This window comes from Enterococcus sp. SB12 (assembly GCF_030910025.2).
Lineage (GTDB): Bacteria > Bacillota > Bacilli > Lactobacillales > Enterococcaceae > Enterococcus_B > Enterococcus_B faecium.
Window position 1 is genome coordinate 2057844 of sequence record NZ_CP175675.1, and the last position, 217157, is coordinate 2275000.

The following is a 217157-nucleotide window of genomic DNA, read 5'->3' on the forward strand; positions in this document are numbered from 1 at the left end:
AAAAATACTTGTCAATGGAATCAAATGGGCAGATAAAATGATCTCTACACCTTTTGCCATTGCTTGAGTCAATGCATCGACAACTGGACCAATCGCAGAAAAACCTAATAACGCTAATCCAAAACCGATAAGACCAGCTGAAAAATTATTGACCAACATTTCAAAACCGGATTTGATCCGTTTTTGGAACAGCTGATCAAACTTCTTGATGGCATATCCACCAAGAGGTCCCATGATCATTGCGCCTAGCATCATTGGAATATCTGTTCCGACAATCACACCCATCGTTGCAATTGCCCCAACAACTGATCCGCGGTCACCAGCAATTACTTTTCCGCCAGTATAACCGATCAATAAAGGAATCAGATAAGTTAGCATTGGGCTTACCATGGTAGCGAAAGCCTCATTTGGTAAATAACCATCTGGGATAAATAGAGCCGTTAATACACCCCAGGCAATCAGTGCTCCAATATTTGGCATGACCATGCTTGATAAAGTACTGCCTAATTTTTGTACCCTCGCTTTTAGCGAAATGTTGTTTTTGGGAATCGTCCGTTCCATTTTGTCTCTCCCTCTCTCCTTTTGATACTCTAATTGTATCCGCTTACTAAAAAGAGAAATAGTCGTACTTTGGCACGAAACTTTGTGCCAAAGGTTTGAGTATGTCAGCAAAATAAAAAGATTTCGGTATCAGAAAACTTCAATTTTAAATAAAACTGTTATTTTAATTTTTTTATAATATGCAAATAATAACTTTTGTTAGCATTTCATTTAGATGTTTTTCATTCTATTATGTTATTAAATTTTATATTGGAGGCCTATCTATGACATTACTGATCAAAAACATGAACATGAAACGTGGTAAAAAACGTGTGATTCGACAATTGAATCTTTTAGTAGAATCAGGAGAAGTAGCTGCTTTGATTGCCCCGAACGGATTTGGCAAAACAACTTTGCTGAATGGCATTGCCCAACTGCTACCAACAACTTATGATCAATTGTCCCTTCACAACATCTCTCCTACTGCTTATACAGATTATCGCCGGTCTTTCTTTTTTCTAGAATCAACGAATCAGTTATCCGACTATCTATCGGCTGTTGATTATTTGACTTTGATCAAATACTATTGGCAGAGCAAAGTAGAATGCCAAACTGTTTTCCAACGATTGAAGATGACTGAGTACCTTACTTTGCCGATTGGAAAAATGTCTCTAGGAATGAAACAACATGTCTTGCTTGCTGCTTACTTGATCAGTGATTCATCTGTCATGTTATTCGATGAACCGTTGAACGGATTAGACCCAGGAAGTATTGATATCTTGAATAGCCTCATCAGACAATGGCAGAAAGAGGGGAAGACGATTCTTCTTTCTTCCCACGCTATCGCGAATATCCAATCGATTTGTTCTAAAGCATGTTTTCTAAAAAATGGAGAAATCGTCACAGAATCCTCAAATATGGAAGAGATTTTAGCTATTTATCGTAAATTATATGAGGTGTAACTATGTCTTTACTTACATTTGAACGCAATCTCTTACTAAAAAACAAAGTAAACTTTTTATTTCCTCTATTGTTGGTCGTGCTCTTTGCATTCCCACTTTTTTTTGATCATAAACTTGCTTATACAGAATTCGATGAACTGAATCATAACTATGAAGAGATGCAACGTTTGATTGAAACGTTGAAAGAAGATGAGAATGAGAAAGAATTTGTGGAAAGTTTAGAGAAAAGCAACAAACTGATCGAAGCAATCTTACATGCAAAAAACACAGGGAATGTCCAGCAAATGGTCGAAGCAACTTATCATTATGAAAAAGATATATTGGATCGACTGATTTCTGGTCAAAGACAAGGAATTCCAATCATTGAACAACAAAAACGTGTCGAGTTGCTCCGTTATATGAAAGAACATCAGATCCAAAGATATTCTATTTTTGACTTGCCAGCGCATCTCCCTTTAGCGAATTACTATGAAAATATTTTTTCAGGAATGATTTCTAGTTTTTTGATTTTATGTATAACCGCCTTATTTCTTTCTTCCATCATCTCTTATGAAAAAAGAAAGCAGGTAATCTCTCTAGTCAATCTATTATCGGATAGTATGGTAAAGAAACATAGCATCCGTTTTACCGTTTATTATGGTGCAGCTATGCTAAGTCTCGTGATGCCATTTTTGATCGTCTCTATACTAGTAATAATCAAAAATGGTTTGGGAGACTTCCGTTATCCTGTAGGAACGATCATTGGTCAGGAGATACGAATCCTTCCGATGTATGCGTATCTTTTCCAGAGCTTTCTGTTCCTGTTGTTGTGGGTGCTCTTTTTAAGTACAATCAGTTTTCTTCTATCTGCTTTATTTGAACATTCTCTAGTCAATCTTTTAGGTACACTTCTTTGTCTTTTCTTAGCAGAGTATCGCTTGTTTTCTTCGATTGGATGGATAGAATCAATCAGTCATTACTTGCCAACTTCTTATGTTGATTTTCAAAATGTGATCATAGGAGGAGATATTTTCTCGCCACTAGCTTCAGAACAGGTTACTTTCATGAATGGTATCTTGACACTTGGTATATGGAGTATCGTTTTATTATTCATAGGTATGGGCACTATCTATATAAAAAAGAGCTATTAAAACACAAAAATAATAGGGGCGGTGACAAAAACCTTGTCACCGTCCCCTATTTCAAATAAACGGTTTTCTAGAATAAATAGTTTTCAAAAGCTTGCATCCGCAGTAATAAGAACCTCCCAACAAAAATAGCTCCTCTTATTTTTATCTTGGTTGAAGTTATTACTTGATGCAAGGCAGCTTTTTTTACTGTGAATATTGGTTATATATGTCCATGTTCAAAAATCATTTGGACTTCTTCAATGGTTTCCGCATCACTGAGCGCCATTACTTGGTCGATGTCTGAACAGAAAAAGGCTAAATCTTGGAGCACCGCTAACTGATGTTCTTTTTTTAAAGCCACTACAAATAAGAGTGTCGCGATTTTTGGTTCCTCTTTTGTTCCAAAGTCCACACCATCAGGCACTTGGACTAAATAGATTCCTTCTTCTACTACTTCTTCATCTTTGTCAGTCCCATGTGGCAAGGCTACGAAATTCCCGATATAGACACTCGCTTTTTCTTGTCTTTCGATCATTGATTGGATATATGCCGGTTTGATTCCCCCTTGTTGGGTCATCCACTGGCCGATCTCGGTCAACGCTTCTTTCCAATTTTGATAGGATTGATCGAGCAATATTTTTTCTGCTGGTAGCTGGATCATCTTTTCACCTTCATTTCTTTATTTCTTCAATCAGGATTTTCGCTAGCAACTGATAAACGATTTCTTTATTTCCTGAGCGGAAGATCTCGGTGTTCAAGTCATTCATGATGATTGCTCCACTGATCTTTCCTAAAAGAATCCCGTCTTTTTCTTGGATTGGCGAAGGCGCCAGCATAACTAACATACGGGACAAATCGACTGGCTGTCTATCCATCCCTTCAATGGTCAACGGATGTTTCAAATTGAAAATACAAAAGATCGGTTTAGAAATCAATGAGCTGGATGTATGGAATAACCCCATATCTGTATGAGGAATACCGATAGGTGCTTGTTCATATCGCTTAAGCAATCGGCGATGAACCACCTCTTCATCCGTTACTAGTCCTTCAGGAAAATAAGGAAATAAGCTGCGAATCGTTTCGGAAATCGTCTCAGGATTATCCAGTTCTTGGATAAAAAAACGACCGAGTAATTGATTGATTTGATCCATGAAATGCATTGTTTCCTCATAAGTATCTTCTATCATCCACTCGTTATTGCTGTTATACGTAATTTTTTGCCTTTTTTTCTTCTCAATATGCGAAAAAGCTTCTTTTAGCTGTTTGACTTCATCTTCTAGCAGTAGCGGGGAGACTAAAATATATTTTCCACCGTATCCTGGTAAAATAGATGTAGAAATAACAACATCATATTCTTCTTGTAAATCGATTTTTTTTAAATCAGCAATCCGATAGAAATGAATTTGTTGGATGAAGGGAAAATACCTTTTCAATCGTAGTTCCAACATGCTAGTAGAAGCTAATCCACTTGGCGAAAATCCTGCAATACTGATATTGCTTTCTTTCGGACTTTTTTCCAATGAATTTGCAAAATGAAGGACCATATATGCGATCTCTTCTTCGGATAATTTTTTTTCTTGAAAAATCCGCTCTACTGCTTTACGGATTGCATTCGCAACTTCCTCGTATTGAACCATGATTTTTTCTAAAATCGGATTGGTCAGTGTCTCTTCTTGTAAAACGGCTCTTGAAAACACACCAGATAAATGAGTCAACAGCATTTTGTACAAAGTTTCATCTTCATAAAAATGGACATTCGTCTCTTCACTTACTTCTTGAATCAGTTGTTTTACTAAATAAGCAAGCTGTGTATCGAACGTCTCTTCAAAGAAATTCTGATCAAATGAGTTCGTGAAGTCATTTAATAATCCTGCAAAAAAGACGATCTCATTTACTGGATAAAGTTGTTTTGTCTCAGAAGCGATCCGTGAAAACAATCGTTTAGCTGTCTGTAGTAATTCTTTGTTTGCCAGACCATTATATGTCTCATTTGTCAGTAAATGATTTTTCGTCACACGCTCCATCGTCAATGTCAGCATCAAAACCAAATGTTCAAGCTTTCTATCACTTAGATTGGTCTTTTTTTGGATCAATTCTTCCCCGATTACTTTGCGTGCAAGAGATAGATGTTGCGGATCAACGAATCGAAAAAAATAATTCAGTGATACATCGAAAGAAATACTATGAAAAAGTTCATATTCATTGATTTCTAATTCTAATACATTCGCTGTCAGAAGCCGGCGGTATTTTTCCGGTCCTTCGATCTCGTATCCCTGGTTCCGAATGATTTCCAAAGGCAGTTGGCGAATACTTTCTTCCAACTGTTTGATATCTGCATAAAAAGTGGTGTTACTGATGCGATATGATTCCATGAAATGAGCAAGACTCAACGGCTCTGTCGTCAGTAACAACTCGGCTAAAATCGCGTGTTGTCGTTTAGCAGTGGATAAGTCATTACTTTTCCCATCTGTATTTTCTTTTAATTGCTCTAATACTTCTTCTGATGCCTCAATGACAAATGAGCCTCTAGCTGCTTTTTTCAAAGAAGCATTTACCGATTTCAATGAGACTTCAAGATTATCTAATTCGCGGTAAATAGTCCGTTTACTGACCTTCAATAAATTCATCATTTTTTGGATAGATACAGGTGACGGGCTACTGAGAAATTCTGCTAATAATTGTTTTTCTCTGGGCGATAAATACATCTTATATTTCTCCCTTCACGAGTTTTTCGTATTCATTCGTAGCTACCCAATGTTCAACTAGAACTAGCCGAGGGATCTTTTCTTCTAGCTGTTCAGTTACAGCTAGTTCTCTTTGTGCGATATAAATCGTTTCTTCTTGGATTTTGATTTTTTCTATTGATTCTTTTGAGATAACAAACTGTTTTTTCGCTTTTTTTGCTAATTGACTTAAAATCGTCATGCCCATAGTTTGTGAGCCGCGTCTGTTGTTTTTATACAAAAATACAATATTAGCAGGCGACGTTTTTTGTTCTGTGATATCTGCTATCTCTTTTTTTTCTTCCCGCTTTGGAAATTGGATCGCTTCTTTTATTCGTGACAGCAAGATATCTGTTTCCAAAAAGTGATCCAGTACATAGATTTGACTTTGAGGTACTTTTTCTCTTGCAAGACCCGCTAGTTCATGTTGCACGATAACCAGCTGATTTACCTGGTTATTCAATTCATAGATAGAGCTGTATCCGACAGAAAGATCGATTTTTTCTGCTGCTAATTTCTTTTTCAGCAGGGCGGCTCCCATAGCACTTGATCCCATACCTGAGTCGCAAGCAAAAATGACGGAATGAATGATAGATGGTTCCAAGATTTCTCCCCTTTCTTTGACCGTTTTGTTCTCTTTTTCTTTATTTGGTAATTTCAATAGTATCGCTGCACAAATGAAGGTCACAAATGTACTGATTGCTATCCCTATACTTACCCCAGCTAGTTGTGGATAAGGCGCATTGGCAAAAATCACGAGTAGTGACCCAGGCGATACAGGTGCAGCTAATCCCGTATCTAACCATTGAAATATCAACGTGCCGCTTGCCCCACCAGCCATTACAGCTAAAAATAGATACGGTCGCAGCAAGACAAATGGAAAATAGATTTCGTGAATCCCGCCAATCGCATGGATCATCAATGCTCCACTCGCATTTACTTTTTCCTGTTTTTCTGCAAAACAAAGGATAGAAAGTAAGATCCCTAAACCAGGTCCAGGATTTGCCTCCATCAAAAATAAGGAAGAGTACCCGACTGTTTGTGAGAATTCGATTCCTAAAGGTGTCAATACACCATGATTGATTGCATTATTGAAAAATAGTACTTTTAGAGGTTCTAAGATCAGACTGACAAGTGGTAACAGATTCATTGTGACTAGCCAAGACACAACGGAGGCGAGCAACAAGTGAACACTATTTAAAACTGGTTCAATAAAAACGATTCCAATTATACAAATAACGCTACCAGTCAGTCCTACTAGTAGGTTGCTGACAAGCATTTCATATCCAGCCTTGAATTTCACATGGAATCTAGAAACAAATTGTTCATATACGATGCCGGCAAGCGGCCCGATAATCATCGCTCCTACGATTTGTGGAGCATTGGAACGAGCGATCAACCCTAAAGAAGCAATTGCACCGGCGACTGCCCCTTTTTGTCCCCCTACCGATTTCCCGCCTGAATAACTGATCAAGATGGGTAAAAGCAGCTGGATCATCCAATGGCATACCTCTTCTAATGTGGTGTGTAAATCGCCAGACACACCTTTTGTTGCTAATGACAAGATTCCCCAAGCGATAAACAGACTTAGATTTGGCATGATCATTTCATTTAAGTGATGTCCAGCTTTTCTCAGTTGTTTCATAGACACGCGACTGCTGTTGTTTGCTTTCCATTTGTATTCCATCTTTTTCACCATACTTCTATTTATTGATGGACGGATTTTATGTAGAAAAAGCAGCAAACGAAAAACCGTCTGCTGCTTTCAGCTATCTGGGAACTATTTGCCTGGTTCAGACGCAATGATTGCTAGTTCACCTTGGACCGCCCACTCAGAAACGCCATTTGGAATAATACAGCTTGTTCCTTTTTCTAATGGATATGTTTTTCCGTCAACGACAAGGTCTCCTGCTCCTTCGATTACCGTCATCAATGTATAAGGGGCTTGTTTTTTGAAAGATGTGATTCCTTTAATATCCCACTCATATACATTGAAAAACTCAGTTTCTAAATAAGTGACGATCGATGAATTCCCTTTTCGGACTTCTTTGATTTGTAATTCTGGTGTTTTCGCAGGGACAGTTGTTACATCGATCGATTGTTGGATATGCAGCTCTCTTGTTTGTCCTTGCGCATCTTTTCTGTCGTAGTCATACACGCGGTAAGTCGTGTCAGAACTTTGCTGTGTTTCTAAAATCATGATTCCTTTACCAATAGCATGGATCGTTCCGCTTGGTACATAAAAGAAATCACCTTTTTTAACTGGTACTTTTTTCAAAAGGTCATCCCAGCGCCCATCTTTGATCATCTCAGCTAGTTCTTCTCTTGTCTTCGCATGATGACCATAGATGATTTCTGCACCAGGTTCAGCATCGATGATATACCAGCATTCAGTTTTTCCTAATTCACCTTCATGTTTCATCCCATAGGCATCATCTGGATGTACTTGTACAGATAGATCATCTTCTGCGTCTAAGATCTTGATCAATAATGGAAACACTGGTTCTGAAGGATGGCCAAACAATTCCTTGTGTTCTGACCATAGTTCATCTAATCTTTTCCCTTTGAATTCGCCATTTTCTACTACACTGACACCATGAGGATGCGCACTGATCGCCCAATCTTCTCCGATTTTATCGTTAGGGATATCAAAACCGAAGACTGAACGTAAACGGCTTCCTCCCCAAATTTTCTCTTGAAAAACTGGTTTTAAAAACATAGGTTCCTGCATAGTTCAAACTCCTCTCATTTTTCATAGCTATTATAGCATTATTTCGGTAATACCGCTTTCTCTTTCAAAAAGTTTTCAACAATTTCATCTCGGCACGTTAGGTACTCCGCACGATGATCGACAGGATGTACGCGATTTGACAAAAATATCAACGCTTCTTGTGTTTTTATATCAATCAAGAAAAACGTACCTGTATAACCAGTATGAAAAAGAATCGCATGACCGTCTTCTACATCTTTTTTTAAATCCCACCCTAGAGAACGATAGCCATTTTTTTTCGGTGTTTGATCTTGCAGTAAAGAATCAATCGTTTCTTCTTCTAAAAACCGACCATTACGGATTTTTCCCTTGTTCAAATACATTTGGACAAAAGTAATGCTGTCGTTTAAATCGATAAAGAGCCCAGCATTCCCTGCATGTTCAGCTAAAACTCTTGCTTTCGGATCATGAGTTTTTCCACGCAAAACCTCACTCGAAGGCAGTTGTTCTGTGGGAACGATTTTTTTGGAAGGAAAAGGAAGAAATAAGCTGTTCATCATTCCTAATGGTTCCAATACTTGTTCTTGAAAGATTTCCACTGCAGTTTCTTGGTAAATTTTTTCCAGCATCAATCCAAGAAGAATCGTTCCGGCATCTGTATATTTTACTTCTTTTCCTAGTTGCTCACCTGGTTCTAGCTTCAAATAAGCGGCGATCAATTCTTCCTGAGATAGCTTATCTCTGTTTGGTATCCATGTTTTGATATCAGAAGTATGTGTCAGTAAATGACGCAAAGTGATTGTCTGATTTTCAAATTCAGGAAGATATTTATGAAGCGGTTGATCGAGTTCTATCTTTCCATCTTCTAATAGACGTAAAACTAATGAAGTGGTTGCAACGACTTTCGTCAGTGAGGCTGCATCAAACAACAGATCTTCTGTCATCAGCTGCTTTTCAGGAACGACTTGGGCAAAGCCGGCTGTAAATGTTTCTACTTGATTTTCTTTTATGAAGGCGACTGCTACACCTGGATAAAATCCTTCTTCCATCTTTTTCAAAATAAGCTGTTTCGTGTGTGGATACATCTTTTTCTCCTGCTTTTCTATCAGATTCTTACAGTCCAAGCTTAAAGCTTAATCTATGAGGAATCAACCTTTTTTACACAAAAAAACTGCGCGAAAAACCGCGCAGTTTCCTCCGGTATACTATTTTCTCTTTCTATCTCTAGAATAAGCGATAGTATGACCGTTCATAAAATGACGAGACATGCGACAATCGTTAAGAAAGAAAAAGTTAAGCGTCGCATCGAATGTCAGTTTTATTCTTTTCTTTTGGCTCACTGACGAACCACCATTCGATTCCTATAGCATCATAGATTGTGAGTACTGTGTGCTTTTTGTCTAAGAAGAAATCAACTGATAGTTGCTGCAAGTGAGCAATCAGTCCTTCCATGCTTTCAGTATCGATCATGAATTTCAGAAAATCAAGTCCAATCAATTCATCTGTAGGCAAATCAATTGCGCCTCCGCTAGCTTCTGTCAAACCAACATGGAAATCTCCTTCATTCAATACATGGATGCCCTCTTCTTCATTATGTACCTTCAAACCAAGTACATGATTAAGAAATTGGCGTTCTTTTGTTAAGTTAGTAACATTTAAATGGATTTTTTCAAAATAAGAACCTGTTGATAGTTTACTGAATTTTTCTTCAGATTTTCTTAATAATGCTTCTTGATCCATTGTTTCCGGAATTTCTCTTTGGTCGTTCTTATTCTCTTCATGGTAAATTTCCAATTCATTCTCTTCTGGGTCTACGAGCAAAATCCCCATACGTCCATGATCTTCTAAAGCTTCTTTGATTGGATAATTCATTTTACGGATACGACAAAGGATATCTGCCATTTCTTCTGTGCTAGGGATAATCAATGAAAAACGGTTCAGCTTTTTGATCTCCCCCATGTGATCATTCGCTCTAGGACTTTCTTCCAGCAGCAACATTTCACTTCCAGCTTCTTCTGTTCCTAAAATGGCTAATTCGTTTTCTTCTCTTTTCAAATCAAAGCCAACAACGTTCTTGTAAAAATCAATCATTTTATCTCGGTCTTTCACCCGAATGGCTACACTTTTTAAATAGGTGGCAGCCCCCAATTGAAAATCTTTCATATTTCTTGCTCCCCTCTACGTCAAGCTTTATTTTAACGATGGATTCTTCTTCTTTCAAGCAATAACTTTGATTTTGTTAAAAAAATGTGAGAAAATTCGCATTTTGCTTGTTTTTTGTAAATTAATGAGTAAAAACTCTTATAAAAAGAGGTTGTGAAAAAGCTGTTCTGCATCAAGTAATAAGAACAGCCAAACAAAAATAGCTCCTCATATTTTGCCGTTTTTTGAGCTAATACCGAGGGACAGCTGATTGAACACCGTTTATTCGGAAAAAGGGACTGTGACACGACTTTTGTCACATCCCCTAAAAAAAATAATAAATTTGTACTATTCTATGAAGCTTCTTCTTCAGAAAACTGACTGTTATAAAGATCTGCATAGAATCCGTCTTTTTCCATCAATGTATCGTGGTTTCCTGTTTCTACGATCGAACCATGATTCATCACAATAATGTTGTCTGCATCGCGTATTGTAGACAAGCGGTGAGCAACAACGAAACTTGTCCGGTTTTCCAATAGGCGGTTCATCGCTTTTTGAATCAATATTTCTGTTCGTGTATCTACACTAGATGTTGCTTCATCAAGGATCAGGACATCTGGATTTGCTAAGAATGCCCGCGCAATTGTGATTAGCTGACGCTGCCCTTGCGAAATATTGCTTGCATCCTCGTTTAATACAGTGTTATATCCTTCTGGCAATTTACGAACAAAATCGTCTACGTGAGCAGCTTTAGCAGCCTCAATGATTTGTTCGTCTGTTGCATCGTCGTTCCCATATTTGATATTGTCATAGATACTTCCTGTAAACAGCCAAGTATCTTGCAGTACCATTGAAAACTGTGCGCGCAATTCATCACGTGAAAGATCACGGGTATCTACACCATCGTAACGAATACTACCTCCAGAAACATCGTAGAACCGTTCAAGAAGGTTGATCAGTGTCGTCTTCCCTGCACCAGTCGGACCTACAATAGCGACCATCTCACCAGGTTTGACATCCAAGTTAAAATCAGTCATTAGCAAGTTATCTGGTGTGTAGCCGAATTGAACATTTTCAAAACGAACTTTGTATGGTGTATCTTTTTCTTCTGGAAGGCCAGATTTTTCATTGGACATCTCTTCTTCATCCAACACTTCAAATACCCGTTCGGCTGAAGCAACTGTTGATTGGATAGTGTTCATCAAACTTGCAAGTTGAGTGATTGGTTGAGAGAACTGTGTTGTATATTGCAAGAACGCTTGAATATCCCCTAATGTCATGTTCCCATTTGCAACTTTTACTCCGCCTAGTACAGCGACGAACACATAGCCTAGATTTTTAACGAAATTCATCAACGGCATGATGATTGCCGAAATAAATTGAGCTTTCCAACCAGCGGCATACAGATTCTGATTTTCTTTTTCAAATACTTCCTGGTCTTTTTCAGTATGATTGAATGTTTTAACAATGGTATGACCACCATATGTTTCTTCTACTTGGTTATTCAATAAACCTAAACTTTTTTGCTGATCTGCGAAAAACACTTGTGATTTCGGCGCTACGATCATAACGATGATCGAGCTTAAAGGGATCATCAATAACGCGACTAACGTCAATTGCCAGCTGATTGAAAGCATCATCACGATGACCCCAATCAATGTGACTGCACTAGTTACAAATTGAGTCAAATTTTGCTGCAGCGTGCTTGCGATGTTATCCATATCATTGATTGCTCGAGACATGATATCCCCATTTGTATGTGTATCATAATAGGAAATCGGTACACGATTCATTTTGGCTTCCAAATCATGACGTAATTCATAAACTGTTCGTTGGGAAACACGTGTCATAATAAATTGCTGTAAAAAGTTGAATACAGCAGAAATCAAATACATCACGATTACTGTCGCAATGATCTGCGCGATTTTATCAAAGTCTATCGGAAATTTTGTTACTTGTTGGCCTTGTTGCATCTGTTGAGCGCCAGCCATTACACCTTTGAACATTTCTGTGGTTGCTTTCCCCAAGACCTTTGGTGTTTGAATTTGGAAGATCACGGCTGCTATTGCTAGTACAAATACAGCGATGATCGCAACCATACGTTTAGACATATAGCCAAACAATCGGCGTACCGTTCCCCAGAAATTTTTAGGCTTTTCACCTTTTACACCGAGATTTCTGCCAGGTCCACCATGTCCTGGACCGCCTGCTGGTCCATGAGAGGGACGTGTGTTTGTTTTACTCATGCTAAGTCCTCCTCTCTTAGTTGTGAATGAACGATTTCTTGATAAGTTTCGTTTGTTGCTAATAGTTCTTCATGTGTTCCTTTGCCAACCAGTTTTCCTTCATCTAGCACAAGGATCATATCTGCATCCATTACTGTACTTACTCGTTGAGCAACTAAAACGGTGATACTTTCTTTCATATTCGTTTTCAATGCTTGGCGAAGATTGGCATCCGTTTTGAAATCCAACACTGAGAAGGAATCATCAAACACATAGATATCTGCTGTTTTGACTAATGCCCGTGCAATTGCCAGACGCTGTCTTTGTCCACCAGAGAAGTTTCCTCCTCCTTGTTCCACATGGCTATCTAAGCCATCTTCCATCTCTGAAACAAAATCTTTAGCTTGTGCGATTTCTAATGCTTTCCAAATCATTTCATCTGTTGCATCCGGCTTACCATACTGCATATTGTCTCGGATCGTTCCAGAGAACAGAACTGCTTTTTGAGGAACAAAGCCCATTAATTCTCGCAAATTATATTGAGTCATGTCACTAATGTCCGTTCCATTTGTTTGGATCGAACCAGATTCGATGTCATATAATCGAGGGATCAAATTGACTAAGGTCGTTTTACCTGAACCAGTCCCCCCTATGATTGCGACGATCTCGCCCGACTTGGCTTGGAAATCAATATCTTCCAATGCAAGTTTTTCTGCTCCATGATATCGATAATTGACATGATTGAAGGCCAATGTTGCGTTTTTTCCAGCAAAAGAAACTGTTTTAGGATTTTCAGGGTCATGGATACCGATTTTTTCATCCAACACTTCATTAATACGGTCAGCTGAAGCTTGTGCACGAGGCACCATGATAAAAATAGCGGAAAGCATCATAAAGCTGATCAAGATCTGCATCGCATAAGTCATAAATGCAATCAGATTACCGACTTCCAAAGTCATATCTGCTATGTAGTGTCCACCAAACCAAGTGATTGCTACGTTTGTACCGCTCATGATCAATGTCATCATCGGCATCATCAATGCGACGATCGTATTAACTTTGATTGCCGTATTTGTATAATCTTTATTCGCTAAATCAAAACGATTTTCTTCAAAGCGTGTCTTATCGAATGCTCGAATCACTCTGACCCCTGTCAATCCTTCTCGAAATACCAGGTTTAAACGGTCAGTTTTCTTTTGCATACTTTTGAATAATGGAACAGCAAAGTACATGATTCCGCCGATCAAAATAATCATTACTGGGATGACGACTAAGAAGATTTTTGTCAACTGATGATCTTTTTGATAAGCAAGTATGCTCGCGCCAATCAACGTGATTGGTGCATTGATCATCATACGTAAAAACATTTGTGTAACCATTTGGATTTGAGTCACATCATTGGTCGTTCTTGTGATCAAAGAGGCCGTTCCATATTTATCAAACGCATCTTTTGTCAGACTCTCTGATTTTTTATAGACATCCGTACGCAATTGCTTACCCAGTTTCTGTGATTCACGAGTAGCAAAAAATGTATTTGCGATAGCAGCTAAGATACTGATCAAAGAAAAGCCGATCATCACAAAACCTGTATGCCAAATATAATCGACATCTCCTTGCGCTACCCCTTTATCAATAATATTGGAGGTAAGTGTCGGCAAATATAAATCTGCCAGTACTTGGATCACCATGAAAACTGCAGCTGCAATTGCTGAAGTCAAGGAGATCCGTTTTACGATTTTTAGCATCTAGTTCCCTTCTTTCTATTTATATACTCCGTTTTTCAGCCAAGAAAGTTTCAAATTGAATTCACTGATTGCTTGCTCTACTGAGTAATCTTCAGATGTTGAAAATAGGCGATACGAATGCGCAATTGTTGTAAATACAGTATTCATCACTAATTGGATCAGTAATTCCAATTCATGATCATTTTTTACTTTCAGCTTCGTCCGATCAATCAATTCAAGCAACTCTTTTGCATCTTGTTTGTGTTCTTTATGTGGATCGTGAGGCGTTTTTTGGCGACTCGTATGAGGAGCGACTTTTCTTGAGGCACGGTAATCCATGTTCATAAACAAATTACGATAAAAAGAAGCATTCTCGCCTTCCAAAATCTCATAAATCATTTTAGAAAAATAGGATTCGAATCCTTTGAATAGATCACCATCGGATTCTTTCATTAGTTGTAACATATCTTTAGAGCTGTCACGTCTCATTGTCTCAAAGTAATAAAAATAAAGATCCTCTTTATCTTCAAAATACTGATAGAAACTGCCTCTAGGGATATCCGCTAATTTGACGATATTAGCAATCGAAGCTTCTTTTAAGGGTACTCTAGAAAACTCGATTCTCGCAGCCTCGATTAGTCTTTTTTGTTTTTCTTTAGGCAAATGGAAAAATGTCTGTGTCGGCATATGGATCCTCCTTTCTTTCAAGATGACACATTGTCATATGACGCTATGTCATCATAACACCTCCTACCTGTTTTGCAAGACATTTGCATAGTTTTTTTCATTATCATCCGATACATTAAAAAAGTGATAAGAGGAATCCTTCCATTTGAATTAATGAGAGTTGCCCATTAAAATAGCCACATACTAAACAAAGGATGAGATAAATGGCCCAATCAATTAGTGTCCAAGACTTCAATAAATTGCCTCTCGATGCTGACAGCATCGTTTTAGATACAAGAAATACCTTAGATTACACAAAAAACCACTTAAGCCACTCGCTTTCTATCCCCGCTCCTATCTTGCCAAGACAATTAAAAAATCTAGATCCAAAGAAACTTTATTATATTCTAAGCTATACAGGCAGGCGATCAGAAGCATTAGCCGATCAACTTACTGCTAATGGTTTTCGTGCTGTTTATATCATTGGTGGGATGGAAGCTCTTCAGTCGAGTGTTGCTTGAATATTGCTTGTTAGATTCAAAAGAGGCTGTGACAAAAAATCGTGTCACAGCCTCTTTTATATCCTGTCTTTTTTTAGTTACGCCGATTGTAAAATTAAGCTAGACAAATAAATAAGCCATTCGTGCTACACTCAAAATGTAATTCCGACTAAAGAAAACATAGGAGTGATCACGAATGACCTACACCCATCTTACCACGGATGAACTGGTGATGATAGAGTCTTACTACCACCAAAACATCAAAATTGTGAAAATTGCTGAGTACCTGAAACGATCTCGAACACCGATTTATAACGTCATTAATTTCTTGAAAGAAGGCCATACGGCCCTTGAATACTACCAACAGTATAAAGAAAATAAGAAACGGTGTGGCAGACGAAACATCGTCTTGCCAAAGAAACAACAGTCCTACATTAAAGAAAAAATTGCCCAAGGCTGGACGCCAGACATTATCATTGGGCGTAAAGAGAAACCAATCAGCTGTTCCGTAAGAACCCTTTATCGCCAGTTCAAGGAAAAGGTGTTCGATGAATCGACTTTGCCCATGAAGGGTAAGCGGAAACCAAATGGACATCAAGAACGCCGAGGAAAACAGGCTTTTAAACGGAATATCGTTGAAAGAGAAACTGATTACCCGACATTTAAAGAAGAGTTCGGCCATATCGAAGGCGATACCATTGTAGGCATTCATCATAAGAGTGCTGTCATAACTTTGGTAGAACGTCTATCGAAAATCATCATCACCTTGAAGCCCGAGGGGCGCAAGGCGATCGATATTGAGAATACTCTGAACCACTGGTTTGGATCGATTCCCAGACATTTATTTAAATCCATTACCTTTGATTGTGGGAAAGAATTCTCTAATTGGAAGGCTTTAAGTAACCAACATGACATCGCTATTTATTTCGCTGATCCAGGGACTCCTTCGCAACGAGCACTGAATGAAAATTCCAATGGCTTGCTGCGAAAAGATGGTCTGCCAAAAAACATGGATTTTAATCAAGTCGACCAAGCTTTTATCTCTTCAGTGGCGAATAAGAGAAACAATATTCCACGAAAGTCCTTGGATTATCAAACACCCCTGGAAGTATTTATGAGTTACATGAATGAAGATATTTTGTCTAGCTTAATTTGACAAATCAAATTATTTATTCTTCAACCTTATCAATATGACTTGATAGCCTTTTCTTTTTCGAGTAAACTGATTTTGTTAGTCATAGTTATAACAATCATAGCAATAAAAGGAGAAGGTAAGCATATGGCATCTGTTTTAGTAGTCAAAGGTCATCCCCTAACTGCAGAAGAATCGCGCACAGTTAAGGCATTGACGTCTTTTTTAACAAGTTATAAAGAAAATCATCCAGATGATGAAGTGACTGTTTTGGAACTTTATCGCGATGATATTCCGGAAATCGATGAAGAATTATTATCAGGTTGGGAAGCATTACGTGCTGGTGCAGAATTCACTTCCTTATCAGAAAGTCAACAACAAAAAATTGCTCGTTTCAATGAATTGACTGATCAGTTCCTTGCTGCTGATAAAATCGTTATCGCAAACGCCTTATGGAATCTAAATATCCCAACAAAATTAAAAGCTTGGTTCGATACCGTCAATGTAGCTGGAAAAACGTTCCGCTATACAGAAAACGGGCCAGAAGGATTAGTGACAGGTAAAAAAGCACTGCACATCCAATCTAATGGCGGTGTATACAACGGACAAGACTTTGCCTCTCAATATGTAAAAGGTATTTTAAACTTTGTAGGCATCGATCAAGTAGATCAGCTATTCATCGAAGGAATCGATTATGACCCTGACCGTGCAGATGAGTTGATGCAAAATGCATTAGATAAAGCTGCTGCTTTAGGTAAATCATTTTAAAAATTGAGATAAATGCATACAAAAGAGACAGAGGAAAAAATCTTCAAAGCAGCATTTGTGCCTTGGATATTTTCCCATCTGTCTCTTTTTGTTATTCTTTCTGCTTTTTCAACGGATTTTCTTCATAAAGAGAAGAGATTGTTGTGTACCATTCAAAAACATGAGTAATCACTACTTTAGCTGCTGCATAAACAGGAATCCCCAAGATCACACCGATGATTCCGAATAATTTCCCAGAAGTCAGCAGAACTAATAAAATCGTTACTGGATGGATTGCTAACTGATTCCCTAGTACTAATGGAGAGATCAAGCGTCCTTCTATTGTCTGCTCTACTGCAAAAACGATCAGTACTTTGATGATCATGAATGGACCTGCTACAATGGCTAAAAAGATAGCCGGAATCATCGCTAAAAATGATCCTAAGTAAGGGATCAGGTTCAAAAAACCCGCAATAATCCCCAACGTGACAGCATACTCTAAACCAATGACCGCAAAACCAATCATAAACATGATTGCCACAGCAAAAGCCACAGTTAGTTGTCCTCTTATATAAGAAGAAACTTGACTATTCATTTCACTCAGCACATTCAACGTCGGTTTTTGCATGCGTGTCGGTAAAAATTTGACAAAATAAGGTGCTAATTGTTTACCGTCTTTCAATAGATAAAATAAGATAAACGGCATCGTCAGCAGAGCCACTAAAATAGTCGCTACCGCGCCAACAAAACTTCCAAGACTCTGAACTGTACTCTTAGATATATCTTGGATCATATCGCCTGCCGAATTCATGAACTTATCACCTGCTGTTTCCAACTGTTCGCGAAATTGGTTGAACAGCGGGTCCCGCAAAATCTCGGTTAATTTATTATCAATCGTATCTACATATTGAGGGAAGTTACTGATGAAGCTCACTGTTTGTTCCTGAATCTTAGGGATGATCACTACGCTCCCCCATGCGATTAGTGCAACAACCAAAACAAACAGCCCAATGATACTGTAAAGCCTTGGTACTTTTCGCTTTTCAAAGTAATCAACTACCGGATTCATCAAGTAATACAAGATTCCTGCTAAAATGATAGGCAGACCTACGATTGCTAAAAATTGCCAGATTGGTGCAAACAAATATGAAACTTTTGTAAATAAAAAGACGATCAGCAATATTAACAATACAACAAGTAAGGCTGTGACTACTTGATTATTTAAAAACCAGCGCCAAAACCACGACACCGGTCTATTCTTCTTATTTTTTCCTTCCATAATTCCTCCTGTTAGTTATAAAAAATTTGGCTTCCCAAACCAATAGCAGGCAGTCTATGCGGATGAAGATAGATTCCATTTGCAATTTGTCCTTCTTCTGGACAAGCATCAAAAATCAATGATACGTGAGCTACTGTCTCTAAATTCCCATTGGCCATCGGACCGACATAATCGATCGTATATACCTGATCATCAAAAGCAATTGTTCCGCCTGCTTTCAAAGAAAAAGGTTCGTCTTTTGATACTTCTTGAATCACCGAATATTTTCGTAAGGCAGCTGTTGCTGTTTTATCGAACAAAATCAGCACGGGTTCTTCCTTGTTTATTGCTTCTGTCCCAATTTCTGTAATCTTTGCCTGAATCATTGCACTCTCTCCTTTAATTGCTTTCAAAAACAGTATAACACATTCTCATTCTTTAGCCGTGTGGAATAATTATGTGATAGAATAAAAACGAAAACTATTTCATTACAATTAGGAGGAATCAGTTCATATGATCGAAAAGATAATTTTAGGAACCTATACGCGTCGCGAAAGTAAAGGAATCTATACGATCGACCTTGATACAGAAAAAGAAGAATTAGCCAACCTTTCATTAGCTGTTGAAGAAAATAGCCCTACCTATGTAGCAAAAAGTAAAGCTGGCAATCTTTACACAGTTACTAGTGTGGATGGATTAGGTGGTGCCGGTGCGTACGATAAGGATTTTCATTTTTTGAATGCGGTAACAGAGTCTGGCGCTCCTTTGTGTTATGTAGCGGTTGATGAAGCACGTCAATTACTATACGGGGCGAACTATCATAAAGGTGAAGTAAATGTCTACCATATATTAGGAGATGGCGAACTGAAAGCAGCAGATTCAATATTCCATCAAGAAACGACAGGTCCTCATAAAAACCAAGATCATGCGCATGTCCATTATACGGATCTGACTCCTGACCAACGATTAGTCGTATGTGATCTTGGTACAGATCGTGTGTATACTTATGATGTGTCCGAAAACGGCAAATTGAATCTTGTAACTACCTTCACTGCAGAGCCAGGAACAGGCCCTCGCCATCTTGTCTTTCATCCAAATGGACAATTCGCTTATTTATTTGGTGAATTAGACAGCACAGTCCGCGTGCTTTCTTATAATAAAGAAACAGGTGCTTTTGAAGAATTACAGAAAATATCGACCTTGCCAGAAGAATTCGACGGTGAAAATGGAGGGGCAGCTATCCGCATTTCAAATGATGGCAAGTTCCTTTATGCTTCTAACCGAGGACATAACTCGATTGCTGTATTCGCAGTTTTTGAAGATGGTTCCCACATTCAAAACAAGCAAATTATCTCAACAGAAGGGGATTTCCCCCGCGATTTCGCACTAGATCCAAGCAATAATTTTGTCGTGTGTGCCAATCAGAATACCGATAATCTGACATTATATCGCCGTCATCCTGAAACAGGATTACTGGAATTACTGAAAAAAGATGTCTATGCACCAGAATGTGTCTGTGTTTATTTTGATCGTTAGTAAGAAAAGGAGAATGAAATGAATCAGCAAGACGTATTAGACAGACTACGGGAAGAACTAAATATTCCTTTCTTTGATGGGAAAATCGAAGATAAAGAGTATAGCGAAGAGGAATATCAGAAACTCAAAGCCGATTTACAGAACTACTTTGAACAATATGTACAGAATGTAGAAAACTAATCAGCTTTCCATACTATCTGAAAAGAACATCAGGACAAGACTTTTCCGTCTATCCTGATGTTCTTTTCTACAAATAAAAAACCGCCGAGATGGTTAGACTCGACGGAAAAGGAGTATTTACTCGATTTTGAGTAAGTACAAGGTTGTTGTTGGTTATAGGTATGTCATTATCATAAAGGATTTTGATCACTCTATCATAAAGGTAATATTACATTTATATTAGATAACTCTAGTTTTTATTGTTATCAAAGATTTCTTTTATTTTTTCAACAACAAATTAGTCATTTTTTGGATGGCAGCTGTCAATTGGTCTGTCGCTTGGTCTTGTTTTGCTTCAGATGTATTGAATAGATCTTCATCTACCCCTGATTCAAGATCGATACTTTGGATCATTTCTTCACAGCCTGCTACATATGAAAGATAAGCTTTTTCAAAATTTTTATGAATGCCCATTGCTTTTGCTGGTGGACGCAAAGTACTGACTTTCTTAAGCATTGCCCGATATTTTTTTGTTCCTTCTTCAAATAACAGGATGATCTCTTCAAGAGTCGATTTGTCCAGGTCACTTGTTTTTCCTTCATCGATTGCGTTTCTGATCACTTCATATTTCGGATGCATTCCTTCTCCGATTGCTTCTGTTTCCTTGACGATTTGATCGATGGACTGCACATAATAGCCAATATTCGGTAACATGTTCGTTTTCCTACTTTCTCCATTGTTGTTATTATTTATTCTACTTGTTTTTATCCTCAAATGACAAGTACTTGAAAAAATTTAATGGTTTCTATACAGCTCGCCATTCTTATTCGTGCTCAAAGAAACCATCTGCTAAACTATATTGTTTCCCTGCGACAATGTCATATTGGATCAATTGATATTCGTCGTAAATCTCTTGTTGCGAGCGATTGAATTGCGCTTCTTTATACCACTGTCCGTTTTGATAGTACAGTTCTCGTTCAAACGCCGGAAGTTCCTGTTCTAATGATAAAAGCAGCTGATAAAAGCCATTTGTTGTCTGATTCGTCTGTTCCATTAGATTCGCTGCAAAATAAAACGGACTGGTGATTGCATCTTGAGTCGTTTGCTTTTCTAATTTCCCTTTGCTGTCAAACATCAAGAATTGTGTTTCATGCAATGTTTGTTTATCATTTTTGGCTTGGATGGTATCTGAATAAATCCCTGGCAGATGATCCCCCCAAAAAACAACTAAAGTCCTTCTAGAAAGATTCTTCAATTCTTCCGTGAACTGCTTCAGTGCCGTGCTGCTATAGGAAATATCTTGCAGATAATTCTCTAAGTCAAGCGTCCTACTTCCATCTGAAATTTCTGCAGAATAGCCCAGTCTATCATACTTTCCATTGTAAGGCATATGTGTCTGCATCGTGACTAAATGAATGAACTGAGGTGTTTTTTCTTCCTTGAGAAGTGTCATTACTTCTTTGTAAGCTGACTCATCAGAAATATATGGATTATTCTCTATCGTATCCGTATAGGTCATCGTACGCTCGCTGATGAACTGGTCAAATCCTAATGTCTGATAAACATCCTCTCTTTTATACATCGAAGTATTGTATGGATGGATCGCTGTCGTCTGGTATGATTGTGCGTTTAACGCTAAAACGATAGAAGGAAGCTGATCCATTTTTGGTACAAGCATCGTGTAAGGGGTGGTGAGTTGCGCATTAAATAACGCCATAGAAAAACCAGTCAATGCTTCAAATTCGATATTTGCTGTTCCACCGCCATAGTTTTGAGAAAGCATATTGCCACTATATGTTTGATCAGCTACTTCATAATAATCTGCCAATGGCTCACCAGATACTTCTACGCCGTTTAATCGACTAGGATCTGAGAAACTTTCACTCATCACGAACACGATGTTCGGCGACTCTTCCTCTACAGTTTTATTTTTTTCATCGGCTAGCTTCTGGTATTTTTCAGTGATTTCTTTGATCTTTTCTTTCGAATATCCTTCAGGTTCATCCATTGGTTCTACCTTCAGATTGTACAAAAACCCACCGATAAAACCAGTGTTATAGTAGTTCATTTTCTGGCTGTAAGGTATCCATAGTGCCGTTTTATTATATGCTTTTCGCAACAAATTATCGGGATTGTTGAAATTACTGATATACCCTAGCAGTCCAATTGCCACAAGCAGTGTCGTTAATCGGATCAATTGGAATCGCCTTCCTTTTTTCAGGCTTCGAAACATGTACCAGCAAAACAATCCTAGCACGGTTCCTGCGGCAGCTAAGATCACTGTAAACAGCATAGTGCCGGTCATATCTTTCAGCAATCCGATTTCAGTGATCATCTTCAAATCGTCTGGATAAATCGGTTCTTGCCGATAACTCATTTTCATATAATTTGCAAAACCTAATACACCGATGGCTACGACATACGTAAGGGAACCTAAAGGGACAGATCCTGCTAGTGCAATCAGAAAAATAAGAATGATCAGCAAGACGAGACAGGCTAAGAAGAATTTTTCCGTATGCCAAGAAAAAGCAAATTTCAACGCAAGGTCTACGGATAGATCATTTTGACACCACTGCAAAAATAAATTACTAAAAACAACAAGAAAAAAGATACTGATGATCGCTGCTGTTCCTTTTAAAATCTTTTTCTGTTTGGTCGAAAGTCTGCTTATATATCTTTTCAAATGCTTGCTCCTTCATTTCTATCAATAAAAGAATGTTGCTTCTCTTATTTTAGTTGTACGAAATTCGAAAGTAAAGAACGGAAAGAAGAATTAATGAAATCCAAATATTCTCTTTCTTTATGGCCTTTCTGGTTTCTTTAATAAGCGGACCTTTCGTACTCCAGAAATTTTTTCTAGCTGTTGTTTCACTTGATTGAGCTGTTCAAAAGCAGTACTGTCTATGTCAATCAATATGTAGACATGCTCATTCTTATGGTTACGCGATATATCTGCGATCGCTAGCTCGTTCTCATTCAGCAGAGAAAATATCTCTGCTAATATATTGGTTTTCTTTTGATAAAATATAGTGAATCGAAACGGCGCTTGGAAAAACATTCGTGCGGATGGATAATTGACCGCTTCTCTAACCGTACCGAACAAAAGATAATCTTTTAAGGCTTCAACTGCCAAACGTCCGCTGTCTGCCAAAGCTTCCTGAGTCGATCCCCCTAGATGAGGCAACATAAGTATACGGTCATTTTCTAAGAACTCTTCTTCTGGGAAATCAGTCACGTATTTGGCCAGATGTTGTTTTTCCAATGCTTGCATAACAGCATATTTATCAACAATTTCACTTCTTCCTACATTGATAAGTACAGCATCTTTTTTCATTTTTTCTATATTCGCCTGATCGATCAATCCTTTTGTATCTTCTGTCAACGGCAGCATGACTACGATGTAATCCGAGGTAGAAAGAACTGTTTCTAAATCTGCTTGCCGAACATAATCCAACTGGGCATCGCGGATAGAATAACCCAAGACATCCATCCCTAAGCTATAGCAACTTAGCGCTACTTTTGTGCCTATCGCTCCAAGACCAAGAAGACCGATGGTTTTGCCTTGCAATTCTCGTCCCACATAAGCACTTCTTTTGTTTTCTGCCTGTTCTAAAATATTAGGACCTGTTAGTGTTTGTACCATACGACTTGCTTCGATTATCGGACGGGAAGATAAGAGCAAACAGCACAAAACAAGCTCTTTTACTGCATTAGCATTTACACCTGGTGTATTCATGACGATCGTCCCGTTTTCAGAAGCTTTTTCAACGTTGATCGTGTTCACCCCAACACCAGCTCTTGAAATTGCTAGCAAATCTGGTGTAAGCCATTCATCTTTCACTTTCGTACTACGAATAACTATTCCTTCGGCTGGCAAATCATCTATTATTTTGAAATATTCCCCTTGTAACTTTTCTATCTCTTGTTCTGGAATAGCATCAATCAAATGAACGTGATACATAAAACCCCCTCCTTACTAACAAGTATCTCGAAATTTCTGCAATTAGACAACTGTTTACCATTTGACTTCCTAGAAGCAAAAAGAGCAGTTAGAGCAGAGTAGGATTAGTGATAAAAATAAGGCTATGACAAGTTACTGCCATAAGCCTTATTTTCGAGAGCAAAATATTGAGGGTGAGATATCTTGATAAATGGTGTTCCGTTAGCTGACATTGATAATAAGACTAAATTTCAAAAAAGTTGAAAAGCAAATTTCGTCAATCTCTTCTTAATTCTTAAAACTAAGCGGCTTTTTCACAACCTCTTTTTATCTAATAACCACTGTTTCCAACTCAACTAATTTTGCCCACGTTTCAATTTGATCTGTTGTTAGATTTAGCGAGACAACGGTATGATGACCGCCACCTGCCTGAATCCATGAATGGACACCTTCATGGAAATTCGGTTTAGTTTTCCATAACACACGTGCAACAGGTAAATTAGGTGCTTCAGTCGTTGGTTCAAAGGCTTCTACTTCATTGATCAGCAGTTTATAATGCGTACCGAAATCTGCCATCGATACGACTACCCCTTCTCCTGCTTTCCCATCAAACACAAGACGCGCCGGATCTTCTCTATCTCCCATTGATAAAGGAGAAACAACGATTCTTGGTTTCGTCGCAGCAAGCGTCGGATCTACTTCCATCATATGGGATTCCAAGATTGCTTCTTGGCCACTAGCTAGCTCGTAAGTATAATCTTCCATGAATCCTGTATCTTTCCCTCGAGCCATGATTTTCAGCAACCGATCAATCGCTGCAGTTTTCCAGTCGCCTTCCCCAGCAAAACCGTATCCTTCTGCCATCAAACGTTGTACAGCTAGTCCAGGTAGTTGTTTCATTCCATACAGGTCTTCAAAATTAGTCGTAAAAGCGTTATAGCCTCCTTCTTCTAAGAAACGGCGAATACCGATTTCCTGCTGAGCTTGTACTTTTACATGCTCCTCCCATGTCTTTTCTTCATAATCACCATAGTCGAAGGTATACAATTCCTTGTACTCTTCAAATAATTGATCGACTTCTTCGTCTGATACGCGATCGATTACTTGTACAAGATCTCCGATACCAAAATAATCAACAGTCCAACCAAATTGAATCTGTGCTTCCACTTTGTCTCCTTCTGTGACACCCACGTTTCTCATGTTGTCACCAAAACGAGCCACTTTTATTCCAAAACTTTCATTATAGGCTACTGCAACATCCATCCAATCAGCAATCTCTTTTTGGATCTCAGGTCGTTTCCAGTAGCCAACGACGATTTTATTTTGTTTATTTAATCGAGCATTGATGAACCCATATTCGCGGTCACCATGAGCGGATTGATTTAAATTCATGAAATCCATATCGATCGTTTTCCAAGGAATGCTTTCGTTATACTGAGTAGCTAAATGAAGCAATGGTTTTTGTAGAAGCTTTGTCCCGCGGATCCACATTTTTGCTGGTGAGAAAGTATGCATCCAAGTGATCACACCTGCTACTTCTTCTCGATAATTGACCTCTTTCATGATTTTTGTGATCGTATCAGCAGTAACTGCTAATTCTTGAAGGCGGATTGGATAAGGCAATTGGCCATTTTCATTCAGTTCATCGACCATTTCTTGTGCATGTTTCTTTACTTCTCGCAGTGCTTCTTCCCCATATAAATGCTGTGATCCTACAACAAACCAAAATTCTTTTTCTCCAATATTCAACATAACTAGCCACTCCTTTTATTTGTTTTGTCCGTAATACGCATTTTTTCCGTGTTTTCGTAAATAATGTTTATCTAAAATCCGTTGAGGCAGCTCTTCTGAAAATGAATTGAGCTGTCTGGTAAATAAATTCATCTTGCATACTTCATCTAGTACGACTGCGTTCATTACCGCACTTTGCGCATCTTTCCCCCAAGTAAATGGACCGTGTCCGTGTAAAAGTACCCCTGGAATTGCTAAGGGATCAATTTTGCGTTCTTTGAATGTTTCTATGATAACTTTTCCTGTTTCATATTCGTACCCGCTGTCGATTTCCTGTTGTGTCAAAAATCGAGCACAAGGTACCGATCCATAAAAAGTATCTGCATGCGTCGTCCCCATCGCAGGAACATCCAATCCTGCTTGTGCCCAGATCGTCGCCCATGTCGAGTGAGTATGGACGATTCCTCCGATTTGAGGAAATGAACGATATAAAACAGCATGAGTAGGCGTATCCGAAGAGGGATTGAGTTTACCTTCAATGATATGATTGTCCAAGTCCACAACGACCATGTCGTCTGCTGTCATCTCTTCATAACTGACTCCGCTAGGTTTGATAACGAAATATCGTGTTTCAGGATCAAAAGCGCTCACATTTCCCCATGTATATTTGACGAGTCCGTGTTTAGGCAAGTCAAGATTTGCTTGGTATACTTCTTCTTTCAGTTGTTCCAGCATTTTCTATCACTCCTTTTTCTTGCAATTGATGAATCGCTGTTTTTTCAATGTCGATCCCCTCACGGTAACGTCTCATAAATATCTGATAGCCTGCTATTTCTTCTGCTGAAGGTGTGATGGTGATTCCTTGGTCTTGTCCAAACACGTCTTCTGCCAAGAAGTTTTCTAAAGACTTCCCATGTCGATCCATCATATAGGCTGCTAATAACGCGATTCCCCACGCTCCACCTTCTCCGGCTGTGTCCATCACTGTAACTGGTGCCTCCATAGCAGATGCTAGAATCCGCTGTCCAACTTCTGGTGTTTTAAAAATCCCCCCATGTCCCACTAAACGATCAATTTGGACATTCTCAGATTTCAATATATCCATTCCGATTCTCATTGCACCAAAAGCACTGGCTAAATGGATCCGCATGAAATTCGCTAAATCAAAACGGCTACCTGGTGTACGTACAAATAATGGCCTTCCTTCATTTACTCCTGTAATGTTTTCACCGGAAAAATAACCATAAGAAAGTAATCCCCCGCAATCCGTATCGCCTTCTAGCGCTTTGTTGAATAATACCGTGAATAATTTATCTCTGCTTATCTCCATACCCAAAGAATTGGTAAATTCTTCAAAAATACTGACCCAAGCATTGATATCCGAAGAGCAGTTATTCGTATGAACCATGCCTACTAGTTCTCCTGAAGGTGTAGTGACCATGTCGATTTCCGGATGGACATTTTCTAGTTCTTTTTCTAATACGATCATAGCGAAGGCGGAAGTACCAGCCGAAATGTTCCCTGTCCGTTTGGCTACACTGTTCGTAGCGACCATACCGGTTCCTGCATCCCCTTCTGGCGGACAAACCGGGATTCCTGGTCTCAAATTTCCCGTAGGGTCGATCAGATAAGCCCCTGATTCGCTTAACTTGCCAGCTTCTTCTCCTGCTACTAGAACTTTAGGCAAAATGTGATCCAAGTCAATCGCTACGTGCGCTTTTTCGATTAACTGACCAAAAATATTTTTCATTTCTTGATGGTAGGTTTTCGTTGAAGGATCGATAGGAAACATGCCTGATGCATCTCCTACGCCTAGTACTTTCTCACCAGTAAGCTGCCAATGGACATAGCCTGCAAGCGTTGTCAAAAAATTAATTTCTTTCACATGTTCTTCTTTATTCAAAATAGATTGATACAAATGAGCGATACTCCATCTCTGCGGAATATTGTATTGAAATTTTTCCGTTAATATTCGTTCTGCTTCTTCAGTGATTGTATTTCGCCAAGTACGAAATGGTACTAGTAACTGTTCCTTGCTATCAAATGCTAGATAACCGTGCATCATTGCACTGAACCCAATCGACCCGATTGTCGTAAGATTCTCGCCATAGATTTCGAATACTTCTGCTGCCATTTTTCGGTAACTGACGCGCAGTCCTTTCCAAATATCTTCTAATGAATAGGTCCAGATACCATTTTCTAGTTTGTTTTCCCACTCATAACTACCAGCGGCAATAGGAGTAAAAGATGAATCAATCAATACAGCTTTGATCCTAGTTGATCCAAACTCAATCCCTAAAGATGTACGACCATTTATGACATCTAACATACTTTGCGCATTTACTTCCTTCATAATGATTTAACTCCCTCCTTCTCGTCAAACCTGATCAAACCGTCTTTTTAGTAGCGCTTACAATGATTATTGTATACTTTTGTACGTACATGTCAAGCGGTTATTTACAAGAATACAATAAAAAACACTTGTTTTGTACGTACATAAGTTATAAAATGAAATTGCTTACAAAATCTGATCAACCGCCTTCTCGAAATTCTAGAAGGAGAGAATACTTATGAAAAAAGAAAAAAAAGTTTCCTCGTCGTTTATTTATTTTTTTGGCGCATTTGGCGGCATTCTATTTGGATATGATATTGGTGTTATGACCGGCGCCTTACCTTTTTTACAGCATGATTGGGGTTTGGCAGGTAAAGCTTCTTTGATAGGATGGATCACGTCTTCGGTCATGTTAGGTGCGATCCTTAGCGGCTCTTTATCTGGTCTTCTTTCTGATAAGCTTGGACGACGAAAAATGATTCTTCTTTCTGCACTTATTTTTATGGCTGGTTCTGTCCTTTCTGCATCTGCCCCTCACAATGGTTCTTATTTTCTGATTGCAGCAAGGATTCTTCTAGGTTTAGCTGTTGGCGCTGCATCTGCCCTAGTTCCTGCTTATATGTCTGAAATGGCTCCTGCTAGACTAAGGGGAAGATTGTCAGGGATCAATCAAGTGATGATTGCTTCTGGCATGCTCCTTTCCTATGTTGCAGATTATTTGCTAAAAGGGTTGCCTGAAACGATGGCTTGGCGCGTGATGTTAGGACTCGCTGCTGTCCCCGCGCTGATTTTATTTTTCGGTGTTTTAGCTCTACCAGAGTCACCGCGTTTTCTTATGCAATCTGGCCGCTTGGAAGAGGCAAAAAGAGTATTGAACTATATTCGGACACCAAAAGAAGCTGAACAGGAATTCGAACAAATCCAGCTGAATGTCAAACAAGAAAAGACAACCGGAACTTCTTGGCATACTTTGTTTTTAGAAAAATATCGTTCCTTAGTCATTGCCGGTATTGGTGTAGCAGTATTCCAGCAATTTCAAGGAGCTAATGCTATTTTTTACTATATTCCGCTGATCGTAGAAAAAGCGACTGGGCACGCGGCGAGCGATGCATTGATGTGGCCGATCATCCAAGGAATCATTTTAGTTGCTGGTTCTTTGCTCTTTTTGGTTATTGCAGACAAGTTCAATCGGCGAACTTTATTGAAAATAGGCGGTAGCGTGATGGGACTTTCTTTCATCCTACCAGCTGTTTTAGGAACTGTACTGGATGTTCATACAAATTCGTTGTTGATTCTCTTGTTTTTATGTATTTATGTCGCATTTTATTCTTGCACATGGGCGCTCCACTGACATGGGTAATCGTAGGCGAAATATTCCCACTAGCTGTCCGCGGGCGAGCATCTGGCCTAGCCTCTTCTTTTAATTGGATTGGTTCTTTCCTAGTTGGCTTGCTTTTTCCTGTGATGACTGCTTCTATGTCTCAAGAAATCGTTTTCGGCATTTTTGGGATCATCTGCTTTTTAGGGGTTTTATTTATTCAAGAGATCGTACCAGAAACTCGTGGGAAATCTTTAGAGGAAATCGAACAAAGTGCATCTAAAAAAACTTATCCTAAACGTATTTCTATCCATCATTCTTAAAGAGGTTGTGACAGAAGTGGTCAGCTTCAAGAAATAAGAAGGAATTTACGAAAATTGCTTCTTAAATTTTTGTGGAATTTCAGCTTATTTTCGAAGAAGCTACTTCTGGAACACCGTGAATCAGAGGTTGTGAAAAAGCTGTCCTGCATCAAATAATAAGAACATCCAAACAAAAATAGCTTCTCCTATTTTTCGTTTGGTTAGGCTTATTACCGCAGATGCAAGCTTTTGAACACCGTTTAAGGAAGAGGTTGTGAGCCTGCCGTTCAGCTCCAGTCACAAGGAACAATTTCAAAAAACAGCTTCTCATGTTTGATGAATATTGTGACTTGTGACCAGTTGGTAGGAGAACACCGTTTAGTGGAGAGGTGGTGAAAGAAACGTTCAGCCTTGAGCGATGACAAAAGCTCTCACAAACATTGCGACGAGTAACCGTAGGAGCAATAAGAGGCGGTAAAAACCCGTCTCTTATTTTTCGTTTTCTTTCACTGTTTCCCGTTCAACTAGTACAGGTTCATAAAGAATATTCGGCTGTGCCTGTCCTTTTTCAATCGTTGTGACGATCCACCGTGCGGCATCTTGTCCCAACTTTTCTTTTGGATGTGTCAATGTTGTCAATTTTTTATTTCCTAAATGGCTTAAAGAAGAATCGTCTGTTCCTACGATGGATAGATCATCTGGAATTTGATAGCCATTTTCTGTCAGCTTATCTAGCAATAAACTAGCTATTTGGTCGTTATAGCAAATGATGCCATCTAAAGCTTGTTCTTCTTTCAACCGTTGTACTGTTTTTTCAGCGATTGTTTCTCGTGTTTCCGTGGTGAAAGTAATGATATCTTCCATCAAAAAACGCACATTATACTGTTCACACGCGCTGATAAAACCTTTCATCCTGTATTTTCCTTGAAGATCGTCGATTTTTGTGATTAACAACAGACGCTGATGTCCTTTTTTTATCAAATATTCTGCTGCCATAAAACCGACTTTCACATCATCTAAACAAATATAAGAGGCATTTAACTCTTCATAAGCAGCATTGATCATCACCATCGGAATGCCTTGTTCTCTCAAAGCAACATAAAGTGCTAAGTTTGGGTTATACTGATTACTTTTCGTAGGCTCAACGATCAAACCATCTACCCCATAAGCAATCATTTTCTTCAAACACTCTTTTTCCAATTCGTGATCGTTATTCGTACTGGCTAAAAGCAATGAATACCCAGACTCTCGTAATTCATTTTCGATTCCTCGGATAATCGACGGAAAAATATAATCAGAGAGATATGTGGTGATGACACCGATCGTTTTTGTTCTGTTCAATGGTGTTTTTTCTATCTTATAGCTGTCATCTACATATGTGCCCGATCCTTTTTCTTTACGCAGATAGCCCTCATTTACCAACACAGCGATTGCTTGCCGAATCGTATGTCTGCTGACGTCATATATTTCTTGCAGCTTGAATTCTGAGGGAATGGTTGTATTTACTTCGTATTCCTCACGAAGGATCTTTTGTTTTATCTCATCTGCAATGTCTTGATATTTTGCCATTTGCCTTGCCCCTTTTTATTTGTACGTACATATATTATAACGAATCTGCAAGGTTTATTCAAGCAAAAATCAAGGTTTCTTGTGCTCATAAGGCATACGGAACAGGTTCACCAAATTCTGGAAATCCTTGCTCATTCCACGTAAAGCATTGCGCGTTCGCGTGCCGATTGGGATTGTCTAACGGATCCCCTTTTTGGTTCTTCTCTGGTCGTGCATGATAGATCAAAATATCAAAGCACCCATCTTCTGAAACCGTAAACGAGTTGTGACCAGGACCAAATTGCTTATTTTTTTCAGAAGAAACGAATACTGGCTCCGATAATTTATGCCATGATTCTTTTAATAAAAGATTCTTGTGCTCATCAGCCCACAGCAGGCCCATGGCATAGTTTTCATCTGTTGCACTACCAGAATACGTAATGAATATTTTCCCATTGCGAGTAAGGACTGCTGGACCTTCATTTACTGAAAAACCCCGTTTTTCCCATTCATACTCAGGTATAGAAAGGAGGATCTGCTTCCCCTTTAACGTCCAAGGATTATCCATTTCGGATAGATAAAGATTAGAATTCCCAGTAATTTCAGGATCTTGTTGGGCCCACACATAATATAGCTTTCCTTGAGAAGAGAAAGTTGTTCCGTCTAAACTGAAAGTTTCCCTTTTCGTTTTTATTTGTCCCTTTTCTATCCAATCTGTATTCATTGGATCTATATGCTGATTTTCAAGTACGAACATGCGGTGATGATGAGATTCATCACGTATAGTTTTATGATTGCTTGCAGCAAAGTAAATATACCATTTTCCATTGATATAATGGACTTCAGGTGCCCAGATCAATTCACTCATCGGTCCTTCTTCATGAGCCTGCCATACAATCAGGCTTTCAGCATGTTCTAATTCATTCAGTGACTTTGCCCTTCTTAATTCAATCACTTGGTAGCCTGGAACCGATCCTGTAAAATAATAATAACCATCTGTATGTTTATATACCCAAGGATCTGCCCGTTGCCGAACGATAGGATTATTATAAAGTGTCTTCATCATAACAAATTTCCTCACATTTTCTTTATTCTAATTACATTCCAAGAGTATTTTTCTATCCCTACATTTAATTCGTCATGTTTTTCTATTGAAAAATAGTTTATTTCAGGTTTTATTTTTTCTGGTTCTTCACGTGTATTTTTGTCCAACAGATCGCTACTGGTTAATGTGTAGTGCTCTCCTTGATCTAGCAAATTGAAATCATGTTCAATCGTTATCTTTTGTTGTTCATTTGTGCGATTGATCAAGAAAATAGTCAGCTGATTGCCGTTATCTACGATCACACTGTCCACATAAGGAACATTTTTTATCTTTTCACAATCATAAACAGGGCAAATGATTTGTTGTTCCAATACTTGACCTTTAGCATATTTCGATAAGTGTTGCATCACATAATAAGTTGGATTCCTCCATGCTTGTCCTTTAGCATCTGTCAGTATTAAAGGTATTGTGTTTACTAACAATGATTGACAACTAATCTTTACGCGATCTGCGTGTCGTAAAATAGCCAGCCCTAATGAACCAAATAATAATGTATCTTCCATAGTAAAGTAACACCAATCGATGGGACTACCGACTTCAAAATCCCTATGTCTTTTTTCCGGTTGGGCATGTACATTCCATTCATCAAACGCTAGATACATTGTTTTCTCACTTCTCAAATATCCTTTTACATAATCACAAGTAGCAACGATTTCTTCAATTTGACGATCGAATCGATAAGCTTTTGCAAGGTATGTCGCTGTATCATCACGCTCATTTTTAGGAGGTTTAGTCAAGTCTTCTTCATCATACTTATCAATATAGTTATGCAAAGCTAAATAATCTACATTCTCATAAGCTTCTTCTAATGCGATACGATCCCATTCAGGGTACGATGGTAAACATGGCGTAGAGCTTCCAACTAAGATTGTTTCAATTGAATCATCCACTAACTTCATGACTTTTGAGGCTTCATTTGCTAACCTACCATATTCATAAGCACTCTTAGCCCCCACTTGCCATGGCCCGTCTAGCTCATTCCCTAAACACCATAATTTAACGCCAAAAGGCTTTTTTTGCCCATTTTTTATTCTTAAATCACTCCAGAAGGTTCCTTTTAGAAAATTACAATATTCTACTAAATTTTTTGCTTCATCAATTCCTTTTGTTCCTAAATTCACCGTGAATATCGGTTTCGCTTGTACATGACTGATCCATTTAAAAAATTCGTGGAGTCCAAAAGAATTTGGTTCTATACCTCGCCATGCTAAATCAATTTTTTTGGTCGTTGTTCTTTCCTACCTACAGTATCCACCCAATCATAACCAGATGTAAAGTTTCCTCCAGGATAGCGAATGACACCTAATTCTAATTCCTTTACATAAGAGAGGACATCTTGTCTAAACCCGTCACCATCAGCTGTTTCATGGGGACCGGTTCATAAATCCCTGTATAGACGACACTTCCCATATGCTCAACAAATGAGCCAAACAGCCGAGAACTGATCTCTCCTACCGTAAAATCCTCTCTGATTTTTACTTTCACTTCTTCGTCCAACAGCTTTCCCTACCTTTCATTTCCTATAGTCAAGATAATAGATACAAGTTTCCATACGCCACCAGCAAAGATAAAAATAAAAGGAGGGAAAAGAAATATGAGCAGTACAAATCCTAATAACAATACGCAACAAAGAATATTTCTCAAAAAATCAAAAAATACTTTCCATGCACTTTGTTCAAAAATTTGTAAAAATGTGATATCTTTGTTTTCAGAAATCACATATATCCAGGATAAAAGAAACATGGAATAAATAAGTGAAACTACATATCCACTAATTGAAAGTACGATTGTCTGTTCTTCTAATAATTGATTAACAAGAAAATAAATAATGATCGTTAACAGACTAAGGAACAAGTTCTTACCAAAATGTTGCTTTATTCCTTGTAAGAAAAAATAAATGATATTTCCTGATCCCTCACCTTTCCATTGCGCCATTACATAAAAAACAGCACATGTAGCAGGCACGATAGTAATAACAGGCAAACACACGATTACCCAGAGAATGCCTAATAAGATGTAATCAGAAACCACAATCAACTGTCCATAAAATTTAGTCTCAACTATTTTCATCTTCCTCACTCTTTCATTCCAGACATAGCTGTTCCTTGAACAAAATATTTCTGTGCAAAAATATAAACCACTAGTAATGGCAGCATTGAAATAACCGTTCCAGCCATTACAGGTCCATAAAAAGAAATGTTCTGCCCCGTAAATAAAGCTAACCCTGCTGGTAAAGTTCTCATTTTTGAACTACTTGTCAATATCAATGGATAAAGCAAGTCATTCCAACTATTCATCAGCGTGAAAATCCCTAATGATAAAAGAGTAGGTTTGCTCAATGGCAACATGATTTTCAAAAAAATATTAAACTCACTTAATCCATCAATGCGTGCTGCCTCTTCCAAAGAATCTGGTAAAGTAATAAAAAAGGAACGCATCATGAAGATACCAAATGCAGTTGTCATACGAGGAATGATCAAACCTGCATAAGTATCAAGCATGCCAAGCAAATTGACTTCAATAAATAGAGGAATCATGAAGACTTGGAATGGGATCATCATTGTCAGCAAAACGAAATAGAACAAAACTGATTTTCCTTTGAAACGCATACGAGCAAATGCATACCCCGCAAGAGAATCAAAGAATACAGAAGTGATCACTGTCCCTCCAGCAAAAATCACTGTATTTTTGATGTAATCTAATAAAGGGATCGTTGTCCAAACCTTAATATAGTTATCTAGGGTATAGCTATCTGCAAATATTCTAGGCGGAAATGAGATAATGTCTTTTTCGTGTTTAAAAGAAGAAATAATCAGCCACAAAAAAGGAAACGCAATAACCAACAATATAACTAGCATACTAATCGTTCGAATGATTTTTTTACCACTAACTGCTTTTCGACTATTCACAGTAACTGTAATCGAGCTTTCTGGTGCCATACAGGTTTCCCTCCTATTTCATTTGTTTTTCTTTCCGTGACATGTACACATTAGTGGAGATAGCTATAGTTGCAACAATGATAAACAAAACCGAAGACAGTGCTGATGCATAGCCCAATTCATAAGGTGCTGTAAATCCTCGACTGTAAATATATTGAACAGCTGTTTCTGTCTTAAATTGTGGGCCACCAGCGGTTGCAACATATACTTGGTCAAACACTTGCATCGAACCAATCAGATTCGTTAAAATACAAAAACCTAAGGAGGGAACGATCTGAGGTAGCGTAATGTTAAAAAACTGCTGTCGATTTGTTGCACCATCCATTTGAGCAGATTCATACAAAGAGGGAGAGATTCCCTGAATAGCAGTCAAGAGAATCGTCATAGTAACACCAAAATTCTTCCAAACAGTCATGATGGCTACCGTCGGCATAGCAAGGGTTGGATCGCGAAAAAATTGAGGGATCGGCAAGCCGACTTGTGAAAACAAGTAAGGAATCGCCCCTACATTCGGATCAAGCAACATAGAAAAAATAATCGCAATTGACGTCAATGAACAAATAACTGGAATGTAAAATGTCGAACGACAAAAACGATTGAATCTGGTATTTTTAGATAATGCTACTGCTGCTAATAAACCAACGATAATTTGTGTTGGCGTTTCGAGTACGGTGAAATATAAAGAATGAATCAACGAATTAACTGCTCGTTCATCACTAAATATACGTGTGAAATTTTCAAAACTTACAAAATTTCTTGATGTAAAGAAAATATTCAAATCTGTAAAACTAATAGCAAATGTTCCTAAAAGCGGTATGACAGTAAATAATAATAAAACTAAAAAAGATGGAGTTAAAAACAAATACGCAGCACGATCAGGACGATTCCAATATTTGGTGAATCCGTTCATATAGTCCACCTCATCTTTCATTTTGATAAAATATACAATCTTGGTTTAAACGAATCTGAATAAGATATCCGAACAATCGCTGTGATTTTTGCAATAACACCTATATACTAGGTCGATCATTCAGATATCTGTATCTTGCCAACAGTCTATCCTGTATAAAGTTCTGTACTATTTTTGCAGTAATTGATTGATGGCATCATCTGCATCGTTCATGAGTGTCTCAGGATCTTCTCCTGCTAATAATTTTTCAATCAGTGGATTGATGATATCGTTATTGATCGCAGAGATTTGGGTAAAACCTGGTAAATATGGCTCTGCATAGTCCATTTGTTTCGATAATTCAGATACAATAGGATCATTTTTTACTTCTTCATCTTTTGCTACTGAATCCAAGTAGGCAGGAAAACCATTTTCGATACTCCATTTTTTACCAATTTCAGTTGTATTCCAATATTTAAAAAACTCATAGACAGCTTCTTTTTTATTATTATCTGTACTTGCCGGAATGGCATATCCTACGCCATCTAAAATAGCTGTTTTTTTGTCTGAATCACTCCCTTGTGGTAAGGTAGTCACATTATAATCAATCTCGTTTGCTTTCAATCCGTTATTTAACCATGGCCCATTGATTTCAATGGCTAGTTGACCAGCATTCATTAAATTGTCCATTTCGGCGCCAGAAATCGATTCTGGACCAGTCTTGTCTACATGGATCATTTTTTGGATCGCTTTTAACGTTTTAAGGTTCTCAGGAGACGCAAATTCAGACTTAGTATAATCATCGTTCACTAATTTACCGCCATTTGCTAACATCCAGTTATATAACGGTGCAGTTCCATCCTTATTGAAGACAAAACCTGATACATTTTTACTACTATCAGTTAATTTTGGTGCCATTTCTGTCAATTCTTCCCAAGTAGTAGGTGGTTGTTCAGTATCTAATCCAGCTTGTTTAAACAAATCATTATTCCAATACATATACATTCCTTGTACCTGCATGGGGACAAAATACTGTTTACCTTCTACTTCACCTAATTCAATAGCCGTTTCTTTAAAATCAGATTTATCTACTCCATCATATTCCCAGAAATCGTCTAATGATTGTACCGCTCCGTTTTCTACATACTGTGCAAAATCTGGATAATTTAATGCAATAAAGTCAGGTGCTTTTTTAGAAGAAATCGCTGTAGGAAGTTTTTCATTCAAATTGGCCCAAGTCATGATATCCATTTCAATTTTGATGTTTTTATCATTTGTTTTATTAAATTCATTAACGATTTCTTGCAATATTTCACCATCAGATGCAGTAAACCCATTCCAAAAAGTCAAAGTCACTTCTTTATCAGAATCAGATTCTGCTGAACTTCCGCCACCGCAAGCTCCTAAAATACCTGTTGCAGCTACCAACAAAGAGCCAATTAACCATTTTTTACCTTTCATTTTTTGTTCCTCCTTCATCTGATAAACGACATCTGACCACATTCCAAGATAGCGGTTTCAATAAACAATTGATTTTCCCATCTTCAGCTTTTACATTTGTTGAATGACTTGGTTTTACTTGTTCACTTTTAGGAAGATTAGTTGCTTTTGTATCAAATCCACTCATTTCAGAAAAATCAATCACTCCCTCTACTGATAATTCAGACAAGTGAACAGTTAGATTCATTTCTTCTTCTCCACGGTTAACTGCAAATATGACAAGTTCTTTGTCATTTATTACGGCTATACTTTCTAAATACGGCACTTCTTCAAAATCTTCCGTCGCATAGTTTGCTGAACGAATTTGTGGGCTTAACACCTCTCCTTGTCCATACACAGCAGCTTGCATAAATGGATAATAGATCGTCTGTCTCCAAGCTTCTCCGTTTGTTTCTGTCCTGATTGGTGCAATAACGTTTACCAATTGAGCAAGACAAGCAATCTTTACTCTATCTGCATGTTTCAATAAAGTGATTAATAGACAGCCTAATAGTAATGCATCTTCAAAATTATAGTTATCTTCTAGTAAAGGAGGAGCAATCTGCCAAGGCGCTGCTTGCTCATCTTGTTCCGCTGAATGATACCAAATATTCCATTCATCAAAGGACAGGTTGATCTGCTTCTTACTATGTTTCTTCGCCTTGACTGTATCGCACATCGCTGTCACTTCAGAAATGAACCGATCTATGTCTAAGGAACGTGCAAGATAATGAGAAAGATCATTTTTTTGGTTGCCATAATATTGATGAAGAGACAAATAATCTATTTGATCGTACGCTTGATCAAGAACTGTTAACTCCCAGTCACCAAATGTAGGCATTTGCCGATTCGAACTTCCGCATAAAACCACCTCAATTGAATCATCTACGAGTTTCATCGCCTTAGCCGTTTCCTCTGCTAACCGTCCATATTCTTCCGCTGTTTTATGTCCAATCTGCCAAGGACCGTCCATTTCATTCCCTAAACACCATGTCTTAATTCCAAAAGGGCTCTCTTGACCATTCGAACGCCTTAAATCACTCCAATAAGTTCCTTTAGGAAAATTACAATATTCGACTAAATTACGAGCTGCATCTACTCCACGAGTACCCAGATTGACAGCCATATTGATTTCGGCCCCCACATGCTGACACCAGTTATAAAATTCATGAATCCCAACTTCATTCGTTTCAATTGTCCGCCAAGCTAAATCCAACCTTCTAGGTCTATTTGCTATGGGCCCAATACTGTCTTCCCAACGAAATCCTGACACAAAATTTCCACCAGGATATCTAATCATGGGAATGTTCAATTCTTTTACCAAGTGAATGACGTCTTGGCGAAATCCACTTTTATTAGCTGATGGATGATCTGGCTGATAAATCCCTTCATATACTGCTCGTCCCATATGTTCAATAAATGAACTGTACAACCGCGGATCAACTTTGCCTACACGCTTGACACTACTAATCAACATTGTGGCTTCCATAACTGACCTCCTTTAATTTATACATGAATAATACACCTTGTTGAAAGCGTTGTCAATAATATAAATGTTAAACTTACTTATTTTTTATCGATTTTAATTAACCAAAATATTAATAACGATTAAAACAAATAATTTAATATAACTTTTATTAACAAGTATGTTAATATATAAGAAAAACCTTTTAAGAGGTGATATATATGCAACTACAAATAAACGAAGAATCCTTACCGGTATATGAAGCATTAGCTAGTAAAACAAGGATCAGGATCATCCAGCTACTTTCCAAAAAGAAGATGAATGTCAAAGATTTGGCAAAAGAACTTGGGGTAAGCAGTGCTATCACAACGATGCACGTGAAAAAGCTAGAGGAAGCAAACATCATCAAAACAGAAAAAGTAGGACAACAAAAAATTTCGAGCCTTCGTGTCGATAAAATCGATATCAGTTTTCCAGAAAAAATATTCAATGCTTTTGATACGAAAGAAACATCGATACCTATTGGTCACTATACAAATTATGCAATTGAACCAACATGCGGTTTAGCTACGATCCATGATTTTATCGGGAAAGTGGATGAACCACGCTATTTTATGGATCCTCGAAGGATGGATGCCCGCATTCTCTGGTTTACCAGCGGATTTGTCGAGTATCAGGCACCTAATTTTTTAAATACAGAGGATACATTGGAGATGTTGGAAGTTTCTGTGGAAATTTCTTCTGAATTTCCTTTTTCAAATGACAATTGGCCTTCAGATATCACTTTCAGCCTAAATGGTGTGGAGCTAGGAACATGGACGAGCCCTGGAGATTTTGCTGATATCCGCGGTAAATATACGCCTGATTGGTATCCAGATAATCTTAATCAATACGGCTTGCTGAAGACGATCCGAATTACCAAACACTTGACGAATATGAATGGAGAACCCTTGTCAAACATCACGATCAACGACATCCCTAAAGAGCAAGACACTTGGCATTTGCGAATCGAAGTGAAAGACGATGCCAAACATGTGGGGGGCTGTACTTTATTTGGTAAAGGATTCGGTAATTACGATCAGGATATCAAATTAAAAGTTTACTACAGCTGATATTTTTCTTTTCTATTTTATAAAACAAAAACAGCCAATCCCTATGAAGGGACGGCTGTTTTTGCTTTATTGTTATTTCCAGAAATCATCCAAAACGGAAATTGGCAAATGTCGTTTATGTTGTGTCTTGTTCCACCATGCTTCGATTTTTTCTTGTGCTTGAGCGGGAACTTCTTTTCCTTCTAGATAATCATCAATTTCATTATATGTGACACCTAGTGCGACTTCATCTGCAATCATTGGTTTCCCATCTTCAAGATCTGCAGTCGGAATTTTTGTGTATAATTTTTCCGGTGCATTCAATGCTTGAAGCAATTGTTTCCCTTGTCGTTTGTCCAAACGGAATAATGGCAAAATGTCGGCTCCACCATCACCAAATTTCGTGAAGAATCCAGTAATGTTTTCTGCAGCATGATCTGTCCCTAATACGGCTCCTGCTCTTTCTCCAGCTACGGCATATTGCGTAATCATACGTTGACGTGCTTTGATATTTCCTTTGTTAAAATCGCTGATTTCCACACCTGCTTCGCTTAATACTTGTACTTGTGCATCAACAGCTGGTTTGATATTTACTCGCAGACTAACATCGGGCTGGATAAAGTCAAGAGCAGCTTTTGCATCTTCTTCATCTGCTTGTTCACCATAAGGAAGACGAACAGCGATAAATTGATAGTTTTCATCTTTTGTTTCTTCACGCATTTCTTCCATCGTTAGTTGCGCCAAACGGCCTGCTAAAGTAGAATCTTGGCCGCCGCTGATACCTAGTACAAAAGTTTTAAGAAACGGATATTTTTTCAAATATGCTTTCATAAAGTCAATACTTTTACGTATTTCTTCTTTTGGATCAATTGTTGGTTTGACACCTAATTCATTGATAATTTCTGTCTGCAGGCTCATTTATTCTCCTCCTATGCTTCTGTATGAAGTTCTGCTACGCTTTTTTTCATTCGTTCCATGATAGCCATTTTATGGTTCCAGCATTCAGTAGACAGATCGACTGGGTATTTTTGCGGATTCAAGTCTCGTTTATACTCTTCCCATAGTGAATCTAGATTTTCTTTTGTATATTCTTTGATTTCGTTTAGTGCAGGTAATTCGTAAACTCTTTTTCCTTCGATAAAGATATCTTGTAAAACTGGGCGAGCTGTAAAGTCTCGAACAGTTTTATTGATAAACGTATGCACTGGATGGAACATGAAGATAGCTTCTTCTTCTCGAGGGTCTTCATCCCATAATGTAACGTAGTCTCCTTCAGATTTCCCATCAAAATTTCGAGTGATGCGCCACACTTGTTTTTTCCCTGGAGTAGTTACTTTTTCTGCATTGCTTGATAACTTGATCGTATCCATCATGTTTCCTTCATCATCTTCGATCGATACTAGCTTGAATACTGCACCAAGGGCTGGCTGATCATAGGCTGTGATCAATTTTGTCCCAACACCCCATACATCAATTTTAGCTTTTTGCATCTTTAAATTCAAAATCGTTGCTTCATCCAAGTCATTCGAAGCATAGATTTTTGCTTCCGTAAATCCGGCTGCATCTAATTGTTCCCGAACACGCTTAGATATATAGGCCATATCTCCACTGTCGATGCGTACGCCTTGGAAGTTGATTTTGTCACCTAATTCTTTCGCCACGCGAATCGCACTTGGCACACCTGATTTCAACGTATCATAAGTGTCGACTAAGAACACGCAGTCTTTATGGGTTTTAGCGTAGGCCATAAATGCTTCATAATCATTTCCATAAGATTGGACTAACGAATGAGCATGGGTCCCGCTAGCTGGTATCCCAAATATCTTCCCAGCACGTACATTGCTTGTTGCATCTGCTCCGCCGATATATGCCGCTCTAGTTCCCCAGACTGCTGCATCCAGTTCTTGTGCCCGTCTAGTTCCAAATTCCAATAGTGGATCTTCTCCGATGACAGATTTGATACGAGCTGCTTTTGTCGCGATCAACGTTTGGAAATTGACCATATTCAACAGTGCTGTTTCTACTAATTGGCAGTGCGCTAAAGGCCCTTCCACTTGGATCAATGGTTCATTTGCAAAAACTAGTTCTCCTTCACGAGCAGAACGAACTGTTGCTTTAAATTCAAAATTTTGTAAATACTCCAAAAAACCTTCAGGATAGACTTCTAATCCACGCAAGTAAGCAATATCGGAATCATTGAACGTCAGATTCTCTAAATAATTGACTAACCGTTCCAATCCTGCAAAAACCGCGTATCCGTGGTTAAAAGGCATTTCTCGAAAGTAACATTCAAAAACAGCATGTAAATCAGCTCGACCTAATTCCCAGTATGTCTGCATCATGTTGATTTGATATAGATCCGTATGCAGCGTCAAACTGTCGTCTGGGTAAGTATTATTCATCTTGTATTACTCCTCTTGGCAAGTTTTCATTTCCTACCCATTATAACAAAAAAAATTAATAGGAAAAGAAATCTTCCATTTTTTCTGAAAAAGCACATGTTTTACGGATATTTCTTGCTAAAAATGAACTCCATCTGCTAAAACTATCCTTTCTTATTGGTATTTAACCTAAACGAGAAAGAATACTTATTTTATTCAATGTATCCGAGACACGAAGTAATTAGCGTTTTCTATTTTTCTTACTTGATAAAATAAGTAGCTTTTCCTACTACAATCGTAGCCGTTAAGATACCGATGATTGAACGAATATAACCAAATGTCTCTACAACATAATCAATGGCAAAAGTTTTTGAAGCAAATAATACATCTTTCCTTTTTTGCTTCTTATCCCCAAAGAAACGGATATAACTTATTATGTATTGAATTTTTTTGGAAAGGCGAATTATGACAAGATATACCTTGCGTTGAAAAAACTCGCGGAAAAAATATCACACGTTTTTTTAAAAAAACAAAAGTAAGAAAGCAGCTGTCAATAGAATGGAAACAAAAATGGCGAGACATCAATCAGTCTCGCCTTGTTTTTTATTGTATACGTTAGATATGGAGCAGGTTACCATAAAGATGATTATTAGTCGTTATTAAATAGAAATCTTCGTATTTTTTTGTTCTATCACTACAATATCTTTATTTGGACGTTTGAATTGTATTCCGGCACGTTCTAGCTCCTGTTTCACTCCTACATGGACTTTGACATCTTCTCGTGTCATTTTTAAAACGTGATGAATCGCATAGTCGATTTCTTGCCTTGTGATTTTTTTCTTCGTATTGATCATCACGACTTGCTTTTTATCATATGTGTCTACCAATAGCAGTTGTGTTCGATCTAACGAAAATAATTTGTAATAATTAATAGCTGTATTCCCAAAAAAGAATTCCACTACTTTAGGATAAAATGTCTTAATATTTAAATTACTATTCACAGGTGTTTCGATTAGCTTCATCTCATTCCTCTTTTCTATATAGTCGATTTAGATCCAATCTAAGTTATGTTACCATCTTTCCTAGCATTAAGGAATCGGTTACAATTGAACCTTTAAAGACAAAAGGATTTACCTTTTATCACTTAATAGTATAACATAATTTCATGAGAAAAAAATACAATTTTTTCTTGACCTTCTCGTTACGTAAAGGATTATGCTTACATTTGTCAGGAGGAAAAATAATGGAGTACACAATAAAGAAAATGTCAGAGATATCAGGAGTCAGTCCGAGAACCTTGCGCTTTTATGATGAGATTGGACTGCTAAAACCAGCTAGGATCAATTCTTCAGGTTATCGGATTTATGGCAAAAAAGAAGTCGATCGTCTGCAACACATCTTATTTTATCGAACAATGGCATTCAAGTTGGAGGATATCCAAGAGGTCTTAGACAATCCATCTTTTGACCACCAGAAAGCTTTAATCAAGCATCAGCAAATGTTGCTGGAAAAACGGGCACAAATCGATACCCTCTTGACAACTGTCCAACAGACACTTGATATGTACGAAGGAGGAAGAAAAATGAGTGACAAAGAAAAATTTGAAGGGTTTAAACAACAAAAGTTGAAAGAAAATGAAGAATCCTATGGACAAGAGATTCGACAAAAATACGGGAAAAAAAAGGTTACAGCATCCAATGAAAAATGGATGAATATGGATAAAGAAACGTATGAAGAAATGCAAACTGTTGAAAAGCAGATGTTATTTGATCTCACTCTTTACTTAAAAGAACCAGAAGATGAAAGCTTAGCAGACCGTATCTTCCAAGCTCATAAGAAGTGGTTATCTTACAGCTGGCCTGAATATCAGCCAAAAGCGCATAAAGGACTAGGAATGATGTACGAAGCCGATGAACGGTTCACTGCATATTATGACGAGCGAAGTGGTCATGGTGCAGCAAAAGCTTTAAATGAAATTATCCAAAAAAAGGCGTAATCTTTTACATGATCCAACAAAAAAGTACACGTAAAATGACCTAATAACAAAACAGCAGACACCCAAGTTAGATTTTTATGCTAACTTTTGGTGTCTGCTCCATTCTTTCACAAGTTTTTTCATCCTACTTTAAATATATTCATCGTTGAATAAACGTATAAGGTATTTTCACTTTATCCTTTTTTTCTGTAAGAAACAATTGAAATGCCATTTCTCCGCAAGCTTCCAGATGGTGGTCGATGGTTGGGAAACCAAGAAGCTCGCTGATCAGCAAATTATCGCGTCCAATCACCACTGGTGTCTTATCTTGCAGATAGCTTTGCAAGATGCCTGCTGCAACCATATCCGAATTTGTAAAGACACCATCAACTCCAAGCTCTTTAAAAAAGAAGCCTGCTTGTTTTCCTTTCTCTGCATCTATACAATCCCAAAAAACAAGTGATTCATCAAAAGATGGAAAAAGTTGATGACATAGCTGCAAAGTGATTTTTGAGTTATAACTTAGCCTGCCACTTCGCCCCAACGTGATGCCCAATTGCTTTATACCTTGCTGCTTCAAATAAGTAAGGCCTTCTGTAATTGATTGTTCTCGATCAATAAAGACACAACTTGCCTGTTTTCCCTTGATTTCTTCACAAAAAACTAGAGGTCCATATTTTTGATATGCCAATAAATCATCTAGTGTATTGGCACGAGACGTAATGATCAATCCATCGAAAGCTTTAGCTGCAAATTCTTCAAGATACCTTCGCTCTTTTTCTTTCTGATAGCCCGTCGGTAAAAGTGTCACTTTGTAATCATAATCAAACGCTGCTTCAATGATCCCACTGATCAACTGATCAAAATACGGATGATTGGTATAAGGCAGAATCACTCCAATGCTTTTCGTTTTTCCATAACTTAACTGTCTGGCATTTGCATTAGGGATATAATCGACTTCTTTCATGACCGCAAGTATTTCTTTCCTTTTTTCCTCATCTATATATGGATGTCCATTGATTACACGTGAAATAGTAGAAACTGAATAACCTGTGAGCTTTGCGATATCTCGAATGTTTGCCACTGCTGCTTCGCCACCTATACAAAAAGATTTTCTTGTAAATAGTCTACCACAGCTGGACCGCATTCAAAAAACTGATACATTTTTCCTTCATGCGAAAAACTGATCCGCTGCCCGCCCCAATATATATCTTTTGTCAAAGTTTCGATTTCATTCATTGGTATTTCTTTTACTATATTCCTATTCAACCCTTGAAAACTGTACAACGTTAATACGGATCCCTTGAACTCGACAAACGCATAAAAATAATTGTTCGGATAGCGTAAAATATTTTGTGTAAATAGATATTTAGGGTAGAAAAAAAGAAAGTCCATTCTGTAAAATTAAAGTTACCACAACCGAAATTTTATAGGAGGACTTTCTCATGCCCAATTTTACTACAGAAATTATGGAAACACTAATCAATAAAGGTGATTTAGATGAATTATTTCGATGTCATTTAGAATTAGCTGTTAATTCATTATTGCAGGCTGAATTAACAGCTTTTCTTGATTATGAAAAATATGATCGTGCTGGGTTCAATTCAGGTAATTCCCGTAATGGGAATTATTCACGTTCATTCAGAACAGAGTATGGAGAATTAAATTTGGTGATTCCTAGAGATAGAAATGGTAAGTTTTCTCAACAAACTTTACCTGCTTATAAAAGAACCAATGACTCTTTAGAAACCACTATTATTCAGCTATTTCAAAAAGGAATTACTATGTCTGAAATCTCTGAATTGATTGAAAAAATGTACGGGCATCACTATACGCCACAAACCATTTCAAATATGACTAAAATAGTTTCTGAAGATATTATTGCCTTTAAAGAAAGGTCCTTAGAATCCAGATACTCTGTCATTTTTATGGATGCTACTCACATTCCTTTAAAAAGACAAACTGTTTCAAAAGAAGCAGTTTATATTGTAATTGGCATTCGATTAGATGGAACCAAAGAGGTTCTTGGGTTTAGTCTTGCTCCAACTGAATCTGCTTATGTTTGGAAAGAGATTCTTCAAGACCTAAAAGACCGTGGTTTAAAAGAGGTTTTATTAGTCGTAACTGATGGTTTAAGTGGCATTAACGATAGTATTCATAGTGTTTATCCAAATGCTCAATTTCAACAATGTTGTGTCCATATATCTAGAAATATCGCTCATAAGGTTCGTGTTAGTGATCGACAAGAAATCTGTAGCGATTTCAAATTAGTTTATCAAGCAAGTTCAAAAGAAGAAGCAAATAATCAAATAAGGTTTATGATAGATAAATGGAAAAAGCAGTATCCACGAGTGGTTAAATTGCTCATGAATCCTGCTATATTAACCTTTTATAATTTCCCTCCGTCAATCAGAAGAACTATTTATTCAACTAATTTGATTGAAGGTTTTAACAAACAATTAAAGAAATATACCAAAAGAAAAGAGCAATTTCCTAATGAAGAATCTCTGGAGAGATTTCTAGTATCTCAATTCAACAACTATAATCAAAAGTTTCTATGCCGAGTTCATAAAGGTTTTAAAGAAATACATGATACATTAGAATCAATGTTTTAACTTGATCAACAGAATGGGCTTTTCCATTTACACATAATTCTTGACGCAACCTATTTAGTTTTAATAGATAAAATAAATAACTATAAAATATTATAACTATTAAAAATAACTATTTTCATTATAATTACACACAAAAAAGAGCGTGGGACAAAAGTAAAGAACACTTTTGTCTCACGCTCTAAACACGTATAAACGGCGGAAGCAGAAGCAACTCCTTCGGAAACAAGCTGAAATTCACAAAAATTTGAAAAGCAATTTTCGTGAATTTCTTCTTATTTCTTGGAGTTAAACGCTTCTGTTCCAGCCTCTTTTTATCTGTCTTTCACTAATGATCAGTTGTAGATAAGCAAGTTGCTTTTTCTTACATCATACCGCCCATCAAGACAAATGTTTTTCACTTGTCCACACTGGACAAAAATCCCATCAAATCAAGGAAAAGCAACGTTGGCAATGTTTGAATTTTTTAGGCTAGAACGGACTAGTAAGAGTTTTTTGCCCCTTTTTTGCCCCTTCTATTCTAGGAATATATCTATCTATTGAAACGGAATACATTTAAAGTACGTTATTACACGTTTACTGGATTCCTTGTTTATCCATCCAATCACTAACCATTTTTATTTGATATTCTAATGGATAGCCTGGTTTTGTATTTGGATCGAAAACCCCTTCTGAAATCGCTAAATCCAGATAATTTCTTACTTTTTCATACCCATTTATATGAATTCGTTTTATCATTTCCAAGACTTCTTCTTTGTCTAGAAATTGATCATCACTAATCATTTGTAGTAAGTCCATTAGTCCGTTTTGACTAGAAAAAAAGCCTAAATCTAAATCTGAAAGAGTAGCTTTTTCTTGTCGATAAACTTCTGCACCATTATATTGACAGTTATTACGATGATGCACCAATCGCATTCCGTAACCTCTATGGTCTGAATTTGTTTTCCATTCAACCCAGCCATCACTTGCATTTTTAATTTCACGACCACAACTATCACAGTACCAAGCCATATTAATCATCCTTCCAAGATAATATTTTAGATATTTATTATAACAAAAAAGTAATGCTATATACCCTGTAGGACTCGAACCTACGACCGGACGGTTATGAGCCGTCTGCTCTAACCAACTGAGCTAAGGGTACGAGAAGCCACCACAACTCCTGCTAACAAAAAGAATGGAGATAGACTAGATAATAATGGGTTTCATTCTTTGTTGTGATGGCTAATTTATTATTACACAATCACTAGAAAAAAACCAGTTTATTTTTATTTGTAAAATATATTATTTTATGATATTATTTCCGAGTTATAAAAAGAAAAAAGCTTCAGATACTTATCTTTTTGGGGAAAGACTCTAGGGTTAGATAGTATCTGAAGCTTATTTCTATGTTCATTATCTCACATAGTTATTTTTTAGTCTATTATTTTCTTAACTTTTTCAGAAAAAATGAAAAAACCTCAGCCAAGGATGATGGGTCTGATTTTCTATATATCCAAAAAATAGTGAATATCTTAACTGTTTAATAAAAAGTAAATATAATGTTGCAAAATTAATAGTAAAAAAATAAAGACCTTAGTGACAGATAAGGTCTTTATGGTATACTTTAAGAAAAGAGGAGGTTTGTTAGATGAAAAAAATTCAAATTATTTTTGGAAATCTTGTAATAATAGCATCCATTTTTCTACCTCTTAATATTTTTTTTAAAAATGACTTACTCTCTTTTTTGCTAAGCTTCTTTATAAATTTATTACTAATCAAAATTACTCCTGGTCCAAGTCAAGACTATCCTTTTTCTTTTTCAGTGGGATTATCTTTCCTGGATCACTCGGAATAATTTTCTTGTCTTTTATCTCACTTGCTACTTTTTTATTCGCAAGTTTAAGCCCATCTATTTCAGCTTTCAATTTATCCCTTTCAAGCTTACCCTTTCCAAAAAAATAAGGATGAATTCCTTGCAATTTAAATCCCGCTATGTTGACCTCACCGAAACCAATTGCGTATAGGATAATCACGTATGCCAAAAGAGTCCCTGGTGTAATCGAAGATGGATCAACTATATTGCCTAAAATTTTAAAAAGTTCACCTATTGAATCCTTTGTAGCCGATAAAGCAATGTCACCTGGCGACTGTACATCAATTTTCATATCTATTTCATCTGAGTCTTCACCTGTGGTTTCAATTAAAATACTAGTTAATTGATGCCAATCTTTGATTGTTATACCTTTATCTGTAGAAACAAAGCAGGAAGCGGTTACTTCTTCTCCAAATTTTACAATAAAAGATAAAAGTGAATTCACTTCTCTTGAAAAGTCAGTTACGTTAAATATAGTTTGATGTGCTGACAACACCCAGTACATTTTTTGAGGTAAACTAGATCTTCCTATTTCTTTAATCCAGGTAACAGTTCTTCTTTTAATAAACGGACAAGCTTTAATTCCAGTTTTTTCAGAATCTTCAATGCCTGATGACCCATCATACATTTCCGAATCTACAACACCAATTAGAAAAAAAATAGAATTTTTTGAAGGAACTATTACTATATCCCCTATTGTCATTTCAAATATAAAGTTATAAAGTCTTTTAGAATATAATGTGCATGATTGGGGTTTTAAATCAGGATACTTTTCCTCATAAATAACCTTTAAAATTTCAACTGATTTTAAATCATGAAATCCATCTTGCTTTTGTTTATTTTCTAAAAAACTTTTTGTAATTTTATCGTCACCTATTGCGATAAAATTATTTTCTAAAAAATCGTCATAGTATTTTCCCCCATCAGCTCTAACAACCCAATACTGAGTATCTTTAGGTATCTCTAAGATAGGAATTTTATAATCTGATTGATGAACCATTTAATCTCCTCTTTTCATGTCTGCTAAATTAATTAAACCAAAAGAAAGCCCTAAAGACAATAGCTTTTGGGCTTCTTAGCAGATATAATCTTTGAGGATTATAAAATTATTTTAACACGACGGGAACATAAGTTCAAATTGAACGTTTATGATATTAAAACTATACTTTATGTACCGCCCCTCATCGAGGGGCTATTTTTTATCGTTCTGGAATATTCAAATACCAACGATTGTCATGAAAATCTTGTGCTCCGCCTTTAGTGTTCCCTTCTGGATCATTCGTTGCACGCATCATGACATAGACTTTCTTATTAGGAAAATTACGCATATTGAAAGATACATGATAACCAACATTTCCAGAAGTACTATAAGATTGGTTTACATCTGGACGTGAAACGCCATTAGCATTTACTCGTGCTAACTCTTTTCCAGTATTATAGTCCATGATAAAAATGTACTCGTATTTATAGTTAGCAATGTGCCAGCCAGCCACATGCAAGTTTGCGTTTTCGATTTCCCCAAACTGATCATTGTGGGCGTAGTTCGTTCCATCTGACAAAGTTGGATTTGCTGCACCTGCTCTAGTTGGATCAATGACTGGTCTATCATCTGAAGTTGTCGGATTTTCATCGGTAAATCCATGAGCAATATCATAGGCTAATTTTTCTTTACTTACACCCATTTCAGAAAGATAACCGTAAGGATCTGTATGATCGCCTCCGTAGGTATTTGTTACCCATAAATGAGATTTTACTCCCTTATTCGGATACCCCGTATCTAAAGTCTTAGGAATATTAAACTGATTACAGTAATCACGAATTAATTCTACGTAAGCACGATAATTCTTTTCAAACAGGTTACGATCGTAAGTATGCTGTAATTCAATTTGTGCAGGAGCATATGGATTCGCATTCAGTGCACCCCAAGAAACATAGCCTGGTTCTCCTACTCGGTAAACAATCCCTCCGTCTCCAACAACATCAGTTGTATAAGGACTAATACCATTATAATTATTCTTCATATTAGCTGCTACATTACGCGCAGGAGCAAGTGTCGCAGTTTCATGGATGAGAATATAATTTTGATAAGCTAATCGAGAATCGCCCTGGTTAGATGCTAAGTTAAACTCATTATTAATCGTGTAGGCAAATCCATTTACTGGCAATAAAAAAAGAGCCATTAATAGGCTCATCGCAGTAATAGTAATTTTATTTTTCATTTGTTTCCTCCTATTTTTTCAAATTATAAGCAGACACACCAGTGATAACGCCTAAAAATGTTGCTACTGCATTGATAGTCAGCACTGTCATATCTGTTCCATTCCATCCATATGCTTTTCCTAACATGGCTACTAAAGCAGATGCAGCTGGTAATACTGTTAAAACCGTCCATTTGATGATTTGATAATACTTATCGGGTAAAATCATTTCTTCTTAACTCCTTTCTTTTTACCTAGATCTTTCTCTAAACAAAGTTTTGATTTGTTGCGTGTGTTCCGCCAATTTTTCTGCATGCTTATCTAATCTTTCATCGTGACTTTTCAGTTCTTCGTGTATCGTAAGTCGATCATTTTTGCTGGCTTCTAAATCTTTTGTTAGCAAATCTAAATTGTGGCTTACTTTTGAAAGAGTCTCAGTAATCTTCGAGAAAGATGCAGTAATTGGTTTTATTACTAATAAAATCAAAGAAACAATCGCAGTGATTGATCCTGCGATTGTTCCCCATTCCCCTAAATTGATCATGTGACAACTCCTTGAATCAAAATAAAAAGCACATCAATTAAGATGCGCTCTCTTCTTTGCTAATGATTTTATCTGCTTCTTCGTCTGTAATGCATAGTGGAACGAATAGTCGAACTTGATCGTCAGTAAAACAGCCCCAATCATACATCATTTTCACATCGCTAAAACTAAACATACTACTCACCTCCCTTTGAAGCTGGATTTAGTTGCTTTTTAATTTCTGCAATATCCTTGCTGTTTTGAAGCGAAGTAAGCATCATTTTTGAATTGATTTGTGCTAAACTATCCGCTCTTTCTTTCAATGCAGTATTTTCCTGTTTAATTGCTACATCGCTTAGCATGAGTTTGGCGTTGATCTGTTTTAAATCGCCGTTCTCATTTTCTAACGACTCGTACATCGCTTTGAGATTGTTTAAATCGTTGTGATCTAGTGCGTTCGCTAAAACAATCCATTGGTTCAGTTTAGGATCAAACATCTGATCAGCAATCGTTAGCGGTTCGCCATCAGCACAAATCCCTTCAAGCGGTGGCTGATCCGTGTAAGGAACGGATACAAGCATATCGTCCAACACTTTTCCTGCGTACTCTCCGCCAGTACGTCCATACTGCCATATTTTTTTCATTTTTATTCCTCCCCTACCCAGTAAATGCCATTAAATGTAAACCACTCATTAATGGCAAATTCACTATTGGTCATTATCGATTTAAAGCCTTGTCTTACGTATATCATTTTTGCGCTATTGGAAGTACCGGATACTCCGATTATCATTCCATTAACTCCTCTTGCAATAAATTCTTCGGGGACTTCATCATCAAGTGGTACACCAAAGGCATAAGCTTTTTTGAACTTTACTGTTCCATTAACGATTACTATTTTCCCATGTTTGATGAATGTAGCGTAGCCATCAATAAAAGAGTTGCTATTTGACTTATCTAGTTTATATATAGTATGTTCATTTTCACCAACTACACGATCACCAGCTATTTGAATACCATCGGCAAAGTTTTTCAAACCTTCAACTCTCTGAGGATCATACACATTAACAGCATCATTCAAGCCTTTTTCAGTATATTCAGGTGTGACATCCCAACTGTAGTCGTTCGGATTGTTGCTGTCTTTCAATCCTTCACCGAAGTATTTCAACTGACTAATATTCGGGGTTCGGGTGTTTCCTTTTTCAATCTTAAGCCAGTCAATTTGAACAGCGCCTTTAGTTGCACTAGGGTATTGATATATATTCAAGTTTCTTACTGCACCTGCGTCTATGTTAGCTTGCGTTACTGTAAATACTAGTTGCCATACGTCTGTCATACCTTCAACAGGCGTTAAGTTTCCAGCTTTAATTGCACCTTGCCAATCTAAGTAAGCTACAAAACTCTGAGTAGATGGTTTAGTTGCTTTCATAGTGACTACATATTTCTGGTTAACTTTGTAGTCTTCTACATTGGCTTTTGAATAAACAGAGTATTCAGTTGTAGTAATAGGAAACTGCACATCTTTGTTTGCAATATTCTTACCCAAAGCCACCTTACTCAAATAATACGGCGCATCAAGTAAGTTAGGCTGGTATGGGGTGGCTGTTGAGCCTTCTTCGATTTTGATGTTATAGCCTAAATAGCCTGTACATGCACCAGCTGAATCATTAAACCACAAAGATATTCTAGACTCTTCTGTAGTCACAAAATTAGCAGCTGTAGTAAACGTAACGCTATAGGTCGTTCTATTGGTACCCACAGGTTTGTTTATAAACGCCCAAACAGTCCTTACTTCTGTTCCCTCTCTTAATCGAAATCCACATTGTACCGCACCAGATGGCACTTCCGCATCCGCCCATATATCAACGCTGAGAGTATAAGTTTTGTTTGGTAACAATGTGCGGAGGTTTAATAGTTTTCCAGCCGGAGGAGCATCTGCAGTTCTTGTAACCGCAATGTGGTCTACTCCATCTTTAGCGGTGTAACCAGTTTGAGAGCCATTGTTGTAAAAATCATTAAAACCTACATTAGGCGCAATATTAGGATTCCCCGAATAATCATAGCCCCCGAAGTCGATGCTGTTACTGTACATCTTTTTCAGCTTGCCGAGATCGCCGATTTGTTGATTGGTTTGATCAATACGAGCATTCGCCTTATCAATATTAGTATTGAGAGTTGAGACATCTTGATTGGCTTTCGTGATTTTGTCGTTTGTGTCTTTTAATTTTGCATCAATCTGCGTTTCGGATTCCGCAATTTTCTGTTCAATCTCTTGCTTCCCATCAGCTAGAATTTTTTCGATTTTATCAATGGTCTGACTGAACCCATTAAAATAGTAATCTTCTAGCTCTGGTGTGCTATCATCAATTGGACTGCGTTTGATATAAAAAGTAAAACGACCAGCTGTATCTAACGAGCGGTCGTTTGGGAAATCAATATATACGCTACCTTCTACGGTGCCTACGTATCCCAGTATATTATCCTCTAACACAATAGAAACAATCCCATTCACAGGATCTTCTACCGTAGCTAGATAGTCATGTTTACCATAACCACCTTCTGCCGTTGCAGATTTGAACATCAAGCGAATCGGAACAGTTGTCCCTTCGGGTAAGCTTTGAGGGATGCCGTTTTTCCGAACTAACTTCATTCGAAGCTTAGCTGTTCCTCGATCATGCGACCAAAAAACAACATTTGTCCTGTTTGGACTAGTTGCTTCTGCTTGAATCACAATGATCGATTCATTAATTTTATACACCATTATTACAACACCGTCCCTTTAGTAATGATAAGGCCGTTCCCAATAGTTTTTGTTGGGGTTGTGGCAAAAGAAGGTGATACAGTTCCTCTAGCAGTTCCGTTCTCACATAAAATTCCTATATCATTCCCTGACCCAAATGCACTGACAATAATTTCACCCATCAAGACAGCATAAATTGCCACTTTCTGGTTAATCAACGTCGTGTCTCCGTACATATTAATCTTTGATGTTCCGCCGACATAAACTGCATTATATCTTGCAAGTGTTTTTGTGTTCTCTGCGAATTTACATCTATTGATTGCCATATAGCCACTCTGCTCATTTCTGATTCCATAGTCTGCTCCGTTTGCTGTATCCACAATTTGCATACCGGCGACTTGACAATAGCCTTTACATGCCGTAAAACAAATTGATCGTACCTTAACGGGCAAATCTGATTTTGATGGATCAATAGTGTCAAAATTATCGATAGGTCGAATTAAAAATGATGTGAAATTCAAATTTCTAATCATGACATCTTCTAAGTAAGCTCCACTATCCACCCAAATAGTAATTTGAGACGTTGTAATCAGCGGGACATTATTCACTGCTGTTTGAATGGTCAGGAATGGCTTTTCTTCTGATCCATCACCAGAAACATCACTACCATTTTTGGAAACATAAATGTCAATTGGCTCATTATATCCACCAATAATTTGTTGAACAGACTTGTTCAATTGTTGAACTTGCTCTTTTTGACTATCCATGTTTGTATTCAGTTCGCTAATTTGTTCGTCCGACAGATTTTCATGTTCTAATAGTCTGCCATGCAGTGTGTCAAAAACTTTCCCTTTATTGTTAACTCGTGCATCAACCACTTCATTCGGCGATTCGCCACCTGAATGAAGCACGAGATTATCAATACGACTATTCGTTGATTTGTCTTGGTCAGATAGTTTCTTTTCAAGATCATTGAGGTAGTCAATGTTTTTATTAAATTTCTCTTTCCATTCCGTAGAGATACGGTTACTGATTAATTTTAATAACCCCATCAAATCACTCCTTTCTTCGCCATTTCAGCGAGTATCGACGTCATTGTTTTCTTTGTGTTGCTCAATGTGATTTCTGGCGGTTTATTTTCCAATGCTGGATACGTCTTGATTCCTACCACTTGAATATAGGTATTGATATTCAAAGGTTCATAAATGAATGGAACGTGATCACCTTTGTTGGGACTGATTTTCCATTTCAAGGTTACGGATCCCGAAATACTTGGATAGTCTTGCAAGTCTGTCTTTAACCGCTCGAGCATGTTCCCTGATACGGTATACCGTTCGTCTTTAACAGGATCTTGTATCCTGATTCCCCATTTCTGTGATTCGGGACTTGTGTAAGTGATAGGAGTAAATCTATAGTCACTATCTTTAGGATTCTCAGTATTTGCGCCATCCTTCAATTTTCCATAGCCTTTGATTTGTGTTTTTAGACTGTACGTATCAATATCGAATGACACTTCATCTGTATTGTATTTATAGCGAATCTGTTCTTCCGTCTGCTGGCCGTACTCACTGGCGGGATAGAAAGTTAGATGTTTATTATTCGGAATCACGACTGCATTATAGTCAGTCAGAATCTCATTGATCAGCTTCAAATAATTCGCATTACCGAAGTTTTCTTGTTCGACTGTAAGGAATTTCTTGTTTGGATCAATGACTTCCCATGTAAAGCCGCGACTCCCTGCACTAAATACATGTGTGAGTAACTGGCTAATAGATCTCGCACCAGTTACTGTATCGTACTGATAACCATCTTGAACGGTGTAATAGATATGTGTCGCAACTACTTGTTTCGTCAACAACTGTCCAAGTGCTTTGCGAGTCATTTCTTTGATCACAAATTCCTGTCCGTTGTAGAAAACAGAAGACTCGTATTCAACTAAATCAAATACTTCTTGATTCAACGAATTGCTGGTAACGGTAAAGCCAATCTCCCACGTTTCATTTTGTTGCCAGTTTTCATAAAAAGAACCCTTGTCATAACCGACAAGGATTTCTTCTTTGGTTTGTTCATAATTTCGAATAATTAAATCAGTCACTCAATCACCTACTTATATAAGAAACGGAAATCCCATGAAGATTTCACGCGAGTAATATTTTGGATCTCGATTTCATTGACTCCTTCAGCTAAAGTGATTAGTCCATGGTTTGTATCAATACCACAACTTACACCATTCAATTTTGGGTATACACCATCCAAAACTAACGTCTGCCCTAAATTAGTTGAGAGAGAAGGATAATAAATGAATCGATCGCCAGTTGTTTTATTGAAAATCGTCACATTTCCTTCTGATTCTCCTTCTAATGCGATCCGCAGATAATGTTCACGTGGATCAATTTCAAAGCTTCCAGCATTGTAAATAATGAAGTGACTAGTCTGATGCGTATACTTGTAATCTTCCGCCACTAGACCTTGCGAGAACTGCCATTCTTCCTCTAGGTTAAAATCCGACAAAGTAGTGGCGATGGATTCAGCACTCCCTGATGGAATATTAAAGGTTATTTCTATCGTAGAATAATCGTTCTCTTCCTCAGTAATTTCGAAATTTGTTGGATTTACTTTAAATCTTTTCCCTGGGCTTAAATCATAGGAAATGTAATATTGATAACCAACAAAAATTAGCTCATAGAACTCTGTTAATAGCAGTTCTTTATCATGCTTATTTTTGTAAAAGATATCAAAAGTCAGCACTAATTCAAAAGGACGAAAACTAGCATTAGATTCTCTGCTACCGTTCGTTCCTTCAAAATCTTCGTAATTCACTTCATACACTGGTGCTTGACGTTTGATTTCTTTACATACAATTTTTTCTTTTCTTTGCGGATCAAACAACTTCCCATTTTGATTGAACTGTAATTTGTAAAACAATTATCAAACACCTCCATTCGCATATCGAAGTTTATTCAAATCAGAGCCCATATAATGATTAGCAGCTTGCCCAATGTCAGAAGACTTGAGACTTAAATCTTTTCCAAGAATCGCTCTAAGAATCATCATTAACTCATTATGCTGTTTTTGTTGCTGTTTAATCAAAGTTACAAGCTCTGCTGAATTATCAGCTGTATTTGCAGTGTTGGAGTGTTTCTTGTCATCGCCAGAAAGGAAAGCTAATGCTTGACCCATCAATTCAATAGCTCTTGTTTTTCTTGTCAATGGAATAACCATTTCTGGTTTATTTCCTTCTCCTGCTCGATATAGTCCGTCTTTGGTAATTAAACCGCCATTGGCATATCCATGTCCTTTCCCGATAACTTGCAACATACCTGCAACTCCGTAACGTTTCTTAGCATAATTGATTGCTGCTAACATGTTATCAAATCCGTTCATAATATTTCCGTGACCAGGAAAAGCGTTAGCTGCAAAAGTTCCGGGTTTCGTTTGAAGTAATCCTGTTGCATTGCCTTCAGCGAGCCCATCATTGCCGCCGATTGCTTTCTCATTACCACCAGATTCCGTTTGGATTTGGGACATCCAGGCATTTATATAAGCTGCTGTAGCTGGTAATCCATTCATTTTCAATGCTTTAGACACATAAGAACGCCAGCGTGCAACACCACTTCCTCCAACTCCTCCATTGAATATATCGCCAGACCCCATCGAACCGTTTAAATGGATATGATCAAAGTGATCACCATCTGGCCAGTTCGTCCATTGTCCGCTTGCGCCAGTTCCGGATAACCCGGCACGGTCACGTACACGCCCATTCGTAATGACATACGCAATTTTTGAAGGGAATTTCTCGAAAGCATAATTAGCAGCTGCTGTATATCTAGGATCTCCTGATATACCTGGATAAGCTAAGTCAATAGCTTGACGTTTTCCGTGATAATAAGCATCTCCTGCTCGATAACCCGACGTTACCGTAAGTCCTGGGAACTTACCCATCACTTTCTGTGCGACGTCAACTAAATATTGATAAACGCCGTTGGCATTAACTGCCCCGTCAAAATTTCCATGAGTAAAGAATTCACTCAATTTCGATTGAAGCATTGTGTTTGCAGCTTTAGACATCAAATTGGTTCCTGATTTAGTCATATCGAGCCACCGCTCATTAATACCTGAAAAATCAACTTTGCTAGTTAAGAATTCCAACATTCTTTTTTCATCATCAAGTAAATCAACGATATCTAAATTTCCGACACCATTTTCATAACGCGGAACATTTAATCGTTCTTTTAATTTTTTGGTTAGGGAAGCATTTAATACTTGGGCTCCTTTAGGTAGGTTAACCAAGAGATCCCGACCTTTAGCAATAAACCCACGACCGTCAGGCATCTGAACATATTCTTCATGTACGAATCCTTTTTGGTCGTTAATCATAGCGAGTCCGCCTGGATGACCTTCAGTTCCCTTAGCATATTGAGGGATTGCCCAGTTACCAATACTCTTGCTTGACTCTACTTCTTTAAGAACATAGTTAACGCCAGAGATAACGCCATTAACACCTTTTCCCATGCCTCCGACCATCGTATTCGCTACGCTGTTCATTGTAGAAGCTAGAGAATTGCCCATTGAATTCATTCCATTGATTAATGACTGCAGCAGGAATGAGCCTGCATTGTAAAATCCGCCATTTTTAGAACGAAGATTGTTAATCGAATCATTGCCGAGTTGGTTTACACGGGCTATAAATGATCCGTATAACGAATTCCAACCGTTTAGATTGTTCTGCTGCCAAGTTCGCCCGTTATTGTACATAGGCGTGTTGTAGTTTCTAAGCGTCACCATCGCTTGATTGCAAAATGAATTAATTGTAGCAATGAACGTACCTGTCAAACTGTTCCAGCCACTCATCAAATTCTTATTCCAAGTTGCCCCCTGTAGATAATTAGGGTTATTTTGCGATTTAAGGGCATTAAGATAATTCGTAATAAAGAGCGTTTCGCTGCTCATGTATTGAGGAACAACTGAGTTCCAGCCGTTCATTAAATTAGTCAGCCACTCTGATCCAATGGCAAGATATTGATCTGATTTTTCTGATAAAGCGTCAGGAATAATCGGTTGCGCAACCTTTGTATCAGTTGTTGACTGATTGCTTATTGGCTGCTGACTTCTTAATACTGCCGTCAGCTCATTAATAGCTAAGATTAAAGCATCGAAATTCGGCGCGGTTGAAATAGTGGTTATATTTCCTATACCATCAGCATATTTAGAAACTAATTGTTTAGTCTTGGAGGCTTTCAACACTTTCGACCCTCGTGGAAGATCTAAAACAACATTACGCCCTTTGGGAATAAAAGCTTCTCCATTTGGTAAAGTTACAAGCTCTTCGTAAGTTGATCCTTTTTGATCGTTTACCATAGCTGCTCCGCCAGGATGGAAGTTTGTTCCTTTCGCATTTTTCGGCATCGGACCTATAAAGTCAACATTAATTTTTTTAGAACTTTCCTTAGGAATACGTTCCCACGAAGAGTTCAATATATCAAGTGCGGACGATACCTCAGAAGCGTTACTTGATGTATTTAGCACTTTTTCAACCGGATTAACTTTATCGTTATAATTAGTTATTAAACCAGTCACATCACTAATGGCACCCGTCAAGCTTGAATTGTCACCTAATATTCTTTTCAGTAAAGGAAATACATTTTTGTTATACTCATCAACGCTGATCGTTCCATCTTTGACTTTAGTTAAAATATCAACATTATCTCCAAGCATCCGCTTGATAGGGTCAGGAATTGCTTTCCATGCATTGAAAGATTCTTCTGATGCAAATATTTTGTTTAACAGATCTTCATTATTAGCCAAGATGTTTTTTTGATCAGTTGGCAACTGGTTCCATTGATTCAAACTCTCTTTTGAAGTCGAAATTTTAGTTAAAAAATCCATGTTATCAGCAAGAAGTTTTTTCTCTGAATCAGGAATTGAATTCCATAGATTCAATTTTTCTTCTGAAGAAAATATCTTATTCAGAAAATCAGTATTCTTTGCAAATAATTCCTTAATGTCAACTGGTGTCTCATTCCAAATTTTTAATTTTTCCTCAGATTTAGAAAGTGTTTGTAGAAAATCATAATTTTTTGCATTCAAGTTTTTAATTTCTGGTTGATAGTCATTCCACAAACCTAAATTAAATAAAGTTTCAGCCATCACTTCAGGAGTATTCGAGTATAGAACAGCTTTCTTCTGCTCAAAATCAAGCTCATCCCATTTTCCGGAAGATTCTAATGCTTTATAAACATTAATGCTAAATTCGTCTTGAAGCACCGCTTCTTTGTCTTCCCAAGCCATGCCACGCCACAAATCATTAGCTATCGCCGCTTCGCCAATCATTTTTTTAGCATTACTGTCTATATTTGCATCATGTAAAACCATCTTAAGGTTATTCCATGTTGTAATATTTTTTGAAGCTTCTTTAATTATTTCTGGGGCGTTCGTCTTTACGTTTCCTTCTTTATCAAGAAGCTCTAAAGAGTTCCATTCTTTTGCACCGTCAGTTCCTTCTTTAGCCACCCATTTTAATGTATCAGCATTCTTTTTTGCATTTTCAGCTAGTTTATCAGCCATATAGCCAGCATTGTCTAGAAGCTTTTGGTTATCTTCAATAAGATATTGGCTTGTATTCGCACTAGCTGCTATTACTTCTCCTGTTGCAAGGTGAATTTTATCAGCTAATTCAGGATATTTTTCAACAATTGCAGCTATTTGACTATCGAAACCATCAGTTGTTGCGTCATTGATTTTATCCCATTCAGCTAAATATTTTTGGGCAAATTCACCGTCAAGATTATAGCCCCAATCTTTTAACCATTTTTCCTGTTCTTTTCTCATTTGTGCTGTATGATTTTGAGAGGCATTTCTTTGTTCTCCTAAAGATTTAAGCCAAGTCTCAGCTTGCTCTTTACTAGCTTGGGATACATCCCCAGTCATAGAATTTAATATAGCTTTACGTTGTTCAGCAGATACATCTAAAGTATTAACATATTGTTCAGCTGTATTTTTCGAGAGATCACTAATCATCTGCGCTTCTGCGACACTTATGTCACGATGTTCCTTTGACGCTTTTTCTCTTATTTCTTTAATGCGATCATTATTTTCTTGGATTTTTTCCAGAGCTGACTGATTCATTTCTTTTTCATTTTCAATAATTTCTTTCATTGAATCAGTCACGGTTCCAGGTAGATTCTTTAATAGATTATCTAATCCTTCTACTTTTTTAGTTAAACTAGATTCAATTGTAGCGCCGATGGTTTCAAAATTTTTGACCATAGGCCCAGTATCTTGATCGAACCCTTGAACCATTAGACCAAATTGACCCGAGGTTTCGTTTGTTTTTTCTTTTACAGTATCTAAAGTACTATCAACTTGGGAGCCGACGTCAGATCCCCACTCTTTTACACGTTGAGAAGAATTCCACGCTTCTTCTCCAAAAGTTTTCCATGCACCATAACCTAGAGCCAGCGCACCGCCTACTCCAACGATACCAAGAAGCGCAGGACTTAATAGACCTAGTGATCCAGTAAATGCGCCGATACCACCAGAACCTGCTGCCGCACTCGCTGCGCTTGCTGACTGACCTAAAGCAGAAGTTAAACTACCTAGCCCACCTGCGCCTGCGGTCTTAGCAGCTGTGGTTCCAATAGTAGTAACTGTTGTAGAAAAACTATCCATTGCCTTTTTTTGAGCAGCTTTCGCAACTAAGTCAACCAAACTACCAGTTAATTTTCCTACAGCTGTTTGAGTTTTTCCAACTACAGCAATACCACCACCAAGCAATTTCAAAGTGGGACCAGCTGCTGCTGCTATGCCAACCCACTTAATGATATTTTTCTGCGATGCATCATCAAGTTCTGAAAACTTATTGATTAGTTTGGTTGATTTTTCAATGATTGGGGTAAAGATAGGGAGCAACTTTTCACCAGCTGTAATAGCTAACACATTCAAAGATTCTTTAAATCGAGCTAATTTGTTAGCCGGCAAATTGTTCATCGATTTTGCAATTTCTTTCGTTGCACCATTCGCATCGTAAGTTTCTTTAGTCAATCCTTTTAGAGCATCTCCGCCTTGATTGACCAAAACATTCATCGCTGATTGCGATTCTGTACCAAATGCCAATGCGATTGCAGACGTGCGCTGGGCATCTGTCCATCCTTCAGTGTTCGTTTTGATCTTGTTGAGCATGTCTGGGAGGGTGAGTGTGCCGTTCTTAAACTCGTCCACAGAAATTCCTAGTTGCTCGAAACCAGCGATATTTTGTTTTGATGGTTTCAATAAGCGTGTCAAAGCCCCTCGTAGTGCTGTCCCGGCTTTTTCTCCACCGATACCTGCATCACTAAGTAATCCGATTGCTGAAGCAGTTTCTTCTACATCCATGCCTAAGCTATTCGCTACTGGTCCCACATACCCCATCGCTAGTCCTAAATCTGAGAAACCAGCAGAAGTTGCATTAGCCACATAAGTCAACGCATCCGTCACACGTGTTGCGTTCTTAACAGTACTATTGTAATCCTTGCCTTTTAAATTAAACTGACTGATTACCTCAGTAGTTACATTCATTACATCGTTGAAGTCATCCCCGGATGCTTTGGTAGCATCTAAAATAGAAGGCATTACACCAAGCGTTTGATTCGCGTCATAACCTTTACGAACAATTTCTGCTAAACCAGTATTTATTTCAGTAGTAGAAACACCATATTCCTTCGCCCATTTTTTCGAGCTATCAGACATCTGATCTAATTGATTGCGATATTCGGTTGTCATTTTCCCACCGTTGGTCAACAATGGACCAATTTCACCAATTTGAGTTTGAAAATCAACAGCCTTCTTAGTAGCCAATCCAAACCCAGCAGCGATCGGCGCTGTAACAGACATGGTCAATGTGCTTCCTATGCTAGACATTTTTTTACCGAAAGATTCAATTTTCTTTCCTGACTTAATCCACTGATCAGATTGTGCTTTAAGTTTCCCAGTTACACCTTCTGTTTCTACCTTCATGCGGGCAATTTGTCCTGTAGTAGTTTTCATCTGAGCTTCATAACTAGCAGACTTAGCAATCGCTTGATTCAATTCATTTGCATATTTAGCAGTGGAAGCCGTTGCTTTACCGTTCGCGTCGAAGCTTTTATCATACTGAGTCTTTAACTTACTCATGTACTTTTCGTTAGAGCTAAGCGTTTTGCTAAGTCCGTCATATTTGGCTTGCAAAGCACCCACTTTGTCGCCTGAGTAATTCATCACTTGCATCTGGGCCTTCATAGCCTTTGTGTTATAAGCGACGCTTTTTTTAGCACCTTCTAGTCCTTTAGAAAAGGCGGAACTATCCAAATCCAAAATAACCTTCATATTTCCAATTGGTTTTCCGTTTGCCATAATTTTCCTCCTTTCCTAAATGGATTTGATGAAATCTTTTAGGTCGACTTCTTTTGATTTTTCTTTTTTCGGACTTACACAAGCAATTTCAATTAACGTGTCAAAAGAATTATTTTCAATATCAGAGAGAGACCATCCCTGTTTCGTTAATTCTCTACACAGGTCCATATACATTTCTTCCGCTTCTTCTGGGGTTACTTTTTTGCTTCTGGATCTGGATCGCTTTCAATCCCCATTACCTGTCCTAATAGACCGTCTAATGTTTCGCGAGTTGTTTCAGAAGGCAACCCATCTAAAATTTGATCAGAGGTCAATTTGTCTGCTTTGAAAATTTCCACTGCAAAAGCTAAATAAATATCTAACTGATCCCACACCATGATTTTTTCTGCATTTAATTTTTTAATTGTTTGCAAAGCTAAACGATAGTCTTTCCCGGTTGTTTCTAATTTCTCAAAGACTTCTTTTTTGCCTTTTTTATTTTTTAATTCAATTCGAACTTGTGCCATCTATGATTTCCTCCTAATATTTTCAAATAAAAAAGAGGACTACTACAGTCCTCTAAAAAAACTATGCTGGTACTAATGCAAGCAAATCTGATTTAAGCGTCTTTCCAATGTAATCAATACCATGTGCTGTCAACCATGCTTTAATTTCTTCAACAGTATTGTCATTTGTTGGCTTTACGTCTCCTTCAGGATCAAAGCCGGGTGTTTCCGGTTCTTGTTCGGGCAATGTCTTAAAAGCTGGAATATCAACTTTCGCCGATTCAACATCATTGGTTACTCGAACTGCTTGATAATCACCCTGTACAACTTGAGTATTTGCTGCAATTCCAGTGATTGTCAGAGGACTTGCTCCCTCCACAACTTTGGTTCCATCTTTTTTATAAATTTTAAATGTTTCTGGCATGATCATTCTCCTAACTTAGTGCGATTGTTGCCCCATTCGTCGTTGGGGTGACTTTTCCAACGACAGGGCTAACTACTTCCCCGCTGGAAAAGTCATAGTACGCAATGCTGTGATAGCTGCTTCTTCCTTACCGACATATTTAGCAACCGATTGCCCCTTCGCATCGCCTTCTGTATCATTAGCAATAGCAGAGAATACATACTCTTCTGCTTCAGGTTCGAATGCTTCGTTAGTAGTTGTATTCAAATTAATTGATTCTCGACTGAATTTACCTTTAAAAATAGTTAACATAGCTGTTTCACCACTTAAATCAGCAGATTCCATTAAAACTGCACAATATGGTGGTTCAGTATCTTCACCTAAGAAGCTAATTTTGTTGTCATTCGTTTTATATCCTAAAATTTTATCGTTCAAATCTTCTGGTAAATCTAACAATCCAAATGTCGCTGAAACATCGCCTGTCCCTTTTTGTGAAATGTAGTATGCAATATCTGATCCATAAACTTTCGTAGATTCTTTTGATAAACCGCTAATTTCTGCGGATACTGTTGCACCTTTGTCCTGTTTACCTTCAATAACAAATTGATTATCTTTTGGAATTTTACCGTCCTTATCAAAAATTCCGATTGTCATTTTTTTAAATCCTACAAGTGTCAATATAATCACTCTCTTTCAATTTTTTTTGACAACAAAAAAAGACACGAGTTTTCGTGTCTTAATTCCTGTTATTCTGTTTTAATATTGTGTATCGTAAATTCGTGTATTCCCGTCATATCGTCGAGCGTCTACATAACGTTTTGTTTCTGGGAAATATTCGTCTAAACCCTGACCAGACAGTTGACCAAAGCCGAGTTTCTTCATCTCTTTTTTTATTTCATACTGAATTTGTTTCGAAGTCGCTCGATATTTTGATTCAACATCAATTTGGATTAAATGCTCAATCGAAAGCTCTTGATCACTACCGTGATAGGCCTCATTCGGTACATCGACGGGCCGAAGTGTGATAAATGCACCTGATTTATCAGCTATTTCAGATTGCTCATAAAACTTAATTCGATATTCTTGCGAATCGCTGTTATAAGTCATTTCGTGGATGTAGGCATTCGAAATTAACGCCTCGTAAATAATCATTAATATATCTTTCATAGGTTTCTCTTTACCTCCGATGCCACTGTCTCGAAGTACACGGGTTCAGAATTCTTTAACGATTTTGTGATAACCCCGAACCCACGTGGCTTAATCTGACGTCCGTTTCTTGTATAGCCCCATTCGTTTAAATGGATTAATCGATAACGTTGATGTGGACCATTCCAACCGATTTCTGCTTCAGTATTGTAATTTTTATACGTCGCATTTTTACGAACAACTTCATCAATCGTATATCCTTGATCTTTAAAAACGAGCATGTCAGACTGCAGACGTTTCTCGACTTTCTCAGCGCCGGTATTGATTGATTTGCGAGCAATCGATCGGACTTTTTTATCACCAAGTCTTTTTTCCATTGCTTTTAACGTTTCGTTTACGCCTTTAACTTCTACACTATTCATCGGCATACACCGCCAAAAGAATCGTAACGAAACGATTATCCGTAAAATCATTTCGAACATCAGCAATATTCCACCTGATTCCGCTATAGCGCCTGTCTAAAATCTCCACATAATGTTTATTAGAGACTAAATAGTTTTCTTGCGGATCTCGGATAGTAACTGTAACCGCCTGCTTAGTCGTTTTAGAGTTTAAAATTTCTAAATCTTTCATCGACGGATTATATATTTCAGCAAAGCAGTTAAAAATAATTTGTTTTTCTTCTTCACCAGGCATCGGCCCTGGTTTTGGCTTATAGCTAAAAAATTCAACTGGCGTTCTCATCGCACCATTATTAACTTTAGGCTTCTGATACTCAAACGTTGGTTTCTTCATCGCTAACGTCCTCCTCCACATAATTCGAGAGAGAGACGGCCATTAATTCGGACAAAAAATTTTCATTAAAAAATTCGAGAGAATCATTGTAAACGTATCTGCTACGTTCAATGATTAATTCTCGAATTTCTGGCTTAGTAATATCTTCACTTCCGCACCAACGCTTTATTGCCGCAGTTGAACTTTCCAAAATATTTTCTAAGTTGTCATCGTCAGCAGTATGAAAGATTCTCATCCGCGATTTGAAATCTTTTAGCAATTTCTCTTCCAATAGAAACGCCCCTTTCTATCGCAGTGCAATTGTTGCTCCGTCACTTGTCGGTTCAACATTAATAACTGCGGGGGACTCTATTTTCCCTCGGATACTTTTAATCCCCACACTGCAGCAGCTTTATTATCTTTTGCTTTTCCATAAGCAAATTGTTTAGCAGTATACAAATCCATGTCTTCGATTGCTAAAGTTTGGTCGTATTTACGCAAAGTGATACCGCCACCGATGTAAGCATCGTAACGTCCGCTAACGAAAGTAACGACTTTTTTGGAACCTTGTGCTAAAGATTCAACGATTTTTAAATTGTAAGGCAACGCAGTTACATACACGCCTTGAGCATTTAAAGAAGTATATTGGCGTTTAACATCCCAAGCGTCAGCAGGGTTAACAACCATGACTACTTTGCCATCAACAGCAACAGCACGACCTTTTTCGTCAGTGGAATGGTGTTTGTATACGTTCGTTAATTCTTTGACTGTAGTAGCAGAATCAGCAAAAGTTAAATCACCAATTGACGTTTTTTCGGGATATACTCCGCCACTGATAGCCACGCCAGCTTGTACTTGACGATTTAAGCCGATTGGCTTGCCGTTTCCGTCTCCTGCTAAGAACGCCGCTTCTAAAGCGACTGCAAAAGCTTCATCGATTTGAGTAGATACAAAAGATTCGATCCAAGCAGGGCCAAAGTCTTTCAAATCTTTCGGAATTACAACGAACGCCGTTAATTTATTTTGAATCACTTCTTCTTCACTGAATGCAGCGTCCAATTGACCTTTGATTTCTCCGAAAATCTTACCCCAAACAGCCACGCCACTAGTCTCAGACTTTAAGAATTTCAAACGCAATCCAGCGTTTACCATACCGATTTCTGCTAACAATGGATGAGCAGTAGTTAAGTTTTCAAAAATGCGATCGATTGTTTCTTGCGGAAGTAATTTTTCTTCCTTGTAGCCAACGTCAGTGGTAACTGCATTAAAGAATTTCCGTTCTCGTGCAGAAAGTTTAGCGTCTGCCGGATTAGCAGCAATCAGCCCTTCTGCTTCAGCACGTGCTTGTTTTTTTGCTTCGTTCAGCAATTCATCGAGCATTGCACCGTATAGTTCATTTTGTTTTTCAGCAGGCTCATTATTGTTAACCGCCGCCAAAAAGTTGTCACGAATTGTTTTGAATTCGTTTGATAGTTTCATAGTCATTCAGTATGACCTCCTTATTTTTTTGTATTAAAAAAAGAACCGTTTCAAACCATCATTTTCTGGTTCAATCGATTCTTGTTTTTTAGTATTTAGTTTTTCTGCTACTTTATTTGCCAATTCATCTAAATCAAACTGTGGTTTTAACTTTTCTGCCAATTTTGAAATCGCGTCTGGCGGAATAACCGGCGAGACACTTGCGACTAGTAAAGGTGCTTCTTCATTTTGAAACATTACTTTGTCCGCAAATCCTTTCTCTACTGCTTGTTCTGCTGTCAACCAGGTTTCATGATTCATTAGTTCAAGTAAGTTTTCTTTTTCAAGACCCGTTTTACCGATATAAGCATTCGCAATCGACAAGTTATAATTTTTCAATACTTCTGCTTCGTGAGCTAACGTTCGATGATCGCCAGCAGCAGCTCTTGAAACATTATGAATCATAATTTGAGCAGTCGGGCTGATTTCAATTGTGTTTCCAGCCATTGCAATCACGCTTGCGGCGCTTGCAGCAATACCTACGATTTTCACAGTCACGTCACCTTGATAAGCGCGCAAAGCTGTGTAAATCTCACTACCTGCATATACGTCACCACCTCCCGAATTAATCACGACCTCTAGCGGTTCATTGTTTTCAGGCAATAAAATATCTTTCGGTGATGTGCTGTCCATTTCAAACAAATCGTAAATCCATTTTTGATTATTAGAAATAATCGTTCCTTTAATTTCCAGTTTCGTCATTTACTTCCTCCCCTCCTTTCGCTTTCTCATAGTTTTTAGTGATATAAAACTCATCGCCGCCTTCGATACTTTCGTAATCGACTTCTTCACGAATTTCATTCCGATTGAATCCACCGCTTGAAATTAACTTATCTACTGCGTCTGCCAAATCAAAGATATCTTTTTTATCCACACCAACGACTTTAACTTCCATTCCAGCAACGTATTCCGCCTTACTGATTGTCTTTGCGTTCAATTCGTCTTCAATCTTTTTGTTCAACGATTTCACACAATATTTATTCAATACTGTCTGAGCGCTTTCTAAATCAGCTAACTCTCCATGCAAAATTGTTGAAGGAATACCTAAAATGTCGGCAACCTCATCCACAAACTGGCGTTTCAGTTTCTTGAGCTCATCAATAGATTGATTCGTCTCACCTACAGTATTTGTGAGTTCGTTATACTCAAGCCCTTGTTGCATCGGAATAATAGCAACTGAGTCTTTTCGAAATTTTTCGTACAGTTTATCAATATACGATTGAGCTTTCTTTTGTAATTTGTCATCAAAACCTCGGCCTTCTTTACCTCCGACCGTCGCTCTAATCTGATGATTTCGCATAGCTACTTCAACCATTCGGTTGTAGAGAGAAGCGTAATCTTCGTACAATCCACGAACATATCTATTCAAGTCGTTGTTGTTGTATTGTAAAAAAATGACTTCACTCATCGGAAACTTTCGTTTGAACTCGTAGCCTTTCATCCCCACACTTTCAAAAACATCGTCATACAACGCATATTCTTTTCGAACGTAGCTTTCAGCAATCAACAATTGATCATCGTCAGAAAGTACGATCAATACTTCGTTTTCAGTGATTAGCTTGTAAACGACTTGTTGCCAAAACGAAGAAGCTGATTGATCCAGATTCGGGCGTACATTTAATAAATACGTCCACTCGTTCGTGATCGGCTGCCCGTTTTTCCGAATTCGAAACTCTGACCGGCTGAATATTCGTGCTATAAATTCTGCACAGGTATCGATTGCTAAATGCTTCAAATACAGCGTGTTGTATTCGTCAATCAACGTGTCAAAGTCGTAACTTAATTCAATCTCTGAATTTTTTTTGAAAATATCAAAAAACGATTGAAATACTCCCAATATTTACTCACCTCCCTTCGCTGCTTTAAAAATCCCAATCTTCCATCATGTCAAAGAAGCCCTCCAAATCAACATCTTGGATCTCTTCTCGTTTATATAAAGCAGCCAAGAAGGCATGGAAGCCGTCTGTTTTTCGACGGACTGGTTCTTTTTTCAAAAATGTTTTGTTTCCTGATTTATCAACTTTGGCGTAGCTATTATTCGTGTACCATCGCATTGATGGATCATCGCCAAAAATAAATTTTTCGTTAGCAAACCCGTCTTCGATGATTGGAGCAACTTTGGATTGGACTCCTCGAATATTCCGAATGAATTCATAGTTGTAACCTTCTTTTTCCAATAGCGGTTGCAACAGGTCCATTCGATAGCCATCGGCACACACCATTTCAATCTGATACAATTCACGTTTTTCATTCAACCAATCAATTAGTAGTTGAGGAGAAATTGAAGGAGCATCCACGATTGTAAATATTCCTTTATCTGCCCATTCTTTGATTGGTGCTTTGATTTTGAACGTATCTAAAAATTCTTTTCTAGCGAAACTATGCTGTAGCCAGATGAATTTTTCGTCTTGTTTAAACAGCAGCCCAACACTGGCGAAATCTCGAATTTCCGCATAGTCGAATCCAGCGACACACGATTTTCCTTTTAAATCACCAATCGGCTGATCGGTGGCCATTAATTTCTCGTGCGTAGTAATATCTGATTCCATATCGCCTTCAGTAAAATTCATCCGTTTGACGACAAACTCCCGGCGACCAGACGGCTCTTCTTCTAACTTTAGGTATTCGTCCATAACAGTTTGATACAAGCGTTTGGCGTAAGGAGAATCTTCTTCGAACATCGGATTCGCTTTAGACCATAATTCCGGTTTTTCCATCTCTTCGATCGTGTCAAGTTTACAAATAAATGGAAACAAACGGTCGTTCTTGTTTTCTCCACTAAAAATTTTCTGTGCTCTTTCTAATGTCCGGTCATAAAAGCCTTCTCGGACGTGTCCATTCGTTCCGTTGTAAAATGTCCGTGGATGTTGAATCTTACCTAGCCCGCTCCGTTGAATGTCCACGATATCCGAGTTCTCGAACATGTGAATTTCATCGAATTCTAAACAGCCATCCCGAGCACTATCCATCGTTTTCGGGTTGTTGGTCCGATAACTAAAAATGGAATTCGTTACTCGATTGGTGATTGCCATTTTCGTTAAATAAAACTGCTGTTCTAAACGTTTCGCCTGAACAGTTTCATAGACTTCTTTAAAACTAACTTTCCCTTGTTTTTCCGAATTGGCAGTAATAGTCACATCGTAATTTCGCACACCATAGAGCGGGGAAATAAAGAACGAATCTCGTGCAGACATGAAACCATTCTTGCCACCCCCGCGCGCGATAGAGTTCAAAATTTCATTAAAAAACACCTCGTCATCTTCTTTTTTGTAAAGAAAAATGAAAGGTGTAATAAATTTCTGATATTTAGCTAACGGAAAAAAATTTTTCTCGGCATAACGAATAAATTTGTGAATCATCTCATCGTCAAAATACAAATCATCTCTCGGAAGGACTTCCTTTTTGAGATACTCGACAAGCTGGATACGCTCTTTGTTAAACGGAATTTTTCCCCGTTCATACAAATCCACATACTCATCAAAAAAGTAAGGTTGTAGCAACGTCATAGAAGATCACTACCATCTAACGCTGCATTATTTACAGCATCTCGTTTTTCTTCTGGCAAATAATCTGTCAACTGTTTTATAATCCGCTGATAAGATTGATCGCGTGCGTTGTATTGTTTAGCAACTGGCCGCTCCCTTTCGTAAGGAATCTGATTTTCTGACTGTGAGAATAATTCATAATCTCCTTTTTCAGAAATATCAATCCACATTTCATCTAACAAAATTTTTAATCTAGCTGCTTGAGTTACTAATCCAGAAACGACTTTTTTCTTGTCATCTGTAAGATCGTAAAATAAGTCATTCAATCGTTTTTCCTCAGCTGCTACCTTTTCATTTCTGATTTTTAAATCCGCCATCCAATCACTTCCTTTCTTCTGGGGAGGGGGTTATACGCGTATCATCAATAGATCTGTGGAGTTGACCCATCCACCGGTTTCCAAAATCTCATTTAACATTGAAATATTTTAGACCGGGGGGACTTACACTGCATACACTAATCGTTTCGGCAATCCATTTGTCTTTGTTACGTCAGTTATTATCATTTCTCTATATTTATTTTTTAGTCTTTGTACTGCACTGCGTGAACATCCCAACTTTTCTGCTATTTGTTTATCTGTATATCCTTGTTTCTTCAACCGAGCCACTTTTATATAATTAATTTTCAATATATAATTTTGTGAGTTTATTCTAGCTCTGTCATCGTTTTGATCTTTTAAACTATTTATTCTTCTTATTATATTTCTCTCGTTTATTCCTAAATCTAGAGCTATCAGAGCATACGAAAAGCCATCCCTGTACTTAGAGATGGCTTTCTTGTCTATTCTTTTATTTTTTATGATGGTTCTATTCTTGATCAATATGTTTAAGCCTGGTAAAACGCCTAGATAACATCTCCCTTGAGATATATGAGTTACTATTACTCTATTTGCGTTCGTTTCATCAGCTATTTCTGTTGTACTCTTATCTAGTTCATGAGCTAACTTTAATTTAATTTCTTTGATTTTTGAAAGAGGCAAAGAACTTTTACTCAGAACAAAAGATAATCGTTCTTCCTCTGTCTTATTATTCCAATAAGCTTTATTCTTTAAACTTATCTTTTCTAATGTAGATCGCTTCATCGACCTGCCTAACCCAGAAGGAACACGCCTGGACTTATTTATTGGTTCGTTCGAATACTTGTTGAACAACGTCACTGCGTAAGCAGCATTGTACCCGCACTTTGCATATTCTGATCGTTTTGTTTCGATCCAATACCTTTCTCGCGAATTTAATTCGGTTGCGCCGCATCTCTCCAAAACTTCAAACACAAACACTTCTCCCCCGTAAGCATCAAATGACCGCTGCAAATGTCGGTTATAATGTTTGCCGTTTCTAAGTTCTCTAAAATGGGAATTAGCTCTCTGCTTAAAGTGTTTCGTTTGGCCCACATACACTTTGTTGTTAACTATATTTCTTATTTGATAAATACCGGAATTCATTTAACTCACTCCTTGTACGAACTTTATAACCATTTCTCTACCACCACTCATCTGCCCATTTCTTAACTCTGCTTTTGGGACGATAATTAAACCGATGATGGCGGCGATTGTGGCAGTCTTTACAAAACCCTTAGATTATCCATATCAGTTGCGAGTTCTGGATGATATTCAAGCTCTTTAATGTGATCTACTTCTAATATTGCATCGTTAATTGTTGTCACTTTGCCTTGCTCTTTGCACCATTGGCATTCGTAATGGTCCCGTTCTAATGCTTTTAGTCTCAGCTTCTTCCACTGTGATGATGAATAGAACTTCGCTCTGTCCTCTTTTGTAGTTACTTCAATCATCTACATATCTCTCTTGTGTCCGATTGTTTTCATATCTGGATACTTATCATTAAAGCTAGAAAAGTATTGAATCGTGATGTCGTTCGCTCCTCTATCATCATTAGTAAATTGATCAGTCTTCCAATGATAGGAGACATCTACCAATCCTTTAGGCGATTCATCCAACCTCTCACCTTTGTACCAAACCTCTGGTACTGAGTCAGTATCTTTTAGTTTGATCTCTAGAAGGTAAGGTTCCTTTGGAAATAGTTTATTCGTCTCATGCTTACTCAATATTCTTGTCCCTTTAGGAAACCGATCTCTGTCAACTAACACTGATAACCCTTGTTGTATTCGAAGAGAATTAATTAGTTCTAAAGGAGTGTCCGGATTCCCACTCAAAGCTAATAGAGTTTCATAATCCTTTACCTCTTGAGTTTTATTTTTTAGAAACAAATCCAATAACTTCATTACTCTTCCTCCTTAATCCACTTAAAGAACTTGAACCACGCGAGCGCCTGCTCCTTACTGCTGCCGTCAGGACTGCTATGGCTCTCAGTCTTCAATACATGTATAGCAACATCATCTACGGTGTATGTGTCTGGTAACTTATCTCTTGCATAGTTGAAACACTGCTGCAAGCATTCAAAGTATGTCACCTTATCCACCTCTCTATGTTGTATTGGATATACTCGTCTTTCCAATAGCCATGACCGCAATAAAGAAGTTTGCATTTATCAATCTCATTTGGTATTGCTTCTCTGGTCATTTCAATGATGGAGTACTTCTTTTTTATTTGGACTGACTGAACCACTCTGATTGGATCATCTGTGTTTGGTTGTGGATACCTATTCGTTAGTGATACATACCAGTAGTTTCTCATTATGTATCACTCTTTCTGTTGGTTGTTGGCAGAAAAGGTTCGCATCATAAATTCCATAGCCTGTGCGTCATTAAATCCTTGCAGAATAAGCTGATCGTAGAAATACTTAGCTTGTTTTGCGATTAACGCTAAGCTTTTTTGAGCTTCATAGAATGTTGCCTCCACAGTTTGATTTGCTTCATTCAATTTAAATAGCTCGCTTAATTGTTTTTCGTTCATTTGTTTACTCCCCTTCCAAAATAAAAAAGACCACTCAAAGAGTGATCTAATATGTAATAGCAACCTACACACAGGCGGTTATCCTGTTCCTCCCTAGGGCTCGCACCACACGAGTTCATACCACCCTCGGTTGCTAAAGTCACTGGAGTGGAATCGCACCACTCACGTACTAGTCCTTTCTAGTTTTGTACAAGGTCCCGATAGTGCGCCATACGCTTCCTACCTCCACCTTTGCGTCTTCTACTTCCGCCACAGTGACACTATAAAATTATTCTTGGCTGCTACTATTTTTTATTTTGCCCATTTTTAAATCCAATCATATAGACATTAAGACAGAGCGCAAAAATTGAAATTATTAACGCCATCATTTCTCTTCCCCAACCTTTTTAATTATTTAGTTAAATTGTATTTTTCTGCAAATTCACTATCAGCTTTTTCCAATGACCTAAGCGTATAATTTTATTTATCAGCGAGTGGTCCGCTGAAATAGCCGATAAGGAGGTGAAAAACATGGTGCAGGTTCCTTATGCTGAATCCAGCGGTTCATTATCTGTAAGAGTAGAACTTCAACATACCGCAGATGTATTTTTGGTCGATTCTACGAACTACAGAAAAATGAACTCTGGTCAAAAATTTAAGTACTACGGCGGACATTACACTAGAACACCGGTAAATATCACAGTCAGTGGTCCTGGTAGATGGTATTTGATTGTTCGTGGTGGTGGGCAATACAAATATAGATTCTATTAATCTTTAGTTTGAGCTGGCATACCAATTGTCAGCTCTGTTAATGTGGCATTTTTTTTCATATAATCTTCCGCTTTTGATACAGCATTTTGCAAATTAGAAATCGTCCAGCCTTTCTCAATTACAAAACTAATAACCGTTTCAATAAATTCTTTTTCTTCTGCTTCTAAAACAATTCTTTCCGTGTTCATTTTTTACATTCCTTTCTTTGGTATAATTTTCTTATCGGTAAGTGGTCTACTGAAATAAATTATAGGTGGTGAATATATGAGTAACGGGTTTGATGATTTAAGTAAAAAACTTAACAAAATGGCAAAAGCTGCCCAAGAAATGGACGGTGAACATAGCGTTCCAATGTCCGAGTTATTTACAAATGATTTTGTTTCAGCTAATACCAAATTTAACTCCATTGAGGAATTCTTTGAGGTTAGCGGATTTGACTGCAGCTCTGAAGAATCGTTTGCCGCGATTCCTGATGATCAAATGGATGCATTCGTATCTGATAATACAAATTTTGATACTTGGTCTGATTTCATGAGTGCAGCTGCTAAAAAATATACTGCTAAGAAACTTGGATTTTAAAATTAGCAATTTCATCTAAAGTTTCTTGTAACTGTTCGACTTGGTCACTAGCCTTGTTGAGCAGTTCTTTTAGTTCAGTCAAATCTAATTTGACAGTTGCTTTGATTTCTTTATCCATTCGTTTTTTCTCCAATACATAAATTAATAGACAGCAACGGATGATAGATAATAAGAACAATTTAGAAGGAGTTGAAATTCACATCCTTATTCTTAATATTTCCGTTGCTGTCTATCGAAGCTTAATTAAAACGATGAGGGAGATTTCCTCCCTTACATTTTATTTTGTCGAAGTCCTGTTTCCTAATCTTTCGACACTATCATAATATCACGTTAAACTGCTCAAAAACCCTACACTATCCCTACAAAAACCCTACAAAATCAACGATACTGAACTAACACGCCTTTTTTGTATGCTTCTGCAAATTCGATCAGCGCGATAGATTTCAGCTTCTCTACATTCTTTTCACCGTATCCTCGTATCAATTGCCCTATTTCATAATTAGAGTGCTTGTTTACGTCACAGAAGCTGTAGTAGAGTATCTGACGGCTAATCAGACTGAGAGCCATCAAAGCCGCTAGAATCGCATCTCTCTCCGCTTCTATATCCATCATCTGAATGATCGCGTCTTCTGCCTTGTTTCCATATTTCGGTGCCTTCGGCATATCCGTTATAATCGGCGACTTAATATCTATCAAAGAGCGACCTGCCATCCGCTCCAAACGCCGAAAGTTCTTCAGCACATCTCTCGCATTACATCTTGTCTGTTTGAAATCTACCTCTCGTAACAATTGCATCAAGTCAAACCGCTCCTTTATGTGATATAATAAATGTGTTGGATTTATTGAATCAGTCGGAGCGATCCGGCTTTTTTATTTGTCGAGTTCCTTTTATTGACTTACGTAGCTCACAACAGCTGCATAGTAAGTTGTATAACCGGCCATAAAAGCCGTTAAAGATATATGCTGAATTTCATTATTCTTTGCAAATTCATTTAATTTTTCTTCTAATTCATAGCGTGTGTCCTCTTCAAAGATTTTAAATTTCATTGTTTATAACCTCCATATCCACCAATCTCACTACAGCTAAATTTTCTTTGCTTTTCGCTAACCACTTATCACATTCCATCGTGTTTTCAATACGAATGATCGCTGAGTGATTATAGAGATGCTCTACATATCCACGAAACGGATAGATGAATTCCTCTGCTTCGCAGCGAACCATGTCACCGACTTTGAATTTTGGCTTCTTACGTGTTTTAGGGTTCTTTGTCGGCATGTCTAGCATTAAACCGCCGATACCGTGGCTACTAGCGTAAAATCCGTCTTTTAGTTTCATTACTCTACCTCCTCGTGATCGACAGTGACCAGTTCATATACTTGCGTTAATCCACCAAGTCGTCGTGAAACTTGGTTAGCTTCTTCGAGATTATCAAACCATCTTGCACTTTGGAGCATGTCTACAATGGATAATGTGTTAGCCCCTATAGAACGTTCATCACTTCTGTAAAATTTATTTCCAAACTTTACTACATAAATCTTCATTCTGTATCCTCCAATTCCAAACCAACATATTCAGCTTTTTCAAACCACTTATCAAAGTCTGGATGTCTACCAGTGATACACCTACTATTTCCTAAGACCTGACGTTTTGTTCGATAATAAACGAGTCCATCAAGCCCCATACCTAAACAATATCTATATTGTTCCCCTTTCTTCCACCAACCGACTTTATAATTCATTCCGCTTCCTCCCGTTCTAATCCCCATTGAGCGAATGCTGCTAGGACTTCATATTCTTGTTTACAAGCCAATAGTTTATAAGCTTTGCGTACTTTATCAGGTAATTTTCCTAGTAAATTTTTATCAGAAAAAGCATTAACAGATAATATTGGTGCTTCTCTAGTTAAAATTGTCTCGCTTTTCAACCACTCCAACACGATTTTCTGGTTGTCGTTGAGTTGAATTGATTTTTCTATTTGTCTTAAATCTTCCAATTCAAGTCGTAGATGACTGATTTGAGTCATTTTAGCTTGCTCAACAATTGGAAACCCCAATCCCAAACTATCTTCTAAATTTTGGAGTTCGCTTTCTTTCTCAGATATGAGTTGGTGCAATTTTTTCATCTTTCTACCACCTCTTCCACTGGCACAGCAAACGGCCAGTAGTTTTCATCTGCTGATTTAATCGTAAGTTCATCTAATTTTGCGACAAAACCTTTTCTAGGTTCTTTTGTAGGAAATATTCTAGTTTCATCACTTGTGATCTCATAATGTAGATACAAATACTCTGTTTTAAGCTCCGCTGCCTCTTCATCCCAAACTTCATATGGTAGTCTCACGTAATACAATGGCTCTTTCTCAACCTCGTAACCATACAGCAACGCATTTATTGCTTTTTCTTTATTAAGATAAAGGCTATCTTCAACAAGCCAATCTAGTAACTCTCTTGTTGTGGAAGGATTTTCGCTTTCACCAAGTTCATAGTCCACGCCATAACCCCAACCTGCACGTGTAATAAGAGAGATAGCATAAAACTTGTTACGTTTTTCCAGAACTTGTTTTGCCCAATCATCAAAAAACTTAGGCATAACGTGTTTCTTCGGTTCGTCTAGTTTTTTCATTAACGTAATACCTGCATTCATACTCTCGTTATAGCAAGCAGCTATTGCATCATTTCCTATCGCTTTAATACTTTCTAATTTTTTGATTGTTTCCTCCTGTTTATTCATCACTGTTCCTCCTAAAAAATTAACTGCCAAAGCAATATAATCACTTTCAATGATACAAATCCCACCAGTGCAATAATTACAGATATAAACGCACAGTTTATGAAACAGCCAACTAAGACGCTTGCTTCTTCTAACCAGTCTTTCATTACTGTTCCTCCAATAACTCGCTATTCTCGTATATATTTCCGATGACTTCATACGTGTATTCTTCAAACAGCTCTGTGTTAAAAATTTGATACTCTAAGTCTTCATCAACAGTGGCACAAACTAATCCGGAATAATCTATTGAATTTTTGACAATACAAACTTTATTATCTAAATAATCGAAGCCATTTCGCACGCTGACTGATACTACATCCCCTTCAAATATCCCCACACCGTTCTTGTCTTTCAGTCCTGTGGATTGCATAAGCACATATTTATCTGGAGCCATTTCAGCATGAGTGATCAACCTTCCTGCTTGCCCATATTTCATTTCTTGCCCAATTGTTTTATCTTTAAATGGTGTGTACCACGCTCTAAACTTCGGTATCATTTGCTGTCCTCCTGATTAATATATTTCCTCAAACTACGTATCCCTTTACCACGTTTTTTTGTTTTGCGCTCAATCCACGTTCCTGTAGTTCCCCAGTAGTCAATAATTCCATTATGGGTATTAATTGCAAATTGATGATTGTTTGGATAATGAGTAAATTCAAATCCCAAGGCTTCAATATTTTTAGTTGCTGAATTGCCCATCTTTCTGACATGTTGTTTTCTACGTTCTTTTAGATGCGGTTTAATATCTTTCCAGTATTCACTCATATCACCCATTACTTTTTCTCCACTTTCAAATTTACTTTTCCAAACTTCACTAAGTTTTCTAAATATCTAAGTTGCTGAGCAACATATGCTTCTTCTTTGCAGCATTCCAAGCGACGATTGACATCGCTTAGAACGGGTAAAGGGAAATCATATTTGCTTAACAATTCATTGATTTTATCCATCGTTTTCACTAGTCACTACTTGGCTCATTGATTTTAATAGTTCTTGTTCCTCGTCAGTCAATCCTCCATTTTTAGGACGTAAGACCTCCTGAGCATAATAGTAGTTGCCTGCTTTATCATGTTCACCAGCAATTCCTGTTGCATATTTGTTATACAAAGGTGTCTTACAACTTGGACATTTTGTAAATACGTTGCCATATTTAGTTGTTGTTCTGCTTTCATGAGTACATACAGGGCATGTGATTTCTACTTGGGCCCACTTCGGAATATCTTTTTCTACAGATTTTGTTTTTACTTCTTTGTTGGTATTGGATGTTTTTCTATCTTCTTTGATAAATAAAGCTTCAAAATTCCCAGTAGCCAATTGGTGTGCCGCAATTATTTCTTGTGTGTCTAATTCTCGCTCTGACTTAATTGTTACTGTGATTTCTTTTCCCTGAATGACTGTTCTCATTATTTCTCCTCCTCAATCTCACATGCCTGTTCAAACTGTCTAGTGATGTTTTCTAACGCTTTTTTGTACTCGATAATACTTTTTATCGTTCTTTCTTCACTTAACACGTAATCGCGTTGTATCGCCTTTAAACACGATGAGACCGTTTGAAAGTAGCCGATATCTGTTCGTGATTCTTCTTTTGCTTCCGTGTAGCGGATATTTCCTTCTTCGTCTCGTCTTACCTTCGATAAGACAATGTTTCTAGAATCACTGGTAATTCGATAATCTTCGATTTTCATGTCTAGCATTTTTTCTCCTCCACATACCTAAACTGTCGTCCTTTTGAATCAATCCATAAGTTCCTAGCTCTATCCCAAATAATGTTTTTGCTTAATCCAGTAATTTCAGATAACTGTTCAGCAGTACCTGTTACTAAAATTCGATCACCATGCCAGATTGCAATTTTTCTCGGCGTTTTCCGTTTAGGCTTTTCAGCCCACATTGATTTACCAAGCTTTTGGACTTCTGCAACTATTTCTTTGTCTTCTTGCCAATTCTCAGAATGTGTCAGTTCGATGATTCGTTTCATTGCTGCTTTCTTATCCACGCTCATTTTCTCCAATCTACGAATTTCCCTTCTTAAATTTTCTATGTGCAAATCGATTTCCTTTCTCTCCGTTTCATTGACCATCACTGCCTTTATCCGTTCCAGATAGCCAATTTCACGTTGAATGCTTCGAATTCGCATTTGAATCACTTCTTCTGTTGTCATAATGACTCCTCCGAGTATCTAAACGTTCTCTTCTTAACGTCTGTGTATCCACACCTAGCTCTTTTTCTCACGATTTTCTCGTCCAAGCCTGTGAGACTTGCTAACTGTTCAGCTGTCCCTGTCACTAGAAGTTTGTCACCGTGCCAGATTGCGATTTTTCGCGGTCTTGGCTTGTTGCTCTTGTCTGCCCACATCTCTCTTCCAAGTCTCATCACTTCCGAAGCAGCTTCTTTGTCATTTTGCCAATCTTCTGAATAAGTCAATTCGATAATTCGCTGCATTGCCGCTTTCTTATCCATCCCGACGTTCCCCTTTCAATAATTTGAGTACTTGATCAAGTGCGCTCTCACGTCCACCATGGAACGTGTTGAGCCACTTGTCTTCGTAAGACACACTTTGTCTTAAAGCTTCTTGATGCATTAGTTCAATCTGTGCTGTAAATGTCTTTAGATCCATCTGATTACACCTGCTCAAGTTCACTAAGATGTTTTTGCAATCCTTTAATGCAATCAACAAATAGTAATTTTGTATAAGCTAAATTTCTTAATTGTGTTGCATCGATATAGAGTGCGAAATAGTATCTGAGTTTACTCCAACTCGAACGGTCTTTCTTAATTCCTTCGATTCCAGCTTCTTCGAGTTGATCATATACGTCTCTCAGGATTTCTATTTCCTCACCAGTTTTGTAACTTGCTATTTCATTGATCAGTTCTAGATAATCGATTTTCAATTTTCCACCTCTTAGAATGGTGCTTTTGATTGTCTATTAGCTCGTTCTAGCGCTTTTTTCTTAAGATAGGCTTCTTGGTCGATTGCCCACTCAGGAAGCTTCTCTCGTCTTCCTGTGCGCTTGTATCCGCTACTTGTGTTCTTAGGTTCACTTTTTTCTTTTTTTGCCCAGCTTCGAATAGTTGCCAAATAGTTTTTATAAGTTTTACCAGATGATTCACAATACTCTGACAGTCGTTCGATTCGCTCTTGGTGGTCATTAGGGAATTCTATTTTGAGTTTCTCCATCTGCTCATCTGTCAAAAGAACATTTTTATATTCTCCGTATTTGTGACGGATGGGCGTAGCCTTCGTTTTTTTCGAAGGCGTTATATCTTTTATCTCTTTACTATCCTTACCTAACCTAACCTTACCTAACCTAACCTGTGTATCCATTTGGTGTACCGTTTGGTTGTCATCTGGTATACCAAGTTTTTCATCATGTTTAGGAAGTTCTTCTGCAAATGTGTAAGCCTTGTTATCTTTGTCCGCTAGTAAAGCTTTTTCATCCTGATATAACGTAGGTTTGTAGCGATCATTACGAATATAGTTGTGTATTTTCCAATGTTTAATGACGATCACGCCACTCTCGAAAACTAAGATGAATCTTTTTGCCATAAGCAGTTTTAAATCATCATCGCCACAACCAACCATACGTTGTATTTTTTTGGGATTATTGATAAATCCGTCGTCATCTGCGCGCATTGATAGATGAAAATATAATGCCTGCGTTGATAAAGGCATATCTAGGAATGCATCAGAATCAATAATTGTCTTTGCGAACATTCTTCTTTCTGCCAAAATTATTCCTCCTCATCCACGACGATAATCGTGTACTGGTAACAAGTCTCTGTAATTCCGTTTACTAATCTATTTGTCTTAATTTTTTCAACACTAATATCGCTTTGTTCAGCTTGTGTACCGATGAAAGCAAATGTCATGATTTCTAAGAATAATTTGTCTCTTGGACTCATTTTTTTATACTTAGTGCGCCATGTTTGTTCAAACGCTACTGCGTTTAAATTAATCATCATTAGCCCCCGATTCTTAATTTCTTGATTGTCTCCTGGTTTAACTTAATCCCTTTGATTTGATACTTATTTTTGAAATTGGTCACACCTATTTTGTGTTTCTCTGTGTGATGGATTCTGCAGAGTGCTGCAAATGTGTACTCTGAATGATCAACTTCCTTGCGCTTTCGTCTTCCCAGCGCCTTGTCAAAGTGATCGATATCAGCTCCTGTTTTGCCACAGATGCAGCAGACTCTTTTTGTGATGCATTTGTAGAAGTAATACTCTTGATTCGCTGGTAAAATCTCATAGCCTTCTTTGAAAGGAATATGATGTTCAAAGATGAAATCTAGGATGATATTCGCTAAGATATTGGCATCACTCACGGTTGTGCTCGATTCGTCTTTGAGGCTTATTTTGCGCCCTGTGACACCTTCGAAACGGAAGTAGAAGAATTCCTTCCAGAAGTCCGTTGGCATGCCTGTATCGATGAAAATATCGCCTATGAGTGCATAGATGAAGTTTCGTTGCTGTACAGTGAACCGACGTGGATCAATAAAACGAATTTCAATGACTCGATCGCCATCATATCCGTCGTACATAGTCTTCAAACGTTCAATGTTCACTTCCTCATTGATTGTTGCACCTATGTCTTTTCCTTTGAACTTTTTCAGAACCGCTGAATATGAATCGATTAATGGTTTAAACACTCATATCACTTCTCTTTTGTTTCTTCTCTGTACTGATCTTCAAGCCAATTAACGCCTCGTTTTAGAATGCCCAAGTCTCTCTTGGTCCATTTACTGTCATCAGCGGTTATAGAAGCCGCATCAGTCAATGCAACAATTGCTTCATCAATTGATTTTTCGTACTTATTAGCAACCAGTTGTAAAGCATCCAAGAATAGCTTTTTGCTTCTTTGAGTAGCTGGTTCAAGCATCGAGACATCTTCTGGCATATCTTCGCCAGCAAATATATATAGCCCTAGCCCAAACATTGCTAGATTTTTTACAAGACAGCGCATGATCGTTTTGTTGATATCAAACATAGTTGCTGCTTCAACTCGCTTTTCGATTTTTCCAACAATCTCTTTTTTCTTCGTTTCGTTATTCCACTGATAATCATTGACTTCGTAGGTATATGGCTCATCTTTCATTGCCTTGTTTGCACCATCCATGACTGGTAACCACATGTCACGCTTTACTCCATTGACTGTGATACTGGTAAAAACCATATAGCCTGTTTTTTCATCAAAGAGGTATGGACGATGCGTTTCTGGATCACGATAGATTTCATAACCTACTGCCTCACACACTTTGCTAACTTCTGCCCATGCCCATGCCCACGAAAGATAAGTGAGGTTATTTCGTTTTTCAGTAACACCTTTAACATTTATTTTGTATAAGCTATTAAAAAGCGTATTATCACTTCTATTTTTCAAAGGTTGTTCCTTTTCACTCATCAAATTCTGCCTCCATTTCAGCAATGTATTTCTTACCTGGTCCGTAATAAGAGATATCAATCAAGTTATCTCTGTCATACTCTTCTAGCGCATCAGTCAAGCCATCTTCGATGACATAGATGTATTCAGGTTTTCTGGACCGCTTCGATAGATGAATAAGATAGACATGATCCCAAATGCTCACAAAATTGCCCAAATCATCTTGATCACATGCTAGTTCTTCATTCGTCAAAAGATTTCGTCTGATTTTTCGATTGCTTGTTTCCTTGATATTCGATTTGCCCCAACTAGGATCAGTCAAATATTGATCTAGAGTGGAAAGTTCTTTTTCCATGTGGTAACATCTCCTTAGATGTATTTTGTTTGCGACTCAATGCTTGCCGGCGGAGTCGCTTTTTATTTGTTGCCAAGCTTTTTGCTTATCAATATGTTGTTGGCTTAGGATGCTTGGTTTCTTGTGTCTCCACCAGCGATTAGCAATTACCGTCCCTATCCTTAGCGCTTCAGCTCTATTCATTGTCATCACCAAAAAATCTCTGTTGTCTGTTCAGTTGATCAATTTCCATACGGATCGCAGTTTCTGGCAACCACATTTCAATAAATGAAACAGCATCATCGAATCTCTTACGAGGTAACTCGCCATATCTTGGGATTGAAAAGGTACGTTTAAATTCAGACCAAAATTTTGAGAATACTTTTTTGCTGATTTCTTCATAAGCTCGGCTTTCTTTACCTCCTAAAACTTCCATAACTTTCATATTTCCTTTTTGCTTAATTTCAAACTCTTGTTGTCCGCTAATTCGCATAGTATCTTTAAGCATGGAAACATCTTTTTTTACATCTTTCATTTCTTCTAATTGGTAGATCATCATGTCTTCAATCGTTTGAGGAACAGTATTTTTACGAATGACATCTTCCATCTCGTTGAATGCTTCAATAAATTTGAGTTTGAAACTTATTGCTTTACTTCCAGTGAATCCCATAGCTAACAAGGAAAATCCATCTCTATTCATGAAAAAAACTCTCCGACTTCTCCCATACGTGTCCGGCTCGTTTCCTTCTACAAACATCTGCTCAAAATTGAGCACATCTTCAACATTGGCCGAATTTTCGACCGATCTTTTTACTGATTCAATTGCTTCTAGCACGTGCTTATGTTTCTTTTCGAAAGCTTCAGCTACTTGCAAGCTCGTAGTCACAGCTTCTTTATTTTTCAAAATTACTAATTCTTGCATTATTTCTTCTCTCCTTTTGATATAATGGTTTAAAAACTGGATGGTGAAATAATGAAATCTTCTGATTGGATTCAAGTTATTGCTATTTGCCTTACTCTTATTGTGTCTGTCATTTCAATTGTTCAATCGAATAGATCAATTAAATTAACAGAAAAAACTATAGAAGAATCTAACAGGCCGTATGTATCTGCATATGTGGATATAATAGATACAACATTTTTTGCAAAGTACTTAGTTTTAAAAAATTTTGGAAATACAATGGCCACTATATCTAAGCTTACGTTTGAAGGTCTTGAAGATGACCAAGTAAACAGAAATCGTCAAATGAAATCTTTAGTTGGCGGGTCAATAGCGCCAAACCAGAAATTTTCCACTGCGGTTGAACCTGACTTTAGAGGAAACGTAATAGTTCAGATTACTTATTCAGATACTCAGGGGAAAACTTATAAAGATATTTTTCACCTTTACTTTGGTCAAACTACAGATATGATGTGGCAAAAAGATACTTCAAAAAATCGCTCTGAAGAGGCTAAAGCCATAAATAACGCTGCTCATGCAATAGTAAAAACTCTTAAATAGATCACTTCTTTCTCCTTTTTAATCGTTTAAGTGTCTTATAGTTATCGACCATTATCGGAATTGTTATAACCAATGTTAGCGAAACTGCAACAATTAAAATATAATCTCCAATATTCATCCTAGTCAGCCCCCTCGGTTGGCTTTTTCGCTCTGTACTCAGCTTCATCAAGCCCCATAAAAATCCAAAGCATATAAACGATCGTGCCGATTAATGCTTGTCTGCTACCCCATAGACCTAAAGCGTAGATGATGAATGGTGTGCTGAATACTAGCGCTCTGTTGAATTTGCCCATTAGCTTGCCTCCTTCAAAACATCTGAAGGCGATAAACCTTTTACACGATATTTGTTTGCGTCTTTCCACTTTAAAAACCAAATAAAAGTATGGTAATGAATAAATGTGGTTGAGTGACCTGGACGAAGTATTCCTTCTGCAAATTCAGGAATTGTTTCCATTTCCTTGCAGTATTCAACTAAAGTGGTTTTTGACATACCGTGGAACTTCTCCAAGATCAAACTTTGACGATACCAATCGTCTGGATTTACTGCCTTCTCAGCAGCTTCTATCAGCTCTGAAAGTGTTGGTTTTTTCACTTATTACCCCTCCTAAAAATTTATTAACAAAATATACTTGTCCTTTGCCTGTGACTTTTGGAGTTTTATTAATAGAAATATGACCATCAGAATGAGAAATTGTTGTCTCTTTTATTTCAAATAGTCCTAGATCCATCGCTTTTTGAGTTGGCATATTCCAATCAGTTCCTTTACGTTTGATTAAATATTCCTTTTCACGTAGCCAACTAAACAGTCGTTTAGAACCAATATCAACACCGTTTTGCTTTATGAGTTTTGCTAATTCACCAACTAAAATACTCGTGTGACTCGCACTAACTGAATCAGCAAATAATGCTTTGGGCTTCATTTCTTCATTTTCAAGTTGTAACGTTTCTAACTTTCTCTCGAGGATTTGCCGACTTCGCATTAAGATCATTTCTTCGCTATTCCATGCTTTTTCCACTTGAAGAAAATACTGCCTAGCTAACTTGCCTTTCTCTGATCGTTGGATCATTGAGATTTCTTTTGCCATGTCCAATTTCATTGCATGGTCGGTAATATTCTGAATTCCTCCAGGGGTCGGACATTTTTGGGTCACCCTTACGAAATCTATATTTTCAACAAAACCATATTCCGCCATACGGCTAAACCATTTTTTGTATTCTGTTGCCACCTCCAAAAATTCATGCAGCTCTCTACCACTTACTAACTGTTCGTTGTTCTCGTTTGTTGTTACTTTGATTAGTTCTTTCATTTTTGTTCCTCCTCTACAATTCGTACATAGTGATAATCGAATCTATAATTCTGTTTGCTTCTGCAGAAGTCTTTTTACCGTTTAAAATTAAAGATAAGTAGCTTTTGCTAATTCCAAATCTTTCAGCAAGCATGGTGTAAGTTAAGAACTTTGAACTTTTGACATATTCTTTGATTTTTTCTCTATCTCGTTGAGTGATTTCTGCAATGTCAGTCATACTAAAACTCCTTTCTAACCAATTTCCTCTAAATCCATTTGAGGGTAATAGCCCTCTGCGATTAATAAGTTGTAAATAAACACTCGCCCTTTCTGTGTCCATTTGGTATTCATTACAACTTTAGTGCCGCCATCGGCTTTCGGTATCTCACTTGTGTGCGATTTTGTGTATCCTTGGTTCATATGTTTTCGGTAAAGTATCCATTGTCCGCTAACTTTATGTTGAACACCTAACTCGTTTAGCAATTTGTTTAGAGCAATTGCCGACATTCCGTAATCAGCTGCAATTTGAGAAGTAGCTACCGTATCTGTCGATGAAAGAATCGTATCTAAGTAGCTAATCTTTGGTTCGTACTCGGCAATTTGTTGTTCGAGTAATTGGTTCTTTTCTTCTAAATCTGCTGCTAAACGCAATGCTTGTGCAAAACTTTGAGGTACATTTGAATAGCTACCTGTTTTTCTGATTGTCGGAAGGACTTCTTCCATTACCCAAGCCTCAAATTTTTCAGCGCTTGGTAAGTTCGATTTGATAATCAAGCGGTAAACATCTGATTCTGGAATAACTTTGAAAGATTGGCGACGACCTAGCGAATCGCTACCCCATGTTTTTACGGCTTTTTTACAATGTTTATTAGTAGCATCGCTCGGGTTTTTGTATCCTAATGTTTTAGCGACATCATTTGCTACGAAATACGGAATGTCATTTTCTAGAAACGTCCGAACTTCGTTTTGTTCGAAATTAAAAATTTGTGGTGTGTTCATATTTCTCATTCCTTTCTTTTATATTCGTAAACAAATTTAACAACTTTTTTCTAAATTCAATTGACAAATCATAGAGTTTTATTCTATACTTTGTACATAGTTAAATAAGACATATAAACATTGATTTTAAAAGCTTTCTTGGCGGTTGGCGTTTAATAATCAAAAGTGTTTTTTGTTGTCTTTTTAGTTGTTAAATTTGTTTACAAGAACAAGTATAGAGCTTTAACTCTAATTTGTCAACAGATAAATAGAGTTTTATTCTATATTTTTTCTTGTCAGTCTAGAAAGGTTGACATATCAATGAATCCATACGAAAAAATAAAAGAATTAACAAAGCAAAACGGAATATCTGTAAGAGAATTAGAAAAAAGATTGGGATATTCAAATGGATATTTCAGTAAATGGAAATCAGTATCACCAAACTCCGAAGGTTTGGCAAAAGTGTCAGATTATTTTGGTGTTTCTATAGACTATCTTCTAGGAAGAGAGAAAAAAGAGGCCCCTAAACATGTGGATTTATCAGAAGACGATACTGTTTTTTCTTTTGATGGAAAAGAAATATCTAAGGAGACAATGCGTAAAGCGATTGCAATTGCTAAAGCTTTAGAGGAAAATGAATAGTTGGAGTGATGGGGTGTATGTATTTAAAGTTGAAAGAAATGCTGAGTGAGTATAATTTAAAGTTAATCTATATGGAAATGGAAGAACCAGGTTTTTATTATCCAAAACCAAGAATAGTATTTTTGAATGAAAAACTACACGAAGACAGTTCTGAAGCTTTTCATTTAGCCCACGAGCTCGGTCATTTCATTGCTTCACATTTTGAATATTCAGTACTGTACGATAACTCTACAACTTTTCATTCAAAATTCGAAACTGAAGCTGATAAAATTGCAATTATGATTTTACTAAATATCTTTATTGAGAATGAACTGACTGATGAATCCCAGTTCAAATTGGAAAATTTTATGGAATTCTATGCTATCAATAATAAGTTAAGAACAGAATGTTTTAATGTTTGCCAGTCATATTTCAAGAAAAAATACTCTTATGCACAGTAAAAAAAAGCCCGTGCTGCAACACGAGCCTCAATCCTATTTCTAAGATTCTTTTTTACATAAAAATCATATCATAGAAATGGAGAATTAAAAATGAAAAAAATGGTTTTAGGATTATTGTTTAGTTGCTTCATGTTGGGCGCATGTTCAACAAATAAAGCTTCTACATCTACTAAGGCAGATACAGCTACAGAATCAAGTTTAAGAAAAGAAGTTTCCGATTTAAAAAAAGAAAACAATGATTTGAATAAAAGAGTTGAAGTATTAACAAATATGTCCGATAACTCTTCTACAGAAAATAGTTCTAATGATGAATCAACAAACGGAAATGTAAAAATTGGTCAATCTGTTGGTTTTACATCTGGAGAGTTAATAACTGTTACAGAAGTAAAAGCAGATGATACCATTGGTTTGATGGATATAAAGGACGGGGAACATCCAGTCGTAGTAACAGCTATTGTTGAGAATAAAACTAACTCACCTATAGATTTCAATAGTCAAACATTTGACTTATACGATGGAAACGATGAATTAGCTAGATTTGATGCTAGTACTTACTCTAATAATGTTCCTCACGAGATAGCTAGTGGTAAAAAGGCTACTGTAGTTATGCATTTTGGAGTAAAAGGAAATGCACCCTACTCTGTAACATACGGTCCAGCAACTTGGAACGAATGATAAACTAACATAAAAAAACACGCCCTCTCCCCTACCAAGTTTGAGTGACGTGAGTTATTAAACCTATGTTAGGTTTATTTACAGCTTATTTTATCAAAGAAATGAGGATAATCATGACGAATTTAAGTACTAGATCACCTGAAGGAATGACATTACTTGAAATTGAAGAAAAAATAGTAACGTGGTTCAATTCCCTGTTCAAAATAACCATGAAGAAGTACAGGCTTACTTATCAGCTGGTACTGGGATTTTAAACTACTATGAAGCAGACAAAGATATAGTAGAAGTTCCAGCAGATGCGCCAGAACATGATTGGATATTTAAAATAGTGGGGATTTCTATGAAGCCGTTGTTCGATGATGGGGATATCGTGTATGTAGATGAGTTCAAACAAGGCATAGACAGTATTCAAAACGGTAGGATTTATGTGGTAGAGGTGGTGTTAGTATCAAATCTTAGACAGCTTTTCGTAGAGACAAGAATAAATTAAACTTATCTACGAGAGGATGAATTTTTATGACCCGATATGAAGAAAATTTTAAACAAATGATTGTTGAACTGAATCAAACTGGACGTTCTGTTCGAGGGTTAGCGAAAGAATATGGCTTATCTGAAGCAACGATTTACAAATGGAAGAATTTATATTTACCTGATCAGTCCACAGGACTGACTGGAAAAGAAGTAGCTGAACTGAGAAAAGAAAATGCTCGTTTAAATGAGGAACTTGAAATCTTAAAAAAAGCCGCAGCCATATTCTCTCGGAAAACCTAAATTCGCTTGTTCAATTTATTGAAAAATGGTGTAAGGATTACACTGTTTCTTTGTTGTGTCGGTTATTAGAAATCCCTAGAAGTGTCTATTATTTTTATAAGAATAAACCGTTGACAGCTACAGAAATCAGAAATAATAAGTTGAAAAAGAAGATTTCAACAATTTTTTTACGAATAAACAACGCTATGGTGCCACAAAGATCCATCAAGTTTTATTAAAAGAAGGGATTTCAGTATCTCTTAAACATGTCCAAAAGCTAATGAAACAATTAAATTTAAGGTCGATTGTAGTTAAAAAATATAGACCTCAAAGGTCTAATAAACCGATCATTTCAAAAGAGAATCTCTTAAATCAGGACTTTTCTACTGAAACGATCTGTGAGAAATGGGCAGCTGACATTACGTACATTCCTACTAAGAAAAATGGTTGGTGTTACTTATCTTCAATCATGGATTTACACACGAAAAAAATTATTAGTTATACATTTTCAAAACGAATGACTGTGGATTGTGTCATTCAAACATTGAATAAAGCAAAAATACATTATCACATTCCAGAAGGAATGATTCTACACACTGACTTGGGCAGCCAATACACAGCAAGAGAAGTGGAACAATGGCTTAAAACCAACAAAATAAGGCATTCTTATAGTAGAAAAGGAACACCTTATGATAATGCTGGAATCGAATCTTTCCATGCCTCATTGAAAAAAGAAGAAGTCTACACGACTAGCTACTCAGATTTTGAAGAAGCAAATCGAGCGCTATTTAGCTACATTGAAGGATTTTATAACCGAAATCGAATCCATAGCTCGATTCACTATCTAACCCCACAGGAATTTGAAGAATTAGCAAAAGAAAAAATGGCTTAACCGTCTCTACTAAAATGTGTCCAAGATATTGACTCAAATCCAAGGTTGACGGATAAGCTTATATAAAGAAAGTCTATGTATATGAAGAAACTAAAACACTTAGATTGGTTTCCCTAAACAAAGATTATATAGATTTGCTATTTAGATTTGAGGATTCCGATATTAAGTTTATAGGTCGTGTGATCATATGAAAATAACCCAGTCGTAGTTGGCGCTGCGGCTAGGGGTTAGTATTTATTATCATAGTAGAAAGAAGGAAAAGAATATGCCAAGTTACGTTGTATTGCAAGTTGTATTAAAAGAAAAATTTATAGGAAAAGGGTCGCAAAACCTATCAGAACTTGAAAACACTATAAATAGACAGTGTTCTAAAGGTTATCGATTACACACTATTTCCACTACAAACGGTGGTAGTAAAGGTTTCGGTGGCGGCGATAGGATCCAAGCTACTTTAGTTTTCGAAAGTCTGTAAAATAAAAAAACACGCCCCACCGACCAAAGCGAGCGTGTTCTAAGAAAAAACAAACCTGTATAGGTCTATTTGTTATACCTATTATAGCAAATGATAGGAGATGTTAAAAGTGTGGGTTGAACAAACCAAAGATGGCCGATTCAAGTTTATTGAAAGATATGTAGATCCTTATACAGAAAAAACACGAAAAAAATCTACAACACTTACAAGTAATTCACCACAAGCGTGGAAAAAAGCTCAGAAAATTCTAGATAAAAAAATTAAAGAAGCACTCGAAAATTACAATAAATCAGATATCACTTTTGGTGAGCTGTATAAAGAATGGTATGAATATTATAAGCAGCATGTTAAACGTACTAGCTTTTTGAAGGTTCCAATGATGATGAAACATGTTTCTAAGCACATCAGCGATGATACAATCGTTAGAAATATTGATGAGAAACTCATTAATAAGATAATTGAAGATATGTATACGTTTGGTGACCTCTCACTGAACTACACAAAACAAACAAAAACAACTCTATCCGTTATGCTAAACTATGCAATCGATAGAAAATACATTCAAAGAAACCCTGCGCTAGCAGTTAAAATCCACCCTAAAAAAGTGGAAGAAGAAAAAAGAAGGCTTTCTATGGATAAAAAATATCTGGATAAAGAAGAAATTGATCAGATACTGAAACAGTTATATTCCAATCCTCGCAGAAAACTACACGGCATAATAGCTGAATTTCTATATTTGACTGGTTTGAGATATGGGGAATTGCTAGCTTTACAAATGAAGGACTATGAGAATGGGAAAATTTCTATTAATGGAACATTGGATTACACATCTGTGAAAATGGATAATGCTATAAAAACAACTCCAAAAAATACTTATTCGCAACGTGAAGTGCAATTACCCAATCGTGCAAAAGAATTGATTGAAAGTGTGATAGCTGACAATATTCTTGCAGGTAGACCCACAGATCCCGATCAATATATATTTATATCTACAAGTGGCACTCCGCTTACGCTGCACTCATTTAACGCTATACTCCATAAAGTAGAGGAAGAGTTGGAATTAGAAAAAAGTCTATCCTCACATATATTCAGACATAGCCACGTTTCACTATTATCTGAATTAGGCGTACCTCTTAAAGCCATTATGGAGCGTGTAGGGCATTCTGATGCAAATACAACTCTGTCTATCTATAACCATGTAACCAAAAGAGCCAAACAACAAGTAATTGATAAACTAAATAGCCTTTGATATTTTTGCCCCTTCTTTGCCCCTTTTACTTAAAATAAAACAAAAAAAGAAGAAAGAACCCTGTTAAAATAGGGTTCTTTCTTAATTACTACATCATACCGCCCATCATTGATGGATCCATTGCAGGAGCTGCTGGCGCTGCTGGTTCTGGTTTATCTGCAACGACTGCTTCTGTCGTTAATAACAAGGCAGAAACGGAAGCGGCATTTTGCAAGGCAGAACGTGTTACTTTAGTTGGGTCTACGATACCTGCTTCAACCATGTTTACCCATTCTCCAGTAGCAGCATTGAAACCAGTGCCTAGTTCCACGTTCTTCAATTTATCAACAATCACTGATCCTTCATAACCAGCGTTTTCAGCGATTTGACGAATTGGTTCTTCTAAAGCACGAACAACGATCTTGATACCTGTTGCCACATCTCCTTCTGCTTCTACAGCAGAAACTTTGCTGATAACGTTCACTAGAGCTGTACCACCACCTGAGACCATTCCTTCTTCTACTGCGGCACGTGTAGCATTCAATGCATCTTCAATGCGTAATTTTAATTCTTTCAATTCTGTTTCAGTAGCTGCACCAACTTTAACAACAGCTACACCACCTGCTAATTTAGCTAAGCGTTCTTGTAATTTTTCGCGGTCAAAATCAGAAGTTGTTTCAGCAATTTGGTTTTTGATCAATTGCACACGAGCTTCGATTGCTTCTTTTTCTCCAGAACCTTCTACGATCGTTGTATTGTCTTTATCTACAACAACTTTAGAAGCATTTCCTAAGTTTTCGATTGTTGCATCTTTCAATTCTAAACCTAGATCGTCAGTAATTACTGTACCACCTGTCAAAATAGCGATATCTTCAAGCATTGCTTTACGACGATCGCCGAAACCAGGAGCTTTTACAGCTACTACGTTGAATGTTCCACGGATTTTGTTCAATACAAGAGTTGGCAATGCTTCACCATCTACATCGTCAGCAATAATTAACAATGGACGTGATTGTTGCAAGATTTGTTCTAACAATGGCAGAATATCTTGGATGTTAGAGATTTTTTTGTCTGTGATCAAGATATATGGGTTTTCTAGAACAGCTTCCATTTTGTCGTTATCTGTTACCATATATTGTGATAAGTAACCACGATCAAACTGCATACCTTCTACAACATCTAGTTCTGTTTCGATCCCTTTTGATTCTTCGATTGTGATGACACCGTCGTTTCCAACTTTTTCCATTGCATCAGCAATCAAATGTCCAACTTTATCAGAACCCGAAGAAACAGCTGCTACTTGTGCAATGGCTTCTTTTGAATCAACAACAGTTGAGATATTATGCAATTCTTCGACTGCTGCTTTTGTTGCCAATTCGATCCCGCGACGAATGCCTAGAGGATTAGCACCTGCAGTTACGTTTTTTAAACCTTCGCGAACGATTGCTTGTGTCAGAACAGTTGCTGTCGTTGTACCGTCTCCTGCAATATCATTTGTTTTTGATGCTACTTCTGATACAAGTTTTGCACCCATGTTTTCAAAATGATCTTCTAATTCGATTTCTTTTGCGATCGTCACACCATCATTTGTGATCAATGGAGAGCCGTAAGATTTTTCTAGTACGACATTTCGGCCTTTAGGTCCTAATGTTACTTTCACTGTATCTGCTAATTTATCTACCCCGCGTAACATAGCTGCGCGTGCGTCTTCTGCAAATTTCAATTCTTTTGCCATGATTGATTCACCTCATTGATTATTTTTGATTATTTTTTTATCTTCAAAATTTACTCAACAATCGCCATGATATCTTTTCCTGCGACGATCAGATATTCTTTTCCTTCGTATTTTATTTCTGTACCGGCGTATTTTTCGAACATAACTTGGTCGCCTGCTTTTACAGCGGCAGGAACTTTTTCACCGTTTTCTAACAAACGGCCTTCACCGACTGCAACAACTGTCCCAGTTTGGGGTTTCTCTTTAGCAGCAGAAGCTAAAACGATTCCTCCGACAGTTTTTTCTTCTTCTTTTGCGACTTCGATAATGACGCGATCACCTAATGGTTTTAACACGATAAATCCCTCCGATAACTCTTTTTTTAATCTGTTAGCACTCTTAACCTTCGAGTGCTAACCTACATTTTTAATAATACTCATTCTCCCTCTTTTTTGCAAGCTTTTAAATCAAAGAAAAGAAATTTTATTCTGACAGCTGCTTATTGAAATTATGATATAATTGAAATCAATCGATATAAGCTTGCCTTGCATGCTTGTTATCCCTTAAAAGGAGGAATTACATGTCTTTAAAAAAATATAGCTTCCTCAGCATTTTTTGCTATGGTTTAATTTTTATCTCACCCTTGATCCTAGCTTCGATAGGACTTGTAAAATCTACGTCTGAATTGATCACAGCAACTGCAGTCATGTATATACTAGGCGCCGTTGTCCTAGCTATTTTTTATTTTAAGCAACGTGAACCCTTAGCGATCGAATCAGCGGTAAAAAAAGCTTCTGCTCCAAAGATTGTTATTTATGGATTGGTTGGAATCTTTGTCGCATTGATTCTGCAAAGCATCGCTGTCATGTTAGAATCTGTATTGTTTGGCGAAGCAACCCCTTCCGAGAATACACAAAATATCATCCAGATGATCATGGAAGCACCCGCTTTTATTTTGGCGACAACTGTTGCTGGACCCATCATGGAAGAGTTCGTATTCCGCCGCAGTATACTGGGGATCATCAGTCGATATTCAAATTTTTGGGTTGGAGCAGTGATCAGCTCTTTGCTGTTTGCGTTTGCTCATAATGATGGTCATCTGCTAATCTACTTTTTCCTAGGTTTCTTCTTCAGCCTAGAGTACAAAGCAACTGGTCGGATCTGGACATCGATGATCACACACGTAGGAATGAACACATTAGTTGTTCTTGTTCAATTAGCTGTCCAAAAAGGGCTAGTATAAACATGACTATAAATACTCCTGTCATCCTAGATTGGTGATTTTCCCAATCTAAAGCGACAGGAGTATTTTTGTTTTTTAGTCGTTCATCTTTTCTGCTGCTCCATCATTTTTTGTCTGTCTTTCCTTTTTGCAGTTTGCAGAATCTATTTTTTTCAAAAATGGGAAATAAATGAAAAAACTAATTGACAACACGATACCTTGTAAAATCGCTGCAGGCACTCCGCCTACTAAAAAACCCGAGAGGATCGGCGGTGTTGTCCAAGGGACTTGGACTGCTGTAAATAAAGGAACGAATCCAAAATATAAAGCGGAATAGGTAATCAATCCTGAAACGACCGGTGCGAAAATAAAAGGAACAGCCATCATCGGGTTCATCACGATCGGTGTGGAAAAAATAATCGATTCATTGATGTTGAAAAAGGCTGGTAAAAGAGCAATATTTCCTAATTCTCTGTATTTCTTCGATTTCGCAAAAACCGTCATAAAAAATACAGCCCCTAACGTCAACCCAGCACCCGTAACCGTCATGAACTGATCGAGAAATTGCTGAGTAACGATATGTCCGCCATTTGCCACCGTCAACTCTTGTCCTGAGGCTAAGATTTCTGCATTTGCTAATGAATTCGCTTGCAAGATGGGACTAACCAACCCATTGACCATCGCAGATCCATGAAGACCAAATAACCATAAAAACGGAACAAAAAAACCTAATAAAAGCACACCAAACAACGTGTCTATGAACGATTGAATGGGAAGCTGGACATATGTCCATATTCCTTGAACAACAGTCATTCTGAACAACTGTTGAAAAACCGCTGAACCGATAAGCGTAAAAGTGACTATAACAATGATTGGAATCAATGAAGTAAAAGACTGCCAAACATTTTCAGGTATCTTCTCTCTTTGCTTCCACCCTTTCGCAAGTCTTACTAAACGTGCATAGCCCCATCCGATGATGAGCCCAGTTGTAACTGCTCCTAGTATCCCTTCAGCACCTGTCCAGACAGTATCCATCTGAGTATTTAGTGGCTGAATAAGCAGTAGATAAGCAGATAAGGCTGTTATGCCGACTGGTAAGCGATCGATATCTTCTTCTTTTGCATAAGCGTATGCAATGGCAAAAACGATCCAAAAGGCTATCACATCAAATGTAGCCTGGTATACTTGTGTAAAATACATAGAAAATCCTGCTTTGTCTATCCACTGAGCGATGTAATCCACAGGAAAATGAGCAAATAAGAAAAACAGCGAGCCAACAATAATTATTGGGATCGTGTAAGTCATTCCATTACGCAAAGCAGTTAAGGGTCTAAGATTCACAACAGATGTTATCATTGGTAAAAAGGCACGATCTAACCACTCTTTCATTTCTTATCTCCTTCAACTTCTATTTTTATCAATCAGTTTTCTTAATTTAACTATACCCAATGATCACGAACCATGAAAGGAATGCGCACTGAGCTTTTCAAAAATCGGATTCTTTGACGAATATTCAGCAACTGCTTACAATGGACAGGAATAAAAAAGGAGGTTTTTTATGAAAATTGCACTCATTGGAGCTACTGGTCATGCAGGTTCATTTATTTTAGACGAAGCATTGTCCAGAGATTTAGACGTGACGGCAATCGTGCGTCATCCAGAAAAATTGCCATCAGATGTTCCGTTTATACAAAAGGATTTATTTGAGTTGACAACTACTGATCTTGCATCTTTTGATGTTGTCGTTGATGCTTTCAACGCTCCCAAAGGAAAAGAAGAAATGCATCAAACTTCTTTGTCCCATTTGATTGAGATGCTTGAAGGAACCGATACACGCTTAATTGTCGTTGGGGGTGCCTCTTCGTTATTCTTAGATACAGAAAAGACGACTCGTATGATTGACCAAATACCTAAAAATGCACCCTTCTATCCAACAGCTTTCAATATGTACGAAGGATTGTTAAAATTGAAACAATCTAAAAATCTACATTGGACTTATATCAGTCCAGCTTCTTTATTTGATCCACATGGCAAACGTACAGGTACTTATTTGTTAAGTGATGATTATTTACAAAGAAACGCTGCTGGCGACAGTACGATCAGCATAGCAGATTACGCGATTGCATTAGTAGATGAGATACTGGATGAGAAACATGAAAAGCAACACATCAGTGTAGTCAGTCGATAATACGGTTATTTTTTTAATATGCTAAAAAAATAAAAATAGAAGATAAAACCAACCCTGATTGATTTTATCTTCTGCTTTTTATATTTTTATTGATTGAACTGTTTAAATCGAAAATAGCTCAGTTGCTTCATCTGGATCTGTATCATAGATTTCAAAATCATGTCCAACGCCAAAATCTTTTTCTTTCAAAACATTTTCCATTGTTAAATGAGCAAGTTCTTTCATATTGTTTTCCTTGCTAAGATGGCCAAGATAGATTCGTTTGGTCCGATTACCGATCACATCAGTCATGACAAGTGCACCGTCTTCGTTGGAAAGATGTCCTCTATCTCCTAAAATACGCTGTTTTAAATTCCACGGATAAGGTCCCATGCGTAACATCTCAAGATCATGATTACTTTCCATCAAATAACCATCGGCATTTTCAATGACACCTCGCATATAATCACTGCAATATCCGGTGTCCGTCAACATGACGAATGACCGATTTTCTTTATGGAAACGATAAAATTGCGGAGCCGCTGCGTCATGGGAGACGCCGAAACTCTCAATATCGATATCGCCGAATGTTCTGACTTTCCCCATCTCAAATAGATGTTTTTGTTCCACTGGTACATTTCCAATCAGTGGTTCCATCGCTTCCCAAGTCTGCTGATTGGCAAAAACATCCAAATGATACTTACGAGCCAAGACACCCACGCCATGTATATGATCTCGATGTTCATGCGTCACAAGTATTCCATCTAATTGGTCCGGTGTCCGATCAATTTGAGCCATCAAGGAAGTGATTTTTTTACCGCTAAGTCCTGCATCGACCAAAAGCCGTTTTTTTTCACTTTCGATATAAAGTGAATTACCCGAACTTCCACTTGCTAGGATACTGATTTTAAAAGCTGGTTTTTCTTCAGCCATTTGACTCCTACTTCCCTTCTTACTTTGTAAACTTTTTTCATTATACTCGCTTTTTTATTGATCTTCCACTTTTGGTACAGTATTGTTTGTCACGATCGTATTGCTGAAAGCGTTGACGCTCTCGATTTGGACCACTTTATCGCTTGTTTCGATCGCTACATGCCAAACAGGAACATACACATTTTTTTCCCGGACTTTCAGAATACAGGAATAAGCTAGCTGACGCCATAAAATTTTTGATCCTCTTGGTATTTTGTTATTGATGTACAATGTATTGATTGCTTCCTCTTCCGTATACAGTTCCGTCTTTTCGCGCAGCTGCTCGATATCAGATAAATGCGTCTGCATGTATTTCGTGATGCTATAATCATTATCGTTTTTTTCTAAAGAAAGAACGATTTTTGCTGTATCATCATTGAATGGGATGCCTTCATACTCTTGGCTTGCTTGGATTTCTAGTGGTTCTTCTTCTAAATGAGAAAAATTTTTCGTGTACACATAATCATTACCGAATAAAATATTGTCTTTGTTAGATAAAAAATCTTCCAAGGAACTACTAATTTTATCTGGATCGATCACGTTCTTTTCAGCATCTGAACTGGATAAAGATTTCGTCAAAACATCACCGTCTAAAAACACACCACTTGCCAGCAAGCCGCTTTTACCAGCCTTGCGATAATTCGCTAATGAAGTGCTAAGATTGGTCTGCTCCGCGCTAAGATAATAGCCTTGCTTGTTCTCAGACGAAATCTTCCCCGTGTAAGTGATATCGTCGCTAGCCAGACGTTGTTGGATTGATTCAGTCTGATTAGAGCGAATGACATTGTTTTCTTGGTATACCGCGTCATGATAACTGCTGAATAAAAACACATTCAACCCTAAAAAAGCGACGAAAAATATCCATTCGATTTTTTTGAAATCCAATTAATTCGCCTCCAATCCAGGTAATTTTTCCAGAAGGTCGTTAGCTGAATACCAGTTATCTTTATATTTCACATACCATTCAGGTAAGAGATCAACGACACGATTCGTTTCTTTGACATTTTGCCATGTATAGCCAACGATCACTGAACCAATCTTGTTGCTATCTGCTCCCTTAGCTTTTAACTGCTGGATGATTTCATTCGTACTTGCAAGTTCTACTTCTTCGTCTGAAGGTATCGGCACTTGAATCGTATTCAAACTGGTTTGGATATTCACTTGCACAGAACCATTCGTTTCACCGCCAACTTCCACACCAATCTGTCCTCTGCTGTCTGTCCCAAAAACCGGGAAGCCTTCCACGAATATCCGATAATCGATCGTATTGTCACTGCGGTCAAAATATCTGAGGTTCCCTAAAGAACTGCCTAATTTGCTAATATAGGGGAAACTTTCAGAAAATACACTAGCATTTTCTTTTTTCTCTGGCAGCTCTCCACGAAAATCAACTACTTGCGTTTCCGAATGGATAGACATTGTTTCATTCCCACCGTAAAAAATCAATTCATTGCTTTCATCATTATTCTTCACGCTATCTGGTTTCTGGAAAAAAGCATTTCTAAAAAGTGTATAGGGTTGCTGTGACAGGATATAACTATACTTTTTCAGTTTGATCGAATGTTTCGTAGCATATTGCGTGTCGATCGTCGATGGTTCTGTTGTCATTTCTGTCCATTTTGTGTCTTTTGCTGTTAATTCTTTATTGATATCTGTCCAATTCAACGAAATATTCGCTTCATATACGAGATGGTTCGAATAATTCAAAAATCGGATTTTTTTATTTCCTTGATCGAATTGTATTCTAGTAAAATACATATTTTCGCTTTCTTTTGCCAAGTTCGACACATCTAAATCTAAATCAAATGCTTCCTTGTATTCTCTTAGCAAAAAAGGCGCATTATAGGCCAACTCAAAACCAGAGTTCAGATTTTTCACCTGTTCAAACTGTGATTTGTCTCCTGAAACTACTTCAGAAAGCTTTCCAAATCTTGCTTTATCGATGATCAATTGCAATCGGTACACGAGATTTTCACTGTTGGTTTCTTGGATCGTTCCCGAATGGTGCCATGTAACATGAAGTGGAAGAAAGACTTCGGAAGTTTTTCGATTGCTTTGAGACTCGATCATTTGAGTGTTTGTCTCATCTACGTTGATTGAACTTTTTCCTGCTGGGCTCAGCCAGATTGCATAAGAGAAGTATATGCTTAACGCAACCATCAAAATGAGTCCTATACGAACGACTTTTTCAGAGATTCTCATTCCCACCATTCCTCCTCATAAGGTTCATATGGCAGCGAGATATAAAAAGTCGACCCTTTTCCTTCCTTGCTCTCTGCCCAAATAGCGCCTCGATGCGCCTTAATCACTTCTCTAGAAATAGCTAATCCAAGTCCTGTCCCACCTTGTGCTCTTGCACGTGCTTTATCTACTCGATAGAACCGCTCGAACACTCGGTTCAGATCTTTTTTAGGAATCCCCAATCCTTGATCGGTGATACTTAAAATCACGTTATTATGCGTTTCTAATAAGCGACAAGTAATCGTTCCCCCATCTGGTGAATACTTGATCGCGTTATTCATGATATTATCGACTACTTGGATGATTTTATCTGTATCTACTTCGACCCAAAGATCTCTTTGCGTAAATTCACGACGTATCTTATAATTTTTTTCCTGATTTCCCACCATCATATCAAACCGGTCAAGAACAAAATTCACTAACTCGTTGAAATTGACATATTCTAATTGAAGCTGGGTATTACCTGTATCCATGCGAGATAGATTTAAGAGGTCATTGATCATTCGAATCATTCGGTCTGTTTCATCTAGCGTTACCTTCAAAAAATTTGGTGCTACTTCCTCGTCTTTCCACGCACCTTCGCTCAATGCTTCGATATAACTACGCATACTTGTCAACGGTGTACGAAGTTCATGGGAAACATTAGAGACGAATTCACGACGTTCCCGTTCTGTTTTTTCTTGTTCTGTCACATCATGCAAGACAGCTACTAATCCGCTGATAAAACCTGATTCGCGACGGATCATAGAAAAGTCTACTCGCAAGATCATCTGATCACTTTCCAATGTACTGGTTGAACGGTCAAGTACCATTTCGTTTGGATCTTCTAATAATTTCCGCAACGTATATTCTTCTTCGATATCTAAAAGTGTCAAAATCGATTGTCCGATTGCTTCCTCGTTTTTGATATCTAGCAAGGAAACAGCCATATCATTGATCGTAATGACTTTACCCCTGCGATCTGTCGCAATGACGCCGTCTGTCATATGGGATAGCACGCTATCCAAACGATTGCGTTCAGCTTCCATTGTATCTTGAGCTTCTTCAATACGTTCAGCTAACTGATTGAAGGTATCAGCCAGCTGTCCAAGTTCATCTTGTCCATGCACTTTGACTTTCCGACTGTAGTCTCCTCTAGCGATTCGAATGGCTTGTTCTCTCATTTCACCGATCGGCTGTGTAATCGAACGAGCAACTAAAACAGATACGATCATTGAAATAAATGCCGCAATTAGTGAGGCAGTAAAGAAAATGACTGCTGTGTTATTGATTTCCGAATATTTTTGTTCGATATTACTTTTGACGTAAAGAGCCCCGATAACGGCATCGCCGGTCGGGGACAGGATCGGTTGAACATTGATATTCACCCGTTTATCGTCGTTATCTAAAGCAACATAACGTTTAGTCGTGAAATCATTGATATCAACATAATCATTTTTCTTTCCCACAGCGCTTTGTTCATTGACATCGGTTGTTCCTCGGATGATCCCTTTTTCGTCAACGACCCGTATTTCGATGATATCGCTAGTCGCACTGTTTTCAATAAATCTTTTGATATTCGCATTTACCTCTTCATCATCTGCATTATCTTTTCGATTCAATTCCGGGCTGATTGTTGTTGCTAATGATTCCACCGTTTGATTCATATCTTTAATAAATGTATTGATCGTGGAACGTTCTAAACCACGTATAAAGTAGGCACCAATAATTTCGATCGAGATCAATAAAATCAGAATAAAGGTAATAGCGATCTTAAAATTGACTGATCGAAAAAAGCGGACTTTTCTTTTCATCCAATTACTCCTGTTCTGGGTTACGCAAATAGTAACCGACACCACGACGTGTCACTAAATAATTTGGATGGCTTGGATTATCTTCGATCTTTTCACGCAAACGACGTACAGTTACATCCACTGTTCGTACATCTCCAAAATAATCATAACCCCAAACCGTTTGTAATAAATGTTCTCTTGTCATCACTTGTCCAAGGTGCTTCGCCAAGTAAAAGAGTAGTTCGAATTCACGATGTGTTAACTCGATTGTTTCTCCTCGTTTCGTCACCATGTAAGCTTCTGGATGGATCGTCAAATCACCAATCGTCAATTCCGCAGGTGCTGCCTCTTCTGGTTCCTTCGCAGCCGTGGCACCGCGACGAAGATTTGCTTTGACACGTGCAACTAATTCTCGGTTGGAAAATGGCTTGGTCACGTAATCATCGGCGCCTAACTCTAAGCCTAGGACTTTATCAATTTCAGAATCTTTGGCTGTTACCATAATGATCGGCATATCATAAGTTTTGCGTACCTCACGAGCAACTTCTAAGCCGTCCATTTTAGGTAGCATCAAATCAAGTAAAATCAAATCAGGTTCTACCTCAGCAACTTTTTCCAAGGCTTCTTCCCCATCATATGCAGTATAAACATCATAGCCTTCTTTGGCTAAATTGAATTTGACGATATCCGAAATCGGCTTCTCATCATCGACAACTAAAACTTTTTTCATAAAGAGCCACCTCTTATATATTATTGTCATACCTTCTCATTATACCGTATTTCTGCTTTTGTTTCATCTTTGCCTATAAAACAAAAGAGAAAATTAAAATGAAAGTGCAAAATACTTTATTATTTTTTGTTCTAACTTCAATAAAAAAGGAAAACACTGATTTTCACCTCAGTGTTTCCTTTTTTTGATTTATCCTTCTAAAACTTGTATACCGACACCCAATAATCCCGGACCAGTGTGGACTACTAATGCCGGAGAAATCTGGCCAAAGTAGATTTGGTTTGCTTGTGGGAACTCTCTTTTAAGTCTCACTTCCATTTCAATTGCTTCTTCTTTCGCATCCCCATGGGCAACAGCTAAGTTGAAGACCTTTGCATTACCGATTTTTTCTTTGACGTAAGCAACCGTTTTATCCAAACTTTTTTTACGTCCCCTAGCTTTTCCTACTGTGTAATAAATCCCTTCTTCATTACATGAGATGATTGGGTTAAGTTTTAAAGCGGTTCCTACAATAGAAGCAACTAAACCGATTCGTCCACCTTTTTGAAGATATTCCAATGTCGCAACATTAAAGAAAACTTTTGTTCTTTCGACTAACTCATTCAGATTACTGATCAGTTGATCCCATTCTACTCCTTCTTCCAGCCATTTTGCTGCTTGGATCGCAGAAAAACCTGCACCAATACCAATATTTTTCGTATCTAGTACATATGCTTCCAATTCTTCTTGCTGTTGTGCAATTAAACGAACCATATTATATGTCCCGCTCAATCCACTGGAAATTGTTACCGCAAGTACCTTTTCATAACCGTCTTTTTTGATTTGCTCAAAGATTTCTGTGATCGACTCACCATCCGGCAAAGATGTACCAGGGATTTCCTCTGGCAAACGTTGATAGATCTCTTCAGGGGTAATGTCAATTTTATCTGTATATACCTGATCTTTATAAATAATTTTCAATGGGATCATATACATCTCGTATTTTTTTATCAATTCTTCTGGCACATCCGTACCTGAATCTACTAAAATTGCGATTTTATTGTTTTTCATTTGTTTTCTCCTCTTTTAAATATTCGGTTTCTAGAACAATCGTTTTTTCCGCAAGAAGTTTCATTGCAAACGATAAAGTTGCCGCTCTTACAGCAATATATTCTACAGGGGTTGCCTGGTCGAATTTTTGCGGATGAGATTTACCTTGTGCTAATTGGCTGACCATCCACACAGCTGCTTCTTGTTCATCGCAAAATAGATTATAGGCTTCACGAATTCCTACTGTTTTTCCTTGGAACAATATCCCTTCTTTGATTTCAGGAATAGTCAATACTTGTTTCAACGTAGTGATTGCAAGTAAAAATGCTACGTGTTCTTTGTTATATCTTTTTTTAACTGGTGCTGGTATCAAACCTAGTTTAACGTAATTGTTTACCATAGAAGAGGTAAGCAATGGATGCTTTTCTCCTTGTATCACAGGTGAAAGATAACGATCAACTAACGTTCTGACTTGGTCCATATAAAGTTCTAAGTCAGGGAGTTCTTCCCAGTGAGGCAGACGGAATGTTTCCAGTTCCTTCCCCCACTCCATTAATTGCTGACGCATTTTTTCCATCATAACCGCTCCTTTTTTCATTTCATAAACATGATATCAGACTTATGATAAACATTCAATCTAGTTGCTTTAACTAGGTAATTTGATTAGCGGGATTCCATGAAAACAAAAAACAAGAAGGATAAGCCTTCTTGTCTTTTATCGTTAAGAACAGGAGACCCGCCGGGGAGACGGCGGGAAAGGAGTAAAAAATGAAAAAAGTGTTAGGGTTTGTTCTCTTGCAAGAACTTTGTTTGTTGGTATGCTTATATAATAGCGAGCAAATGTGAATAATCTATGAATGATTTCCTATAAGGAAGTAAAGATTTTTCTGATTTTCTTTAAATGTAGTCTTGCATTTTAAAATTCTTAGTGCTACTATTATTAAGTACTTTTTGTACGGGCCGTTAGCTCAGTTGGTAGAGCAGCTGACTCTTAATCAGCGGGTCGCGGGTTCGAGCCCCTCACGGCCCATTGGGTGCCAAACCCACGTCATCAGTACATCTTTGGCTACTTCGGTAGTTTCGAAAAAGATGTACGTGATGACATTTTTTATTTTTCGGGTATGAAATTCGGGTATGTATTTTAGTTTTTTAATTTTTAATAACAATAAAAAGCACTCAACCAATTAAATTGATGAGTGCTTTTGGTATATATGTACCCTGTAGGACTCGAACCTACGACCGGACGGTTATGAGCCGTCTGCTCTAACCAACTGAGCTAAAGGTATGAGAAGCCATCACAACTACTGCAAACAAAAAGAATGGACATAGACTAGATAATAATGGGTTTCATTCTTCATGTTGTGATGGCTAATTTATTATTACACAATCACTAGAAAAAAACCAGTTTATTTTTGTTTGTAAAATATATTATTTTATGATATTATTTCCGAGTTATAAAAAGAAAAAGCTTCGGATACTTATCTTTTGGGGAAAGACTCTAGGGTTAGATAGTATCTGAAGCTTATTTCTATGTTCATTATCTCACATAGTTATTTTTTAGTCTATTATTTTCTTAACTTTTTCAGAAAAAATGAAAAAACCTCAGCCAAGGATGACTGGTTGAGGTTTTTCTATATTAATGTTTCTAAATCATGAGTTTCAATTAGGTCTTCTATTTCTACATCTAAAATCAAAGATTGTCTTTTTAATCTAATTAAATCAACTAAAGTTTTACCTTCTAAATCTTTAAAATCTGTTAATAAAAAATCTAAAATTATACTTTCATCTTTCAAAGCTAGTTTTCTAATCAGACCTTTACTAGCATCCCAATTATGTTGTCCAGTTATTCCCTCTTTAGTCATAAAAAAACCATGCGTTAGTTTTGATACACGCATTAAACTCGCAAATTTTCCAATCCAGCTAACATTCAATTTTGTACCGTAATTTTTGCATTCTACTAAAACTTCATCTGGTAAACATTCTTTTTCAATTACATTATTAATCTGGTTGCCAAAAAAATCTAACTCTAAAAATAAATCTATTTCATTAGTAGTTGTTTTTAAATTCCTTTTAACTTTGTAAATGTGATGTGTTTTAAATATCTGATCTATCAATGATTCTAATGCATCGCCCTTTTCCTTTGTATTACTAAAGTTATCATCTTTTATTTTTTTGATTAATTGATTAATTGAGTCTGATTCTTTTTTAGTAAAAATATATTCTGATTTAAAAATACCTGGATTACATTTCGCCGCTTGTATAAGAGCCGTTAAATTATTATTCATCTTTTATCACCCTAAAGAAAAGAAATACATGCTTAGAAAAATCTATGGTTATATCTTCATATAAATCTTCTATAAAAATATTTTCTGGAATGTCACGTAAATACTCATACTCGGACGGAAGCAATGTGTCTGATATTTTGATTTTATAAACCGGCTTCAAAATATCTAATTTGCTAAGGATTTCAACAATATCCAATGAATCTCTCTCACGTATATCAAAAAAACGTCTTATAACAGAAACATAAACTCTAGAAGTACTTTTCTTCTCTAAAATTTTAAAAAAATCGATTACCTTTGCTTCATCAAGTCCTTTCTTCTCTGTTATTGTTTTTACTGCAATACTCTTTGAGCAAGGATTCAATGACATCATTCATTCCGCTCCTTCCTTTAGTATGACTGTAGTAATTCAAAAGAGTATATGGATATTCTGATAAAACAAATTTGACTTGAATTTTCTTACTTTTTATCTTATCATCCCAAGTAAATGTAATCCATGGTAAATCGGACATCGTTTCTGTATCTCTTATGAACTCTTCTAAAAGAATTTTAACATCTAACGATTTTGAAAACAATTCTTCGTTATCATCTATTAAATTTCTTAATTCTCCTAAAATAGGTAAGATTATAGTCTCGGCATCATTTGAATCTAAAATTGCTTGTGAACCTGAACTTAACACCATTTTTTGTGCTGAAGCTTTTGGTAAATTATCTAATTCCCCCTTTTTTTCTTTTTCTTTTATTTCTTCCAAAGTCTGCAACAAATCTACTGGAATCAAAGTTAAGGAAAATTCTGTTTGAAGATATTCTGAAACTGTATTTATCATTTGTTCAAAAAAATTAACTCTATCTAGTCTAAAATAAGAGGCTACATTATCAGCATCTATTTCAACAAATTTTCTAGATTCATTTTGTAAATCCCAAACTTTAACTGCAACTGAATATGTGGTTTTAGTGGGAACAGGTATTCCGTTTTCAATTCTTAGTCCATCAAGTAAAAATGTGAACTTTATTATATCATTTAATTTAACTGCTTTGAAATCTTTAGATGGAGTGCCCAATTTTATAGTTGAATCTACTATATTATTATTTCTAGTTATTAATCTTATGATTTCGCTTGAATTTCTTTCATCGTCTAACTCAAATAAAGCACTGTATTTAAAACTCTTATTTGCTTCTATATTTTTATAGGCTTCAAGTAGTAATTCATTATTCTGCTCCATAATTTCTTGTAAAGATGTTTCTGTACCATTCCCTTTACCTAATATGGCATCGACTGAGGATTTAGCATCTTCAAATTTCTGATCTTTTATTAACCCTCTTACAGAACGTATGTATTTTGTTTTTAAAAAATTGGGCATTATTTTAATCTCTTCTTTAAAGTATTCCTCAAACATACAAAAATCTCCTTTTCTTTGTTTCTTTATCTACAATTAAACCAAAAGAAAGCCCTAAAGACAATAGCCTCTGGGCTTCTTAGCAGATATAATCTTTGAGGATTATAAAATCACTTTAACACACGGGGGAACATAAGTTCAAGTTAAACGTTTATGATATTAAAACAACATTTTGTGATATTCATAACATTAAATTTGTAACAAAAATGTCATATATGATTCCAAGTACCGCCCCTCATCGAGGGGCTATTTTTATCTTTGCGGAATATTCAATTACCACCGTTTATCGTGAAAATCTTGCGCTCCATCTTTAGTGTTTCCTTTAGGATCATTCGTTGCTCGCATCATAACGTATACTTTCTTATTAGGGAAATTACGCATGTTAAATGATACGTGGTATCCGACATTTCCAGAAGTATTATAAGCTTGATTTACGTCTGGTCTATAAATCCCATCAGCTCTCACTCGAACTAATTCTTTGCCAGTATTATAGTCCATGATGAAAATGTACTCGTATTTATAGTTAGCAATGTGCCATCCAGCGACGTGCAAGTTCGCATTTTCGATTTCCCCAAACTGATCAATGTGGGCGTAATTCGTTCCATCTGTCAGTGTAGGATTTGCTGCACCTGCTCTAGTTTGGTGTTAGTATCAAATCTTAGACAGCTTTTCGTAGAGACAAGAATAAATTAAACTTATCTACGAGAGGATGAATTTTTATGACCCGATATGAAGAAAATTTTAAACAAATGATTGTTGAACTGAATCAAACTGGACGTTCTGTTCGAGGGTTAGCGAAAGAATATGGCTTATCTGAAGCAACGATTTACAAATGGAAGAATTTATATTTACCTGATCAGTCCACAGGACTGACTGGAAAAGAAGTAGCTGAACTGAGAAAAGAAAATGCTCGTTTAAATGAGGAACTTGAAATCTTAAAAAAAGCCGCAGCCATATTCTCTCGGAAAACCTAAATTCGCTTGTTCAATTTATTGAAAAATGGTGTAAGGATTACACTGTTTCTTTGTTGTGTCGGTTATTAGAAATCCCTAGAAGTGTCTATTATTTTTATAAGAATAAACCGTTGACAGCTACAGAAATCAGAAATAATAAGTTGAAAAAGAAGATTTCAACAATTTTTTTACGAATAAACAACGCTATGGTGCCACAAAGATCCATCAAGTTTTATTAAAAGAAGGGATTTCAGTATCTCTTAAACATGTCCAAAAGCTAATGAAACAATTAAATTTAAGGTCGATTGTAGTTAAAAAATATAGACCTCAAAGGTCTAATAAACCGATCATTTCAAAAGAGAATCTCTTAAATCAGGACTTTTCTACTGAAACGATCTGTGAGAAATGGGCAGCTGACATTACGTACATTCCTACTAAGAAAAATGGTTGGTGTTACTTATCTTCAATCATGGATTTACACACGAAAAAAATTATTAGTTATACATTTTCAAAACGAATGACTGTGGATTGTGTCATTCAAACATTGAATAAAGCAAAAATACATTATCACATTCCAGAAGGAATGATTCTACACACTGACTTGGGCAGCCAATACACAGCAAGAGAAGTGGAACAATGGCTTAAAACCAACAAAATAAGGCATTCTTATAGTAGAAAAGGAACACCTTATGATAATGCTGGAATCGAATCTTTCCATGCCTCATTGAAAAAAGAAGAAGTCTACACGACTAGCTACTCAGATTTTGAAGAAGCAAATCGAGCGCTATTTAGCTACATTGAAGGATTTTATAACCGAAATCGAATCCATAGCTCGATTCACTATCTAACCCCACAGGAATTTGAAGAATTAGCAAAAGAAAAAATGGCTTAACCGTCTCTACTAAAATGTGTCCAAGATATTGACTCAAATCCAAGCATTATTTGGAATACTACATAACCATACCCTTTTATCCCTTCAAATGAAAACATATACGTCATAACCATGGAAGTAATAATAGATCTGAAATCATCAATAAGCATACATAATAGTAATTTATTTAAAAGCACTATATTAGTTTTCTTCTTTTCCTTTAATATAAAATAACTTCCGATTATAGGTATAGCTGCGGAAACATCAGTAAATAATTCAACAAAAAAAGTGAGTGGTATCAATAAACATACAAAAAGATATTTTCTTTTGTTAAGATCAGTATTAGTCATATAAAATAAGAGAAAAAAGAAAAAGTTTCCCACGAACATTCTTAATAGATAAGCTTTTGTATCGATAGTAATCAAGAGATCCCCTCCTGATTTTAGGATATCATAAAAAAAATTTTAGTTACACTTTTTAAATAACGCGAATTGTAAAATTAAGTTAGAAAAATAAAAAGGCATTTATGGTACACTCAAATTGTATTTCCGACGAAAGAAAACAAAGGAGTGTAACCATAAATGACCTACAAACATCTTACCATAGACGAACTGACAATGATAGAATCATATTATCTTCAACATAATAAGCCGGTTGAAATCGCTAACCGAATGGGACGTGCTATACAAACTATTTATAATGTAGTCAATAAGTTCAAGCAAGGTAAGACTGCTCTTGATTATTGGCACCAGTATAAAGAAAATAAGAAAAAATGTGGGAGAAAAGTCATTCAATTACCTGCTCATGAAGTAGATTACATTAAAGAGAAAGTCACTCTTGGTTGGACGCCTGACGTCATTATCGGGCGAAAAGAAAGGCCTGTTTCATGCGGTATGAGAACACTTTATCGTTTATTTTCTAAAGGAATATTTGATATTGACACACTACCGATGAAAGGTAAAAGAAAACCCAATGGCCATCAGGAAAAACGGGGAAAACAACAGTATCAGCGCTCAATCCATGATCGACCTGATAATTATCCTGATTTCAATTCTGAGTTTGGTCACCTTGAAGGTGATACGATCGTTGGCATTCATCATAAAAGTGCCGTCATTACTTTAGTTGAAAGATTATCTAAAGTCATTATCACGATTAAACCCAACGGCCGTAAGGCATTAGATATTGAAACTGCCCTTAATCAATGGTTTTCTCGCTTCCCTAAAAACTTCTTTAAATCTATTACGTTTGACTGTGGAAAAGAATTTTCTAACTGGAAAGCCATTAGTAACCAACATGATATTGATATATATTTTGCGGACCCTGGAACACCTTCTCAACGCCCATTAAACGAAAATTCTAACGGGATTCTGCGTCGTAATGGACTGCCGAAATCAATGGATTTTAGAGAAGTGAATCAGACATTTATTTCCAGTGTCAGCAATCAACGTAATCATATTCCAAGAAAATCATTGAATTACAGAACACCAATCGAAATATTTTTGAGCTATGTACAAGAAGCATTTTATTCTAGCTTAATTTGATAAATCATATAATGAAAAAACACATTCCACTAAATTTGATGCCGGTTTTCCTTGAGGTTTTGTTCCAGCACCTCCTTTAATTTTTTTAAGCTCTTGATCTGAACATTGTTTAGCATTAGTCTATTTTTTTCTTCCATTACGATTCCCCCTACAAACTATAAATACTTTTATGGCACTGATTCAATATACCTATTTTTCTAATCAAAAAATTTTGAGACATATTTAATATTATAAGTATCATTAAAATTGAGATTTATCTCCATAATCTGCTCGATATAAACCATTTATTCCAGCAGTTCTTCCAATTTCACTCAAATTTCTTATTAATTCCTCTTGATATTCAGTGAATCTTATTTTATTAGTATAAGCAGTAAAATATAGATAATTCACCAATCTATTTATTAAAGGACTGGGATCTAATTCATATTTTTGTTTTTCTAATTTTAAATATACCTTTTGTAAAACCTCAAGAATATCAGAATATTTAGGATCTTTACTTATAGATATATCATTATATAATTCATGAACAATTTGCTTAGCATTTTTTTTCATTTTAGCACTTCCCTGGAATTGCTCCACCTAAAAAACCACCTATAGACATTCCTGCAATACAAGTAGTTGCCTTGGCCCAATCGACCGTACATTTATTTTTAGTGCAATACACTCCATTTCCATAATATTTTCCACTATGAGTGGTACCCCCATAGATAAGTTGTGTCTCTTTAATAGACAAAATTTTTAAATGTTTCATAATCTAATCACCCCTAAATTAATGTTTTTAGACTATTATTCTAACATTCATTAAATTTCAAAAAACAATTCCTTCTTGAAACGTAGCAAAATAATTCCTGAATAAGAATTTAATCACTTTTAAGTATATAAACTATGTATATTCTTTAATATTTTTTGAGAATGCACTTCGTACATAATAGATAGCGTAAAATATTTTGTGTAAATAGATATTTAGGGTAGAAAAAAAGAAAGTCCATTCTGTAAAATTAAAGTTACCACAACCGAAATTTTATAGGAGGACTTTCTCATGCCCAATTTTACTACAGAAATTATGGAAACACTAATCAATAAAGGTGATTTAGATGAATTATTTCGATGTCATTTAGAATTAGCTGTTAATTCATTATTGCAGGCTGAATTAACAGCTTTTCTTGATTATGAAAAATATGATCGTGCTGGGTTCAATTCAGGTAATTCCCGTAATGGGAATTATTCACGTTCATTCAGAACAGAGTATGGAGAATTAAATTTGGTGATTCCTAGAGATAGAAATGGTAAGTTTTCTCAACAAACTTTGCCTGCTTATAAAAGAACCAATGACTCTTTAGAAACCACTATTATTCAGCTATTTCAAAAAGGAATTACTATGTCTGAAATCTCTGAATTGATTGAAAAAATGTACGGGCATCACTATACGCCACAAACCATTTCAAATATGACTAAAATAGTTTCTGAAGATATTATTGCCTTTAAAGAAAGGTCCTTAGAATCCAGATACTCTGTCATTTTTATGGATGCTACTCACATTCCTTTAAAAAGACAAACTGTTTCAAAAGAAGCAGTTTATATTGTAATTGGCATTCGATTAGATGGAACCAAAGAGGTTCTTGGGTTTAGTCTTGCTCCAACTGAATCTGCTTATGTTTGGAAAGAGATTCTTCAAGACCTAAAAGACCGTGGTTTAAAAGAGGTTTTATTAGTCGTAACTGATGGTTTAAGTGGCATTAACGATAGTATTCATAGTGTTTATCCAAATGCTCAATTTCAACAATGTTGTGTCCATATATCTAGAAATATCGCTCATAAGGTTCGTGTTAGTGATCGACAAGAAATCTGTAGCGATTTCAAATTAGTTTATCAAGCAAGTTCAAAAGAAGAAGCAAATAATCAAATAAGGTTTATGATAGATAAATGGAAAAAGCAGTATCCACGAGTGGTTAAATTGCTCATGAATCCTGCTATATTAACCTTTTATAATTTCCCTCCGTCAATCAGAAGAACTATTTATTCAACTAATTTGATTGAAGGTTTTAACAAACAATTAAAGAAATATACCAAAAGAAAAGAGCAATTTCCTAATGAAGAATCTCTGGAGAGATTTCTAGTATCTCAATTCAACAACTATAATCAAAAGTTTCTATGCCGAGTTCATAAAGGTTTTAAAGAAATACATGATACATTAGAATCAATGTTTTAACTTGATCAACAGAATGGGCTTTTCCATTTACACATAATTCTTGACGCAACCACATAATAAACTTTAATCACATTAGTCTTTCATACCTACGATCGATCTCTTTGACTCGCACCCATAAATTCATAATAGTTTGTCGGCGTCTTTGGACGTTTCGAAGATGAGCTACGCATTCTCTTCTTTTATAGACAAAAAAGAGAGAGACGAATATGGAGCTTCCAAATTTGGATATTTGATCCAATTTTGGAAGCTCCATTTATTTCGTGTCTGTCTTTTTATTTTTTCCAGCTTTCGACTAATTCTTGGTTCTCTTTGATCCAGTCTTTTGCTGCTTGCTGTGGATCTTTTCCATTGTTGATTTCCAACATAACTTTTTCCATATCTTTTTCTGACCAATGGAAATTGTCTAATACTTTGTAAGCTTCTGGCTGGTCTTCTTTCAATCCTTTTCGAACCATCGTATGGATCTGCTCTTCGCTTCCCATTCCGTTTTCAGGATCTTCTAAGTATTTCAGATCATATTTGGCAAACATCCAATGAGGTGTCCATCCTGTAACTACAATTGGTTCGTGTTTTTTGATCGCTTGACCTAGTGCAACGGTCATTGCTCCTGAAGAAGATGTCTCTACTTTCCAGTCTTTCAAGTTGTCATATTTTTGGATCGTGTTTTCAGCAGCCGTAACTACACCAGCTCCTGGCTCGATTCCTATGATTTTCTTACCTGCCTGATCGGTTAACTCATCGATCGAATTTACATCCATGTAGGCTGGCACTGCTAAACCAACTTTTGCTCCTGTCAAATTGGCACCTAGGTCTTCGACTTGATCTTTATATTGTGCATATTGTGAACCATGAGTTTTAGGTAGCCAAGCTGAAACCATGGCATCTGACTCGCCATTTGAAACAGATTTCCACATGATTGAATTATCTAATGGCGTCATCGTTACATCATAGCCCATTTGTTTCAATACTTCACCGACTACATTTGTTGAAGCAACTTCTGTATCCCATTCAACATAAGATAAGTTGATACGTTTTGTTTCTTTGGCAGATGAAAAACTCCCTATACCAATCGCACCTAAGATCACTACTACAGCACCAATGATCAATCCTTGACGTTTTTTACTTTTCTGTGTTGCTGCTCCTGCAGCTTTTTTATTGTTTGGCTGGTTCAAATGCTGTGTAAAACGGTCAATGATGATTGCTAAGATAACTAATGCAACGCCGTTGACAAATCCATTCCCGACTTGTGCTCTTTGCAATGCTGATAATACGCCGCGTCCTAAGCCGGGTGCACCGATCATAGAGGCAATAACGACCATTGAAAGTGACAGCATTGTTGTTTGATTGATCCCTGCCATGATCGTACTTTTAGCTAAAGGCAATTCTAGTTTGAATAGTTTTTGACGACTTGTGCTCCCGAATGAATCAGAAGCTTCTACTAATTCTTTAGGAACTTGTCGAATCCCTAAATTCGTAAAACGAACGGTTGGTGGCAAAGCAAAGATGACTGAGGCAAATACCCCTGGAACCATCCCGATACCGAAAAATGCAACTGCTGGAATCAAATAAACGAATCCTGGCATTGTCTGCATAAAGTCAAGGATCGGTTTGATAATACTTTGGGCTTTACTGCTTTTTGCCATCAAGATCCCTAATGGTACCCCAATGATGATCGAGATCACACTAGATAAAAGAACAAGTGTGACAGTATTCATCAAATCATTCCATAGACCTTGGTTATAAATAAACCATAGACCGATTAATGTGAACAACGTAAGTCCTGGACGTTTCTTAGAAATAAAGAAAGCTGCTATCGTCAATAACAAGATAAACAAAGGAGCTGGAATCACTAACAGTAAATTTGTAATCCCCGACATCACTGCCTGTCCGATCGTTTGTAAAAATGAAAATAGGCCAGAAAAAGTTGTCGTAAACCATTCTGTGATATTTTCTACCCAGTTTGCCACTGGTAATTGATAGTTCAATAGATTATTCATGTTCACTCACCTCGCTTGTTTCTGCTAATGCTTCAATCACACTACCTCGGATGACGACACCTTTTAATTTTCCATCCTCTACAACTGCAAGTGGAGTCGGTGAGTCATAAATAATATTGAAAATATCACTTACCACCATGTCTTTCCCGATCACCGTCACATTTTCATCTAGGAAGTCGATCAATGGACGTTTTTGCTTCCTAGCTTCTAACGCTTGATCTGCAGTGATGATCCCTTTCAGGTGTCTCTTTCTGTCAACAGCCATCAGCATGCTGACTTCTTCATTACGCATCCTTGTCAATGCAACGTTTGGTCCATCAGATTCGATATTCGTCGTCAATGCAGGTACCATGATGTTTTGAGCCGTAAGCACTTTGGAACGATCGACTTCTTCCACAAATTCACGTACATAATCATTTGCTGGATTGGTCAATATTTCTTCACCTGTTCCGATCTGCATGATTTCGCCGTCTTTCATCAAGGCGATTCTGTCCCCAATCCGTAAAGCTTCATTCAAATCATGGGTAATGAAAATAATCGTTTTTTGAACATTGGCTTGCAGGTCCAGTAATTCGTCTTGCATTTCTCGACGGATCAGCGGATCAAGAGCCGAGAACGCTTCGTCCATCAGCAAGATCTCAGGATCATTTGCTAAAGCTCTGGCTAGGCCAACCCGTTGTTGCATCCCACCAGATAACTGACTAGGATATTGGTCTTTAAATGAAAGCAAACTAGAATTTTCTAATGCTTTTTCTGCTTTTTCTTGTCGTTCTTCTTTAGGTATACCACGGACTTCTAACCCGTATTCTGTATTTTCCAAGATCGTTCGATGTGGAAACAGACCGAAGTTTTGGAAAACCATATTGATTTTATGACGACGGACTTCTCGCAATTCTTCTTTGCTTAACTTCGATACATCTTCTCCATCAATATAGATACTGCCCGAAGTTGGCTCAATCAGACGATTCAATAGACGGATCAATGTGGATTTCCCACTCCCGGAAAGCCCCATGATCACGAAGATTTCTCCTTCTTTTACGTCAAAATTCACGTCATACACACCAACCGTTGCACCGGTTTTCTTTAAAATCTCCGTTTTCGGCTGGTGATCATTCATCATATCTAAAGCGGCTTGTGTCTTTTTACCAAATATCTTTGTTAAATGTTTTACTTCTACTTTTACCAAACAAATTCTCCTTTTTTATGTAAATTCATTTTTCTTTCTGAAAAAAGTGACCACACTATGTTAACATCATGTAGTCACTTTGTCAAAAATGAAAGAAATTTGCTTGTCCAAACTGAAAAAAACTTGGCTAAATCTTTGTAAATAAAAGGTTTAGCCAAGTTAATATTTTTTTAATATTTCACACAATCATTCTGCAAGCTGATGCTCCGGGTAAAAAAAGTTTGTCATACGCTGTAGCGTATATTCATTTCCAATAAAATGAACGATGTCCCCTGCCGTAAATTTAGCATAGGGGCCAGGTGAAACAAGCAGTTCTTCATTATGAGAAATTGCGATAACTGTGGCGCCAGTCGCCTGCCAGATATTCAACTCGCTAATCGAACGGTCCAGATGCATTGCTTTTTCTGATAAAGATAATTCAAACGGAAGTAAAGGATTCATCTTATGTATTCGCTTCGTTTGATTGACCAGCTGATCCAATAATTGAGAAAAATGATTCAGCTCATCTTGTTGCTTCTCCACACTTGCCATGATTTCTGCTTTTGTATCTTGGATGGATTGTACATCTTGATATTGCAATAGGAAATCTTTTGCTTTTTCCTTCGAAGCAACAAATGCCCCACTTCCATGCCGTACTTCCATGATTCCAAGATCTACCAGCACATTGATAGCCTTGCGGGTAGTCTCAGGAGAAGCATTGTACGTACTGGCAAGTGTTGAGCGGGCATGGATCTTCTCACCCACTTTATATCGGTTTTCAACGATACGTTCGGCTAAATCAACAGCAATCTGCTGGTAGCGCGGGCGGACGATTTTTTTCTTTCCAGACATTTTCTTTCCTCTTTCTTTTTTTACTTTCCCTCATCTTACTATGCTCTAGCAAAATAAGCAAAAAAGGGGAGAATAGCCTCTTGCAACGACTGATCATCGCTTGATCTGTTCCTTTTTTACTGGGCAAGCTGTTTGACAGTCATCACAATTCTTACCGGATTTTAAACGAGTATAGACAATGGCGCCTACACTTCCAAAGATTAACACACTTAATAAAAATGTCGCCATCCTATTCCTCTCCTTCTAATGACAATATAGTATAAAACTGGTTCTTGGATTTTGGCTGACGGAACAAAACATAAACGAGTCCTATCATCAGTAAAATAGCAAGATACGTCCCTAACGCTACCTGTCCACCCTCCAATAAGTGTCCCAACTGATAAATCACAAAACTAACTAAATAAGCTAAACCGCATTGATAGCCTATGGCGATCCAAGTCCATTTCTTGGCATTCATTTCCCGATGGATAGCCCCAATTGCCGCAAAACAAGGCGCACAAAGTAAATTGAAGGCTAACAATGAATAAGCTGCTGCGGGAGTATATGTGTGTTGTAGCACTTGCCAGATTTCTCTGCCATTTTCGGATACTTCCGCATGACCAAACAAAATACCAAATGTGCCAATAATATTTTCTTTAGCGACCAATCCTGTAATCGCTGCGACTGTTCCTTGCCAGTTTCCCCAACCAAGCGGCTGAAAAACAACTGCCAGGATTCGCCCGAAAAAGGCTAAGATACTTTGGTCTTCAGAAACAGGTTGAGCATAAAAATTATAAGAAGAGCTGAACCAGATCACGATACTAGAAACAAAGATAATCGTTCCTGCTTTTTTAACAAAAGACTTGCTGCGGTCATAGGTTTGTCTTAGGACCGCTGACCATTGAGGAAAATGATATGCGGGCAATTCCATGATAAAAGGAGCTGTATCTCCAGCAAACAAACGTGTTTTTTTCAAGCTGATTCCAGAGAAAATAATTGCAGTCATACCAAGAAAATAGGCAGAAGGAGCTACCCAAGATTGATGAGGAAAAAAGGCCCCTGCTACTAAGGCAATAATCGGCAACTTTGCAGAACAAGGCATGAAGGTTGTGACCATGATCGTCAAACGACGATCTTGCTCGTTTTCAATCGTGCGACTGGCCATGACGCCTGGCACTCCACATCCTGTAGCAATCAGCATAGGAATGAAGGATTTTCCTGAAAGACCGAATTTCCTGAAAAGTCGATCCATGACAAAAGCGATCCTCGCCATATATCCGCAGTCTTCCAGAAAGCTCAAGCATAAAAACAATATAATCAATTGCGGTAGAAATCCTAACACTGCTCCCACGCCTGCGATGATGCCGTTCAAGATCAGCTCCTGCATCCATCCCGCTACTTGCCATTCAGCTAACAATCTGCCAACATGTTCTGGTAACCATGTACCAAACAATGTGTCATTGATCCAATCTGTCCCCATTGTTCCTACTGTTTGAATAGCCAGATAATAGATCAGCCACATCACAAATGCGAAGATCGGCAAGGCTAACCAACGATTCGTTGCAATCTGATCGATTTTGTCACTCATCGATAATTGGAAAGAATCATTTGACACAACACAGAGTGTACATAGTTGGGTAATAAATTCATAACGTTCATTGACCAGAATCGTCTCACTATCGTCGTCCAATAGTTTCTCTGTTAACTGGATCAGTTGCTCGATCTCTTTTTGCTGAGAAACTGCTATCTCGTAATCCTCTCTTACCTTCTGATCTCGTTCAAAATATTTCATTGCATACCAGCGTTTCTTGCCGCTTTGTTCTCCTAGTACATCTTCAATTTCATGTAAAGCTGCTTCTACACGTGGATCATATGTACAGGGAACAGGAATAGAAGGCCGCTTTTTTGCAGACTCCTGAATCTTTTCGATTAGTTTTTCGATTCCTTGCTTTTTCAATACGCTGATTGGTAAAACTGGTACACCAAGACCATAGGAAAGCTTTTCTAGATTGATTTTTTTTCCTTCTTTTTTGATGACATCCATCATATTCAGACCAATGATCATAGGAATGTCTAAATCCAATAACTGCGTAGTTAAATAAAGATTCCGTTCTAAATTGGTAGCATCAATAATGTTGATGATCAGTTCAGGCTGTTCCTGAACCAAATAATCTCTTGCAATCACTTCTTCTGGTGTATAAGGAGACAAAGAATAGATGCCGGGTAGGTCCTGAATATGAATGTTCGGATTTTTTTTCAACGATCCTTCTTTTTTTTCTACTGTTACGCCCGGCCAATTCCCTACATATTGATTCGAACCAGTCAAGAGATTGAACAAGCTAGTTTTCCCGCTGTTTGGATTTCCGACTAACGCGATATTCATTCTTTTTCCTCCCTTTGTATCAAGATTAGTTCGGCCTCTGACTTTCGTAACGTCAGTTCATACCCTCGCACTGTCAGTTCGATTGGATCTCCCAGAGGGGCTAGTTTTCGGATAACTATTTTTACATTTCGCGTCAATCCCATATCCATTAACCGTCGCTTCACTGCGCCTTGTCCGTGGATTGCTACGACGATCCCAGTATCTCCTGCTTTTAATTGATCAAGAGAAGTCCAGCTTTCAGAGGAAGCAGTCTTTTTATTGACAAAGATTTGACCTAGTATTTCCCGACTTACTGCCACTCGATGACTTTTTACCAGTAAAATGGCATTGTTGCCTGATAAATTGACGACGACGATTTTACTTCCGGCAACGATCCCGATATTTTGCAAATGGCGTTTTGTTTTTTCTTCTGTTTCGATTCGTTCGACTTGATAAACGAAATTTTGCTTTGCCTGCGCTAAGGTCTGCATATTGATTCCTCTCTTGTGAAATAAATCATGTATTAAAATCATTCATTATATGTTCTAATTTTCTTACGTGTTACGCAAATAAATGAGAATCATTCTCACATAGAATACTCTCGGTAATTGAGAATGTCAATTATACTTGTGATATTATGAGCGAATCTTTAGTATTGATAGATAAAAATGAGAAAAAAATATTTCTTCATAGTTTTCCACAATTTTTTCTCTATTAAATTTGCTATTTTCCCACACGATACTTGTTTTCAGCTCTTTTTTCAAAAACACAAAACTTAGTATTCCACAGTTTCCACAACACAATATGTAGTGTTTGTTGTTTGACTTTTTTACTAAGAGTTTTATACTATCTATTATAGATAATAAGAATGTGTTAGAGGAGGCACTCACCATGAACGTAAAAATCTTTTCTAAAAATAATTGTATGCAATGTAAGATGGTCAAACGGTTTTTAACAGAAAATCAAATTGCTTTTGAAGAAGTCAATATCGATGAACAGCCTGAAGCAGTAGACTGGTTGAAAGCACAAGGATTCCAAAGTGTTCCTGTCATTACCTCTGATGCAGAAACAGTTATCGGATTCCGTCCTGATCAGTTGCGTAAACTTGCCAGCTAACATGACTAAAAGAATCAAAACGTGATACATGGATTTGAAGGGCTTGAGACAGCACCAGTTTTTGTCGCAAACTTCCAAATCCTTTTTTAAAGCTTAAAAACAATGCAATGATTTGCAATCAAGCATCATCAAATACGAAATGAAGGTTGGGCGTACGTATGAGTCTTAAAAATTTACAAGATGTCAGTTATTTCAAGCTGAATAATGAAATCAATCGGCCAGTCAATGGTCAAATCCCTTTGAATAAGGATAAAGAAGCTTTAGTTGCCTTTTTTGAGGAAAATGTCAAACCAAATACGATGACTTTTCCATCTATTATGGAAAAAATCAATTACTTGATCGATCAAGAATATATAGAAGCAGAATTCATTCAATTGTATTCACCATCATTTATTGAAAAGCTATATCAATTTTTGGACGAGCAACATTTTTCTTTCAAATCTTTTATGGCTGCTTACAAATTTTATTCTCAATATGCGTTGAAAACCAACGACGGTTCCGCTTATCTGGAAACTTATGAAGATCGAGTAGCCTTCAATGCGCTTTACTTTGCGAACGGGGATGAAGAATTAGCACTTGCTCTTGCAGACGAAATGATCCATCAACGATATCAGCCAGCTACACCTTCTTTCTTGAATGCTGGACGTAAACGTCGGGGCGAATTGGTGTCTTGTTTCTTGACTCAAGTCACTGACGATATGAACTCTATCGGGCGCTCAATCAACTCTGCTTTGCAATTGTCCCGTATTGGTGGCGGCGTAGGGATTACTTTATCAAATCTTCGTGAAGCCGGCGCTCCTATCAAAGGATATGAGGGTGCTGCAAGTGGTGTCGTTCCAGTCATGAAACTATTCGAAGATAGTTTCAGCTATTCTAATCAATTAGGTCAGCGTCAAGGAGCTGGCGTGGTTTATTTGAACGTTTTCCATCCAGACATTATTGCTTTCCTTTCAGCAAAAAAAGAAAATGCAGATGAAAAGATTCGCGTAAAAACTCTTTCTCTTGGCGTGATCGTACCTGATAAATTTTATGAATTGACACGTAAAAACGAAGATATGTATTTATTTAGTCCATATAGTGTCGAAAAAGAATATGGTGTCCCATTCTCTTATGTAGATATTACAGCTGAGTATGATCATCTAGTTGCAAATCCAAACATTCGCAAACAAAAAATCAAAGCGCGTGATCTTGAAAATGAAATCTCAAAATTACAACAAGAATCTGGCTATCCTTACGTAATCAATATTGATACAGCGAACCGCGAGAATCCAATCGATGGCAAGATCATCATGAGTAATTTATGTTCAGAGATTTTACAAGTTCAAACGCCTTCTGTGATTAACGGCAAACAGGAATATGAAGTATTAGGAACAGATATCTCATGTAACTTAGGCTCGACAAATATCGTGAATTTGATGCAAAGCCCTAACTTTGGTCAATCTGTGCGTACGATGACTCGTGCATTGACATTTATTACAGATGCATCTGATATCGATGTCGTACCACCGATCCAAAACGGAAATAAGCTGAATCATACGATTGGATTAGGTGCCATGGGCTTACACACTTATCTTGCAAAAGAACAAATGGAATATGGCTCAGAGGATTCATTAGACTTTACAAATATTTACTTCATGCTGTTGAATTATTGGACACTTGTTGAAAGCAACAATATCGCTCGTGAAAGAAAACAAGTTTTCCATAATTTTGAAAAATCAGCTTATGCTGACGGCACTTATTTCGAAAAATACGTAACTGGAGAATTCCAGCCAAAATCAGAAAAAGTCAAAGCATTGTTTGAAGGCATTTTTATCCCAACTGCTGAAGATTGGAATGCTTTGAAACAAGCAGTAATGAAAGATGGACTGTATCATCAAAATCGCTTGGCAGTAGCACCAAATGGCTCAATTTCATATATCAACGATACGAGTGCAAGTATTCATCCTATCACTCGCATGATCGAAGAACGCCAAGAGAAGAAAATCGGTAAAATTTATTACCCAGCGCCTTATCTATCCAATGAGACGATTCCGTATTACACTTCTGCTTATGATATGGACATGCGTAAAGTAATCGATGTTTATGCAACGGCACAACAACACGTCGATCAAGGCATGAGTTTGACTTTATTCATGCGTTCTGAAATCCCAGAAGGCATTTATGAATGGAAGACAACAACGAAGCAAACGACACGTGATTTGAATATTTTAAGACATTACGCTTTCCATAAAGGAATCAAATCCATTTATTACGTACGTACCTTTACTGATGATGCAGAAGAAATCGGAAGCAATCAATGTGAAAGCTGCGTGATCTAACATCATAGATAGATTCGCTTATTCATATTTTAATTAAAGGAGCATTCTCATGTCAGAAACATATTATGAAGCAATAAACTGGAATGAAATTGAAGATATCATTGATAAATCCACTTGGGAGAAGCTGACAGAGCAATTTTGGCTAGATACACGTATCCCACTTTCAAATGACCTAGATGATTGGCGTACATTGTCTCAATTGGAAAAAGATACAGTAGGACATGTATTTGGCGGTTTGACACTGCTAGATACTGTCCAATCTGAAAGTGGCATGGATCAGTTGCGTAAAGATGTCCGCACTCCCCATGAAGAAGCCGTTTTGAACAATATTCAATTCATGGAATCCGTTCATGCCAAAAGTTATTCTTCTATTTTTAGTACACTGAATACGAAAAAAGAAATCGAAGAAATTTTTGACTGGACAAATACGAATCCTTATCTGCAAAAAAAAGCTGAGCGTATCAATGAAATCTACAAACACGGTACACCGCTAGAAAAGAAAATTGCCAGCGTCTTTTTAGAAACATTCTTGTTCTATTCAGGTTTTTATACTCCTCTTTATTATTTAGGAAACAACAAATTGGCTAACGTAGCAGAGATCATCAAACTAATCATCCGAGATGAATCTGTACATGGAACCTACATCGGTTACAAATTCCAATTAGGATTCAACGAGTTACCTGAAGCAGAACAAGAAACGTTAAAAGACTGGATGTACAATCTTCTTTATGAGCTTTACGAAAACGAAGAACGTTATACAGAAGAATTATACGATCCAATCGGCTGGACAGAAGAAGTCAAGACATTCCTACGCTATAATGCCAACAAAGCATTGATGAACTTAGGGATGGATCCACTCTTTCCAGATACTGCCAATGATGTCAACCCAATCGTAATGAACGGGATTTCAACAGGCACAAGCAACCATGACTTCTTCTCACAAGTCGGAAACGGCTATTTGTTAGGTCATGTAGAAGCGATGAAAGACGACGATTATTTGATTGGATTGGAATAAGGATTTATTTTAATTCAAAAATTTTTCGAAAAATAAAAAGAGTTTAGCGTACAGATATTTTAAATGTACACTGAACTCTTTTTTATGCTTATTTACTTGTTTCTTCCAGCACTTTTGGACTGTCTAACTTTTCCGAAACATGTTCCATTCTTCTCAATAAATAGATTTTCCGGATATTTAATATTATCGTCTTAATCACTGCATAGACAGGTATGCAAATCAGCATGCCTAATATTCCTGCGACACTTCCTGCTCCAATCAATACCAAGATGATCGTCAAAGGATGGATATTCATTGATTTCCCAAATAACAACGGCTTGATCAAATTTCCATCTAATTGTTGGATCACTAAAATCGACAACGCCATATACAAAGCTTGAAATGGAGAGATAAACAAACCGACAATGATTGCTGGTACCGCTCCAATAAAAGGGCCGACATACGGGATAATATTCGTGATTCCGCAAATGACCGCAAGCAACAAGCTATAAGGCTGATCGAATATTCTCATTGCCAAAAAGCTCATTACACCAATAATCAAAGCATCTAAGATCGTACTGCTGATATAGGCAGATAATGTTTCGTTTAATTCTTTTACCGTTTGGCGTAACTCTTTACGAATCGCTTTCGGAAAGAAGTGAGACAACGCATCAATAAATTTGTGCCCATCCTTGAACATAAATAGCAAAATAAATGGAACGGTAAATAACAAAATAAAAAATTGCATCATAAATGAAATGATTTTTGAGACACTTGCAGATAAACTGACTAATATGATATTGAACAAATTACTAAGAGATAAATTTGCTGATGCTAATTGTTCTTCCAAATTGAAATTTTTAAACTCTTCCCGCTGCGCCAATTCATTTAACCATTTGCTTGTTTCATCTGCATACGTTGGCAAGCTCTGGGTCAATTGAATTGTCTGTTCCATTAACTGAGGCACTACATTCATGACAGTTAAAACAACTAAAATGATTACGACCAAAAACGTCAATAAAAAACCGAACACTCTCGGGATCCGATGCTTTTCGAGAAAAACAACGATTGGATCGAACATATAATAGATAAAACCAGCAACAAGCAATGGTAAAAAAATAGCCGAAAGCATTTTCAATATTGGACTAAAAATATTCGGCATTTGTAAAATAAAGTACACGCCGATGATCGTGAGTACTAGCTCCACTGTCCAGAAAAATAATTTTGATTGTTTAAAACGTGATTGCATACATCTCCTCCAAGGTCCTTTGATACTTCTATTCTATCATTTAACAAAGAGTTACGCGCTGAGATTTTCATTTGCTTAAAAAAAACAAAAAAAATAAACATATTTTAATGAGTAGACGAGTATTTAAACAAAAACACGGTTTGGAGTAGTGACAAAAATTATACTGCAGTCCCTTTTTCCAAATAAACGGTGTTCAAAAGCTTGCATCTTCGTAATAAGCCTAGCCAAACGAAAAATATAAGGAACTATTTTTATTTGGCTGGGCTTATTACTTGATGTAGGACATCTATTTTACAACCTCAGATCATTTATTGCGTAATACTGACTAAATGCAATTTTGTGATATTTTTGTGTACGGACAACTCCTCGATCACATCGGCATAAGTGAGCCCTTTTGGAAGATCAATCGTATAGATATTTTTGTACACTCGGTAGTCATCAACGAATTTTACGTCAAAATTCACATCTTCGATTACGATATTTTTCTCTTCAAAATAATCGGTAAGAAAATCTTTGGTTTCTTTTCTATGGATAAATTGGATTTCTAACTTTTTAGTCGTAGGTACATGGATCACGCGTTTCACTACTGTGAGTGCAATAGCAATCCCGATAAAACTGATGATCGCAATGGAATAGTAACCCATGCCGATGGCGATCCCTAATCCAGCAATAGCCCATAAAGAAGCGGCAGTCGTAAGTCCCGTCACCGATTGTTTCGTGACGATGATCGTTCCCGCGCCTAAGAAACCGACACCACTCACCACTTGAGCAATCAGCCTTGCTTCATCTGAACGAATCGTTCCAGCAAGCTGTGGATACTCTAAAGCATCTCTTAATGCTCCACTAGCGATCTCGACTTGGATCAATGCAATGATACATGCACCCATACAAACTAAAATATGCGTACGCATACCTGCTGGACGATTTTTATATTGTCGTTCAAAACCGATTGCTCCGCCAAATAGCATAGCGATCCCTAAACGTAAAATAATCTCTGGAATTGTCAATACCATATCATTCATCTAAACACCCTCCAGTCCAATATATCATGTCTGAAAGGAGCAGACAAAAAAAGTGCAATTTTTACCTTTTACGAAAAAAGGACTGTGACAAAATTTTTGTCATAGTCCTTTTTATGAATAAACGGTGTTCAATCAGCTGACCCTCGGTATTAGCTCAACAAACGGCAAAATATGGGGAGCTATTTTTCCTTTGTCTTCTCTAATACTCAGGTCAAAACGCTGATTTCACAACCTCTCTACTAAACGGTGTTCAATCAGCTGACCTTCGGTATTAGCTCAACAAACGACAAAATATGGAGAGCTATTTTTCCTTTGTCTTCTCTAATACTCAGGTCAAAACGCTGATTTTACAACCTCTTTAGCCTACTATTGAAAATTACAACTTACTTGCTGCTTCTTCATCGATGATCACAACAACATTGTCGTGGTTTTGCAATACACTTGCTGGTAAATGATTCGTTACAGGTCCTTCAATCATCCCTTTGATTGCATCAGCTTTGCTTTCGCCAAATGCCATCAAGACGATTTCTTTACTTTTCATAATTGAACCGATTCCCATTGAAACAGCTTTTGTTGGTACATCTTCTGCTTTATCGAAGAATCGTTTGTTTGCATTGATTGTTGATTCTGTTAAGTCAACTACTGAAGTCGTTCCGTCAAATGAAGCACCAGGTTCATTGAAACCGATATGTCCATTTTGCCCGATTCCTAAGATTTGGATATCGATTGGATGTGCATCGATGATTTGATCATACTTTTTGCATGCTGCTTCCAGATCTTCTGCTTTTCCATCTGGTACAAACGTTTCTTTGAATGGTTTTTTATCAAATAATTGGACATCCATGAAATGACGGTAGCTTTGTTCATCTGAACCGCCTAGTCCAACGTACTCATCTAAGTTTACAGAAGTCATTTCACTGAAATCCAAATCGCTTGAAGTCATTTCTTTATATAAAGTAACTGGTGTGCTTCCTGTTGCCAATCCTAATACTTTTGCACCTTTGTTCATACCTTCTTTGATGATTTCAAATGCTTTTTTTCCGCCTTCTTCAGCGTTTTTTACACGAATGATTTCCATAGTGATTGCTCCTTTGTATTTTGGTATAGCCCAATTATAGCATTCTTTTTTTCTTTTTACAATAATTAGTATAGACCAAAGTGCATTTTTTTCATTTTCTTGACAATAAATAGGAATCCGTGTTAGGTTTCATAAGATGGTTCAATCAAACAATCCATGTTGCATGAAAACCAAGCAAGTGATTCACTGTGGACGCTTTATGTCTGCAGTTTTTTTATGAAAAAGGAGTTATTATGAGTATACTGACATTAAACAACATTACCCAGCAATTTGGCGACAAAATCCTCTATGAAGGTGTCGATCTGCAATTAAATGCTGGCGAACATCTTGGGCTGATTGGACAAAACGGAGCCGGTAAAAGTACATTGATTAAAATCATCACTGGTGAGATCTTACCAGATGACGGACAGATCCATTGGCAAAAAAATATTCACAAAGGTTACCTCGATCAATATGTGGAAGTCGATGAAACATTAACAATCGAAGAATTTCTAAAAACTGCGTACGCAAAAGAATACGAAAAGGAAGAAAAAATTGCTTTTCTTTACCAAACATATAGCGAGACCTTCGATGATTCCTTGCTGGAAAAAGCTGGGAAACTCCAAACGGAATTAGACCAAGGAGTGTTTTATCAAATCGACACCTTAGTTGCTGAGATGAGCAGCGGGTTGGGGATCGATGTCTTAGGTTTAGATTCACTGTTGAAAAATCTAAGTGGTGGACAACGTTCAAAGGTGATTTTAGCAAAACTACTTTTAGAAAACCCAGATGTTCTGATCTTAGATGAACCAACCAATCACTTAGATGATCAGCATATTCAATGGCTGACGCAGTTTCTTCAGGATTTTGACGGTGCGTATATCGTGATTTCCCATGACCAAGAATTTCTTGATCAGATCACCACCCATATCGCAGACATCGAGTTTGGAAAGATTACTAAGTATACTGGCCATCTAAAACAAGCATTGAAACAAAAGGAACAAAATCGCGAAAGCTATTTGCGCCAATATCATGCTCAACAAAAACAAATCGAAAAGACCGAAGCTTATATTCGAAAATACAAAGCCGGTTCCCGATCAACGATGGCAAAAAGCCGACAAAAACAATTAGATAAAATCGAACGGCTGACGCCTCCAGCTTCAGCAAGTAAAGCTGTCTTTGATTTTCCATTCTCGCCTATTGTCACGACATTAGCAGTGGAAACAACTGATTTAGTCATCGGATATGATCGACCGCTACTTGCACCCATCAATTTGACCATCCGCTTTGGTGAAAATATTGCCATTCGAGGCTTCAACGGGATTGGAAAATCTACTTTATTAAAAACACTGATCGGTGAGATTGAAAAAATAAGTGGCGATTTCCACTTCCCAGATAACACAAAAATCAATTACTTTTCACAAGATCTGTACTGGGAAAATCCATTAGAAACACCACTACAATATTTAAGCAGTCAATTTCCAAAAGCGACTATCAAAGAATTACGTCGCCAACTAGCTAAAGCAGGGTTAGTTAATCAATTAGCAAGTGAACCTCTCACTACATTAAGTGGTGGGGAACAAACTAAGGTGAAACTTGCACAGTTGACAATGAACCAAGGCAATTTACTGATTCTCGATGAACCGACGAACCATATCGATCAAGAAACGAAAGAAAGCTTACAAGACGGGATACAGAAATTTCCAGGAACAGTAATCATCGTCTCTCATGAACAAGAATTTTATCAAGATCTTGTGCAACGAGTCATTGAGATTGAACCAAAATAAACGTTTGATTGAATAGTTGAAAAAAAGGAGTTGTGACAAAAGTTTTGTCACAACTCCTTCTTCTGAATAAATGGTGTCCAATTAGCTGACCTTCGGTATTAGCTCAAAAAACGGCAAAATATGAGGAGCTATTTTTATTTGGCTATTCTTATTACTTGACGCAGAACAGCTTTTCACAACCTCTTTTCGTCTATTTTTTATTTTCGAGATTTCTCTTTCCTTTAAAAACAACTGTTTGAAAGAAGAACGCACATCCTTGAAAAACAAGCCCGCTAACCGTTACACCTAACCAGCCATACTGCTGCCACATTGTCGTCCCTAGCAATGAACCAGCCGCACCTCCAATAAAGTACATAAACATAAATACAGTATTATTTCGGTTGCTTGCTGCTTCACCTAGCCCTTGTACTCGTGTTTGATTGGCGACTTGACCAAATTGATTCCCGACATCTAATAAAATAATAGCTAAAAGCAAAATGGCCAAATGGCTTCCGCCAACCAATAAAGCAATAAAGCTTATTGTTTGCATAACAAGTCCCATATACACGATTTTTCTTTCAGAATAAGAATCTGCCAGTCGTCCCACGATAGGTGCAGCAACTGCTCCAGACAAACCAAAAATAGCTAATATCCCTGCTTCGAATGTTCCCCAATTGTAGGCGGGACTGCTGATATAAAAAATCAACGTAGACCAAAAGATCGAAAATGTTCCAAACATGAAAAATCCACTGACTGCCGCTTCTCTTAATAGACGTTGAGAAGCAACTAAATGCGGCAAACTTTTAAGTGAATCAAGGTATGAAACAGCTGTACTACTTTGCTGGACAGAACGCGGCATTTTCCAGTAAAGCAGAAGTGTAAGAATTCCGACTGCACATAAAGCAAATAAATAGATCATCCGCCAAGAAAAAAGACTTGCAACAATGCCAGACACCGTGCGAGAAAGCAAAATCCCCACGAGTAAACCGCTAAGCAATGTACCCATGACCTTCCCTCTTGCTTTTGGTCCCGCTAATACCGCACCGTAAGGAATGATGATCTGCGGTACGATCGAAAGTAACCCAATCAAGAAAGAAGCGCATGCAAATAACGTAAACGAAGGCGCAAAAAAAGCGGCCAACAGAGAGACGGCAGATAACGCTGCCATTCGAATGATCAATTTTGGACGATCCACCACGTCCCCTAAAGGAACTAAAAACAGTAACCCTAACGCATAGCCTAATTGGGTCAACATCGTCAATATCCCGACTGCACTTGTGCTAACAGATAAGCTTGCTGCTACTTTCGTTCCAATCGGCTGGATATAATACATATTGGCAACAACAACGCCGCAAGTGATTGATAATAATAAAATAAGCGACGTTGTTAAAGGTGTTTTTCATTACTCTTCATTGATTTCCCCCATTTCCTATCTTAGTTTACAACTTATGGAAAAGATTGGAAATAGAAAAATACAACTATTCGCCACACTTATTATTTTTGTCTTTGTTTTCCTTGTTTTTTCTTGCGATCTTTATAAATGAAGACAACTAACCCTACTAGCACAGTAACACTTGCAACCAACGTGACTGCAGTTTTGTTATATCCGTGAAACAGAGCTTCTCCCCCACACGCATACAACACAGATGAAGGGATGACTCCAATCACGATCGACATTACGATTTGCTGAAGAGGCAATTTCATCGCATCTGCAGCAAAATTGACCATAGAAGATGGGATCACCGGTATCATGTAACCTAACATTACGCCTATTTTTGGATGTTTCATTTGCCGAATGGATTGCACCCAATGATTCGTTTCGGTTTTCTTATCTAAAAATTTCAATCGGTGCATCAAAAACACAGCGGAGATATTGCCCAAAGCATTCCCTAAAACATTGATACCTGCCCCAATAAACGGACCAAAGCTCAAACCAGCGATGACTCCAACTACTGAAGTAGGAATACCTGGAACAGCACACATCACCGCTGTCAATACGATCAAGAGTATCGATGCAAAAGTCCCATGCGAACGAATATGTGCGAGTAGCTCTGCCTTACTCGCTCTCGGATTTAAAAATAATTGGATGTCTGTCTGATATTCTAAATACAACCGATAGCCCACTACCAGTATCAGAATGATTCCCAACGTGATCAACATCAATCGGATTATTTTCTTTTTCATATTTCCTCCTGAAAAAAATCTATATTCATTAAATAATAGTTTAACATAAAAACAAAAAAGCACCAAAATCCAACATAGGATCTCAGTGCTTTTAAATAGTAAAAATTATTTAACAGTTACAGATGCGCCAACTTCTTCAAGTTTAGCTTTCAATTCTTCAGCTTCTTCTTTAGATACGCCTTCTTTAACTGGTGCAGGAGCGCCATCAACTACAGCTTTAGCTTCTTTCAAGCCTAAACCAGTTGCTTCACGAACTGCTTTGATAACTTTAACTTTTTGGTCTCCAGCTGCAGTTAATTCTACAGTGAATTCTGTTTGTTCTTCAGCAGCAGCAGCGCCACCAGCAGCAGCTACAGCTACAGGAGCAGCAGCAGATACGCCAAATTCTTCTTCAATAGCTTTAACTAGGTCGTTAAGTTCTAGGATAGTTGCTTCTTTTAACTCAGCAACGATGTTTTCAATGTTCAATGCCATTATAATTTCCTCCGTTTAATTGTTCTTTTTTATTTAATGCTTTATGCGGCAATTAAGCTGCATCTCCATCTTCTTTGTCTGCCACTGCTTTGACAGCGTAAGCCACGTTGCGGACTGGCGCTTGTAGTACAGATAGCAACATAGATAGAAGTCCTTCGCGATTTGGCAATTTTGCCAATGCTGTGATTTCTTCCAATGAAGAGACTTTACCTTCGATGATACCGCCTTTGATTTCTAATGCTTTTGCTTCTTTAGCAAATTCGTCCATGATTTTCGCTGGTGCGACTACATCTTCGTTACTGAATGCAACAGCTGTAGGTCCAGTGAATACTTCGTCCATGCCTTCAAGGCCAGCTTTTTTAGCTGCACGTGAAAGAATAGAATTTTTGATAACTTTCATTTCTACGTTAGCATCACGAAGTTGTTTACGTAAACGTGTTACTTCATCAACTGTTAATCCGCGGTAGTCAACGACTACTACTGATGCAGCTGCTGTAAATTTTTCGCTTACTTCATCAACGATTGCTGCTTTTTTTGCGATAATTGCTTCACTCATTTTTGAGTTTCACCTCCTGAATTTTGATGGAAGAGTTTTTTTGCACTGAAAAGGCAAATCACTTTTATAGTTACTTTGCTCAACCAGTATTGTTCATCATCTATTCACTTCGTTCATAATGATTCACAATAAAAAACTCTATGCCACCGCAGACATAGAGGGACTATTGAATATATTCAATAAACGTCCTCGGTAGGAAATTAAGGCTTGATGCCACCTACTGTCTTCGGTACAAGTTAATTATTAACCTCAACTAGCTTAGCATGCTAAACTAGTTGAGTCAAGAATTATTTTTCAGTTGGATCAATCAACATTCTAATATTTAATTAGAAAGAAGCTTGGTCAACATGGATACCAGGTCCAAATGTTGTTGTGATCGTTACATTTTTCATGTATTGACCTTTAGCTGCTGATGGTTTAGCTTTTAGCAATACATCATGGATTGCTGCAAAGTTTTCAACTAATTTTTCATCGTCAAATGAAACTTTTCCGATTGGTACATGGATATTTCCAGCTTTGTCCACGCGGTAAGTTACTTTACCAGCTTTCACTTCGTTTACTGCTTTTGTTACGTCCATTGTAACTGTACCAGTTTTAGGGTTTGGCATTAAGCCTTTTGGTCCTAATACTCGTCCTAGACGACCTACAGTAGCCATCATATCAGGTGTTGCAACAACTACATCAAAGTCAAACCATCCGTTTTGGATTTTTTGAACCATGTCGTCGTCACCTACGAAATCTGCACCAGCTGCTTCAGCTTCTTTTGCTTTGTCTCCTTTAGCAAAAACTAAAACAGTTTGTGTTTTACCAGTTCCGTTTGGTAATACAACAGCACCACGGATTTGTTGGTCTGCTTTTTTAGGGTCTACGTTCAAACGGTATGCAACTTCAACTGTTGCATCAAATTTTGCAATGTTTGTTTCTTTTGCTAAAGCTACTGCTTCGGCAACAGGATAAACTTTACTTGAATCAACTTTTTTTAATGCATCTTGCATTTTTTTGCTCTTTTTAGCCATTTTGGTTCCTCCTTGATTGTGGTTATAACGGTTGTACCTCCCACGTGTTCTATATCTTTCAATATAGAGCCAACTGAGAAGCTGCTGTCTTAGGGTGTAGAGATTATTCTACAGTGATCCCCATGCTTCGTGCAGTTCCTTCAACCATGCGCATTGCTGCTTCAACGTTAGCTGCGTTTAGGTCTTCCATTTTTAATTCAGCGATTTCTCTTACTTGATCGCTAGAAACTTTCGCAACTTTATTTTTGTTTGGTTCGCCTGAACCTTTTTCAATTTTAGCTGCTTTTTTCAATAGAACAGCAGCTGGCGGTGTTTTTGTAACGAATGTGAATGAACGGTCTTCGTATACAGAAATAACAACCGGAATGATCAAACCTGCTTGATCAGCTGTACGAGCGTTGAATTCTTTTGTGAATCCCATGATATTGATACCCGCTTGACCTAGTGCAGGACCTACTGGTGGAGCTGGAGTTGCTTTACCTGCAGGAATTTGCAATTTAACGATTTTTTCTACTTTCTTTGCCACGAGACATACCTCCTTAAGTCCGTGATGTGGTTAATTGGAGATGCATATTTCTCCTCCCACGTTTTATCTGATCTGAAAAAATCCAGACAAATAATGTGCAAAACAATGCACACTGGTACAGTATAGCAAATTTATTTGTTTTTTCAAGATTTTTTTCTGCTATTTTTACATTTTGCTTGAATAAACGCTAAATTTATTCTAAAAAAACAACAATTTTTCGTTCCCATTTCTTCTTTTATGTTACACTTGCGCTAGCATGGTTCAACAGATGAAAGCAAACAATAACACGTTTTTTTAGACCCTTGTACAAAGATTCCTACATAACAAAATGAGGTGGAGAAAATGAAAGATTTAAGGTATAGAAGTGTCTTTGATATTATTGGACCTGTGATGATTGGTCCAAGTAGCTCTCACACTGCCGGAGCTGCTAGAATCGGGAAAATCATACGTAGTATATTTGGCGAACAACCTGATTCTGTAGATATTTATCTATATGAATCATTTGCAAAAACCTATCGGGGGCACGGAACAGATATTGCATTAGTTGGCGGCCTGTTAGGGATGGAACCCGATGATGAACGTTTAGCTGATTCTTTGAAATTGGCATATGAAGCCGGTATGGAAGTCTTGTTTGTTCCTAAGAGTGAAAAAGCCGAACATCCAAACTCTGTAAAGATGCTTCTAAAAAAAGGAACACGAAAGCTTTCAGTCACCGGCATTTCGATCGGCGGTGGCAATATCCAGATTTCTGAATTGAATGGATTCAAAATTTCTTTAAGCATGGGTACTCCTACCTTGATCGTTGTCCACCAAGATGTTCCAGGTATGATTGCTAAAGTGACTAGTATACTTTCTGAGACCAATACGAATATCGGCACTATGACAGTGACACGGGAATCAAAAGGTGAAAATGCCATTATGATAATTGAAGTAGATAATCCTCAAGTTGAAGAAACGGTAAAAAGACTCAAACAGCTGCCAAATATCGACAGCGTAAATTATTTCGATTAAGGAGCTAAAAAAATGTTTTTATCGATTGAAGAATTAGTAGATCAAGCAAAAGCTTATCCAAGTGTAGCAGAATTGATGATTGCAGTTGAAATGGAAATGAGTGGCCGTTCCCGTAGTCACATCATCGAGATCATGGAAAAAAACCTCTCAGTAATGGAACAATCAATCAACGAGGGAAAAGAAGGTGTTACCTCCGTCACAGGAATTACCGGTGGTGATGCAAAAAAATTAGATGATTATTTAAATGAGGCAGACTTTTTAAGTGGAGAAACAATCTTAAAAGCTGTACGCAATGCTGTAGCTGTTAATGAAGTCAATGCAAAAATGGGGTTGATTTGTGCTACACCGACTGCCGGAAGCGCGGGTGTTGTTCCTGGTGTGCTGATGGCTGTCCGAGATCGGCTTGATTTGACACATGAACAGCAATTGGAATTCTTATTTACCGCTGGCGCTTTCGGGTTAGTTATCGCAAACAACGCTTCTATCAGTGGTGCAGAAGGGGGATGTCAAGCAGAAGTTGGTTCTGCAAGTGCAATGGCAGCAGCAGCTTTGGTTTGTGCAAAAAATGGGACTCCTCATCAAGCAGCACAAGCAGTAGCCATTACATTGAAAAATATGATGGGACTGATTTGCGATCCCGTTGCAGGCTTAGTTGAAGTCCCGTGTGTCAAACGTAATGCTTTAGGCTCTTCTCAAGCTTTTATCTCTGCTGATATGGCATTAGCGGGTATCGAAAGTGTCATTCCGCCGGATGAAGTCGTTGCTGCAATGTACCAAGTCGGACGTCAAATGCCGTCGATTTTCAAAGAAACAGCAGAAGGTGGCTTAGCTGTTACGCCAACTGCTAAACGACTTGCGGAAGAGATTTTAAATAAGAGGGCGTGATAAAGCTCCTTAATTTCGAGTATTAAGAGATTAGTTATCTTCATAACAAAAAACGAAGAGAGGACTAATTGCCCTTCTCTTCGTTTTTTATTAATCCATCAATTTCGTATTTTTTACTTCATCGATCGTTTTTGTTCCTGCAAGTTGCATCGTGATCGACAATTCTTTGTTGAGGTGTTCAAAAACAGATGTTACTCCTTCTGCCCCACCTAGATTCAACCCATAAATCACTGGTCGGCCAATCGCAACTAAGTCAGCACCACTTGCCAGAGCTTTGAAGACATGCTCTCCTCGACGGACACCAGAGTCGAAAATCACTGGTACACGTTTGTTGACTACTTCGGCAATTTTTGGCAATACTTCAAAGGAAGCAGGACCTCCATCTAATTGACGTCCACCATGATTGGATACCCAGATACCATCTGCCCCTGCAGAGATAGCGATTACTGCATCTTCTGGCGATTGTATTCCTTTTACGATAACTGGAAGATGGGTGATTTCTTTGATTGTTTTGATGTCATCTGGTGTCAAGCCTTGTTTTGCAGCTGCATAAATTTCTGCGATTCCTTTTCCTTCGCCATTACCACTTGCACTTTGTTCGCTATAAGCAGCTAAGTTAGGCATTGGTAATGGAAATTGGAATTGATTGATGACGTCTTCTTCACGGTAACCACCGAGCGTTGAATCTGCCGTTAAAATGATAGCTTTAGCCCCTGCTTCTACTGCTTTGTTCAAAATGAACTCATTGAATCTGTCGTCTTTACTCATATATAATTGGAAAAACTGCGGTGCGCCTGGCGCTGCATCGGCTGCGTCTTTGATTGTCGTATTTGCATAAGTGCTGATGGAAAAGATTGATCCAGCAGCAGCTACTCCTTTAGCTGTATCAGCTTCCCCTTTTTCATGTGCCAATCCTTGGGCCGCTGATGGCGCTTGGATAATCGGTGTATCTAATTCAATTCCGAAAACAGATGTATGCAAATCGGCTGAGTCGATTCCGCGTAATATCCGTGGCATGATTTTCTTTGTATTAAAAGAAGTCGTATTTTCTTTCATCGTCCACTCATCTTCAGAACCACCGCGAATATAGCCAAAAGCTCCTGCTTCCATGCGCTCTTTTACACGACCTTCTAGTGAGGCAATGTTTACAATATCGATTGGATGTTCTTCATTACTTGTATGATAAGTCATAGTAGATCCTTCTTTCATCTTCTTGATTACATATAAATCATACTAAACTTACAAAAAGTAAGCAAACATTCACTCTCAGATACTTTTATCGCTATTCTTTCCAAATAAATCGACTTACAAGCTGATCTACTTCTTGGTTTTCATGAAGCATACTATGAGAGGCATTTTCACCTGTCACTACTTTTTCCTCTATTTCATTTCCGCGTTGCTTCAACAACGCATAGACCGCTAATGCACTGTTTAACGGTACTGTTCCATCACTCAAGTCTGTTTCATCTAGTTGACCAGCAATCAAGAAAAATCGAGTGGTTATAGGAATATTACCGATCATTTGCTGGTAATCTTGATAGCGGTTAGAAACGACAGCAGGTCCCTTTGCTAACTCATCTGTCAGAGACTGCGCACTATCATCGACAAAATCATTAAAAGGCGCACCAATTGCTGTTAATGTCTGAACTTGTGGCAATGACGTATCCTGTCCATACGTTCCTAAATAGCGTAGTGCACTAACTCCTCCCATGGAATGCCCCACTATGTTGACTTTATCTATGCCGTAGTTTTCTTTCAGATACAAAAGACAAGTTTTGATCCATTCTGCTTGATTCCACTCGTTATTTTTATTATCTTCAAACAATACTTGGACCATCGGATTGTCTGCTTTTCCAGACAAATCTCCTGTTGCTTGTATTTGTCCATCTGTTCCTACTGTTAAAACCAATTCTTTTACTGCTTGCTGATTTTTTTCCAAACGCCGCAACATCCCTTTAAAGGAATTTTCTGTCCCGCTGTAGCCGTGGAAAAAAAGTGTTGGAATAGTGGTTTTTTCTATCACTTTACTGGATTCTGCCGTTTTTTCTTTATCAGAAACTTCAGTAGTATTTATCTTCGTCGTCTGGCAACCACTTAACGCAAACAAACTGATAAGGACTAAAGCTGCTGCAGTTGCACGTTTGCATAAATTTTTGATTGGTTCTGTCATACACCTCTTCCTTTCCATATAGAAAAAAGAAAGACTTGAAAGGCCAATCATATGATCGACATTTCAAGTCTCTTTATTAATCGATTTTATCTACTTGATCGAAATCAAGTTCTGTACTGGTTTCACGTCCAAACATATCGATGTTGACTTTCAATTTTTCTTTTTCTCCGTCAACTTCTGTTACTTGTCCTTCTAATCCAGCAAATGCGCCTTCGATGATTTTCACGACTTCGCCAACTTCTACTTCTAGATCATTTTGTCGCAGGCTCATACCGATAGAACGCAAGATATGATTGACTTCTTCTGGAAGTAATGGTGCTGGTTTGCTTCCGGCTCCGTGTGAACCAACGAATCCTGTCACACCAGGTGTGTTGCGGACAACATACCATGAAGCGTCTGTCATGATCATTTCAACAAGTACGTATCCTGGGAATGTTTTATGAACGATTTCTTTTTCTTTCCCATTTTTGACTTCAGTTTCTTTTTCTTCAGGAACAACGACACGGAAAATAAAGTCGGCCATTTTCATACTTTGCGCACGAGATTCGATATTTGCTTTTACTTTGTTTTCATATCCTGAATATGTATGCAAGACATACCAGTTTTTTTCAAAAGATTCCATTGAAGGCTCCTCATTTCATTGTAAAATAAAAAAACCTCAGTACACCCGAAGTTTTTCTTTCGCTTCATTATAGCACTAAAAGTACGTTGTGGCTAGCGAGTTATTTTAAGATCCAGCCAAATAAACTTTGGATGGCTGTATCCATTACGTAAAACATCAATCCGAAAATAATAGAAGTTTCGATGACTACTAACGTATCTTTACGGAGTTGTTTTCTGCTTGGCCAAGTTACTTGTTTGATTTCATCTTTTACGCTTTTTAGAAATTTCATGAGACAACCTCCCTTGCTACTGTTTATTTCGTTTCTTTATGTAATGTATATTGATTACAATATTTACAAAACTTATTGATTTCCAAACGTTCGCCGCTTTTTCCTTCACTGACTGATTTTGTGTAGTTGCGAGACCCACAAACGGAACAAGCGAGTGCTGCTTTTTTCTTTGCCATTTACTTCTGCCCCCTTGCTGAGAATCAGACTTATACTTCATAACAGTATCACGTAACTTTTTACTTGTCAATTTGTGAAATAAACTATCTATTGTTTTGGATAAAATTATGATATGATTAATTTGAAATTAAGCTAAAATGAGACAATTGGAGGTATAGCGATGCTATTAAAAACACTTGTATATAAGAAAAAAGATCTGACAACCGTTACAGAGACTAGTACATTAGAAGAAGCATTAAAAATTTTAGAAACTTCCGGATACCGTTGTGTGCCGATCTTAGATTCTTCAGGTAATATTTTCCGTGGAAACATTTACAAAATGCATATCTATCGTCATAAAGCAAATGGCGGTGATATGACGCTTCCTGTCACTCATCTTTTGAAAAACGCTACAAAGTTCATTTACCTGGATACTTCTTTCTTCAAAGTATTCTTTACGATCAAAGAGCTTCCTTATATTGCTGTCCTTGACAGTGAAAATCATTTTTATGGTATTTTGACACATAGTACGTTGCTTAATATGCTCTCTCAATCTTGGAGCGTAGAACAAGGAAGCTATGTACTGACAATTGCTTCCACAGGAAAGCAAGGAGATTTGGCTGCTATTGCAAAAATCATTTCAAAACACAGCAGCATTGCCAGCTGTATTACTCTTGATATTGAAAAAGACGAATACATTCGACGTACATTGATCACGCTACCGGCTAACACTGAAGCGAAAGTATGTGAAACGATCGTCAACCACTTAGAGAAAAAGAATTATAAAGTGGTAGAAATTGAAAATTTGCAAAACCAAGAAGCATAATCAAAAAGCGAAAAAAGAAAACAGCTAATCTGCTTTCTTTTTTCGCTTTTTATAATTAGACACGCTTTTCAAAATCAAGCGCGCGATCTAAATAATACATCAATGGTGCTGAAACAGCCATGACGATAAACTCACTTAATGCAAGCGTGCCATAGGTTGTCCAAAATGCTTGGCCACCTGTTGGAACTAACATATAAGCAATCAGTCCCATGCTGACGGTAAAGAAGATCGTGTTCAATACTAAACGCATCTTTACATTTTTCACTTTGTTTTGCAATAAAGCTGTCAGGCCTAAAGAAAGCAATGTTTGGCCGCCACCAAAAACCACATCCATGATACCAAAACCAAAGAAGGCATTGTAGACGATGACCCCGCCTAAAACTCCCCAAAGCAATTTACGGTTAAAGACAACTAAATGATTCAAACTTTCTGAAATACGAAACTGGATCGGCCCTGAGGATACAGGCGCAACTAAAATAGTTAACGCTAGATAAAGAGCCATGATGATGCCATTTACAACGATTACGGATAACCGTTGTCTGCTTTTCGTTTTTTGCATTTTCTCTCCTCTTTTCTCCTAGTTTTTTTAACGCGGGATGGTTGATGAACCGCGGTTATGTGAAACAAACAATAATTATAACAGACTTTTCATTTATTTCAATCCGTCTTATCTGCTTTTAAAAAAGCAAAAGCTTAAACAATGTAAACGTTTGCTAAAAATCGTGGGATATGGTATAAAGTAAGTGTAAGGGGTCATAAGAATTCCCAGTAAAGCAGACGAAGTAGGATCTGCAAGAACAGAATTGTTGTGAAACTTAAATAAATAAAAAAGGATGTGGGAATTTGAGCAACCTCTTACTAGAGAACGGTCTAGCAAGCAGCTGAAGATCTAAGTGGACATGCCGAACCTTGGAACTTCTCCTTACGTAAGTAATGGATCATGCGCTTGCTAGGCTTTTTTGTGTTTTTCGGTCTTCGGACCTTTTTCATTTTCCTAGACTTCTGCTATAATAACCAAGAATTAATTTTGTAACAGATTTTTTTGAAAAAACAAGTTTCTTTCATTCAAAAAATAGAAAAAGCTTGCTAATTATTGGTTAACCAGCAAACAGGAGTATTAAAATATCTTGTTTTATTGAATAGCAGGAGGAAATTATGAAATTCCATTATCATATATTGATCAATCCATCGGCAGGCAGCGGAAATGGCTATAAAGTAGCAGAAAGAATTTTACCGGTATTAAAAAATAAGCATATTGACTATACACTTCATTATAGTGAATACAAAGGACACGATGCTGAGATTGCTGAAACTTTGGCAAAAGAAACATTGATTCCTTGGATAGAAGAAGAACAGAAAACAATCGATATTTTCCCCCTTTTGATCATCGTAGGAGGTGACGGCACCTTACATCAGGTACTTGATACTTTCTATCAGATGGAAGTAGAATTCCCAGTTGCTTATATTCCAGCAGGTTCTGGAAATGATTTTGCTCGAGGGGCAGGCCTTCCAAAAAATCCCAAAAAAGGACTTCAGCTGATTTTAGCAGCTCAATCACCAGAAAAAGTCCACATAATGGCTTATGAAGAAAAAATAAGTGAAAAAAAAGGAATAGCTGTTAATAATTTCGGTATAGGATTAGATGCAGCTATCGTCCATGCGACAAATCATTCTTCCACAAAAAAGCGATTGAACAAATACAACTTAGGATCATTTTCGTATTTATTCTCTATTCTCCGTGCTTTATTCACTCAAAAAGGATTTCCAATTCTGGTAGATGCAGGAGGAAAACAATTAAGTTTTTCAAACGCATTTTTATGTACAGCAACGAAGCATCCTTTTTTTGGCGGAGGAATCGCGATTGTTCCAACTGCTGATGCGTCTAAACCAGTCATTGATTTTGTCGTGGTCGAACGAATCAATTTCTTTAAAATCTTGTGGCTCATTCTTTTACTTATACAGAAAAAACAATTGAAATCGAAATATTTCCATCACTACACAACAAACAGGTTACGTATCGTTTCAACAACACCGCAACATGGTCAAGAAGATGGAGAAGAAATGGAAAAACGACCTTTTGATATCACAATAACCACAACTAAACAGTTGTTTTGGTGTTAATAAAAGAGGTTGTGTCAGAAGCTACATCTGGAACACCGTTTATTCGGAAAAAAGGACTGTGACACGACTTTTGTCACAGTCCTTTTTTTACTATGCAGTTAATTCTTTGCCCAATTGGGTTGCCATCGATAGTTTCTTTCTTTACCCAAAATAAATTGGATCATTGAAAACACCGCAGCAAAAGCAACTAAGACACAACCATTGAACCAAAAAGATTCTGCAAATGTTTGATTGTAACTGAGTGTTTCACTGATCAAGTTATTATTTTGAACAAACCAATATGTTGGTGTGAATGCCGCTATTTTGCTAACCATTTCTGGCAAGTATTCTGCTGGTACAAACACCCCACCGATAAAGCAACTGCCTGTGATAAAAATATCTTTGATCCCACCGCTGGTTTCTGAGTTTTTTACCAATGAAGTGATACAAGCCGAAAAGCTAATGACCGGCAATAAAAACAAGAAAGTATTTAAAATATGATACCATACCGTTATATCCCACGAGGTGTGGATCACTAACAGAACCATTAGAAGTAAGAAGCCACTGAACAACAGCAGCGAGTAACTAATCAAACTAAAGGTTACTTTGCGATTCAAGTTTCGTTTGGTAATGGGCGCACTCTGGTTTCGTTTACTGATCTCTTTGCGATTAAACGCTAAATTGATGACGCTGAAACCGCTAAAAATGGATAGAAACAACCCATAAGACAAGAAATTAAAGGTTGTGCCCGTCAACAGCTTTTTCATCCGCTGACTATATCCCGCACTTAGCTCAACTTCTCCAGTAACCGAGAGTGCCATTTGTGTCTGTTCCATAGCTGCATCGATTGTTTTATCTTCTTCTTGAAACAGAATCAGTGTTTGCAAAAAGGTGTTCACTTGCTGTGTAACAACTGTTTTAGAAAAGGCATCTGGGCGACTCTGTATCTTGATCGTCGGCATCTTTCCTACTTCGACTTGTTCGGTAAAGTCTGCAGGCAGATGTAAGATAATGTTTACACGATTAAAATAAAGAGCATCATCGATTTCTTTTTGTGAGGTTCCATCCAATGTAACGACTGTTTCCTTGTCATTCAAATATTTACGAAGGCCTTCGACTACAGGCGACTCTTCTTCACTAATCAAGGCGATTTTCGCATCTTGCAGAGAGGTATTTTCAACATCAATATTTTGCGCAAAAAAGAATGTGGCAACAACAGTGATAATTACACCTATCAGTAAATTCGATTTATTTGCTTTAAGCAATGTCCAAATCGTTTTATAAAGCGTCATAACGCACCCCTCTTTCCATCCAAGCATTTCCTAACGCAAAAAGGAAAATAAATCCGATCAACCATAGAAGATTGGTATAAAAACTAGCCAAATCAGTGTAGAAATAAAGTTTATACAAACTTTCGCTGATCAAGTTGACGAGATTTAATTGACCAACAATCGGAATATGAAGATCAATCCAATACTTCACTTGTTCCGACCCCATCATACCAGCAAAAAAGCTCATCGCAATCGTCACTGAAATCAAGATGCTATCCTTTTGCACCAGATTCATTTTTGGTATCAAATTACCAACCAATGTACCTAACAAAATCGCACACAACGACCCCAGAGCGGTAACAATCATCAACCATTGCCAACGTTCACCAAAGTCTACTTGATAGATAAAACGAAAGACAGCTAACATAATATAAATCTCTGTCAAAACAATCGTAAAGCTTGCTGCCAAATTAGCGATTGAAACTAACGATTGCTTTCTAGGAATCAAGGACAAGCGAATACCATTTGACGATTGATTTGCTTGCTGATCCTGTACATTGCGGCCCCCCCACATCGTCCCGTAGAGAATCGCCATTCCAATCAGAGTGAAGAAATAAAAACTTTTGAAACTCATATTACGACCTGCATGAACTTCTTGAAAAGATACTTCTTGTTCAAAAGCAGTCATGATGGGCGCGAGATCAACGTTCTCCACTTCTGCCACTTTACTCGAAATTATACCAATACGCTGTAAAAATTGATCCATGACGTTTTTCATCAACGTCTGACTCATTCCTGCTTGACCCACATGGAGCGAAACAGATGAACCATCAATGAGATAAAAACCAGCCAAATCATCTGCATTTAGCTTTTCATTCGCTTCTACTTCTGATAGTTCCTGTACTTCAAATAATGGTTTATCATTGACTTCGACTTGTTCTAAGACTGTGGTAAAATTTTCCGAAAGCGCTGTTTGATCCGCTTTGATTACAATTCCAGTATTAATCGTTTCGAGATTGCCACCTTGATCAATCTCGCCAAAGGCCGCCATAAACATCAATCCTAAAAGAATTGGAAAGGCCAATGTCCAAAACAACATGGATTTATTTCGCAGCAGTATTTTTGTACGATATTTATAAAAATGCCAAAACATTATTTCCCCTCCTCTAGTCTCTCAATTCCTTGCCGGTAATCTCTAAAAAGACATCATTCAAGGACGATTCTTTGGTTGCTATTTTTCCGTAACTGATCTTTTCTTCTTGTAAGATTGTAAGAATCGGCAACAATACTGTATTTAGTTCAGTAGTTGTTACTTGGAGCTGACCTTTTTTATAAGCGATTCCATCAGAAGCTATTGTCCGCTGAATCGCTGACAACACGTTTTCTGGGAGTAATGGGATGTCGATCGTCAAACGATCCGCCGTCCGTACCATATCTTTTAGAGATTCTTTGGTTCCTTTAGCAATCACCTGTCCTTGATCCATGATCACGATCTGGTCGCAAAGAATTTCTACTTCTTCCATGTAATGTGTTGTATAGACAATGGTTGCTCCTTGTCGATTCAGCTCCTTGATACTTTCTAAAATTTTATTCCGACTTTGGGGGTCTACAGCTACTGTCGGCTCATCTAAAAAAATTAACCGCGGCTTGTGGGCAATCCCACATGCGATGTTCAACCGACGTTTCAAGCCACCACTAAGTTCTCCTGGACGAAACGACACATATTTTTCTAATCCCACTAATTGAATCACCTCTTCAATCAAGGCTTTCCTTTTCTCTTTTTCGGAAACATATAAACCGCAAAAATAATCGATATTTTCTTGCACACTTAGTTCGTCAAAGACCGCAACGTCTTGAGGAACGACCCCAATCATTGCCTTGACAGCATAATTTTCAGGAGTCATTGTTGTCCCGAACAATTTAATGGTTCCTTTGTCATAATTTAACAAAGAAAGCATACAGTTGATGGCAGTCGATTTCCCACTGCCGTTTGGTCCTAACAGACCTAAGACTTCTCCTTCTTGTACTTGCAGATCAAAATGATTCAATGCTACAAAATCTCCATAGCGTTTGACTAATTTATCAATTTCGATAATCATCATGAAAAACTCCTTCCGAATTTCTTGTTGATCTGACTATAATAAAGTGCAAGAAAAGAAACTAGTGACGATTGGCTAAACCACACATGACATTTGTCACAATGAAGGAGTCTGCTATGCATAAATCTCGGCTACTCAACGAAACTAGCTTTCTACTGGTTATCTCATTGCTTTTGCTGGTAAGTCAAGGATTCGTTGCTATGCAAGTTATCTATTTATTGATCGCCGTTTTATTCACTGGTGTCAGTTATTTACTGCCTACAAAGCCAAATTGGATTTTCCAAGTTATTCTATTTCTTTTATGTGCCTTTTTACCTGATCTTGTCCTGCTTCTGCCAGCGACGATGCGAGTGATCGCCCCTGAAGAAAGCCACCTTGATTACTTGTTTTTGTTAGGTTTTTTGTTGATTTCGACGGTTGGTAATCATCCCCCCATCAAGGTCGCCTTTGTCGTAATTTTGCTGTTTTTTTCCTTTTACTTACGAAAAAAAGATCAACGAACGACCGATCTTGAGAAAAAGTACATTGTCTCCAAAGATACTCATTGGGAAAAACAACAAGAGTTATCGGAACAAAATAAAGCATTGGCCCTGTCACAAGAAACACAATTAGCCTTGCAAATTGTGGAAGAACGGAACCGAATTGCCCGAGACATCCATGACAATGTCGGTCATCTGCTGTCAAGTGCGATTTTACAAATTGGTGCGCTTGAAATGATCAATCAAGAACCAAAACTAAAAGAACCATTAGAAAATTTAAGTGCCACCGTTCACACTGGGATGGATCGGATTCGTCAAAGTGTCCATGACCTCCATGAGACATCGATCTCTTTTCAACACTCCTTAGAGTTTCTGATCGCTGATTTTCCTTCTTCTGTTACGATTGAAGGAAACTTGTTTGAAGGATTGAATGAAACGCAGCAAAACTGCTTCTTAATGGTCATCAAAGAAGCCTTAACCAACAGTATCAAACATAGTCATGCCAAAACCGTTGTTTTACATTTTCGAACGTTGCCGGCCTTTTATCGCTTGCAAATCACGAATGATGGCACCAGCCCACAAAAAAATTCTGCTCCCGGTATTGGTTTGAAAACGATGCGTCAACGTGTTCAAGAACAAAAGGGACAAGTCCATATTTTCCAAGAAAACCAGCAATTTCAGTTAACGATCATTTTACCAAGGGAGGGACACCAATGATAACAGTAGTCATTATTGATGATGATCCATTTGTGACGAAATCGTTACAAACCATTTTAGAAAGCACGAAAGAGATCCGTGTGTTAGGCATTGGTCATTGTGCCAAGGATGCGCTAGTCTTATACGAAACCCATCGTCCCGATGTTTTGCTGACGGACATCCGCATGCCTAAACAAACGGGCATCGATGCTGCCAAAGAAATTTTGGCTAAATTTCCCAAAGCCATCCTTTTGCTTTTGACGACATTCAAAGATGAAGAATACATCCGCGAAGCATTTTCCATCGGTGTCAAAGGGTATTTAATCAAACAGAACTTGCAAGCGATTATTCCTTCTGTCAAATCCGCTTATAATGGACAGGCCGTATTTGGTAATGAAATCATCGAGACTTTCACTCAAATGATGAAGAATAAACCGACGATTGATAGTCATGCTTATGCTTCTTTTAGTGAACGTGAGCTTGCAATCATCAAAGAAGTAGCTGCCGGGAAAAACAATAAAGAAATTGCAGATGCCTTGTACTTGAGTGACGGCACTGTTCGCAATTACATCAGCCAATTACTAGAAAAGCTAGATTTACGGGATCGCACGCAATTGGCTATCTACTTTTATCAGCATTTGCAATAAGTCTTATCTAACACAAAAAAACCTGAATGATGCTCCTTCGCATCATTCAGGTTTTTTTCACATCTTCTATTCAATTGTCCCGCAAACCATTTCCTCACGATTGAAAGAATCAAGGATTCGCAGGGCTGCCAGGATTCGTTGGATTGTTCGGCGTGTTAGGCGTGTTAGGCGGAAAAATAGGCGCCTTGTCTAACGTTTTTTCTAGTTTTGATTCTTCACGATCGTCTCGTTCTACATCAGGACTTTCATTCAATTTGAATTCTTTTTCCATCTCATCTAACTTTTTAAAGTCATTGCCAGATTCTTTTGCTAATTTCGCTAATTTATCTTCGGTTTCTTTAGCCATAAAGTAACGCCCCCCTTTTGATTTCAGCTTAGCATATCACACTGAAAAAACAAAAGAAAACGCTAACCAATGATCATTTTTAGCTATTTCTCATCTTTAAAATCAAGCATTTTTTGCCGGTATAAAATCGTAGGGAGAACTGTTTTCCATACCAATCATCGGATCTACTAACTGGTTATCGATCACTTCTGCTGTAAGAACGAAATCTTTAGAAACAGCAGGTTCTACCTCTTCTTTCTTTTCTTCTCCAACAAATGAAGAAAACAGATCTGGTTCCACTGTTTCCATTACTTGTTTTTTCGATTCATTCGTCCCACTGTCATCTTCTACAGGTAGCTTTTCTTTTACAACCCGTGGCTCTTTTGTATAGTTCCCATCTTCAAATGGATCATTTCCGACCAAAGAATCTTCATAAGCTGCTAGTTTTGTCCGCAGAGTGATATTCATTTTATCATTATCTATGATCCTTGATTTCAACGTAGTCATCCGGCTTGCTGATTCATTCGCTACACAAGTGACATAGGCTTGCTCTTCCCCTAACAAAATCAACAGTTCCTTACTGCGGGTCACTGCCGTGTAGAGCAAATTACGCTGAAGCATTCGCTGATATTGATGGACCATGGGCAAAATAACCATCTTGAATTCACTGCCTTGTGATTTATGGATTGAGCAACAATAAGAAAGAGTGATTTTATTCCATTCGTTTCTTTTATAAGTGACCTCATTTGCATCAAACTGGATAACTAATTCATCCACTTTATCTTCAGAATCTTTTGCCAAGATGATACCCGTGATTTCTCCCATATCTCCATTGAATACATTCAATTCGGGAGTATTGACTAATTGGAGGACTTTGTCTCCTATCCGATAAACGGTGTCGTTCCAATGTACTTCCTTTTTTCCAGGTTTCCCTGGATTGAATATCTCCTGCATCATTTTATTTAACGCATCGATCCCTGCAGGTCCCCGATACATTGGTGCTAATACTTGGATATCTTGTGCACGGAATCCCTTATTTTTCGCTTTTTCCACAATTTTAGAGATCAAGGGTTCAATTTGATAAGCATCACTTCGGAAATAGGAACGATCTTTTTGATTCTTTGTGAAATCTTTTGGCAGACGTCCTTCTTTGATCTCATGGGCAAGAGGAATAATACTAGAACCATCACCTTGCCGATAAATCTGATTGAGTTCCATTTTGGGAATTTGTTCGATTTCCAAAAGATCATGGAGTACTTGACCAGGACCGACAGAGGGAAGCTGATCTTTGTCTCCTACTAAGATAACTTGCATATTCGTCGGAATCGCTTTGAATAATGTGTTAGCCAGCCATGTATCGACCATAGACATCTCATCAACAATCAAAAGTCCGCCTTCTAATTCTTTCGTACTGACTGAAGGTGTTTTTTCCCGTCCATTCAGCCCCAGAAGACGATGGATCGTACTGGCAGGCAGACCTGTCGTTTCGTTCATTCGTTTAGCTGCTCGGCCAGTTGGTGCTGCAAGTAGAATAGGAAAAATTTCTTGGGTATATTTTGAAGGATCCAATTCCAGTCCGTTCAACTCTGCAAAAAGATTGACGATTCCGTTGATCACAGTAGTTTTCCCCGTACCTGGTCCTCCTGTTAAAATAAATAGAGGGGAACGGATTGCTTCAGCGATAGCTTGTTCTTGCGAAGGTCCATACTGTATGCCGAATATTTTTTCGATACGCCGAATATTCTTCTGCACTTCTTTTTCAGGATAATGGATTTCTTTTTTACGACTGAGAAGGCGCTGGATCGAATTACCGATCCCCCATTCAGAAAAGTACAAACTGTTTTCGTAAAGATTAGTCTCTTCTTGTTGTATCTTTCCTTCTTCAACAAGTTGGATAATTACAGTAGCAACCTGATCAGGCTGGATTTCAATTGGGCGACTTGTTTCTAAAATACGGATCGTTTGCTGAAGCAATGTCTCCGCCGGTACGTATGTATCTCCTGTTTGAACTGCATGCTGAAAAATCTGATGCAAGATAGCTGCTCGAATTCTTCTCGGTGAATCTGCTGCAATACCGATTTGTTCGGCTAGATTATCTGCACGTTTGAACCCGATTCCTTCTATGTCTTCGACTAGCTGGTACGGATTTTCTTCGATGATATCCAAAGACTCGTTCTTATAGGCCTGGTAGATACTGAAAGCTAACTGACTACCGAACCCGTAACGATTCAGTCCCATGATCACTTGATCCATCCCGTGGTTTAGCCGAATCGTCTCAGCAAGCATTTCTCTTTTTGGCTTCGTCAAACCGGAGATTTGTTTTAATACCGAAGGATCAGCAATGATTTTTTCGATAGCATCTTCTCCCAGCAATTCTACAATTTTTTCTGCTGTTTTCTTCCCGATTCCTGGGAATTTTTCGCTGGAAAGATACGCTACGATCCCATTTGCAGTTGTTGGCTTTTCTTGCTCATATCTTTCGAGTTTAAGCTGCCTTCCGTATTTAGGATGATCCACTAATTCTCCATAAAAACGATAAGTCTCATTTTCTTGAATATCGCCGAAACTTCCGGTGACTACAATCTCTTTTTCACGGTAATCAGCTGTGGTTTCACTGATGTGTACCAAAAGCACTTTGTAAAAATTACTAGGATTTTGAAAAAAAATCGCGGCAACTGTACCAACGAAATAAGGCATTTCTTCTGGCTGCATCGGAAGCCGCCTCCTTCTTCTATAGTAAAGGTTCTGGTGCTGTTTCAGTTCCTAAAAAATCTGTTTGGTTCCATACTTTCAGTTCATATGGCAATAATCTGCAAGGCTCTTCAGTCTCTAAAATCGTCAAACTACTATTGAACAATCCACCCATTTCACGCAACTCACTTAGCTCTTTTCCTGTCATCCATTGAATGGCTGCAGTTAAAGAAGCTCCATGTCCTACGAATAAAAGTGGGCCATCTTTATGTTGGGCAACCACATCTGCTACAACAGTTTCGATACGTGTGATTGCCGATTCAATCGTTTCTCCGTGAAAAGGAGAAGGATCATACAGATCTAAATGATTACGCAAATTCGGCAGATTATCCGGATATTTCTGGTACATTTCATCGATCGACTGACCTTCTAAAGTACCCAGCCCTAGTTCTCTTAGCTTATCTGTATAAAAAATCTCTACCGGACGAGCAAGCTCTTTGTTGATACCTTCTGCTGTATCACGTGCTCGCTTTGCTGTACTGGAATAAATTGCTTTAAAAGGAACATATTTTACCTTTTTCCCAAATGCTTTGATTTCTTCGTAACTTTGTGGCAAAAGCGGAGAATCGCCATTGCTCCCTTGAAAACGTCTTTCCTGATTCCATTGTGTCTTCCCATGTCGGGTAAAATATAGTTCCATACGCAGCAAACTCCTGTCTTTCTTTTATTTTACTCTATAATAAACTGTCTAATCCAGCTTGTCATTTTCATAGTGATGCGTCAATTCTAAATTAGGGAATCCTTGCTGGCGAAGTGCTTCATACACTATCATTGCAGCTGTATTCGATAAATTCAATGAGCGGACATGCTCATCATTCATAGGGATGCGTAAACACTTTTCTTCGTTTTCACGCATAAATGTTTCTGGCAAACCGGTTGTTTCTTTTCCAAATAAAAAGAAGTGCTCTTCTCCATCAGCAAAATTTTCGTCACTATATACTTTATGGGCAAATTTTGAGATCAAATGTAGTTTACGATTACCTAAAAATGTTAAAAAAGCTTCTAAATTACTGTGGTAAGTAATATTTACATCATTCCAATAATCCAACCCTGCCCGTTTTAGATGTTTGTCATCAGTTGAAAAACCTAGTGGCTCGATTAAATGAAGCGGAGTATTCGTGGCTGCACACGTACGGGCAATATTTCCAGTGTTTGCAGGGATTAATGGTTCAAATAAAACGATATGATTCATCAGGATCATTCCTCTCATATTTATGTTCGTTTCTATTTTCTGACAATTTGATTTTTGCATAAAAAAAAACGTATCAACTCGGTGTCAGTCACTGCGAGTCGTTACGTTAGTGAAGCTCTTCTCACTAACTTTTATCAGAACAGGAACCTGATAAAAACCAATGAAAAAACAACTTGTTGCTAATATAACACCCTCAACTTTTTTTTGCAACCTCTACTCATTAAAAACTGCTAGAAAAACGTTTTCTCTTAGTTCCTTTTAATAATTCTATGTCAATTGTAATCTTCTTCAAAGGATTCTTATATAAGTCTGCTTTGATTCGCTCTTCTACCTGCCACTCTAAAGGTGACATGGCCAAAAGATCTTTTTGATTTTCCTCTGGTATCTCAAATTCATAGGTTACACGCTGACGTTCAGTTAATTTCATTGCTTCAGCAAACTTGGCTACTACACGTTCATTGGAATAACTCTGTTTTTCAGGTTGATTCGGATAAAAAGCCTGACGTAGTTCCTTTAAATAATTTTCTTGTGGCACCACCTTCAACACTTCTCCATCTTCTGAGAGTACACGTTGGAATTCTTGGTAATGAGAAGGCGAAAAGATATTTAAAACCGCGTTGAATGTTTGATCAGCAAACGGCAAATTGGTCAAATCAGCTACACACCAAAATGCTTCGGCAGATTGTTCTGTAGCTGCGTAGACTCCTTCTTTTGAAATATCAAATCCAACAGCATTTTGAATCTTTTTCAATTTTGAAAGTTCATTCAAGAAGCTACCTTCTCCGCAGCCAACATCTAATAGCGAGACTTCTTCAGGTAGATGCTGCGCAATAGTCTCAATAACGGGCTGATACATGCCTGATTGGATCATTCTACGCCTTGGAACGAACATTCCTTGATCGTATTCTGTTTTAACCGCATGGGATAAAAAATAAAGTGTTCCTTTTTTGGAAAGGTCAAAACGGTGATTATTTTTGCATATCAAGCCATTATCAGACTTTTTTACTTCTTCTTGGCAAACCGGACAGCGGAACAGCTGATGATTTTCTGCCAAAAACTGGCGTCCTCGGTCAATTTTTTTTAACATAGTTCCCCCTCATTTCTGTTTTATCTTACCGTTAGATGCTCACTTTGGCAACTGCTAAAAATATGATACAATGCCTAGAAGAAAGTGAAAGATAAAGGAGAAGATTAGATGATCAAAGAATTTTGCGCTGAAAACTACACATCTATTCCTCTAGCAATTGCTAGAGGAGCCGATCGGATCGAATTGTGTGACAACTTAGCGGTCGGTGGCACAACCCCGAGTACTGGTGTGATCGAAGAAACGTTAAGTTATGCTGGGGAAAAAGATATCCCCGTAATGACGATTATCCGTCCTAGAGGGGGCGACTTCGTCTATAACGATATCGAATTGAAAATCATGCATACTGATTTGATTGAAGCAAAGAAATTAGGGACGGATGGCGTAGTATTTGGTTGTCTTACTCCTTCAGGCTGGCTAGACGAAGAGGCCTTAGAACTATTGATCGAAACAGCAGAAGGGTTGCAGATCACCTTCCATATGGCTTTTGACAGTATTCCTGAAGATCGGCAATTCGAAGCAATCGATTGGCTGGTAGAACATGGTATTGACCGTATCTTGACTCATGGCGGTCCTGCTGACAAAACTATTGTAGAAAATTTCCCACGGCTTAAAGAATTGATTGCCTATACAGATGGCCGCTTAATCATTTTGCCTGGTGGTGGTGTAACTGCAGAGAATGCAGCACATGTAGCTAAAGAATTGAACGTAAGCGAAGTACACGGAACCAAAATCGTGGATCTTCAGTTATAATCTTATAAACAAAAAAACATTTGCAACAGGCATAATGCTTATTGCAAATGTTTTTGTTTTTTTACATAAAATAGCCCATAAATAAAGAAGCAATATTGAAATAAATCAGTACACTCGTCAAATCGCTCAAAGTCGTGATAAAGGGACCGCTTGCTACTGCTGGATCAAATCCTAGGCGATCCATTAGCATCGGGATTAAACTACCTGCAAGATTCGCCACTGTGATTGCAAATAGCATAGCCATCCCTATGACAAACCCCAAGATAAAATTATGTTTCCAAAAACCTACGATTAGAAAAATCGTGATCCCCGTAACAGCTCCTGTGACAACGCCGGTCAAGACTTCAGCCAAAACAAGTCGAACAAATCCATGATCTTTCTCATCAGAAATCGCAAGTCGACGAACAGCCACAGCTAACGACTGGGTTCCAGCATTACCGGCAGTTCCTGTAATCAGCGAAATGAAGACTGCTAAAATACTCGCTTCACTTACCAAGTCTTCATAGTGACTGATTAAAGAAGCGGTCGACATACCTAAAAACAACAGAGTGATCAGCCAAGGCAAACGTCGAGACGCTGCCTTTACTGGATTTTCATTAATTTCTTCCACATTGACCCCGGCAAGTCCTGAATAATCGCTAGCAGCTTCATCATCAATAACGTCGATGATATCATCGACTGTGACGATTCCTAACAAATGATCATCATAATCGGTAACAGGAAGAGCTAAGAAGTCATAATCTCTAAATGTTTGTGCCACATCTTCTTGGTCGTCGCCTACATGAACTGAAAGCACTCGTTCGCTCATCAGATCAGAAATCATTGCGTCGTCATCATTCACGATTAGGTCGCGCAGAGAAATAACCCCTACTAGCTGACCTTCTTGATTAACGACATAGATGTAATAGATTGTTTCAGCTACATCTGCTTCGTTCTTCAGCACGTACATCGCAGAGCGAACAGTTTGATTGGCTACGATCGAAACAAATTCAGTTGTCATGATCGCGCCAGCCGTTTCATCCTCGTAATGGAGAAGTTCCTTGATTTCACTGGCATCGTCTGCCGACATCAAACTTAAATATTTAGCAATTTGCTTTTTATCCAGCGTATTAAGCAAGTCAACAGCATTATCTGTATACATCTCAGAAAGCATATCAGCTGCATAGCTAGGACGCATTTCATCTAGGTATTCTTTCATATGTTCGTTGTCTTCTTCAATCACATCGAACATATCCGCTAATTCTTTAGGCGACAGATAGGAATAGATCAGCTGCCTGTTCTCTTCTGTAAGAGATTGGTAGAATTGCCCCTGCTCATAGATATGCATCTCTAAAAAACTGTTTCTGAATGCCTGAATATTATTTTCCCTTAAATCTTGAGTCAACTGGGCAAATCTTTCCTCTAATTCTTGATTTTCATCCAAACCAATCTCACCTCGCCTTATTCTTCAAACCGTCTCACAACTGCCTCCATGTCTGCGGCTAAAGGCTGCTTGAACTCCAGCAACTCTTCTGTAAATGGATGGTAAAAACGCAGATCATAACAATGAAGGGCTTGTCTTTTTATTCCCAGATCCATTCGCCCGCCATACATATCATCACCGAGCAGGGCACAGCCAATTGCGGAAAAATGAACTCTTATTTGATGTGTCCTTCCTGTATGCAGCTGGATATCAACTAACGCGATTTCTGTTAGTCGCTTCTCTATCCAGTACTCAGTCTGTGCCGAACGTCCTTCATCAGAGACCATTCGCTTCAATAGCGAAGAATAATCTCGGGCGATCGGCAAATCGATATGTCCATGTGCCGATAAATCTGAAAGCCTTCCACTGACTAAGGCCTGATATTTTTTCACAAACTTCTTTTCACGAAGTTGCATATCTAATTTTGCGTGCGCAAATCCATGCTTTGCAAAAAGCATCAAACCAGATGTATCCCGATCTAGTCGCGTCACCACATGGATTACTTGGTTTTCGTAACCTTGTTTTTTATAATAAGCCTTTACACGATTAGCCATTGTCCCATTTGGATGGTATTGGGCAGGAATAGACGAAACGCCTGCTGGTTTATTTACTACCAGAACGTGTTCATCTTCATACACGATATCGGTCGGTGTTTCATCCAAAAGTACGGTTTCATGTTCTCCTTCAGCAGGAATCACAATGGTTACCTTATCATCCTTAGCTAGAGAAAACAAGACATTTTCTACTTGATCATTAACTTTGATTTGACCGCCTTGAAATTTTATTTTCGCTAACAGACCCTTTGAGATCCCTTTTTCTTTTAAAAAATATTTTACTTGCTGAGAATGATCTTTCTCATAATCCCATGTAAACTGCATATCAATCCTCACTAATAAAGGCATCTTTCACACGATGCCAAAAATGCATATGTCGATAAGAAGCAAAATGGATCCGTTCTTCTGCTATTCGATAATAAATTGAGCGGATATTTGCTTTTGCGACATTCAATTGATCAACCGTTACAAGATAATCTTCTGTATTTTCCAATTTTATTTCTAGCCATTCATCATGGGCAATCACGATCGGAGAACCCAAAGTACGAAACACTCGATTATTCAGTGAAGCAATCTCTGCCAACTGAAAGGCATTGATACTAGGATGGATCACAGCACCGCCGACACTTTTATTATATGCTGTCGAACCAGTAGGCGTAGAAATCGTCAATCCATCTCCTCTAAAACTTTCAAACAGCTCGTTTTTGATGTATACATCGGCTACCATCGTACGATTGGCCCGTTTAATCGTTGATTCATTCAGTGCTAAAAAATGCTGGTCCGGTGTTTCATCCAAATAACTGATCCGAACATCCAGCAAGGGATAACTAACACTTTGTTCCCGGTTCGTTCGTAAGCTGTCTACTAGTTCTTCCAGCTCGTAATCCCGCCAATCCGTGTAAAACCCTAAATGACCTGTATGCACGCCCAAGAAACGCACATCATTCAGACAATGACTGTAGTGATGGAACGCCGACAATAATGTGCCGTCTCCGCCGACTGAGATGACCAATTCTGGCTCATGATCATCTCGTTGAATCCCTGCTTGTTCTAAAAGTGCGTTCAAACATTCTGTCACTTCTATAGTCTTTGCTTCTTTATTATGAACGATCGCTACTTTCATCCCCTGCCTCCTCTCTTTCGCTTTCTTTCTTCAAAAGCGTTCGATAGTAGACATCATCTGATTTTCCTCTTCCATGGGAGAATAACCGCTGTGCTTCTTGGATTTCTTCACGGATACTGGACATCTCTTCATCCAACTGATAGGCAGCTTCTGCCGCACGCTGAAGTCGTTCACTCATTTCTTCTGGAAAAACGCCTTGATATTTATAATTCAGCGAATGCTCAATCGTTGCCCAGAAATTCATCGCAAGAGTCCGAATCTGGATTTCCGCCAAAATTTTCTTCTCACCGCTGATCAGCTGTACAGGATACTCGATCACCAGATGATAAGAACGGTAGCCACTTGCTTTTTTATTTGTGATGTAATCTCGTTCTTGGAGAACTTTCATGTCTTTTCTTTTACGGATGATCTCAACAACTTGATGGATATCTTCTACAAACTGACACATGATCCTTAACCCGGCAATATCAGACATTTCTTCTTCTAAACGTCCCATTGGAATATGCCGTAATTGTGATTTTGTTACAATACTATCGACTGGCTTGACTCTCCCAGTGACAAATTCAATCGGGACATGTCGATTTTGTTCACGGAACTGCTTGCGGATCCCCCGCAGTTTCACTTTCAATTCTGATACAGTTTGTTCATATGGTGCTAAAAATGCTTCCCAATCTCGTTCCATAGCTGATACCTCTACTTCATTAACATTCATTGTTTATTCTACCATATATGCAAAGTTTTTTCGTACTCTTGATTTATGCATTGACCAAAAAAAGAAAATTAGGCAAAATAGACAAAAAGGAGTCGATCAAATGACACAAATGCTTGAAATCGAATATAAATCTATGCTGACAAAGCAAGAGTACGAGATATTCATCGCTCACTATCAATTAACAGATAAAGATTTCCGTGTACAGACTAATATTTATTTCGATACCGTTGATGAACAGCTGAAGAAACAAAATTGTGGCCTACGGATCCGTTTCGTTGGTCATCAAGCTGAATATACATTAAAAACACCTGCTGAAAAAGGGCGTCTCGAAACAACGGATACCTTTATAACAGAAGAAGCAGAAGCATTTATCTTCGAAAAACGTCTGCCTCGTTCAGGCGCAGTTTTTCAAAAACTTTCTGATTTGAATATCGATCCTGCTTCATTAATCCAAACCGGAAAGCTTACAACAAAACGGGCTGAATTCCCTATTGAAGAAGGACTTTTAGCTATTGATGAAAGCTGGGGAGACAATCTACACGATTTTGAACTGGAACTAGAGGTAGGGGATGCATCTGTGGGAAAAATTGCTTTTATAAATTTTTTAAAACGTTTTTCTTTACCTTATCGTCCTGCTAAGAACAAGATCCAACGTATGCTTGAAGCTAAAAATTAGAAACCTTTCATTTTCACAAGGCACTTGAGTTCATTTTTTTACTTTTTTCTGTTAAGTTATAGGATGTGAAAGAATCTAGTCACTAGTTGTATAGAATCTATTTTGGGGGAGATTCATATGATCGAAATCTATTTATTTGTTAATCCTTTAGGGGAATACTGTTTCGAAATGGAACAACAGTTATTACAATTTATCGAAGAAGAGTACGGGACACCATCAAAAGAAAAGATGCAATTTCGCTTTCTTCCTTTGGTCAATTTGCAGACAATTGGGGATGTCATGCAACAAAAAGGAATTTCTCAGAACAATCTTGAGGAACGTAATCACTTATTCTCAATGACTTATTCTGCAGCATTAGACTGCAAAGCGGCGCAGTTTCAAGGAAAGAAAAAAGGCCGCCGTTTTTTGATCAAATTGCAAGAAGCAGTCGGCTGTAATGACATACCATATTCTCAAGAACTTGCTGAATCCATATTTGAAGAAATCGGCGGCGATTTGAATATGTTTAAAGAAGATCGGCAGTCTGACTTCGTTAAAGAAGTATTCTTTTCTGATCAAAAAATTGCTCGGGAAATGGGCATCACAAAACACCCTTCTGCAGTCGTTTACAATTATGCCTGCGACCGTGATTTTGGTGTTTTAGTAGAATTAAAAGGTACAAGTAGCCTTTGGAGAATCACAGAGCTGTGTAAAACAACAGATAACTCATATCAAGTTTTTAATGGTGAACATTTACATACAAATGATTCTCAGTTCCATTCAAGAACTAGCCATTTACACTTGCTTTCTAATTAAAAAAATACGTCGACTCCCTTACAAGAGAGCCGACGTATTTTTTTCGTTTCTATTCGAGAAAATCAAAAATAGAAAGCCTTATAAACGATCGATCAATTCTTCTAATTCATTTAGACGTTGTTCAAACATCGACATTGCATCTTCGATATATGCAGCCTGTGTCATATCAACTCCTGCTTTTTTCATTACTTCCACAGGATAATCGCTGTTACCTGCTTTTAGGTAAGCCAAGTAGTTCTCTAGTGCCTCTGGTTCCTGGTTTAGTATTTTCTTCGCCAGTGCTGAAGCAGCAGAAAAGCCAGTCGAGTATTGGAAAACATAGTAATTATAATAAAAATGCGGTATCCGTGACCATTCGAATTTAATTTCTGGGTCTTCTTCGACTGCTGGACCATAATATTTTGTATTCAATTTACCATAACTATCACTTAGGTATTCACTAGTCAATGGCACACCTTTTTCATCTTCCGTATGCATGAAATGCTCGAATTCAGCGAATTGTGTCTGGCGGAAAACTGTTCCTTTAAACCCATCCAAGTAATGGTTGAGTACATAAGCCCGTACACGAGGGTCTTTTTCTGTTTCCAATAAATACTCCGTTAGGATATTTTCATTCGTTGTCGAAGCAATTTCTGCTAAAAAGATGGAGTAGTCGCCGTACACATAAGGCTGGTTCGAACGAGTGAAATAACTATGAACACTATGTCCCATTTCGTGGACAAGCGTAAATAGCTGATCCAGCGTATCATGCCAATTCAATAAAATATATGGATTTGTGTCATAGCTTCCCGAAGAATAAGCACCGCTTCGTTTCCCTTTATTTTCGACAACATCGATCCAACGTTCAGAGAATGCTTTTTCTACGATGGCCATGTATTCTTCACCCATTGGTTTCAGTGCTTCTAAAGCTTTTTCTTTTGCTTCTTCGTACGTAAAGGTAATTGGAGCTTCCCCTAAGACCGGTGTATAAAGATCATACATGTGCAGTTTTTCCACTTCTAATAAACGTTTCCGTAATTCCATGTATCGATGTAACAAAGGCAAATGCTTGTTTACCACGTCTACCAAAGTATCGTATACACTTTCAGGAATATGATTATTGCTCAAAGACGCTTCTCTGGCAGAGCTGTAATTACGGACTTTCGCTTTAAAATTATGTCCTTTTATATGTGTGCCTAAAGTAGAAGCAAATGTATTTCTAAATTGTTCGTAAACACTGTACAATCCCTTAAATGCTGCTTCGCGTACCCTTCGATCCGTGCTTTCTAGCAACTGACCATACACGCCATGAGATAATTGGACTATTTCACCATTTTCTCCTTCAATCGTTGGAAAAACTAGATCTGCATTATTCAAAACAGCAAATGTATCACTTGAAGCATCAAAGATTTCACTTGCTCCAGCAAGAAGAGATTCCTGCTCAGCAGATAAGACATGGGCTCGATTATCTACTATTTGCTGGATATAATGGCGATAGACTTCCAATTTTGGTTCTTCTTTGAAATATTGCCAAATCTGGTCATCTGACAATTGCAATATTTCTGGTTCAAACCAGGAAACGGCTTCACTAACTTTCGAAAACAGACTGCTTGCTCTTGCATAAAGCGCTTGGTAATCTGTATTTCCAGTGTCTTGATCGTTTTTAAGGTGCGCATATACATAAATGACTTCAGTTTGGCGATAAACCCTCAATACGAATTCAATCGCATTTAAAAATTGAGAAGCGCCTTGATCAAGTGTTCCTTTGTGTTTTTCAGATTGTTTTAACTCTTCTGATAATTCCAAATATTTCTCATCAAACTCTTGGTCGCTTGAAAAGATCTTGGTCAAGTCCCAAGTTAAATTTCCAGGCAATTCTTCTCGTTTTGGCAACTGCTTTACTTCCATGAAATCCACTCCTTTTCTTCCCTTAGCTCTATCTATCAAAATAGATCATAGTCTAACATCCACATGTCACAGCATCTAACTTTTCTACTCATTCATGTGTCTGCTTCCATCAATTTTAGCATAACTAAATCTTGTTTTACATAGAAAACCGATTCCTAGCCTATTTTTATACTTACTATTTTTTCAAAGAAGACAAATGTATGCATTCGTTAAAAAACTGCTGATAGACCATCTCTTCATCAATCATAGGAAAAAGCCATTCCCTTTTATGTTCTTTTATTTGGCAAAGCCATGAGTTGAAATCAGGAACTTTCTGGTTTTCCAAGGCTTCTTCGTACAACATTCGATAAAGAAAAACCTGTTCTTGTAAATAAAAGAAAAACCGACTTTTTTGATAGATCCACGATGATAGATGCAAAAGATGTTTATGACGCAAGTAGCATTGTTCTTGTATGGATACTGTATTCTTTTGCTTGTGAATAAGTTGGCGTGTCAGCCATTCCTTCCCATCTTCACTCACTTTTTCTATTTTTTTCATTTGGTTCATTTTAATTTCGTTACTAGTGAATATTTCTTTAAGGTCCCTACTAGAAAAAGTCCAGCAGCTACTGCAAAAGGAAATATGCCCTGATACAGTCTCTGTAATATGATGATACAAATAAAGCTTTTGTTTCTTGAGATCAGCTTTCCAGCAATGCACTCCTCTTTTTCTATTATAGTAGCAGCAACTTTTTTCTATCAATGAGAATTGCGATTGTCCAAGAAAAGAATTACCAAGTATCCACCATACTTGGTAACTGTTATTCAAATAATTTTGGGTTCTTTCAATAAATCTCTGGTGAGACAGTCTAGAACATTGGATTTCTATTGCTAGATTCGCCAACAAAATATCAGGCCTTTGCCGCAACCTCGGCAAATAGGCTTCCAAAAATGCTGGTTCTACTGACTGTCCCGGCCAATCCATGAAGCATTCCTTTAACTGTAAGTGCTCTTTTGATTCTCTTTCACTAAAGACCGAACAGTTATCTGATTTTTGATGGGCAAAATGAGCACATTTTTTCTTTCCCTTTTTCAAAATCACTCTTTTTCGACAGCCACGACAATAATATTTCTTTCCTTTTTCTGCATGTTTAGCAAAACAGCACTTATTATATTCATTCATTGCAAGCAGCATTTTTCTCCCTCTGAACTTATTTACGTCTAAGAATTTATTTACACGAAAAAAGAGGGCGTGAAAAAGCTATTCTGCATCAAGTAATAAGAACAGCTAAACAAAAATAGTTCCCAATATTTTTCGTTTGGTTGGGCTTGTTACCGCAGATGCAAGCTTTTGAACACTATTTATACGAAAAAAAGACTGCGACACAATTTTTGTCACAGTCTCTTACTATAATGCTGATTTATACAAAATAAAATTTCGTTCGCTCGATAGCATTACGCGCCATCAGACATTTTCCATATTCATTCAATGTTTCTGGTGTACGATCGCTCTTTTCAGCAAACTCCAAAATTCGAGCAATCTGATTCTCTACATCCGCTTGGTTGAGATTTTCCATCCAGAAGTGAACGACTAGGTAATAGCGCTCTTCGAATAAATACAAATCAGTCCAAGCAGACTCTAGTTCGACATCTGTTGCAAGTTGGATCACTTGTTCAAAATCTTCAAAAGCAAAAGTTGCTTGTCTTTCCTGTTCTTCTAGGGCGCTTCCAGATAATTCTTCCTCCGGATCGCTGCCAATAATCTGCTGACGAAGAAAGTCACTCACATCTTCTGAATCAACAGTAGAATCTTCTGATTGAGAAATTTCTTCATCCGGAAGATTTTTACTGATAAACAGTTCTAATCCGTCTCCTTTTGGCAAAACTTGGAAAGTGACAGCTTCGCTTCCTCGGAACTCCTCTTCGATATCAACTTCTTCCAAAATACTATAAAAGAAATTTTCGATTTCTTTGTGATTGCCAAGTAAATCCAAAAATGAAACGCCCCGTTCCTCTAAATCTTCATGACCAATTAGTACACGGATCGTATTTTCATTAATATGTTCCATTTCCATTTTGCTACACCTCACTTTGCCACAATGTTTAATATAGATTCATTGTAGCGAAATCAGCTTAAATGTAAAGAAAAAAAATCTCGCTGTTAAGTGAATTTAATAAAACCAGCGGATTTTTCAACCTTTCAAGCTATCTTATTTAACTATAACATTTTTGGCAGACGAATACTATATAGCCGACTTTTCAGCTAATTTTTCCTCTCTATTTTTCGTGCAATCATCATCTTCTACTACCTTTTTATACATCTAATCAAGAATACTTTTTGTAAAAACAAAAAAACTTGGAAAAACTATCTTTGTAATAGTCTTTTCCAAGTTTCGTATTATCCTTCTATAATCCAGCCATCAATTGTGCTTGACGTAATTCTAATTGTCGTACATCGCGCGGTAGGAACCGACGAATTTCATCTTCATTAAAACCAACTTGCAGACGTTTATCATCAATCATGATTGGACGGCGAAGCAATCCAGGATTGTTTTGCACAAGTTCCAATAATTCTTGTAACGGCAGATCATCTAAATCCATGTTCAGTTTTTGGAATACTTTGGAACGTGTCGAGATGATTTCTTCTGTTCCGTCTTCTGTCATTTGTAAAATCGCTTTTAATTCAGAACTGTTCAATGGTTCTGAAAAAATATTACGTTCAACAAATGGAATCTGATGTTCTTGCAACCACGCACGAGCCTTTCTGCAGGAAGTACAACTTGGGGAAGTATATAATGTTAACAACGTGCACCACTCCTTTTCGTGATAAGAATCACTTTTTTGTAACAGAAGATCATAATAATCTCCCATCTGTTTCTATTATACATAATCAACTTTTAAATAGCTACCTTTTTTTCATAATTTTTTTAAAAAAATGAAAGTTATCTAAGGTTAATATACAGTAAAACCAGCATTCTCGCTTTTTTTATCATTTAAAAATTAGAGTTTTCAAATCTAATTCAAATTTTCTAAACATATGAAACAGCGCATAAAACTGTACTATTATTTTATCTCAAAAGCTAAATGAAACCGATTTCTTAAGATTTTTTATGTTTTTTATTTCTTTAATAGTAATGTTTTCTGTCATTTTAAATAATACTGTTCTTTATTATAACGCTTATTTTCTCTGTTATATAAGCGTAGTATTTTAAAGCAATGATTACTAAATAAAATTTACTATAAACAAATAAATCCAATAACGTTATTTTATGTTTGAATAGTTATATTGAGACTGTATTAAAAAAATAAATCTTTCGAAAATTCCACAGAGATTGCATTAAAATAAATCAATCGACTTCTACCATAATGATTAATTTGTTCATCAAACTTATTGACGTGTTTCACGATTTTTAGTGAAAAAAACTGAAATATAAAAACCTTATTCTGTCAAGGAAATAGAAATATAGTAAGAAAAACCTTTATTTATCAGCTTTTTTAGACAATTTTTTCTGTTACAATAGTCAAGGATTTGTGAAAAAATCAATGAAAACCGAAAGGCGTGTAAAATTTTGATTAAATCAGTTGTGTTTGATGTTGATGATACGATGTATGATCAGCAGCAGCCATTTCGAAACGCGGTCAAAAGAGTCGTTCCGCTTGTTTCAGATGCAGATATGCATCCACTATATATCCGGTTCCGCCATCATAGTGATGAAAACTTCCCAAAAGTAATGGCAGGAGATTGGACACTAGAATATATGCGAGCACATCGGATCAGCCAATCACTAAAAGATTTAGACTACCCTCATATTACGGAAGAAGATGGCCTCTTATTTCAAAAAATTTACGAGGAAGAACTTGATAATATCTGCTTGCATGAGGAGGTCAAAAAAACCCTCGATTTCTTGAAGGAAAAGAATGTCCCATTAGGAATTATCACAAATGGGCCGACTGACCATCAGACAAAAAAACTGAAGCAACTTCAATTGAACAATTGGATTCCTTCCCGCAATATGCTCATTTCTCAAGCAACAGGTTTCCAAAAACCAGAAAAAGAGATTTTTCAGCTGGCTGAGAAAGAATTTCATATGCTTCCAGAAGAGACCTTATACGTTGGCGATAATTACGACAATGATGTTCTAGGTGCAAAAAGTGCTAACTGGCAAGCGCTTTGGTTCAACCATCGAGAACGCAAAATTGAACAGACTCCAATTTGCGATATCGAGATTTCTTCTTTTGATCAGCTGTTAGAGACAATGAAGACAATCTTTGTATAACCTTTAAAAATAGAAATAAAAAAATGATAGCAAGGAAGCTGGGATAAAATGGAATCCCAGCCTCCTTGCTATTTTTTAAATCAAATAAACAATCGCTTCTTTAGAAAGACTTTCTTACCCATTACTGAACGCTTTTTCGAGTCTCTTACTCCTCGATTTCTCCTACACTTAAAATCATGCGGATGTCTTCTTCAGTCAGTTTCGTCAACTGTTCTTCATTACCTTGGATCACTTTTTGGAACAGTTCGCGTTTTTCTTGCTGGAGTGAATCCATGCGTTCCTCAATCGTTCCTTCAGAGATCATACGCCACACCTCTACCACATTTTTTTGTCCGATCCGATGTGCACGTCCAGCAGCTTGTTCTTCAATGGCAGGATTCCACCAAAGGTCATACAAGATGACCGTATCTGCTCCCGTGAGATTCAATCCAGTTCCCCCAGCCTTTAAGGAAATCAGAAAAACATCTTTTTCGCCAGCATTAAATGCGTCTACCATACTTAACCGATCTTGTGGTTTCGTACTGCCTCTTAAATAAAATGTCGAGATCCCTAGCTCGGCTAACTCTTCTTGCAAGATAGTCAGCATCCCTGTAAATTGAGAAAACAGCAAAACTCTTCGTTTGTTCTCTTTGGCAGCTACCAGTAGATCTTTTACTTGTTCGAGCTTGCCGGAACCGGCTTGGTAATCTTCAATAAACAGACGAGGATCGCAGCAAATTTGTCGCAGTCTTGTCAGACCAGCAAGTATCCCGATCCGGTTTTTCTTGAATGCTTCAGAATCCATTGATGTGATTTCTTCACGCATTTGACGCAAGTAAGCTAAATAAACAGTTTTTTGTTCTTCTGTAAGTGCAGAATATAGATTCATCTCTGTTTTTTCCGGCAAGTCTTTCAACACAGTTTGTTTATCTCGCCGTAAAATAAACGGTCGAATCATTTGCGCAATTTCTTCTGCGGCAAGTTCCCTGAATTTTGTTTTAGTCGGGAAAAATCCTGGCATAATCGTTGCAAACAATGACCACAATTCTTCTAAATTATTCTCGATTGGTGTCCCACTCAGTGCAAACCGCTGAGGTACAGCTAATTCTCTCAATGCTTGTGCAGTTTTCGTACTGCTATTTTTGACCATTTGTGCCTCATCAAGAATCAAATAATCAATTTTTTGCGACTGATAATTAGCTAGATCTTGTCTTAAGCTGGCATAAGAAGTCACTCGGATATCTGTGTCTTTAGCCAGTAATTCTTCACGTTCTTTTTTATTCCCATTGATTACTTGGATACTCAAAGAAGGGGCGAATTTTCTCACCTCTGCCTGCCAGTTGTAAATTAAGCTCGCAGGCGCTACGATCAAAGCAGAGAAGCTTTTCCGTTCTTCTTTTTCCGAAAGTAAAAAGGCAATTGTCTGTAGTGTTTTCCCAAGTCCCATTTCATCGGCTAAAATACCGCCAAACTGATAATGACCTAACATCTTCAACCATCGAAAACCTTGCTTTTGATAATCTCTCATCGTTGCATTCAATCCTTTGGGAAGCTGCGCCTGGTATCTTTCTGGATGAATGAGATCTTGTACCATCGTTTGGAACGATTCACTAAAAGTAGCATTGCTTTTTTCCAATTGATTTTGAATGATCAATCCTTGATTTTTAGGTACATGGATCGTTCTTTCTTCTGTACGTATCGATTCCCGTAATTGTTGCAACACTTGGCTTGTTTGTTGAAATTCTTCTGAATCAAAAGAAAGAACCTGACCATTTTCTAATGTATAAAAAGCATCATTTCTCAGCAAGCTTTGCAGGACATGATCGATTTCTTGCTCCTCTATCCCTGTCACATCGAATCGAATATCGAGCCATGAACCGGTCTCGGTTACTTCGATTTTCGGTTGATGTTTATGCGCATCTAAATACAACTCTCGCAATTTTCTTCCAAGTCTGACTTCACCAAACTGACGGAAGACAGATAGTTCTGTGCGGAAAAAGGCATATAGTTCTTCCCCGCTTGGCAATGGACGTTCATAACCAGTTTCATTTTTCTGGTAGCGATACATTCTGAATAGATCAAGTACTCGTTTCTCTTCTACTGTGTCACGTAACACCTGAAAAGCCTGTTCTGTCGAGACCTCATGCTTCGGGTCAGTCGAATAGATGACTTCGCCATAGACGAAATCGACTCGAGCTTGGATTTTTCCTTTTGCTTTTCGGAAAAAGAAAATAAATTCGACGGGGATATCTGCTACTTCCTCTTCTACTGCAGGGGCAATAGCTACGTTGCCGATCTCTGAAAGCAGAGGGATAATCTCTTTAAACAAAGACGGTAATTCTTTTTTCTTGAACACTACTTCTGGTTTCTCCAATCGGCGAATCAATTGTTTCCAAGTTTGATAAACCGTTTGTTGATATTTCGTCAGAGAATAAAATGTCCCTTGGATAACTCCCCACTGATAATGCATAAAGAAAAAATCAAAATCATTCAATGCTTGCAGCAAATAATCTTCTCCAAATTTTTCCACTTTGAATGATAAAGGTTTGTTTTGATCGGAAAATTGTATTCCTTGATCGTTTTGTTCATTTATCTGCAGATGCAAACGTGTAGTCTGATTCATCTGCTCTAACAGGAAGCGGGCTTGTTCTACTGGGAGAAGCAGATATCTTTTATCTAGTTTTCCTTTGACTTGTAAGCCGTTCGTACCTAATAATTGATGCGTCTGAGCACTTCCTGCAAGATGCGTGAGTATTTTTTGATCTTCTTTTTGAAACGCCCGTTTATCTAGACGAAACTGGTACTGTTTATTAACAGTGTAAGTTTCTTTTTCTGCGTAAGCTTGTAAAAAATCATAGATGTTTTTTACGATATATGTTTTTTTCGGTGATGCCAATGAACCGATACGCAAGTAAAGTGCCAAAATAGAAAGCTCTGGGTGATACTGATTAGTCTCAATCGTTTCTACTTGGTATTCAATAATCAAAGGTTGCACCGCTTGAGGATTGTTTTGTGTTTTTAGACGAGAAAAACCTTTTGCAATGATTTCTCCCTCACTTGTTGCTTTTACCGGTTCTAGCATTGGCTGGTCTTTTTTCATGATACGAGATAGATTTTTCGACCGTAAATAAAGTTCCACAGCAACTGTATGCTTACAATATTTATGTTCCTCCCAATAGGGACATTGGCAGTAATCTATCTCTTTTGCTGTACCATCCAAATCAACCATATACAATTCACTGCCCAAGACTTCTGCATGCCACACGTTTTCTTCTTGGTCAGGGACAACCGATAACACTCGGCCTTCTTGCAAGTATTGACGTCCACGTGCAATGACTTTTTCTGGAATACTCCATTTCATAGTTACCAATCTCCCTTTTTATCCAAGTTGATAGCGTATTTTGCTTTGTCCGCTACCTTCTGTATCAATTCTTATTTGTTGTAATACTCGTTCTTTCAATTCTCTTACATGACTAATGATGCCGATCATTCTTCCTTCACTTTCGATCGTTTCTAAAGCTTCCATTGCCATTTCCAAAGCTTCTTCATCTAATGACCCAAATCCTTCATCAATAAACAATGCATCGATTGCTACACCACCAGCTTGTGTCTGGATCACATCGGCAAGAGCTAATGCTAAAGAAAGTGCTGCAATAAAACTCTCACCGCCAGACAGGGTATGCGCACTTCGAGACATACCTGCCTGATCATCATAGATATTGATTTCTAATCCGGTTTTCCCTCGATAACTGCCAATGGTATCCGCTAGCTCAAATTGATAACGATTTTTCGTTAAATGTTGGAGATGATCATTTGCTACTTGTAACACTTCTTGAAGATAAACCTGAAGCACATACCGTTCCAAACTAGTCTTCTTAGGATTTTCTCCGTTGAATGTTTGCGAAAGCTGCTGTAATTGCGTAAGCTCATCTAATTTCGTCTGGCTTGTGTGATAAATCGAAAGACATTCATCGTAGATTTTCTGATTACTAATTTTTTGTTCTTGTAAACCGTATATCTTTTCTTGCTTTATTTCGATCATACGTCTTATCTCTTCTAACTGTTGGCTGATCTCTTCTGTATCTGGGAATGTCTCAGTTAGCTGGATATTTTCTAATTGACGCAGCCGGTCAGCTGTCACTAATTGCTCTTCATGATAAGAAGTAACTGTACGTTGGTTTTCTTTATATTGTGCTTGCTGTTGTGCAAATGCACAGATTTCTTCAATTGTTGAAAAATACGACTGGCTTTCTAACTTTTTAGCTATTCTTTCTTGTTCCTTTTCTATTTTTTCATCTATTTTTTCTATTTGTTCATGTTGAAGATCAAGCTGTGTCCGAAGCGTATGAAGATCTTGCAACAATTGCACTCCTGCTTTCTGCTCAACAGCTAGTTGATTCGAGTCTTTTTCTAACTGTTTTTCAAGTCGTCGTATCTCCTCTTCTAAACAGTTACTATCCGTATCTTGCAATTGTTGTTCTAAACTTTTGATTTCTCCTTGCAGTTGCTGGAGCTGATTATTTTTTTCTGTCTGCTGCTGTTTGTAGACAGCTAATTGTTGTTCGAGCTTTTCTGCTTGTTGTCTTATTTCTTTCAGCTCTATTCTTGTATTGGCCATCTTGCTTTTTCGTCTATCTAAAGATTGTTCGATTACTACAAGAGCTGTTTTTGTTTTTTGTTCTGTTATCTCAGGAAATGCCTTTTTCAAAGCCTGTTGCAAGTGTTCTTCTTGTTCAGCCAATTGTATATTCGTTGCCATGATTTTTTGTTCTAAATCTGATAATTGTTGTTGAAGATTATTTTCATGTGCTTCACTTTTGGCAATGATTTGCTGAGTTCTTTCTACAGCAGACTCAGCTTCTGCCAGTTGTTGTTCTACTTTTAAGATATCTTCCTTATTTGGCTGTTCGTGTTTTAATTGTTGTATGGGGTGTTCCGTTGATCCACAAACAAGACATGGCTCTCCTGGACGCAAAAAAAGCTGAAGACGAGCAATTTGCTGCTTTGCCCATTGGCTTTTCAGCTGTTCTGCTTGTTCTGTCTGTTCTTTCAATAGCTGACTATTTTTTGTTATTTCTTCAGTTGCTTTTTTGAGTTCTTCTCTTATCTGTGCGAGCGACCCAGTGTCTTTTGCTTTTTGTTTTTCTATTTCTTGCTGCTTTTCATCTAGATATTTTAACTGTCCAAAAGCAAGACGATCTTCTTGCAGTTTTTCCTGATCCAGTAAATTTTCTTGAAGAATTCGAGTTCTTTCCTGATAGATAGCGAGATTTTGATACAGCTTCTCGGCATTCAATTCTTCTTTATCCAATGAAATTGTTAATTGTTCTGCGTCTTGTTTTTTACTACGTAAGGATTCGACAATTGGCACCATCATCTGTTTGTTTTGCAGTTTTTGAGCAGCTTCTTTGATTTTTGTTTGTCGGCGAACGCGGTTTGCTTCATTTTTTTGCCACTCTTCATAATTCTGCGTAGTCATCGCTAGTTTCTTTGTTTGCTCACTACTTTTTTGTGACAGTTCTATTTTTTCAGCTTTTATTTCTTGTAGGCGCTGGATTGGTTCGACTAATCGTTGCGTAAATTCATAATACCCAATCCATCGTTTCTTTTCCTCTATTTCGTCTTTTTGAGCAGCTAATTCCTTTTGCTTGTTTATTAATATCGTTTTTTCTTCATAACTTTTTTTCAAGCTTTCAAAACGATAGTAGGAATTTTCTAGTTGCTTTTGTTTTTCCTGAAGTTCCGTTAGAGCTTCTTTTTCTTCCGTGATTTGTTTTTCGAGTATTGCCTGATGGTTTGTCCATTGGGCTAAAACGGCTTCAAACCCTGCTGCTGGTTCCTCTTCTTTGACTAAAACAAACCTTTTTTGCAGAAGATGCAGCTCTTGCTCTAAATGATCCAATTTTTGTTGCTGTTGTTTTGCTTTTTCTTTTAATCGCTCATTGAACTGTTGGAAAAATTGAGTACCGAATAAATGACGTAAAACAGTCTCTTTATCACTGCTTGATGAAACCAAAAAATTACGGAATTCTCCTTGGGGTAGTAAAACGATTTGAGAAAACTGTTTCGCATCGAGATTCATCAGTTCTCTGATCAACTGATCTGCTTCTGTACGTTTTGTGATTTGTTTTATTTCTTTTCCTTTCCCATCAAAAATGGTCAACGTTACTTTGGCTGCCTGTTTTTTTGTTCCGTTTCCTTTTCGTTTTGCTAAAACTTGTTCTGGTTTTCGTTCGATTTCATAGCTCATCTGCTGATGTTCAAAAGAAAAAGTCACGCTTGTTTCTTCGTCTGGTGTAGCAAACAAAGAGCGCATCTCTTTTCCAGAGCGAAGTCTTCCGGAAGTTTCACCAAAAAGTGCGAAGGTGATCCCATCAAAAATCGTCGTTTTGCCAGCTCCTGTCTTCCCGCTGATCAAAAAAAGCGGTGCTTCTGTCAAACGTGAAAAATCTACGGTCTCATTGATAAAAGGACCAAAATTTTTAAGTTGTAATTTTTTCGGTTTCATTCTTGATCATTCCATTTCCATGATTTCTTGCAACGTTTCTCCGAGCCATTTTTCTTGGTTTGCAGTTAGCTGCTCTTCCGTCATTTCACTAAAAAATGCTTCTGCTAATTTTTGAGGATCTTTCATTTCTAGTACTTTTCGTTTGCGCTTTGTTTGTTCTGCTCGACCGTTTGCCCGTTCAATCCCCAAAATACGAGGATATATTTGCCGAAGCTGGTTCATCATATTCGGGATGATCGTTCTATCAGTGAGATAGATATAGATGTAATTCTCCCGATTGACGGACTGATAAAAGGCAGGATCCAGCAATTCTTTGAAACTCGCTGTTATTTCTTCAATGTCATGCAGGGGTTCGATCTCCCTAAAATTCAACTCCAGGCCTGTTGTCAGGTCAACGATCCATACGCCTTTTTTTTGGTTGATCTCAGATAAAGAGAATTTCAATGGGGAACCGCTATAGCGAGCATTATCCTGTCTCAAAGCAGCTTGATTATGCAAATGTCCTAGTGCTACATAATCAAACGGTGTAAGTAGTTCACCAGGGATTGAATCCAACCCGCCTACTTCGATTTTCGTTTCCGAATCAGATTTTACACTTCCCATTACAAAAAAATGGCTAATCAATACTTGTTTTTTTTCTGAATCAAATAGCTCCTGCATTTTATCTATCACCTTGGCTACCGCTTGCTTGATCGTTCGGATATTGTCATCTTCAAAATATAATCTCGCTGCAATTGGTTCAAAGTAAGGAAGAAAGAAAAATTGTACGTTTTTAAACTCGACAGGTTCAAATGCTTCTGCTAGCTGTGTTCGCAAAAAATAGTTCGAATAACTGAACCATGGCGTACCCGCTGAAAGTCTCGTACTGCTATCGTGATTTCCTGATATAGCAAAAATCGGGATCTTTTCCTTTAAATTCCAATCGACCATCAATTCATTGTATAATTCTACGGCATCAACAGCTGGGACACTCCTATCATATAAGTCTCCGGCAATCACGATTGCCTCTACTTTTTCTTCTTTCGCGATATCTAGTATAGAAGATAGTACATGACGCTGGTCTTCAATCAAGTCATAACCTTGTAGTTTTTTTCCGATATGCCAATCGGCTGTATGTAAAAAACGCATTCAATCACCTCAAAAAATGTCCTTCTAATTATTATAACACTTTGATCCATTACATGACACCTGTCTTCTATTTTACATATTGGGACGCAAAAAGAGGGCAGACTTGACGTCTCTCCCTCGTTTTCATTGAAAAAGTCTGAACTGAACAGGACAGTAGATTCAAAAGACCGCCCACGCATAAACTTATCATTTTATTTTTTTTTGACTTCATATTTGAAATCAGGGTTCACTTCTTTGTCCAATTTGTCAAAAGCTGCTTGTGTTCGTCGTTCGATCTCCGCCATACCTTCTTTATCCGTTTTCTTGATATCTGATAAGTCGATTGGTTCGCCGAAACGCACTGTCACTCTCTGACGCTTGAACAGATCCCCAAGTGTCAACGGACCTTGATATACAGCTGGCACGATTTTCGCTTTAGACATTCTGGAAATCAATGCCATTCCGCCTTTAAGTTCTGTAGCATGTCTTGTCCCACTGGGAAACATGATCAAACTCAAATTTGTCGATTTCAAAATCTTTACAGGTGTTTTAATGACGCTTGGTCCTGGTTTTTCTCTTTTAACTGGAAAAGCATTGGATCGAGTTAATATAAATCGCAGAACTGGATTTTTGAACAGTTCTTCTTTTGCCATAAAGCTGAATTCCTTGGGTGCTGCAGCTACCGCCAGATATAATGGGTCCCACCAAGTACGATGGGGAGCAACTAGTATGTAATTCTCATCTTGCGGTAAAACTTCTTTATTCTCATAGCGGGCATTTCCATTAACTAAGGCTAATAGTACTCGAACTACCCCGCGCATAAATCGATAAAACATAGTCTCTTCCTTTCCCTTCTTATGGTCATAGTATGCATAAAAAATAGAGGTTTGACAAGCCACCTTGGTTCTTTTTAATAAAAATAGTATAATACAGACGACTATTTTTTTCATTTTGGAGGGAATCCATGCTTCACGAAGACGAACGAATCGACCAATTATACGCAGAAGATATCAAGATTATCCAAAGTTCCAAAGTGTTTTCTTTTTCTTTAGATGCTGTGCTGCTTGCTCACTTTTCCCGTGTACCTAAAAAAGGGAAGATCGTTGACCTTTGTGCAGGAAATGGCGCAGTTGGACTTTTTTTAAGTAAACGAACCCAGGCGGCTATCGACGCTATCGAACTTCAACCTCGTCTAGCAGACATGGCAAGACGTAGTATCGCGCTTAACCATTTAAATGAACAAATGACCGTCCACACCATCGATCTGAAAGACAGCTTATCTGTCGTTCGGCATAATTCTTGTGACTTAGTCGTCTGTAATCCACCTTATTTCAAAGGGCTGCCAACAAATAAAACGAACCCTAATAAACACCTGGCAATCGCCCGTCATGAGATCCATACGACGTTAGAAGAAGTGATCGATATTTCAAGTAAGCTACTAAAAACAAATGGACGCTTTACTATGGTCCATCGTCCTGATCGATTCTTAGAAATCATTCAGGTCATGCAAGACTATCGAATTGCACCTAAAAGGATCCAATTTGTTTACCCAAAACCTGGAAAAGAGGCAAATATTTTGTTAGTTGAAGGAATCAAAGAAGGCAAATTAGACGGATTCAAAGTCGCTCCACCATTGATCACTTACAATATGGATGGAGAATACACTGTAGAGATTCGTGAGATGCTCTATGGCAAATGAACATTATTTTTACGTGTTATTCTGTAAAGATCAGACATTTTATGGTGGATATACAACCGATCTTTCTAGACGATTAGAGGAACATAACAATGGTACTGGCGCTAAATATACTCGTCTTCAAAAAAGAAGACCTGTTAAGATGATCCATGCAGAAGTATTTTCTTCAAGAAGCGAAGCAACAAAAGCAGAAGCTGCATTCAAAAAACTCACCCGAAAACAAAAAGAACGTTATTTACAGACACACTCAACCGTTTTGCTTCCTGAATCTATATGAATGTTAAAAACACGATAAATATAAAAAAACTTCAGGCAAAAACAAATGTTTTTGCCTGAAGTTTTTTGTAGCTATCATTCTGTCACGTTTGTCTCACTGCTGTTCGTACTTGAACTTCCTCCTAGCAAGGCTTCGCTGACTAAGTGAATGTAATGTGTCATCCCTTCAGGATTTGGATGGACTTGATCATCATAAAACCAGTCACTATGGTCATTACTGTAGCTGTACCAATCAATCAGCGTCATATTGTCGTATTTTTTCGTCATCTGTTCAAGCATCGCATTCACGTCATTTTGCCAGCGCTTCGTCGGTACTCGGACATTGACCCAGTATACTTTTCGATCACCGATTGCATCCATCACACTATCAAACTGAGCTTCCGAGAATGAGCCATTCGTTCCTAGTCCAATCAGAACAGTGTCTTTCAACAAATCTTGCTCCTTTAATTTTTCAATGTACGGTACACTGGCATATAATTGTCGTCCGACATCTCCATCTACCACTACTTTTGGATAAAGTTCTTGTAGATCCGTTGCAGCATCCAACATAACTGAATCACCAAATGCCGTTAGTTCTAATTTTTGTGCCTTATTCCCTTGTGCCTTGGACAACTCGTACTTATCAAGGATCGCTTGGTCAACCGAACTAGTGGTGTTTTCTGAATTGTTTCTGGTTTCTTCTGCTAGTTTTTTACTTTCAGCGATTTTTGCCTGCAGTTGTTTTTGATCGGCTGTTACAGCGTTTTTCGGTGCCGTAACGAAACCAACGAGTGCAATTGCTACAAGTAATGTGCCTGGAACAACCCATGGTTTGCTCTTACTGATGATCGGTTTGCTGAACCATCCTTTCATCACTTGGAATGTACGACCATAATCAAAACGTGCTAGCGGACGCTCCACATATCGATAAGAAAGTTCACTGATGATTAGAATCAATGTGATTTCCACTAAAGTATGCAACAAAACGTGATCGGCAATATCAGTCACCTTTGCTTCATAAAAAATCATAACTGGAAACTGATACAGATAAATGCCATAGCTTCGTTTGCCAATCCAAGTAAATACTGGATTTGTCAGCCATCGATTCAAACTTGCTCCGGGGTGTGCTGTCACTGCAACTAGCACTACGCATAACAGACTCACTAGGAGCATTCCTCCGTAATAGATGAAATTGTAATGATCATCTAAAAAGAAGAAGCAAAGAATCAGTGCCAAAAGTGAGATTCCTCCAGCGATATTCAGAATATTTTTCGCTTGTTTCGGGATGTTTTTCTTTAAACGCGTACTTGGCCAAACAAACGCAAGCGCACTTCCCAGCCATATAGAAAACAGACGAGTGTCGGTACCGTAATAAACACGGGTTGGATCGCCTCCTGGTGTATACAAGATCATCATCAAGATGGCGGAGAGGAAGGATGTACCTAACACAGTATAAAAGATCCATTTTCTTTTACGAACAAATACCATCAACAATACAAACAAGATCGGCCAAACCAAATAGTTTTGACCTTCTACTGCTAAAGACCAGATATGCGTAAACGGTGACTCATTAGCAAATCGATCGAAATAAGATAAACCGTTATTGATTTGCCACCAGTTGTTGACATACAGTAAGCTGCTGACCACAACTCCTCGAAGATTGTTTAACAGCCCTCGCTGAAACAAAGTGATATAAGCCGAAGCTGTCACAAGCATAAAAACAAGTGCCGGATAGAGTCTCTTCATTCTTCTGACATAAAATTGCCAAATATTGATTTTTCCATTTTGTTCCCATTCCTGCCGCAGCAGATCCGTGATCAAATAACCAGATACGACGAAAAAAATCGGAACGCCCAAATAGCCGCCTTTCATACTAGTTGGCAGAAGGTGATATAAGATAACACCCACCACAGCTAATGAACGGAGCCCATCAAACCCAGTGATGTAGCGGCTGTTTTTTAACCTTTTTTGTTTTTCCATTCAATATTCCAACTTTTCATAAACTTTTTTCATTCGTAATATACGGGTATTAAGTGAAAATAGCAAGTAGAATCGTGTCCTTTCTCTACTATTTTTTTCTATCATCCCATAAATTTAAAAAAATAAACATGCTTTTTTTCAACTTTAAGAAAATTTCAAATAAAAAAGCAGTTTTTCTTTGCTGATTCTACTATGTATGATTTGTCAAATTAAGCTAGAATAAAATGCTTCTTGTACATAGCTCAAAAATATTTCGATTGGTGTTCTGTAATTCAATGATTTTCTTGGAATATGATTACGTTGATTGCTGACACTGGAAATAAATGTCTGATTCACTTCTCTAAAATCCATTGATTTCGGCAGTCCATTACGACGCAGAATCCCGTTAGAATTCTCGTTTAATGGGCGTTGAGAAGGTGTTCCAGGGTCCGCAAAATATATATCAATATCATGTTGGTTACTAATGGCTTTCCAGTTAGAAAATTCTTTTCCACAGTCAAACGTAATAGATTTAAAGAAGTTTTTAGGGAAGCGAGAAAACCATTGATTAAGGGCAGTTTCAATATCTAATGCCTTACGGCCGTTGGGTTTAATCGTGATAATGACTTTAGATAACCTTTCAACTAAAGTAATGACGGCACTTTTATGATGAATGCCAACGATCGTATCACCTTCAAGGTGACCAAACTCAGAATTGAAATCAGGATAATTATCAGGTCGATCATGGATTGAGCGCTGATACTGTTGTTTTCCCCGTTTTTCCTGATGGCCATTGGGTTTTCTTTTACCTTTCATCGGTAGTGTGTCAATATCAAATATTCCTTTAGAAAATAAACGATAAAGTGTTCTCATACCGCATGAAACAGGCCTTTCTTTTCGCCCGATAATGACGTCAGGCGTCCAACCAAGAGTGACTTTCTCTTTAATGTAATCTACTTCATGAGCAGGTAATTGAATGACTTTTCTCCCACATTTTTTCTTATTTTCTTTATACTGGTGCCAATAATCAAGAGCAGTCTTGCCTTGCTTGAACTTATTGACTACATTATAAATAGTTTGTATAGCACGTCCCATTCGGTTAGCGATTTCAACCGGCTTATTATGTTGAAGATAATATGATTCTATCATTGTCAGTTCCTCTATGGTAAGATGTTTGTAGGTCATTTATGGTTACACTCCTTTGTTTTCTTTCGTCGGAAATACAATTTGAGTGTACCATAAATGCCTTTTTATTTTTCTAACTTAATTTTACAATTCGCGATGGTAGAAAAAAACTGCAGACAAACGAACGTCTGTCTACAGCAGTATTTCATGAATTTTTGTCAAACTCGATCTAAATGCCATCCTCATAGAAACGACCAAGTATCTGGACGTTTTCTGCAATACTTACAAAAGCTTGTGGATCAGAAGCTTTCATTGCTTCTCTAAGTAGAGGCAGTTCGTATCGTGTAACGATCGTCATCAATACTGTCTGCTTATCATGCTTATAAGCACCTTCTGCTTCATTGATGATCGTGATCCCTCTACGCATACAGTTTTGGATTTCATTTACTACTTTTTCTGGATGTTTCGTTACGATCATTACCTGCATCTTCTTTTGTTTAGTATAAACGACATCAGTTACTTTTCCACTGACGAAAATAGACAACGTACTGTAAAACATATATTGCCAGCCAAATAGAATTCCGGCAACAAAAACGATCAATGCATTGAAGTAGATCGAAATAGAACCAATCGACTTTCCTGTTTTTTTACGAATCGTGATACTCACGATATCTAGACCGCCCGATGATAGGCCGTTTCTCAACGCTAGCCCAATACCTAGTCCCATCACAGCCCCCCCAAACAACGCACAGATGATTGGATCAGTAGATAGGACTGTTTCCGGTAAAATATGGATACAAAGGGAGGTCAAAGTGACTGTGATAAAAGTGAAAATTGTAAACTTCTTCCCGATTTTTAACCACGCCAATACAAACAAAGGTATATTCAGTAAATACAAAGTTGTTGATACCGGTACTTCGAATCCTATCAGTGATTTTGACAAAGTCGTCAAAATCTGAGCTAGACCAGTAATACCACTTGAATAAATATGTCCTGGCTGATAAAAGAAATTCAATGCGACTGATGCGATCAACGCATAAACGATAGATACCGAAAGCTTGGTCGTGTAATCATGATAAGCCCAATTTTCGAATGTTTTTTTCATGGAAAAGCCCCGCTTTATATGTTATGGCTTCATTATAAAGTGTTTTTCAATTAAATCAAGGTTGTCAAAAGAAGCGTATTTGACAAATCCTTTTTACCTTTTTATCGGCTATTCTTCTATATTCGTTACATCAATATTCAATTCGAACAATTGTAAAGGCGAAACCATACTTGGTGCATCACTCATCACATCGGCTGCTTTTCCGTTTTTAGGAAAGGCAATGACTTCACGAATATTATCTTCTCCGGCTAATAACATTGCAAAACGGTCCAATCCTAATGCAATACCGCCATGTGGAGGGAATCCGTAATCTAAAGCTGTTAACAAGAAACCAAATTGTTCTTCCATTTGTTCTTTTGTAAAGCCTAGAGTTTCTAGTACTTTTTCTTGAAGCTCACGAGTATGAATACGGATAGAACCTCCGCCTAGTTCATAACCGTTCAAGACGATATCATAAGCTTCTGCATAGACTTTTGCAGGGTCTTCAGCCAATAACGGGATATCTTCTTCTTTTGGCATCGTGAATGGATGGTGAGCAGAGACATATCGACCTTCTTCTTCTGAAAATTCAAATTGTGGCCAATCAGTTACCCATAAGAAATTGAATTTCGATTCATCAATTAATCCTAATTCTTTTCCTAAACGTGTCCGGATAGCACCTAATGCAGCAGCGACGATTTCACTTTTATCTGCGCCAAACATCAGCAAGTCACCTGGTTTTGCATCTGTTGCTTTAATGATTGCTTCTGTTGCTTCTCCCATGAATTTAGCAATTGGACCTTTCAATCCGTCTTCTTCTACTTTCAGCCATGCAAGCCCCTTAGCTCCGAATTGTCCTACATATTGACCTAACTGATCCATGTCTTTTCGTGAGTAGCGATCTGCAGCGCCTTTAGCATTCAATGCTTTCACGACACCGCCGTTTTCAAGAGCCATTTGGAAGACTTTGAATTCTACTTCTTTGACTGTATCGCTTAGATCGATCAATTCCATGTCAAAACGTGTATCCGGTTTGTCGCTGCCGTAGCGAGCCATTGCTTCATCATAGGTCATACGAGGAAATGGCAATGTGACTTCGATACCGCGAACTTCTTTCATTACCTTCGCAATCAATCCCTCTGTGTAAGTTTGGATTTCTTCTGCTGTTAAGAACGTTGTTTCAATATCTACTTGCGTAAATTCAGGCTGACGGTCTCCACGTAAATCTTCATCGCGGAAACAACGAACGATTTGATAATAACGGTCGAATCCAGCATTCATCAGCAATTGTTTAAACAATTGAGGAGATTGCGGCAACGCATAGAAATGTCCAGCATGGACACGTGAAGGAACTAAGTAGTCTCTTGCGCCTTCTGGTGTAGATTTCCCTAGGTAAGGTGTTTCGATATCGAGAAAGTCATTATCATCTAAATAATGACGAATCGCTTTTGTTGTCGCATTTCTTAATTTGATGTTTTTAGTCATTTTTGGACGACGCAGATCCAAATAACGATATTTCAAACGTATTTCGTCACTGATTGCTTGATCATCTTCAATTTGAAATGGCGGGGTTTTTGCTTGATTCAAAATCACGATTTCACTTGCAATCACTTCGAATTCACCAGTGGCCATTTTAGGATTTACTGCATTTTCTCCGCGTCTTCTAACTTCCCCAGTCACTTCGATCACGTATTCACTGCGACATTTATCCGCGATTTCCCATGCTTCTTTGTTGATTTCAGGATTAAAGACGATTTGAACGATTCCTTCACGATCACGTAGGTCGATAAAGATTACTCCCCCAAGGTCTCGTCTTTTTTGTACCCATCCTTTTAATGTAACTGTTTGTTCTAATTGTTGTTCGGAAACTAATCCGCAATAGATCGTTCTTTGTGCCATTTATTTTTTCCTCCTACTCGAATAAAGTCATTTCATCATAGACTTCATCAAAATGTTCATATATCTCTTCTAATGGAAAACTTTTTTCTTTTCGGCTTGCCATTGCTTTGACATTAATCGTTTGACTAGCAAGCTCATCTTCACCGATCACCAATACTAATTTGGCATTCGCTTTATCTGCTGTCTTAAATTGCGCTTTTGCTTTACGGTTCATGAAGTCGCGGTCAGCTGAAAAACCAAAGTTTCGAATCGCTTGGACCACTTTCAATGCTTCGATATTTGTTTCGTCTCCGAGTGCGACCACGTAAGCATCCAACTCATTAAATGCAGGGATAACTACTTCCTCTGCCTCCATAGTCAAGAGTAATCGCTCGATACCCATTGCAAATCCGAAGCCAGGTGTTGAAGGACCACCTAGTTCTTCCACTAGATTGTCATAACGTCCGCCTGCGCAAATCGTTGCTTGTGCCCCCATTTTTGGTGCGTCACTCATGATTTCAAAAATCGTATGTGTGTAATAATCTAGTCCGCGAACCATATTACTGTCGATTTCATAAGGAACAGCCAATGCATCCAGCATGGAAACAACGGTATCAAAATGTTTTTGAGCAGGCTCGCTTAGATAATCTAAGATAGATGGAGCTTCTGCCACAAATTTTTGATCTCGTTTGTCTTTACTGTCCAATACGCGTAATGGATTTTCATGAAGGCGGCGTTTAGAGTCTTCACTCAGCTCTGATTCAAAAGGTAAAAGATAGTCGATCAATGCTTGACGATAGGCTTGACGCGTTTCTTTATCACCTAATGAATTGATGACTAGCCGGATTTGCGTGATCCCCAACTGTTTGAAGAAATCAAGTGCCATCACCATGCTCTCCACATCAGTTGCAGGGTTTTCTGATCCAAATGCTTCTACTCCGATTTGATGGAATTGACGTAACCGTCCTTTTTGAGGGCGTTCGTAGCGAAACATTGGTCCCATATAAAAAGTTTTGAACGGTTTCGCATACTCTGGGCCGAACAATTTATGCTCAACAAAAGAACGAACGATTGGTGCTGTACCTTCTGGTCGAAGCGTCACATGGCGTTCCCCTTTGTCATAAAAATCATACATCTCTTTTGAAACGATATCCGTTGTATCCCCTACACTTCGGGATATCACTTCATAGTGTTCAAAAATCGGTGTACGCATTTCATTATACTGATAATCTCTGAATAATAAACGTGCTGTTTCTTCGACAAACTGCCATTTTTCTGATTCGCCTGGCAAAATATCATTTGTTCCTTTTGGTCTTTGGAAACTCATAGTTTTCTCTCCCTTTCTTAGCTATGTAAATAAAAAAATCACCCTTGTTCATCATGAACAAGGGTGAATGAAATTCATACACGGTACCACCTAATTTTGAAAGATTTCTCTTTCCTCTTACGAATAACGCTCGTACGCGGGACGGCTTTTCACTCGTCCATCTCCAGAGTGTCTTTAGGCTAATGAAACTTTAGATCATTTTCAGCCTCGATGATCCTCTCTTGTAAAGTTTCAAAAACTTACTCGCTCTTTCATTGACATTCGATATTACTTATAACCTACTAAAAACCAGTCTCAAAGTCAAGAGATATCTGACTATTTCCCCTCACAAAAACGTTTTAGTTCAGCTTTTTGGTATTTTGTTTTAGACTAGACAAAAAGGAGGAATCAGCTATGGCAGAAATAAGAATCGGACATTCACAAGTCTACGCAGAACAGCTTGGATTAGGAGCAAATGACGTTGGAGGACATAATCTTTTTGACGGTTTGGAAGATGAGACAGGAAAACAAGTAGTTCGTACAGCTTTGAATAGCGGGATCAATTTGATCGATACCGCTTATGCTTACGGAAACGGCCGTTCCGAAGAACTGATTGGCGAGGTACTGAAGGAAAGAATATGATCGCTCACGTGTCGTCATCGCTACAAAAGCTGCTCATGTACCAAATAAAGGGCGAACATTTGATAATTCTCCTGAGTTTCTCAAACAATCGGTGGAAGATGCACTAAAACGTCTGCAAACTGATTACATCGACATTTTTTATATCCACTTTCCGGATGAAAGCACACCAAAAAATGAATCAGTTGCTACATTGCATGAATTAAAAGAAGCAGGAAAAATCCGAGCAGTCGGTGTGTCAAACTTCACGTTAGAACAATTGAAAGAAGCGAATGCAGATGGATATGTCGATGTAGTAGAAGATAAATACAGTTTGATCCATCGGCAGGCTGAAAAAGAATTATTCCCTTATCTTGAAAAAAACAAAATCAGTTTTGTTCCCTATTTTCCTCTTGCTTCCGGTTTGCTGACAGGAAAATATGAACTTGGTGAGGAAAAACAATTTGGTGAAGGAGATCCTCGAAAAAGAAATCCAGATTTCCAAGGAGAACGTTTCAGAGAAATTTTAACCGCTGTCGATGTACTTCGCCCCATTGCTAAAAGATACCAAGCCACTCCTGCGCAACTTGTTTTAGCTTGGTACATGAAGAATCCACGAGTGTCTGTAGTTATACCTGGAGCTAAGCGTCCAGAGCAAGTATCTGACAATGTCCAAGCTTTAGATTTGCATTTATCCAATGAAGATTATCAAACCATTGATGAAGCATTTCGTGGATTTTGATCAATTGACCTTATCAATTTATAGTAATATGAAAAAAGGAAGATCAGCACTGTTTGATCTTCCTTTTTTTCGATAAGTTTATGCTAATCTAATTCTTGTAAAGTAGCGCTCGGCTATTCGGATAAGTCGGAAACTGATTGAATGGAATCGTCCAATCTTGTTCAGGTACAGAGAACTCAAACTTATTTACTAGCTGATCGGAAAACACACGTAGACTATGAAGAGTGATCCATTCTCCTGCACAGCGATGCATTTGTCGAAAATCTCCCCCGCCTTGTGCAATCATCTCATATTCTTCTTTATAGGAAATATCTTTTGCTTTCCCTACATACCGTTTGATCATAAAGGAATCTGGCGCTTCAACTGTTCGTTCATCATGGTCTGTTCCATATAAATCTAAAATAACCCAACTGCCTTCTGGTATACGATAACCATCTACTTCTACTTCTACTTCTTTCAGCGAAATCGCAGGTAGCATTGGGAAGAAAGGATAATAGCGTCTCATTTCTTGAATAAACGGATCTTGCAACGTCGAAAAGTCATTTTTTAATTGCTGATACAAATCTGGTCTACTGAAAAGTGCATGTCCCATCAATGCCGCCCACACAGTTAGAGCAACCGTTGGACGGATGATGTTCAATAATTCAACAGCTGCCACTTCCAGAGATAAAAGCTGACCATCTAAATCTGTGGCATTGGCAAAAGCATATAATGCCACATTTTCTTTTCCAGCCACAGGATTTTGTCGAGCTTCTTCAATCAAGCCTTGCGCCCATTTTTCTGATTTTTTGCGATTTTCGACACCTTTTATGTGATCAATCGGAGAAGTAAACGTTCCGCTGATCATAGAGATTTGATATTCTGCTAATTTTTCGACCTCATCTTTAGAAATCGCTGATAAATTGATACCTGCCCACTCGCAAATAGATGTAAAGAAAACCATCTTACTTAAATCAAATAGTTCAAATTGACCATGCTGTGCTTCAAGTGCTTGTGTCAGATTCTTATCTAAGATACGATGATAATCTTCCATTCTTTTCGGTGTCATTAGATCCATAAAAATATTTTTCCGATGGTGATGAGCAGCTCCATCCAAAGTCTGTACTCCACCTTGACCAAAAAGTGTCTTCAATACTAATTTTGGCATAGCACCTTTTCGTTTGAAATTCCTTGGATCATAAAATACTTTTGCTGCTGATGATCCGTAGATCGTGATAGCTTCTTTATTGAAAATCTTTGCTTTGACGACGGGAGCGTCCGCTTCATGGCGTAACTCCTCCAACATGTTGTATCCTTTTTGATACAATTTTTTTAAATCTGTGATTTTGATATCTACTACTGGTACTTCTTTCATCTTCAGCAACCTCCTATAAAAAATAACTTGTATAATTTAAGCTTAACTTTTTTTCCGACTGCTGACAAAAGAAGCGCTTTTTGCAGACAAAAAAGCCACTCAAGTTAGAGTTTTTCAGTCTAACTTAAGCGACGTGTTTCATAGTTTTTACTAGTGAAAACCAGATTACTTTATTTGTTTTTAGAATCAATAATGATCGTTACAGGTCCATCATTGACGAGAGAAACCGACATATCTGCTCCGAATTGTCCGGTAGCGACTGTGATGCCGCGACTTCTGATTCCTTCATTGAATGATTCGTATAAAGGAATAGCTGTTTCTGGTCGTGCGGCTTCCACAAAGCTTGGTCGATTTCCTTTTTTCGTATCCGCAAACAGTGTGAATTGAGAGATACTTAAAATTTGTCCTCCCACATCTTCTACACTAATATTCATTTTTCCTTGTTCATCTTCAAAAATACGCATTTGTGCAATTTTTTTTACCAGATAGTCCACATCTTTTTGCGTATCGGTTTCATGAATGCCTAATAAAACAAGTAGGCCGTAGCCAATTTTTCCAATTTCTTGCTGATCGACTGACACAGCAGCTTTACTTACCCGTTGAACAACTGCTCTCATATCTGTCCTCCTATCCATTCGTCCGGCGTACACTGTAGACATCAGGTACTGCTTTGATTTTATCCACGATACTCTTTAGGTGGGATAAATTCTGGATACCAACCGTCAAATGGATCGTCGCCATTTTATCTTTATTCGTCCGTGCTTCAACGCTGTTGAGATTTTTCGTTAGCGCATTGACTGTTTGAAGTACATCATTCAATAAGCCTGAACGATTATAGCCGTAAATTTCCAAATCTGCATCATACTCTTTTCGTGTATTCGATGTATCTTCCCATTCGACTTCAATCAAACGTTCTGCTACATTTGGTTTGTCAGGCTGAACATTCGGACAATCTCGACGATGAATGGATATCCCTCTGCCTTTAGTGATATAACCAACGATATCATCACCAGGAATCGGATTACAGCAGCGACTGATACGAATTAGTAAGTTTTCTACCCCTTGAATGACAACGCCACCTTCATGACGTACTTTCATTTTGTCAGGTTCTTTTTTCGGCTGATTCATGATTTCTTCTGCTTCTTGCTTTTGCTGCTCGATTTTTTGTTCTTTACGTTCTTTTTCAGTCAGACGATTGGCCATCGTCAAGGGGCTAACTTCTCCATACCCTACAGCTGCATAGAGATCATCTTCTGTTTGATAATTAAAACGATCGAGTGCTTCTTGCAGTTTGTTCTTCGTCAAAATATCTTTAGGCGTAAATCCTAGATCTGTAATACATTTGACCACGGATTCGTGGCCTTTGATCACATTTTCTTCTCGATCTTGGGCTTTGAAGAAACGTTTGATCTTATTTCTTGCTTTGCTAGTAGCAACTAATTTCAACCAGTCGCGACTTGGGCCAAATGAATTTGGAGAAGTCATGATCTCAATGATATCGCCGTTTTTCAATTTGTAATCAAGCTGCACCATTTTGCCATTTACTTTTGCACCAGTGGTTTTGTTACCGATATCTGTATGGATACTGTATGCAAAGTCCAATGGTCCGGATCCTTTTGGTAACTCAGTAACGTCTCCTTTTGGTGTGAAGACGTAGACTTTATCACTAAAGATATCTCCTTTTACGCCTTCCATAAATTCAGAAGCATCATAGCTTTCGTCTTGAAGTTCGAGTATCTCATGGAACCAGCTTAATTGTTTCGTCATACCATCTGGTTCTACTTTTTCATTTTTTCCTTCTTTATAGGCCCAGTGTGCAGCAACCCCGAATTCAGCGATTTCATGCATTTCCTGTGTTCGGATTTGAATTTCTACCGGATTTCCTGCCGGACCGATCACGGTAGTATGCAAAGATTGGTACATATTAGCTTTTGGCATGGCAATATAATCCTTAAATCTGCCGGGCATTGGTTTCCATTTTGTGTGGATTGCTCCTAATACAGCATAACAATCCTTGATTGAATCTACGATCACTCGAATAGCTAGCAAGTCATAAATTTCGTTGAACTGCTTTTTCTGATCTTTCATTTTACGATAGATTGAATAAATGTGTTTTGGCCGTCCATAGATTTCTGCAAAAATCCCCAGCTCTTCTGTCGCTATTCGAATATCTTCAACAGTACCACTTACGTATTTTTCACGTTCTTCTCTCTTCGTCTGCATCAAATGGACGATACGGTAATACTGTTTTGGATTTAGATAACGAAGTGCTGTATCTTCTAATTCCCATTTGATCCGGCTGATCCCTAGACGATGTGCAAGAGGCGCATAGATTTCTAAAGTTTCCTGAGCGATCCTTCTTTGCTTATCTTCTCGCAGGTGCTTCAACGTACGCATGTTATGTAGTCTATCAGCTAATTTGACCATGATAACTCGTAAATCTTGAGCCATTGCTAGCAGCATCTTTCGGTGGTTTTCTGCTAGCTGCTCTTCGTGGGATTTATATTTTATTTTCCCTAATTTGGTTACGCCGTCCACTAACATAGCAACGTCATCGCCAAATTCTTCTCTCAGATCTTCTAAAGTGATTTCTGTATCTTCAACAACATCATGTAAGAAGCCTGTAGCCACTGTATGGGGATCCATTTTTAAATCTGCTAATATACCTGCGACTTGGATAGGATGAATAATGTAGGGTTCGCCTGATTTTCTAAACTGTCCGTCATGTGCAGCAGTCGCGTATTCGCATGCTTTCTCAACAAATGCTACATGTTCGGGACCCATGTATTGACTAACGAGCTTTATGACACCGGGTCCCGTTAAAATTTCTTCTTTTGTCACAGGAATCGATCCCCCTTTCTTTTTTCGGTAAAACGGGAATCGGGACAAATATCTGTTTGATAATTGTCCCAAAATCCGTGCAGTTATACGTTTTTTTACGGAAATGTTCGCTTTTTAAAAGCTTTTTCAAACGATTTTTCGTATCCATTGTATAAATAATTGTTTCTATTATACAAATTGTTGACTATTTTTTCAATTCTTTCCGTCGATACTCTTTTATTAATGAAGAACGTTAGCTGAAAGAAGGATTCATTAATTCCCATTGATAGCTAGCAGCACTTAATAAATAAAGAGGTGCTGTTTCTGTACGAAGGATTCTTGGTCCTAATCCACAAAGTATCCCTTTGTGTTCTACAAAATAATCGACTTCATCGCGGGATAATCCACCTTCTGGTCCAAAGACAGCTAAGATTCGACTATCTGGTTTTGTTTCACTAAGAATTTTGGCTGCATTTGATTTTTCGCCTTGCTTTGCTGATTCCTCATAAGCAACCAAGACCACGTCATAATCATCTAGCCGCTCAAATAAATCTTGTTTCGTTTCCAATAACTCTACTGATGGCACGATCTGCCGATGGGATTGTTCCGCTGCCTCTTGAGCAATCTTTTCAAGCCGTTGTTGTCGTTTCATACGTTTTTTTGCATCCCATTTAACGACAGAGGCTGATGCCGGGAAACCAAGAAAAGCTTGCGCTCCTAATTCAGTGGATTTCTGAACGATCCAATCCAGCTTTTCCCCTTTAGGATAGCCACTCGCTATGGTAATCGAACTTGGCAGTTCCTTTTGATTTTCTTCTTTTTTAATTTCTTTCAGATAAACAGCCTCTTCAGTAATCTCCGTGATTTCTGCAACAATGGCTATTTGATCATTGAATGCCAAAAAAACTTCATCCTCGGGTTCCATCCTCATAACCCGTACAATGTGGTGATAGTTTTCCCCTTCTAAAACAAAATGGTCTTTTGATTCATATGATTCTTTTAAAAAATACCGCTGCATCTATTCCACCTCTGGTTTTTTCAAAATAATTGCATACCAGTCTTTTTGCTGGAAAATTTGATCCACGATAAACCCTTGTTCTAACATGGCATCCAGAACCATTTGCTTCTTCTCTTCAATGATTCCTGAAACGATCAGCGTGCCTGTTTGCTTCAGTAAACGCCAAGCATCTGGGATCATCAATAAGATGATATCTGCTAAAATATTCGCAACGATTACATCACTTTCAATCTCGATTCCTGTCAAAAGATCGTTAGCTGATACATGGACATCTTTGGCTATTTCATTCATATCCATATTTTCTTTCGCCGAACGAACGGCTACTTCGTCTAAATCAAAGGCATAGACATCTTTTGCACCAAGATATTTTGCTGCAATACTTAGCACGCCCGACCCAGTTCCCACATCTAGCAATGTTTCACCACCACGCAAGACTGTTTCTAGTGCTGTCAATGTCAAGGAAGTCGTGGGATGAGTGCCTGTGCCAAATGCCATACCAGGATCTAGTGTGATAATTTTTTCTAGAGGATCTTCTGTCTGGTAGTTTTCCCAGCTTGGCGCAACCGTCAGCATTCGCGTAATACGCACCGGATGATAGTATTTCTTCCAGGCTGTTGCCCAGTTGCTTTCCTCTACTTCACTAACTGTTACTTTATTTTTTCCAATAGCTAGACCAAACTCAGGTAATTGTGTGATACGATCTTTAATAAAAGGCAAGATTTCCGGTAAGAAAGTCGTTTCCGGAAAATAAGCCATGACTAGTGCGCCTTCTTTCAGCGATGTAAAATCATTTTTATCTAAAATCTCACCATATTGATCCGACTGAAAATGTTCAACATCTAAAGAATCTTCAATCGCGACACCACTCGCCCCTGCCTCCATCAAAATATTAGCAACTGCTTCGACTGCTTCACTTTCAGTTTCTACTTTTACTTCATTCCATTTCATATCTGTCACTCCTTAATAACTTGGGTACGGTAAATAAGTATCTGCTTCATTTTGCTGTTTTACTTCTACTAATTCTGCTAGTTGCTGATTATCCCAGTGAAGCTCGAATACAGCTTCGTCATCGTCTTCATCCAAAAAATCAAGCAAATCGCTTTGCCCTTGAGCTAATACTTCATTTAGATATTCCACTAAAGAATCAGCTACTGATTTTGCCAACCCTTTTTTTCCTTCATAAGGGATTACTGCTAGATAATTGCGTTCATCAAAAACAGATTTCTGAGGATTAAAAAGAAGTACGCCGTCTTCAAATTCGATAATTGGTTCTTGCGAAACGATCCCTTCTGCATCATCAATCTCAAATTGTGCTTTATTTTCTGCAAACAAGCGAACAACGATCTCGATCGTATGATTTTTTGTATCCCAATCTAAAGCTACATCATAGTCTGTCACTTGTTTTTCAATTATTTCATCTAAGTATGTTAATAGATCCTTCTTTTTCATTTTCTTTCCTCCAACCCCAATCTTTCTCGATTTGGTTTTTTCTTTGTAAAGAGATATAAGGATTTCCCGACACAACAAAACGCAACGGCTTTTCTGTCCATACACCTTTGTTTGGGATACCGATTCTAGGCAAAGCATTGATCTTTTTTGGTGTCTTTTTTTTCTCAAAAACTAAGCGTAACGAACTATCTGCTATAGACTGACCGTAAAGTTCTTGAGGAATTGCTAATGCTTCCACTAATTTTCCCGGACCGTTGCTGATATCTGGACCAGTTTTTCCGCCACGATTTTTACTCATTTGATCAATCATTGCGGCGGGTTCGATTGCACGTATCATTACTCCTTGAGGAATCCCTTCTGGCTGAGTAATGATGTTCAAAATCCGATGAGTATGCATCGTGTAAAGGTAGATCGTACCTGGTTTTTCATACATTGCCCGCACACGCGGTGTTCTTCTTAAACCATAGCTATGGGCAGCCTCGTCTTCTGGACCTAGGTATGCTTCCGCGTCTACAATATATCCAGCTAATCTTCCTTCTGGTGTGTCATGCTCCAAATACATCCCCAATAAATCCCGTGCCACTTCTGGCGTCGTTTTATTCCAAAAAAATTCATCTATCTTTTGTTTATCCGTCATTTTTCTCACCTACTTTATCATACACAATATTAGTTGGATAAGCTATGAAAACAAAACAACAGAAGGCTGTTCTTTCTAGGCATCTTGCTAAATATGATATAATTAAGGGACGTAAAAACAAGAAGGAGGAAAATCCTATGCAACAGCCATTGGCTTATCGCATGAGACCTCGAACGATCGATGAAGTCGTTGGTCAGCAGCATCTAGTCGGGGAAGGAAAAATCATACGCCGCATGGTCGATGCTCGCATGCTCTCTTCCATGATTCTATATGGACCTCCTGGTACTGGAAAAACGAGTATCGCAAGTGCGATCGCCGGCTCTACTAACTATGCATTTCGCATGCTAAACGCCGCTACAGATTCAAAAAAGGATCTACAAGTTGTAGCGGAAGAAGCAAAAATGAGTGGTACAGTGATCCTCTTATTGGATGAAGTACACCGATTAGATAAAACAAAACAGGATTTTCTGCTTCCTCATTTAGAAAGTGGCCGAATCATCTTGATCGGAGCGACTACTGAGAATCCTTATATTACCATCAATCCAGCGATCCGCAGCCGTACACAGATCTTTGAAGTCAAACCATTAACAGAACAAGACATCCAGTTGGCAGTCGAACATGCTTTAAGGGATAAAGAACGCGGCCTTGGACAACAAGCAATCCAGTTAGACGAAGATGCTCTTCTTCACCTTTCGCGTGCAACGAACGGCGATTTGCGGAGTGCATTGAATGGGCTGGAACTGGCTACACTATCGACTCCTTCAGATAAAGAAGGAAGGATTCATCTTACACTGTCGATCATTGAAGAATGTGTCCAAAGAAAAGCTCTTACCCATGACAAAAATGGAGATGCTCATTATGACGTTATTTCGGCTTTTCAAAAATCGATTCGTGGAAGTGATGTGGATGCTGCACTTCATTATCTCGCCCGTTTAGTTGAGGCAGGTGATCTGGCAAGTATTTGCCGGCGTCTGATGGTTATCGGTTATGAAGATATAGGTTTAGGTAATCCTGCTGCTGCGGCTCGTACAGTGAACGCTGTATTAGCTGCTGAAAAATTGGGATTGCCTGAGGCACGTATCCCACTAGCAGACGTCGTCGTCGATCTTTGCTTGTCGCCAAAATCCAATTCTGCCTACATGGCATTAGATGCAGCACTTGCTGATATTCGAGAGGGCAAAGCTGGAGATGTTCCTGATCATTTGAGAGATAGCCATTACAAAGGTGCGAAATCCCTCAACCGTGGCGTGGGTTATCAGTATCCTCATCATTTTGATCAGGCTTGGGTCAATCAGCAATATTTACCAGATAAACTGAAGAATGCTCAGTATTATCAGCCAAAAGATACAGGGAAATATGAACAGGCTCTGGGTCAACAGTATTACCGTATAAAAGAGTGGAAAAAGCATCCTCCAAAAAACTAGACAAGAAAATGGTTCTGTTTCTGCGAGCTCTCTCATTGCTCTTTTTAAATTCATATGCTACTATAGAGGTGGGAAATCTGTGATGTTCGAATTGTCCTCTTTGTGTGTTGACCGAACATTTTTATTGATATCTTGGGACCCGTCTTGTGTCACTGCTGGTAACATGCCTTATCATTTGGTAATTCGAAGCTACGACCATGGGACCCACCTGCTTGAATTCGCGGGATCAATACTACAGGACAAACAACGGCATTAACGGAGATTACCATCTTTTAAAGAATAAAGCAATTTGCTCTTGGCAAATTGCTTTTTCTATTTGTTGCTTATTTTGGAGGATTTGTTCATGATTAGGATTTTAATGATTATCGCCACTTTAGTATTATTATTCGTTAGCTATTATTTATTTAATAAACAGGATATCTTTTTTGTATTGATCAACAAAAATGATAAAAATCAAGGATTCCTACAATTTTACGGAGCTACATATGCTGTTTTAGGCATAATGGGTATTTTAACAGCCTTTTTCAATCAACGCTTTATTGCCTTGGTCTTTTTACTGATCGTAATTATTGTTTCTGCCACCTTCAGTATCCGATTTGCAAAAAAAATTGCTGAACCAAAGCAGTAAATAATTCTCTTTTTCCCTAAAGTGTTCTACAATAAAAGAGTACAATACGATTGACTTGAGGAGTGAATGCTTATGTTACAACAATACAAAAAAATCATGGTTGCCGTAGATGGTTCTGATGAAGCTGAATTAGCTTTTAAAAAGGCGGTCAATGTAGCTATCCGAAATAACGGAGAACTTCTATTAGCACATGTCATTGACACACGTTCTTTCCAAACCGTTTCATCCTTTGATGGAATGCTTGCAGAACAAGCTACTGAAATGGCAAAGCAAACATTGGCAGATTATGAAAGCAATGCGAAGAAAGCTGGCTTGAATAATGTAACCTCTGTCGTAGAATATGGCTCACCAAAACAAATTATTGCCAGAGAAATCCCAGAAGATAATCAAGTAGATTTGATTATGTTAGGAGCCACAGGATTGAATGCTGTAGAACGTTTATTTATTGGTTCTGTTTCTGAATATGTTATTAGAAACGCAGCTTGCGATGTGCTTGTTGTCCGAACTGATTTAGAAAACCAATTGCCAGCTAAAGACCACACCAAAGCTTAACACGTAGACGACCTGCCAACTATCGGCAGGTTTTTTTGCACAAAAAACCGTGATAAAAACAAAAGACGCGGCAAGCACTCATCGGTCTTTATAATGTTTAAAATAAAGGGAAAACAGTCAATGAGTTCAAGTAAAATAAAAAAAGTGAACACCGGCGGGCGATTAGTCGCCCTGGTGTGGTTTAAAACGACCTAAGCATGCCAAAGCTTATTGGTTCGTCAATGTGGAAGTTTCCGATGAATCTGATACGAAAAAATATGAAGTATCGATGGCGGATACCGATTTTATCGCCAAACTAAAATTTTATTTCGGGTTCGGGTACCGCGAGAAGGCAAGTGCTACATTCGGTAAATCATTCAAGAATTGATGAAAGGCTACCGCTTGCCATTGCAACCACAACGATACTCCTGAACGCGATGTTGGTGATTTCCAAAGAGAAGAGCTGTTTAATGCAACGGTATTAAGCAAATGGCAAAAGGAAGTCATGTAGACAAAGTTTTTATCAAACACCATATGATTTCGCCTGAACGCTGGTTTAGCTCAGAATACAATGATGTGGTCCACGAGACATTACCATCAGTTAGATAAAAAAAGCTCTCTGACAGAATTACGCATCGATAAATATTAAGTAAATGTCAGCGCTAGTTGAACTTTCTGACACTTTCAGGTACACTGAAAAAGACAACTACACGAAGGAGGGAAAATACTATGATGCGCATGACTAAAATAACAAGTAATGAAAATTACCAACGATACCATATCGCATTTAGCCATGCAATTGGTTTTACAGTTGCTGTTGACGGGACAAATTTGTCCAAAACAGTTGAATTCACGTAAAATCAATGGCCATCTCAAGGTATTTTTCTCATGAGAATCTGAGTTTAAATAACACAGGCCATGGATAACCATGGCCTTTTTGAGTGGTCTCAAGGAGAGGGATCATGATCATACAAGCAATTTCTATTAAAAAAACAATCGGCGGGAATCCATTATTTGAGGATTTATCCTGTCAAATTGAAGCTGGTGAAAAAATTGCCTTAGTCGGTATCAACGGAACTGGCAAATCAACCTTTTTACAAATCTTGACCGGCAGAGAAGGTGTCGACAGCGGTATTATCAGTCGCAAAAAAGGCTTAAAGATCGGGACGGTCGAACAAGAACTTACAGTTTCCGAAGCAACCGTCAACCACTACTTGCTCCATTCTGCCGCTGAGATACAGGACCTCAAACAGCAAATGAGTCGCTACGAAGCATTGATGACAGAACCAGATACAAACTTAGAGAAGTGTCTGGCCCGTTACGGTGAGGCTGCAGCATCGCTTTGAAGAACTAGGTGGTTACGTATTAGAAGACCGGATTGCAGCGATCTTGCAAGGCTTAGGGATTCCACACCGTCAGGAAGCACGGTTAACAGAACTTAGCGGAGGCGAACGAGTTAAAGTCGCTTTAGCCAAAATTTTAGCAGCCGATGCCGATTTACTTTTACTCGATGAACCGACCAATCATTTAGATCTTAACAGTATTCGCTGGTTGGAAAACTATTTACAGAATACAAAAAAATCGGTTCTGGTCGTTTCTCATGATCGGCAATTTCTCGATCAAGTCACCACAAAAACATGGGAACTGGAAGAAGGTGCATTGATTGAGTATCCCGGAAACTACAGCCGTTTTCGAGTCTTGAAAGAAGCTCGCTTGGCTGAGCTGACAAAAAATTACGAACTGCAGCAAAAAGAAGTCCAGCGGTTGAAAGTCATGATTCGTCGTTTTCGTCAGTGGGCACATGAAGGAGACAATGAGTCCTTCTTCAAAAAAGCCAAAGAACTGGAACGCCGCCTGGCGAAACTGACACTCGTCAAACCGCCACCTCCCCCGAAAAATCGGCTGCAAAGCTTGTCTAATGGTGGAAAATCTGGCAAAGAAGTTTTCATCATTCAAAACTTGCACCAGCAGTACGCTGATCAAGTACTATTCAAAGACAGCAGTTTTGCAGTCTATCGTGGAGATCATTTAGCCATCATCGGCGACAATGGTGCAGGAAAATCAACCTTACTCAAATTATTACTCGGTGAGGAAAAGCCTTACGGTGGCACCATCAAATTAGGTAGTAGCTTGCAAATCGGTTATTTGCCGCAGCAGCTGCAGTTTGCCGATCCCGATAGCCGTTTGCTGGCTTACGCCATCACATTGACTGGAAACGAAGAAGTCGCTCGACGGCAATTAGCCAAAAGTGGCTTTTATCAAAGCGATGTGGGTAAACGGATCAAAGATTTATCCGGTGGTGAAAAAATCCGTTTGGCGTTGCTGAAACTCTTTTTAGAAAAAATCAACGTCCTGATTTTGGATGAACCAACCAATCACCTCGACAGCTATGCTCGAGAAGAAATTGAAGAAATGCTGCAAGACTATCAAGGAACGCTCCTAGCAGTCAGCCATGATCGCTACTTTTTGCAGCAACACTTCCAAGAAGCACTCGTTATTGAGCAGGAGCAGATCAGCCGCCAGCCGCTCGGCCAACTGATTGACTAGGACGCTTTTTCGCAACAAAAAACTTGATTTTCATACCTGTGCTTTCACGATTCAGTCAAAGCACAGGTGGAAAATCAAGTTTTTATTATTCGATCAATAAATGTTTCGGATCGATTTTCTAGCTAAACATAAAGTGAAGAATAAAGTCGACAGCCCACGAGGCTGATCTAAAAATGTTTTTTCTTTTTACATATGTAATGTCCCTTATAAAGATGAATGAAAATAAAATATTGGGATTTTCCTGAAAAATCAATAAATAAAATGCCAGTCTTTTCCCTTTTGACCACTTTTCCAAGCAAAATTCCCTAAGAAGATCCTGTAAAAAAGAAGGGAAATTGAAGTTAAATTACCATTTTGCGGTCTTCTCCGCAAAAAAACACATGCAAGAATTTCCTCTTGCATGCGTTTCATCTTTTATCCTAACGAATGCTTTGGCTTAGCCGCGCAGACGCTCCACGTCACGGGCAATCATTAGTTCCTCATCTGTTGGGATCACTAATACTCTTACTTTTGATTCTTTTGTAGAGATATCTACTTCTTCACCACGCAATTCATTCAACGCTGGATCGATTTCACAACCAAACCAAGACATACCTTTGATGATTTCACTACGTACATGTCCGTCATTCTCGCCGATACCAGCAGTAAAGACAATTGCATCAACACCATTCATCGTTGTCACATAACCGCCGATGTATTTTCGGATGCGGTCCACGAAAATGTCATAAGCTAAACGAATATGTTCTTTTTCATAGTTCTTTTCAAGATCACGCATATCACTAGACAATCCTGTTAGGCCTAGCAGACCAGATTTCTTGTTCAAAACATTGATCATTTCATCAATATCAATCTCTAATTTTTCCATTAAATATGGGAGAACAGCTGGATCGATATCACCTGAACGTGTACCCATTGTCACCCCAGCTAATGGTGTGAATCCCATAGAAGTATCCATGGATTTACCTCCATCGACTGCTGTGATCGATACACCATTTCCTAAGTGGCAAGTGATGATTTTTAGTTCTTCGATCGGTTTGTTCAATAATTTTGCCGCACGTTCCGACACATAACGATGACTTGTGCCATGGAAGCCATATTTTCTTACTTTGAAATCTTCATAATAAGACACCGGTAAGCTATATAAATAATTTTGCTTTGGCATTGTTGAGTGGAAAGATGTATCGAATACAGCCACACTCAAAATGTCAGGTAAAATCTTTTTAAACGCTTTGATCCCCATTAAGTTTGCAGGATTATGCAAAGGAGCAAATTCTGCTAATTCAGCAATGCGGTCCATTACTTTCTCATCGATCACTACTGAATCCCCATAAGTTTCTCCTCCGTGAACAACACGGTGCCCTACTCCGGTGATTTCATCATAAGAGCTTAAAATTTGCAGTTCAATCAACTGATCTAACAGCATTTTTACTGCTACTTCGTGGTTTTCGATATCCATGATTTGTTCGAATTTTTGATTATCGCCGTACTTGATGGTAAAAATAGAATCTTGTAAACCGATACGTTCGACGATCCCTTTCGCAACTACGGTTTCTTCTGGCATTTGATATAATTGCCATTTCAAACTTGAACTCCCAGCATTGATTGCAATTGTTTTAGACATATGACTCTCCTTCTCGTTGAATGATTACAGAGCAGATGATTTCCAGTTTTTAAACTCGTTGAAAAATTCCGTCACCTTCTCTGGTTCTTTTAATGAAGCAAGTTTCACAAGCAAGACTTCTTTTACTTGTTGTGCTTGTGGTCCTTTTTTCTGTAAGATCAAAATACTTTTTTGCGATTGTTTATTACGGAACAATTCATCTGGCAATTGAATCATTCCTTGAAGATAACCTTCTTCTTTAAACCATTTTTTGATTTCTTCACTTTGATCCGTTTCTAAAAATCCACTCGGCATCAAAAACAAACCAAAACCATCCGGCTTCACATATTTCATTGATTGCTCTAGCAATAAATGATGTGCATAACTATGGCCTTCTTCGGTACTTGTTAAAAACTCTTTTGCTTTTTCGTCATTCGGATAATAACCGATTGGCAAATCGCTGATTGCAAAATCGACAGGATCTATTAATAAATCCTGCAACCCGTCTTGATGAAAGTATTGAACATTTGCTTGTGTCAAATCACTTGTAGAAGCTGCGACAGCCAACAATGTATCATCAATATCCACACCAATTCCTTCTGTTTGGTACCCCGCATTCGATAGGTTTAAAAGAACTGTTAATAACAAGTTGCCCATTCCTGCCGCAATATCCAGAATCTTAACCGGTGCTTTTTTATTTGTGTATAGTTGTTCAATAAGAAAAACAAATAAAAAACCGATACTATCAGGAGTGAGTTGATGGTTCGCCTGCAAATGTTCTGTCTGGCTGCCCTTCAATAAAAGTAATTGAGACAGTCTGCGCCATTCTTCTGGCTCGAAAGAAAGTTTCTTCAACTCTTCATAAAGAGCTGTGATCCGTTGCGTTGTCTCTTTTGTCGGCACTCCATCCACCACACGTACTTGATAATCATCTATTAAATTTTCTGCATTTTCGACATAGGCTTCTAAAAAGGAAGTTCCCAATGCATTCTGTAAAAGCTGAATAGCTTCCAGGTTTTGATTAAACCCTTGTTCCATTTTTTCTGGTAACATGGTGCACCTCATTTCTAGATATATTATAACAATTTTTTCACCTGTTTAATTCTATCGAACAATTGACAAAATTTCAATCGTTTTCACTGTTTTTTATTTGTGAAACGGCAAACATTTTTTTATTAAAAACAGTGTTATAACAGAAAAGAGGGCGTTTTCACGAACATTCCATCATTCTGTACTAGTATCTGTATCATTTTTTACTTCTTCTGTGAACCGAAAGATAAACGGTGAGACTTCCACCTCTAAGAATAGGGACTGTTGTACCCACTGATATGTTACAGATCCAGTTGTGTAGTAAAAAACTCCTTCCGAACTTTCGGCAAGCGTAGACTGTTCCGATAAAGCCATCTGCTTCATTATTTTTGCTATATAATAATTTTTGATTCGTATATTAAGATCCATTGACAAACGGTAGCTTTCTAATGCTGCCATCAATAAAAACGTACATAAAAGAAATAAAAGCAAGACAGAAAATAAAATAGAGCCCTTATAACATTTTCTACTGATCGTTTTTTGTCCATATGGCATATCCATCTTCTCCATTTTCAAAGTGTACATAAAAAGAAATTGTGTGTTCTTTTTCCAATAATTGAAGCTCAGTGATACTTGTTAACATAGGTTGATGTCCGCCGGAAGTTCTTCTTTTACGTATCATTGCTTGATATCTTTCGATGATATACTGTTTATCCTCGATCGTGTAGTGCAGTTGCTGATTTTTCACAGAGACATTGTGACTGCTCTTGAGTTCTTCTTCTAATTGTGCTAAAAATATTAGCCACTCTTTTTGATCTTTACGCTGCAAAAATTCACTTACTTGGATGGTTTGCTGAATCAAAAGATTGAATGTGAGCAATAGACTGCTCAATATCATCAGTCCAATTAGACATTCAATCAGCGTAAATGCTGGAATTACTTGTTTTTTCAATACTGATCGCTTCTTTCTCCATATTGACAAACACTTTTTCGATTACTCCATTATTATCGACAATTTGGATATCGTATGGGATCATTTCTTCCCTTCGCTCTGGTCTTTTGTGATACATCCGCTGCGTCTTGATATCTTCATAAATCATTCGAATAAATAGCAGTTCCTCCCCACTTTTCTTTTCTGCCTGAAGCAAAAACAGCTGGCCAAAGCTCACTAAGTAGACACAGACAGAAGCGATCATAAGCGCTGTAAGGGACTCCAACAAAACAAATCCTGTTTTATTCAATTTTTTTTGTATAGCGACCACTCCCTATCTGGAATTGATACGTAATCGTCCGCTCTTTTTCTTCCCAATAAAATTGATAAGCTTTTAGTGAACTTTCATTCCCGGTTCTAGCAGCAAAAGTAATAGAAGCATGGCGTTTCAAGGTAATCTCATCAGGAATATCTAATACTTCCCAATTTATTTTATCTGGATTCGGAACATGAAAAATGATTTGATTCTCTTCACTATTCCAATAAAAGCCTGTTTGGATCTGATTCACAATAGCGATTTTTTGCGTAGAATAGATTCGTTTTTCAAATTGGCCGAAAAATTGATAGACTGCCAATTCATTCTTCCATGCAGAAAATGCGAGAACTGGAAAAGAAAGGATCGTTGTAAGTAATAAAATCAGTAAGAGTGATTCAAACAACGTATATCCTGATGCTAAAACCTTACCTTCAAGGCCGCTGATAGATTTCTGCATGTTCTCGTTTGATATAGCCTTCATTCAACAATTCCTCCACAGTAGGAACTCTTCCATTATTTTGAAGCGCATAGAGCTCTTTTTGTGTGTCTACCAACTGGATGATCGCTTCACGACTTTCTTGGTCTACATGATTCCTATAACGCGACAAATTAGGGACGAACAACAACACTAATACACTGATGATCAGTAAGACGATTAGCATTTCGATCAATGTAAAACCGCTATAATAAGATATTTTTCTCTTTTTCATGGCAAAACCTCCTCTATGCTTCCGTAAACAGGTAATAAAACAGCGGCATAAACTAATAAAATCAAAGCCACTACGCCCAAAAAAATGATTGGCTGAATAAAATGCATCCAGTGATGAAGACGTTTGAAAAGCTGTTTTCTTGTCCATTCGCTGTAAAAAATCAGTTCTTTACCTAAACTTCCCTTTGCCTCTCCCTGTAAAACAATTTTACTGAATTCTTCTGATAGAAAACGATAATTCTGGAACTGCTCAGCCAATGACATACCTGCCTCCAATCCTTGAATCAACTTAGAGGCAAGATGCTGAATCAGACTTTCTTGTTTCGTTTCCTTTAAGCAGACTATGATTTGCCTTAATTCGAAACCTTCATGAAAAAGCTTTCCAATCTCTAGTGACAAATAAGCCGATTGATACAAGGAATATATCGGTCCAATCAATAATTGTCTGCTTATCCATTCACTCTGATCAACAGGAGACAACTTCATCAGACGATACCTTACTAGTAAAGCCAATAGAGTAACCGCTAGGATGAATAGTAGAACATACCAATGAAAGACTTGTATCAGCTGAATCCCCCAATGCTCTTGCATGACCATTCCTGAACCAATAAGCTGAGGCAAAACGAACAACCGCATACTAAACAAGATACCTAGCAAAAAAGTGAGCAATAGCATCGGATATGCAAGCAGCTTTTTCAAATCATTGCGAAATCCTTCAACAAGCCGAAACTGTTTGGCAATTTCCAACAAAGTTGTCGGCAGATTCCCATGACGTTCAGCTAACTCGATCTGTACCAGTTGCTCTGCTCCATATCCTATTTGCGAAAGTACCTCACTAAACGCTTGCCCTTCCTTTAGCTGATGTTGGATATTTGCCAAAATAACAGGTGGAAACGAACGGATCGTGAGTAATAAATAAAGGGATTCTTGCAGACTAAAACCAGATAAAAGCAGTTCTCCCATGGTTTGTGCAAACTGGTTTTGCTGGCTTCTTGTTAATCCTTTAGAATAGTTCTGACTGCCAAATATTTTCCTGAGCTTCTTCATAACTTTCCTCCCATGATTTTTTTACTGATTCTTCCTCCATAAATTGATAACTCCATAAAACAGAAGGATGGTGATTGGCATCTTCCAAAAGTTCTTGATAAATGACACCAGCTAAACATTCAGATAGCTCTTCTTTTTTCTTTGTCAGTTCATGGATTCTGACCAATGTACCTTCAAGATTGCGTGCATGTACGGTTGCAAAAACCCGGTGCCCTGTTAGTGCTGCTCTTACCGCAGCATGTGCAGTTGATTCATCTCTTATCTCGCCAATGATTAGCAAGTCTGGACGATGCCGTAATGCGAGTTTCAAAAGTGTATCATAAGTCTGTGCTATTTTCGGATTGATCTGTAGCTGCAGAAAAAACGGTTCTTCTATCTCTACAGGATCTTCGATAGTAATCACTTGCAATTTTTCTTCCAAAGCCAACCGATATATTAGAGAAGTCTTGCCTGATCCGACTGGTCCGCTGAAAAGGTATAATCCACGTCTGACGGTTTTCTGTAAAATAGTTGCAAAATCTCGAGAACTAAAGCAACGATGGGGTGTTTCAAAAGTACCGTATAATAGCCGAATCACTAAACTCTCTCGTTGAAGGTAATCTCCTACAGAAGACAACCGCAGACGAACTTCCTGTTTTTCTAAAGAATAAGTAAGTGCACCTAACTGAGCTTTTCTTTTTTCTCCGATATCCATCTGTCCCAAATACTTAAATCTTGAGATCAGTTGCTGTCCATCTGCCGAAGAGACTTTCTTCCAGAATGTTCGTTTTTTTCCATAGCGAAAATAGATGTAAAATACTTCTGAAGCTGGCAATATATACGTCTTGGGCATGTTTGGCAAAACTTTCACTTATCATTTGATCCGATAATCGTTTTATTTCCATTATTCTCCCCTCCACAAAAAACATACGCCTTTTTGATCTTTTTGTTTCAAATAAAATGAATTTACAAAAAAATATTGGCAAAAGCCGAATTTATGTTATACTTATAAAAATTTATCTTGGGAGGCACTCCATTGGAAACAACATTAAGGAAATATATCGAAGTAGCAAGTAAAAAAAAGCCTGCTGACCTAGTGATCAAGCATGCTAAGATCGTCAACGTCTTTACGAAAGAAATCATGGAAAAAGATGTAGCAATCTGCGAAGGAATGATCGTAGGAATCGGTGAATACGAAGGAAAAAGCGTACATAATGCTAATGGGCAATATCTAGTGCCAGGATTCATCGATGGCCATGTGCATATCGAAAGCTCACTTTTATCACCAAGCGAATTTTCAAAAGTATCCTTGCTTCATGGAGTTACTACTGTAGTGACAGATCCCCATGAAATAGGAAACATTGCTGGGAGTACAGGTCTTGAGTTTATGATAGAAGATGCAAGACAAACACTCATGAATATCTTTTTTATGCTACCTTCTTGTGTACCTGTAACCCCTTTTGAGACCAATGGTGCAAATTTAAATGCAAAAAAATTAGCCCCTTTTTTACAAAAACCCGAAGTTTTAGGCTTAGCTGAAGTCATGAACTATCAAGCAGTAGCAAATAATGAAACAGACATCCTAGAAAAGATCCAATTGATGCACCAGCATAAGAAAAAAATTGACGGGCATGCAGCTGGTATCGGCATGGAAGAGTTAAATGTTTATCCTGCAGCAGGTATTCGGACGGATCATGAAGCTACAACTGCAAAAGAAGCTAAAGAACGTTTGGATCTTGGTATGTATTTAATGGTTCGAGAAGGGACCGTTGCAAAAGATCTGGCATCGCTACTACCGGCGATCACACCTGAAAATTCAAGAAGATGCTTCTTTGTCACCGATGATAAACTGATCAATGATTTAGTAAAAGAAGGATCAATCGATCATATCGTCCGTCAAGCTATTGCACTTGGAATCGATCCATTACAAGCCATTCAGATGGCAACATTGAATGCAGCAGAATGTTTTGATTTGAAAACACTAGGTGCGATTGCCCCTGGGTATCAAGCTGATTTCTTCTTAACAGACGATCTTACCAAGCTGCCAATTCATGAAGTTTTCTATAAGGGAACATTAGTTGTTCAATCTGGGCAACTCCAAGACCATTTATTTGCTGATCATTCAAATTCATATACGTGTTGTCTGCCAAAACTAAACGCTCAACCATTAAATCCACATTCGTTAGAGCTGCTTCTTTCTTCTTCACAAGTCCATGTGATCGAAATTATCCCGAATAGTCTAGTGACTAAAGATTTGGTAGAAAAAGTGGACCGACAAGGCGAACGATTCATTCCTTCAATCGAAAAAGACCAATTAAAGATTGCGGTGATCGAGCGTCACCATCAAACGGGAAACATTGGATTAGGCATAGTGAAAGGATTTCAGCTGAAACAAGGAGCGATAGCGACAACGATTGCCCATGACTCGCATAATCTAGTTGTCGTTGGGACAAACGACGAGGATATGCTGTATGCTGCTAATCTTTTGATTCAAAAAGGTGGCGGGATGACCGTTGTCAACAAACAGCAGGAAATAGCTTGTGTTTCTCTTCCTATAGGCGGAATCATGACACAGGAACCTTTTTCGATCGTCTATGAACAGTTGAATGAATTAATAACTAAAGCACATCAACTAGGAGCAGCTAAAACCTTTGATCCTTTTTTGACACTTTCTTTCTTAACATTATCTGTCATACCCGAATTGAAGATCACCGACAAAGGATTATTTTCATTTTCTCGCTTCCAATTGATTCCACCTTGTGGAAAAACCGATGAAATAAATACATTTTAAATCAAATAAATCCCAGAAAATACATTACATCTGTAATGTTCATTTTCTGGGATTTATTTATGGATATTAATGTTTTTATGAAAGCAGAAAGTTAGTTTCGCAGACTTTTCTTTTTGGTCTTATCTTGAAATTGAGCTTCTACTCGATAAATACGTTGACCTTTTGAAGAAAATTTTTCTTCATACTCCGTCATAATATTGCCTTCAAATTGACTTTGATGTAAATCTAACCATACCTGTTTGAGGATCATGCCATATTGAGAAAAACTTGCCAGAGAATACTCAAACAATCCTTGATTATCTGTTTTGAAATGGATTTCTCCATTTGGACGAAGAATCTGTTCATCTACAGCAAGAAAAGTCTTATATGTCAATCGCCGTTTTTCATGACGTTTTTTTGGCCATGGATCGGAAAAATTCAGATAGATTTGATCTACTTCGCTGTCAGCGAAATACTTTGTCAACGCTGATCCATCCACATGTAGAAGTTTCAGGTTAGGAAGCGGTTGTTCGATCAACTTGTCTAGTGCAATCGAAACAACACTGACCTGCATTTCTACTCCAATATAATTGATTTCAGGATGGGCTTTTGCCATTCCAGTGATGAACTGGCCTTTCCCCATACCAATCTCAATGTGGATTGGATGATCGTTTTCAAACAATTCATTCCATTTTCCCTTCCACAATGTTGGATCACTAATTACAAAATTCGGGTGAGCCGCTAACATTTCCGCTGCTCCCGGACGATTTCGGACACGCATTATTTATCTCCATTCCTTTCCTCTAATTAAAAAGGTCTGGCCAAATCTCCGCAGAGTTTGGGCCAAACCTCAGCCACTGAAAATTCGTTTTAATTGTAAAATTTCTTCGTTCATCCGTCGATGATCTTCACGTTTGCAATATCTGGTGATTTCTTGGAGCAAATTCATGGCCGCATACCAATGAAATTTTTCAAGCATTTCGTCAGTCGGGCGTATGCCATAACTGATCAGCCACTGATTCCAGCTAGACAGTGGCACATAATTTCCTAAAATCGTTGCAATATCCACCGCAGGGTCTGCAAACATGATTGAATCCCAATCGACTAGATATAAATAATTTTTACATACTAACCAATTACGATGGTTTACATCTCCGTGTACTACTGATAAGTTTTCCTTATCTATTGACGGGATCTGCTCACGAAGAAAACGATGGACAATTTGCAGAAATTGATTTTTCTGGAGTTCTTCCGGTAATTCTTTTTCATATTTTTGCAGCATCTTCTCCGGCGTCATGACACGACCACCGATACGGGTCAGCATGGTTTTAAGAGAATTTGAATGATGTAAATGGTACAAAACATCAATCACGTCGTTTCTTTGACCAATCTCATTAGGAGTCAGCAAGCGACCTTCCAGCCACTCTTGTGCTGTCAAAGTATCGCCATTCCCCGTTCGTTTTGTCCAAACAAGTTTTGGTGTAATTCCTTCCCTTGAAAGAGCAGCCAACATCGGAGTCGTGTTTCGTTTAATAAAGACTTTGTCCTCATCACGCATGCCTATGTATGTTTTTCCTGTGTCGCCTTTGATGGGACGTAACCGCCACTCTTGGTCTAACTGAAACTCCATCATGCATTCTCCCGTCCTCTTACTCTTTGTTTTGCAGTACTTATTATTCTAGTCGCCTGAACACTACACGTCAAGCACATATACGTTCTTTTTCATTTAATTGCCATTCAAAAAACCAGCTTTTCTCAAAAAAATAGAACGAACAGCATTCTTACTGTCAACGCTCTATTTTTCATTCTCATTTTTACCCTACACAGCTTTGTTTTCAGTCTGACATCTTCTTCAAACGAGTTGGTACATATAGTTTAACAAAGAGCATAGTAACAATCAAATAAGCCGCTAGCGGAACCCATCGCTGCTGCCCATCTAATACGACTGCAGCAATCAAACCAAAAATAACCGACGCGATAATTAATACCCATGTGAGTAGATACTGAATCGCCTGCTTCTTCTGATTCTTATGGATTGGATAAAGCTGAACGAGAACCATATAGCGGAACTGGTTCGCTAAAGGTAACAGTTGGAAACCGATCAAATATAAAAATAAGAAACCGATAATCAGACTAAAATAAAAGTCGACTACTCCGGCAATCAATAACCCACCTATAATTACTAATCGGAAATAAAGACCACTAAAATCAGAACCTCTTGCCAATCTTCTTGCAAACAAGTAAAGATAAGTGTTTTTTGATTCTCTTTTAATATGAGTCAATATAGGATCCAAGTAGCGTCTTCTTTTGATCTTTGCCGTAATTTCAGGAACATCTGTGAATAAATTGATAAATTGATAGATCTGATGCAACCTATGTTCTTCTACATGCACCATTTTCTCCCAATCCAATCCTTTTTCTTGTTGCTTCCACAAAAACCAGTAATATAGACTTGCCTGTACTAATGCACCTGCTATTCCTGCCCATATCAGCCAATAAAATGATAGAAACAAAAAGATCAGAGAAGAAAAAAACCAGCCTAATTTCCAATAACGAATAACTTGTTGATCTAGTCGAAACAATTCTGCTCTCTTGATTTGCAGATGACTGAATTTCAAACTCCATAATATGATCAGATAGACGAAAAACATCGAAAAGGATTGCTCCGTACTAACCACCACTAATGGCATGGCCAATCCGCATGCCAATATCAAAAAGATCAACGGAAAAATGCAAGAATAGCGAAAAGCTCGTTCCAAATAGGTTTGCATTTCTTTTTCTTTAGGAAGTAAAAAAACAATATCTGCTGCCTCTGCAAAAGTAGCCATCTTACCCACGAATAAACAGAGCATCCAAAATACAGAGATTATGAGCCCTCCAATTGCAAACGGTGGCTGCAGGGTTTTCAACCAATTAGAATAATATAATCCCACACCGCCAATCAAGAAAAGACAAACTAAAACAAAATGATCGTTCAATACATAACGCATATATTTCATCATTTTCTTTTGATGTCTTGCTAAACGTTTTTGAAAAAAACTACTCATGTACCTTCTCCTTTGTTAAAGCAATATAGATTTCGTCCAAAGAAGAATCCGGCAGCTGAAATTCTTTTCTCAACATCTCAAGAGAACCGTCTGCTCGTATCTCTCCGTTATGTAAGACCACAAAACGATCACAATATTTTTCTGCAGTAGCTAAAATATGCGTAGACATCAAAATACCGGCTCCTTCTTTTTTCATTTCTACCATCAATTCAAGCAATGCATTGATAGCTAGTGGATCCAAGCCTAAAAATGGTTCGTCGATGATATATAAAGAAGGCTCGATCAAAAAGGCGCATAAGATCATCACTTTCTGTTTCATTCCCTTTGAAAAATTAGCTGGGAACCAGTCAAGACGATTAGATAACCGAAAAGTCTCCAACAACTTTTCTGCTCTTTTCATTGCTGTATCCATAGGTATATCGTAGGCCATCGCAGTGACTTCGATATGTTCTCTCAATGTCAATTCTTCATATAAAGAAGGAGTCTCTGGAATATACCCAATTTGTTTGCGATATTCTTCCGTATTTTTCTTTAAGGATAGATGATTGATTTCTATCGTTCCTTTTGAAGCTTCCAGCAGACCGATAATGTGCTTGATGGTCGTACTTTTCCCTGCTCCGTTCAGTCCAATCAACCCTACTATCTCTCCAGGCTGTACATCGAAACTGATATCTTTTAACACAGGGAGATGTCCGTACCCCCCTGTGACATGATCGATAATTAAACTCATTCTTTTTCCTCCGCCATTTATTTTTATTTATTATACCACGAAGAAAATGACGGTATTTTGTTTTTTTCCTTACAATAGCTTTAACTTATGGTAAAGTTAAGCTGAAGTATTTATTCTTTATAGAAAGGATGTTTTATATGGAAAACTGTATTTTTTGCAAAATCATCAATCAAGAAATCCCAAGCTATAAAATATATGAAGACGACAAGGTCTATGCTTTTTTAGACATCTCTCAAGCAACGAAAGGACACACATTAGTTGTGCCTAAACGTCATGTAGCAGATATTTTTGAATATGATCCCGAACTTGCAGGAGAGGTTTTTTCACGTGTGCCTAAGATTGCTCAAGCATTGGAAAAAGCTTTTCCAGAAATGAAAGGTCTTAATATCTTGAATAACAACCGTGAACTAGCCTATCAATCTGTTTTTCATTCACATATCCATTTAGTCCCTCGCTACAGCAAAGAGGATGATTTTTCTATTCACTTTGGCAATCATCAAGATAGTTATGGATCGGAAGAACTAAAAGCTGTTCGAGAAACAATCGTAAAGCAGGTGTCCTGCGATGATTAAAAACTTTTTCAAAGGACTGTTATTTGGAGTTGCTGCTGGCACTGTCGGAGGTCTGTTATTGGCGCCCAGGAGCGGGAATGAAACAAGAAAGAAACTGATCGAAGAATTGGAAGAAGCAGCAACTCTGACAAACGATTTAAATAACAGCCTGAATCATTTTAAAAGCGCATTGATCGAAACAAAAGAAACAGCTGAATCTGTGATCCCTGCTTTCCAAGAAGCAATCAAAAAAGATATCGAAGATTTTAAATTCCAAGCTGAACCACGTATCACACAAATCAATGAACAAGTAGAAAAACTAAAAGCTGATCTGCCAGAGTATACTGAACAAATATAATAATGATTATTTTCTCAACAGATTTAACTATATAAGTGAGAAAAGTTTGCGTATTTCCTAGGAATGTGATGAAATTTTGAATTTTGTTTGAAACTACCACGACAACGTTTTTAAAGGAAATGGGATATGGTATAGTTAATATATAAAAATAATAACTAATTACAGGAGTGCAAATTTTAATGAAAAAAAAATCAATTATTTTGGCAGCTACTAGTGCGTTGGCTGTTTTAACTCTAGCAGCTTGTTCAGGCGATACTAATAAAGATATCGCAACGATGAAAGGCGGAACGATCACTGTATCTGATTTCTATGATGAAGCAAAACTTGAATCATCGAACCAATCCTTAGTACAACGGATGATCATTTATAAAGTATTCAATAACAAATATGGCGATAAAGTAACCGATAAGCAAGTGGATGCAGAATACGACAAACAAGCGAAATCATTAGGTGATACTTTTGAATCACAATTAGAAGCTGCTGGATATACGAAAGATACTTATAAAGAATATATTCGTAACAATTTAGCTTTTGAAGCTGGCTTGAAAGCTCACGTAGATATTACAGATGACGATTTGAAAACTGCTTGGAAATCTTTCCATCCAGAAGTAGAAGCACAAATCATCAAATTATCAAGTGAAGATGAAGCAAAAGATGTGAAAAAATCAGCGGATGATGGAGATGATTTCTCTAAATTAGCCAAAGACAAATCAACTGATACAGAGACAAAAGAAGATGGCGGTAAAGTTAAATTCGACTCAACGACAACAACTATTCCTGCAGAAGTAAAAGAAGCAGCTTTCAAATTGAAAGACGGTGAGATCTCCGATGTTATTACTACAACAAATCCTACTTCTTATGCGACAGAATACTACGTTGTCAAAATGGTGAAAAACCAAAATAAAGGCAATGACATGGATAAATACAAAGATCAACTAAAAGATATCGCTACTGAAATTAAACTAAGTGACAATGCATTCACAACTAAAGTAATCGGTGAAGAATTAAAAGATGCAAATGTAAAAATCAAAGATGATGCCTTTGAAAATGTGTTGAGTGCATTCACAACAACTTCATCAAGTACGAAAGACTCAAGTGAAACTACAGCTTCAACAAAGAGTTCTGACACAAAATCAACTGATTCAACAAAAGAATCTTCAACTAAAGAAACAACTGATTCATCAAAATAAAAGAAAACAAAAAAAGCGAAGACTTATGTCTCGCTTTTTTGTTTTGAATGAAAAAAATAAATTTTTGCTATAAATCTTTTGGTACATAGAAACTTCGGTTGTCCATACCGAAAATCCGATCGGTGTATTTTCCTGGTTCTGTTTGACGAATCGAAGTCAACATCATCTGCATCGAAGCATCGATATTGTCGATTTGATGTAATATTTCTGCTTCCATTATTCTTGGACGTACAGGTGAGCCATATTCTAATAAGCCATGGTGTGCTAAAATCATATGACGTAATACGAGAACATCTTCGTCAGCTTCGCTGATTTTCAACGCAAGACAGGCTTTAGTTATTTCTTCGTCAATCAATACCAGATGACCGATCAAATTTCCTGCAAGCGTATATTCTGTCGACATAGGACCGGAAAGTTCAATCACCTTTCCTAAATCATGCAAAATGATACCAGCATACAACAATGCTCGATTCAGCTCAGGATATTCATCGGCGATTGATTTCCCTAAGTGAAGCATTGTCAAAGTATGATAAGCTAATCCGCTGGCAAATGCATGATGGTTTCTTTTTGCTGCCGGAAACTCAAAAAATTGTTTTTGATATTTATTAAGTAGATAGCGAACAATACGATTCCAATGCGCATTGGTGATCTCAAACAACAATTGATTGATTTCTTCTTCCATTTCTTCTTTCTTCAAAGGGGCTCTTTCCATGTATAAACTAGGCTCTCCTGGCTCATCTACCCTTGTTAAGCGCATATGAAGAATCTTTACTTGAGGGTTTCCTTGATAAACCTCTCTTTTACCGTTTAGAAAAACGACTGTGCCGGCTGTAAATTTATTGATTTCCTCCTCCGAAGCATCCCAGTATTTACCATCGATAGTACCTGAAGTATCTTGGAAAGTAAAAGCAATAAATTTTTTTCCGTTTTTAGCGATTCTTACATCTGCACTTTTGATCAGGACAAATTGTTCAAACTGCTCATCGATTACTAAATCACGAATTTTTTTCATTATTTGCTCCTTCTAATTGTTTTACGATTTGGTTCATCTCATGGTAATAGCTTACCATTTCTTTATCAGAAGAAAAACAAATTATTTGATACTTTTCTCCAAATTTAGCTAAAAGTTCAGCTAATTGATACTTTCGCTGATGATCATAATGAAGCCAGCCATCATCAATGATGATCGGGCATATCGAACGGTTAGCTTCTAATGAGAGGTAAGCAAATCTCATCGCCATAATCAGCTGATCTTTCGTACCTGTAGATAACTCATAGATGGGAAATTCTGTATATCCGTCTGTTAAAGTCAGTGTATCATTTTTCAGTAATATCTTCTGATAATTTCCTTTTGTTAAAATACCTAAATAATCACCTGCTGCTCTTAACAACTGGGGTAATTGTCTTTCACTCATCTCTGTTGAAAGATCACCTAAGAATGTCCCGGCGATTTCAAGTGCTCCCCATTCCTCCAGTAATTCCTGTAATTTTGCTTTTTGCCGGCTAGCTTGTTGATAAAGTTCGTCCAATGTGCCGTCTCTTTGCAACTCTTCTACTTGAAGTTGGAGTCGTTGCCGATTTTCACTTGCTTCTTTTTCTTCTTGCTGGAGTTGGGATTGCTTTTCTTTCAGTTGGCGCAGTCTTACAGATAATTTCTCTTTTGTCAGCTCTTCAGGAAATAGTGGAGTAAGCATTTCCGATAATTCATTGTATCTTTTCATCTGCTGTTCGGCTTGTTTGGCTTTTTGTAAAAAGACAGGTACTTCCGAAGGATAAGATAAGCCTGCTTGAGTCAATTGTTCGCTGTATTCTTGTATCCATACTTTTTGTTTCTTTTTCAATTGATTGATTTCTTGCTTCAATAAAGTATTTTGCTGATAGCTTCTGGCAAATTTCATCTGTTCCATCTCTTGTATAAAACGGGAAAGCAATACCATTTTTTCTAAAATTGACTTATCTTGTATCGGTAACCATTCTTTAACAAACTCAAATTTTTGGTCGATTTGTCGTAGTTTTTCTTGTATTTCCTGCTCTCTTTTATGTTTCCGCTCAAATACGCCATATAATTTCTGATAATCTATGACTTCCTGTCCATATTCTTTCATGAGTTTGAGCGTATCCATCTTTCCTAAGTGCCGATGATCCGCAAAACGATATACTTCTTGCCGAAGAATCTGTTTTTCTTCCCCAGTTCTCTTTTGTTTTTCTTCTGCTTCAGCTAATTGAGCTAAGGCTAGATCAAGTTGTCCTAGTTTTTCTTGCCACATTCCTTTTATCTCAGAGAAATCATTTTTAGTTTTAATTTTTGGTTGCCTTTTGTAGAAGAAATAGCCAATCATGCCTGCACCAATTAGTAAAAGGATCACTTTCAAGGGCATTGGTACAAATATACCTGCAATGATTATTGCTCCGCCAGCCATCAGCATATACGGTTTAGATGAAGAGACTGGTGCTATCTCTGACTGATTTTGTAATAATGCTGGATAGGTCTCTTCCAAGTCATTCACTTCTGCTTCAATCATCTCTTGCTGTTCTTTAGCTATTTGGAGACGCACAGAAATCTGGCTTTCTAGATCAGCAATCCTTCTTTCTTCAGCCAGAAGATGCTTCCATTCTTCTTCATATAAAAATTCTTCCGGCAACGGATTTTTCTGCCAATGCCACCTTTGTTCCAAAATCTTCAATTCTGAATTTGTTTCTCTAGTCTCAATTTGTAATCTTTGCCATTCTTCGTTTAATTGTTCCGCTGTAAATTGAAGTTGCTGGAGATCTTTTAGTTCCTGCTCCTGCTCTAAATAAAAATAATATCTGGCTGACTGCTGATCCATCCCGCTATGCTTTTCCAGTGTTGCTTCTAATTCTTCCAAACGCTCATTTGTTTGCTGATACCGTTTGGAGAAAGACTCCAGATCTAAAAGAAGTTGCTCATCAGGAAGACCTGTAGTGCTGTTTTTTTTGAGAGATTGCCATTCTTCATATAAAGAAAAATTAAGTTCTTGCTGTCTGGCTAATGAAAATTGTTTGTTCGCCTCTTTTAATTGTGCCAATAACTGCTGCTGTTGCGACTCGTATTCCTGTTCTTGTTGGATCAACTTGCCAAAATAAGCTTCCTGTTCTTGTTTTTGATGAATTTTTTCTTGCAGCTCTTTCCATTCATTTAATTTTTGATTGATTAGTAGTTTTTGGCCTTTTTTCTTGAATAATTGTTGTGCTTTCTGATAATATTCTTGCCGCTTTTGGAATACTTGAGAACTGCCCGTGATGCCTAAAGAAATCAGCGCATCATGTAGCTCTTTTTCTCTCAAATGATCTAGTTCCATCAACTGTTCCTGCTGGAAAGTAAATACTTGCTGGAATAACTCTTTCGTTAAAGGCGCAATCAATTTTTCTAGTAACTCATCACTTCCCACTTGATCCCCCAGCCACACCTTCGATTTTCCGCGATTTTGCTGCTTGTAGCGCTCGACAGCAAATTCACCATATACAGGATGTTTAAGCCATATTTTGCCGCCATAGGCTGAGCCGTCTTTTGGTGTATAATCCTTTTTTTTACGGCCTTTTGAAGGGAAACCAAATAATATTGCTTGAATAAATTGATAAATCGTTGATTTTCCTGCTTCGTTTCCCCCATAGATCAGCTGATTGCCTGAATAAAAGTCAAAACTTTTTTGACGCCATTTTCCAAAAGCAGCAATCTCGATCCTTAAAATCTTCATTCCTGATCCTCCTCAAATAAAAAATCTTGATTAAGCAGCTGCTTGGCTTTTTCAAGTGTTTCTTCTTGGTATTCCGGCAGTTCGCTCAATATTCTAGCCGCTTCTTGATGACTATATACTTCATTTAAAATTTGTTGGAAATCTTGAGGTGTCTGATAGTATTGAAATAACTGTTCCATCAATTTAGCAGAAGCAGCAAGTGGGATCTTCGTATAAAAGGTATCCTCTATGAGAGAAATACGCCAAATAAAGAAATCATTTATCCTATCTGAGAATTCCTCTAACAAATAGTCTAATAGCTCTCCTGATTGTATCCGTTCCAAAACATCTGTATTGAGATGGTCATAATCTTTTAATTTTATTTCGATTAAACTAAAACCATACTCTACTTTTGAAAGTTGCTGACGAATGTGAACAATGACCTCTTTTGTCGTTCTTGCTTTCCTCAATGATATTTCCTTTGTCTTCCAATAGACCTCTGCTACTTTAATCGGATGTATTTGGCAACTTCCTTTACTTAATTCAACTAGTAGAATAGATGTAGAAGCTTGTTCCTTTTTAGTATGACCTTGAGGCGCACCTGGATAAACAATTGTTTGCTTTTCATTTAAGACCGTTGGCACATGGATATGCCCTAAAGCCCAATAATCGTATCCCTTTTCTTGCATCTTTGAGGGTTGGAAAGGAGCATAGTTTCCTTTTTGAGAGACGCCAGGTTCCCCGTGGTACAACCCAATATGGTAATCTGTGAGTTCTCTAGAAGGAAATTCCATCACTTTGTCTTTTTGAATCCACGGTTGACGATAACTAAATCCACTGAGAGAGACAGTTTCTCCACTTTTTATCGTTATTTTTTTTGTCTCTACCGTTTCGGATGTAAATAAATGGACATTTTTAGGAAAGGAGAACCAATACCGCTCTTTTTGATAGAAATCATGATTTCCGAATATTATAAATACAGGTATATGGTTCTTTTCTAACCGTTTCATCTGTTCTGAAAAATGTTTCTGTATTTTTAATGAAGGACGATTTTGATGAAAATTATCTCCTGCAAGTAAAACAAAATCAACGTTATTTATTATTGCCTGTTCAATGATATTTGATAAAACGGTCAGATTCGTCTTCAATAGTTTTTCCTGTACAGTTTTATCAAGAGTTGTCAGTCCTTCAAATGACCGATCCATATGTAAATCTGCCGCATGGATAAATTTCACCATTAAAAATTTCCTCCTTTTTTTCTTTTATCATACCATTTTCAATGTTTTTTTTCATCAATAACCGAAAATTTGTTCGTATTATGCAAAGAAATTACGATAAATGGCCGGCTTCAAAAAATGAGTTTATTCGAAAAAAAGATTGTGACATGATTTTTGTCACAATCCTAAATATCTATGTTATATTCGCTTCGTTTGACACTGAAGAAGTACTATTTGTACTGGAATTTATGCTCCATTTTTCCGTATTTAGAATTCTATGTTCTATACTACCTTAATTAGTTTATATGGTAAGAATTCTTTCAAATGCTTGAGATACTCCGTCTTTATCATTTGAAACAGTGACATAATCAGCTTTTTTCATGATTTCTTGATGACTATTTCCCATTGCAAAACTAATATCTGCACTTTCAAACATAGATAAGTCATTTAATCTATCTCCGATCGCGATTCTCAAAGGTTTCTTTAAATTGTAGATTGATTCCAAACGATCAAACACCACGCCTTTAGATACATTTTGAGGTACGATTTCAATATTTACAGGTGCCGATTCAGTAACAGACACATTTAGCATCTTTTTCAAATGGTTAAATATATTAGCTTTCAATTGACGATTAGGAATAAAAATAAAAAATTTGTAAATGCTGATAGCATCCTTTTCTATAATTTCCTCAATATTGGATAGGCTACAATTAACTAGACAGAAAAATTAAGGTGTGTAGACTAGAAGAAAACATACCAGGAGGAATTTTTATGTCTAAGAGAACACGAAGAACTTTTTCACAAGAATTCAAGCAACAAATCGTCAATCTTTACTTAGCTGGAAAGCCACGTGTAGAAATCATTCGAGAATATGAACTAACGGCTTCAGCATTTGACAAATGGGTAAAGCAATCTAAAACGAGTGGTTCATTCAAAGAAAAAGATAATCTTACGCCTGAACAAAAAGAATTGTTAGAACTACGTAAAAGAAACCAGCAATTAGAAATGGAAAATGATATTTTAAAGCAAGCAGCGCTGATATCCGGACGAAGAGACAAGTAATCGATGCGAATAAGCATCTTTACCCTATATCAGCGATGTGCAGAATATTAGGTCTATCACGTCAGTCCTATTATTATCAATCAAAACCAAAGAAAGACGAATCAGAACTTGAAGAAGTAGTCGCTGAAGAATTTATCCGCAGCCGAAAAGCCTACGGCTCAAGAAAAATAAAAAAAGCCTTATCAAAACGAGGCATTCAGATCAGCCGACGAAAAATTAGTAGAATCATGAAAAATAGAGGATTAAAATCGAGCTATACTGTTGCTTATTTTAAAGTACATCATTCTACTTGCAATGAAGCCAAAACGACAAACGTATTGAATCGTAAATTCTTAAGAGACAACCCATTAGAAGCGATCGTAACAGACTTGACTTATGTACGAGTCGGGAAAAAATGGAAT

The 217157-nt window shown here is 37.7% G+C and carries 221 protein-coding genes, 3 tRNA genes, 1 other RNA gene, 12 pseudogenes, 1 riboswitch and 1 other annotated feature (2 of these 239 cut by a window edge); of the genes and pseudogenes, 57 read left to right on the forward strand and 180 right to left on the reverse strand.

All coding sequences use genetic code 11. From position 1 onward, the window contains the following. Positions 1 to 561: the beginning of a PTS mannitol-specific transporter subunit IIBC gene (locus RBL01_RS10170; RefSeq protein ID WP_038809233.1), read on the reverse strand. Its footprint begins 1206 nt before the window's first position; only the first 561 of its 1767 coding nucleotides appear in the window; it begins with the start codon at positions 559 to 561; its stop codon lies beyond the left edge, outside the window. Between the two features lie 263 nt (positions 562 to 824). On the opposite strand from RBL01_RS10170, the gene RBL01_RS10175 reads away from it, so the two are divergent. Both RBL01_RS10175 and RBL01_RS10180 read left to right on the forward strand, forming a co-directional pair. Then, positions 825 to 1502, forward strand: a complete 678-nt coding sequence (locus RBL01_RS10175) for an ABC transporter ATP-binding protein (protein WP_002287251.1) — start codon at positions 825 to 827, stop codon at positions 1500 to 1502. A gap of 2 nt (positions 1503 to 1504) precedes the next feature. After that, positions 1505 to 2632 (forward strand): hypothetical protein, encoded by a 1128-nt coding sequence (locus RBL01_RS10180; protein WP_002318655.1) that lies wholly within the window; start codon positions 1505 to 1507, stop codon positions 2630 to 2632. Positions 2633 to 2831: 199 nt separating this feature from the next. On the opposite strand, the gene RBL01_RS10185 is transcribed toward RBL01_RS10180, so the two are convergent. The 9 genes from RBL01_RS10185 to RBL01_RS10225 form a co-directional block, all read right to left on the reverse strand. Then, positions 2832 to 3272 (reverse strand): PTS sugar transporter subunit IIA, encoded by a 441-nt coding sequence (locus RBL01_RS10185; protein WP_002287254.1) that lies wholly within the window; start codon positions 3270 to 3272, stop codon positions 2832 to 2834. A gap of 10 nt (positions 3273 to 3282) precedes the next feature. Then, complete coding sequence (locus tag RBL01_RS10190) at positions 3283 to 5316, reverse strand: BglG family transcription antiterminator (RefSeq protein ID WP_002318654.1); 2034 nt, start codon at positions 5314 to 5316, stop codon at positions 3283 to 3285. A 1-nt stretch (position 5317) separates the two neighbouring features. Continuing rightward, positions 5318 to 7021 carry a PTS transporter subunit EIIC gene (locus tag RBL01_RS10195; protein WP_002287257.1) on the reverse strand — a complete coding sequence of 568 codons (1704 nt, stop codon included), beginning with the start codon at positions 7019 to 7021 and terminating at the stop codon, positions 5318 to 5320. A 93-nt stretch (positions 7022 to 7114) separates the two neighbouring features. Next, on the reverse strand, positions 7115 to 8065 hold the full coding sequence (gene manA, locus RBL01_RS10200) for a mannose-6-phosphate isomerase, class I (RefSeq protein ID WP_002287262.1): 951 nt from the start codon (positions 8063 to 8065) through the stop codon (positions 7115 to 7117). 38 nt (positions 8066 to 8103) lie between these two features. Then, a complete protein-coding gene (locus RBL01_RS10205) occupies positions 8104 to 9129 on the reverse strand; it encodes a serine hydrolase domain-containing protein (RefSeq protein WP_307781005.1) in 1026 nt (341 codons plus the stop codon). 208 nt (positions 9130 to 9337) lie between these two features. Further along, positions 9338 to 10207 carry a VOC family protein gene (locus RBL01_RS10210; protein WP_002318651.1) on the reverse strand — a complete coding sequence of 290 codons (870 nt, stop codon included), beginning with the start codon at positions 10205 to 10207 and terminating at the stop codon, positions 9338 to 9340. 332 nt (positions 10208 to 10539) lie between these two features. Next, the gene (locus RBL01_RS10215) at positions 10540 to 12432 is read right to left on the reverse strand and encodes an ABC transporter ATP-binding protein (protein ID WP_307781004.1); all 1893 of its coding nucleotides are present in this window, start codon (positions 12430 to 12432) and stop codon (positions 10540 to 10542) included. Next, positions 12429 to 14156, reverse strand: coding sequence for an ABC transporter ATP-binding protein (locus RBL01_RS10220; protein WP_307781003.1), 1728 nt, complete (start codon positions 14154 to 14156; stop codon positions 12429 to 12431). Before RBL01_RS10220 ends, RBL01_RS10215 begins: the two co-directional genes overlap by 4 nt. 15 nt (positions 14157 to 14171) lie before the next feature. After that, positions 14172 to 14822: a TetR/AcrR family transcriptional regulator gene (locus tag RBL01_RS10225; protein WP_002287269.1), complete on the reverse strand. Its 651-nt coding sequence runs from the start codon at positions 14820 to 14822 to the stop codon at positions 14172 to 14174. A 203-nt stretch (positions 14823 to 15025) separates the two neighbouring features. Here RBL01_RS10225 and RBL01_RS10230 point away from each other — a divergent pair, with 203 nt between their 5' ends. The 3 genes from RBL01_RS10230 (at position 15026) to RBL01_RS10240 (ending at position 17201) form a co-directional block, all read left to right on the forward strand. Continuing rightward, entirely contained in the window at positions 15026 to 15322 is a 297-nt protein-coding gene (locus RBL01_RS10230; protein WP_307781002.1) for a rhodanese-like domain-containing protein, read from the forward strand. Positions 15323 to 15497: 175 nt separating this feature from the next. Then, complete coding sequence (locus tag RBL01_RS10235) at positions 15498 to 16457, forward strand: IS30-like element IS1252 family transposase (RefSeq protein WP_410779631.1); 960 nt, start codon at positions 15498 to 15500, stop codon at positions 16455 to 16457. Between the two features lie 123 nt (positions 16458 to 16580). Then, a complete protein-coding gene (locus RBL01_RS10240) occupies positions 16581 to 17201 on the forward strand; it encodes an NAD(P)H-dependent oxidoreductase (protein ID WP_002287272.1) in 621 nt (206 codons plus the stop codon). Positions 17202 to 17292: 91 nt separating this feature from the next. Here RBL01_RS10240 and RBL01_RS10245 read toward each other — a convergent pair whose 3' ends face one another. Both RBL01_RS10245 and RBL01_RS10250 read right to left on the reverse strand, forming a co-directional pair. Continuing rightward, positions 17293 to 18459, reverse strand: coding sequence for an AI-2E family transporter (locus RBL01_RS10245; protein WP_002287273.1), 1167 nt, complete (start codon positions 18457 to 18459; stop codon positions 17293 to 17295). An 11-nt stretch (positions 18460 to 18470) separates the two neighbouring features. Continuing rightward, entirely contained in the window at positions 18471 to 18824 is a 354-nt protein-coding gene (locus RBL01_RS10250; RefSeq protein ID WP_002325988.1) for a PTS glucitol/sorbitol transporter subunit IIA, read from the reverse strand. 127 nt (positions 18825 to 18951) lie between these two features. On the opposite strand from RBL01_RS10250, the gene RBL01_RS10255 reads away from it, so the two are divergent. Both RBL01_RS10255 and RBL01_RS10260 read left to right on the forward strand, forming a co-directional pair. After that, a complete protein-coding gene (locus RBL01_RS10255) occupies positions 18952 to 19974 on the forward strand; it encodes a lactonase family protein (RefSeq protein ID WP_002318648.1) in 1023 nt (340 codons plus the stop codon). Positions 19975 to 19992: 18 nt separating this feature from the next. Continuing rightward, entirely contained in the window at positions 19993 to 20154 is a 162-nt protein-coding gene (locus RBL01_RS10260; protein ID WP_002287277.1) for a hypothetical protein, read from the forward strand. A 258-nt stretch (positions 20155 to 20412) separates the two neighbouring features. On the opposite strand, the gene RBL01_RS10265 is transcribed toward RBL01_RS10260, so the two are convergent. Beyond that, positions 20413 to 20847, reverse strand: a complete 435-nt coding sequence (locus RBL01_RS10265; RefSeq protein ID WP_002297703.1) for a hypothetical protein — start codon at positions 20845 to 20847, stop codon at positions 20413 to 20415. 109 nt (positions 20848 to 20956) lie between these two features. Next, entirely contained in the window at positions 20957 to 22816 is a 1860-nt protein-coding gene (locus RBL01_RS10270; protein WP_307781013.1) for an LTA synthase family protein, read from the reverse strand. Between RBL01_RS10270 and RBL01_RS10275 the strand changes: the two genes are divergently transcribed. After that, positions 22817 to 22957: a hypothetical protein gene (locus RBL01_RS10275; protein ID WP_002321042.1), complete on the forward strand. Its 141-nt coding sequence runs from the start codon at positions 22817 to 22819 to the stop codon at positions 22955 to 22957. Here RBL01_RS10275 and RBL01_RS10280 read toward each other — a convergent pair. The 4 genes from RBL01_RS10280 to RBL01_RS10295 all read right to left on the reverse strand — a co-directional run bounded on the left by RBL01_RS10280 (position 22934) and on the right by RBL01_RS10295 (position 28157). Continuing rightward, positions 22934 to 24094 (reverse strand): NAD(P)-dependent oxidoreductase, encoded by a 1161-nt coding sequence (locus RBL01_RS10280; protein WP_002318646.1) that lies wholly within the window; start codon positions 24092 to 24094, stop codon positions 22934 to 22936. The genes RBL01_RS10275 and RBL01_RS10280 overlap by 24 nt on opposite strands. Before the next feature lie 306 nt (positions 24095 to 24400). After that, the gene (gene araA / locus RBL01_RS10285) at positions 24401 to 25825 is read right to left on the reverse strand and encodes an L-arabinose isomerase (protein WP_002287282.1); all 1425 of its coding nucleotides are present in this window, start codon (positions 25823 to 25825) and stop codon (positions 24401 to 24403) included. A gap of 15 nt (positions 25826 to 25840) precedes the next feature. Then, positions 25841 to 26539, reverse strand: a complete 699-nt coding sequence (locus RBL01_RS10290) for an L-ribulose-5-phosphate 4-epimerase (RefSeq protein ID WP_002287284.1) — start codon at positions 26537 to 26539, stop codon at positions 25841 to 25843. Continuing rightward, on the reverse strand, positions 26496 to 28157 hold the full coding sequence (locus tag RBL01_RS10295) for a xylulokinase (protein WP_038809373.1): 1662 nt from the start codon (positions 28155 to 28157) through the stop codon (positions 26496 to 26498). The genes RBL01_RS10290 and RBL01_RS10295 overlap by 44 nt, the downstream gene beginning before the upstream one ends. Before the next feature lie 217 nt (positions 28158 to 28374). Here RBL01_RS10295 and RBL01_RS10300 point away from each other — a divergent pair. Next, a pseudogene (locus RBL01_RS10300) lies at positions 28375 to 29777 on the forward strand (sugar porter family MFS transporter). 468 nt (positions 29778 to 30245) lie between these two features. Here the strand turns inward: RBL01_RS10300 and RBL01_RS10305 are convergent. The 8 genes and pseudogenes from RBL01_RS10305 to RBL01_RS10340 form a co-directional block, all read right to left on the reverse strand. After that, entirely contained in the window at positions 30246 to 31325 is a 1080-nt protein-coding gene (locus tag RBL01_RS10305) for a GntR family transcriptional regulator (protein ID WP_307781014.1), read from the reverse strand. Between the two features lie 85 nt (positions 31326 to 31410). Continuing rightward, the gene (locus RBL01_RS10310) at positions 31411 to 32370 is read right to left on the reverse strand and encodes a family 43 glycosylhydrolase (protein WP_002297693.1); all 960 of its coding nucleotides are present in this window, start codon (positions 32368 to 32370) and stop codon (positions 31411 to 31413) included. An 11-nt stretch (positions 32371 to 32381) separates the two neighbouring features. Continuing rightward, positions 32382 to 33894, reverse strand: a pseudogene (locus tag RBL01_RS10315) (alpha-N-arabinofuranosidase). Between the two features lie 21 nt (positions 33895 to 33915). Further along, on the reverse strand, positions 33916 to 34479 hold the full coding sequence (locus RBL01_RS10320) for a YesL family protein (RefSeq protein ID WP_002318639.1): 564 nt from the start codon (positions 34477 to 34479) through the stop codon (positions 33916 to 33918). A 5-nt stretch (positions 34480 to 34484) separates the two neighbouring features. Then, positions 34485 to 35348, reverse strand: a complete 864-nt coding sequence (locus tag RBL01_RS10325; protein ID WP_002287292.1) for a carbohydrate ABC transporter permease — start codon at positions 35346 to 35348, stop codon at positions 34485 to 34487. Between the two features lie 13 nt (positions 35349 to 35361). Then, positions 35362 to 36258, reverse strand: coding sequence for a carbohydrate ABC transporter permease (locus tag RBL01_RS10330; RefSeq protein WP_002287294.1), 897 nt, complete (start codon positions 36256 to 36258; stop codon positions 35362 to 35364). A 168-nt stretch (positions 36259 to 36426) separates the two neighbouring features. Beyond that, the gene (locus RBL01_RS10335) at positions 36427 to 37716 is read right to left on the reverse strand and encodes an ABC transporter substrate-binding protein (RefSeq protein ID WP_307781015.1); all 1290 of its coding nucleotides are present in this window, start codon (positions 37714 to 37716) and stop codon (positions 36427 to 36429) included. Next, positions 37688 to 39205 carry an alpha-N-arabinofuranosidase gene (locus tag RBL01_RS10340; RefSeq protein WP_038809575.1) on the reverse strand — a complete coding sequence of 506 codons (1518 nt, stop codon included), beginning with the start codon at positions 39203 to 39205 and terminating at the stop codon, positions 37688 to 37690. The genes RBL01_RS10335 and RBL01_RS10340 overlap by 29 nt, the downstream gene beginning before the upstream one ends. A gap of 197 nt (positions 39206 to 39402) precedes the next feature. Here RBL01_RS10340 and RBL01_RS10345 point away from each other — a divergent pair, with 197 nt between their 5' ends. Next, positions 39403 to 40293 (forward strand): ArsR/SmtB family transcription factor, encoded by an 891-nt coding sequence (locus RBL01_RS10345; RefSeq protein ID WP_002307176.1) that lies wholly within the window; start codon positions 39403 to 39405, stop codon positions 40291 to 40293. Positions 40294 to 40365: 72 nt separating this feature from the next. Here RBL01_RS10345 and nadE read toward each other — a convergent pair whose 3' ends face one another. The 3 genes from nadE to RBL01_RS10360 form a co-directional block, all read right to left on the reverse strand. Further along, positions 40366 to 41190, reverse strand: a complete 825-nt coding sequence (nadE, locus tag RBL01_RS10350; RefSeq protein WP_002307174.1) for an ammonia-dependent NAD(+) synthetase — start codon at positions 41188 to 41190, stop codon at positions 40366 to 40368. A gap of 11 nt (positions 41191 to 41201) precedes the next feature. Beyond that, positions 41202 to 42674 carry a nicotinate phosphoribosyltransferase gene (locus RBL01_RS10355; protein WP_002297685.1) on the reverse strand — a complete coding sequence of 491 codons (1473 nt, stop codon included), beginning with the start codon at positions 42672 to 42674 and terminating at the stop codon, positions 41202 to 41204. A gap of 638 nt (positions 42675 to 43312) precedes the next feature. Then, positions 43313 to 43675 (reverse strand): DUF1827 family protein, encoded by a 363-nt coding sequence (locus RBL01_RS10360; protein ID WP_002297684.1) that lies wholly within the window; start codon positions 43673 to 43675, stop codon positions 43313 to 43315. Between the two features lie 221 nt (positions 43676 to 43896). Here RBL01_RS10360 and RBL01_RS10365 point away from each other — a divergent pair, with 221 nt between their 5' ends. Beyond that, positions 43897 to 44649, forward strand: a complete 753-nt coding sequence (locus RBL01_RS10365; protein WP_002297683.1) for a MerR family transcriptional regulator — start codon at positions 43897 to 43899, stop codon at positions 44647 to 44649. A 139-nt stretch (positions 44650 to 44788) separates the two neighbouring features. On the opposite strand, the gene RBL01_RS10370 is transcribed toward RBL01_RS10365, so the two are convergent. Both RBL01_RS10370 and RBL01_RS10375 read right to left on the reverse strand, forming a co-directional pair. Then, positions 44789 to 45712 carry a LacI family DNA-binding transcriptional regulator gene (locus tag RBL01_RS10370; RefSeq protein ID WP_002318636.1) on the reverse strand — a complete coding sequence of 308 codons (924 nt, stop codon included), beginning with the start codon at positions 45710 to 45712 and terminating at the stop codon, positions 44789 to 44791. 14 nt (positions 45713 to 45726) lie between these two features. Continuing rightward, positions 45727 to 46023, reverse strand: coding sequence for a hypothetical protein (locus RBL01_RS10375; protein ID WP_307781016.1), 297 nt, complete (start codon positions 46021 to 46023; stop codon positions 45727 to 45729). A 50-nt stretch (positions 46024 to 46073) separates the two neighbouring features. Here RBL01_RS10375 and RBL01_RS10380 point away from each other — a divergent pair, with 50 nt between their 5' ends. Continuing rightward, positions 46074 to 47243, forward strand: coding sequence for an IS256 family transposase (locus RBL01_RS10380; protein ID WP_002300314.1), 1170 nt, complete (start codon positions 46074 to 46076; stop codon positions 47241 to 47243). A gap of 573 nt (positions 47244 to 47816) precedes the next feature. Here RBL01_RS10380 and RBL01_RS10385 read toward each other — a convergent pair. The 30 genes and pseudogenes from RBL01_RS10385 to RBL01_RS10530 form a co-directional block, all read right to left on the reverse strand. After that, positions 47817 to 48260, reverse strand: a complete 444-nt coding sequence (locus RBL01_RS10385; RefSeq protein WP_311047716.1) for a hypothetical protein — start codon at positions 48258 to 48260, stop codon at positions 47817 to 47819. Positions 48261 to 48310: 50 nt separating this feature from the next. After that, a tRNA-Ile gene (locus tag RBL01_RS10390) sits at positions 48311 to 48384 on the reverse strand. Positions 48385 to 49003: 619 nt separating this feature from the next. After that, positions 49004 to 50095, reverse strand: a complete 1092-nt coding sequence (locus RBL01_RS10395; protein ID WP_307781067.1) for a hypothetical protein — start codon at positions 50093 to 50095, stop codon at positions 49004 to 49006. 199 nt (positions 50096 to 50294) lie between these two features. Continuing rightward, on the reverse strand, positions 50295 to 51314 hold the full coding sequence (locus RBL01_RS10400) for a peptidoglycan recognition family protein (RefSeq protein WP_307781066.1): 1020 nt from the start codon (positions 51312 to 51314) through the stop codon (positions 50295 to 50297). 10 nt (positions 51315 to 51324) lie between these two features. Further along, positions 51325 to 51522: a phage holin gene (locus RBL01_RS10405; protein WP_002336349.1), complete on the reverse strand. Its 198-nt coding sequence runs from the start codon at positions 51520 to 51522 to the stop codon at positions 51325 to 51327. Between the two features lie 21 nt (positions 51523 to 51543). After that, entirely contained in the window at positions 51544 to 51837 is a 294-nt protein-coding gene (locus RBL01_RS10410) for a hypothetical protein (RefSeq protein WP_058138205.1), read from the reverse strand. A gap of 37 nt (positions 51838 to 51874) precedes the next feature. Continuing rightward, positions 51875 to 52012: an XkdX family protein gene (locus RBL01_RS10415; protein ID WP_002290625.1), complete on the reverse strand. Its 138-nt coding sequence runs from the start codon at positions 52010 to 52012 to the stop codon at positions 51875 to 51877. A gap of 1 nt (position 52013) precedes the next feature. Next, on the reverse strand, positions 52014 to 52460 hold the full coding sequence (locus RBL01_RS10420) for a hypothetical protein (protein ID WP_307781065.1): 447 nt from the start codon (positions 52458 to 52460) through the stop codon (positions 52014 to 52016). A gap of 2 nt (positions 52461 to 52462) precedes the next feature. Beyond that, positions 52463 to 54574, reverse strand: coding sequence for a BppU family phage baseplate upper protein (locus tag RBL01_RS10425; protein WP_307781064.1), 2112 nt, complete (start codon positions 54572 to 54574; stop codon positions 52463 to 52465). A 2-nt stretch (positions 54575 to 54576) separates the two neighbouring features. Beyond that, entirely contained in the window at positions 54577 to 55605 is a 1029-nt protein-coding gene (locus tag RBL01_RS10430) for a hypothetical protein (RefSeq protein ID WP_307781063.1), read from the reverse strand. Next, positions 55605 to 56648 (reverse strand): phage tail protein, encoded by a 1044-nt coding sequence (locus tag RBL01_RS10435; RefSeq protein ID WP_307781062.1) that lies wholly within the window; start codon positions 56646 to 56648, stop codon positions 55605 to 55607. Before RBL01_RS10435 ends, RBL01_RS10430 begins: the two co-directional genes overlap by 1 nt. A gap of 8 nt (positions 56649 to 56656) precedes the next feature. Next, complete coding sequence (locus tag RBL01_RS10440; protein ID WP_002338875.1) at positions 56657 to 57478, reverse strand: phage tail domain-containing protein; 822 nt, start codon at positions 57476 to 57478, stop codon at positions 56657 to 56659. A 3-nt stretch (positions 57479 to 57481) separates the two neighbouring features. Beyond that, on the reverse strand, positions 57482 to 63919 hold the full coding sequence (locus RBL01_RS10445) for a phage tail tape measure protein (RefSeq protein WP_307781061.1): 6438 nt from the start codon (positions 63917 to 63919) through the stop codon (positions 57482 to 57484). Between the two features lie 194 nt (positions 63920 to 64113). Further along, a complete protein-coding gene (gene gpG / locus RBL01_RS10450; protein ID WP_002306383.1) occupies positions 64114 to 64425 on the reverse strand; it encodes a phage tail assembly chaperone G in 312 nt (103 codons plus the stop codon). A 61-nt stretch (positions 64426 to 64486) separates the two neighbouring features. After that, a complete protein-coding gene (locus RBL01_RS10455; protein ID WP_016176400.1) occupies positions 64487 to 64828 on the reverse strand; it encodes a hypothetical protein in 342 nt (113 codons plus the stop codon). A 72-nt stretch (positions 64829 to 64900) separates the two neighbouring features. Next, a complete protein-coding gene (locus RBL01_RS10460; RefSeq protein ID WP_025481314.1) occupies positions 64901 to 65485 on the reverse strand; it encodes a major tail protein in 585 nt (194 codons plus the stop codon). Between the two features lie 78 nt (positions 65486 to 65563). Beyond that, positions 65564 to 65974 (reverse strand): hypothetical protein, encoded by a 411-nt coding sequence (locus RBL01_RS10465; protein WP_016176398.1) that lies wholly within the window; start codon positions 65972 to 65974, stop codon positions 65564 to 65566. Next, on the reverse strand, positions 65971 to 66375 hold the full coding sequence (locus tag RBL01_RS10470) for a hypothetical protein (RefSeq protein WP_016176397.1): 405 nt from the start codon (positions 66373 to 66375) through the stop codon (positions 65971 to 65973). Before RBL01_RS10470 ends, RBL01_RS10465 begins: the two co-directional genes overlap by 4 nt. Beyond that, the gene (locus tag RBL01_RS10475) at positions 66368 to 66748 is read right to left on the reverse strand and encodes a hypothetical protein (protein WP_016176396.1); all 381 of its coding nucleotides are present in this window, start codon (positions 66746 to 66748) and stop codon (positions 66368 to 66370) included. Before RBL01_RS10475 ends, RBL01_RS10470 begins: the two co-directional genes overlap by 8 nt. Continuing rightward, entirely contained in the window at positions 66729 to 67019 is a 291-nt protein-coding gene (locus RBL01_RS10480; protein ID WP_016176395.1) for a head-tail connector protein, read from the reverse strand. The genes RBL01_RS10475 and RBL01_RS10480 overlap by 20 nt, the downstream gene beginning before the upstream one ends. Positions 67020 to 67096: 77 nt before the next feature. Further along, complete coding sequence (locus RBL01_RS10485; RefSeq protein WP_251846080.1) at positions 67097 to 68212, reverse strand: phage major capsid protein; 1116 nt, start codon at positions 68210 to 68212, stop codon at positions 67097 to 67099. A 27-nt stretch (positions 68213 to 68239) separates the two neighbouring features. Next, on the reverse strand, positions 68240 to 68947 hold the full coding sequence (locus RBL01_RS10490) for a head maturation protease, ClpP-related (protein WP_251846079.1): 708 nt from the start codon (positions 68945 to 68947) through the stop codon (positions 68240 to 68242). Next, entirely contained in the window at positions 68928 to 70082 is a 1155-nt protein-coding gene (locus RBL01_RS10495; protein WP_002306372.1) for a phage portal protein, read from the reverse strand. Before RBL01_RS10495 ends, RBL01_RS10490 begins: the two co-directional genes overlap by 20 nt. A 25-nt stretch (positions 70083 to 70107) precedes the next feature. Beyond that, a complete protein-coding gene (locus RBL01_RS10500; protein ID WP_002338885.1) occupies positions 70108 to 71751 on the reverse strand; it encodes a terminase TerL endonuclease subunit in 1644 nt (547 codons plus the stop codon). Continuing rightward, positions 71748 to 72107, reverse strand: coding sequence for a hypothetical protein (locus RBL01_RS10505; protein ID WP_010722454.1), 360 nt, complete (start codon positions 72105 to 72107; stop codon positions 71748 to 71750). Before RBL01_RS10505 ends, RBL01_RS10500 begins: the two co-directional genes overlap by 4 nt. A 123-nt stretch (positions 72108 to 72230) precedes the next feature. After that, positions 72231 to 73229: a GIY-YIG nuclease family protein gene (locus tag RBL01_RS10510; protein WP_307781060.1), complete on the reverse strand. Its 999-nt coding sequence runs from the start codon at positions 73227 to 73229 to the stop codon at positions 72231 to 72233. 37 nt (positions 73230 to 73266) lie between these two features. Further along, a pseudogene (locus RBL01_RS10515) lies at positions 73267 to 73576 on the reverse strand (HNH endonuclease). Continuing rightward, entirely contained in the window at positions 73577 to 74026 is a 450-nt protein-coding gene (locus RBL01_RS10520) for a hypothetical protein (RefSeq protein WP_307781059.1), read from the reverse strand. A 184-nt stretch (positions 74027 to 74210) separates the two neighbouring features. After that, the gene (locus RBL01_RS10525) at positions 74211 to 74438 is read right to left on the reverse strand and encodes a hypothetical protein (RefSeq protein ID WP_307781058.1); all 228 of its coding nucleotides are present in this window, start codon (positions 74436 to 74438) and stop codon (positions 74211 to 74213) included. A gap of 6 nt (positions 74439 to 74444) precedes the next feature. Continuing rightward, a complete protein-coding gene (locus RBL01_RS10530) occupies positions 74445 to 74657 on the reverse strand; it encodes a hypothetical protein (protein WP_131500716.1) in 213 nt (70 codons plus the stop codon). 510 nt (positions 74658 to 75167) lie between these two features. Between RBL01_RS10530 and RBL01_RS10535 the strand changes: the two genes are divergently transcribed. Further along, a complete protein-coding gene (locus RBL01_RS10535; RefSeq protein ID WP_002341771.1) occupies positions 75168 to 75407 on the forward strand; it encodes a DUF1883 domain-containing protein in 240 nt (79 codons plus the stop codon). On the opposite strand, the gene RBL01_RS10540 is transcribed toward RBL01_RS10535, so the two are convergent. Further along, positions 75404 to 75595, reverse strand: coding sequence for a hypothetical protein (locus tag RBL01_RS10540; RefSeq protein ID WP_002341770.1), 192 nt, complete (start codon positions 75593 to 75595; stop codon positions 75404 to 75406). The genes RBL01_RS10535 and RBL01_RS10540 overlap by 4 nt on opposite strands. 76 nt (positions 75596 to 75671) lie before the next feature. On the opposite strand from RBL01_RS10540, the gene RBL01_RS10545 reads away from it, so the two are divergent. After that, positions 75672 to 75986 (forward strand): hypothetical protein, encoded by a 315-nt coding sequence (locus RBL01_RS10545; protein WP_010726909.1) that lies wholly within the window; start codon positions 75672 to 75674, stop codon positions 75984 to 75986. Here RBL01_RS10545 and RBL01_RS10550 read toward each other — a convergent pair. The 24 genes from RBL01_RS10550 to RBL01_RS10665 form a co-directional block, all read right to left on the reverse strand. Next, a complete protein-coding gene (locus tag RBL01_RS10550) occupies positions 75967 to 76104 on the reverse strand; it encodes a hypothetical protein (protein ID WP_010726910.1) in 138 nt (45 codons plus the stop codon). The genes RBL01_RS10545 and RBL01_RS10550 overlap by 20 nt on opposite strands. A 260-nt stretch (positions 76105 to 76364) precedes the next feature. After that, a complete protein-coding gene (locus RBL01_RS10555) occupies positions 76365 to 76781 on the reverse strand; it encodes an ArpU family phage packaging/lysis transcriptional regulator (RefSeq protein ID WP_002342041.1) in 417 nt (138 codons plus the stop codon). Between the two features lie 93 nt (positions 76782 to 76874). Next, on the reverse strand, positions 76875 to 77033 hold the full coding sequence (locus tag RBL01_RS10560) for a hypothetical protein (protein ID WP_181878803.1): 159 nt from the start codon (positions 77031 to 77033) through the stop codon (positions 76875 to 76877). Next, the gene (locus tag RBL01_RS10565) at positions 77023 to 77322 is read right to left on the reverse strand and encodes a hypothetical protein (RefSeq protein WP_307781057.1); all 300 of its coding nucleotides are present in this window, start codon (positions 77320 to 77322) and stop codon (positions 77023 to 77025) included. The genes RBL01_RS10560 and RBL01_RS10565 overlap by 11 nt, the downstream gene beginning before the upstream one ends. Then, positions 77322 to 77528 carry a hypothetical protein gene (locus RBL01_RS10570; RefSeq protein WP_307781056.1) on the reverse strand — a complete coding sequence of 69 codons (207 nt, stop codon included), beginning with the start codon at positions 77526 to 77528 and terminating at the stop codon, positions 77322 to 77324. The genes RBL01_RS10565 and RBL01_RS10570 overlap by 1 nt, the downstream gene beginning before the upstream one ends. Further along, positions 77525 to 77725: a hypothetical protein gene (locus tag RBL01_RS10575; protein WP_142422839.1), complete on the reverse strand. Its 201-nt coding sequence runs from the start codon at positions 77723 to 77725 to the stop codon at positions 77525 to 77527. Before RBL01_RS10575 ends, RBL01_RS10570 begins: the two co-directional genes overlap by 4 nt. Further along, positions 77722 to 78108: a hypothetical protein gene (locus RBL01_RS10580; protein ID WP_307781055.1), complete on the reverse strand. Its 387-nt coding sequence runs from the start codon at positions 78106 to 78108 to the stop codon at positions 77722 to 77724. Before RBL01_RS10580 ends, RBL01_RS10575 begins: the two co-directional genes overlap by 4 nt. Beyond that, entirely contained in the window at positions 78105 to 78713 is a 609-nt protein-coding gene (locus RBL01_RS10585) for a DUF1642 domain-containing protein (protein ID WP_307781054.1), read from the reverse strand. Before RBL01_RS10585 ends, RBL01_RS10580 begins: the two co-directional genes overlap by 4 nt. A gap of 11 nt (positions 78714 to 78724) precedes the next feature. Next, positions 78725 to 78859 carry a hypothetical protein gene (locus RBL01_RS10590; RefSeq protein ID WP_002333289.1) on the reverse strand — a complete coding sequence of 45 codons (135 nt, stop codon included), beginning with the start codon at positions 78857 to 78859 and terminating at the stop codon, positions 78725 to 78727. Next, on the reverse strand, positions 78859 to 79188 hold the full coding sequence (locus tag RBL01_RS10595; protein ID WP_374047764.1) for a YopX family protein: 330 nt from the start codon (positions 79186 to 79188) through the stop codon (positions 78859 to 78861). The genes RBL01_RS10590 and RBL01_RS10595 overlap by 1 nt, the downstream gene beginning before the upstream one ends. Before the next feature lie 56 nt (positions 79189 to 79244). Then, positions 79245 to 79526 (reverse strand): hypothetical protein, encoded by a 282-nt coding sequence (locus tag RBL01_RS10600; RefSeq protein ID WP_128492202.1) that lies wholly within the window; start codon positions 79524 to 79526, stop codon positions 79245 to 79247. Then, positions 79526 to 79699 carry a DUF6877 family protein gene (locus RBL01_RS10605; protein WP_374047763.1) on the reverse strand — a complete coding sequence of 58 codons (174 nt, stop codon included), beginning with the start codon at positions 79697 to 79699 and terminating at the stop codon, positions 79526 to 79528. The genes RBL01_RS10600 and RBL01_RS10605 overlap by 1 nt, the downstream gene beginning before the upstream one ends. Further along, positions 79692 to 80153, reverse strand: a complete 462-nt coding sequence (locus RBL01_RS10610) for a hypothetical protein (RefSeq protein ID WP_307781052.1) — start codon at positions 80151 to 80153, stop codon at positions 79692 to 79694. The genes RBL01_RS10605 and RBL01_RS10610 overlap by 8 nt, the downstream gene beginning before the upstream one ends. Beyond that, positions 80153 to 80443, reverse strand: coding sequence for a hypothetical protein (locus tag RBL01_RS10615; RefSeq protein ID WP_307781051.1), 291 nt, complete (start codon positions 80441 to 80443; stop codon positions 80153 to 80155). The genes RBL01_RS10610 and RBL01_RS10615 overlap by 1 nt, the downstream gene beginning before the upstream one ends. Further along, on the reverse strand, positions 80437 to 80748 hold the full coding sequence (locus RBL01_RS10620; RefSeq protein ID WP_137206367.1) for a hypothetical protein: 312 nt from the start codon (positions 80746 to 80748) through the stop codon (positions 80437 to 80439). Before RBL01_RS10620 ends, RBL01_RS10615 begins: the two co-directional genes overlap by 7 nt. Positions 80749 to 80903: 155 nt before the next feature. Continuing rightward, complete coding sequence (locus RBL01_RS10625) at positions 80904 to 81206, reverse strand: hypothetical protein (RefSeq protein WP_307781050.1); 303 nt, start codon at positions 81204 to 81206, stop codon at positions 80904 to 80906. Continuing rightward, on the reverse strand, positions 81199 to 81363 hold the full coding sequence (locus tag RBL01_RS10630; RefSeq protein WP_002322162.1) for a hypothetical protein: 165 nt from the start codon (positions 81361 to 81363) through the stop codon (positions 81199 to 81201). Before RBL01_RS10630 ends, RBL01_RS10625 begins: the two co-directional genes overlap by 8 nt. Before the next feature lie 4 nt (positions 81364 to 81367). Next, positions 81368 to 81637 (reverse strand): hypothetical protein, encoded by a 270-nt coding sequence (locus RBL01_RS10635; RefSeq protein WP_307781049.1) that lies wholly within the window; start codon positions 81635 to 81637, stop codon positions 81368 to 81370. Between the two features lie 11 nt (positions 81638 to 81648). Next, positions 81649 to 82476, reverse strand: a complete 828-nt coding sequence (locus tag RBL01_RS10640; protein WP_307781048.1) for a replisome organizer — start codon at positions 82474 to 82476, stop codon at positions 81649 to 81651. A gap of 2 nt (positions 82477 to 82478) precedes the next feature. Further along, entirely contained in the window at positions 82479 to 82706 is a 228-nt protein-coding gene (locus RBL01_RS10645; protein WP_002330650.1) for a hypothetical protein, read from the reverse strand. A gap of 2 nt (positions 82707 to 82708) precedes the next feature. Further along, positions 82709 to 83395 (reverse strand): putative HNHc nuclease, encoded by a 687-nt coding sequence (locus RBL01_RS10650; RefSeq protein ID WP_129160534.1) that lies wholly within the window; start codon positions 83393 to 83395, stop codon positions 82709 to 82711. A gap of 5 nt (positions 83396 to 83400) precedes the next feature. Then, the gene (locus RBL01_RS10655) at positions 83401 to 84147 is read right to left on the reverse strand and encodes a DUF1071 domain-containing protein (RefSeq protein ID WP_307781047.1); all 747 of its coding nucleotides are present in this window, start codon (positions 84145 to 84147) and stop codon (positions 83401 to 83403) included. Further along, positions 84140 to 84481, reverse strand: coding sequence for a hypothetical protein (locus RBL01_RS10660; protein WP_307781046.1), 342 nt, complete (start codon positions 84479 to 84481; stop codon positions 84140 to 84142). Before RBL01_RS10660 ends, RBL01_RS10655 begins: the two co-directional genes overlap by 8 nt. A gap of 175 nt (positions 84482 to 84656) precedes the next feature. Further along, on the reverse strand, positions 84657 to 85382 hold the full coding sequence (locus RBL01_RS10665) for a Rha family transcriptional regulator (protein WP_307781045.1): 726 nt from the start codon (positions 85380 to 85382) through the stop codon (positions 84657 to 84659). Positions 85383 to 85433: 51 nt separating this feature from the next. Between RBL01_RS10665 and RBL01_RS10670 the strand changes: the two genes are divergently transcribed. Beyond that, positions 85434 to 85961, forward strand: a complete 528-nt coding sequence (locus RBL01_RS10670; RefSeq protein ID WP_002290314.1) for a hypothetical protein — start codon at positions 85434 to 85436, stop codon at positions 85959 to 85961. A gap of 119 nt (positions 85962 to 86080) precedes the next feature. Here RBL01_RS10670 and RBL01_RS10675 read toward each other — a convergent pair whose 3' ends face one another. The 5 genes from RBL01_RS10675 to RBL01_RS10695 are packed head-to-tail and all read right to left on the reverse strand — an operon-like array spanning position 86081 to position 88246. Then, positions 86081 to 86254 (reverse strand): hypothetical protein, encoded by a 174-nt coding sequence (locus RBL01_RS10675; protein WP_307781044.1) that lies wholly within the window; start codon positions 86252 to 86254, stop codon positions 86081 to 86083. Continuing rightward, the gene (locus RBL01_RS10680) at positions 86254 to 86553 is read right to left on the reverse strand and encodes a hypothetical protein (RefSeq protein WP_073441321.1); all 300 of its coding nucleotides are present in this window, start codon (positions 86551 to 86553) and stop codon (positions 86254 to 86256) included. The genes RBL01_RS10675 and RBL01_RS10680 overlap by 1 nt, the downstream gene beginning before the upstream one ends. After that, on the reverse strand, positions 86513 to 87268 hold the full coding sequence (locus RBL01_RS10685; protein ID WP_307781043.1) for a phage antirepressor KilAC domain-containing protein: 756 nt from the start codon (positions 87266 to 87268) through the stop codon (positions 86513 to 86515). The genes RBL01_RS10680 and RBL01_RS10685 overlap by 41 nt, the downstream gene beginning before the upstream one ends. Before the next feature lie 13 nt (positions 87269 to 87281). Next, positions 87282 to 87485: a helix-turn-helix domain-containing protein gene (locus RBL01_RS10690; protein ID WP_058139170.1), complete on the reverse strand. Its 204-nt coding sequence runs from the start codon at positions 87483 to 87485 to the stop codon at positions 87282 to 87284. A gap of 14 nt (positions 87486 to 87499) precedes the next feature. Continuing rightward, a complete protein-coding gene (locus RBL01_RS10695) occupies positions 87500 to 88246 on the reverse strand; it encodes a phage antirepressor KilAC domain-containing protein (RefSeq protein WP_002311416.1) in 747 nt (248 codons plus the stop codon). Positions 88247 to 88546: 300 nt separating this feature from the next. Here RBL01_RS10695 and RBL01_RS10700 point away from each other — a divergent pair, with 300 nt between their 5' ends. The 7 genes and pseudogenes from RBL01_RS10700 (at position 88547) to RBL01_RS10730 (ending at position 93345) form a co-directional block, all read left to right on the forward strand. Continuing rightward, complete coding sequence (locus RBL01_RS10700; protein WP_002290615.1) at positions 88547 to 88867, forward strand: helix-turn-helix domain-containing protein; 321 nt, start codon at positions 88547 to 88549, stop codon at positions 88865 to 88867. A gap of 17 nt (positions 88868 to 88884) precedes the next feature. Beyond that, on the forward strand, positions 88885 to 89307 hold the full coding sequence (locus RBL01_RS10705) for an ImmA/IrrE family metallo-endopeptidase (protein WP_002342937.1): 423 nt from the start codon (positions 88885 to 88887) through the stop codon (positions 89305 to 89307). A gap of 90 nt (positions 89308 to 89397) precedes the next feature. Continuing rightward, positions 89398 to 89982, forward strand: a complete 585-nt coding sequence (locus tag RBL01_RS10710) for a DUF4352 domain-containing protein (RefSeq protein WP_307781042.1) — start codon at positions 89398 to 89400, stop codon at positions 89980 to 89982. A gap of 181 nt (positions 89983 to 90163) precedes the next feature. Then, a complete protein-coding gene (locus RBL01_RS10715) occupies positions 90164 to 90472 on the forward strand; it encodes a helix-turn-helix transcriptional regulator (protein WP_307781041.1) in 309 nt (102 codons plus the stop codon). A 26-nt stretch (positions 90473 to 90498) separates the two neighbouring features. Then, positions 90499 to 91624 (forward strand): annotated as a pseudogene (locus RBL01_RS10720) (IS3 family transposase). Between the two features lie 265 nt (positions 91625 to 91889). Beyond that, entirely contained in the window at positions 91890 to 92096 is a 207-nt protein-coding gene (locus RBL01_RS10725) for a hypothetical protein (RefSeq protein WP_002306332.1), read from the forward strand. A gap of 109 nt (positions 92097 to 92205) precedes the next feature. Then, complete coding sequence (locus tag RBL01_RS10730) at positions 92206 to 93345, forward strand: tyrosine-type recombinase/integrase (RefSeq protein ID WP_307780846.1); 1140 nt, start codon at positions 92206 to 92208, stop codon at positions 93343 to 93345. 88 nt (positions 93346 to 93433) lie between these two features. Here RBL01_RS10730 and groL read toward each other — a convergent pair whose 3' ends face one another. Both groL and groES read right to left on the reverse strand, forming a co-directional pair. Next, positions 93434 to 95059, reverse strand: a complete 1626-nt coding sequence (gene groL / locus RBL01_RS10735; RefSeq protein WP_002290607.1) for a chaperonin GroEL — start codon at positions 95057 to 95059, stop codon at positions 93434 to 93436. A 50-nt stretch (positions 95060 to 95109) separates the two neighbouring features. Further along, complete coding sequence (groES, locus tag RBL01_RS10740) at positions 95110 to 95394, reverse strand: co-chaperone GroES (RefSeq protein WP_002318508.1); 285 nt, start codon at positions 95392 to 95394, stop codon at positions 95110 to 95112. Positions 95395 to 95618: 224 nt separating this feature from the next. On the opposite strand from groES, the gene RBL01_RS10745 reads away from it, so the two are divergent. Beyond that, positions 95619 to 96281 (forward strand): CPBP family intramembrane glutamic endopeptidase, encoded by a 663-nt coding sequence (locus tag RBL01_RS10745; RefSeq protein ID WP_002299792.1) that lies wholly within the window; start codon positions 95619 to 95621, stop codon positions 96279 to 96281. A 75-nt stretch (positions 96282 to 96356) separates the two neighbouring features. Here the strand turns inward: RBL01_RS10745 and RBL01_RS10750 are convergent, their stop codons facing one another. Further along, entirely contained in the window at positions 96357 to 97649 is a 1293-nt protein-coding gene (locus RBL01_RS10750) for a PTS sugar transporter subunit IIC (protein WP_307780847.1), read from the reverse strand. Between the two features lie 169 nt (positions 97650 to 97818). Here RBL01_RS10750 and RBL01_RS10755 point away from each other — a divergent pair, with 169 nt between their 5' ends. Then, positions 97819 to 98448, forward strand: a complete 630-nt coding sequence (locus RBL01_RS10755; protein WP_002318505.1) for an NAD(P)-dependent oxidoreductase — start codon at positions 97819 to 97821, stop codon at positions 98446 to 98448. A 102-nt stretch (positions 98449 to 98550) separates the two neighbouring features. Here RBL01_RS10755 and RBL01_RS10760 read toward each other — a convergent pair whose 3' ends face one another. The 7 genes from RBL01_RS10760 to RBL01_RS10790 all read right to left on the reverse strand — a co-directional run bounded on the left by RBL01_RS10760 (position 98551) and on the right by RBL01_RS10790 (position 105748). Beyond that, on the reverse strand, positions 98551 to 99360 hold the full coding sequence (locus RBL01_RS10760) for an MBL fold metallo-hydrolase (protein WP_002288854.1): 810 nt from the start codon (positions 99358 to 99360) through the stop codon (positions 98551 to 98553). Positions 99361 to 99414: 54 nt separating this feature from the next. After that, positions 99415 to 100284 carry a two-component system regulatory protein YycI gene (locus RBL01_RS10765; RefSeq protein ID WP_002288853.1) on the reverse strand — a complete coding sequence of 290 codons (870 nt, stop codon included), beginning with the start codon at positions 100282 to 100284 and terminating at the stop codon, positions 99415 to 99417. Then, positions 100285 to 101601 (reverse strand): YycH family regulatory protein, encoded by a 1317-nt coding sequence (locus tag RBL01_RS10770; RefSeq protein ID WP_002318504.1) that lies wholly within the window; start codon positions 101599 to 101601, stop codon positions 100285 to 100287. Further along, entirely contained in the window at positions 101598 to 103433 is a 1836-nt protein-coding gene (walK, locus tag RBL01_RS10775; RefSeq protein WP_002294131.1) for a cell wall metabolism sensor histidine kinase WalK, read from the reverse strand. The genes RBL01_RS10770 and walK overlap by 4 nt, the downstream gene beginning before the upstream one ends. A 4-nt stretch (positions 103434 to 103437) precedes the next feature. After that, complete coding sequence (yycF, locus tag RBL01_RS10780; protein WP_002288850.1) at positions 103438 to 104142, reverse strand: response regulator YycF; 705 nt, start codon at positions 104140 to 104142, stop codon at positions 103438 to 103440. 189 nt (positions 104143 to 104331) lie between these two features. Further along, positions 104332 to 105192: a DegV family protein gene (locus RBL01_RS10785; protein WP_307780848.1), complete on the reverse strand. Its 861-nt coding sequence runs from the start codon at positions 105190 to 105192 to the stop codon at positions 104332 to 104334. Next, positions 105179 to 105748, reverse strand: coding sequence for a DUF1836 domain-containing protein (locus tag RBL01_RS10790; protein ID WP_002322652.1), 570 nt, complete (start codon positions 105746 to 105748; stop codon positions 105179 to 105181). The genes RBL01_RS10785 and RBL01_RS10790 overlap by 14 nt, the downstream gene beginning before the upstream one ends. A gap of 380 nt (positions 105749 to 106128) precedes the next feature. On the opposite strand from RBL01_RS10790, the gene RBL01_RS10795 reads away from it, so the two are divergent. Then, positions 106129 to 106201 (forward strand) — tRNA-Lys (locus RBL01_RS10795). 182 nt (positions 106202 to 106383) lie between these two features. Here the strand turns inward: RBL01_RS10795 and RBL01_RS10800 are convergent. The 5 genes and pseudogenes from RBL01_RS10800 to RBL01_RS10820 form a co-directional block, all read right to left on the reverse strand. After that, positions 106384 to 106457 (reverse strand) — tRNA-Ile (locus RBL01_RS10800). A gap of 345 nt (positions 106458 to 106802) precedes the next feature. Further along, positions 106803 to 107456: a restriction endonuclease gene (locus tag RBL01_RS10805; protein WP_307780849.1), complete on the reverse strand. Its 654-nt coding sequence runs from the start codon at positions 107454 to 107456 to the stop codon at positions 106803 to 106805. Then, on the reverse strand, positions 107449 to 107826 hold the full coding sequence (locus RBL01_RS10810; RefSeq protein ID WP_307780850.1) for a hypothetical protein: 378 nt from the start codon (positions 107824 to 107826) through the stop codon (positions 107449 to 107451). The genes RBL01_RS10805 and RBL01_RS10810 overlap by 8 nt, the downstream gene beginning before the upstream one ends. Next, positions 107759 to 108850: a hypothetical protein gene (locus tag RBL01_RS10815; RefSeq protein WP_307780851.1), complete on the reverse strand. Its 1092-nt coding sequence runs from the start codon at positions 108848 to 108850 to the stop codon at positions 107759 to 107761. Before RBL01_RS10815 ends, RBL01_RS10810 begins: the two co-directional genes overlap by 68 nt. 273 nt (positions 108851 to 109123) lie before the next feature. Continuing rightward, positions 109124 to 109489, reverse strand: a pseudogene (locus RBL01_RS10820) (N-acetylmuramoyl-L-alanine amidase); the annotation flags it as partial. Positions 109490 to 109569: 80 nt separating this feature from the next. On the opposite strand from RBL01_RS10820, the pseudogene RBL01_RS10825 reads away from it, so the two are divergent. Further along, positions 109570 to 110695 (forward strand): annotated as a pseudogene (locus tag RBL01_RS10825) (IS3 family transposase). A 41-nt stretch (positions 110696 to 110736) separates the two neighbouring features. Here the strand turns inward: RBL01_RS10825 and RBL01_RS10830 are convergent. Next, a pseudogene (locus tag RBL01_RS10830) lies at positions 110737 to 111063 on the reverse strand (ATP-binding protein); the annotation flags it as partial. 192 nt (positions 111064 to 111255) lie between these two features. Between RBL01_RS10830 and RBL01_RS10835 the strand changes: the two are divergent. Next, complete coding sequence (locus RBL01_RS10835; RefSeq protein WP_002293280.1) at positions 111256 to 112215, forward strand: IS30-like element IS6770 family transposase; 960 nt, start codon at positions 111256 to 111258, stop codon at positions 112213 to 112215. On the opposite strand, the pseudogene RBL01_RS10840 reads toward RBL01_RS10835, so the two are convergent. From RBL01_RS10840 to RBL01_RS10850, 3 genes and pseudogenes are all read right to left on the reverse strand, one after another. Then, positions 112207 to 112352 (reverse strand): annotated as a pseudogene (locus RBL01_RS10840) (EntF family bacteriocin induction factor). The gene RBL01_RS10835 and the pseudogene RBL01_RS10840 overlap by 9 nt on opposite strands. A gap of 103 nt (positions 112353 to 112455) precedes the next feature. Continuing rightward, positions 112456 to 112767 carry a bacteriocin immunity protein gene (locus RBL01_RS10845; RefSeq protein WP_002287810.1) on the reverse strand — a complete coding sequence of 104 codons (312 nt, stop codon included), beginning with the start codon at positions 112765 to 112767 and terminating at the stop codon, positions 112456 to 112458. A 1-nt stretch (position 112768) separates the two neighbouring features. After that, positions 112769 to 112966, reverse strand: coding sequence for a class II bacteriocin (locus tag RBL01_RS10850; RefSeq protein ID WP_002304799.1), 198 nt, complete (start codon positions 112964 to 112966; stop codon positions 112769 to 112771). Positions 112967 to 113254: 288 nt separating this feature from the next. Between RBL01_RS10850 and RBL01_RS10855 the strand changes: the two genes are divergently transcribed. Continuing rightward, positions 113255 to 114424: an IS256 family transposase gene (locus RBL01_RS10855; protein WP_002300314.1), complete on the forward strand. Its 1170-nt coding sequence runs from the start codon at positions 113255 to 113257 to the stop codon at positions 114422 to 114424. A gap of 272 nt (positions 114425 to 114696) precedes the next feature. Here the strand turns inward: RBL01_RS10855 and RBL01_RS10860 are convergent, their stop codons facing one another. The 6 genes from RBL01_RS10860 to RBL01_RS10885 all read right to left on the reverse strand — a co-directional run bounded on the left by RBL01_RS10860 (position 114697) and on the right by RBL01_RS10885 (position 121270). After that, complete coding sequence (locus RBL01_RS10860; protein ID WP_002319012.1) at positions 114697 to 116421, reverse strand: ABC transporter permease/substrate binding protein; 1725 nt, start codon at positions 116419 to 116421, stop codon at positions 114697 to 114699. Beyond that, a complete protein-coding gene (locus tag RBL01_RS10865; RefSeq protein WP_002319011.1) occupies positions 116414 to 117607 on the reverse strand; it encodes a glycine betaine/L-proline ABC transporter ATP-binding protein in 1194 nt (397 codons plus the stop codon). The genes RBL01_RS10860 and RBL01_RS10865 overlap by 8 nt, the downstream gene beginning before the upstream one ends. A 186-nt stretch (positions 117608 to 117793) precedes the next feature. After that, positions 117794 to 118438 (reverse strand): GntR family transcriptional regulator, encoded by a 645-nt coding sequence (locus tag RBL01_RS10870; RefSeq protein ID WP_002287801.1) that lies wholly within the window; start codon positions 118436 to 118438, stop codon positions 117794 to 117796. 93 nt (positions 118439 to 118531) lie between these two features. Further along, positions 118532 to 118666 (reverse strand): hypothetical protein, encoded by a 135-nt coding sequence (locus RBL01_RS10875; protein ID WP_002339871.1) that lies wholly within the window; start codon positions 118664 to 118666, stop codon positions 118532 to 118534. Between the two features lies 1 nt (position 118667). Next, complete coding sequence (feoB, locus tag RBL01_RS10880; RefSeq protein WP_002319009.1) at positions 118668 to 120800, reverse strand: ferrous iron transport protein B; 2133 nt, start codon at positions 120798 to 120800, stop codon at positions 118668 to 118670. Then, positions 120797 to 121270, reverse strand: coding sequence for a ferrous iron transport protein A (locus RBL01_RS10885; protein WP_002319008.1), 474 nt, complete (start codon positions 121268 to 121270; stop codon positions 120797 to 120799). The genes feoB and RBL01_RS10885 overlap by 4 nt, the downstream gene beginning before the upstream one ends. Before the next feature lie 400 nt (positions 121271 to 121670). On the opposite strand from RBL01_RS10885, the gene nrdH reads away from it, so the two are divergent. The 3 genes from nrdH (at position 121671) to nrdF (ending at position 125228) form a co-directional block, all read left to right on the forward strand. Then, positions 121671 to 121895 (forward strand): glutaredoxin-like protein NrdH, encoded by a 225-nt coding sequence (nrdH, locus tag RBL01_RS10890; protein ID WP_002287795.1) that lies wholly within the window; start codon positions 121671 to 121673, stop codon positions 121893 to 121895. A gap of 158 nt (positions 121896 to 122053) precedes the next feature. Next, a complete protein-coding gene (gene nrdE, locus RBL01_RS10895; RefSeq protein ID WP_002319007.1) occupies positions 122054 to 124213 on the forward strand; it encodes a class 1b ribonucleoside-diphosphate reductase subunit alpha in 2160 nt (719 codons plus the stop codon). Between the two features lie 49 nt (positions 124214 to 124262). After that, a complete protein-coding gene (nrdF, locus tag RBL01_RS10900) occupies positions 124263 to 125228 on the forward strand; it encodes a class 1b ribonucleoside-diphosphate reductase subunit beta (protein ID WP_002287792.1) in 966 nt (321 codons plus the stop codon). An 88-nt stretch (positions 125229 to 125316) separates the two neighbouring features. Here the strand turns inward: nrdF and RBL01_RS10905 are convergent, their stop codons facing one another. The 3 genes from RBL01_RS10905 to nagB form a co-directional block, all read right to left on the reverse strand. Next, complete coding sequence (locus RBL01_RS10905) at positions 125317 to 126456, reverse strand: AI-2E family transporter (RefSeq protein ID WP_307780910.1); 1140 nt, start codon at positions 126454 to 126456, stop codon at positions 125317 to 125319. A gap of 308 nt (positions 126457 to 126764) precedes the next feature. Continuing rightward, positions 126765 to 127478 (reverse strand): MgtC/SapB family protein, encoded by a 714-nt coding sequence (locus tag RBL01_RS10910; protein ID WP_002319006.1) that lies wholly within the window; start codon positions 127476 to 127478, stop codon positions 126765 to 126767. Between the two features lie 376 nt (positions 127479 to 127854). Continuing rightward, entirely contained in the window at positions 127855 to 128556 is a 702-nt protein-coding gene (nagB, locus tag RBL01_RS10915) for a glucosamine-6-phosphate deaminase (RefSeq protein ID WP_002287787.1), read from the reverse strand. Between the two features lie 233 nt (positions 128557 to 128789). On the opposite strand from nagB, the gene RBL01_RS10920 reads away from it, so the two are divergent. Then, a complete protein-coding gene (locus RBL01_RS10920; RefSeq protein ID WP_002290558.1) occupies positions 128790 to 130322 on the forward strand; it encodes an ABC-F family ATP-binding cassette domain-containing protein in 1533 nt (510 codons plus the stop codon). Between the two features lie 190 nt (positions 130323 to 130512). Here RBL01_RS10920 and RBL01_RS10925 read toward each other — a convergent pair whose 3' ends face one another. The 6 genes from RBL01_RS10925 to rplK form a co-directional block, all read right to left on the reverse strand. Further along, positions 130513 to 131634 (reverse strand): MFS transporter, encoded by a 1122-nt coding sequence (locus tag RBL01_RS10925; protein ID WP_002319570.1) that lies wholly within the window; start codon positions 131632 to 131634, stop codon positions 130513 to 130515. Positions 131635 to 131795: 161 nt separating this feature from the next. Next, positions 131796 to 132485, reverse strand: a complete 690-nt coding sequence (locus tag RBL01_RS10930) for a TVP38/TMEM64 family protein (RefSeq protein ID WP_002319571.1) — start codon at positions 132483 to 132485, stop codon at positions 131796 to 131798. A 105-nt stretch (positions 132486 to 132590) separates the two neighbouring features. Beyond that, the gene (gene rplL / locus RBL01_RS10935; protein ID WP_002294588.1) at positions 132591 to 132959 is read right to left on the reverse strand and encodes a 50S ribosomal protein L7/L12; all 369 of its coding nucleotides are present in this window, start codon (positions 132957 to 132959) and stop codon (positions 132591 to 132593) included. Between the two features lie 52 nt (positions 132960 to 133011). Beyond that, positions 133012 to 133515, reverse strand: a complete 504-nt coding sequence (gene rplJ / locus RBL01_RS10940) for a 50S ribosomal protein L10 (protein ID WP_002291634.1) — start codon at positions 133513 to 133515, stop codon at positions 133012 to 133014. Positions 133516 to 133635: 120 nt separating this feature from the next. Continuing rightward, positions 133636 to 133763 (reverse strand) — a sequence feature (ribosomal protein L10 leader region). 78 nt (positions 133764 to 133841) lie between these two features. Then, on the reverse strand, positions 133842 to 134531 hold the full coding sequence (rplA, locus tag RBL01_RS10945; protein WP_002294587.1) for a 50S ribosomal protein L1: 690 nt from the start codon (positions 134529 to 134531) through the stop codon (positions 133842 to 133844). Between the two features lie 103 nt (positions 134532 to 134634). Next, entirely contained in the window at positions 134635 to 135057 is a 423-nt protein-coding gene (gene rplK, locus RBL01_RS10950; protein ID WP_002291638.1) for a 50S ribosomal protein L11, read from the reverse strand. A gap of 342 nt (positions 135058 to 135399) precedes the next feature. Between rplK and sdaAB the strand changes: the two genes are divergently transcribed. After that, on the forward strand, positions 135400 to 136068 hold the full coding sequence (gene sdaAB / locus RBL01_RS10955) for an L-serine ammonia-lyase, iron-sulfur-dependent subunit beta (RefSeq protein WP_002319573.1): 669 nt from the start codon (positions 135400 to 135402) through the stop codon (positions 136066 to 136068). 12 nt (positions 136069 to 136080) lie between these two features. Beyond that, entirely contained in the window at positions 136081 to 136953 is an 873-nt protein-coding gene (sdaAA, locus tag RBL01_RS10960) for an L-serine ammonia-lyase, iron-sulfur-dependent, subunit alpha (RefSeq protein ID WP_002294584.1), read from the forward strand. 90 nt (positions 136954 to 137043) lie between these two features. Here sdaAA and RBL01_RS10965 read toward each other — a convergent pair whose 3' ends face one another. The 5 genes from RBL01_RS10965 to rpmG all read right to left on the reverse strand — a co-directional run bounded on the left by RBL01_RS10965 (position 137044) and on the right by rpmG (position 140192). Next, on the reverse strand, positions 137044 to 138144 hold the full coding sequence (locus RBL01_RS10965) for a lactate oxidase (RefSeq protein WP_002319574.1): 1101 nt from the start codon (positions 138142 to 138144) through the stop codon (positions 137044 to 137046). Positions 138145 to 138235: 91 nt separating this feature from the next. Beyond that, positions 138236 to 139123, reverse strand: coding sequence for an alpha/beta fold hydrolase (locus tag RBL01_RS10970; protein WP_002294581.1), 888 nt, complete (start codon positions 139121 to 139123; stop codon positions 138236 to 138238). A 76-nt stretch (positions 139124 to 139199) separates the two neighbouring features. Further along, positions 139200 to 139745 carry a transcription termination/antitermination protein NusG gene (gene nusG / locus RBL01_RS10975; RefSeq protein WP_002294580.1) on the reverse strand — a complete coding sequence of 182 codons (546 nt, stop codon included), beginning with the start codon at positions 139743 to 139745 and terminating at the stop codon, positions 139200 to 139202. Between the two features lie 100 nt (positions 139746 to 139845). After that, positions 139846 to 140016 carry a preprotein translocase subunit SecE gene (gene secE, locus RBL01_RS10980; RefSeq protein WP_002294579.1) on the reverse strand — a complete coding sequence of 57 codons (171 nt, stop codon included), beginning with the start codon at positions 140014 to 140016 and terminating at the stop codon, positions 139846 to 139848. Between the two features lie 23 nt (positions 140017 to 140039). After that, positions 140040 to 140192 carry a 50S ribosomal protein L33 gene (gene rpmG / locus RBL01_RS10985; RefSeq protein WP_002294578.1) on the reverse strand — a complete coding sequence of 51 codons (153 nt, stop codon included), beginning with the start codon at positions 140190 to 140192 and terminating at the stop codon, positions 140040 to 140042. Between the two features lie 161 nt (positions 140193 to 140353). On the opposite strand from rpmG, the gene cbpA reads away from it, so the two are divergent. Then, positions 140354 to 140998 carry a cyclic di-AMP binding protein CbpA gene (gene cbpA / locus RBL01_RS10990; protein ID WP_002294577.1) on the forward strand — a complete coding sequence of 215 codons (645 nt, stop codon included), beginning with the start codon at positions 140354 to 140356 and terminating at the stop codon, positions 140996 to 140998. A 55-nt stretch (positions 140999 to 141053) separates the two neighbouring features. Here the strand turns inward: cbpA and RBL01_RS10995 are convergent, their stop codons facing one another. After that, positions 141054 to 141557 carry a QueT transporter family protein gene (locus RBL01_RS10995; RefSeq protein ID WP_002318553.1) on the reverse strand — a complete coding sequence of 168 codons (504 nt, stop codon included), beginning with the start codon at positions 141555 to 141557 and terminating at the stop codon, positions 141054 to 141056. A 12-nt stretch (positions 141558 to 141569) separates the two neighbouring features. Beyond that, a riboswitch (PreQ1 riboswitch) is annotated at positions 141570 to 141616 on the reverse strand. Between the two features lie 537 nt (positions 141617 to 142153). Here RBL01_RS10995 and RBL01_RS11000 point away from each other — a divergent pair. Then, entirely contained in the window at positions 142154 to 143119 is a 966-nt protein-coding gene (locus RBL01_RS11000; protein ID WP_002318552.1) for a diacylglycerol/lipid kinase family protein, read from the forward strand. A 98-nt stretch (positions 143120 to 143217) separates the two neighbouring features. Here RBL01_RS11000 and RBL01_RS11005 read toward each other — a convergent pair whose 3' ends face one another. From RBL01_RS11005 to RBL01_RS11015, 3 genes are read right to left on the reverse strand one after another with little or no spacing between them, the layout of a single operon-like run. Then, on the reverse strand, positions 143218 to 144390 hold the full coding sequence (locus RBL01_RS11005) for an ABC transporter permease (protein ID WP_002318551.1): 1173 nt from the start codon (positions 144388 to 144390) through the stop codon (positions 143218 to 143220). Then, positions 144377 to 145522, reverse strand: coding sequence for an ABC transporter permease (locus RBL01_RS11010; RefSeq protein ID WP_038809303.1), 1146 nt, complete (start codon positions 145520 to 145522; stop codon positions 144377 to 144379). Before RBL01_RS11010 ends, RBL01_RS11005 begins: the two co-directional genes overlap by 14 nt. A gap of 13 nt (positions 145523 to 145535) precedes the next feature. Continuing rightward, complete coding sequence (locus RBL01_RS11015) at positions 145536 to 146468, reverse strand: ABC transporter ATP-binding protein (protein WP_002327282.1); 933 nt, start codon at positions 146466 to 146468, stop codon at positions 145536 to 145538. An 86-nt stretch (positions 146469 to 146554) separates the two neighbouring features. On the opposite strand from RBL01_RS11015, the gene RBL01_RS11020 reads away from it, so the two are divergent. Together RBL01_RS11020 and RBL01_RS11025 are read left to right on the forward strand one after the other, a co-directional pair. After that, positions 146555 to 147664 carry a sensor histidine kinase gene (locus RBL01_RS11020; protein WP_371125744.1) on the forward strand — a complete coding sequence of 370 codons (1110 nt, stop codon included), beginning with the start codon at positions 146555 to 146557 and terminating at the stop codon, positions 147662 to 147664. Then, the gene (locus RBL01_RS11025; RefSeq protein ID WP_002289597.1) at positions 147661 to 148290 is read left to right on the forward strand and encodes a response regulator; all 630 of its coding nucleotides are present in this window, start codon (positions 147661 to 147663) and stop codon (positions 148288 to 148290) included. The genes RBL01_RS11020 and RBL01_RS11025 overlap by 4 nt, the downstream gene beginning before the upstream one ends. A gap of 109 nt (positions 148291 to 148399) precedes the next feature. Here the strand turns inward: RBL01_RS11025 and RBL01_RS11030 are convergent, their stop codons facing one another. The 5 genes from RBL01_RS11030 to RBL01_RS11050 all read right to left on the reverse strand — a co-directional run bounded on the left by RBL01_RS11030 (position 148400) and on the right by RBL01_RS11050 (position 153645). Further along, positions 148400 to 148636: a hypothetical protein gene (locus RBL01_RS11030; protein WP_002318547.1), complete on the reverse strand. Its 237-nt coding sequence runs from the start codon at positions 148634 to 148636 to the stop codon at positions 148400 to 148402. Positions 148637 to 148738: 102 nt separating this feature from the next. After that, positions 148739 to 151327 carry an ATP-dependent RecD-like DNA helicase gene (locus tag RBL01_RS11035; protein ID WP_002318546.1) on the reverse strand — a complete coding sequence of 863 codons (2589 nt, stop codon included), beginning with the start codon at positions 151325 to 151327 and terminating at the stop codon, positions 148739 to 148741. Between the two features lie 19 nt (positions 151328 to 151346). Then, positions 151347 to 152006 (reverse strand): histidine phosphatase family protein, encoded by a 660-nt coding sequence (locus RBL01_RS11040; protein WP_002318545.1) that lies wholly within the window; start codon positions 152004 to 152006, stop codon positions 151347 to 151349. Between the two features lie 48 nt (positions 152007 to 152054). Continuing rightward, positions 152055 to 152558 carry a tRNA (uridine(34)/cytosine(34)/5-carboxymethylaminomethyluridine(34)-2'-O)-methyltransferase TrmL gene (gene trmL / locus RBL01_RS11045; protein WP_002289592.1) on the reverse strand — a complete coding sequence of 168 codons (504 nt, stop codon included), beginning with the start codon at positions 152556 to 152558 and terminating at the stop codon, positions 152055 to 152057. 220 nt (positions 152559 to 152778) lie between these two features. Further along, complete coding sequence (locus tag RBL01_RS11050) at positions 152779 to 153645, reverse strand: methyltransferase domain-containing protein (protein WP_002294559.1); 867 nt, start codon at positions 153643 to 153645, stop codon at positions 152779 to 152781. A gap of 108 nt (positions 153646 to 153753) precedes the next feature. Here RBL01_RS11050 and RBL01_RS11055 point away from each other — a divergent pair, with 108 nt between their 5' ends. Further along, positions 153754 to 154395, forward strand: a complete 642-nt coding sequence (locus RBL01_RS11055; RefSeq protein WP_002375871.1) for a copper homeostasis protein CutC — start codon at positions 153754 to 153756, stop codon at positions 154393 to 154395. A gap of 61 nt (positions 154396 to 154456) precedes the next feature. Here the strand turns inward: RBL01_RS11055 and mgtE are convergent, their stop codons facing one another. From mgtE to RBL01_RS11075, 4 genes are read right to left on the reverse strand one after another with little or no spacing between them, the layout of a single operon-like run. Further along, a complete protein-coding gene (mgtE, locus tag RBL01_RS11060; RefSeq protein WP_002294561.1) occupies positions 154457 to 155818 on the reverse strand; it encodes a magnesium transporter in 1362 nt (453 codons plus the stop codon). A gap of 17 nt (positions 155819 to 155835) precedes the next feature. Continuing rightward, entirely contained in the window at positions 155836 to 156735 is a 900-nt protein-coding gene (locus RBL01_RS11065) for an RluA family pseudouridine synthase (RefSeq protein ID WP_307780909.1), read from the reverse strand. 1 nt (position 156736) lies between these two features. Then, positions 156737 to 157534 (reverse strand): NAD kinase, encoded by a 798-nt coding sequence (locus RBL01_RS11070; protein WP_002318543.1) that lies wholly within the window; start codon positions 157532 to 157534, stop codon positions 156737 to 156739. Then, complete coding sequence (locus RBL01_RS11075; RefSeq protein WP_002289848.1) at positions 157512 to 158216, reverse strand: GTP pyrophosphokinase family protein; 705 nt, start codon at positions 158214 to 158216, stop codon at positions 157512 to 157514. The genes RBL01_RS11070 and RBL01_RS11075 overlap by 23 nt, the downstream gene beginning before the upstream one ends. A 130-nt stretch (positions 158217 to 158346) precedes the next feature. Here RBL01_RS11075 and RBL01_RS11080 point away from each other — a divergent pair, with 130 nt between their 5' ends. Beyond that, positions 158347 to 158922 (forward strand): CYTH domain-containing protein, encoded by a 576-nt coding sequence (locus RBL01_RS11080; RefSeq protein WP_002289849.1) that lies wholly within the window; start codon positions 158347 to 158349, stop codon positions 158920 to 158922. A gap of 117 nt (positions 158923 to 159039) precedes the next feature. Beyond that, positions 159040 to 159717, forward strand: coding sequence for a ClpXP adapter SpxH family protein (locus tag RBL01_RS11085; protein WP_002318542.1), 678 nt, complete (start codon positions 159040 to 159042; stop codon positions 159715 to 159717). A 78-nt stretch (positions 159718 to 159795) separates the two neighbouring features. On the opposite strand, the gene pepF is transcribed toward RBL01_RS11085, so the two are convergent. From pepF to spxA, 4 genes are all read right to left on the reverse strand, one after another. Then, on the reverse strand, positions 159796 to 161604 hold the full coding sequence (gene pepF, locus RBL01_RS11090) for an oligoendopeptidase F (protein ID WP_307780908.1): 1809 nt from the start codon (positions 161602 to 161604) through the stop codon (positions 159796 to 159798). Positions 161605 to 161779: 175 nt separating this feature from the next. Then, positions 161780 to 162778, reverse strand: coding sequence for a competence protein CoiA (locus RBL01_RS11095; protein WP_038809307.1), 999 nt, complete (start codon positions 162776 to 162778; stop codon positions 161780 to 161782). 226 nt (positions 162779 to 163004) lie between these two features. After that, positions 163005 to 163658: an adaptor protein MecA gene (locus tag RBL01_RS11100; protein WP_002299370.1), complete on the reverse strand. Its 654-nt coding sequence runs from the start codon at positions 163656 to 163658 to the stop codon at positions 163005 to 163007. Between the two features lie 331 nt (positions 163659 to 163989). Then, entirely contained in the window at positions 163990 to 164388 is a 399-nt protein-coding gene (gene spxA / locus RBL01_RS11105; protein ID WP_002296384.1) for a transcriptional regulator SpxA, read from the reverse strand. A gap of 764 nt (positions 164389 to 165152) precedes the next feature. On the opposite strand from spxA, the gene RBL01_RS11110 reads away from it, so the two are divergent. Then, positions 165153 to 165860 carry an HAD family hydrolase gene (locus RBL01_RS11110; RefSeq protein WP_002294563.1) on the forward strand — a complete coding sequence of 236 codons (708 nt, stop codon included), beginning with the start codon at positions 165153 to 165155 and terminating at the stop codon, positions 165858 to 165860. 145 nt (positions 165861 to 166005) lie between these two features. On the opposite strand, the gene RBL01_RS11115 is transcribed toward RBL01_RS11110, so the two are convergent. The 4 genes from RBL01_RS11115 to RBL01_RS11130 form a co-directional block, all read right to left on the reverse strand. Continuing rightward, positions 166006 to 169200: a DEAD/DEAH box helicase gene (locus RBL01_RS11115; RefSeq protein ID WP_307780907.1), complete on the reverse strand. Its 3195-nt coding sequence runs from the start codon at positions 169198 to 169200 to the stop codon at positions 166006 to 166008. Positions 169201 to 169218: 18 nt separating this feature from the next. Then, positions 169219 to 172347 (reverse strand): AAA family ATPase, encoded by a 3129-nt coding sequence (locus RBL01_RS11120; protein ID WP_002318537.1) that lies wholly within the window; start codon positions 172345 to 172347, stop codon positions 169219 to 169221. A gap of 6 nt (positions 172348 to 172353) precedes the next feature. After that, on the reverse strand, positions 172354 to 173475 hold the full coding sequence (locus RBL01_RS11125) for an exonuclease SbcCD subunit D (protein ID WP_002288955.1): 1122 nt from the start codon (positions 173473 to 173475) through the stop codon (positions 172354 to 172356). A gap of 191 nt (positions 173476 to 173666) precedes the next feature. Beyond that, positions 173667 to 174290 (reverse strand): lysophospholipid acyltransferase family protein, encoded by a 624-nt coding sequence (locus RBL01_RS11130; protein WP_002318535.1) that lies wholly within the window; start codon positions 174288 to 174290, stop codon positions 173667 to 173669. Between the two features lie 128 nt (positions 174291 to 174418). Here RBL01_RS11130 and RBL01_RS11135 point away from each other — a divergent pair, with 128 nt between their 5' ends. Both RBL01_RS11135 and RBL01_RS11140 read left to right on the forward strand, forming a co-directional pair. Then, the gene (locus RBL01_RS11135) at positions 174419 to 175153 is read left to right on the forward strand and encodes a tRNA1(Val) (adenine(37)-N6)-methyltransferase (RefSeq protein ID WP_002299374.1); all 735 of its coding nucleotides are present in this window, start codon (positions 174419 to 174421) and stop codon (positions 175151 to 175153) included. Continuing rightward, complete coding sequence (locus tag RBL01_RS11140; RefSeq protein WP_002304776.1) at positions 175143 to 175427, forward strand: GIY-YIG nuclease family protein; 285 nt, start codon at positions 175143 to 175145, stop codon at positions 175425 to 175427. The genes RBL01_RS11135 and RBL01_RS11140 overlap by 11 nt, the downstream gene beginning before the upstream one ends. A gap of 74 nt (positions 175428 to 175501) precedes the next feature. Here the strand turns inward: RBL01_RS11140 and RBL01_RS11145 are convergent, their stop codons facing one another. From RBL01_RS11145 to hisS, 5 genes are all read right to left on the reverse strand, one after another. Then, positions 175502 to 177385 carry an acyltransferase family protein gene (locus tag RBL01_RS11145; RefSeq protein ID WP_002301277.1) on the reverse strand — a complete coding sequence of 628 codons (1884 nt, stop codon included), beginning with the start codon at positions 177383 to 177385 and terminating at the stop codon, positions 175502 to 175504. 204 nt (positions 177386 to 177589) lie between these two features. Continuing rightward, positions 177590 to 178549, reverse strand: a complete 960-nt coding sequence (locus RBL01_RS11150) for an IS30-like element IS6770 family transposase (RefSeq protein WP_410779629.1) — start codon at positions 178547 to 178549, stop codon at positions 177590 to 177592. Positions 178550 to 178718: 169 nt separating this feature from the next. After that, positions 178719 to 179594 carry a YitT family protein gene (locus RBL01_RS11155; protein ID WP_002293644.1) on the reverse strand — a complete coding sequence of 292 codons (876 nt, stop codon included), beginning with the start codon at positions 179592 to 179594 and terminating at the stop codon, positions 178719 to 178721. A 108-nt stretch (positions 179595 to 179702) separates the two neighbouring features. Then, a complete protein-coding gene (aspS, locus tag RBL01_RS11160; RefSeq protein ID WP_002289105.1) occupies positions 179703 to 181472 on the reverse strand; it encodes an aspartate--tRNA ligase in 1770 nt (589 codons plus the stop codon). Between the two features lie 13 nt (positions 181473 to 181485). Continuing rightward, positions 181486 to 182778, reverse strand: coding sequence for a histidine--tRNA ligase (hisS, locus tag RBL01_RS11165; RefSeq protein ID WP_002289103.1), 1293 nt, complete (start codon positions 182776 to 182778; stop codon positions 181486 to 181488). A gap of 393 nt (positions 182779 to 183171) precedes the next feature. Between hisS and RBL01_RS11170 the strand changes: the two are divergent. Then, positions 183172 to 184117 (forward strand): annotated as a pseudogene (locus RBL01_RS11170) (aldo/keto reductase). Positions 184118 to 184205: 88 nt separating this feature from the next. On the opposite strand, the gene RBL01_RS11175 reads toward RBL01_RS11170, so the two are convergent. The 7 genes from RBL01_RS11175 to RBL01_RS11205 all read right to left on the reverse strand — a co-directional run bounded on the left by RBL01_RS11175 (position 184206) and on the right by RBL01_RS11205 (position 191395). Further along, positions 184206 to 185471, reverse strand: coding sequence for a cytochrome P450 (locus RBL01_RS11175; protein WP_307780891.1), 1266 nt, complete (start codon positions 185469 to 185471; stop codon positions 184206 to 184208). A gap of 170 nt (positions 185472 to 185641) precedes the next feature. Continuing rightward, a complete protein-coding gene (gene dtd / locus RBL01_RS11180; protein WP_002289097.1) occupies positions 185642 to 186088 on the reverse strand; it encodes a D-aminoacyl-tRNA deacylase in 447 nt (148 codons plus the stop codon). A 10-nt stretch (positions 186089 to 186098) separates the two neighbouring features. Further along, positions 186099 to 188312, reverse strand: a complete 2214-nt coding sequence (locus tag RBL01_RS11185) for a RelA/SpoT family protein (protein WP_002289096.1) — start codon at positions 188310 to 188312, stop codon at positions 186099 to 186101. 232 nt (positions 188313 to 188544) lie between these two features. Further along, positions 188545 to 189309 (reverse strand): 16S rRNA (uracil(1498)-N(3))-methyltransferase, encoded by a 765-nt coding sequence (locus tag RBL01_RS11190; protein ID WP_002319196.1) that lies wholly within the window; start codon positions 189307 to 189309, stop codon positions 188545 to 188547. After that, positions 189310 to 190257, reverse strand: coding sequence for a 50S ribosomal protein L11 methyltransferase (gene prmA, locus RBL01_RS11195; protein ID WP_002289093.1), 948 nt, complete (start codon positions 190255 to 190257; stop codon positions 189310 to 189312). Positions 190258 to 190269: 12 nt separating this feature from the next. Then, entirely contained in the window at positions 190270 to 190758 is a 489-nt protein-coding gene (locus tag RBL01_RS11200; RefSeq protein ID WP_002289091.1) for a DUF3013 family protein, read from the reverse strand. Beyond that, positions 190724 to 191395 (reverse strand): DNA-3-methyladenine glycosylase, encoded by a 672-nt coding sequence (locus RBL01_RS11205; protein WP_002297596.1) that lies wholly within the window; start codon positions 191393 to 191395, stop codon positions 190724 to 190726. The genes RBL01_RS11200 and RBL01_RS11205 overlap by 35 nt, the downstream gene beginning before the upstream one ends. 137 nt (positions 191396 to 191532) lie before the next feature. Between RBL01_RS11205 and RBL01_RS11210 the strand changes: the two genes are divergently transcribed. The 7 genes and pseudogenes from RBL01_RS11210 (at position 191533) to abc-f (ending at position 196525) form a co-directional block, all read left to right on the forward strand. After that, positions 191533 to 192819 (forward strand): replication-associated recombination protein A, encoded by a 1287-nt coding sequence (locus tag RBL01_RS11210; protein WP_002289088.1) that lies wholly within the window; start codon positions 191533 to 191535, stop codon positions 192817 to 192819. A 71-nt stretch (positions 192820 to 192890) separates the two neighbouring features. Beyond that, positions 192891 to 193085, forward strand: a non-coding RNA gene (gene ssrS / locus RBL01_RS11215) — 6S RNA. A 77-nt stretch (positions 193086 to 193162) separates the two neighbouring features. Then, positions 193163 to 193447 carry a hypothetical protein gene (locus tag RBL01_RS11220; protein WP_002319194.1) on the forward strand — a complete coding sequence of 95 codons (285 nt, stop codon included), beginning with the start codon at positions 193163 to 193165 and terminating at the stop codon, positions 193445 to 193447. Between the two features lie 72 nt (positions 193448 to 193519). Then, positions 193520 to 193999, forward strand: coding sequence for a universal stress protein (locus RBL01_RS11225; protein WP_002293649.1), 480 nt, complete (start codon positions 193520 to 193522; stop codon positions 193997 to 193999). Positions 194000 to 194222: 223 nt separating this feature from the next. Next, positions 194223 to 194366: a portal protein gene (locus RBL01_RS11230; RefSeq protein ID WP_002293650.1), complete on the forward strand. Its 144-nt coding sequence runs from the start codon at positions 194223 to 194225 to the stop codon at positions 194364 to 194366. Between the two features lie 341 nt (positions 194367 to 194707). Continuing rightward, positions 194708 to 194836 carry a hypothetical protein gene (locus RBL01_RS11235; protein ID WP_268258480.1) on the forward strand — a complete coding sequence of 43 codons (129 nt, stop codon included), beginning with the start codon at positions 194708 to 194710 and terminating at the stop codon, positions 194834 to 194836. Positions 194837 to 194940: 104 nt separating this feature from the next. Next, positions 194941 to 196525, forward strand: a pseudogene (abc-f, locus tag RBL01_RS11240) (ribosomal protection-like ABC-F family protein). Between the two features lie 436 nt (positions 196526 to 196961). Here the strand turns inward: abc-f and RBL01_RS11245 are convergent. From RBL01_RS11245 to comGA, 9 genes and pseudogenes are all read right to left on the reverse strand, one after another. Continuing rightward, positions 196962 to 198146: an acetate/propionate family kinase gene (locus tag RBL01_RS11245; protein WP_002286171.1), complete on the reverse strand. Its 1185-nt coding sequence runs from the start codon at positions 198144 to 198146 to the stop codon at positions 196962 to 196964. Between the two features lie 24 nt (positions 198147 to 198170). Further along, positions 198171 to 199178 (reverse strand): class I SAM-dependent methyltransferase, encoded by a 1008-nt coding sequence (locus RBL01_RS11250; protein ID WP_002319190.1) that lies wholly within the window; start codon positions 199176 to 199178, stop codon positions 198171 to 198173. A 171-nt stretch (positions 199179 to 199349) separates the two neighbouring features. Continuing rightward, positions 199350 to 199709: a competence type IV pilus minor pilin ComGG gene (gene comGG / locus RBL01_RS11255; protein WP_002293655.1), complete on the reverse strand. Its 360-nt coding sequence runs from the start codon at positions 199707 to 199709 to the stop codon at positions 199350 to 199352. After that, the gene (gene comGF / locus RBL01_RS11260) at positions 199681 to 200106 is read right to left on the reverse strand and encodes a competence type IV pilus minor pilin ComGF (protein ID WP_002325315.1); all 426 of its coding nucleotides are present in this window, start codon (positions 200104 to 200106) and stop codon (positions 199681 to 199683) included. The genes comGG and comGF overlap by 29 nt, the downstream gene beginning before the upstream one ends. Further along, a complete protein-coding gene (locus RBL01_RS11265) occupies positions 200069 to 200416 on the reverse strand; it encodes a hypothetical protein (RefSeq protein WP_033696943.1) in 348 nt (115 codons plus the stop codon). Before RBL01_RS11265 ends, comGF begins: the two co-directional genes overlap by 38 nt. Further along, positions 200388 to 200858, reverse strand: coding sequence for a competence type IV pilus minor pilin ComGD (gene comGD / locus RBL01_RS11270; RefSeq protein WP_025477836.1), 471 nt, complete (start codon positions 200856 to 200858; stop codon positions 200388 to 200390). The genes RBL01_RS11265 and comGD overlap by 29 nt, the downstream gene beginning before the upstream one ends. After that, entirely contained in the window at positions 200833 to 201111 is a 279-nt protein-coding gene (comGC, locus tag RBL01_RS11275; RefSeq protein ID WP_002286179.1) for a competence type IV pilus major pilin ComGC, read from the reverse strand. Before comGC ends, comGD begins: the two co-directional genes overlap by 26 nt. Then, positions 201108 to 202157: a competence type IV pilus assembly protein ComGB gene (gene comGB / locus RBL01_RS11280; RefSeq protein WP_307780892.1), complete on the reverse strand. Its 1050-nt coding sequence runs from the start codon at positions 202155 to 202157 to the stop codon at positions 201108 to 201110. Before comGB ends, comGC begins: the two co-directional genes overlap by 4 nt. Beyond that, positions 202114 to 203041 (reverse strand): annotated as a pseudogene (comGA, locus tag RBL01_RS11285) (competence type IV pilus ATPase ComGA). The gene comGB and the pseudogene comGA overlap by 44 nt, the downstream one beginning before the upstream one ends. 131 nt (positions 203042 to 203172) lie before the next feature. Between comGA and ade the strand changes: the two are divergent. Then, the gene (gene ade, locus RBL01_RS11290; RefSeq protein WP_002319187.1) at positions 203173 to 204927 is read left to right on the forward strand and encodes an adenine deaminase; all 1755 of its coding nucleotides are present in this window, start codon (positions 203173 to 203175) and stop codon (positions 204925 to 204927) included. 91 nt (positions 204928 to 205018) lie between these two features. Here ade and trmB read toward each other — a convergent pair whose 3' ends face one another. The 4 genes from trmB to RBL01_RS11310 all read right to left on the reverse strand — a co-directional run bounded on the left by trmB (position 205019) and on the right by RBL01_RS11310 (position 208683). Continuing rightward, positions 205019 to 205687 (reverse strand): tRNA (guanosine(46)-N7)-methyltransferase TrmB, encoded by a 669-nt coding sequence (gene trmB / locus RBL01_RS11295; protein ID WP_002319186.1) that lies wholly within the window; start codon positions 205685 to 205687, stop codon positions 205019 to 205021. A gap of 69 nt (positions 205688 to 205756) precedes the next feature. Then, the gene (locus RBL01_RS11300) at positions 205757 to 206539 is read right to left on the reverse strand and encodes a phosphotransferase family protein (protein WP_002286194.1); all 783 of its coding nucleotides are present in this window, start codon (positions 206537 to 206539) and stop codon (positions 205757 to 205759) included. Between the two features lie 202 nt (positions 206540 to 206741). Then, a complete protein-coding gene (locus tag RBL01_RS11305; RefSeq protein WP_002286197.1) occupies positions 206742 to 207953 on the reverse strand; it encodes an ABC transporter permease in 1212 nt (403 codons plus the stop codon). After that, positions 207946 to 208683 (reverse strand): ABC transporter ATP-binding protein, encoded by a 738-nt coding sequence (locus tag RBL01_RS11310; protein ID WP_002319185.1) that lies wholly within the window; start codon positions 208681 to 208683, stop codon positions 207946 to 207948. Before RBL01_RS11310 ends, RBL01_RS11305 begins: the two co-directional genes overlap by 8 nt. A 137-nt stretch (positions 208684 to 208820) precedes the next feature. Here RBL01_RS11310 and RBL01_RS11315 point away from each other — a divergent pair, with 137 nt between their 5' ends. From RBL01_RS11315 to RBL01_RS11325, 3 genes are all read left to right on the forward strand, one after another. After that, entirely contained in the window at positions 208821 to 209255 is a 435-nt protein-coding gene (locus tag RBL01_RS11315) for an HIT family protein (protein WP_307780893.1), read from the forward strand. Further along, entirely contained in the window at positions 209248 to 209592 is a 345-nt protein-coding gene (locus tag RBL01_RS11320) for a YtxH domain-containing protein (protein WP_002319183.1), read from the forward strand. The genes RBL01_RS11315 and RBL01_RS11320 overlap by 8 nt, the downstream gene beginning before the upstream one ends. A 179-nt stretch (positions 209593 to 209771) precedes the next feature. Next, positions 209772 to 210782 carry a peptidylprolyl isomerase gene (locus RBL01_RS11325; RefSeq protein WP_002319182.1) on the forward strand — a complete coding sequence of 337 codons (1011 nt, stop codon included), beginning with the start codon at positions 209772 to 209774 and terminating at the stop codon, positions 210780 to 210782. A gap of 67 nt (positions 210783 to 210849) precedes the next feature. Here the strand turns inward: RBL01_RS11325 and RBL01_RS11330 are convergent, their stop codons facing one another. The 4 genes and pseudogenes from RBL01_RS11330 to RBL01_RS11345 all read right to left on the reverse strand — a co-directional run. Next, the gene (locus tag RBL01_RS11330) at positions 210850 to 211794 is read right to left on the reverse strand and encodes a 3'-5' exoribonuclease YhaM family protein (protein ID WP_002319181.1); all 945 of its coding nucleotides are present in this window, start codon (positions 211792 to 211794) and stop codon (positions 210850 to 210852) included. Beyond that, positions 211778 to 214498 (reverse strand): ATP-binding protein, encoded by a 2721-nt coding sequence (locus tag RBL01_RS11335; protein WP_002307067.1) that lies wholly within the window; start codon positions 214496 to 214498, stop codon positions 211778 to 211780. Before RBL01_RS11335 ends, RBL01_RS11330 begins: the two co-directional genes overlap by 17 nt. Continuing rightward, positions 214495 to 215715 carry an exonuclease SbcCD subunit D gene (locus RBL01_RS11340; RefSeq protein WP_002307065.1) on the reverse strand — a complete coding sequence of 407 codons (1221 nt, stop codon included), beginning with the start codon at positions 215713 to 215715 and terminating at the stop codon, positions 214495 to 214497. Before RBL01_RS11340 ends, RBL01_RS11335 begins: the two co-directional genes overlap by 4 nt. Before the next feature lie 280 nt (positions 215716 to 215995). Further along, positions 215996 to 216403, reverse strand: a pseudogene (locus tag RBL01_RS11345) (HAD hydrolase family protein); the annotation flags it as partial. A gap of 62 nt (positions 216404 to 216465) precedes the next feature. Here RBL01_RS11345 and RBL01_RS11350 point away from each other — a divergent pair. Continuing rightward, a protein-coding gene (locus RBL01_RS11350) for an IS3 family transposase (protein ID WP_126331769.1) occupies positions 216466 to 217157 on the forward strand; the annotation gives its coding sequence in 2 pieces (ribosomal slippage) (positions 216466 to 216742 and positions 216742 to 217157; 1164 coding nt in all) (it continues 471 nt past the right edge of the window).

What these genes read in the sequence shown, in the direction of transcription:
- RBL01_RS10175 (WP_002287251.1), top strand. Translation starts at nt 825, where the DNA reads ATGACATTACTGATCAAAAACATGAACATGAAACGTGGTAAAAAACGT.
- RBL01_RS10180 (WP_002318655.1), top strand. Translation starts at nt 1,505, where the DNA reads ATGTCTTTACTTACATTTGAACGCAATCTCTTACTAAAAAACAAAGTA.
- RBL01_RS10185 (WP_002287254.1), bottom strand. Translation starts at nt 3,272, where the DNA reads ATGATCCAGCTACCAGCAGAAAAAATATTGCTCGATCAATCCTATCAA.
- RBL01_RS10190 (WP_002318654.1), bottom strand. Translation starts at nt 5,316, where the DNA reads ATGTATTTATCGCCCAGAGAAAAACAATTATTAGCAGAATTTCTCAGT.
- RBL01_RS10195 (WP_002287257.1), bottom strand. Translation starts at nt 7,021, where the DNA reads ATGGAATACAAATGGAAAGCAAACAACAGCAGTCGCGTGTCTATGAAA.
- manA (WP_002287262.1), bottom strand. Translation starts at nt 8,065, where the DNA reads ATGCAGGAACCTATGTTTTTAAAACCAGTTTTTCAAGAGAAAATTTGG.
- RBL01_RS10205 (WP_307781005.1), bottom strand. Translation starts at nt 9,129, where the DNA reads ATGTATCCACACACGAAACAGCTTATTTTGAAAAAGATGGAAGAAGGA.
- RBL01_RS10210 (WP_002318651.1), bottom strand. Translation starts at nt 10,207, where the DNA reads ATGAAAGATTTTCAATTGGGGGCTGCCACCTATTTAAAAAGTGTAGCC.
- RBL01_RS10215 (WP_307781004.1), bottom strand. Translation starts at nt 12,432, where the DNA reads ATGAGTAAAACAAACACACGTCCCTCTCATGGACCAGCAGGCGGTCCA.
- RBL01_RS10220 (WP_307781003.1), bottom strand. Translation starts at nt 14,156, where the DNA reads ATGCTAAAAATCGTAAAACGGATCTCCTTGACTTCAGCAATTGCAGCT.
- RBL01_RS10225 (WP_002287269.1), bottom strand. Translation starts at nt 14,822, where the DNA reads ATGCCGACACAGACATTTTTCCATTTGCCTAAAGAAAAACAAAAAAGA.
- RBL01_RS10230 (WP_307781002.1), top strand. Translation starts at nt 15,026, where the DNA reads ATGGCCCAATCAATTAGTGTCCAAGACTTCAATAAATTGCCTCTCGAT.
- RBL01_RS10235 (WP_410779631.1), top strand. Translation starts at nt 15,498, where the DNA reads ATGACCTACACCCATCTTACCACGGATGAACTGGTGATGATAGAGTCT.
- RBL01_RS10240 (WP_002287272.1), top strand. Translation starts at nt 16,581, where the DNA reads ATGGCATCTGTTTTAGTAGTCAAAGGTCATCCCCTAACTGCAGAAGAA.
- RBL01_RS10245 (WP_002287273.1), bottom strand. Translation starts at nt 18,459, where the DNA reads ATGGAAGGAAAAAATAAGAAGAATAGACCGGTGTCGTGGTTTTGGCGC.
- RBL01_RS10250 (WP_002325988.1), bottom strand. Translation starts at nt 18,824, where the DNA reads ATGATTCAGGCAAAGATTACAGAAATTGGGACAGAAGCAATAAACAAG.
- RBL01_RS10255 (WP_002318648.1), top strand. Translation starts at nt 18,952, where the DNA reads ATGATCGAAAAGATAATTTTAGGAACCTATACGCGTCGCGAAAGTAAA.
- RBL01_RS10260 (WP_002287277.1), top strand. Translation starts at nt 19,993, where the DNA reads ATGAATCAGCAAGACGTATTAGACAGACTACGGGAAGAACTAAATATT.
- RBL01_RS10265 (WP_002297703.1), bottom strand. Translation starts at nt 20,847, where the DNA reads ATGTTACCGAATATTGGCTATTATGTGCAGTCCATCGATCAAATCGTC.
- RBL01_RS10275 (WP_002321042.1), top strand. Translation starts at nt 22,817, where the DNA reads ATGCTTGCTCCTTCATTTCTATCAATAAAAGAATGTTGCTTCTCTTAT.
- RBL01_RS10280 (WP_002318646.1), bottom strand. Translation starts at nt 24,094, where the DNA reads ATGTATCACGTTCATTTGATTGATGCTATTCCAGAACAAGAGATAGAA.
- araA (WP_002287282.1), bottom strand. Translation starts at nt 25,825, where the DNA reads ATGTTGAATATTGGAGAAAAAGAATTTTGGTTTGTTGTAGGATCACAG.
- RBL01_RS10290 (WP_002287284.1), bottom strand. Translation starts at nt 26,539, where the DNA reads ATGCTGGAACAACTGAAAGAAGAAGTATACCAAGCAAATCTTGACTTG.
- RBL01_RS10295 (WP_038809373.1), bottom strand. Translation starts at nt 28,157, where the DNA reads ATGAAGGAAGTAAATGCGCAAAGTATGTTAGATGTCATAAATGGTCGT.
- RBL01_RS10305 (WP_307781014.1), bottom strand. Translation starts at nt 31,325, where the DNA reads ATGGCAAAATATCAAGACATTGCAGATGAGATAAAACAAAAGATCCTT.
- RBL01_RS10310 (WP_002297693.1), bottom strand. Translation starts at nt 32,370, where the DNA reads ATGATGAAGACACTTTATAATAATCCTATCGTTCGGCAACGGGCAGAT.
- RBL01_RS10320 (WP_002318639.1), bottom strand. Translation starts at nt 34,479, where the DNA reads ATGAAAATAGTTGAGACTAAATTTTATGGACAGTTGATTGTGGTTTCT.
- RBL01_RS10325 (WP_002287292.1), bottom strand. Translation starts at nt 35,348, where the DNA reads ATGGCACCAGAAAGCTCGATTACAGTTACTGTGAATAGTCGAAAAGCA.
- RBL01_RS10330 (WP_002287294.1), bottom strand. Translation starts at nt 36,258, where the DNA reads ATGAACGGATTCACCAAATATTGGAATCGTCCTGATCGTGCTGCGTAT.
- RBL01_RS10335 (WP_307781015.1), bottom strand. Translation starts at nt 37,716, where the DNA reads ATGAAGGAGGAACAAAAAATGAAAGGTAAAAAATGGTTAATTGGCTCT.
- RBL01_RS10340 (WP_038809575.1), bottom strand. Translation starts at nt 39,205, where the DNA reads ATGGAAGCCACAATGTTGATTAGTAGTGTCAAGCGTGTAGGCAAAGTT.
- RBL01_RS10345 (WP_002307176.1), top strand. Translation starts at nt 39,403, where the DNA reads ATGCAACTACAAATAAACGAAGAATCCTTACCGGTATATGAAGCATTA.
- nadE (WP_002307174.1), bottom strand. Translation starts at nt 41,190, where the DNA reads ATGAGCCTGCAGACAGAAATTATCAATGAATTAGGTGTCAAACCAACA.
- RBL01_RS10355 (WP_002297685.1), bottom strand. Translation starts at nt 42,674, where the DNA reads ATGAATAATACTTACCCAGACGACAGTTTGACGCTGCATACGGATCTA.
- RBL01_RS10360 (WP_002297684.1), bottom strand. Translation starts at nt 43,675, where the DNA reads ATGAAGCTAATCGAAACACCTGTGAATAGTAATTTAAATATTAAGACA.
- RBL01_RS10365 (WP_002297683.1), top strand. Translation starts at nt 43,897, where the DNA reads ATGGAGTACACAATAAAGAAAATGTCAGAGATATCAGGAGTCAGTCCG.
- RBL01_RS10375 (WP_307781016.1), bottom strand. Translation starts at nt 46,023, where the DNA reads ATGGACTTTCTTTTTTTCTACCCTAAATATCTATTTACACAAAATATT.
- RBL01_RS10380 (WP_002300314.1), top strand. Translation starts at nt 46,074, where the DNA reads ATGCCCAATTTTACTACAGAAATTATGGAAACACTAATCAATAAAGGT.
- RBL01_RS10385 (WP_311047716.1), bottom strand. Translation starts at nt 48,260, where the DNA reads ATGATTAATATGGCTTGGTACTGTGATAGTTGTGGTCGTGAAATTAAA.
- RBL01_RS10395 (WP_307781067.1), bottom strand. Translation starts at nt 50,095, where the DNA reads ATGGTTCATCAATCAGATTATAAAATTCCTATCTTAGAGATACCTAAA.
- RBL01_RS10400 (WP_307781066.1), bottom strand. Translation starts at nt 51,314, where the DNA reads ATGAAAAATAAAATTACTATTACTGCGATGAGCCTATTAATGGCTCTT.
- RBL01_RS10405 (WP_002336349.1), bottom strand. Translation starts at nt 51,522, where the DNA reads ATGATTTTACCCGATAAGTATTATCAAATCATCAAATGGACGGTTTTA.
- RBL01_RS10410 (WP_058138205.1), bottom strand. Translation starts at nt 51,837, where the DNA reads ATGATCAATTTAGGGGAATGGGGAACAATCGCAGGATCAATCACTGCG.
- RBL01_RS10415 (WP_002290625.1), bottom strand. Translation starts at nt 52,012, where the DNA reads ATGTTTAGTTTTAGCGATGTGAAAATGATGTATGATTGGGGCTGTTTT.
- RBL01_RS10420 (WP_307781065.1), bottom strand. Translation starts at nt 52,460, where the DNA reads ATGAAAAAAATATGGCAGTATGGACGTACTGGCGGAGAGTACGCAGGA.
- RBL01_RS10425 (WP_307781064.1), bottom strand. Translation starts at nt 54,574, where the DNA reads ATGGTGTATAAAATTAATGAATCGATCATTGTGATTCAAGCAGAAGCA.
- RBL01_RS10430 (WP_307781063.1), bottom strand. Translation starts at nt 55,605, where the DNA reads ATGGGGTTATTAAAATTAATCAGTAACCGTATCTCTACGGAATGGAAA.
- RBL01_RS10445 (WP_307781061.1), bottom strand. Translation starts at nt 63,919, where the DNA reads ATGGCAAACGGAAAACCAATTGGAAATATGAAGGTTATTTTGGATTTG.
- gpG (WP_002306383.1), bottom strand. Translation starts at nt 64,425, where the DNA reads ATGGCACAAGTTCGAATTGAATTAAAAAATAAAAAAGGCAAAAAAGAA.
- RBL01_RS10455 (WP_016176400.1), bottom strand. Translation starts at nt 64,828, where the DNA reads ATGCCAGAAACATTTAAAATTTATAAAAAAGATGGAACCAAAGTTGTG.
- RBL01_RS10465 (WP_016176398.1), bottom strand. Translation starts at nt 65,974, where the DNA reads ATGAAAGATATATTAATGATTATTTACGAGGCGTTAATTTCGAATGCC.
- RBL01_RS10470 (WP_016176397.1), bottom strand. Translation starts at nt 66,375, where the DNA reads ATGAATAGTGTAGAAGTTAAAGGCGTAAACGAAACGTTAAAAGCAATG.
- RBL01_RS10475 (WP_016176396.1), bottom strand. Translation starts at nt 66,748, where the DNA reads ATGAAGAAACCAACGTTTGAGTATCAGAAGCCTAAAGTTAATAATGGT.
- RBL01_RS10485 (WP_251846080.1), bottom strand. Translation starts at nt 68,212, where the DNA reads ATGACTATGAAACTATCAAACGAATTCAAAACAATTCGTGACAACTTT.
- RBL01_RS10490 (WP_251846079.1), bottom strand. Translation starts at nt 68,947, where the DNA reads ATGACGAAACTGGAAATTAAAGGAACGATTATTTCTAATAATCAAAAA.
- RBL01_RS10500 (WP_002338885.1), bottom strand. Translation starts at nt 71,751, where the DNA reads ATGACGTTGCTACAACCTTACTTTTTTGATGAGTATGTGGATTTGTAT.
- RBL01_RS10505 (WP_010722454.1), bottom strand. Translation starts at nt 72,107, where the DNA reads ATGGCGGATTTAAAAATCAGAAATGAAAAGGTAGCAGCTGAGGAAAAA.
- RBL01_RS10510 (WP_307781060.1), bottom strand. Translation starts at nt 73,229, where the DNA reads ATGAATTCCGGTATTTATCAAATAAGAAATATAGTTAACAACAAAGTG.
- RBL01_RS10520 (WP_307781059.1), bottom strand. Translation starts at nt 74,026, where the DNA reads ATGAAGTTATTGGATTTGTTTCTAAAAAATAAAACTCAAGAGGTAAAG.
- RBL01_RS10525 (WP_307781058.1), bottom strand. Translation starts at nt 74,438, where the DNA reads ATGAGAAACTACTGGTATGTATCACTAACGAATAGGTATCCACAACCA.
- RBL01_RS10530 (WP_131500716.1), bottom strand. Translation starts at nt 74,657, where the DNA reads ATGAACGAAAAACAATTAAGCGAGCTATTTAAATTGAATGAAGCAAAT.
- RBL01_RS10535 (WP_002341771.1), top strand. Translation starts at nt 75,168, where the DNA reads ATGGTGCAGGTTCCTTATGCTGAATCCAGCGGTTCATTATCTGTAAGA.
- RBL01_RS10540 (WP_002341770.1), bottom strand. Translation starts at nt 75,595, where the DNA reads ATGAACACGGAAAGAATTGTTTTAGAAGCAGAAGAAAAAGAATTTATT.
- RBL01_RS10545 (WP_010726909.1), top strand. Translation starts at nt 75,672, where the DNA reads ATGAGTAACGGGTTTGATGATTTAAGTAAAAAACTTAACAAAATGGCA.
- RBL01_RS10550 (WP_010726910.1), bottom strand. Translation starts at nt 76,104, where the DNA reads ATGGATAAAGAAATCAAAGCAACTGTCAAATTAGATTTGACTGAACTA.
- RBL01_RS10555 (WP_002342041.1), bottom strand. Translation starts at nt 76,781, where the DNA reads ATGCAATTGTTACGAGAGGTAGATTTCAAACAGACAAGATGTAATGCG.
- RBL01_RS10560 (WP_181878803.1), bottom strand. Translation starts at nt 77,033, where the DNA reads ATGAAATTTAAAATCTTTGAAGAGGACACACGCTATGAATTAGAAGAA.
- RBL01_RS10565 (WP_307781057.1), bottom strand. Translation starts at nt 77,322, where the DNA reads ATGAAACTAAAAGACGGATTTTACGCTAGTAGCCACGGTATCGGCGGT.
- RBL01_RS10570 (WP_307781056.1), bottom strand. Translation starts at nt 77,528, where the DNA reads ATGAAGATTTATGTAGTAAAGTTTGGAAATAAATTTTACAGAAGTGAT.
- RBL01_RS10575 (WP_142422839.1), bottom strand. Translation starts at nt 77,725, where the DNA reads ATGAATTATAAAGTCGGTTGGTGGAAGAAAGGGGAACAATATAGATAT.
- RBL01_RS10580 (WP_307781055.1), bottom strand. Translation starts at nt 78,108, where the DNA reads ATGAAAAAATTGCACCAACTCATATCTGAGAAAGAAAGCGAACTCCAA.
- RBL01_RS10585 (WP_307781054.1), bottom strand. Translation starts at nt 78,713, where the DNA reads ATGAATAAACAGGAGGAAACAATCAAAAAATTAGAAAGTATTAAAGCG.
- RBL01_RS10590 (WP_002333289.1), bottom strand. Translation starts at nt 78,859, where the DNA reads ATGAAAGACTGGTTAGAAGAAGCAAGCGTCTTAGTTGGCTGTTTCATA.
- RBL01_RS10595 (WP_374047764.1), bottom strand. Translation starts at nt 79,188, where the DNA reads ATGAAATATGGGCAAGCAGGAAGGTTGATCACTCATGCTGAAATGGCT.
- RBL01_RS10600 (WP_128492202.1), bottom strand. Translation starts at nt 79,526, where the DNA reads ATGGGTGATATGAGTGAATACTGGAAAGATATTAAACCGCATCTAAAA.
- RBL01_RS10605 (WP_374047763.1), bottom strand. Translation starts at nt 79,699, where the DNA reads ATGGATAAAATCAATGAATTGTTAAGCAAATATGATTTCCCTTTACCC.
- RBL01_RS10610 (WP_307781052.1), bottom strand. Translation starts at nt 80,153, where the DNA reads ATGAGAACAGTCATTCAGGGAAAAGAAATCACAGTAACAATTAAGTCA.
- RBL01_RS10615 (WP_307781051.1), bottom strand. Translation starts at nt 80,443, where the DNA reads ATGCTAGACATGAAAATCGAAGATTATCGAATTACCAGTGATTCTAGA.
- RBL01_RS10620 (WP_137206367.1), bottom strand. Translation starts at nt 80,748, where the DNA reads ATGAGCGTGGATAAGAAAGCAGCAATGAAACGAATCATCGAACTGACA.
- RBL01_RS10625 (WP_307781050.1), bottom strand. Translation starts at nt 81,206, where the DNA reads ATGGATAAGAAAGCGGCAATGCAGCGAATTATCGAATTGACTTATTCA.
- RBL01_RS10630 (WP_002322162.1), bottom strand. Translation starts at nt 81,363, where the DNA reads ATGGATCTAAAGACATTTACAGCACAGATTGAACTAATGCATCAAGAA.
- RBL01_RS10645 (WP_002330650.1), bottom strand. Translation starts at nt 82,706, where the DNA reads ATGATTAATTTAAACGCAGTAGCGTTTGAACAAACATGGCGCACTAAG.
- RBL01_RS10655 (WP_307781047.1), bottom strand. Translation starts at nt 84,147, where the DNA reads ATGAGTGAAAAGGAACAACCTTTGAAAAATAGAAGTGATAATACGCTT.
- RBL01_RS10660 (WP_307781046.1), bottom strand. Translation starts at nt 84,481, where the DNA reads ATGGAAAAAGAACTTTCCACTCTAGATCAATATTTGACTGATCCTAGT.
- RBL01_RS10665 (WP_307781045.1), bottom strand. Translation starts at nt 85,382, where the DNA reads ATGCAAGAATTAGTAATTTTGAAAAATAAAGAAGCTGTGACTACGAGC.
- RBL01_RS10670 (WP_002290314.1), top strand. Translation starts at nt 85,434, where the DNA reads ATGAAATCTTCTGATTGGATTCAAGTTATTGCTATTTGCCTTACTCTT.
- RBL01_RS10675 (WP_307781044.1), bottom strand. Translation starts at nt 86,254, where the DNA reads ATGGGCAAATTCAACAGAGCGCTAGTATTCAGCACACCATTCATCATC.
- RBL01_RS10685 (WP_307781043.1), bottom strand. Translation starts at nt 87,268, where the DNA reads ATGAAAGAACTAATCAAAGTAACAACAAACGAGAACAACGAACAGTTA.
- RBL01_RS10690 (WP_058139170.1), bottom strand. Translation starts at nt 87,485, where the DNA reads ATGACTGACATTGCAGAAATCACTCAACGAGATAGAGAAAAAATCAAA.
- RBL01_RS10695 (WP_002311416.1), bottom strand. Translation starts at nt 88,246, where the DNA reads ATGAACACACCACAAATTTTTAATTTCGAACAAAACGAAGTTCGGACG.
- RBL01_RS10700 (WP_002290615.1), top strand. Translation starts at nt 88,547, where the DNA reads ATGAATCCATACGAAAAAATAAAAGAATTAACAAAGCAAAACGGAATA.
- RBL01_RS10705 (WP_002342937.1), top strand. Translation starts at nt 88,885, where the DNA reads ATGTATTTAAAGTTGAAAGAAATGCTGAGTGAGTATAATTTAAAGTTA.
- RBL01_RS10710 (WP_307781042.1), top strand. Translation starts at nt 89,398, where the DNA reads ATGAAAAAAATGGTTTTAGGATTATTGTTTAGTTGCTTCATGTTGGGC.
- RBL01_RS10725 (WP_002306332.1), top strand. Translation starts at nt 91,890, where the DNA reads ATGCCAAGTTACGTTGTATTGCAAGTTGTATTAAAAGAAAAATTTATA.
- groL (WP_002290607.1), bottom strand. Translation starts at nt 95,059, where the DNA reads ATGGCAAAAGAATTGAAATTTGCAGAAGACGCACGCGCAGCTATGTTA.
- RBL01_RS10745 (WP_002299792.1), top strand. Translation starts at nt 95,619, where the DNA reads ATGTCTTTAAAAAAATATAGCTTCCTCAGCATTTTTTGCTATGGTTTA.
- RBL01_RS10750 (WP_307780847.1), bottom strand. Translation starts at nt 97,649, where the DNA reads ATGAAAGAGTGGTTAGATCGTGCCTTTTTACCAATGATAACATCTGTT.
- RBL01_RS10755 (WP_002318505.1), top strand. Translation starts at nt 97,819, where the DNA reads ATGAAAATTGCACTCATTGGAGCTACTGGTCATGCAGGTTCATTTATT.
- RBL01_RS10760 (WP_002288854.1), bottom strand. Translation starts at nt 99,360, where the DNA reads ATGGCTGAAGAAAAACCAGCTTTTAAAATCAGTATCCTAGCAAGTGGA.
- RBL01_RS10770 (WP_002318504.1), bottom strand. Translation starts at nt 101,601, where the DNA reads ATGAGAATCTCTGAAAAAGTCGTTCGTATAGGACTCATTTTGATGGTT.
- walK (WP_002294131.1), bottom strand. Translation starts at nt 103,433, where the DNA reads ATGAAAAGAAAAGTCCGCTTTTTTCGATCAGTCAATTTTAAGATCGCT.
- yycF (WP_002288850.1), bottom strand. Translation starts at nt 104,142, where the DNA reads ATGAAAAAAGTTTTAGTTGTCGATGATGAGAAGCCGATTTCGGATATC.
- RBL01_RS10785 (WP_307780848.1), bottom strand. Translation starts at nt 105,192, where the DNA reads ATGAAAAACAATAAAATCGCAATTTTAGTAGATTCAGGTACGGATGTG.
- RBL01_RS10790 (WP_002322652.1), bottom strand. Translation starts at nt 105,748, where the DNA reads ATGGAAAAAATGCGTCAGCAATTAATGGAGTGGGGGAAGGAACTGGAA.
- RBL01_RS10805 (WP_307780849.1), bottom strand. Translation starts at nt 107,456, where the DNA reads ATGAATAATAATTTAACGGCTCTTATACAAGCGGCGAAATGTAATCCA.
- RBL01_RS10810 (WP_307780850.1), bottom strand. Translation starts at nt 107,826, where the DNA reads ATGATGTCATTGAATCCTTGCTCAAAGAGTATTGCAGTAAAAACAATA.
- RBL01_RS10815 (WP_307780851.1), bottom strand. Translation starts at nt 108,850, where the DNA reads ATGTTTGAGGAATACTTTAAAGAAGAGATTAAAATAATGCCCAATTTT.
- RBL01_RS10835 (WP_002293280.1), top strand. Translation starts at nt 111,256, where the DNA reads ATGACCTACAAACATCTTACCATAGACGAACTGACAATGATAGAATCA.
- RBL01_RS10845 (WP_002287810.1), bottom strand. Translation starts at nt 112,767, where the DNA reads ATGAAAAAAAATGCTAAGCAAATTGTTCATGAATTATATAATGATATA.
- RBL01_RS10850 (WP_002304799.1), bottom strand. Translation starts at nt 112,966, where the DNA reads ATGAAACATTTAAAAATTTTGTCTATTAAAGAGACACAACTTATCTAT.
- RBL01_RS10855 (WP_002300314.1), top strand. Translation starts at nt 113,255, where the DNA reads ATGCCCAATTTTACTACAGAAATTATGGAAACACTAATCAATAAAGGT.
- RBL01_RS10860 (WP_002319012.1), bottom strand. Translation starts at nt 116,421, where the DNA reads ATGAATAATCTATTGAACTATCAATTACCAGTGGCAAACTGGGTAGAA.
- RBL01_RS10870 (WP_002287801.1), bottom strand. Translation starts at nt 118,438, where the DNA reads ATGTCTGGAAAGAAAAAAATCGTCCGCCCGCGCTACCAGCAGATTGCT.
- RBL01_RS10875 (WP_002339871.1), bottom strand. Translation starts at nt 118,666, where the DNA reads ATGGCGACATTTTTATTAAGTGTGTTAATCTTTGGAAGTGTAGGCGCC.
- feoB (WP_002319009.1), bottom strand. Translation starts at nt 120,800, where the DNA reads ATGAATATCGCGTTAGTCGGAAATCCAAACAGCGGGAAAACTAGCTTG.
- RBL01_RS10885 (WP_002319008.1), bottom strand. Translation starts at nt 121,270, where the DNA reads ATGCAGACCTTAGCGCAGGCAAAGCAAAATTTCGTTTATCAAGTCGAA.
- nrdH (WP_002287795.1), top strand. Translation starts at nt 121,671, where the DNA reads ATGAACGTAAAAATCTTTTCTAAAAATAATTGTATGCAATGTAAGATG.
- nrdE (WP_002319007.1), top strand. Translation starts at nt 122,054, where the DNA reads ATGAGTCTTAAAAATTTACAAGATGTCAGTTATTTCAAGCTGAATAAT.
- nrdF (WP_002287792.1), top strand. Translation starts at nt 124,263, where the DNA reads ATGTCAGAAACATATTATGAAGCAATAAACTGGAATGAAATTGAAGAT.
- RBL01_RS10905 (WP_307780910.1), bottom strand. Translation starts at nt 126,456, where the DNA reads ATGCAATCACGTTTTAAACAATCAAAATTATTTTTCTGGACAGTGGAG.
- RBL01_RS10910 (WP_002319006.1), bottom strand. Translation starts at nt 127,478, where the DNA reads ATGAATGATATGGTATTGACAATTCCAGAGATTATTTTACGTTTAGGG.
- nagB (WP_002287787.1), bottom strand. Translation starts at nt 128,556, where the DNA reads ATGGAAATCATTCGTGTAAAAAACGCTGAAGAAGGCGGAAAAAAAGCA.
- RBL01_RS10920 (WP_002290558.1), top strand. Translation starts at nt 128,790, where the DNA reads ATGAGTATACTGACATTAAACAACATTACCCAGCAATTTGGCGACAAA.
- RBL01_RS10925 (WP_002319570.1), bottom strand. Translation starts at nt 131,634, where the DNA reads ATGTATTATATCCAGCCGATTGGAACGAAAGTAGCAGCAAGCTTATCT.
- RBL01_RS10930 (WP_002319571.1), bottom strand. Translation starts at nt 132,485, where the DNA reads ATGAAAAAGAAAATAATCCGATTGATGTTGATCACGTTGGGAATCATT.
- rplL (WP_002294588.1), bottom strand. Translation starts at nt 132,959, where the DNA reads ATGGCATTGAACATTGAAAACATCGTTGCTGAGTTAAAAGAAGCAACT.
- rplJ (WP_002291634.1), bottom strand. Translation starts at nt 133,515, where the DNA reads ATGAGTGAAGCAATTATCGCAAAAAAAGCAGCAATCGTTGATGAAGTA.
- rplA (WP_002294587.1), bottom strand. Translation starts at nt 134,531, where the DNA reads ATGGCTAAAAAGAGCAAAAAAATGCAAGATGCATTAAAAAAAGTTGAT.
- sdaAB (WP_002319573.1), top strand. Translation starts at nt 135,400, where the DNA reads ATGAAAGATTTAAGGTATAGAAGTGTCTTTGATATTATTGGACCTGTG.
- sdaAA (WP_002294584.1), top strand. Translation starts at nt 136,081, where the DNA reads ATGTTTTTATCGATTGAAGAATTAGTAGATCAAGCAAAAGCTTATCCA.
- RBL01_RS10965 (WP_002319574.1), bottom strand. Translation starts at nt 138,144, where the DNA reads ATGACTTATCATACAAGTAATGAAGAACATCCAATCGATATTGTAAAC.
- RBL01_RS10970 (WP_002294581.1), bottom strand. Translation starts at nt 139,123, where the DNA reads ATGACAGAACCAATCAAAAATTTATGCAAACGTGCAACTGCAGCAGCT.
- nusG (WP_002294580.1), bottom strand. Translation starts at nt 139,745, where the DNA reads ATGGAATCTTTTGAAAAAAACTGGTATGTCTTGCATACATATTCAGGA.
- secE (WP_002294579.1), bottom strand. Translation starts at nt 140,016, where the DNA reads ATGAAATTTCTAAAAAGCGTAAAAGATGAAATCAAACAAGTAACTTGG.
- rpmG (WP_002294578.1), bottom strand. Translation starts at nt 140,192, where the DNA reads ATGGCAAAGAAAAAAGCAGCACTCGCTTGTTCCGTTTGTGGGTCTCGC.
- cbpA (WP_002294577.1), top strand. Translation starts at nt 140,354, where the DNA reads ATGCTATTAAAAACACTTGTATATAAGAAAAAAGATCTGACAACCGTT.
- RBL01_RS10995 (WP_002318553.1), bottom strand. Translation starts at nt 141,557, where the DNA reads ATGCAAAAAACGAAAAGCAGACAACGGTTATCCGTAATCGTTGTAAAT.
- RBL01_RS11000 (WP_002318552.1), top strand. Translation starts at nt 142,154, where the DNA reads ATGAAATTCCATTATCATATATTGATCAATCCATCGGCAGGCAGCGGA.
- RBL01_RS11005 (WP_002318551.1), bottom strand. Translation starts at nt 144,390, where the DNA reads ATGACGCTTTATAAAACGATTTGGACATTGCTTAAAGCAAATAAATCG.
- RBL01_RS11010 (WP_038809303.1), bottom strand. Translation starts at nt 145,522, where the DNA reads ATGTTTTGGCATTTTTATAAATATCGTACAAAAATACTGCTGCGAAAT.
- RBL01_RS11015 (WP_002327282.1), bottom strand. Translation starts at nt 146,468, where the DNA reads ATGATTATCGAAATTGATAAATTAGTCAAACGCTATGGAGATTTTGTA.
- RBL01_RS11020 (WP_371125744.1), top strand. Translation starts at nt 146,555, where the DNA reads ATGACATTTGTCACAATGAAGGAGTCTGCTATGCATAAATCTCGGCTA.
- RBL01_RS11025 (WP_002289597.1), top strand. Translation starts at nt 147,661, where the DNA reads ATGATAACAGTAGTCATTATTGATGATGATCCATTTGTGACGAAATCG.
- RBL01_RS11030 (WP_002318547.1), bottom strand. Translation starts at nt 148,636, where the DNA reads ATGGCTAAAGAAACCGAAGATAAATTAGCGAAATTAGCAAAAGAATCT.
- RBL01_RS11035 (WP_002318546.1), bottom strand. Translation starts at nt 151,327, where the DNA reads ATGCAGCCAGAAGAAATGCCTTATTTCGTTGGTACAGTTGCCGCGATT.
- RBL01_RS11040 (WP_002318545.1), bottom strand. Translation starts at nt 152,006, where the DNA reads ATGGAACTATATTTTACCCGACATGGGAAGACACAATGGAATCAGGAA.
- trmL (WP_002289592.1), bottom strand. Translation starts at nt 152,558, where the DNA reads ATGAATCATATCGTTTTATTTGAACCATTAATCCCTGCAAACACTGGA.
- RBL01_RS11050 (WP_002294559.1), bottom strand. Translation starts at nt 153,645, where the DNA reads ATGTTAAAAAAAATTGACCGAGGACGCCAGTTTTTGGCAGAAAATCAT.
- RBL01_RS11055 (WP_002375871.1), top strand. Translation starts at nt 153,754, where the DNA reads ATGATCAAAGAATTTTGCGCTGAAAACTACACATCTATTCCTCTAGCA.
- RBL01_RS11065 (WP_307780909.1), bottom strand. Translation starts at nt 156,735, where the DNA reads ATGCAGTTTACATGGGATTATGAGAAAGATCATTCTCAGCAAGTAAAA.
- RBL01_RS11070 (WP_002318543.1), bottom strand. Translation starts at nt 157,534, where the DNA reads ATGAAAGTAGCGATCGTTCATAATAAAGAAGCAAAGACTATAGAAGTG.
- RBL01_RS11075 (WP_002289848.1), bottom strand. Translation starts at nt 158,216, where the DNA reads ATGGAACGAGATTGGGAAGCATTTTTAGCACCATATGAACAAACTGTA.
- RBL01_RS11080 (WP_002289849.1), top strand. Translation starts at nt 158,347, where the DNA reads ATGACACAAATGCTTGAAATCGAATATAAATCTATGCTGACAAAGCAA.
- RBL01_RS11085 (WP_002318542.1), top strand. Translation starts at nt 159,040, where the DNA reads ATGATCGAAATCTATTTATTTGTTAATCCTTTAGGGGAATACTGTTTC.
- pepF (WP_307780908.1), bottom strand. Translation starts at nt 161,604, where the DNA reads ATGGAAGTAAAGCAGTTGCCAAAACGAGAAGAATTGCCTGGAAATTTA.
- RBL01_RS11095 (WP_038809307.1), bottom strand. Translation starts at nt 162,778, where the DNA reads ATGCTGCTTGCAATGAATGAATATAATAAGTGCTGTTTTGCTAAACAT.
- RBL01_RS11100 (WP_002299370.1), bottom strand. Translation starts at nt 163,658, where the DNA reads ATGGAAATGGAACATATTAATGAAAATACGATCCGTGTACTAATTGGT.
- RBL01_RS11115 (WP_307780907.1), bottom strand. Translation starts at nt 169,200, where the DNA reads ATGAAATGGAGTATTCCAGAAAAAGTCATTGCACGTGGACGTCAATAC.
- RBL01_RS11120 (WP_002318537.1), bottom strand. Translation starts at nt 172,347, where the DNA reads ATGAAACCGAAAAAATTACAACTTAAAAATTTTGGTCCTTTTATCAAT.
- RBL01_RS11125 (WP_002288955.1), bottom strand. Translation starts at nt 173,475, where the DNA reads ATGCGTTTTTTACATACAGCCGATTGGCATATCGGAAAAAAACTACAA.
- RBL01_RS11130 (WP_002318535.1), bottom strand. Translation starts at nt 174,290, where the DNA reads ATGTTTTATCGATTTATGCGCGGGGTAGTTCGAGTACTATTAGCCTTA.
- RBL01_RS11135 (WP_002299374.1), top strand. Translation starts at nt 174,419, where the DNA reads ATGCTTCACGAAGACGAACGAATCGACCAATTATACGCAGAAGATATC.
- RBL01_RS11140 (WP_002304776.1), top strand. Translation starts at nt 175,143, where the DNA reads ATGGCAAATGAACATTATTTTTACGTGTTATTCTGTAAAGATCAGACA.
- RBL01_RS11145 (WP_002301277.1), bottom strand. Translation starts at nt 177,385, where the DNA reads ATGGAAAAACAAAAAAGGTTAAAAAACAGCCGCTACATCACTGGGTTT.
- RBL01_RS11150 (WP_410779629.1), bottom strand. Translation starts at nt 178,549, where the DNA reads ATGACCTACAAACATCTTACCATAGAGGAACTGACAATGATAGAATCA.
- RBL01_RS11155 (WP_002293644.1), bottom strand. Translation starts at nt 179,594, where the DNA reads ATGAAAAAAACATTCGAAAATTGGGCTTATCATGATTACACGACCAAG.
- aspS (WP_002289105.1), bottom strand. Translation starts at nt 181,472, where the DNA reads ATGGCACAAAGAACGATCTATTGCGGATTAGTTTCCGAACAACAATTA.
- hisS (WP_002289103.1), bottom strand. Translation starts at nt 182,778, where the DNA reads ATGAGTTTCCAAAGACCAAAAGGAACAAATGATATTTTGCCAGGCGAA.
- RBL01_RS11175 (WP_307780891.1), bottom strand. Translation starts at nt 185,471, where the DNA reads ATGAAAGAAGTACCAGTAGTAGATATCAAAATCACAGATTTAAAAAAA.
- dtd (WP_002289097.1), bottom strand. Translation starts at nt 186,088, where the DNA reads ATGAGAGCAGTTGTTCAACGGGTAAGTAAAGCTGCTGTGTCAGTCGAT.
- RBL01_RS11190 (WP_002319196.1), bottom strand. Translation starts at nt 189,309, where the DNA reads ATGCAGCGGTATTTTTTAAAAGAATCATATGAATCAAAAGACCATTTT.
- prmA (WP_002289093.1), bottom strand. Translation starts at nt 190,257, where the DNA reads ATGAAATGGAATGAAGTAAAAGTAGAAACTGAAAGTGAAGCAGTCGAA.
- RBL01_RS11200 (WP_002289091.1), bottom strand. Translation starts at nt 190,758, where the DNA reads ATGAAAAAGAAGGATCTATTAACATACTTAGATGAAATAATTGAAAAA.
- RBL01_RS11205 (WP_002297596.1), bottom strand. Translation starts at nt 191,395, where the DNA reads ATGACGGATAAACAAAAGATAGATGAATTTTTTTGGAATAAAACGACG.
- RBL01_RS11210 (WP_002289088.1), top strand. Translation starts at nt 191,533, where the DNA reads ATGCAACAGCCATTGGCTTATCGCATGAGACCTCGAACGATCGATGAA.
- RBL01_RS11220 (WP_002319194.1), top strand. Translation starts at nt 193,163, where the DNA reads ATGATTAGGATTTTAATGATTATCGCCACTTTAGTATTATTATTCGTT.
- RBL01_RS11225 (WP_002293649.1), top strand. Translation starts at nt 193,520, where the DNA reads ATGTTACAACAATACAAAAAAATCATGGTTGCCGTAGATGGTTCTGAT.
- RBL01_RS11235 (WP_268258480.1), top strand. Translation starts at nt 194,708, where the DNA reads ATGATGCGCATGACTAAAATAACAAGTAATGAAAATTACCAACGATAC.
- RBL01_RS11245 (WP_002286171.1), bottom strand. Translation starts at nt 198,146, where the DNA reads ATGTCTAAAACAATTGCAATCAATGCTGGGAGTTCAAGTTTGAAATGG.
- RBL01_RS11250 (WP_002319190.1), bottom strand. Translation starts at nt 199,178, where the DNA reads ATGTTACCAGAAAAAATGGAACAAGGGTTTAATCAAAACCTGGAAGCT.
- comGG (WP_002293655.1), bottom strand. Translation starts at nt 199,709, where the DNA reads ATGCCATATGGACAAAAAACGATCAGTAGAAAATGTTATAAGGGCTCT.
- comGD (WP_025477836.1), bottom strand. Translation starts at nt 200,858, where the DNA reads ATGCAGAAATCTATCAGCGGCCTTGAAGGTAAGGTTTTAGCATCAGGA.
- comGC (WP_002286179.1), bottom strand. Translation starts at nt 201,111, where the DNA reads ATGAAAAAGAGAAAAATATCTTATTATAGCGGTTTTACATTGATCGAA.
- comGB (WP_307780892.1), bottom strand. Translation starts at nt 202,157, where the DNA reads ATGAAGAAGCTCAGGAAAATATTTGGCAGTCAGAACTATTCTAAAGGA.
- trmB (WP_002319186.1), bottom strand. Translation starts at nt 205,687, where the DNA reads ATGCGTGTCCGAAATCGTCCGGGAGCAGCGGAAATGTTAGCGGCTCAC.
- RBL01_RS11300 (WP_002286194.1), bottom strand. Translation starts at nt 206,539, where the DNA reads ATGATGGAGTTTCAGTTAGACCAAGAGTGGCGGTTACGTCCCATCAAA.
- RBL01_RS11305 (WP_002286197.1), bottom strand. Translation starts at nt 207,953, where the DNA reads ATGAGTAGTTTTTTTCAAAAACGTTTAGCAAGACATCAAAAGAAAATG.
- RBL01_RS11310 (WP_002319185.1), bottom strand. Translation starts at nt 208,683, where the DNA reads ATGAGTTTAATTATCGATCATGTCACAGGGGGGTACGGACATCTCCCT.
- RBL01_RS11315 (WP_307780893.1), top strand. Translation starts at nt 208,821, where the DNA reads ATGGAAAACTGTATTTTTTGCAAAATCATCAATCAAGAAATCCCAAGC.
- RBL01_RS11320 (WP_002319183.1), top strand. Translation starts at nt 209,248, where the DNA reads ATGATTAAAAACTTTTTCAAAGGACTGTTATTTGGAGTTGCTGCTGGC.
- RBL01_RS11325 (WP_002319182.1), top strand. Translation starts at nt 209,772, where the DNA reads ATGAAAAAAAAATCAATTATTTTGGCAGCTACTAGTGCGTTGGCTGTT.
- RBL01_RS11330 (WP_002319181.1), bottom strand. Translation starts at nt 211,794, where the DNA reads ATGAAAAAAATTCGTGATTTAGTAATCGATGAGCAGTTTGAACAATTT.
- RBL01_RS11335 (WP_002307067.1), bottom strand. Translation starts at nt 214,498, where the DNA reads ATGAAGATTTTAAGGATCGAGATTGCTGCTTTTGGAAAATGGCGTCAA.
- RBL01_RS11340 (WP_002307065.1), bottom strand. Translation starts at nt 215,715, where the DNA reads ATGGTGAAATTTATCCATGCGGCAGATTTACATATGGATCGGTCATTT.